The 230,686-nt window shown below is 60.1% G+C and carries 202 protein-coding genes, 4 tRNA genes, 1 pseudogene and 1 riboswitch (1 of these 208 cut by a window edge); of the genes and pseudogenes, 72 read left to right on the top strand and 135 right to left on the bottom strand.

Going from position 1 to position 230,686, the window contains the following annotated elements:
- Window positions 1-54 precede the first annotated feature (54 nt).
- The 4 genes from ACIOTN_RS02925 to ACIOTN_RS02910 form a co-directional block, all read right to left on the bottom strand.
- The gene (locus ACIOTN_RS02925) at window positions 55-1,266 is read right to left on the bottom strand and encodes an RNA polymerase sigma factor (protein WP_105656768.1); all 1,212 of its coding nucleotides are present in this window, start codon (window positions 1,264-1,266) and stop codon (window positions 55-57) included.
- 254 nt (window positions 1,267-1,520) lie between these two features.
- A complete protein-coding gene (locus ACIOTN_RS02920) occupies window positions 1,521-2,624 on the bottom strand; it encodes a DUF4192 family protein (protein WP_105656769.1) in 1,104 nt (367 codons plus the stop codon).
- A gap of 85 nt (window positions 2,625-2,709) precedes the next feature.
- Window positions 2,710-3,972 (bottom strand): nitrate/nitrite transporter, encoded by a 1,263-nt coding sequence (locus ACIOTN_RS02915; RefSeq protein WP_105656770.1) that lies wholly within the window; start codon window positions 3,970-3,972, stop codon window positions 2,710-2,712.
- A complete protein-coding gene (locus ACIOTN_RS02910; RefSeq protein ID WP_105661472.1) occupies window positions 3,969-4,931 on the bottom strand; it encodes a proteasome assembly chaperone family protein in 963 nt (320 codons plus the stop codon). Before ACIOTN_RS02910 ends, ACIOTN_RS02915 begins: the two co-directional genes overlap by 4 nt.
- A gap of 254 nt (window positions 4,932-5,185) precedes the next feature.
- Here ACIOTN_RS02910 and ACIOTN_RS02905 point away from each other — a divergent pair, with 254 nt between their 5' ends.
- The 4 genes from ACIOTN_RS02905 (at window position 5,186) to ACIOTN_RS02890 (ending at window position 10,661) form a co-directional block, all read left to right on the top strand.
- Window positions 5,186-6,700, top strand: a complete 1,515-nt coding sequence (locus tag ACIOTN_RS02905) for a leucyl aminopeptidase (protein ID WP_105661473.1) — start codon at window positions 5,186-5,188, stop codon at window positions 6,698-6,700.
- Window positions 6,701-6,983: 283 nt separating this feature from the next.
- Window positions 6,984-8,363, top strand: a complete 1,380-nt coding sequence (gene lpdA, locus ACIOTN_RS02900; RefSeq protein WP_105656773.1) for a dihydrolipoyl dehydrogenase — start codon at window positions 6,984-6,986, stop codon at window positions 8,361-8,363.
- A 117-nt stretch (window positions 8,364-8,480) separates the two neighbouring features.
- A complete protein-coding gene (sucB, locus tag ACIOTN_RS02895) occupies window positions 8,481-10,199 on the top strand; it encodes a 2-oxoglutarate dehydrogenase, E2 component, dihydrolipoamide succinyltransferase (protein ID WP_105656774.1) in 1,719 nt (572 codons plus the stop codon).
- 111 nt (window positions 10,200-10,310) lie between these two features.
- Window positions 10,311-10,661 (top strand): hypothetical protein, encoded by a 351-nt coding sequence (locus tag ACIOTN_RS02890; RefSeq protein ID WP_105656775.1) that lies wholly within the window; start codon window positions 10,311-10,313, stop codon window positions 10,659-10,661.
- Window positions 10,662-10,739: 78 nt separating this feature from the next.
- Here the strand turns inward: ACIOTN_RS02890 and ACIOTN_RS02885 are convergent, their stop codons facing one another.
- Window positions 10,740-12,284, bottom strand: a complete 1,545-nt coding sequence (locus ACIOTN_RS02885) for a serine/threonine-protein kinase (protein WP_105656776.1) — start codon at window positions 12,282-12,284, stop codon at window positions 10,740-10,742.
- Between the two features lie 45 nt (window positions 12,285-12,329).
- Between ACIOTN_RS02885 and lipB the strand changes: the two genes are divergently transcribed.
- The 3 genes from lipB (at window position 12,330) to ACIOTN_RS02870 (ending at window position 14,953) form a co-directional block, all read left to right on the top strand.
- Window positions 12,330-13,004 carry a lipoyl(octanoyl) transferase LipB gene (lipB, locus tag ACIOTN_RS02880; RefSeq protein WP_286134117.1) on the top strand — a complete coding sequence of 225 codons (675 nt, stop codon included), beginning with the start codon at window positions 12,330-12,332 and terminating at the stop codon, window positions 13,002-13,004.
- A 34-nt stretch (window positions 13,005-13,038) separates the two neighbouring features.
- Window positions 13,039-14,037, top strand: coding sequence for a lipoyl synthase (lipA, locus tag ACIOTN_RS02875; RefSeq protein WP_105656778.1), 999 nt, complete (start codon window positions 13,039-13,041; stop codon window positions 14,035-14,037).
- 166 nt (window positions 14,038-14,203) lie between these two features.
- Window positions 14,204-14,953, top strand: coding sequence for a DUF4191 domain-containing protein (locus ACIOTN_RS02870; RefSeq protein WP_105656779.1), 750 nt, complete (start codon window positions 14,204-14,206; stop codon window positions 14,951-14,953).
- A 70-nt stretch (window positions 14,954-15,023) separates the two neighbouring features.
- On the opposite strand, the gene ACIOTN_RS02865 is transcribed toward ACIOTN_RS02870, so the two are convergent.
- Window positions 15,024-15,386 (bottom strand): RDD family protein, encoded by a 363-nt coding sequence (locus ACIOTN_RS02865; protein ID WP_332503055.1) that lies wholly within the window; start codon window positions 15,384-15,386, stop codon window positions 15,024-15,026.
- Between the two features lie 349 nt (window positions 15,387-15,735).
- Here ACIOTN_RS02865 and glnA (ACIOTN_RS02860) point away from each other — a divergent pair, with 349 nt between their 5' ends.
- On the top strand, window positions 15,736-17,160 hold the full coding sequence (gene glnA, locus ACIOTN_RS02860) for a type I glutamate--ammonia ligase (RefSeq protein WP_105656780.1): 1,425 nt from the start codon (window positions 15,736-15,738) through the stop codon (window positions 17,158-17,160).
- Between the two features lie 162 nt (window positions 17,161-17,322).
- Here the strand turns inward: glnA (ACIOTN_RS02860) and ACIOTN_RS02855 are convergent, their stop codons facing one another.
- From ACIOTN_RS02855 to glnA (ACIOTN_RS02840), 4 genes are all read right to left on the bottom strand, one after another.
- Window positions 17,323-17,793: a nucleoside deaminase gene (locus ACIOTN_RS02855; protein WP_105656781.1), complete on the bottom strand. Its 471-nt coding sequence runs from the start codon at window positions 17,791-17,793 to the stop codon at window positions 17,323-17,325.
- Window positions 17,794-17,898: 105 nt separating this feature from the next.
- A complete protein-coding gene (locus ACIOTN_RS02850; RefSeq protein ID WP_105661476.1) occupies window positions 17,899-18,381 on the bottom strand; it encodes a DUF1990 family protein in 483 nt (160 codons plus the stop codon).
- A gap of 8 nt (window positions 18,382-18,389) precedes the next feature.
- Window positions 18,390-21,416 carry a bifunctional [glutamine synthetase] adenylyltransferase/[glutamine synthetase]-adenylyl-L-tyrosine phosphorylase gene (locus ACIOTN_RS02845; protein WP_105661477.1) on the bottom strand — a complete coding sequence of 1,009 codons (3,027 nt, stop codon included), beginning with the start codon at window positions 21,414-21,416 and terminating at the stop codon, window positions 18,390-18,392.
- A 52-nt stretch (window positions 21,417-21,468) separates the two neighbouring features.
- On the bottom strand, window positions 21,469-22,809 hold the full coding sequence (glnA, locus tag ACIOTN_RS02840) for a type I glutamate--ammonia ligase (RefSeq protein WP_105656784.1): 1,341 nt from the start codon (window positions 22,807-22,809) through the stop codon (window positions 21,469-21,471).
- 136 nt (window positions 22,810-22,945) lie between these two features.
- Between glnA (ACIOTN_RS02840) and panB the strand changes: the two genes are divergently transcribed.
- Window positions 22,946-23,782 (top strand): 3-methyl-2-oxobutanoate hydroxymethyltransferase, encoded by an 837-nt coding sequence (gene panB, locus ACIOTN_RS02835; RefSeq protein WP_105661478.1) that lies wholly within the window; start codon window positions 22,946-22,948, stop codon window positions 23,780-23,782.
- 110 nt (window positions 23,783-23,892) lie between these two features.
- Here panB and ACIOTN_RS02830 read toward each other — a convergent pair whose 3' ends face one another.
- Window positions 23,893-24,087: a hypothetical protein gene (locus tag ACIOTN_RS02830; protein ID WP_105656786.1), complete on the bottom strand. Its 195-nt coding sequence runs from the start codon at window positions 24,085-24,087 to the stop codon at window positions 23,893-23,895.
- Window positions 24,088-24,220: 133 nt separating this feature from the next.
- Between ACIOTN_RS02830 and map the strand changes: the two genes are divergently transcribed.
- Window positions 24,221-25,096: a type I methionyl aminopeptidase gene (gene map, locus ACIOTN_RS02825; RefSeq protein ID WP_105656787.1), complete on the top strand. Its 876-nt coding sequence runs from the start codon at window positions 24,221-24,223 to the stop codon at window positions 25,094-25,096.
- An 82-nt stretch (window positions 25,097-25,178) separates the two neighbouring features.
- Here map and nrdR read toward each other — a convergent pair whose 3' ends face one another.
- The 24 genes from nrdR to dinB form a co-directional block, all read right to left on the bottom strand.
- Complete coding sequence (nrdR, locus tag ACIOTN_RS02820; RefSeq protein WP_105656788.1) at window positions 25,179-25,667, bottom strand: transcriptional regulator NrdR; 489 nt, start codon at window positions 25,665-25,667, stop codon at window positions 25,179-25,181.
- A gap of 84 nt (window positions 25,668-25,751) precedes the next feature.
- Window positions 25,752-27,104, bottom strand: a complete 1,353-nt coding sequence (gene hisD, locus ACIOTN_RS02815; protein ID WP_105656789.1) for a histidinol dehydrogenase — start codon at window positions 27,102-27,104, stop codon at window positions 25,752-25,754.
- Between the two features lie 77 nt (window positions 27,105-27,181).
- Window positions 27,182-30,745 carry a DNA polymerase III subunit alpha gene (dnaE, locus tag ACIOTN_RS02810; RefSeq protein ID WP_402734770.1) on the bottom strand — a complete coding sequence of 1,188 codons (3,564 nt, stop codon included), beginning with the start codon at window positions 30,743-30,745 and terminating at the stop codon, window positions 27,182-27,184.
- 106 nt (window positions 30,746-30,851) lie between these two features.
- Window positions 30,852-31,796 carry an RluA family pseudouridine synthase gene (locus ACIOTN_RS02805; RefSeq protein ID WP_105661480.1) on the bottom strand — a complete coding sequence of 315 codons (945 nt, stop codon included), beginning with the start codon at window positions 31,794-31,796 and terminating at the stop codon, window positions 30,852-30,854.
- Entirely contained in the window at window positions 31,793-32,374 is a 582-nt protein-coding gene (lspA, locus tag ACIOTN_RS02800) for a signal peptidase II (RefSeq protein ID WP_105661481.1), read from the bottom strand. Before lspA ends, ACIOTN_RS02805 begins: the two co-directional genes overlap by 4 nt.
- A gap of 97 nt (window positions 32,375-32,471) precedes the next feature.
- Window positions 32,472-33,221, bottom strand: a complete 750-nt coding sequence (locus tag ACIOTN_RS02795; protein WP_105656793.1) for a DivIVA domain-containing protein — start codon at window positions 33,219-33,221, stop codon at window positions 32,472-32,474.
- Between the two features lie 230 nt (window positions 33,222-33,451).
- Complete coding sequence (locus tag ACIOTN_RS02790) at window positions 33,452-33,748, bottom strand: YggT family protein (protein WP_402734769.1); 297 nt, start codon at window positions 33,746-33,748, stop codon at window positions 33,452-33,454.
- 23 nt (window positions 33,749-33,771) lie between these two features.
- Complete coding sequence (locus tag ACIOTN_RS02785; protein WP_105656795.1) at window positions 33,772-34,323, bottom strand: cell division protein SepF; 552 nt, start codon at window positions 34,321-34,323, stop codon at window positions 33,772-33,774.
- Window positions 34,324-34,448: 125 nt separating this feature from the next.
- Window positions 34,449-35,171, bottom strand: a complete 723-nt coding sequence (locus ACIOTN_RS02780) for a polyphenol oxidase family protein (RefSeq protein WP_105661482.1) — start codon at window positions 35,169-35,171, stop codon at window positions 34,449-34,451.
- A 20-nt stretch (window positions 35,172-35,191) separates the two neighbouring features.
- A complete protein-coding gene (gene ftsZ, locus ACIOTN_RS02775; protein WP_105656797.1) occupies window positions 35,192-36,391 on the bottom strand; it encodes a cell division protein FtsZ in 1,200 nt (399 codons plus the stop codon).
- A 219-nt stretch (window positions 36,392-36,610) separates the two neighbouring features.
- A complete protein-coding gene (locus tag ACIOTN_RS02770) occupies window positions 36,611-37,345 on the bottom strand; it encodes a cell division protein FtsQ/DivIB (protein ID WP_105656798.1) in 735 nt (244 codons plus the stop codon).
- Between the two features lie 62 nt (window positions 37,346-37,407).
- Complete coding sequence (gene murC, locus ACIOTN_RS02765; protein ID WP_105661483.1) at window positions 37,408-38,805, bottom strand: UDP-N-acetylmuramate--L-alanine ligase; 1,398 nt, start codon at window positions 38,803-38,805, stop codon at window positions 37,408-37,410.
- A gap of 4 nt (window positions 38,806-38,809) precedes the next feature.
- Complete coding sequence (gene murG / locus ACIOTN_RS02760) at window positions 38,810-39,931, bottom strand: undecaprenyldiphospho-muramoylpentapeptide beta-N-acetylglucosaminyltransferase (protein ID WP_105661484.1); 1,122 nt, start codon at window positions 39,929-39,931, stop codon at window positions 38,810-38,812.
- A gap of 99 nt (window positions 39,932-40,030) precedes the next feature.
- Window positions 40,031-41,284: a putative lipid II flippase FtsW gene (gene ftsW, locus ACIOTN_RS02755; RefSeq protein WP_402734768.1), complete on the bottom strand. Its 1,254-nt coding sequence runs from the start codon at window positions 41,282-41,284 to the stop codon at window positions 40,031-40,033.
- A gap of 43 nt (window positions 41,285-41,327) precedes the next feature.
- Window positions 41,328-42,872 carry a UDP-N-acetylmuramoyl-L-alanine--D-glutamate ligase gene (murD, locus tag ACIOTN_RS02750; RefSeq protein WP_105661486.1) on the bottom strand — a complete coding sequence of 515 codons (1,545 nt, stop codon included), beginning with the start codon at window positions 42,870-42,872 and terminating at the stop codon, window positions 41,328-41,330.
- Window positions 42,854-43,957, bottom strand: coding sequence for a phospho-N-acetylmuramoyl-pentapeptide-transferase (mraY, locus tag ACIOTN_RS02745; protein WP_105656803.1), 1,104 nt, complete (start codon window positions 43,955-43,957; stop codon window positions 42,854-42,856). Before mraY ends, murD begins: the two co-directional genes overlap by 19 nt.
- Window positions 43,954-45,411 (bottom strand): UDP-N-acetylmuramoyl-tripeptide--D-alanyl-D-alanine ligase, encoded by a 1,458-nt coding sequence (gene murF, locus ACIOTN_RS02740; protein WP_105661487.1) that lies wholly within the window; start codon window positions 45,409-45,411, stop codon window positions 43,954-43,956. The genes mraY and murF overlap by 4 nt, the downstream gene beginning before the upstream one ends.
- A 50-nt stretch (window positions 45,412-45,461) precedes the next feature.
- Window positions 45,462-47,054 carry a UDP-N-acetylmuramoyl-L-alanyl-D-glutamate--2,6-diaminopimelate ligase gene (locus ACIOTN_RS02735; protein ID WP_105656805.1) on the bottom strand — a complete coding sequence of 531 codons (1,593 nt, stop codon included), beginning with the start codon at window positions 47,052-47,054 and terminating at the stop codon, window positions 45,462-45,464.
- The gene (locus tag ACIOTN_RS02730) at window positions 47,048-48,862 is read right to left on the bottom strand and encodes a penicillin-binding protein 2 (RefSeq protein ID WP_286134108.1); all 1,815 of its coding nucleotides are present in this window, start codon (window positions 48,860-48,862) and stop codon (window positions 47,048-47,050) included. The genes ACIOTN_RS02735 and ACIOTN_RS02730 overlap by 7 nt, the downstream gene beginning before the upstream one ends.
- 74 nt (window positions 48,863-48,936) lie before the next feature.
- Window positions 48,937-49,707 carry a hypothetical protein gene (locus tag ACIOTN_RS02725; protein ID WP_105656806.1) on the bottom strand — a complete coding sequence of 257 codons (771 nt, stop codon included), beginning with the start codon at window positions 49,705-49,707 and terminating at the stop codon, window positions 48,937-48,939.
- Window position 49,708: 1 nt separating this feature from the next.
- Window positions 49,709-50,701, bottom strand: coding sequence for a 16S rRNA (cytosine(1402)-N(4))-methyltransferase RsmH (gene rsmH / locus ACIOTN_RS02720; RefSeq protein WP_181148802.1), 993 nt, complete (start codon window positions 50,699-50,701; stop codon window positions 49,709-49,711).
- 170 nt (window positions 50,702-50,871) lie between these two features.
- Window positions 50,872-51,285: a division/cell wall cluster transcriptional repressor MraZ gene (mraZ, locus tag ACIOTN_RS02715; RefSeq protein ID WP_038990697.1), complete on the bottom strand. Its 414-nt coding sequence runs from the start codon at window positions 51,283-51,285 to the stop codon at window positions 50,872-50,874.
- Window positions 51,286-51,812: 527 nt separating this feature from the next.
- Window positions 51,813-52,196 (bottom strand): DUF3040 domain-containing protein, encoded by a 384-nt coding sequence (locus ACIOTN_RS02710; RefSeq protein WP_105656808.1) that lies wholly within the window; start codon window positions 52,194-52,196, stop codon window positions 51,813-51,815.
- A 182-nt stretch (window positions 52,197-52,378) separates the two neighbouring features.
- Window positions 52,379-53,545 (bottom strand): DNA polymerase IV, encoded by a 1,167-nt coding sequence (dinB, locus tag ACIOTN_RS02705; protein WP_133834285.1) that lies wholly within the window; start codon window positions 53,543-53,545, stop codon window positions 52,379-52,381.
- 162 nt (window positions 53,546-53,707) lie between these two features.
- On the opposite strand from dinB, the gene ACIOTN_RS02700 reads away from it, so the two are divergent.
- Entirely contained in the window at window positions 53,708-54,814 is a 1,107-nt protein-coding gene (locus ACIOTN_RS02700; protein ID WP_105656810.1) for a polyprenyl synthetase family protein, read from the top strand.
- 100 nt (window positions 54,815-54,914) lie between these two features.
- Here ACIOTN_RS02700 and ACIOTN_RS02695 read toward each other — a convergent pair whose 3' ends face one another.
- Window positions 54,915-55,268 (bottom strand): Rv2175c family DNA-binding protein, encoded by a 354-nt coding sequence (locus ACIOTN_RS02695; RefSeq protein WP_105656811.1) that lies wholly within the window; start codon window positions 55,266-55,268, stop codon window positions 54,915-54,917.
- A gap of 206 nt (window positions 55,269-55,474) precedes the next feature.
- Here ACIOTN_RS02695 and ACIOTN_RS02690 point away from each other — a divergent pair, with 206 nt between their 5' ends.
- Window positions 55,475-57,196, top strand: a complete 1,722-nt coding sequence (locus tag ACIOTN_RS02690) for a lytic transglycosylase domain-containing protein (RefSeq protein ID WP_166650794.1) — start codon at window positions 55,475-55,477, stop codon at window positions 57,194-57,196.
- Between the two features lie 77 nt (window positions 57,197-57,273).
- Here the strand turns inward: ACIOTN_RS02690 and ACIOTN_RS02685 are convergent, their stop codons facing one another.
- The 5 genes from ACIOTN_RS02685 to ACIOTN_RS02665 form a co-directional block, all read right to left on the bottom strand.
- Window positions 57,274-58,761: a sensor histidine kinase gene (locus ACIOTN_RS02685; protein ID WP_105656813.1), complete on the bottom strand. Its 1,488-nt coding sequence runs from the start codon at window positions 58,759-58,761 to the stop codon at window positions 57,274-57,276.
- A gap of 9 nt (window positions 58,762-58,770) precedes the next feature.
- Complete coding sequence (locus ACIOTN_RS02680) at window positions 58,771-63,564, bottom strand: NAD-glutamate dehydrogenase (RefSeq protein ID WP_105656862.1); 4,794 nt, start codon at window positions 63,562-63,564, stop codon at window positions 58,771-58,773.
- 125 nt (window positions 63,565-63,689) lie between these two features.
- Window positions 63,690-64,937, bottom strand: coding sequence for a chromosome partitioning protein (locus ACIOTN_RS02675; protein ID WP_105661489.1), 1,248 nt, complete (start codon window positions 64,935-64,937; stop codon window positions 63,690-63,692).
- Window positions 64,934-65,599 (bottom strand): flagella basal body P-ring formation protein FlgA, encoded by a 666-nt coding sequence (locus ACIOTN_RS02670; RefSeq protein ID WP_166650796.1) that lies wholly within the window; start codon window positions 65,597-65,599, stop codon window positions 64,934-64,936. The genes ACIOTN_RS02675 and ACIOTN_RS02670 overlap by 4 nt, the downstream gene beginning before the upstream one ends.
- A gap of 90 nt (window positions 65,600-65,689) precedes the next feature.
- Window positions 65,690-66,325 carry a hypothetical protein gene (locus tag ACIOTN_RS02665; RefSeq protein WP_402734767.1) on the bottom strand — a complete coding sequence of 212 codons (636 nt, stop codon included), beginning with the start codon at window positions 66,323-66,325 and terminating at the stop codon, window positions 65,690-65,692.
- A gap of 47 nt (window positions 66,326-66,372) precedes the next feature.
- On the opposite strand from ACIOTN_RS02665, the gene ACIOTN_RS02660 reads away from it, so the two are divergent.
- Together ACIOTN_RS02660 and ACIOTN_RS02655 are read left to right on the top strand one after the other, a co-directional pair.
- On the top strand, window positions 66,373-67,095 hold the full coding sequence (locus tag ACIOTN_RS02660) for a hypothetical protein (protein ID WP_146112239.1): 723 nt from the start codon (window positions 66,373-66,375) through the stop codon (window positions 67,093-67,095).
- Window positions 67,096-67,135: 40 nt separating this feature from the next.
- Window positions 67,136-67,660, top strand: a complete 525-nt coding sequence (locus tag ACIOTN_RS02655) for an Rv3235 family protein (RefSeq protein ID WP_105656818.1) — start codon at window positions 67,136-67,138, stop codon at window positions 67,658-67,660.
- On the opposite strand, the gene secA is transcribed toward ACIOTN_RS02655, so the two are convergent.
- The 13 genes from secA to ACIOTN_RS02590 form a co-directional block, all read right to left on the bottom strand.
- A complete protein-coding gene (gene secA / locus ACIOTN_RS02650) occupies window positions 67,657-70,305 on the bottom strand; it encodes a preprotein translocase subunit SecA (RefSeq protein ID WP_105661490.1) in 2,649 nt (882 codons plus the stop codon). The genes ACIOTN_RS02655 and secA overlap by 4 nt on opposite strands.
- 133 nt (window positions 70,306-70,438) lie before the next feature.
- Complete coding sequence (locus tag ACIOTN_RS02645) at window positions 70,439-71,611, bottom strand: winged helix-turn-helix domain-containing protein (RefSeq protein ID WP_402734766.1); 1,173 nt, start codon at window positions 71,609-71,611, stop codon at window positions 70,439-70,441.
- A 20-nt stretch (window positions 71,612-71,631) separates the two neighbouring features.
- Window positions 71,632-72,330: a ribosome hibernation-promoting factor, HPF/YfiA family gene (hpf, locus tag ACIOTN_RS02640; protein ID WP_105656863.1), complete on the bottom strand. Its 699-nt coding sequence runs from the start codon at window positions 72,328-72,330 to the stop codon at window positions 71,632-71,634.
- A gap of 169 nt (window positions 72,331-72,499) precedes the next feature.
- Entirely contained in the window at window positions 72,500-73,288 is a 789-nt protein-coding gene (locus ACIOTN_RS02635) for a ComF family protein (RefSeq protein ID WP_105661492.1), read from the bottom strand.
- Window positions 73,289-73,357: 69 nt separating this feature from the next.
- Window positions 73,358-75,061, bottom strand: a complete 1,704-nt coding sequence (locus tag ACIOTN_RS02630; protein ID WP_105656822.1) for an LpqB family beta-propeller domain-containing protein — start codon at window positions 75,059-75,061, stop codon at window positions 73,358-73,360.
- Window positions 75,061-76,881, bottom strand: coding sequence for an MtrAB system histidine kinase MtrB (gene mtrB / locus ACIOTN_RS02625; protein WP_105656823.1), 1,821 nt, complete (start codon window positions 76,879-76,881; stop codon window positions 75,061-75,063). Before mtrB ends, ACIOTN_RS02630 begins: the two co-directional genes overlap by 1 nt.
- A complete protein-coding gene (gene mtrA, locus ACIOTN_RS02620) occupies window positions 76,878-77,558 on the bottom strand; it encodes an MtrAB system response regulator MtrA (protein ID WP_105656824.1) in 681 nt (226 codons plus the stop codon). The genes mtrB and mtrA overlap by 4 nt, the downstream gene beginning before the upstream one ends.
- A 136-nt stretch (window positions 77,559-77,694) precedes the next feature.
- Window positions 77,695-78,759 carry a hypothetical protein gene (locus ACIOTN_RS02615; protein ID WP_402734765.1) on the bottom strand — a complete coding sequence of 355 codons (1,065 nt, stop codon included), beginning with the start codon at window positions 78,757-78,759 and terminating at the stop codon, window positions 77,695-77,697.
- Window positions 78,752-79,123, bottom strand: coding sequence for a chorismate mutase (locus tag ACIOTN_RS02610; protein ID WP_105656864.1), 372 nt, complete (start codon window positions 79,121-79,123; stop codon window positions 78,752-78,754). Before ACIOTN_RS02610 ends, ACIOTN_RS02615 begins: the two co-directional genes overlap by 8 nt.
- Window positions 79,124-79,233: 110 nt before the next feature.
- Complete coding sequence (locus ACIOTN_RS02605; protein WP_105656826.1) at window positions 79,234-80,928, bottom strand: ABC transporter ATP-binding protein; 1,695 nt, start codon at window positions 80,926-80,928, stop codon at window positions 79,234-79,236.
- Complete coding sequence (locus tag ACIOTN_RS02600) at window positions 80,925-81,911, bottom strand: ABC transporter permease (RefSeq protein ID WP_402734764.1); 987 nt, start codon at window positions 81,909-81,911, stop codon at window positions 80,925-80,927. Before ACIOTN_RS02600 ends, ACIOTN_RS02605 begins: the two co-directional genes overlap by 4 nt.
- A gap of 2 nt (window positions 81,912-81,913) precedes the next feature.
- Window positions 81,914-83,005 (bottom strand): ABC transporter permease, encoded by a 1,092-nt coding sequence (locus ACIOTN_RS02595; protein ID WP_105656828.1) that lies wholly within the window; start codon window positions 83,003-83,005, stop codon window positions 81,914-81,916.
- A 146-nt stretch (window positions 83,006-83,151) separates the two neighbouring features.
- The gene (locus ACIOTN_RS02590; protein ID WP_133834292.1) at window positions 83,152-84,783 is read right to left on the bottom strand and encodes an ABC transporter substrate-binding protein; all 1,632 of its coding nucleotides are present in this window, start codon (window positions 84,781-84,783) and stop codon (window positions 83,152-83,154) included.
- Window positions 84,784-85,010: 227 nt separating this feature from the next.
- Between ACIOTN_RS02590 and ACIOTN_RS02585 the strand changes: the two genes are divergently transcribed.
- Complete coding sequence (locus tag ACIOTN_RS02585) at window positions 85,011-85,370, top strand: hypothetical protein (RefSeq protein ID WP_105656830.1); 360 nt, start codon at window positions 85,011-85,013, stop codon at window positions 85,368-85,370.
- A 679-nt stretch (window positions 85,371-86,049) separates the two neighbouring features.
- Here ACIOTN_RS02585 and mnmA read toward each other — a convergent pair.
- Genes mnmA through ACIOTN_RS02570 form a run of 3 tightly spaced genes read right to left on the bottom strand, consistent with a single transcriptional unit; the run spans window position 86,050 to window position 89,257 of the window.
- A complete protein-coding gene (gene mnmA / locus ACIOTN_RS02580; RefSeq protein ID WP_105656831.1) occupies window positions 86,050-87,186 on the bottom strand; it encodes a tRNA 2-thiouridine(34) synthase MnmA in 1,137 nt (378 codons plus the stop codon).
- Window positions 87,183-88,418: a cysteine desulfurase family protein gene (locus ACIOTN_RS02575; RefSeq protein ID WP_105656832.1), complete on the bottom strand. Its 1,236-nt coding sequence runs from the start codon at window positions 88,416-88,418 to the stop codon at window positions 87,183-87,185. Before ACIOTN_RS02575 ends, mnmA begins: the two co-directional genes overlap by 4 nt.
- 29 nt (window positions 88,419-88,447) lie before the next feature.
- Entirely contained in the window at window positions 88,448-89,257 is an 810-nt protein-coding gene (locus ACIOTN_RS02570) for a hypothetical protein (RefSeq protein ID WP_105656833.1), read from the bottom strand.
- A 112-nt stretch (window positions 89,258-89,369) separates the two neighbouring features.
- Between ACIOTN_RS02570 and folP the strand changes: the two genes are divergently transcribed.
- Both folP and ACIOTN_RS02560 read left to right on the top strand, forming a co-directional pair.
- Window positions 89,370-90,296: a dihydropteroate synthase gene (gene folP, locus ACIOTN_RS02565; protein WP_105656834.1), complete on the top strand. Its 927-nt coding sequence runs from the start codon at window positions 89,370-89,372 to the stop codon at window positions 90,294-90,296.
- 12 nt (window positions 90,297-90,308) lie between these two features.
- The gene (locus ACIOTN_RS02560; protein ID WP_105661497.1) at window positions 90,309-91,067 is read left to right on the top strand and encodes a pyrimidine reductase family protein; all 759 of its coding nucleotides are present in this window, start codon (window positions 90,309-90,311) and stop codon (window positions 91,065-91,067) included.
- On the opposite strand, the gene ACIOTN_RS02555 is transcribed toward ACIOTN_RS02560, so the two are convergent.
- Window positions 91,036-91,935: a diacylglycerol kinase family protein gene (locus ACIOTN_RS02555; RefSeq protein WP_166650798.1), complete on the bottom strand. Its 900-nt coding sequence runs from the start codon at window positions 91,933-91,935 to the stop codon at window positions 91,036-91,038. The genes ACIOTN_RS02560 and ACIOTN_RS02555 overlap by 32 nt on opposite strands.
- A gap of 117 nt (window positions 91,936-92,052) precedes the next feature.
- Between ACIOTN_RS02555 and ACIOTN_RS02550 the strand changes: the two genes are divergently transcribed.
- The 3 genes from ACIOTN_RS02550 (at window position 92,053) to ACIOTN_RS02540 (ending at window position 94,139) form a co-directional block, all read left to right on the top strand.
- The gene (locus ACIOTN_RS02550) at window positions 92,053-92,952 is read left to right on the top strand and encodes a J domain-containing protein (RefSeq protein WP_105656837.1); all 900 of its coding nucleotides are present in this window, start codon (window positions 92,053-92,055) and stop codon (window positions 92,950-92,952) included.
- Between the two features lie 44 nt (window positions 92,953-92,996).
- Window positions 92,997-93,458, top strand: a complete 462-nt coding sequence (locus tag ACIOTN_RS02545; protein WP_105656838.1) for a tRNA (cytidine(34)-2'-O)-methyltransferase — start codon at window positions 92,997-92,999, stop codon at window positions 93,456-93,458.
- A 123-nt stretch (window positions 93,459-93,581) separates the two neighbouring features.
- Window positions 93,582-94,139, top strand: coding sequence for an anti-sigma factor domain-containing protein (locus tag ACIOTN_RS02540; protein ID WP_105656839.1), 558 nt, complete (start codon window positions 93,582-93,584; stop codon window positions 94,137-94,139).
- Window positions 94,140-94,230: 91 nt separating this feature from the next.
- Here the strand turns inward: ACIOTN_RS02540 and ACIOTN_RS02535 are convergent, their stop codons facing one another.
- The 4 genes from ACIOTN_RS02535 to ACIOTN_RS02520 all read right to left on the bottom strand — a co-directional run bounded on the left by ACIOTN_RS02535 (window position 94,231) and on the right by ACIOTN_RS02520 (window position 98,481).
- On the bottom strand, window positions 94,231-94,992 hold the full coding sequence (locus ACIOTN_RS02535; RefSeq protein ID WP_105661499.1) for a PIG-L deacetylase family protein: 762 nt from the start codon (window positions 94,990-94,992) through the stop codon (window positions 94,231-94,233).
- A complete protein-coding gene (locus ACIOTN_RS02530; RefSeq protein WP_105661500.1) occupies window positions 94,989-95,933 on the bottom strand; it encodes an electron transfer flavoprotein subunit alpha/FixB family protein in 945 nt (314 codons plus the stop codon). The genes ACIOTN_RS02535 and ACIOTN_RS02530 overlap by 4 nt, the downstream gene beginning before the upstream one ends.
- Window positions 95,934-95,945: 12 nt before the next feature.
- Entirely contained in the window at window positions 95,946-96,767 is an 822-nt protein-coding gene (locus ACIOTN_RS02525) for an electron transfer flavoprotein subunit beta/FixA family protein (RefSeq protein ID WP_181149011.1), read from the bottom strand.
- A 190-nt stretch (window positions 96,768-96,957) separates the two neighbouring features.
- Window positions 96,958-98,481, bottom strand: coding sequence for a S1C family serine protease (locus ACIOTN_RS02520; protein WP_402734763.1), 1,524 nt, complete (start codon window positions 98,479-98,481; stop codon window positions 96,958-96,960).
- Between the two features lie 319 nt (window positions 98,482-98,800).
- Here ACIOTN_RS02520 and ACIOTN_RS02515 point away from each other — a divergent pair, with 319 nt between their 5' ends.
- Complete coding sequence (locus ACIOTN_RS02515; protein ID WP_402734762.1) at window positions 98,801-100,783, top strand: TPM domain-containing protein; 1,983 nt, start codon at window positions 98,801-98,803, stop codon at window positions 100,781-100,783.
- A 70-nt stretch (window positions 100,784-100,853) separates the two neighbouring features.
- The gene (locus ACIOTN_RS02510; protein WP_105656844.1) at window positions 100,854-101,585 is read left to right on the top strand and encodes a PspA/IM30 family protein; all 732 of its coding nucleotides are present in this window, start codon (window positions 100,854-100,856) and stop codon (window positions 101,583-101,585) included.
- A gap of 116 nt (window positions 101,586-101,701) precedes the next feature.
- Here the strand turns inward: ACIOTN_RS02510 and ACIOTN_RS02505 are convergent.
- Window positions 101,702-101,775 (bottom strand) — tRNA-Met (locus ACIOTN_RS02505).
- Between the two features lie 358 nt (window positions 101,776-102,133).
- Window positions 102,134-102,207 (bottom strand) — tRNA-Met (locus tag ACIOTN_RS02500).
- Window positions 102,208-102,457: 250 nt separating this feature from the next.
- On the opposite strand from ACIOTN_RS02500, the gene ACIOTN_RS02495 reads away from it, so the two are divergent.
- A complete protein-coding gene (locus ACIOTN_RS02495) occupies window positions 102,458-103,657 on the top strand; it encodes an IS1249 family transposase (protein WP_402695966.1) in 1,200 nt (399 codons plus the stop codon).
- A 161-nt stretch (window positions 103,658-103,818) separates the two neighbouring features.
- Here the strand turns inward: ACIOTN_RS02495 and ACIOTN_RS02490 are convergent.
- From ACIOTN_RS02490 to ACIOTN_RS02475, 4 genes are all read right to left on the bottom strand, one after another.
- Window positions 103,819-103,892, bottom strand: a tRNA-Met gene (locus ACIOTN_RS02490).
- Between the two features lie 465 nt (window positions 103,893-104,357).
- Window positions 104,358-104,431, bottom strand: a tRNA-Met gene (locus tag ACIOTN_RS02485).
- Between the two features lie 62 nt (window positions 104,432-104,493).
- Window positions 104,494-107,529 carry a UPF0182 family protein gene (locus ACIOTN_RS02480; protein ID WP_105657496.1) on the bottom strand — a complete coding sequence of 1,012 codons (3,036 nt, stop codon included), beginning with the start codon at window positions 107,527-107,529 and terminating at the stop codon, window positions 104,494-104,496.
- A 130-nt stretch (window positions 107,530-107,659) separates the two neighbouring features.
- On the bottom strand, window positions 107,660-108,700 hold the full coding sequence (locus tag ACIOTN_RS02475; protein ID WP_133833706.1) for a PDZ domain-containing protein: 1,041 nt from the start codon (window positions 108,698-108,700) through the stop codon (window positions 107,660-107,662).
- A gap of 256 nt (window positions 108,701-108,956) precedes the next feature.
- On the opposite strand from ACIOTN_RS02475, the gene ACIOTN_RS02470 reads away from it, so the two are divergent.
- Window positions 108,957-110,384, top strand: a complete 1,428-nt coding sequence (locus tag ACIOTN_RS02470) for a zinc-dependent metalloprotease (RefSeq protein ID WP_402734761.1) — start codon at window positions 108,957-108,959, stop codon at window positions 110,382-110,384.
- Window positions 110,385-110,445: 61 nt separating this feature from the next.
- Here ACIOTN_RS02470 and ACIOTN_RS02465 read toward each other — a convergent pair whose 3' ends face one another.
- The 3 genes from ACIOTN_RS02465 to nudC all read right to left on the bottom strand — a co-directional run bounded on the left by ACIOTN_RS02465 (window position 110,446) and on the right by nudC (window position 114,139).
- Window positions 110,446-111,057, bottom strand: a complete 612-nt coding sequence (locus ACIOTN_RS02465; RefSeq protein ID WP_105661505.1) for a M48 family metallopeptidase — start codon at window positions 111,055-111,057, stop codon at window positions 110,446-110,448.
- A gap of 125 nt (window positions 111,058-111,182) precedes the next feature.
- On the bottom strand, window positions 111,183-113,306 hold the full coding sequence (locus ACIOTN_RS02460) for an ATP-dependent DNA helicase UvrD2 (RefSeq protein ID WP_105661506.1): 2,124 nt from the start codon (window positions 113,304-113,306) through the stop codon (window positions 111,183-111,185).
- Window positions 113,303-114,139, bottom strand: a complete 837-nt coding sequence (gene nudC, locus ACIOTN_RS02455) for an NAD(+) diphosphatase (protein ID WP_286134184.1) — start codon at window positions 114,137-114,139, stop codon at window positions 113,303-113,305. The genes ACIOTN_RS02460 and nudC overlap by 4 nt, the downstream gene beginning before the upstream one ends.
- A 259-nt stretch (window positions 114,140-114,398) precedes the next feature.
- Here nudC and ACIOTN_RS02450 point away from each other — a divergent pair, with 259 nt between their 5' ends.
- Window positions 114,399-115,709, top strand: coding sequence for a phosphotransferase (locus tag ACIOTN_RS02450; RefSeq protein ID WP_105657502.1), 1,311 nt, complete (start codon window positions 114,399-114,401; stop codon window positions 115,707-115,709).
- A 23-nt stretch (window positions 115,710-115,732) separates the two neighbouring features.
- Here ACIOTN_RS02450 and ACIOTN_RS02445 read toward each other — a convergent pair whose 3' ends face one another.
- From ACIOTN_RS02445 to ACIOTN_RS02435, 3 genes are read right to left on the bottom strand one after another with little or no spacing between them, the layout of a single operon-like run.
- Complete coding sequence (locus ACIOTN_RS02445; RefSeq protein ID WP_105661508.1) at window positions 115,733-119,050, bottom strand: ATP-dependent DNA helicase; 3,318 nt, start codon at window positions 119,048-119,050, stop codon at window positions 115,733-115,735.
- Window positions 119,047-122,259, bottom strand: coding sequence for an ATP-dependent DNA helicase (locus tag ACIOTN_RS02440; RefSeq protein WP_133833705.1), 3,213 nt, complete (start codon window positions 122,257-122,259; stop codon window positions 119,047-119,049). Before ACIOTN_RS02440 ends, ACIOTN_RS02445 begins: the two co-directional genes overlap by 4 nt.
- Window positions 122,256-122,645 carry an MGMT family protein gene (locus ACIOTN_RS02435; protein ID WP_166650728.1) on the bottom strand — a complete coding sequence of 130 codons (390 nt, stop codon included), beginning with the start codon at window positions 122,643-122,645 and terminating at the stop codon, window positions 122,256-122,258. Before ACIOTN_RS02435 ends, ACIOTN_RS02440 begins: the two co-directional genes overlap by 4 nt.
- Window positions 122,646-122,733: 88 nt before the next feature.
- Between ACIOTN_RS02435 and ACIOTN_RS02430 the strand changes: the two genes are divergently transcribed.
- The 4 genes from ACIOTN_RS02430 (at window position 122,734) to ACIOTN_RS02415 (ending at window position 126,277) form a co-directional block, all read left to right on the top strand.
- Window positions 122,734-123,417: a 3'-5' exonuclease gene (locus ACIOTN_RS02430; RefSeq protein WP_105657505.1), complete on the top strand. Its 684-nt coding sequence runs from the start codon at window positions 122,734-122,736 to the stop codon at window positions 123,415-123,417.
- 246 nt (window positions 123,418-123,663) lie between these two features.
- Entirely contained in the window at window positions 123,664-124,656 is a 993-nt protein-coding gene (locus tag ACIOTN_RS02425) for a methionine ABC transporter ATP-binding protein (RefSeq protein ID WP_105657506.1), read from the top strand.
- Window positions 124,657-124,659: 3 nt separating this feature from the next.
- Window positions 124,660-125,325: a methionine ABC transporter permease gene (locus ACIOTN_RS02420; protein ID WP_105657507.1), complete on the top strand. Its 666-nt coding sequence runs from the start codon at window positions 124,660-124,662 to the stop codon at window positions 125,323-125,325.
- Between the two features lie 103 nt (window positions 125,326-125,428).
- Window positions 125,429-126,277: a MetQ/NlpA family ABC transporter substrate-binding protein gene (locus tag ACIOTN_RS02415; RefSeq protein WP_105657508.1), complete on the top strand. Its 849-nt coding sequence runs from the start codon at window positions 125,429-125,431 to the stop codon at window positions 126,275-126,277.
- Window positions 126,278-126,453: 176 nt separating this feature from the next.
- Here the strand turns inward: ACIOTN_RS02415 and hemL are convergent, their stop codons facing one another.
- The 8 genes from hemL to hemE form a co-directional block, all read right to left on the bottom strand.
- Complete coding sequence (hemL, locus tag ACIOTN_RS02410) at window positions 126,454-127,761, bottom strand: glutamate-1-semialdehyde 2,1-aminomutase (RefSeq protein ID WP_400288341.1); 1,308 nt, start codon at window positions 127,759-127,761, stop codon at window positions 126,454-126,456.
- A 4-nt stretch (window positions 127,762-127,765) separates the two neighbouring features.
- The gene (gene hemB / locus ACIOTN_RS02405; protein WP_105657510.1) at window positions 127,766-128,749 is read right to left on the bottom strand and encodes a porphobilinogen synthase; all 984 of its coding nucleotides are present in this window, start codon (window positions 128,747-128,749) and stop codon (window positions 127,766-127,768) included.
- Window positions 128,750-128,811: 62 nt separating this feature from the next.
- A complete protein-coding gene (locus tag ACIOTN_RS02400) occupies window positions 128,812-129,603 on the bottom strand; it encodes a uroporphyrinogen-III synthase (protein WP_133833704.1) in 792 nt (263 codons plus the stop codon).
- Between the two features lie 9 nt (window positions 129,604-129,612).
- Window positions 129,613-130,587 carry a hydroxymethylbilane synthase gene (gene hemC / locus ACIOTN_RS02395; protein ID WP_133833703.1) on the bottom strand — a complete coding sequence of 325 codons (975 nt, stop codon included), beginning with the start codon at window positions 130,585-130,587 and terminating at the stop codon, window positions 129,613-129,615.
- Window positions 130,584-131,789 carry a ferrochelatase gene (locus tag ACIOTN_RS02390; RefSeq protein WP_133833702.1) on the bottom strand — a complete coding sequence of 402 codons (1,206 nt, stop codon included), beginning with the start codon at window positions 131,787-131,789 and terminating at the stop codon, window positions 130,584-130,586. Before ACIOTN_RS02390 ends, hemC begins: the two co-directional genes overlap by 4 nt.
- A complete protein-coding gene (gene hemQ, locus ACIOTN_RS02385; RefSeq protein ID WP_105657676.1) occupies window positions 131,786-132,472 on the bottom strand; it encodes a hydrogen peroxide-dependent heme synthase in 687 nt (228 codons plus the stop codon). The genes ACIOTN_RS02390 and hemQ overlap by 4 nt, the downstream gene beginning before the upstream one ends.
- 92 nt (window positions 132,473-132,564) lie before the next feature.
- A complete protein-coding gene (hemG, locus tag ACIOTN_RS02380; RefSeq protein WP_402734760.1) occupies window positions 132,565-134,157 on the bottom strand; it encodes a protoporphyrinogen oxidase in 1,593 nt (530 codons plus the stop codon).
- Between the two features lie 106 nt (window positions 134,158-134,263).
- On the bottom strand, window positions 134,264-135,319 hold the full coding sequence (hemE, locus tag ACIOTN_RS02375; RefSeq protein ID WP_105657515.1) for a uroporphyrinogen decarboxylase: 1,056 nt from the start codon (window positions 135,317-135,319) through the stop codon (window positions 134,264-134,266).
- Window positions 135,320-135,467: 148 nt separating this feature from the next.
- On the opposite strand from hemE, the gene ACIOTN_RS02370 reads away from it, so the two are divergent.
- The 6 genes from ACIOTN_RS02370 (at window position 135,468) to ACIOTN_RS02345 (ending at window position 142,255) form a co-directional block, all read left to right on the top strand.
- The gene (locus tag ACIOTN_RS02370) at window positions 135,468-136,787 is read left to right on the top strand and encodes a glutamyl-tRNA reductase (protein ID WP_105657516.1); all 1,320 of its coding nucleotides are present in this window, start codon (window positions 135,468-135,470) and stop codon (window positions 136,785-136,787) included.
- Between the two features lie 138 nt (window positions 136,788-136,925).
- Entirely contained in the window at window positions 136,926-137,549 is a 624-nt protein-coding gene (locus tag ACIOTN_RS02365) for a TetR/AcrR family transcriptional regulator (RefSeq protein ID WP_402734759.1), read from the top strand.
- Between the two features lie 64 nt (window positions 137,550-137,613).
- On the top strand, window positions 137,614-137,835 hold the full coding sequence (locus ACIOTN_RS02360) for a DUF3107 domain-containing protein (RefSeq protein WP_105657517.1): 222 nt from the start codon (window positions 137,614-137,616) through the stop codon (window positions 137,833-137,835).
- A gap of 121 nt (window positions 137,836-137,956) precedes the next feature.
- Complete coding sequence (locus ACIOTN_RS02355) at window positions 137,957-139,402, top strand: RNB domain-containing ribonuclease (protein ID WP_105661511.1); 1,446 nt, start codon at window positions 137,957-137,959, stop codon at window positions 139,400-139,402.
- A 264-nt stretch (window positions 139,403-139,666) separates the two neighbouring features.
- Window positions 139,667-141,292, top strand: coding sequence for a DEAD/DEAH box helicase (locus tag ACIOTN_RS02350; protein WP_402734758.1), 1,626 nt, complete (start codon window positions 139,667-139,669; stop codon window positions 141,290-141,292).
- A gap of 78 nt (window positions 141,293-141,370) precedes the next feature.
- Window positions 141,371-142,255 (top strand): DNA-methyltransferase, encoded by an 885-nt coding sequence (locus ACIOTN_RS02345; protein ID WP_402734981.1) that lies wholly within the window; start codon window positions 141,371-141,373, stop codon window positions 142,253-142,255.
- On the opposite strand, the gene ACIOTN_RS02340 is transcribed toward ACIOTN_RS02345, so the two are convergent.
- A complete protein-coding gene (locus ACIOTN_RS02340) occupies window positions 142,240-143,085 on the bottom strand; it encodes a PHP domain-containing protein (RefSeq protein ID WP_332594818.1) in 846 nt (281 codons plus the stop codon). The two genes, ACIOTN_RS02345 and ACIOTN_RS02340, sit on opposite strands and share 16 nt — an antisense overlap.
- A gap of 65 nt (window positions 143,086-143,150) precedes the next feature.
- Between ACIOTN_RS02340 and ACIOTN_RS02335 the strand changes: the two genes are divergently transcribed.
- A complete protein-coding gene (locus tag ACIOTN_RS02335; protein ID WP_105657521.1) occupies window positions 143,151-144,698 on the top strand; it encodes an aminopeptidase P family protein in 1,548 nt (515 codons plus the stop codon).
- Between the two features lie 86 nt (window positions 144,699-144,784).
- Here ACIOTN_RS02335 and ACIOTN_RS02330 read toward each other — a convergent pair whose 3' ends face one another.
- Window positions 144,785-145,642: a general stress protein gene (locus ACIOTN_RS02330; protein ID WP_181148842.1), complete on the bottom strand. Its 858-nt coding sequence runs from the start codon at window positions 145,640-145,642 to the stop codon at window positions 144,785-144,787.
- A 132-nt stretch (window positions 145,643-145,774) separates the two neighbouring features.
- Between ACIOTN_RS02330 and ACIOTN_RS02325 the strand changes: the two genes are divergently transcribed.
- Genes ACIOTN_RS02325 through ACIOTN_RS02315 form a run of 3 tightly spaced genes read left to right on the top strand, consistent with a single transcriptional unit; the run spans window position 145,775 to window position 148,783 of the window.
- Entirely contained in the window at window positions 145,775-147,025 is a 1,251-nt protein-coding gene (locus tag ACIOTN_RS02325) for a magnesium transporter MgtE N-terminal domain-containing protein (protein ID WP_105657522.1), read from the top strand.
- 42 nt (window positions 147,026-147,067) lie between these two features.
- Complete coding sequence (locus tag ACIOTN_RS02320; RefSeq protein ID WP_105657523.1) at window positions 147,068-147,676, top strand: DUF1003 domain-containing protein; 609 nt, start codon at window positions 147,068-147,070, stop codon at window positions 147,674-147,676.
- A 3-nt stretch (window positions 147,677-147,679) separates the two neighbouring features.
- Window positions 147,680-148,783, top strand: coding sequence for an Mrp/NBP35 family ATP-binding protein (locus ACIOTN_RS02315; RefSeq protein ID WP_105657524.1), 1,104 nt, complete (start codon window positions 147,680-147,682; stop codon window positions 148,781-148,783).
- 12 nt (window positions 148,784-148,795) lie between these two features.
- Here the strand turns inward: ACIOTN_RS02315 and ACIOTN_RS02310 are convergent, their stop codons facing one another.
- Both ACIOTN_RS02310 and sigE read right to left on the bottom strand, forming a co-directional pair.
- Window positions 148,796-149,200: a sec-independent translocase gene (locus tag ACIOTN_RS02310; RefSeq protein WP_105657525.1), complete on the bottom strand. Its 405-nt coding sequence runs from the start codon at window positions 149,198-149,200 to the stop codon at window positions 148,796-148,798.
- Between the two features lie 77 nt (window positions 149,201-149,277).
- Complete coding sequence (sigE, locus tag ACIOTN_RS02305; RefSeq protein WP_105657526.1) at window positions 149,278-149,895, bottom strand: RNA polymerase sigma factor SigE; 618 nt, start codon at window positions 149,893-149,895, stop codon at window positions 149,278-149,280.
- A gap of 138 nt (window positions 149,896-150,033) precedes the next feature.
- Between sigE and ACIOTN_RS02300 the strand changes: the two genes are divergently transcribed.
- On the top strand, window positions 150,034-150,699 hold the full coding sequence (locus ACIOTN_RS02300) for an O-methyltransferase (protein WP_105657527.1): 666 nt from the start codon (window positions 150,034-150,036) through the stop codon (window positions 150,697-150,699).
- Window positions 150,700-150,795: 96 nt separating this feature from the next.
- Here the strand turns inward: ACIOTN_RS02300 and ACIOTN_RS02295 are convergent, their stop codons facing one another.
- The 3 genes from ACIOTN_RS02295 to ACIOTN_RS02285 form a co-directional block, all read right to left on the bottom strand.
- A complete protein-coding gene (locus ACIOTN_RS02295; RefSeq protein WP_013349509.1) occupies window positions 150,796-150,963 on the bottom strand; it encodes a DUF3117 domain-containing protein in 168 nt (55 codons plus the stop codon).
- A 123-nt stretch (window positions 150,964-151,086) separates the two neighbouring features.
- Entirely contained in the window at window positions 151,087-151,431 is a 345-nt protein-coding gene (locus ACIOTN_RS02290; RefSeq protein ID WP_105657528.1) for a DivIVA domain-containing protein, read from the bottom strand.
- A gap of 3 nt (window positions 151,432-151,434) precedes the next feature.
- A complete protein-coding gene (locus tag ACIOTN_RS02285; protein WP_105657529.1) occupies window positions 151,435-152,220 on the bottom strand; it encodes a TIGR00730 family Rossman fold protein in 786 nt (261 codons plus the stop codon).
- A 177-nt stretch (window positions 152,221-152,397) separates the two neighbouring features.
- Between ACIOTN_RS02285 and ACIOTN_RS02280 the strand changes: the two genes are divergently transcribed.
- From ACIOTN_RS02280 to ACIOTN_RS02265, 4 genes are all read left to right on the top strand, one after another.
- On the top strand, window positions 152,398-153,129 hold the full coding sequence (locus ACIOTN_RS02280) for an amino acid ABC transporter ATP-binding protein (protein ID WP_181148852.1): 732 nt from the start codon (window positions 152,398-152,400) through the stop codon (window positions 153,127-153,129).
- Window positions 153,130-153,160: 31 nt separating this feature from the next.
- A complete protein-coding gene (locus ACIOTN_RS02275; RefSeq protein WP_105657531.1) occupies window positions 153,161-153,991 on the top strand; it encodes a glutamate ABC transporter substrate-binding protein in 831 nt (276 codons plus the stop codon).
- A gap of 139 nt (window positions 153,992-154,130) precedes the next feature.
- On the top strand, window positions 154,131-154,808 hold the full coding sequence (locus tag ACIOTN_RS02270; protein WP_105657532.1) for an amino acid ABC transporter permease: 678 nt from the start codon (window positions 154,131-154,133) through the stop codon (window positions 154,806-154,808).
- The gene (locus ACIOTN_RS02265) at window positions 154,805-155,716 is read left to right on the top strand and encodes an amino acid ABC transporter permease (protein ID WP_105657533.1); all 912 of its coding nucleotides are present in this window, start codon (window positions 154,805-154,807) and stop codon (window positions 155,714-155,716) included. Before ACIOTN_RS02270 ends, ACIOTN_RS02265 begins: the two co-directional genes overlap by 4 nt.
- A gap of 89 nt (window positions 155,717-155,805) precedes the next feature.
- Here the strand turns inward: ACIOTN_RS02265 and dapE are convergent, their stop codons facing one another.
- Window positions 155,806-156,882 (bottom strand): succinyl-diaminopimelate desuccinylase, encoded by a 1,077-nt coding sequence (gene dapE / locus ACIOTN_RS02260; RefSeq protein WP_105657534.1) that lies wholly within the window; start codon window positions 156,880-156,882, stop codon window positions 155,806-155,808.
- An 82-nt stretch (window positions 156,883-156,964) separates the two neighbouring features.
- On the opposite strand from dapE, the gene dapD reads away from it, so the two are divergent.
- Entirely contained in the window at window positions 156,965-157,918 is a 954-nt protein-coding gene (gene dapD / locus ACIOTN_RS02255; RefSeq protein ID WP_105657535.1) for a 2,3,4,5-tetrahydropyridine-2,6-dicarboxylate N-succinyltransferase, read from the top strand.
- 62 nt (window positions 157,919-157,980) lie between these two features.
- On the opposite strand, the gene ACIOTN_RS02250 is transcribed toward dapD, so the two are convergent.
- From ACIOTN_RS02250 to fdxA, 4 genes are all read right to left on the bottom strand, one after another.
- Entirely contained in the window at window positions 157,981-158,589 is a 609-nt protein-coding gene (locus ACIOTN_RS02250) for a hypothetical protein (RefSeq protein WP_332730571.1), read from the bottom strand.
- Between the two features lie 142 nt (window positions 158,590-158,731).
- Window positions 158,732-160,018, bottom strand: a complete 1,287-nt coding sequence (locus ACIOTN_RS02245; RefSeq protein WP_105657537.1) for a citrate synthase — start codon at window positions 160,016-160,018, stop codon at window positions 158,732-158,734.
- 98 nt (window positions 160,019-160,116) lie between these two features.
- Window positions 160,117-161,232 carry a succinyldiaminopimelate transaminase gene (dapC, locus tag ACIOTN_RS02240; protein WP_105661519.1) on the bottom strand — a complete coding sequence of 372 codons (1,116 nt, stop codon included), beginning with the start codon at window positions 161,230-161,232 and terminating at the stop codon, window positions 160,117-160,119.
- A 12-nt stretch (window positions 161,233-161,244) separates the two neighbouring features.
- Window positions 161,245-161,568: a ferredoxin gene (gene fdxA, locus ACIOTN_RS02235; protein ID WP_013349521.1), complete on the bottom strand. Its 324-nt coding sequence runs from the start codon at window positions 161,566-161,568 to the stop codon at window positions 161,245-161,247.
- A 214-nt stretch (window positions 161,569-161,782) separates the two neighbouring features.
- On the opposite strand from fdxA, the gene ACIOTN_RS02230 reads away from it, so the two are divergent.
- The gene (locus ACIOTN_RS02230; protein WP_133833693.1) at window positions 161,783-162,025 is read left to right on the top strand and encodes a hypothetical protein; all 243 of its coding nucleotides are present in this window, start codon (window positions 161,783-161,785) and stop codon (window positions 162,023-162,025) included.
- A 125-nt stretch (window positions 162,026-162,150) separates the two neighbouring features.
- Window positions 162,151-162,660 carry a helix-turn-helix domain-containing protein gene (locus ACIOTN_RS02225; protein ID WP_105657540.1) on the top strand — a complete coding sequence of 170 codons (510 nt, stop codon included), beginning with the start codon at window positions 162,151-162,153 and terminating at the stop codon, window positions 162,658-162,660.
- 63 nt (window positions 162,661-162,723) lie between these two features.
- Here ACIOTN_RS02225 and ACIOTN_RS02220 read toward each other — a convergent pair whose 3' ends face one another.
- The 7 genes from ACIOTN_RS02220 to thiO form a co-directional block, all read right to left on the bottom strand.
- Window positions 162,724-163,161, bottom strand: a complete 438-nt coding sequence (locus ACIOTN_RS02220; RefSeq protein ID WP_105657541.1) for a hypothetical protein — start codon at window positions 163,159-163,161, stop codon at window positions 162,724-162,726.
- Window positions 163,142-165,049 carry a translational GTPase TypA gene (gene typA / locus ACIOTN_RS02215; RefSeq protein ID WP_105657542.1) on the bottom strand — a complete coding sequence of 636 codons (1,908 nt, stop codon included), beginning with the start codon at window positions 165,047-165,049 and terminating at the stop codon, window positions 163,142-163,144. Before typA ends, ACIOTN_RS02220 begins: the two co-directional genes overlap by 20 nt.
- Before the next feature lie 147 nt (window positions 165,050-165,196).
- Complete coding sequence (locus ACIOTN_RS02210; RefSeq protein ID WP_402734757.1) at window positions 165,197-165,739, bottom strand: GNAT family N-acetyltransferase; 543 nt, start codon at window positions 165,737-165,739, stop codon at window positions 165,197-165,199.
- A 67-nt stretch (window positions 165,740-165,806) separates the two neighbouring features.
- The gene (gene moeB, locus ACIOTN_RS02205; protein WP_402734756.1) at window positions 165,807-166,952 is read right to left on the bottom strand and encodes a molybdopterin-synthase adenylyltransferase MoeB; all 1,146 of its coding nucleotides are present in this window, start codon (window positions 166,950-166,952) and stop codon (window positions 165,807-165,809) included.
- Window positions 166,949-167,770, bottom strand: a complete 822-nt coding sequence (locus ACIOTN_RS02200; RefSeq protein ID WP_105657545.1) for a thiazole synthase — start codon at window positions 167,768-167,770, stop codon at window positions 166,949-166,951. The genes moeB and ACIOTN_RS02200 overlap by 4 nt, the downstream gene beginning before the upstream one ends.
- A gap of 2 nt (window positions 167,771-167,772) precedes the next feature.
- Window positions 167,773-168,018, bottom strand: coding sequence for a sulfur carrier protein ThiS (gene thiS / locus ACIOTN_RS02195; protein ID WP_105657546.1), 246 nt, complete (start codon window positions 168,016-168,018; stop codon window positions 167,773-167,775).
- 26 nt (window positions 168,019-168,044) lie between these two features.
- The gene (gene thiO / locus ACIOTN_RS02190; RefSeq protein WP_105657679.1) at window positions 168,045-169,142 is read right to left on the bottom strand and encodes a glycine oxidase ThiO; all 1,098 of its coding nucleotides are present in this window, start codon (window positions 169,140-169,142) and stop codon (window positions 168,045-168,047) included.
- Window positions 169,140-169,244: riboswitch (TPP riboswitch) on the bottom strand. Its footprint overlaps the gene before it by 3 nt.
- A 79-nt stretch (window positions 169,245-169,323) precedes the next feature.
- Here thiO and ACIOTN_RS02185 point away from each other — a divergent pair.
- Window positions 169,324-170,283 (top strand): GNAT family N-acetyltransferase, encoded by a 960-nt coding sequence (locus ACIOTN_RS02185; RefSeq protein WP_402734755.1) that lies wholly within the window; start codon window positions 169,324-169,326, stop codon window positions 170,281-170,283.
- Between the two features lie 83 nt (window positions 170,284-170,366).
- Here the strand turns inward: ACIOTN_RS02185 and ACIOTN_RS02180 are convergent, their stop codons facing one another.
- The 6 genes from ACIOTN_RS02180 to ACIOTN_RS02155 form a co-directional block, all read right to left on the bottom strand.
- Window positions 170,367-171,587 (bottom strand): mechanosensitive ion channel, encoded by a 1,221-nt coding sequence (locus ACIOTN_RS02180; protein WP_133833686.1) that lies wholly within the window; start codon window positions 171,585-171,587, stop codon window positions 170,367-170,369.
- A 294-nt stretch (window positions 171,588-171,881) separates the two neighbouring features.
- Window positions 171,882-172,313: an OsmC family protein gene (locus ACIOTN_RS02175; protein ID WP_105657548.1), complete on the bottom strand. Its 432-nt coding sequence runs from the start codon at window positions 172,311-172,313 to the stop codon at window positions 171,882-171,884.
- 31 nt (window positions 172,314-172,344) lie between these two features.
- A complete protein-coding gene (locus ACIOTN_RS02170) occupies window positions 172,345-172,779 on the bottom strand; it encodes a GNAT family N-acetyltransferase (RefSeq protein ID WP_166650724.1) in 435 nt (144 codons plus the stop codon).
- A 121-nt stretch (window positions 172,780-172,900) separates the two neighbouring features.
- Window positions 172,901-173,695 carry an alpha/beta fold hydrolase gene (locus tag ACIOTN_RS02165; RefSeq protein ID WP_166650723.1) on the bottom strand — a complete coding sequence of 265 codons (795 nt, stop codon included), beginning with the start codon at window positions 173,693-173,695 and terminating at the stop codon, window positions 172,901-172,903.
- Entirely contained in the window at window positions 173,686-174,405 is a 720-nt protein-coding gene (locus tag ACIOTN_RS02160) for a lysoplasmalogenase (protein WP_402734754.1), read from the bottom strand. The genes ACIOTN_RS02165 and ACIOTN_RS02160 overlap by 10 nt, the downstream gene beginning before the upstream one ends.
- Window positions 174,406-174,465: 60 nt before the next feature.
- Window positions 174,466-175,152, bottom strand: a complete 687-nt coding sequence (locus ACIOTN_RS02155; protein ID WP_402734753.1) for a VOC family protein — start codon at window positions 175,150-175,152, stop codon at window positions 174,466-174,468.
- A gap of 326 nt (window positions 175,153-175,478) precedes the next feature.
- On the opposite strand from ACIOTN_RS02155, the gene ACIOTN_RS02150 reads away from it, so the two are divergent.
- The 3 genes from ACIOTN_RS02150 (at window position 175,479) to ACIOTN_RS02140 (ending at window position 179,046) form a co-directional block, all read left to right on the top strand.
- Window positions 175,479-177,539: an FAD-dependent oxidoreductase gene (locus tag ACIOTN_RS02150; protein ID WP_402734752.1), complete on the top strand. Its 2,061-nt coding sequence runs from the start codon at window positions 175,479-175,481 to the stop codon at window positions 177,537-177,539.
- Between the two features lie 128 nt (window positions 177,540-177,667).
- A complete protein-coding gene (locus tag ACIOTN_RS02145; RefSeq protein ID WP_402734751.1) occupies window positions 177,668-178,555 on the top strand; it encodes a GNAT family N-acetyltransferase in 888 nt (295 codons plus the stop codon).
- Entirely contained in the window at window positions 178,552-179,046 is a 495-nt protein-coding gene (locus ACIOTN_RS02140) for a DinB family protein (RefSeq protein ID WP_402734750.1), read from the top strand. Before ACIOTN_RS02145 ends, ACIOTN_RS02140 begins: the two co-directional genes overlap by 4 nt.
- Here the strand turns inward: ACIOTN_RS02140 and ACIOTN_RS02135 are convergent.
- Complete coding sequence (locus tag ACIOTN_RS02135; RefSeq protein WP_105657555.1) at window positions 179,043-179,747, bottom strand: hypothetical protein; 705 nt, start codon at window positions 179,745-179,747, stop codon at window positions 179,043-179,045. The genes ACIOTN_RS02140 and ACIOTN_RS02135 overlap by 4 nt on opposite strands.
- 183 nt (window positions 179,748-179,930) lie before the next feature.
- Here ACIOTN_RS02135 and ACIOTN_RS02130 point away from each other — a divergent pair, with 183 nt between their 5' ends.
- Genes ACIOTN_RS02130 through ACIOTN_RS02120 form a run of 3 tightly spaced genes read left to right on the top strand, consistent with a single transcriptional unit; the run spans window position 179,931 to window position 181,314 of the window.
- Entirely contained in the window at window positions 179,931-180,362 is a 432-nt protein-coding gene (locus ACIOTN_RS02130) for a hypothetical protein (RefSeq protein ID WP_105657556.1), read from the top strand.
- Window positions 180,363-180,367: 5 nt separating this feature from the next.
- Window positions 180,368-180,655, top strand: a complete 288-nt coding sequence (locus tag ACIOTN_RS02125) for a transcriptional regulator (RefSeq protein ID WP_105657557.1) — start codon at window positions 180,368-180,370, stop codon at window positions 180,653-180,655.
- Between the two features lie 41 nt (window positions 180,656-180,696).
- Entirely contained in the window at window positions 180,697-181,314 is a 618-nt protein-coding gene (locus ACIOTN_RS02120; protein WP_105657558.1) for an NAD(P)-dependent oxidoreductase, read from the top strand.
- A gap of 227 nt (window positions 181,315-181,541) precedes the next feature.
- Here ACIOTN_RS02120 and ACIOTN_RS02115 read toward each other — a convergent pair whose 3' ends face one another.
- The 4 genes from ACIOTN_RS02115 to ACIOTN_RS02100 form a co-directional block, all read right to left on the bottom strand.
- Complete coding sequence (locus tag ACIOTN_RS02115) at window positions 181,542-182,303, bottom strand: isocitrate lyase/phosphoenolpyruvate mutase family protein (RefSeq protein ID WP_105657559.1); 762 nt, start codon at window positions 182,301-182,303, stop codon at window positions 181,542-181,544.
- Window positions 182,304-182,432: 129 nt separating this feature from the next.
- Entirely contained in the window at window positions 182,433-182,909 is a 477-nt protein-coding gene (locus ACIOTN_RS02110; protein ID WP_105657560.1) for a GNAT family N-acetyltransferase, read from the bottom strand.
- 69 nt (window positions 182,910-182,978) lie between these two features.
- Window positions 182,979-183,365, bottom strand: a complete 387-nt coding sequence (locus ACIOTN_RS02105) for a VOC family protein (protein WP_402734749.1) — start codon at window positions 183,363-183,365, stop codon at window positions 182,979-182,981.
- Window positions 183,366-183,421: 56 nt separating this feature from the next.
- Window positions 183,422-183,901 (bottom strand): GNAT family N-acetyltransferase, encoded by a 480-nt coding sequence (locus ACIOTN_RS02100; RefSeq protein ID WP_286172153.1) that lies wholly within the window; start codon window positions 183,899-183,901, stop codon window positions 183,422-183,424.
- Between the two features lie 235 nt (window positions 183,902-184,136).
- Between ACIOTN_RS02100 and ACIOTN_RS02095 the strand changes: the two genes are divergently transcribed.
- On the top strand, window positions 184,137-184,430 hold the full coding sequence (locus ACIOTN_RS02095; protein ID WP_105657563.1) for a Fe-S cluster assembly protein HesB: 294 nt from the start codon (window positions 184,137-184,139) through the stop codon (window positions 184,428-184,430).
- A 180-nt stretch (window positions 184,431-184,610) separates the two neighbouring features.
- Entirely contained in the window at window positions 184,611-185,189 is a 579-nt protein-coding gene (locus tag ACIOTN_RS02090) for a CDP-alcohol phosphatidyltransferase family protein (RefSeq protein ID WP_166650721.1), read from the top strand.
- Here the strand turns inward: ACIOTN_RS02090 and ACIOTN_RS02085 are convergent.
- Genes ACIOTN_RS02085 through ACIOTN_RS02075 form a run of 3 tightly spaced genes read right to left on the bottom strand, consistent with a single transcriptional unit; the run spans window position 185,186 to window position 187,002 of the window.
- Window positions 185,186-185,713: a 2'-5' RNA ligase family protein gene (locus ACIOTN_RS02085; RefSeq protein WP_133833671.1), complete on the bottom strand. Its 528-nt coding sequence runs from the start codon at window positions 185,711-185,713 to the stop codon at window positions 185,186-185,188. The genes ACIOTN_RS02090 and ACIOTN_RS02085 overlap by 4 nt on opposite strands.
- Window positions 185,706-186,251 carry a GNAT family N-acetyltransferase gene (locus ACIOTN_RS02080; RefSeq protein WP_332489187.1) on the bottom strand — a complete coding sequence of 182 codons (546 nt, stop codon included), beginning with the start codon at window positions 186,249-186,251 and terminating at the stop codon, window positions 185,706-185,708. The genes ACIOTN_RS02085 and ACIOTN_RS02080 overlap by 8 nt, the downstream gene beginning before the upstream one ends.
- On the bottom strand, window positions 186,244-187,002 hold the full coding sequence (locus ACIOTN_RS02075; protein ID WP_332489186.1) for a class I SAM-dependent methyltransferase: 759 nt from the start codon (window positions 187,000-187,002) through the stop codon (window positions 186,244-186,246). The genes ACIOTN_RS02080 and ACIOTN_RS02075 overlap by 8 nt, the downstream gene beginning before the upstream one ends.
- Before the next feature lie 647 nt (window positions 187,003-187,649).
- Between ACIOTN_RS02075 and ACIOTN_RS02070 the strand changes: the two genes are divergently transcribed.
- From ACIOTN_RS02070 to ACIOTN_RS02055, 4 genes are all read left to right on the top strand, one after another.
- Window positions 187,650-188,798: an acetyl-CoA C-acetyltransferase gene (locus tag ACIOTN_RS02070; protein WP_402734748.1), complete on the top strand. Its 1,149-nt coding sequence runs from the start codon at window positions 187,650-187,652 to the stop codon at window positions 188,796-188,798.
- Between the two features lie 30 nt (window positions 188,799-188,828).
- The gene (locus tag ACIOTN_RS02065) at window positions 188,829-190,421 is read left to right on the top strand and encodes a fatty acyl-CoA synthetase (RefSeq protein WP_402734747.1); all 1,593 of its coding nucleotides are present in this window, start codon (window positions 188,829-188,831) and stop codon (window positions 190,419-190,421) included.
- The gene (locus tag ACIOTN_RS02060) at window positions 190,418-191,617 is read left to right on the top strand and encodes an acyl-CoA dehydrogenase family protein (protein ID WP_105657569.1); all 1,200 of its coding nucleotides are present in this window, start codon (window positions 190,418-190,420) and stop codon (window positions 191,615-191,617) included. The genes ACIOTN_RS02065 and ACIOTN_RS02060 overlap by 4 nt, the downstream gene beginning before the upstream one ends.
- Before the next feature lie 63 nt (window positions 191,618-191,680).
- On the top strand, window positions 191,681-192,145 hold the full coding sequence (locus tag ACIOTN_RS02055; protein WP_402734746.1) for a phage tail protein: 465 nt from the start codon (window positions 191,681-191,683) through the stop codon (window positions 192,143-192,145).
- Window positions 192,146-192,211: 66 nt separating this feature from the next.
- Here the strand turns inward: ACIOTN_RS02055 and ACIOTN_RS02050 are convergent, their stop codons facing one another.
- Both ACIOTN_RS02050 and ACIOTN_RS02045 read right to left on the bottom strand, forming a co-directional pair.
- The gene (locus tag ACIOTN_RS02050; RefSeq protein ID WP_402734745.1) at window positions 192,212-193,075 is read right to left on the bottom strand and encodes an MBL fold metallo-hydrolase; all 864 of its coding nucleotides are present in this window, start codon (window positions 193,073-193,075) and stop codon (window positions 192,212-192,214) included.
- 29 nt (window positions 193,076-193,104) lie between these two features.
- Window positions 193,105-194,070 (bottom strand): RluA family pseudouridine synthase, encoded by a 966-nt coding sequence (locus tag ACIOTN_RS02045; protein WP_402734744.1) that lies wholly within the window; start codon window positions 194,068-194,070, stop codon window positions 193,105-193,107.
- 368 nt (window positions 194,071-194,438) lie between these two features.
- Here ACIOTN_RS02045 and ACIOTN_RS02040 point away from each other — a divergent pair, with 368 nt between their 5' ends.
- From ACIOTN_RS02040 to ACIOTN_RS02015, 6 genes are all read left to right on the top strand, one after another.
- Window positions 194,439-195,122 (top strand): MSMEG_4193 family putative phosphomutase, encoded by a 684-nt coding sequence (locus tag ACIOTN_RS02040; protein ID WP_402734743.1) that lies wholly within the window; start codon window positions 194,439-194,441, stop codon window positions 195,120-195,122.
- 10 nt (window positions 195,123-195,132) lie between these two features.
- Window positions 195,133-195,672, top strand: a complete 540-nt coding sequence (locus ACIOTN_RS02035) for a DUF3090 domain-containing protein (RefSeq protein ID WP_133833662.1) — start codon at window positions 195,133-195,135, stop codon at window positions 195,670-195,672.
- Window positions 195,669-196,436, top strand: a complete 768-nt coding sequence (locus ACIOTN_RS02030; protein ID WP_133833661.1) for an SCO1664 family protein — start codon at window positions 195,669-195,671, stop codon at window positions 196,434-196,436. The genes ACIOTN_RS02035 and ACIOTN_RS02030 overlap by 4 nt, the downstream gene beginning before the upstream one ends.
- Window positions 196,437-196,509: 73 nt before the next feature.
- Window positions 196,510-197,349, top strand: a complete 840-nt coding sequence (locus ACIOTN_RS02025) for an alpha/beta fold hydrolase (protein WP_402734742.1) — start codon at window positions 196,510-196,512, stop codon at window positions 197,347-197,349.
- A gap of 48 nt (window positions 197,350-197,397) precedes the next feature.
- Window positions 197,398-197,784 (top strand): hypothetical protein, encoded by a 387-nt coding sequence (locus ACIOTN_RS02020; RefSeq protein WP_133833660.1) that lies wholly within the window; start codon window positions 197,398-197,400, stop codon window positions 197,782-197,784.
- A gap of 271 nt (window positions 197,785-198,055) precedes the next feature.
- The gene (locus ACIOTN_RS02015; RefSeq protein ID WP_105657576.1) at window positions 198,056-198,349 is read left to right on the top strand and encodes a DUF4287 domain-containing protein; all 294 of its coding nucleotides are present in this window, start codon (window positions 198,056-198,058) and stop codon (window positions 198,347-198,349) included.
- A gap of 397 nt (window positions 198,350-198,746) precedes the next feature.
- Here ACIOTN_RS02015 and ACIOTN_RS02010 read toward each other — a convergent pair whose 3' ends face one another.
- Both ACIOTN_RS02010 and ACIOTN_RS02005 read right to left on the bottom strand, forming a co-directional pair.
- Entirely contained in the window at window positions 198,747-199,334 is a 588-nt protein-coding gene (locus tag ACIOTN_RS02010; protein WP_105657578.1) for a GNAT family N-acetyltransferase, read from the bottom strand.
- Window positions 199,335-199,631: 297 nt separating this feature from the next.
- Window positions 199,632-200,963 carry an NtaA/DmoA family FMN-dependent monooxygenase gene (locus tag ACIOTN_RS02005; protein WP_402734741.1) on the bottom strand — a complete coding sequence of 444 codons (1,332 nt, stop codon included), beginning with the start codon at window positions 200,961-200,963 and terminating at the stop codon, window positions 199,632-199,634.
- Between the two features lie 177 nt (window positions 200,964-201,140).
- Between ACIOTN_RS02005 and ACIOTN_RS02000 the strand changes: the two genes are divergently transcribed.
- Entirely contained in the window at window positions 201,141-201,500 is a 360-nt protein-coding gene (locus ACIOTN_RS02000) for a MerR family transcriptional regulator (protein WP_402734740.1), read from the top strand.
- Window positions 201,501-202,047: 547 nt separating this feature from the next.
- On the opposite strand, the gene ACIOTN_RS01995 is transcribed toward ACIOTN_RS02000, so the two are convergent.
- The 7 genes and pseudogenes from ACIOTN_RS01995 to ACIOTN_RS01965 all read right to left on the bottom strand — a co-directional run bounded on the left by ACIOTN_RS01995 (window position 202,048) and on the right by ACIOTN_RS01965 (window position 215,142).
- Entirely contained in the window at window positions 202,048-202,656 is a 609-nt protein-coding gene (locus tag ACIOTN_RS01995; RefSeq protein WP_402734739.1) for a hypothetical protein, read from the bottom strand.
- 52 nt (window positions 202,657-202,708) lie between these two features.
- Window positions 202,709-208,813, bottom strand: coding sequence for a hypothetical protein (locus ACIOTN_RS01990; RefSeq protein WP_402734738.1), 6,105 nt, complete (start codon window positions 208,811-208,813; stop codon window positions 202,709-202,711).
- A gap of 297 nt (window positions 208,814-209,110) precedes the next feature.
- A pseudogene (locus ACIOTN_RS01985) lies at window positions 209,111-209,347 on the bottom strand (DUF933 domain-containing protein); the annotation flags it as partial.
- Between the two features lie 237 nt (window positions 209,348-209,584).
- Window positions 209,585-211,384, bottom strand: a complete 1,800-nt coding sequence (locus ACIOTN_RS01980) for an ATP-dependent nuclease (RefSeq protein ID WP_402734737.1) — start codon at window positions 211,382-211,384, stop codon at window positions 209,585-209,587.
- Window positions 211,385-211,598: 214 nt separating this feature from the next.
- Entirely contained in the window at window positions 211,599-212,684 is a 1,086-nt protein-coding gene (gene ychF, locus ACIOTN_RS01975) for a redox-regulated ATPase YchF (protein ID WP_105657583.1), read from the bottom strand.
- A gap of 72 nt (window positions 212,685-212,756) precedes the next feature.
- Window positions 212,757-213,848, bottom strand: coding sequence for a 4-hydroxy-3-methylbut-2-enyl diphosphate reductase (locus ACIOTN_RS01970; RefSeq protein ID WP_105657584.1), 1,092 nt, complete (start codon window positions 213,846-213,848; stop codon window positions 212,757-212,759).
- 100 nt (window positions 213,849-213,948) lie between these two features.
- On the bottom strand, window positions 213,949-215,142 hold the full coding sequence (locus ACIOTN_RS01965) for an SH3 domain-containing protein (protein WP_402734736.1): 1,194 nt from the start codon (window positions 215,140-215,142) through the stop codon (window positions 213,949-213,951).
- A 276-nt stretch (window positions 215,143-215,418) separates the two neighbouring features.
- Between ACIOTN_RS01965 and xseA the strand changes: the two genes are divergently transcribed.
- Complete coding sequence (gene xseA, locus ACIOTN_RS01960; RefSeq protein WP_402734735.1) at window positions 215,419-216,681, top strand: exodeoxyribonuclease VII large subunit; 1,263 nt, start codon at window positions 215,419-215,421, stop codon at window positions 216,679-216,681.
- A gap of 28 nt (window positions 216,682-216,709) precedes the next feature.
- Window positions 216,710-216,940 carry an exodeoxyribonuclease VII small subunit gene (locus ACIOTN_RS01955; RefSeq protein ID WP_105657587.1) on the top strand — a complete coding sequence of 77 codons (231 nt, stop codon included), beginning with the start codon at window positions 216,710-216,712 and terminating at the stop codon, window positions 216,938-216,940.
- A gap of 17 nt (window positions 216,941-216,957) precedes the next feature.
- Here ACIOTN_RS01955 and ACIOTN_RS01950 read toward each other — a convergent pair whose 3' ends face one another.
- The 4 genes from ACIOTN_RS01950 to ACIOTN_RS01935 all read right to left on the bottom strand — a co-directional run bounded on the left by ACIOTN_RS01950 (window position 216,958) and on the right by ACIOTN_RS01935 (window position 220,854).
- Window positions 216,958-217,821 carry a PPK2 family polyphosphate kinase gene (locus tag ACIOTN_RS01950; RefSeq protein WP_105657588.1) on the bottom strand — a complete coding sequence of 288 codons (864 nt, stop codon included), beginning with the start codon at window positions 217,819-217,821 and terminating at the stop codon, window positions 216,958-216,960.
- Window positions 217,822-218,124: 303 nt separating this feature from the next.
- A complete protein-coding gene (locus ACIOTN_RS01945; protein ID WP_105657589.1) occupies window positions 218,125-219,345 on the bottom strand; it encodes a pyridoxal phosphate-dependent aminotransferase in 1,221 nt (406 codons plus the stop codon).
- Between the two features lie 92 nt (window positions 219,346-219,437).
- Window positions 219,438-220,343 carry a glycine betaine ABC transporter substrate-binding protein gene (locus ACIOTN_RS01940; protein ID WP_105657590.1) on the bottom strand — a complete coding sequence of 302 codons (906 nt, stop codon included), beginning with the start codon at window positions 220,341-220,343 and terminating at the stop codon, window positions 219,438-219,440.
- A gap of 40 nt (window positions 220,344-220,383) precedes the next feature.
- Window positions 220,384-220,854 (bottom strand): NUDIX hydrolase, encoded by a 471-nt coding sequence (locus tag ACIOTN_RS01935; protein ID WP_332504166.1) that lies wholly within the window; start codon window positions 220,852-220,854, stop codon window positions 220,384-220,386.
- 112 nt (window positions 220,855-220,966) lie between these two features.
- Between ACIOTN_RS01935 and ACIOTN_RS01930 the strand changes: the two genes are divergently transcribed.
- On the top strand, window positions 220,967-221,473 hold the full coding sequence (locus ACIOTN_RS01930; RefSeq protein WP_105657592.1) for an Lrp/AsnC family transcriptional regulator: 507 nt from the start codon (window positions 220,967-220,969) through the stop codon (window positions 221,471-221,473).
- A 68-nt stretch (window positions 221,474-221,541) separates the two neighbouring features.
- On the opposite strand, the gene ACIOTN_RS01925 is transcribed toward ACIOTN_RS01930, so the two are convergent.
- Window positions 221,542-222,375 carry a hypothetical protein gene (locus ACIOTN_RS01925; protein ID WP_105657593.1) on the bottom strand — a complete coding sequence of 278 codons (834 nt, stop codon included), beginning with the start codon at window positions 222,373-222,375 and terminating at the stop codon, window positions 221,542-221,544.
- Between the two features lie 180 nt (window positions 222,376-222,555).
- Window positions 222,556-223,176, bottom strand: a complete 621-nt coding sequence (locus tag ACIOTN_RS01920) for a GNAT family N-acetyltransferase (protein ID WP_105657594.1) — start codon at window positions 223,174-223,176, stop codon at window positions 222,556-222,558.
- Window positions 223,177-223,261: 85 nt separating this feature from the next.
- On the opposite strand from ACIOTN_RS01920, the gene ACIOTN_RS01915 reads away from it, so the two are divergent.
- The gene (locus tag ACIOTN_RS01915; RefSeq protein WP_105657595.1) at window positions 223,262-223,876 is read left to right on the top strand and encodes a 5-formyltetrahydrofolate cyclo-ligase; all 615 of its coding nucleotides are present in this window, start codon (window positions 223,262-223,264) and stop codon (window positions 223,874-223,876) included.
- A 61-nt stretch (window positions 223,877-223,937) separates the two neighbouring features.
- Window positions 223,938-224,648 (top strand): RcpC/CpaB family pilus assembly protein, encoded by a 711-nt coding sequence (locus tag ACIOTN_RS01910; RefSeq protein WP_402734734.1) that lies wholly within the window; start codon window positions 223,938-223,940, stop codon window positions 224,646-224,648.
- A 4-nt stretch (window positions 224,649-224,652) separates the two neighbouring features.
- On the opposite strand, the gene ACIOTN_RS01905 is transcribed toward ACIOTN_RS01910, so the two are convergent.
- From ACIOTN_RS01905 to guaA, 3 genes are all read right to left on the bottom strand, one after another.
- Window positions 224,653-224,970: a hypothetical protein gene (locus ACIOTN_RS01905; protein WP_402734733.1), complete on the bottom strand. Its 318-nt coding sequence runs from the start codon at window positions 224,968-224,970 to the stop codon at window positions 224,653-224,655.
- Complete coding sequence (locus ACIOTN_RS01900) at window positions 224,970-229,193, bottom strand: DUF4011 domain-containing protein (RefSeq protein ID WP_332489168.1); 4,224 nt, start codon at window positions 229,191-229,193, stop codon at window positions 224,970-224,972. The genes ACIOTN_RS01905 and ACIOTN_RS01900 overlap by 1 nt, the downstream gene beginning before the upstream one ends.
- Before the next feature lie 185 nt (window positions 229,194-229,378).
- Window positions 229,379-230,686, bottom strand: partial view of a glutamine-hydrolyzing GMP synthase gene (guaA, locus tag ACIOTN_RS01895; RefSeq protein ID WP_105657599.1) — the 3' portion only. It continues 279 nt past the right edge of the window; 1,308 of the gene's 1,587 nt are visible here — the last part of the coding sequence; its start codon lies off the right edge, out of view; its stop codon occupies window positions 229,379-229,381.

Below are 230,686 nucleotides of genomic sequence, written 5' to 3'. Positions count from 1 at the left end.
TAAAAATGTGGCCAGCAGTTCAATGAATGAACTACTGGCCACATCCTCAGATTCTTAGTCTAGGTAATCGCGCAGTACCTGGGAACGCGATGGGTGACGAAGCTTGGACATCGTCTTGGACTCGATCTGGCGAATGCGTTCACGAGTCACACCGTAGACCTTGCCGATTTCATCCAAGGTCTTAGGCTGGCCATCGGTCAGGCCGAAGCGCATGGCCACCACGCCTGCTTCACGCTCTGAGAGCGTGTCGAGCACCGAGTGGAGCTGCTCCTGCAACAAGGTGAACGAAACTGCATCGGCTGGGACTACTGCTTCCGAGTCTTCAATGAGGTCACCGAATTCGGAGTCGCCGTCTTCACCCAATGGGGTGTGCAAGGAAATTGGTTCGCGACCATACTTCTGGACTTCGACAACCTTTTCAGGGGTCATGTCCAATTCCTTGGCCAGCTCTTCTGGGGTTGGTTCGCGGCCCAGGTCCTGGAGCATCTGGCGCTGGACACGTGCCAGCTTGTTGATGACTTCAACCATGTGCACTGGAATACGAATGGTACGTGCCTGGTCAGCCATGGCACGGGTAATTGCCTGGCGGATCCACCAGGTGGCGTAGGTCGAGAACTTGAAGCCCTTGGTGTAGTCGAATTTCTCCACTGCACGGATCAGGCCAAGGTTGCCTTCCTGGATCAGGTCCAGGAACAGCATGCCGCGGCCGGTGTAGCGCTTGGCCAGCGAAACTACGAGGCGAAGGTTGGCTTCCAGCAAGTGGTTCTTGGCGATCTTGCCGTCGTGGATGATCTGCTCATAGTCCCAGCGCAAGCGCTGGTCCATCGAGCCGTCGTCCTTTTCCAACTTGTCAGTTGCGAACAGGCCCGCTTCGATGCGCAGAGCCAAGTCAACTTCCTGCTCAGCGTTCAGCAGCGCGACCTTGCCGATCTGCTTCAGGTAATCCTTGACTGGGTCAGCGGTCGCTCCAGCGACCATGACCTGCTGCTGTGGAGCATCATCGTCACCGGTTGAAAGGGTGAAGCCCTTCGAATCATCGTCAGACTTCGAGTCCTTCGAATCGGTGCCTTGCTCAACATCGTCATCGGCGTCAGCCGACGCTCCGGTTGATTCGTCTTGCACTGCAGTTTCAGCAGCGACCTTTTTAGTCCGAGGCTTGGCCTTGGTAGCGCGCTTCTTCGCTGCAGGGGCGGCTGCCTCGACCTCGGCCGCTTCAACCTCGGCCTCAGTTGCTTTGCGATTAGCGTTCGTCTCAGAAGATGACACGAATAACCTTTCTAACGATGCGTTCCGGATGCACCTGCCGGTAACACCACTATGACCCTGTCAAGTCCGATGGCGTTTAATCATTGACTAAACACCGAGGGCTGGCACATTGATATCAACGCATCAAGCCCGCCTAATGTTCCCGAAATCCGGAGATTTCAAGACATAGGCAATTCGAACCTAACCGGGTCTGTTGTCCCATTATCCATGAATTGCCACCAGGACACCACTTGAGACACTCCGGCTGTTGCTGCTCAACTGAAACTAGCACGCCATGCCCGCAATTGGTCGGTCGCCCATTCTGGCATGATTCCATGGGACATCAGCTTTTGCAGCAGCCTGGCCAGCTCGTAATTCGGGTTTTCCTCGACCGCTCGCCCCAACAGGCACAACGCCATGGATCCCCTGCCTCGCGCCCACTCGATCCACGCAAGAATGCACAGCAGGGCCTGCCGCGCGTTGCCTTCAGCAACGCCGAGCAGGTCTCTGGCGACCAGCCACAACCGGTCAATCCTCTGCCAGTCCGGAGCATGCCAACCACGTCCCAGCAAATAGTTGGTCAACGGCGCGGCGGCAGCTTCGCGATCCCCGCGCATCACGCCGAACAGCACATCCAGTGATGCTTCAAGTCCTTGACCAGCCAGGTACGGAAGAAGGTCACGCACGATTTTCACTTCCAAGGAACCCAGTAGCAATGCGGCATGCTCATGCTCATCGTGAATCCAGGCCCGGGCTTCTGGCTCAGCTAGGTCCATGGTCTGCAGCCACGCTTCCAAGCAGTTGACGACGTTGTGCTGCTGATTCGAGATGATCTTCAGGATCTCAGCAGCCTGCGGCCATTGCGGGATTCCGCTACCGTCCCATGGAATATCCAACGGAGCCGACCCGGCGAAGACCAACGACAAATGCGTTTCGTTCGTTTCCACCGGGCGCACGGGCGTCGGCTCTGCGTAATCATCGGTCGCGTAGTTCCAGACCACACGATCCTGCCGGCACCAGCTGTGACGCAGCAAGACCTTTTTGCTTGTCAGCCCCTGCTCTAGCTGCGCGACCAGATCCGCGTAGGGAATCCCGGAGCCGGCCGACGTTCCTTCGGGCGCATAGACCACCAGAACCACCCCTTGGATATGGGGCATTCGTTCTAGCAGACTCAGCAGCTGCGCGGTCCACGTCCCAAGCTCTGCAGCCGTGTTTTCCTCGGGCAGATCAACTCGCAAGGTCGCTTCCAGATGGTCCTCGTCTATCAGCATCAGCACGGCCGAATTCTGAGGATAGAAACCTAGGGCATGGGGCACATACGCCAAGATGTCCTCGCAACTGGACAGCGAGAGAGGGTGGCGTTCCGGTGTAGTTGTCATGGCTCCACGGTGCAACGCTGCGCTTGGCGCATGAGGTCAGAGGCTGCGAGCTGTGGAGAACCTTTCGGATCGCCCCGGTGCGGGCTTACTGCTCGGCGAGGAAGCGGCGTGCCTTGCGGCGTTCAACGACCATGAACACCATACCGAGCAATGCCATGGCGAACTGGACTGACAGGGCCACGCGGAAGGCCTGAAGATTGTAGAGCTCGCCCACCGAGCCGTTGGCCTTATACAGCATGTCCATGATGAATCCGATGACGTAGATCGTGACAAAGGCACCTATGAACCCGCCGGTGTTCACCAGGCCGGTGGCCGTTCCCAGCACCTGCGGCGGGTTGAACGTTCGGGCGAAGTCGAAGCCGATTACGGAGGCCGGGCCACCGGCGGCAATGGCGATCATCAATAGCACCAGAATCCATAGCGGGGCCTGCCCTGGCCAGAATAGGACGACTGCCCACATCACCAGGATTGAGCCGACAATGCCCAGGGCAAAGTTGGAACGCTGGCTGGCATGGCGCGAGGTCAGGGCGCCGAGGATCGGTCCCACCACGATGGAAACGACAACGAACACCGCCATCAAGCCCGATGCCAGCGCACCGTCTATGCCTTGGCCTTCGACAAGGAAAGGATAGCCCCAGGTCATCATGAAGGTGTTGATCATGAATGCCGTGGAGAAGTGGGTCCAGAACCCCAAACGGGTTCCTGGCTGTTTCCAGGCCCGGGCGATCCGCGAGCCGGTCTCCTGCTCCCCCTGGCCGGACCCTTCCCAGGTCCTGCCATTGCGCACGAAAGCGATCGTGGTGATGAAGGTGGCAAAAGCGAAACCGGACATGACCGAGAACGCCGCGGACCAGCCGACGCCCAGCAAGATCATATGGAAAGGAAAGAGGCTGATGAGCTGGCCGAGCTGGCCGAAGGTACCGGTGAGCTGGGTCAGCACCGGGATTCGCGAGCCGGAGAACCATAGGGGCAACAGCTTGAGCACCGATACGAAGACCATCGCATCGCCCATGCCAACCATGACGCGCCCGGCCAACCCCATGGGGACGTTGACTGAAATCGCAAGGAACGCTTGACCTGCGGCCATCAGCAGGGCGCCGCAGGTAATCAGGATGCGCGGACCGAATTTATCCAGCAGCAGCCCTACGGGCACCTGCGCGCCGGCATAGACAACCAGCTGCACGACGGAGAAGGTCGCCAAAATCTGCGCGCTGGCATCAAATCGTTCGGTGGCTTGGATGCCAGCGACGCCGAAGCTGGTGCGCTGCGAAATTGCAGAAATGTAGGCAAGAATTGCGAAGCCGAAGACAACCCACGACTTTGGTGAATTCAGATGGGCCTGGCTCACTGGTCGTGATCACCTGGCAACGGTTCGATGTGACCGTTTTTCAACCAATCTTCAGTGTTCTCAATGGCCGCAAGGAAATGCTCGGCGCTGGCGCCCAATTCCTCGGCATCCGCCATCTGCTCGTCTTCATCCAGCAACAGCGAGCGCGGTTCATGCTCTTTGGCATGCGCATCGAACCGTTCTTCGAATCCCTCGACCATTTGGCGAACATCGCTATTGGTTTCAAGCTGTTCGGCTAGCTGCTGGTCGACCAGTCGACCTGCCTCACGCAGCTTGTCCGTTGGCAAAGCCAGCTTCAGTGCCGCTCCTACGTATTCCAGCGTCGCAACGGCAACGGCCGGGTACTCGGATTCGGCGAGGTAGTGCGGGGTGTGCAGGGAGTATCCCACGACATCACGGCCAGCTTCGCTCAGGCGAATTTCGAGCAGCGAGGCCAGACCTGCTGGCGATTCCACCGTAGGGCTCCACGTCGAGATGTTCTCGATCAGATCCTTGCGGTTTCCATGTGCGGTAACGCCTACCGGGCGGGTATGCGGCACCGGCATCGGCAACGATGCGGTCCCCACAACCAGCGATACGTTGAAGGCTTCAATGAAGGAATGCAGTTCCGCGATCACGCGTTCCCACTTCAAGTCGGGTTCTACACCGGTGAGGAACCAGAACTTGCGGTCCATCTCATCGGTCATCAGGTAGATCTCCATGCGTGGAGCCTGGTATCCAGCGAAGTGGTCACCCAGGAAAGAGACCCGCGGGCGCTGGGAGGTGTAGGCGATCAGCTCATCGGCGTCGAAAGTGGCGAAGAGCTCCGAGTCGAGGCGTCCGAAAAGCTCGTTGGAGACCTGCGAATGGTTATGCCCGGCATCGCTGATGCTCTTCAGCGAGACGAACATGCCAAGACCTTGAAGGCGCGAGTCATCCAAGTCGTCTGCGACCAGCGTCATCAACGATTCCTTGGACATTTTCTCCTCATTCAGGGTCGGCATCCGGCAAAGCGGGAGCGGCAACCATCGGCTGGGACTGCACTTCAAGTACAGATCAATGGTCCATCTTATCGCTACTTGGCTTTCGCTCGCTGTGAAGTAACGCACGATGACGCGGAACCTCGGATAACCTTGGGGTAGGAGACGCACAGCCCGCCGGCATGACCTGTTCCGGAAAACCACAGGGGCTGTCGCGACCTTAGACCCTACAAAGGCATAGAAGGAATGATTTTGTGATCAACTCCAGTGATCTCACTTTGAGCGCCATTGGCGCCGACATCAAGCGCAAGAGCGCTGACACCCTCATCCTGGGTGTACTCAAGAACGGCGAAAAGGTGTCCATCGCGGCATCCCCATTCACCGCCGAAACCACCACTTCCCTGGAGCATTCGCTTTCAGCTTTGGGCGTTGCCGGGAAGGCCGACGAAATCACCGCGCTGCCAGGCGTAGACGGTGCCAAGACCAAGACCTTGCAGTTCATCGGCCTGGGCGTTGACGAGCTAGCTGATCTGACCGAGGAGAAGCTGCGCCGTGCCGCCGGTTCGGCTGCCCGCCAGCTGAGCAACGCCAAGAGCGCCATTTTCGCCCTGCCTGCTGACAGCGTGGAGCGCGTGGCCGCCATCGCAGAAGGCATCGCGCTGGGCAGCTACCGCTACGAGAACCACCGTTCGAAGAAGAGCGAGAAGCCGGTACTGGCCGAAGCCCAGATCGTCACCTCGGTAGCGACATCCAAGGACCTGCCAGCAGTACTCAAGCGCGCTGCCATCCTGGGCCGCGCAGTACGCGGCACCCGCGATCTGATCAACGCCCCAGCCAACGTGCTGTACCCGGAGTCCTTCGCCGCAGCAGTGAAGGACCACTCCAAGTCCCTGCCGCTGAAGGTCACCATTTTCGACGAGAAGCGCCTTGCTAAGGACGGCTTCGGCGGCCTGATCGGTGTTGGCGGCGGTTCGGTTCGCCAGCCGCGCATGGTCAAGATCGAATACGCGCCGTCGAAGGCCGCCAAGCACATCGCCTTGATCGGCAAGGGCATTACCTTCGACACCGGTGGCACCTCGCTGAAGCCTGCTGCCGGCATGCACGCCATGAAGTCCGACATGTCCGGTGCCGCCGCGGTTTTCCAGACCGTTGCCGCAGTCGCCGAGCTTGGCCTGAATGTCAAGGTCACTGCATGGCTGTGCCTGGCAGAAAACATGCCTGGCGGCGCCTCGACCCGTCCGGGCGATGTGCTGACCATGTTCGGCGGCAAGACCGTTGAAGTGCTCAATACCGACGCCGAAGGCCGCTTGGTCATGGCCGATGGCCTGGCAGCTGCCAGCTTGGAGAAGCCGGATGTCATGATCGACATCGCTACGCTGACCGGCGCCCAGATGCTGGCCCTGGGCCTGCGCACCGCAGGTGTCATGGGCGACAAGCAGGTCGCCAGCGACTTGGTTGCCGTCTCGGACAAGGTGGGCGAATTGGCTTGGGCCATGCCGCTTCCGGAGGAGCTGCGCCCGTCTATCGAGTCGCAGGTTGCCGATCTGGCGAACATCGGTGAGCGCATGGGCGGCATGATGACTGCCGCCGTGTTCCTCGAAGAGTTTGTCGGTGAAGTGGACGGCAAGAAGATCCCTTGGGCCCACATCGACTTCGCTGGTCCTGCGTTCAACGAAGGCAGCGCCTGGGGCTACACTCCGAAGAACGGCACCGGCTCCCAGGTACGCACCCTGGTTGCCTACGCAGAGCAGCTCGCTGCAGCAAACTAGCCGCAGCAACGCAGGACTAATGGCAGTTCCTGTGTCCTGGAACTCATCCCGGTATCGCCAGAACTATCTGCACGATGCCGGGATGAGTTTAAAAATAAGAGACATACCTGACTTTTAATGCCCCGAAGGTGACTGCAACCATTGGACGGTACTAAGGTAAGTTTTGAAACATCACCGTGGATTAATGGTGCGCGCCCGCATGTGTCACGCTCCAGGAAGTCCACACCCGATCCCCTGGTCGGCCTAAGCCGGCCTCACTAAGCGAATACGAGGGAGCGTTCACGTGGCCGATTCGGCAGCAACGCAAGAATTTGATGTCCTCATCCTCGGCGGCGGATCCGCTGGATACTCGGCAGCATTGCGCGCCATCCAGCTGGGCTACACCGTTGGATTGATCGAGAAGGAAAAGCTGGGCGGCACCTGCCTGCACACCGGCTGCATCCCAACCAAGGCTTACCTGCACGCAGCAGAGCTGGCCGAGAACGCTCGCGAGGGTGCCAAGTTCGGCATCAACTCCTCGCTGGAGTCGATCGACCTGGCTGGCGTGCGCAAGTACAAGGAAGACATTGTTGCTGGAAAGCACAAGGGTCTCCAGGGCTTGCTGAAGATGAAGAAGGTCAACGTTATCACCGGTAACGGCCGACTGGTCTCCCAGGATTCCATCGATGTTGATGGCACCGTCTACAAGGGCAAGTACATCATCCTGGCTACCGGCTCCACCTCCAAGACCATGGGTCTGGAAATCGGCGGCCGCGTACTGACCAGCACCGAAGCACTGAACATGGAAGACCTGCCAAAGAGCGCCATCGTGCTCGGCGGCGGCGTCATCGGTGTCGAGTTCGCTTCCGTATGGAAGTCTTTCGGCGTCGACGTCACCATCGTCGAGGGCCTGCCTTCGCTGGTTCCGAACGAGGACCCAGCCATCATCAAGAACCTGGAGCGCGCTTTCAAGAAGCGCGGCATCAAGTTCAACACCGGCGTCTTCTTCGAGAAGGTCGAGCAGGATGCTAACGGTGCCAAGGTCTCCCTGGCTGACGGCAAGGTCCTGGAAGCAGAGATCGTTCTGGTTGCAGTGGGTCGCGGTCCGGTAACCGAGGGCCTCGGCTTCGAAGAGCAGGGCATCACCATTGACCGCGGCTTCGTGATCACCGATGAGCGCCTGCACACCGGCGTTGGCAACATCTACGCAATCGGCGACATCGTTCCAGGCGTACAGCTTGCACACCGCGGTTACCAGCATGGCCGCTTCGTAGCCGAGGAAATCCACGGCATGAAGCCAACCATCGTCGAGGACATCAACATCCCGAAGGTGACTTTCTGCGAGCCAGAGATCGCTTCCGTGGGCTACTCCGAGCCGAAGGCCAAGGAGAAGTTCGGTGCCGACCAGATTGAAACCACCGAGTACAACTTGGCTGGCAATGGCAAGTCCTCGATCCTGGGCACCAGCGGCATCATCAAGATGGTTCGCGTCAAGAACGGCCCAATCGTTGGCGTTCACGGCATCGGCGGCCGCATTGGCGAGCAGATCGGTGAAGCCCAGCTGATCGTGAACTGGGAAGCTTACCCAGAGGACGTATCGCAGCTGATCCACGCACACCCAACCCAGAACGAGTCCCTGGGCGAAGCCGCAATGGCTTTGGCCGGCGCCCCGCTGCACGGTTAATCACGCTTTGGTCATACAGGCAGCGCGTTAGTTCAACGCGCTGCCTGTATGCACTAGGCTCGGAGGCAACGCCTCCCACCACTTTTCAAGCTTTATAAAACAAGGAGATACGGGACGATGTCTGAAACCGTAAACCTACCCGCACTGGGTGAAAGCGTTACCGAAGGTACGGTAACCCGCTGGCTGAAGCAGGTCGGCGACCGTGTAGAGGTAGACGAGCCGTTGGTGGAAGTTTCCACCGACAAGGTTGACACTGAAGTTCCTTCGCCGGTTGCCGGCATCATCGAGGAAATCTTCGTAGCCGAAGACGAGGACGCTGAAGTTGGCGCCCCACTGGTTCGCATTGGCGATGGCTCCGGCGCTGGCGAAGCTGCACCAGCAGCTCCGGCCGCTGAAGAAGCACCTGCCGAACCAGCCGCTGAAGAAGCACCAGCAGCACCTGCAGCCGAAGAAGCTCCAGCAGCTGCACCAGCCGCCGGCGCTGCTTCAGGCACCGAAGTGACCCTTCCAGCTCTGGGCGAGTCGGTTACCGAAGGTACCGTCACCCGTTGGCTGAAGGAAGTTGGCGAGGAAGTCTCCGTCGACGAGCCACTGCTTGAGGTTTCCACCGACAAGGTTGACACCGAAGTTCCTTCCCCCGTTGCAGGTACCCTGCTGGAAATTCGCGTTCCAGAAGATGAGACCGCTGAAGTTGGCGCTGTTCTGGCTGTTATCGGTGCAGCTGGCGCTGCTCCAGCTGCCGCCCCAGCCAAGGAAGAAGCACCAGCTGCTGCTCCGGCTCCTGCAAAGGAAGAGGCTCCGGCCGCTCCGGCTCCCGCTAAGGAAGAGGCACCTGCCGCTCCGGCCGCTCCCGCTCCTGCAAAGGAAGAGGCACCGGCTGCTGAGGCAACCAATGAGTCCGGCTACGTCACCCCACTGGTCCGCCGCTTGGCTAACCAGCACAGCATCGACATTGCTTCGGTGAAGGGTACCGGCGTTGGCGGTCGCATCCGCAAGCAGGATGTCTTGGACGCTGTTGCCGCCCAGGAAGCTGCTGCACCAGCTGCCGCCCCTGCTGCCGCCCCTGCTCCTGCCGCCGCGAAGCCAGCTGCTCCTGCAGTTGAGGTTTCCTCGCTGCGCGGCACCGAGGAGAAGGCTCCACGTATCCGCCAGGTCATCGCTCGCCGCATGCGCGAATCCCTGGACGTATCGACTCAGCTGACCCAGGTCCACGAGATCGATATGACCCGCATCGTGAAGCTGCGTGCTTCGGCAAAGGCCAACTTCAAGGCCACCAACGGCGTGAACCTCACTTACTTGCCATTCATCGCCAAGGCTGTTGCCGAGGGCCTGAAGGCACACCCTAAGTTGAACGCCGAGTACAACGAAGAGACCCAGAAGATCACCTACCACAATGCCGAGCACTTGGCATTCGCAGTCGACACCGACAAGGGCCTGCTGGTTCCTGTTGTATCGAACGCTGGCGATCTGAACCTGGCTGGCATGGCTTCGCGTATCGCTGATGTTGCTGCACGCACCCGCAGCAACAAGATCGGTCCGGATGAGCTCTCCGGTGGCACCTTCTCGATCACCAACATCGGTTCGGTTGGCGCACTGTTCGACACCCCGATCATCAACCAGCCACAGGTAGCCATCCTGGGCACCGGTGCGATCGTGAAGCGTCCAATGGTCGTTACCGACGCAGAGGGCAACGATTCGATTGCCATCCGCCACATGATGTACCTGTGCCTGACCTACGATCACCGTCTGGTAGACGGTGCCGATGCAGGCCGCTTCCTGCAGACCGTCAAGGCTCGCCTTGAAGGCGGCGCTTTCGAAGGCGAACTGGGACTGTAAAGATCCAGCTTTCGCTTTCGCAGCCTAGGTAGATAATCGCCCCTGTCGTTGCTTCGACAGGGGCGATTCTGCGTTTTCTACGATCAGTCGAAAATAGATTAGGCTAGTATCATGACTATTCTTCTTTCAATCCTGATTTTCGTGCATATCTTGGGTGCAGCAGCTATCTTCGGCGGCTGGCTTGCTAATTTCAAGACTCCAACCGTCTCCGTATGGCAGTGGTATGGCGCTATCGTTCAGGTCGTAACGGGTCTGGCCATGGTCGGTATTCTCGAGGCTGGCGACGGTTCGCCAAACCACATGAAGATTGGAATCAAGTCGCTGATTGCAATCATTATCTTGGTGGCAGCGTTCCTTGGCCGGAAGAAGATGAAGAACGGCGAGGAAGTTCCTACGGGGATCGCTCACGCCGTGGGTGGCATGGCCTTGATCAACATCGCCATCGCGGTACTCTGGAACTAATCAGCATTAGCATTGACGGCGGGAGCCGCAACCATCAGCTTGGAGCAAGCTGTGGTTGCACCTCCCGCCGTTTCGCTTTTAACGGCGCAATACCTTGCCAATTTTCCAGCGCTCGTCTTCCAGCACTAGTTCCACTTCGATGCGTTGCGGCTGCGCGGTCTGGACGGCGTGAACCGTGGCTCCGCGGGCATCCACGTAGCGGTATTCCTCTTGGGTAGAAGTGGCAGCAAGAATGACAGAGTCCCCCTGCCCACGCGCCGATACCGTGACGTCCGTGAGTCTCGTGCGCAATCCCGCAAATTCCAAACCCATTTTCCGAAGCTGATCGATTGTTTCGAGATCTCGTTGCAGCTGCTCCGCTCCTGAAGTGTAGAGCCCCTTGAGCTTCTCCCCCGCCAGCTGCCCCATCGCTTCATCGCGCTCTCTTGAAAGCGCGAGGAATGCAGAGATCACGGTGTCCCGATTCAAGGCACAAGCTGGAACGTGCGCCCCGTCTTCAATTCTGCAGCTTTGCTCTGCTGACGGTACTGCCGTAGCCGCAGTCGTTTCGGTGGCCACAGCCGCACGGAAATGATTGACGCCCACGAGGCTCCCGATAATAACCAAGGAGCCCAGTGCTGCGGCACCGGCCAATTTCACGGCCCCGGGGGTCCGGCGCAATCGATGGCTATGCCAGGAGTCATCGCGGCTGGGGCTTCGCTGCCTGCTTGCGGTATCGGCCTGGCGCTTGAAGCGCTTGTGCGCAGCATTCTGTTCCGCGGATGGATGGATGGTCTCCATCAGATGAGTAGCTTCTGGAGCTACATGCCCTTCCCAGCTGATGGGCTCTGCCGGACAGCTTGCGAACAACGTTCGAGCAAACTGATCTGCGGTCGGTCGTGCTTGCGGATCTGGATTCAGCGAATCGATCAACAGTTCATGAATGATCGAAGGGATTCCGGGGAACATCACGCTTGCCGGTGGACGCATCAGTTCCTCTTCGGGAATCCGTCCGGATAGGAGAAACCACAAGCAGGCGCCCAGCGAAAACACGTCCTGCTCTCCAACTTGGCTTTCCCGTACCCCGGCCTGCATTTCAGGGGCCATGAATCCTGGCGTACCGGAGCCGGTGAGCGCCTGCCGTGCTGAAGCTGATTCCTGGAAGTCAATGATCTTCGGCATTCCCTTGGCAGTGAGCAATATATTGGCCGGCGATAAGTCTCCATGGCGTTGGCCCTGCGCATGCATCACCGAAAGCGTCTGCGCGATGGGTGCCAGCGCGGTCACGCACTCCCCCAGGCCAAAGGCGCTTCGACTTGCCACAAGATCAGCCACGCTGCCACCGGGGCAATATTCCATAGCCAGCCCCTCGCCCAATTGTGTCGACAGGGTTCCGTAGAAATCAACGACATATTTCCTTGACTGCTTTACCTGCTCTTGGCGAAGCGAAGTGATGTTTTCCATAGTCAGGCTAAGTTTTAGCGTGAGGTATAACTGGTCGCTTTCCCTCCGGATCAGCCAAACTTTACACGGTGACTTGGAACTTAGCGGCCTTACCGTGACATGCCCGGGGCTTGTCGGCCACGCTAGAACATTCGTAGAATCATCCATGACTCCGTTGTAACCCAGAATCGTAAATTGCAAGCTGGATATCCACAGATGGGTTCGACGGCTCTGAATTAGCGACCGATCGTTCAAGAGCGTAGGCTAGCCGTCATGGCGATCGAATTCGAACGAGTCGGACTAGGCTCAAAATTTGTGCCCTACATGGAAGCTTGGGATTACCAAATCCAACTGCATGATGCGGTAGCCGCGGACACGCAAACCCCAAAAGTCCTGTTCCTGGAGCACGAAGCGGTTTACACCGCAGGCAAGCGAACTGAACCTGAAGATCTCCCGATGGACGGGACCCCCGTGGTGGATGTGGATCGCGGTGGAAAGTTGACCTGGCATGGCCCGGGACAGCTCATTGGCTACCCCATCGTCAAGCTACGCAAGATCAGCGCAATCCGACTTTACGTGGAGACCTTGGAAGAAGCCCTGATTAACGTGGTCAGCGAGCTAGGCATTCCGACGGCCCAGATCAAGGGCCGCTCCGGGGTCTGGGTACCGGGCAAAGATGGCGCTCAGGACCGCAAAATCGCAGCAATTGGAATCCGCATCAACCACGGTGTCACCATGCACGGTTTCGCATTGAACTGCTCTAACGCGCTTTCCGCCTACGAACAGATCATCCCCTGCGGCATCTCCGATGCAGGTGTCACCACCATTTCCGAAGAACTCGGCCGTACCGTCACCCCCGAAGACGTCGTTGACCGCGTACAAACCGAAATAGAGCGTCTGCTCACCCCTCAAGTCGTCTAGACAGTCACGCCCTCACCAAAGAAAGAGCTGTTTAATGAGCGTCGAACCAGAAGGCCGCCGTATGCTGCGCGTAGAAAAGCGCAACGCTGCCGTACCTGTGGAGCGTAAGCCAGAATGGATCAAGGCCAAGTTGAGCATTGGCCCTGAATACGTTGGCCTGAAAAATCTCGTACAGAGCGAAGGCTTGCATACGGTCTGCGAAGAAGCAGGCTGCCCGAACATCTTCGAGTGCTGGGAAGACCGCGAGGCTTCCTTCCTGATCGGCGGTTCAGAGTGCACCCGCCGTTGCGACTTCTGCCAGATCGCCACCGGCAAGCCCTTGGCAATTGACCGCTCAGAGCCATTCAAGGTCGCCATGAGCGTGAAGAAGATGGATCTGCGCTACGCCACCGTAACCGGCGTCGCCCGTGATGACCTCGAAGACGAGGGCACCTGGCTGTATGCCGAGACTGTGCGGCAGATCCACAAGATGAATCCAAGCACCGGCGTAGAGCTGCTGATCCCCGATTTCAGCGGCAAGCCGGAGAACCTGGATACCATCTGCGATTCGGAGCCAGAAGTCTACGCCCACAACGTAGAGACTGTGCCTCGCCTGTTCAAGCGCATCCGCCCGGCTTTCCGTTACGAGCGTTCCATGGATGTGATCACCCATGGCCGCAAGCGTGGCTTGATCACCAAGTCCAACCTGATTCTGGGTATGGGCGAAACTCGAGAAGAAATTTCCGAGGCCATGCGTGATCTCCATGAGGCAGGCTGCGATCTGCTGACTTTGACCCAGTACCTGCGCCCAACCGACCTGCATCTGCCAGTCGACCGCTGGGTCACCCCGCAGGAGTTCCTGGAGCTTCAGCAAGAAGCCGAAGAACTCGGCTTTGCCGGAGTCATGGCGGGGCCACTGGTCCGTTCTTCCTACCGCGCTGGCCGCCTGTGGGCCGGCGCCATGCGCAAGAAGGGCCGCGAAATCCCAGAGGCATTGGCACATATCGAGTCCTCGGGCAACACGCGCCAGGAAGCAGCTTCGCTGATCAAGTAGCTCGGTCCAGTGGACCCCACGGCTAAGGCCCCGGAACTCCTGATGGAATCCATCGAGGGTTCCGGGGCTTTCCCACTGCCCGTCCATGGGCAATTCAGCTGAAAATGCCGTGTTGGATCCGGCTCGGCTTAGAACTATCAACTTCATCGCGTAGAATTAAGGCACTATGGCCAAAAACTCCGACAACGACGCAGCCGCGCCTAAGCGTGGCTTGTTTTCGCGTAAACCAAAAGCTGAGAAGAAGAACAAAGAACCGGGCCGCCTGAAGCAAATTGGCCAGGTCTTCCAGATGACTCGCCGCAATGACCCGATGGTCGTGTGGTGGATGGCATTGGCAGCCTTGGCCGTCATTGCTGTCTGCTTGGTCATCGGCTTCTTGATCAAAAACTGGATCACGATGTTGATCATCGCAATCCCGCTGGCGCTCCTTGCTGCAATGTTCGTGATGTCCCGCCGCGCAGAGAAAGCTGCGTTCTCGCAGCTTGAGGGCCGCCCCGGCGCTGCCGGCGCCGCCATGAGTGTGCTGCGTCGCGGCTGGATCCTGAAGCAGGAACCAGTTGCCTACAACCGCCACCAGGATCTGGTGTTCCTCGGTATCGGTCGCCCGGGCATCGTCCTGGTCACTGAGGGACCAAAGAGCCGGGTTCGTGAGCTTGCCTCTTCCGAGCGCAAGCGCATCGCCCGCGTTCTGCCGAACGTTCCCGTGCACATCATCAACGCTGGTTCCGAAGAAGGCCAGACTCCGTTGGCTGAAGTCGGCAAGGCAATGAAGAAGCTTCCAAAGTCGATTACGAAGCTGGAAGTCAGCGCAATCGACAAGCGCTTGAGCACTTTGACCGCGAATCGTCTGCCTATCCCCAAGGGCGTAGACCCGAACCGCGTCCGTCCAAACCGCCGCGCTACGCGCGGACGCTAAAGACAACTACTAAAGAAGCCGCAACTGGAATTTCTAGTTGCGGCTTCTTTCTTGCTGTCCGGATCTATTGCTAGGAGATATTCACCAGGATGGTCTTGGGCAAACGATCATGCAGTCCACGCTGGTCCTTGTCGGTGACGAAGGCCGGAATAGCCAGGCAAAGCAGCAAGGAACGAATCAGGCCTTGGAACGGCTTGATTGCGGTTCCATCCAGCGACTGCACCTGCATTCCAAAGGTACGGTGCCCGATCGTGTGCCCGGTGAACCCGACACCGATGATCTGCCCGGCGCAGAACAGGCTCAATGTTGCCAGATCGTGGCTGTCAAACAGCCACCAGCTCAGCAGCATCGAGAGCCCCCAGTCCAAGAGCAGTGCACCGACCCGTCGCGGGAATCTGGCAATGGAGCCGGGGCCCTTCTCGGGGCGCCCCATATCCTGCCCGGGCCATTGTTGCGTATTATGCTGCGGCGGCCCTTCAAGCCACGAGCTGAAGTCTTTTCTTTCCACCAATACAGTCTATCCAGCGATTCTGTGCGCCAGTTAGAACGCGATAACCAGGTAGCAAGTATCCAAGTCAGATTGTTACAGCAGGCAATCAGCGCAGATCAGCGCGATACGACACGCCCGGATTCTCCGCTTGTAACAGGTTGGAAACAATAGAGACACCATTCAGAAATGGATTATAGGTAAGCTTGATACGTAAGCAAGAGGACCAGCCGGATCATTCCGGCTACCGGTTCCGTTTACCAAACCTTATATCTCACCAGGGAGTCACCTGCACATGTTTACCAGTCCAGAAGAAGTCTTGGCATATATTGCCGAAGAGGACATCAAGTTCGTCGATATCCGTTTCACCGACCTACCAGGTGTACAGCAGCACTTCAACGTGCCTGCCAAGTCCGTGGATGCCGACTTCTTCGTCAACGGCCAGCTCTTCGATGGTTCTTCCATCCGCGGCTTCGCCGGCATCTCTGATTCCGACATGCAGCTGATCCCGGACGTCACCACCGGCTTCATCGATCCCTTCCGCCTGGAAAAGACCCTGGCCTTCAACTTCTCGATCATCAACCCACGCACCGGTGAGCCGTACCACCGCGACCCACGTGGCGTTGCGGAACGTGCCGAGGCATACCTGGAATCGACCGGTATCGCTGACACCGCGTTCTTCGCCCCAGAAGCAGAATTCTTCATCTTCGAAGACGTTCGCTACGAATCCAAGCCACAGGGCGCGTTCTACTCGATCGATTCCGACGAGGCACCTTGGAACACCGGCCGCAAGGAAGAAGGCGGCAACCAGGGTTACAAGACCCCGTACAAGGGCGGCTACTTCCCAGTTGCACCGACTGACAAGCAGGCTGACCTGCGCGACGCGATCTGCGTCGAGTTGGACAAGGCTGGCCTTGAGGTTGAACGCAGCCACCACGAGGTGGGCGCTGCCGGCCAGGCAGAAATCAACTACAAGTTCAACACCATGGTTCACTCCGCTGATGAACTGATGCTCTTCAAGTACATCGTGAAGAACGTCGCTGACGCGTGGGGCAAGTCCGCAACCTTCATGCCAAAGCCAGTCTTCGGCGACAACGGCTCGGGCATGCACGTGCACCAGTCGCTGTGGGCCAACGGCGAACCGCTGTTCTACGATGAAAAGGGCTACGCTGGCCTGTCCGATACCGCACGCTGGTACATCGGCGGCCTGCTGAAGCACGCAGACGCCGTGCTCGCGTTCACCAACCCAACCGTGAACTCCTACCGCCGCCTGGTCAAGGGCTACGAAGCTCCAGTGAACATGGTTTACTCGCAGGGCAACCGCTCTGCCGGTATCCGTATCCCGATCACCGGTTCGAACCCTAAGGCGAAGCGCATCGAGTTCCGCGCTCCGGATGCTTCCTCGAACCCATACCTGGCGTTCGCAGCCCAGCTGATGGCTGGCCTGGACGGCATCAAGAACCGCATTGAACCTGCAGAGCCAATCGACAAGGACCTCTACGAGCTTCCTGCCGAAGAGGCCAAGGAAATCCAGCGCGCACCTGAAAGCCTCGAAGAGGCGCTCAAGGCCCTGGAAGCTGATCACGAGTTCCTGCTCGAAGGCGGCGTCTTCACCGAGGACCTGATCCAGACTTGGGTCGAGTACAAGCGTGAAAACGAAATCAAGCCATTGAGCCTGCGCCCGAACCCATACGAGTTCGAGCTCTACTACGGTTGCTAATCAGCTGACGGGGCATCGCCCCGTGTAGTTTGCAGAGGAGTCTGCACAAAGCGCAAGAACTATGTTCTGGCACTTGTGCGGACTCCTCTGTTTAAGCATCAGTGCGGGCCCGCACATGGGCGGCCATCGCGCTCAGGGCAAGTGCCGCCCCGATAACAAGTACTAGTATTCCTGCTTGTCGCTCTTTGCTTCCCAAAGCTCAAATGCCCTGAGCGCACCGGAATCTTCAACCTTGGTAAACGGAATTTTCCGCTCGCTCATGGGAAGCTCAAGCTCCTTGTAAATGAAATCATCATCGAAGCCGATCTTCGCGGCTTCGTCGCGCGTATTCGCGTAGTAGACATGCTCGAAGCGGGACCAATAGATGGCACCCAGGCACATGGGACATGGCTCGCAGCTGGTGTAGAGCTCGCATTGCGACAGATCGAAGGTTCCCAGTGCTTGTCCCGCTGCGCGGATGGCATTGATTTCGGCGTGCGCCGTTGGATCCTGGCTACCCACCACCGAGTTGTAGCCAGCGGAAACGACTTTTCCGTCAAGGACTACCACCGCGCCAAATGGTCCGCTGTCATTGGATTCCAGGGCCAGCAAGGACTGATCAATGGCAGCCTGCAGCATCTTTGGGTCCAGCATTTTCGAAGCTCCCCTGCACTCATTATTCGCGTAGAGATTACAATCCCCACCCTAGTCCCCCGCATCCTGTTCCGGCGGGAAGCGCAGGAAATTGCCGGTTGCGGACTAAGGTTTCAGCGCACGAAGGTAACGCTGACGTGTCACCCACTGCGCCAGGAGCAGCGCCTTGAAGACTCGACGCCAAGCAGGCACATCAGAAGGTGCCGTGACCGACCTGATCAGCAGGAAAACTTGCTCGTCCGCGCGTTCAAGAATGAAAGCTTCCACACCCTGAACCGGATGCCCCGGCAGCGTCCGGTAGGAAAACCCTACCCAATCACTTTCCGCAACGACGTCAACGACCTCCACAGGTTCATGGATGCGCAACGGTCCGACACCGATGGTGATCAAGGGTTGCTGGCCCACGGCGACCGGCAACTGCGGCTGAAGCCTGAACCCGCTGCGTGTCTTGACTTCCCAACGGAGCAAGGCAGCGCACGCAACGTTCCACAGGGCTACTCCCCTACCTAGCAGCACGCGGCGTTGCCACGGCCTGGATGAAGCAGCCAGCGGGCTCCAGGTACGTTCCAGCAGCGTTTCAACGGCCACCGCGGTTCCTAGTTCTCAAAGCCGTAGAACAGCAGTTCAAAGATGCCACGCGCGTGCCGGGTTGCACGCAAGTAGTCCTCTTCGAGTTCCACGCCAAAGTGCGGCTCATAGCCGCACCACCGAGCCACGGCTTCCATATCGCGCGCCGAACTCGGCAAGACATCGCTGGAACGTCCGGACGTGATGATTTCAGCACTGCGAATCTGCGTAGCCAGCCGCCAAGCAATCGCCAGCAGTTCGCTATCGTCTTGCGCAATGAGCTCCAATTTCGCCAGCTCTTCCAACGCCTGGAGCGTCGAGGTGGTGCGCAGGGATTCGTGCTTCCAGGCGTATTGCAACTGGTAGAACTGCACCAGCCATTCAATGTCCGAGAGCGAGCCTCGTCCCAGTTTCAGGTGGCGGTTGGGGTCGGCACCTCGCGGGAGCCGTTCGGATTCAACGCGGGCCTTGATCTTGCGGATATCCCGGATCTCCGACTCGTCCAGTCCCTTGCCGTAGCGCACCGGCCTAATCAATTCCATGAAATCTTCAGCCAACTGGTCATCGCCGGCAAACGGGCGTGCACGCTGCAACGCCTGGCGTTCCCAGATTTCCACCCATCGCTGGTAATAGGTGGCGTAGGCGTCGAGAGAACGGACCAGCATTCCCTGGCGGCCCTCGGGGCGCAGATCCGAGTCCACTTTCAATTTCACTTCAGCTGGAATGGCCGGTTTCAACGGTTTGGCGGTCCACGACACCAGGTCGGTAACTACCCGAAGCGCTTGTTCTTGAGCAGCTTGGGCCGTGGCGCCAGGAACCGGGCGCTGCACGAACAGGACGTCCGCATCAGAGCCGTAACCGATTTCCCGACCGCCTTGGCGGCCCATGGCAATGACCGAGACGACAGCATGTTCCCCGTGCTTGGCCTGGTCAGCAGCCAAGAGGACCTTCAGCACCCCGTCAACCATGGCGGCGTCGATGTTAGAGAGTGCTACGCCAACTTCGTCAACGGTCAGCAGGCCAGCGCCGTCGGCAAGCGCGACACGCAAGAACTCGCGGCGGCGCACCATGCGGATCATGCGGATGGCAGCTTCTGGCTGCTTCGTGCGATGGATGATCGAGGTGTTCTGCTGCAGCAGGTTCTCGAATGTCTGCGGCGTCAAGGACGCGTCGGAGCCCAGCCAAGCGGCCGCCGCCGGCTCATTGGCCAGCAGGTCGGTCAGGAAGCGCGTATTGGAGAGCAAGTGGCTCAGCCGTTCGGCGGCAGCGTTGGTATCGCGCAGCATGCCGAGGAACCAATGGGACTTGCCCAGCGCTTCGCTGAGCCGGCGGAAGCCCAGCAATCCAGCATCCGGGTCAACCCCGCGGGCAAACCAGTCCAGGAGTACCGGCAGCAATTGCCGTTGCAATGACGCACTGCGTGAAACCCCACCGGTCAGGGCTTCAATGTGCCGCATCGCCGCCTTCGGGTCGAGATAGCCCAGGGCGCGCAGGCGGGCTTGCGCCGATTCGGCGGTGAGCTTGACATCATCGGCCGAGAGGTTGGAACTACTGACCAGGAGCGGACGGTAGAAAATACGCTCGTGCAGCGAACGCACCATGCGCTTGGTTTCATTCCAGCGGCGCATCAGCTTCTCCGGGCTGCTGAGCTGCAGGTCTCCGGCACCACGGATCGATCGTGCAAGCACGCGCTGGGCGCTTTCTGCCCGGGGCATCAAGTGGGTACGGCGCAATTGGCTGAGCTGTATCCGGTGCTCCAGCAAGCGCAGGAAACGGTATGAGTCATCGAAATTCGTCGCATCATCACGGCCGATGTAGCCGATATCGCTCATCGCTTGGATGGCCAGGGTGGTGGTTGGCACCTGGATGGCGGGGTCGACTCGACCATGGACGAGTTGGAGCAGCTGGACGGTGAATTCGACATCGCGCAGCCCACCGGGGCCCAGCTTGATTTGCCACGCAACATCTTGCATGTCGATGTTGTCGCTGACGCGTCGGCGCATGGCCTGGACGGATTCAACGAAGCCCTCACGCTCGGAACTGGACCAAACCATTGGCGAAACCATCCGCTCATAAGAGCGTCCCAGTTCCTTGTCGCCGGCAATCGCGCGGGCCTTGAGCAGGGCTTGGAATTCCCATGAATGGGCCCACCGGCGGTAATACGCTTCATGGGATGAGAGCGTACGGGTCAAGGCCCCGTCCTTGCCCTCGGGGCGAAGATTCGCATCCACTTCCCAGAGCATCGGCTCAGGGCCAGGGACCATCAGTGCACGTGCCGTGTTCCCGCAGATCACCGTCGCGATCGCGGCGGCCAGGTCGTCATCGATTCCCGGCGTGGAATCGTGGACGTAAATGACATCGACGTCCGAAATATAGTTCAGTTCACGTGCACCGCACTTGCCCATGCCAATGATGGTGATCTTAACCCGATCAACGTCGCCAGCATCATATTGTTCGGCGGCTTCGGCCCGGGCAATGGCCAATGCCCCCTCCAACGCGGCACCAGCCATGTCGGCCAGTTCGGCGGCGACCAGGGGCAGAATGCGCTGCGGCTGGGTGGAACCCAAGTCCCGGTGGGCCAGCGAGAGCAAGGCCTTGCGGTAGGCGGTGCGCAAGCGCTGTCGCGCTTCAGCACCGGTATGGGAAGAGACCCAGTGCCCGCCGTCTGATTGCTTGGCCTCGATCGATGCCAGCAAGTCCTCGACCAGCTGTTCCGCGGGCACGGGGACGAATTCACCGGGTGGGGCGTGGCGGACGATCTCCAGCGCCTCGGGACAACGCATGAGGAACTCCCCGAGCGCAGAAGAGCTGCCCAGAAGCCTGACGAGCCCTTGGCAGCTATCGGGCTCCAGGAAGATATCGATGACTTCCGGGTGCCGATCTACCAACCGCAGGGCCAGCAGCAGTGCCTGGTCCGGATCTGGCGCATGCGCCATCTTGCTCACGATCAGGCTGGGATCAATCCGGGACAGTTCCTCGGCCTGAAGGAATTTCTTGGCCCTTTCGATGTCGCTGAAGCCAGCGTTGAGCAATGCTCGCGAGGGTACTTCCGGCATGGTGTCTCGTGTTCTCCCGCATTTCGCCGCGCAGCTTCACGCGGCGAAGTCTCTAGAGGATTCCCAAATACTTGTTCAGTTCGTAGGGGGTAATGACCTGGCGGTACTCTTCCCATTCGGTGCGCTTGTTCGACAGGAACGAGTTGAATACCTGCTCGCCGAGGATCTCGGCCATCAGTTCCGACTCTTCCATGGCGCGCAATGCGTCGTGCAGGCTGCCAGGCAGCGGAACGTGGCCCGAGGCGCGGCGTTCTGCCGTGGACAGGCTCCAGACATCATCCTCGGTTGGCTCTTCCAGCTCGTAGCCTTCGCGGATGCCTTTCAGCCCAGCGCCCAGCAATACTGCGTAGGCCAGGTACGGATTAGCTGCCGAGTCGATACCGCGGTATTCCACGCGGGCGGACTGTCCCTTGCCTGGCTTGTACAGCGGCACGCGGACCAGTGCCGAGCGGTTGTTGTGCCCCCACGAACGGTGGCTCGGCGCCTCCCCTCCACCCCACAACCGCTTGTACGAGTTCACGTACTGGTTGGTGATGGCGGTCATTTCCGGCGCATGGTGCAAGATGCCGGCGATGAAGGACCGGGCCACATCGGAGAGCTGGTATTCGCGGCCAGCTTCGAAGAACGCGTTAGCGTCACCTTCGAACAAGGAGAAGTGGGTATGCATGCCGCTGCCCGGATGGTCGGCAAATGGCTTGGGCATGAAGGTTGCATGGATGCCTTTCTGCATCGCCATCTCCTTGATGACGGTACGGAAGGTCATGATGTTATCGGCGGTCTGCAAGGCATCTGCGTAGCGCAGATCGATTTCGTTCTGGCCTGGACCTGTTTCGTGGTGGGAGAACTCCACCGAAATGCCCAGCGCTTCCAGCGTGGTCACGGAAGCACGGCGGAAGTCCTGCCCCACGCCATCTGGCACGTGGTCGAAGTAGCCACCGTTGTCGATCGGCTGGGGACGGCCATTGGCATCCAGTTGATCGTTCTCCAGCAAATAGAATTCGATCTCCGGGTGGGTATAGCAAGTGAAACCCATATTCGATGCTTCGGCCAGCTGGCGCTTGAGCACCTGGCGCGGATCTGCATTGGACGGCTGGCCCTCAGGGGTCAGGATGTCGCAGAACATGCGGGAGGTCGGTTCGACTTCGCCGCGCCACGGCAGGATCTGGAAGGTGGCAGGATCTGGCTGAAGCAACATGTCAGACTCGGAGATCCGGGACAGTCCATCAATGGAGGAACCATCGAATCCCAGACCTTCTTCGAAAGCATCTTCAACTTCAGCAGGAGCCAACGCCACCGACTTGAGCGAACCAACGACGTCAGTAAACCACATTCGCACAAATCGAACGTCGCGTTCTTCAATGGTGCGCAGTACAAATTCCTGCTGACGATCCATTTTCCACCACCTTTGGGATTCTGATATCCGGCGCTGATCACAACCGGTAAGAAAATTGACCTGTGGCAACACTATATCGGTTCAGAACCGTCCCAACGATCAGCATCGCCCTGTGCAAGTGCGATAAAGTCGATTCATGCCACAACCATACCTAGGGAACCCTGAAAAAGGCCCGTCCCGTATCCGACTTCATCATTTGCAGCAGGCCAAGGACAATGGCGAAAAATTCGCGATGTTAACTGCTTATGACGTAATGATGGCAGAGATTTTCGATTCGGCCGGGATCGAGATGCTGCTGGTTGGCGACTCCGCTGCCAATACCGTACTCGGCTACGAGTCCACGTTGCCCATTACCCTCGACGAAATGATCATGTTCACCAAAGCTGTCGCCAACGGGGCCAAACGCGCCATGGTCGTTGCCGACCTCCCGTTTGGCAGCTACGAGCAGTCCCCTGCTCAGGCCGTTGCCACTGCGGTGCGCCTGATGAAGGAGGGCCATGCCCACGCGGTCAAGATGGAGGGCACCGCGCAATACGCCGAGCATGTCCGCGCCATGGTCCTTGCCGGAGTTCCCGTTATCGGGCACATCGGATTCACTCCGCAGTCCGAGCATGCATTGGGCGGGTACCGTGTGCAGGGCCGTGGCGACGCTGTAGAGCAGATGAAGCACGACGCTGTGCAATTGCAGGATGCAGGCGCCTTCTGCATCCTGATGGAAATGGTGCCAAGCCCGGTCGCTGCCAAAATCGATGCCGCGCTGCAGGTGCCGACCATCGGCATCGGCGCTGGCAATTCCACCACCGGACAGGTCCTGGTTTGGCAGGACATGCTGGGTCTTGGCGGGGGCCGCACCCCGCGCTTCGTGAAGAAGTACGCTGATCTGCGTGAGGTTGTCGGCAACGCGGTGCGCGAGTACCACCAGGACGTGGTTTCCGGCACCTTCCCCTCGGCAGAGTACGAGTTCAAGGAATAGAAGCCGGCTCACGCCATATCGCAAAGCGGTGCGCTGCCTCGATGTCATCCATCGTGGCAGCGCACCGCTTTGCCATTCGCCGCACCGGCCTAGCTCGGTGCCCTTGACTTCTACTCGTCGTCTTCCTCTGCGTCGTCCCACGCCTCATTGCGTGCCTGGACCTTCGCCATTGCCGCTTCGGCTTCAGCAACCGTGTCATATGGGCCAAGCAACTGCGACCAATCAGACTGCGGGCCATTCTCCACGGTCTTGGTCGAGACGTTGTACCAGTACTGCCCCTCGCCCGGGGTGCCAACTGAGCTCATGGAAAACTCCTCTATTCTCGATTCTTGCTGCTTCTTCCACGGTATCCCAACCGGCGGAAAATAGGTGCAACACCACCTGTTCTATCGGCTATCTCCTAGCGAAGCGGCAGATACGTGAAGCTAGAATAAAAGCATGGCTATTGCTTCAACTGCACCCCTTGGAAATCTCACCGCCGGCACGGTCTCCCCGGAACTTCCGGTACCGAAACACATTGAACGCCCCGAATACGTTGGCAAGAAGGAACCTGCCAGCAACACGGCTTCGGAAATCAAAAGCCCAGAAGTCATCGAACGCATTCGCATAGCTTCAAGGATTGCCGCTCAGGCACTGCAGGAAGTTGGCAAGGCTTGCCAGCCGGGAGCCACCACCGACCAGCTCGATCGGCTTGGCCACGAATTCCTCATGGATCACAACGCCTACCCGTCAACCTTGGGCTACCGCGGATTCCCCAAGTCGCTGTGCTCCTCGTTGAACGAGGTCATCTGCCACGGCATCCCGGACACCACCGTGTTGCAAGATGGCGACATCATCAATATCGATATCACCGCCTTCATCGGTGGCGTTCACGGAGATAACAACGCCACCTTCCTGGTCGGTGACGTGGATGAAGAATCGCGCCTGCTGGTCGAGCGCACCGAAAACTCGCTGAAGCGCGCCATCAAGGCCGTGATGCCAGGGCGTGAGATCAATGTGATCGGCCGAAGCATTGAAACCTACGCCAAGCGGTTCGGCTACGGCGTGGTCCGCGACTTCACCGGCCACGGCGTCGGCGAGGCCTTCCATTCCGGCTTGATCATCCCGCATTACGATGCGGCGCCGGCCTACAACACTCCCATCGAGCCGGGCATGGTTTTCACCATCGAGCCGATGCTCACCTTGGGCACCGTCGAATGGGACATGTGGGAAGACGACTGGACCGTGACCACCAAGGACAAGAAGCGCACCGCGCAGTTCGAGCACACCCTGCTGGTCACCGACGATGGCGCGGAAATTCTCACCCTGCCATAGCCGCTGCGACGCCTACGCCAAACGCCAGTGCCCGCGACCTCGAAAGGTCTGGGGCACTGGCGTTTGCTCTACGCGAAAACTGCTAGTCGGCCGAGAGCGGACGCTGGTTTCCCTGCGGAACCTTGCCACGGCGATCGCGCAGCCGGGCAATGGCGGTCTCGAAATCAGTCAGCGACTGGAAGTTGTGGTAGACACTGGCAAAGCGCAAGTAAGCGACCTCGTCGAGGCGCGACAATGGCTCCAAGATGGCCAGGCCCACCTGGTGGGCCGGGATTTCAGCAGCCCCGGAGGTCCGGACTGCCTCTTCGACTTCCTGGGCCAGGACGGCAAGGTCGTGATCGGTGACCGGGCGGCCCTGGCAGGCCTTGCGAACACCGTTAATGACCTTGTTGCGCGAGAACGGTTCTACGGCACCGGACTGCTTGAGCACGTTGAGGCTGGCAGTTTCGGTGGTGGTGAAACGGCGCGAACAAGCCGTGCACTGGCGTCGGCGGCGGATCGAGACGCCGTCGTCGGCAACTCGACTATCGACCACTCGGGAATCCGCATTGCGGCAATACGGGCAGTTCACGGCACCTCCATCTGTAGCCTAAGAAGCATTCTCGGTTCACCCATGGTGGCAAGAATCAACTCATGTCACCTAACAGTTTAGCGTCTATTGCGCGTTTCGCACCGCGACCGCGTCTCCATGGGCTGGCAGGTCCTCGGCATTGGCAAGATTAATCACGTGAGCGGCCACTTCGCCCAGCGCGGCCTTGTCGTAGTTGATCACCTGGATGGCTTTCAAGAAGGTATTCACGTTCAGCCCCGAGGCGTGCAGCGCGGTGCCACTAGTCGGCAGCACGTGGTTGGATCCTGCGCAGTAGTCGCCCAGCGAAACCGGGGCATAGGCGCCGACAAACACGGCGCCAGCAGCGGTGATGCGGGCCGCGGTGGATTCCGCCTCGGCCACCATGATTTCCAGGTGCTCGGCGGCGTAGGCGTTGCACACCTCGATCCCCTGCTCCAGGTCCTTGACCAAGATGACGGCCGATTGGGATCCTGACAGTGCCTCTGTCACACGGGCGGAGTGCTTGGTGGCGGCAACCTGCACCATGAGTTCCTTGCGCACGCCAGCAGCTAGTTCAGGTGAATCGGTAATCAGCACGGCCGCGGCGTTGGCATCGTGTTCTGCCTGCGAAATCATATCGGCAGCGACGAAGCCCGGGTTAGCTCCCTTGTCGGCAAGAATCGCGATTTCCGTAGGACCAGCTTCAGCGTCAATGCCTACCACGCCCTTGACCAAGCGCTTGGCGGTTGCCACGAACACGTTGCCTGGACCGGAGATCACGTCAACCGGTTCGATCCCGCCACGCTCATCGTTCGGCATGTCCACCCCGTAGGCGAACGCGGCAACAGCCTGGGCACCGCCCATGGCGTGCACCTCGTCGATGCCCAGCAGCTTGGCGGCAGCCAAGATGGTGGGGTGCGGCAGTCCGGCGAATTCCTTCTGCGGCGGGCTGGCCAGGGCTAGCGAGCTGACGCCGGCTGCCTGGGCAGGTACGGCGTTCATGATGACCGAGGACGGGTAGACGGCCAGGCCACCTGGCACGTACAGGCCGACGCGGCGCACCGGGACCCAGCGCTGGGTGACAGTTGCCCCGGTAGCGTAGCGGACTTCGGCGTCGTCCGGGCGCTGGGCCTTGGCGAATACGCGGGCGCGGTCAATGGATTCTTCCAGCGCCAGGCGAACCTGCGGGTCCAGTTCTTCCAGGGCGCGGTCCAGCTCATGCTGCGGCACACGGGTATGCTCCAGCTCAACGTGGTCAAAGCGCTGGGCCAGGTCCTTGAGTGTTTCCATGCCATGGGCGCGGACATCATCGATGATCTGCTGCACGGTTTCGGCTGCGGTCTGGGAGTTCATCTCCGGGCGCGGCAGCTTGGCTTTCAGCTGTGCGTAGCCCAGGGATTCGTTGCGCCAATCAAGGGTGGCGAGTGCTGAGAATTCGGTTTCTGGAATAGTGCTCACCTACCTAGTTTAACGCCGATGACCGGGGAAGGTTCATTAGTTACCTTCCCCGGTCATCCAAGCCGTGATCCGTTTCCCTATACGTCCAGGCAGTGAGGGCCCAGCAGCACCTTCAAATCGCCGAACAGGGCAGGATTGGGGTTCACCCTGAAGTTCATGCCCAGGCGCAGCAGCGAGGTGCCGCGGCTGCCGGTGAGCTTCACCCGCACCTCGGTGTTGCCGCTGTGGGTGCGCAGCACATCGCCCAGCTTCTGCACCAGGGTCTCGGTGGCCTTGTGTGTCGGAATGCCGATGACTACCGGTCCCCCGTTGGCATCCTCGGAAATTTCCGGGATCATCATTTCCTGCGCGTTCAGGGTGATGGAGCCGTCATCGCGGCGCTGCACGCGCCCCTTGATGACCACGATCAGGTCATCGGCCAGGATCTCGGCGATCGGCTGGTAGGCCTGGCCGAAGAACATGACCTCCATCGAACCGGAGAGGTCTTCGATCTCGCAGCGCGCATACGGGTTGCCGCTCTTCTTGGCGATGCGCCGCTGCAGACCGGAAATCATGCCGGCGATGGAAATGATGTGGCCATCCTGCGGGCCGTCATCCGAGAGCACGTGCGTGACCGGCATGTCAGCGTACTGGTCCAGGGCCGAGCCCAGTCCCTGCAGCGGGTGGTCGGAAACGTACAGGCCGAGCATGTCGCGCTCGTAGGCCAGTTTTTCCTTTTTGTCCCAATCGGGCATGTCGGGGATCGCCACGTGCATCGACTCCGAGGACTCATCCGCGCCCAGGGCGCTGAACAGGTCGAACTGGTTGGCCGCCTCGTTGCGCTTGACCTGGATCACCGAATCCACGGCTTCTTCGTGGATGGCCACCAGCGCCCGGCGTGGATGCTTCATGGAGTCGAAGGCACCGGCCTTGATCAGCGATTCAATGGTTCGCTTGTTGCAGACCACGGCCGGGACCTTGCCCAGGAAATCGTTGAAGTCGTTGTAGTTGCCCTTCTCCGTGCGGGCCTCGACCATGCCGGCCACCGCATTGGTGCCGACGTTGCGGATGGCGCCCATGCCGAAGCGGATATCCTTGCCCACTGGGGTGAAGTTCAACGCCGATTCGTTGACATCCGGCGGCAGCACGGTGATGCCGATGTGGCGGCATTCGTTCAGGTACAGTGCCAGCTTGTCCTTGTCATCGCCCACCGAGGTCAGCAGCGCGGCCATGTATTCGGCCGGGTAGTGCGCCTTGAGGTAGGCGGTCCAGTAGGAGACCACGCCGTACGCGGCCGAGTGGGCCTTGTTGAACGCGTAGTCGGAGAATGGCAGCAAGATGTCCCACAGGGTCTGCACGGCGGCGTCCGAGTAGCCGTTGTCGTTCATGCCCTGCTTGAAGCCGGCGAACTGCTTATCCAGTTCCGACTTCTTCTTCTTGCCCATGGCACGGCGCAAGATATCGGCCTGGCCCAGCGAGTAGCCGGCCAGCTTCTGCGCAATAGCCATAACCTGCTCCTGATACACGATCAGGCCGTAGGTGCCGCCGAGGATCTCTGCCAGCGGTTCAGCGAGCTCCGGGTGGATTGGGGTGACTTCCTGCAACCCGGTCTTGCGCAGGGCGTAGTTGGTGTGGGAGTTGGCGCCCATCGGGCCCGGACGGTACAGCGCGATCACTGCGGAGATGTCTTCGAAGTTATCGGGGCGCATCATCTTCAGCAGCGAGCGCATGGGACCGCCATCGAGCTGGAACACGCCCAGGGTGTCGCCGCGGGCCAGCAGGTTGTAGGCCTCGGGGTCCTCGATACTCAGGGTCTCGAGGTCGATTTTGATGCCGGTGTTGTACTCGATGTTCTCCAGGGCATCGGAAATGATGGTGAGGTTGCGCAACCCCAGGAAGTCCATCTTGATCAGCCCCAGGCCTTCACAGGTCGGGTAGTCGAACTGGGTAATGACCTGTCCATCCTGGATGCGCCGCATGATGGGGATGACGTCGATGATCGGGTCCGAGCTCATGATCACGCCGGCGGCGTGCACGCCCCACTGGCGCTTCAGGCCTTCCAGGCCCTTGGCCGTCTCGAAGACGCGGGCCGCCTCCGGGTCATTGGCCACCAGGTTGCGGAAGTCCCCCGCCTCCGAATAGCGCTTGGATTGCGGGTTCTCGATGTCGTTCAGCGGGATGTCCTTGGCCATCACCGCCGGCGGCAGCGCCTTGGTCAGGGTCTCGCCCATGCTGAACGGGTAGCCGAGCACGCGCGATGAGTCCTTCAGCGCCTGCTTGGTCTTGATTGAACCGTAGGTCACGATCATCGATACGCGCTCATCACCGTACTTCTCGGTCACGTACTTGATGACCTCGGAACGGCGGCGATCATCGAAGTCGACATCGAAGTCGGGCATGGAAACACGTTCCGGGTTCAGGAAACGCTCGAAGATCAGGCCGTGCACCAGCGGATCGAGGTCCGTGATCCGCATGGCGTAGGCGACCATGGAGCCTGCACCCGAACCACGCCCCGGGCCAACACGGATGCCGTGGTCCTTGGACCAGTTGATGAAGTCGGCCACGACCAGGAAGTATCCCGGGAAGCCCATCTTGATGATGACGTCCAGCTCGTAGTCTGCCTGCTTGCGCGAAGCTTCTGGGATGCCGTTCGGGTAGCGGTAGTGCAGTCCCTTGTCGACTTCCTTGATCAGCCAGCTGGTTTCGTCCTCCCCCGGCGGGCAAGGGAATTTCGGCATGTAGTTGGCGTTCGTGTCGAAGGAGACCTCGACCCGGTCGGCGATCGCCAGGGTGTTGTCGCAGGCTTCAGGAAATTCCTTGAACAAATCGCGCATTTCGCGCGCCGATTTCAGGTAGTAGCCGGTGCCGGAAAAAGCGAAGCGGCTGCCGCCCTGGTCATAGGTGGGCTCGTCGAGCGTGGAGCCGGAGTTGATGGCCAGCAGCGCCTCGTGGGCCTTGGCATCGGATTCATGGGTGTAGTGCAGGTCGTTGGTAGCCACCAGCGGAATGCCCAGTTCCTTGGCCAGGCGCAGCAGGTCCTTGGTGATGCGGCGTTCGATCTCCAGACCGTGGTCCATGATCTCGCAGAAGTAGTTTTCCTTGCCGAATAAATCCTGCAGTTCAGCCGCGGCCGCCTTCGCCGCATCGTACTGGCCCAGGCGAAGCTTGGTCTGGACTTCACCCGAAGGGCAGCCGGTCGTGGCAATGAGGCCTTCGTGGTGCTCGTTGAGCAGCTCGCGGTCCCAGCGCGGGTATTTGCCGAACACGGAGTCCAGCGAGGCGCGGGACGAACCCTTGAAAAGGTTGTCCATGCCCTTGTTGTTGTACGAGAGCAGGGTCATGTGGTTGTACAGGCCGCCACCGGAAACGTCATCGCCCTTTTGCGATTCGTCGGTACGCCATTTCACGCGGGTCTTGTCGTCGCGCGCGGTGCCCGGGGTGACATAGGCTTCTACGCCGATGATCGGCTTAACGCCAGCTCCGGTGGCTTGGCGCCAGAAATCGAAGGCACCGAACAGGTAGCCATGGTCGGTAATCGCCATGGCTTCCATGCCCTGCCGGTTAGCTTCGGCGAAGAGTTCGCCTAGGCGCGCCGCACCGTCCAGCATGGAGTATTCGGTGTGGGTATGAAGATGGACAAATCCGTCACGTGTAGCACTCACCCAACCAGTCTAGCGATCAAACCCGGACTTGGGCCCACCCCGGCGCGGTGCTGTGGCTAGCACGACACAAGGTGCTGCCGGCCAGTGGCCAACAGCACCTTGGAACTCAGTATCCGCCTTCGCGCAGCAGCTCGACGGCGCCTGCCAGATCCGCAGGATATTCGCTTTCGTATTCCATCCACTGGCCGGAGACCGGATGGGAGAATCCAAGACGTTTTGCATGCAGCCACTGCCGGGTCAGGCCCAGAGCGGCACCCAGCTTGGGATCCGCTCCGTAGGTCTGGTCTCCGGCACAAGGGTGCCCGAAGGCTGAGAAGTGGACGCGGATCTGGTGGGTGCGCCCGGTTTCCAGTTGCACCTCGACCAGCGAGGCGCGGCCGAAGGCCTCGATCACCTTGTAGTGGGTGACCGAGTCCCGCCCGCCATCCAGGACAGCGAACTTCCAGTCGTGGCCCGGGTGGCGCCCGATCGGCGCCTCGATGGTGCCTTCCAGCGGGTCAGGCAGGCCCTGCACCACCGCATGGTAGATCTTCTTGGGGGTGCGTTCCTTGAAGGCGCGCTTCAGTTCGGTGTAGGCGCGTTCGGTTTTCGCCACGACCATCAGGCCGCTGGTGCCCACGTCCAAGCGGTGCACTATGCCTTGGCGTTCGGCGGCACCGGAAGTGGTGATGTTGTAGCCCTCGGCCATGAGTGCGCCGACAACTGTCGGGCCCACCCACCCCGGGGATGGATGGGCTGCGACACCCACGGGCTTGTCGATGACCACATAGTCATCGTCGTCCGCGATAATCTTCAGCTCTTCCACTTTCTCAACCTTAATTTCTAATGGGTCTGCCTGCGGCGGGATGGTGACTACCAGCTGGTCCCCCGCCTTGATCTTCAGAGATTTGGCAATGGTTCGTCCGTTGACCTGGATCTGCGAATCCTTGCAAAGGCTCGAAGCCAAGGTGCGCGGGATCTGCAGGGACCGGGAGATATAGGCGTCAAGGCGTGCGCCGGCATCGGCTGGGTCAACCAGCAGTTCGTGAATGGTGGTTTCGTTCGAGATCATGCGTTTGGTTCTGCTTCCTCCTTGTTGGACTTGTCTTTCTTTGGAGGATCGCCAATGCTGCCATCGAGGTTGCGCCCGCGGATGAGCATGTACGCCACCGCGATCATGGAACAGACGATGAAGGAGTCGGCGACGTTGAAGATAGCGAAGTGGGTGACGGAAAACATGTCTACCACATGGCCGAATCCGAAGCCCGGTTCACGGAACAGCCGGTCCACGACATTGCCCAGGACACCGCCGAGCAGGCAGCCCAGGGCTATGGCCCAGCTTCTGGACAGCACCTTGCGGAAAAACAGGTAAATGACGTAGACCGCGACTGCCGATTGCAGGATCGCGAAGACTATGGTGAAGTCTTCGCCGATGGAGAAGGCGGCACCAGGGTTCAGGATGTAGTGGATGTTGAAGAATCCGGGAATCACTTCAATCGATTGGCCAAGCCGCATGTTCTGTTCAACGGCAATTTTGACGGTTTGGTCCAGTACCAGCGCGATCAGAGCGATCACGAGGCCAAGGCCAACGTATTTCTTCGCCTTCGCGCCCGCGTTTCCGGATTGAACTGCGTCCACAGTGGTACCCATTATTTCCTCTTAAACGTCAACGGTGGTGATCGGAATGTATCCGTTCACCACCGTTGATCTTACTTGATAGCTAGATCAAGTTATGAACTGTCAGCGACTAGCTGGTCTTGCCTGCCGCACCAGCATCGATCGAACCCTGGGACTCAAGGTCACGCAGCTGTCCTTCGATGTAGGTCTTCAGGCGAGCACGGTAATCGCGTTCGAAGCCACGCAACTGCTCGAGCTTGCGCTCCAGAACCGACTTCTGCTGCTCCAAGGCCGACAAGGTCTTGCGGCTCTTCTCTTCAGCGGTGGTGACCAAGGTGTTAGCTTCGGTCTTCGCTTCGGAGATGATCTTGTCGCGCTGCTCGACACCGGCAGCGACGTACTCGTCGTGCAGACGCTGAGCCATGGACAGCACGTTGGCTGCCGACTCTGCGGATTCGGAGCGAGGAGTTGCAGCTGGCGCTGCTGCTGCGGCCGGAGCTGCAGGTGCCTTCTCAGCGGCAGCTGGCTTAGCTTCTGCCTTCTTTTCCTCAGCTGGCTTGGCAGCTGGGGTTTCTGCCTTCGCTGGCTCTGCAGGCTTAGCTTCTGCCTTCTTCTCTTCAGCTGGCTTAGCAGCTGGAGCAGCAGGAGTAACTGGAGCGGCCGAAACAGGTGCAGGAACAGCCTGCTCCTTCGATACCGAACCCGCATCTTCGCCAAGTTCGGCAAGGCGGCTGCGCAGAGCCTCGTTCTCACCGGTTAGGCGACGCAGCTCCACAACGATTTCGTCGAGGAAGTCATCTACCTCGTCTTGGTCGTAGCCTTCACGGAACTTGGTCGGCTGAAACCGCTTATTGACTACGTCTTCTGGCGTCAGAGCCATTGGGTCACCTCAATACTGGGATCATTTCCGCACGACCATTGTCTTGCCTTGCGAAACACTTACCGTTTTTGTCAGTGTCGCGACCGGTGAAGTCGGAGCACCATTTCCTAAAGGATATAACGATTTGGACAATTATTACGAAATCGAGCTTACGCGCGAGTCTCTTATTCTTTGAATCTACAGCTTTTGACTGCTCAGGACAATCCCCGTGAAGCACGGAAATGCCCTAATCAGATCCCTGTCCTGAGACCCAGGTTGGCTACCACCGCTTTAAGAATGATTACGACGATGAACAACACAAGAAAGGACAGGTCAAGACGGATTCCGCCGAGATCCAGGGGTTTGATCCTCCGGCGCAACCAGCGCAGCGGAGGATCGGTAATCGACACGATTGCACTTGCGACAATCAATGCGATGCCTTTGGGTCGCCAGTGGCGAGCAAAGCTTTCCGTTACATCCAACACAATTCTCATTAAGAGCAGAATCTGGAGGATGGCTAAGGCGAGATAGATGATCCCGAACACCATTTTGTGCTTGTGCTCCTGGTGTCTTAGCTCTGATTAAAGAAGGTTGCTTGCGCTTCGGACTGCTTGCGATCTTCACCGAGGACCTCAACGGTCGCTGGTGAGAGCAAGAAGACCTTGTTCGTGACTCGCTCAATGGAGCCGTGCAGGGCGAAAACAAGACCGGCCGAGAAGTCGACGAGGCGCTTGGCATCGGTTTCACCCATGTCGGTGACATTCATAATCACCGGGATGCCGTCACGGAAGTTCTCACCGATGATCTTGGCATCGTTATAAGAACGAGGGTGGACGGTAGTAATCTGACGCAATTCGGAATCCTCATCCCGTACTGAAGGGGCACGCTTAATAGGGGTGACCGGAGCACGGTATTCCGTCTCTGGTTCTCTAGCTTGTGTTTGCGGCGCAGCCTGCCTTGCAACAGGCTGTGGGCGTGGGGCTTCGGCAGGTCGCTTTGGAGCTGTGTCCTCAACTACCCGAACCTGGGTTTTGGGCTCAGCGTGTTGTGTCTGGGTCTCTTCCTGCTCGACGGCGTCCGCCAAGCCGAGATATACCATTGCCTTACGCAGTCCGTCAGCCACGATGTTTCTCCTCGTTTATCCCATGCATGCAACCCCATTGCACGCTTCCGCTACTTCGACGCTACCGCACAAAATAATGCAGGCATCGTTCATTCGATCAATTCTTGGCGGTGTGTCGCGCACGCCTACGCGGCGGTCCAGATGAGTCCGGCAAGTCGTCCTGCACGGCTTGAACGCCGGTAGGAATAGTAACTTTCGTCTTCCAAGGTGCAGACACCGGATTGCCGCACGTCCACCCCGAGGCCGCGCAGTTCTTGTTCGGCTGAGGCCGGAAGGTCCAGCCCATGGGTCCCCCAGCGAGTCGTGGTGCGAATCCCGGTGCGCAACTCTTCGGATTCCTGGGCCATGCTTTCTGGAACTTCATAGCATCGGCCGCAGATCGAAGGGCCGATCACGGCTTCCACTGTGTCGGCACCATGAGCCTTCAGGCCCTCGACCGTTTTTGCCAGGATCCCGTCGAGCAGCCCGCGCCGGCCGGCGTGGGTTGCGGCACTCAGGGTTTGCCCATCGCGCGTGTTTCTTCCGACAAAGAGCACCGGAAGGCAGTCGGCGACCATCACTGCCAGGGGCTGGGTGCCAGTTGGGTCCAGCAATCCATCGCAGGTTGGCGCTGCCGGCTCTAGCCACGAGGTGCGCCGCACCGGCGTGACCTCATATACATCGGCGGAGTGCACCTGGTTCATGAAGTTAAGCGAGAAGCGTCGAACCCCGATCAAGTCCTCCAATTTGGCTCGATTCTCCGCCACAAGGCGGGGATCGTCATTCACGTGCAGGGCGAGGTTTCCCTCAGCCTGCGATGTGAATGCCAGTTGGATGCTCGGATCGAGGTTCGACGCGAAATGTAGCACTGCTCAGCTTCTTGCTGTTTTTACTTCAGGAAGTCCGGGACATCCAGGTCGTCGTTCGAACCATTCAGGTCCGAGTCGACAACATCTGGAAGGTCCTGGAAGGAGCTAGCCTGCTCTGCGGCAGCTGGCTTCTCATGAGCAACCTGGGCTGGCTTCGCAGCTTCGGTTGCAGCAGGTGCTGGTGTTTCTGGAATGCTCGCTGGCACTTGCTCAGCCGGGCGCGCGGAGACAGCTGGCTTTGCTGCGACCGGTGCCATTGGCTTGCTGGTGACATCTGGCTCGTCGAAGCCGGCTGCAATCACGGTGACACGTGCTTCGTCGCCCAAGGCGTCGTCAATGACGGCACCGAAGATGATGTTGGCTTCCGGGTGGGCAACTTCCTGCACGAGGCGTGCAGCTTCGTTGATTTCGAACAAGCCGAGGTCGGAGCCGCCCTGGATGGAGAGCAGGACGCCGTGGGCGCCATCGATAGAAGCTTCGAGCAGTGGCGAGGCAATAGCCAGCTCCGCTGCCTTCACTGCACGGTCTTCGCCCCGCGCCGAACCGATGCCCATCAATGCCGAGCCTGCGCCCTGCATAACGGACTTCACGTCGGCGAAGTCGAGGTTGATCAGGCCCGAGGTAGTGATCAGGTCGGTAATGCCCTGCACGCCGGAGAGCAGAACCTGGTCTGCCTGGCGGAATGCATCGAGCACCGATACGTTGCGATCCGAGATCGACAGCAGTCGATCGTTCGGGATCACAATGAGGGTATCCACTTCGTCGCGCAGGGCTTCGATGCCCGACTCGGCGGAGTTAGCGCGGCGGCGACCCTCGAAGGTGAATGGACGGGTGACCACGCCGATGGTCAGCGCGCCAAGCGAGCGGGCAATGCGGGCCACGACCGGCGCGCCGCCGGTACCAGTACCGCCGCCTTCGCCAGCGGTCACGAAGACCATGTCCGCGCCGCGCAGGACGTCTTCGATTTCTTCTACATGATCTTCCGCTGCCTGGCGTCCCACATCAGGGTTGGCGCCAGCGCCCAGGCCACGAGTCAGTTCGCGTCCTACGTCGAGTTTGACGTCGGCATCACTCATAAGCAGAGCCTGGGCATCGGTGTTAATGGCGATGAACTCTACGCCCTTGAGACCGACTTCGATCATTCGATTGACTGCGTTTACACCGCCACCGCCGATTCCGACGACTTTAATGACCGCGAGGTAATTCTGTGGAGCTGCCACGTCCCGCTTCCCTTGTTAGATGTGCTACATATTTCACGACTCCAGCTAAAGACCTTCACCTTTAGCCTTAAGGTTAAGATTCTGTCAAGCTGTCGTTATTAGAAACGCTATGAGTCGTGTGGTCTTTCTGCAACGACCGCCTAGGCGTGTCGCTTATTCAAAACTATCTTTCCAGAATTTCTTGGCTTATTGGTCTTCCCGCGCCCAGAGCACCGCGACTTAATAGACCACGGGATTTTCTGGGTTGGTGACGTCGATGGTCGTCTTGGCCGCGTGCTTTTTCTCAAGCTCTTTCAAGAAGATCGTCGCCACTTCATTTTTCAGGGCCGCTTTCTTGGCGTCTCCCCAAATCAAAGTGCGGTTCTTCGGCAACGCCAGTTCGGCGAACCCTGCCTTGGACAAGGATGCCGTTGAGACTTCCTTGAGCACTTTCTTGTCAACGGTGCTCAAGATTCCGGTCAGCAGCTTGAACTGCTCCGGATCAGCAGTGACGTCGGTGGCCTTGATCTTGGGCAACTGGTCCTTGTCATTCTTGCCGACGGTGCGAAGCTTCTTGCCGGTCTCGGAGACCAGGTACTGCTTCTTGCCCTCCAGCAAGATGGCCACCGGCACAGCTTCGATTACCTCAACGACCAAGGTGTTGGGCATCTGGGCCTTGACCACGATTTCGTCGATGGCCGGCTGCTCGCCGATCAGCTCCTGGACCCTCGATTCAGAGATCCGCGGCAGCGGAACGCCCTTCAATGGTTCCAGGGACTTCCCCAGCTTCTCGGAATTGACCAGCTTGGTGCCGGTTACTTCGATCTTCTTGGCAGCGATCACCGGTGAGAAGCTCAAGATCAAAACCGCAGCGAGGCTGAGCACGACGATGCATGCCGTGAGAATAATCAGGATCTTGCGCCGTTTTTTCTCCGGGCTCTCCGGAAGTTCTACGACTTTTGCTGCTTCACCCATGGATCACCTTGGTAGACGGAAGTGGACCAACTGCGATGGCCTCGGACTCGGGACGGAATTCGTCAGCTCAGCGACTTGACGATGTCTGGGCCTAGCGCTGTGACATCGCCGGCGCCAATGGTCATGATGACATCGCCCGGCTCGGACTGCTCAACCACGTGCGCTACAGCGGCTGCCGGCGAAAGTACCTGGGCAGGAACCTCGATGCGCGATGCGATCAGTTCGCTGTCCACGCCATCGATAGGTTCTTCACGTGCCGGGTAGATATCCAGCACGGCCACCGAATCGGCCAGGGACAAGGCCTGGGCGAATTGGCGGAAGAACTCTTGGGTACGGCTGAACAGGTGCGGCTGGAAGACAATGTGCAGCCGGCCGTTGCCGGCCACCGTACGGCCGGCGGTCAGCGCTGCCTGCACCTCGGTCGGGTGGTGCGCGTAGTCGTCGTAGACACGGACCTCTGCGGCTTCACCCTTGAATTCGAATCGGCGAGCTGCCCCGGAGAAACTGGAGAGCGCCTGCAGCGCTTCGTCAACGTCCACACCTGCATCAATGCCGACAGACAATGCGGCGGCAGCATTAAGCAGGTTGTGCTGGCCGGGCACTGCCAGATCCAGGATGCGGCTTTGTCCGCTGCCCCATTCGATGGTTGCGGTGAAGCGGCCGTCTTCGGTGGCGCGGGCATCGGAAAGGCGGCGGTCGGCGTGATCGCTGAAGCCGTAGGTCTGCACGCGGATTTCCGGACGCTCTGCGCGCATCTTGTGCGCCAGATCGTTGGAACCCTCATCATCTGCACAGCAGATCAGCAAGCCGTCTGCCGGCAATAGCCTGGCGAAGTCCACGAAGGCCTGGTGCACTGCTTCAGCGGTACCGTAGTGATCCAGGTGGTCGGCTTCGACGTTGGTCACGATGATGGCATCCGGCCGGTAGTTGAGGAAGGAAGCGTCGGATTCGTCCGCTTCGGCCACGAAGTAGGATCCGGCCCCGAGCTCGGCGTTGGTGCCCAGGCTTGGAATATTCGCTCCCACGGCGAAGCTCGGACGCGCGCCAATGGTCTTGAGCATATGGGCGGTCAGCGAAGTGGTGGTGGTCTTGCCGTGAGTACCGGCGATGGCCACGATCTTCTCGTGGCCGCGCATGGTAGCTTCCAGGCCTTCGGAGCGGTGCAAGATTCGCAGTCCGCGGCGCAGGGCTTCGTCATATTCCGGGTTTCCGGCCTTGATGATCGAGGAGATCACCACGGTGTCGGCGTCGCCGAGGTTCGCTGGGTCGTAGCCTACGTGGATTCGCGCGCCGCGCTCACGCAAGCCATCGAGCACCGGGAGATCCTTGGCATCGGTGCCGGAGACAGCCAGGCCGTAGTCGAGCAGCAGCCGTGCAACCGCTGATACGCCAACCCCGCCTACACCCATCAGGTGTACCTTGCCCAGATCGGCGTTCAGTTCGTCGGCTCGCAGTGCCATGGTTCTAGCCTTCCTGACCCGCACGGCGGCGGGTTGAAACTTCATCAATAATCCGTCGCGCCATGATCTGCGCGGCGTCGCGCTGCCCCAATGAGGCAGCGGCTTGAGACATCTTTTCAATTTTATGCTGATCGGTCAGCAGATTGATGACATTTTCGCTGATATAGGACTTTGTGAACTCCGCGTCGGAAACCAGGACGGCTCCCCCGGCAGCGACCAGTTCACGGGCGTTGAGCTTTTGCTCGCCGTTGCCGATGGGCAGCGGAACCAGTACCGAGGCCGTGCCAGCTACGGCCAGTTCGCAGACGGTGCCCGCGCCGGAGCGGCAGATCATCAAATCCGCGACGGCGTAGGCGTAGTCCATGCGGTCCACGTATTCGGTCTGGCTGTAGCCTTCATGGGACAGCAGATTGCCCGAGGCGTCCAGAATCTGCTTTCCGCGTCCGGTGATGTGGATAGTGTGGATGCCAGCTGCGTTCAGCTCGTCCAGGGACTGCTCGATGGCGGTATTGATGCTCTGCGCTCCGGAGGATCCACCGGTGACCAGAAGTACCGGCTTCTGCCCGGTGATACCGAAGTACCCGCGTGCTTCGCCTCGCAGCGCGGCTTTGTCCATGGTGGCAACGTTGGAGCGCATCGGCATGCCCACCTGCATCTCACCGGGCAGCCCGGTGTTGGCGAAAGTGGTTCCGACGAATGCCGCGTTCTTTGCCCCGAGCTTGTTGGCCATGCCGGCAACGGAGTTGGCCTCATGCACGAAGATCGGCAGCTTCAGCTGCTTCGCGGCAAGATATGCCGGGGTGCAGACATAACCGCCGACGCCCAGGACGGCCTCGGCCTTGGTAGTGCGCAGAACGTTCTTGGCGTTGTTAATGGCCTTGATGAAACGGAAAGGGAACTTGAGCAGATCCACGTTGATGCTGCGTGGCATCGGGGCCTTGGGGATGAGTTCGAGCGGGTAGCCGGCTTCCGGCACCAGCTTGGTTTCCAGGCCACCGGGAGAACCCAGTGCTGTGACCATTGCTTCGGGATGCTCGGCCTTCACGGCATCAGCTATGGCCAGCATGGGCGAGATATGGCCGGCAGTTCCGCCGCCGGCGACGACTAGACGAAGTGCTTCGCTCATCTGTTGCTGTACTCCTTCGTCCTGCCAATGGGCAGGATCAACGTCCACCGCAGATTCAGCGATGGGCCTCTGCTTCTGATAGCGGCCGCTAGCTGCGCACTATTTGGTTTTCTTGCTCTTTGCCGGTTTCTTTTCCAGCGTTGCTTCGAATTCAAGTTTTTGCGCCCGGGCCGAGGAGAGGACATAGCCCATTGCCAGCATGATGGCGAGCATCGCCGAGCCGCCGGAGGAAATGAACGGCAGCGGAACACCGATCACGGGAAGTACGCCGGTGACGGTACCCAGATTCACGAAGGTCTGGCCGATGACCCAGGACATCAGGCAACCCATGAGCACCTTGGTGTACAAGTCCTTGGCGCGTGCTGCAATGCGATACATCGCCAAGGCCAGCAGCATGAACATGACCAGGACGAACAGCACGCCGATCAGGCCGAACTCTTCACCCAGGATGGAGAAGATGAAGTCGTTCTGCGCCTCAGGCACATAGGACCACTTCATGCGGGACTGGCCTGCGCCCACACCGAACCAGCCGCCGGAGGCGAAGGCGTGAAGGCCCATGCTGGCCTGGTAGCAAAGGTCGCTGCTCGGGCCGCAATCGGTATCAAGCCAAGCGACGATGCGCTGGCGGCGGTTGGAGGAAGCGAAGATCGCCACGGACAGGCCCAGGACACCGACCACCGAAAACGCCGCCAGCCACTTCATCCGGATGCCGCCCAAGAACATCGCCGAGGCAATGATCATCAACAAGACCAGCGCTGTACCTACGTCCTTGCCGACCACGATGAGGCCAACAATGAAGACCCCCACCGGGGCAACCACTGGGACGACCAAATGCTTGATGTCGTGCAGCAGATGCTGCTTCTTTTCCAGCATGAACGCGGCAAAAACAGACAACGCCAGTTTGGCGAACTCGCTGGGCTGCAGGCCGAAGCCGCCGATGCGGATCCAGTTTCGGTTGCCGAGCACCGTATGGCCCAATGGCGTGAACGCCACGAGGAACAACAGGACCACTGCCGCAATAACGGAAGGCCAGGCCAGCCGCTTCAGCGTTTCCGGCTTGATCCGCTGCATGACCAGCATGCAGAGAATACCCAAGGCGGCAAAGCCACCCTGGGACAGCGCCACGGTGAAACCGTCCCTGCCCTTCGCGATCGCTTCAACCGACGCCGATGACTGGACCATGACCACACCGAAAACGGCCAGCACGATGGAGCCCACGAGCACCAGCCAGTAGTCCGTGGAGGCCATGCGGCCGCTGGAGTTCTCGACGGTTCCGAGCATCCTGCCGAATCTCGCGTACCAAGGGAGTTCGGCTTTGGAACCTGCTGGCTTCTTGTTCATTTTCATCGCCATCGGTGCCTCCTGCCTCGGTGTCGTTTATTCGGTCAGCTTTCGATTACTGGTCTTCGCCAGTTTTATCCATCAGATCACTGACGGCAGCGATAAATGCGTTGCCACGCTGGGCGTAGGAACTGAATTGGTCCATCGAGGCCGCGGCGGGAGCCATGAGCACGGTATCCCCTGCTTCGGCTACTTCGGCAGCCTTGGAGACCGCACGCGTCATGACCTGGGCGCCGCTTGGAACCGAACCGTCACCGCCCTGCGCTGCCCCAGTGATGTCGATGACTTCAACCTCTGGCGCGTGGGCAGCGAGTGCTTGGCGCAAACCGGCGGTGTCGGTGCCGATGAGCAAGACCTTGGCCAGGCGCTGCGCGTGCTTGGCGATCAAGTCGCCGTATTCCACGCCCTTGGACAAGCCACCGGCAATCCAGACCACACGGGTGAATGCAGCCAACGAAGCATCGGCCGCATGCGGATTAGTGGCCTTGGAATCATTGATCCACAGGATGTCGTTCTTGCGGGCGACGGCCTGGATCCGGTGATCGCCGGAGTCGAAGTTCGCCAAACCCGCAGCGACAGCTTCTGCATTCACTCCGTACGCGCGGGTCAGCGCCGCCGCGGCAGCCGCGTTCGCGGCGGTGTGGCGCGGAACAATCTCGCCGATGTCCTTCAGGGCGATCAGTTCCACGGCACTGGTCTTGCGCTCTTCGATGAAGGCGCGGTCCACCAGCAGGCCTTCGACAACACCCACCATCGATACTGCTGGGGTATCGGTGGTGAAGCCGATAGCACGGCAGCCTTCGATGACTTCAGCGTTTTCCACCATGGTGATGGTGCGCTCATCGGCGGCGTTGAAGATCGCTGCTACCTGGGTGCGTTCGTAGATCTTGGCCTTGGCGGCCTTGTAGTTGTCGAAGCCGCCATGCCAGTCCACGTGGTCTTCGGCCAGGTTCAAGACCACCGAGGCAAGCGGAGAAATGCTATGCGTGTAGTGCAGCTGGAAGCTGGAGAGCTCGACGGCGAATACGTCATAGTCCACCGGTTCGCGTACGGCATCCAGGATCGGGGTGCCGACGTTGCCGACGGCGATGGCCTTCAGCCCATCGGCGCGCAGGATCGCCTCGGTCATGCCCACAGTGGTGGTCTTGCCGTTGGTGCCGGTAATCGCCAGCCACTGTGGTGCTGTGTGGCCGGCACGGTTCTGCACGCGCCAAGCCAGCTCGATATCGCTCCAGATCTCGATGCCCTCGGACTCGGCCTCTGCGATGACCGGATTACGGGGATTCCAGCCTGGGGAAACCATGACCAGCTGGGCCAGCTTGCCATCGACCAACGGCAGGGCTTGTACGTTCCCGTCGCCCAGCAGCACCTCATGGGCCCCGACGATCTTCAGCGTCTCGGCACGTTGCTGGTTCAGCTGGTCATCGCGGCCGTCGATGACGGTGACGATGGCACCCAGCTCGATGAGGGTGTCGGCCGCAGAGAATCCGGAGAGTCCCAGTCCGGCGACGACTACGCGCAGGCCTTTCCAATCAGCATCCCAGCTGGTTAGCGAGTCAAGAGATTTGCCAGCGTCTACGCTCACAGTGCGACAACCCATTCAGAGTAGAAGAGACCCAGGCCCGCGGCCACGAACAGGCCGGCAAGGATCCAGAATCGGATAACAACGTTTTCTTCGGACCAGCCCGAAAGCTCGAAGTGGTGCTGCAGCGGCGCCATCTTGAACACGCGCTTGCCGCCCGAGAGCTTGAAGTAGCCCACCTGGATGATCACCGACAGGGAGATGATCACGAACAGGCCGGCAATTACCACCAGCAGCAGCTGGGTGCGCGAGAGGATCGCGAAGGCAGCCACGGCGCCGCCGATGGCCAGCGATCCGGTGTCGCCCATGAAGATCTTCGCCGGCTTGGCGTTGAACCAGAGGAAGGCGATCAGCGCACCGGAGAGGGTGGCCCCCAGCAGGGCCAGGTCCTGCGGGTCGCGTACCGAGTAGCAGACGTCCAGCGAGTCCATGTTGCTGCAGGCCTGGTTCTGCTGCCAGATGCCCATCAGGGTGTAGGCGCCGAAGACCATGATCGAGGCACCGGTAGCCAGTCCGTCCAGGCCATCGGTCAAGTTCACGCCGTTGGTAGCACCGGTAACGATGAAGTTCGCCCAGAGCACGAACAGGATCATGCCCAGCATCGGGCCTGCGAAGGCCAGGTCGATGTTGGTGTCGCGCAGGAAGGAGATCGCGGTAGAGCCCGGAGTCAGGCCCTGGTCATTGGGGAACTGCAAGGCCAGCACGGCGAAGCTGATGCCGAAGAATGCCTGCAGGACAATCTTCTGCCAGGCGCGCAAGCCCAATGAGCGCTTCTTGAAGATCTTGATGAAGTCATCGAGGAAGCCGACCAGTCCCATGCCGCCGAAGAGCATCAGGACCAGCATTCCGCTGGCGGTAATTCCCGAAGAAGTGCGTCCCATGAGCGAAAGGATGCCATGGGTGGCGAAGTACGCCACGAACACGGCCAGGACGAAGACCACTCCGCCCATGGTCGGGGTGCCGGACTTGATGGCGTGCGAGTTCGGCCCGTCGTCGCGCACGACCTGCCCGTATTGCTTCTTGGTGAGCAGGCGGATGTACAGCGGCATGGCCACCATGGTCAGCACGAGGGCAATGCCGGCCCCCAGAATCAATGCGATCATGCGTTGTCGCCTTCCTTCGCGAATGCTGCAATGTCGTCGCCGAGGAAGCGTAGACCGGCCCCGTTAGAGGACTTGAACAAGGCGATGTCGCCTGGCTGAAGCTGCTCTTGCAGCAGCGCGCGAGCCTCATCTACGTCTTCAACGTAGAAGGCCTCGTCGCCCCAGCTGCCTTCGAGCACAGCGGAGTTGTAGGCGGGCTTTGCGCCACGGCCTACCACTACAAGTTTCTTGATGTTCATGCGAACTGCCATGCGGCCCAGCAGGTCGTGCTGGTGGATGCTGTCATCGCCCAGTTCCAGCATTTCGCCCAGGACTGCCCAAGTGCGTCGGCCCGGTGCGCCGTCGGCGCCCAGGCCCAATTCGGCCAGGGTCACCAGCGCAGCGCGCATTGATTCAGGGTTCGCGTTGTACGCGTCGTTGATGATGCTCACGCCGTCAGCGCGCTCGATGCGCTCCATGCGCCAGCGGCTGCCGGCAGCGCGGCCTTCCAGGCCTGCGGCGATCAATTCCGGGGCGATATCCAGGGCCAGTGCAGCGTTGGCCGCGGCGAGGATATTCGAGACGTGATGGCGTCCCAGGAGGCCCGAGGTGATGCGCTTGCTGTAGCCGCCAGGGAATTCAAGAGTGAGTTCTGGCTGCCCGTGGGAATTCACAACAACGTCGGTGGCCCAGACCCCAGCGTTTTCCGGCTTGTTCTTTCCGGTGCCGAAGAAGCGCACGGCTCCCCCGGAACGCAAGTCCATGCGTGCCACGCGGGGGTCTTCAGCATTCAAGATGGCCGTGCCATCGGCTGGCAGGGCTTCAACGAGTTCGCCCTTGGCCTTCTCGATGTTCTCCACCCCGCCGAATTCGCCGGCATGGGCGGTACCGACGCACAACACGACACCGACCTGCGGGTGCACCATATCTGTCAGGTACGTCAGGTGGCCAATGCCGGTGGCCCCCATCTCGATGACAAAGTACTTGGTCTCTTCGGTGGCGCTGAATACCGTCAGCGGGACGCCGACTTCGCCATTGTACGAGCCGATTGGCGACACGGTCGGCGCCACTTGCGACAGAATACCGGCGAGCAGGTCCTTGGTGGTGGTCTTGCCGGCCGAACCGGTGATGCCCACGACCTTGGCGTCGTTCTTTTCCTTGAGAAGCGCAACGATGTGCGCGGCAATTTTGCCCATTGCTTCTACCGCGTCTTCAATGATGATCGCCGGGTGTTCCCTGCGGTCTTCATCGTGGGTAATGCGTTCAGCTAGGGCCAGCACTGCGCCGGCGGCGCGTGCACGGTCGATAAAGGCGTGCCCGTCGGAGAGTTCTCCGGGCTTGGCGACGAATAAGGCACCCGGGACGACTTCGCGCGAGTCAGTGGTCACGGAAGTGATCACCGTGTCGGAGGCGGCTGTAGCAGTCGCTTTTCCGCCGGTGATTTCCAGCAGGTCGGTCAGAGACAGTTCAATCATGGCAATAAGGACTTTACACTTGAGCGGTGGCGATAGTGGACTTGTACGTTCTAGGAATTGGTCACAAATCCATGAAGATTCAGTGCTTTCGCTAGTTCCACTCGATCATCCAGTTCCACGTCAATTCCCGCGACGTCTTGGCTGACTTCATGTCCCCGCCCGGCCACGAGAATCGCGTCGTTGGCTTCGGCCAAACTCACAGCGAACTCTACGGCTTTGGCGCGTGGCGCGATGTTGTGAAGCTGCACCTGCGGACGCTCGGAATCGAGAACTTGCTGTGCTCCGGCGGCAACCTGGGCGCGGATCGGAGCCGGGTCTTCGCTGTGCGGGTCGTCGTCGGTCACAATGACGATATCCGCGTGGCGGGCTGCCACCGCTCCCATATCCGGGCGCTTGGTCTTATCGCGCTCTCCGGTGGCGCCGAAGACGACGATCCGGCGTCCCTGCTCCCCCGGACGGATGGAATCCAAAGCCTTTGCCAGTGCATCCGAATTATGGGCGAAATCGACTACGGCTACCGGAGATTCGGCTACGACCTGCATCCGCCCTGGAACGGCGACCGACAGCGGATCCTTGGAGTCCAAGGCCTGCTGCAGGGCTTCGAGGTCCGCACCGCCGGCCAGCACCATCAAGGCCGCCAGTGCTCCGTTGGCGACGTTGAACATGCCTGGAAGCAGGGTCCGGGTCCGCAGCTGGCGTCCATCCCGGTGCACCAGGGTGAAACTGTGGCCCAATCCGCAGTGCGCCAGTTCGGCAACCCTCCAGTGCGCCGAAGGGTGTTCGCCGTCGAGGCTCAGGGTCTCGGTAGGCACCAGGGCGCGCTCGGCCAGGCGCTGGCCGTATTCATCGTCTACCATGACCACTGCGCGCTCGGAGCGTTCCGCGGTGAATAGTTCGGCCTTGGTTTCGAAGTACTCGTCCATCGTGCCGTGCAGGTCCAAGTGGTCCTGGGTCAGGTTGGTGTAACCGGAAACGGCAAAGCGCAGGGCATCAACGCGGCCATAGCTCAGCGAGTGGCTGGATACCTCCATGGCCACCGACGTGACTTCCTGCTGCGCCATGCGCGAGAGCACGCCGTGCAGCTGGGTGGACTCCGGGGTGGTCAGCACGCTGGGGATGATCTGCCCGCGGGCGGACATCTCAATCGTGCCGATCAGGCCGGTTTCTTCACCCAGCGCATCCAGGATCGCGCGGATCATGAAGGTTGTGGTGGTCTTGCCGTTGGTGCCGGTGACAGCGAACAGCTTCGGGCTGCGCTGGTCGGTTCCGTAGACGCTCTGCGCGATCACGGCTGCGGATTTGCGTACATCTGCAACGACGGCCACCGGGATCGAGAGGTCATCGCTGAGGAATTCGAGTCCTGCAGTATCGGTGATCAGTGCGACAGCACCGTTGCCGATGGCGGTTTCCACGAATTCGGCACCGTGGCGCTTGGCGCCGGAAATACCCAGGAAGACGTCACCGCTCTGTACGATCTGCGGGTTGAGGCTGACGCCGAGGATTTGCGGAGCGGCATTGAGCAGCGCTCCAGTTCGCACCGCGCCAGCTGTGCCGCAGAGCTGGTCGAAGCCAAGACCGGCGATGCTCTCTGGGCGTAGGTACCGTTCTAGCTCACGCGGAGTGTCGGGGTTCTGGACTACCAAGATTTCTTCTGATCCTCACCTACAAAGACGTCATACGCCTCTGACTTTGTCGTGCTCGGTGGCACATTGAATGTGTTGAGAGTATGGCTCATAACATCGGTAAACGTGTCAGCTACCGAGAAGTCTTTCCAGTTGCCCTTTGGCCTGTACATGGTTGCCACGACGACGAACTGCGGATCTTCCAAGGGAGCGACACCTGCAAAGGAATAAGTATATCCGTCATAGCCCTTGGCGCTTGCCGCCTGGCCTGTACCGGTCTTGCCGCCCACGCGGTACCCGGGAATGCGCTCCTTGTAGCCGGTACCGTCGTCAACGACCGATTCCATGAGCTTGAGCATTTCGTCAGCGGTGCTTTTCTTGACCACGCGCTTCTTTTCCGGTGCGGGGATCTTGGTGATGGTACCGTCTTCGTTGCGGTAGCCCTCAATCAGGCTTGGCGAAAGGCGAACGCCGCCGTTGGCCAAGGACTGGAAAATTGAAGCGGTGTGCAGCACGGTCTGCGAATAGCCCTGGCCGAACATGGTGGTGTACTGCTGGCGGCGGTCCCAATTATCGGGATGCGCCAATTGGCCAGCGCTAGCGCCATTCAAGCCGACGCGGATGGGCGAACCCAATCCGAAGGCACGCATGTAGTCGTAACGGGTCTGCTTGCTCATGGTATTTCCGACCATCACGGTGCCGGTGTTGTAGGAACGGGCGAAGATGCCCGAGACCGTCATGTCGTACGTTGGGTGTTCCAACGAGTCATTGATGGTTTCCTTGGTGAACGTCTTCTTATTCGGCACACGCATCTCGGTCAGCGGATCCACTCCGCCCTGGTCGATGGCCGCCGCGAAGATCGCGGCCTTGCCGGTGGAACCTGGCTCGAAAGCACGGGTGATGGAGGTGGAGCGGCGGAACTCCGGCTTGGTAGCGCCTGGATCATTCGGGTCCAATTCAGCGGAGTCGCCGATGGCGAGGATCTTGCCGGTATCCGCTTTCATGACGACCACGGAAACCCACTCAGCGTTGAACTGAGCTTGCTTCTTTTCTGCTGCACGCTGGGCAACGTAGTTGATGTCGGAGTCGATGGTCAGGATGACGTCCTGGCCATCGACTGCAGGGGTTTCTTCGACCTCGGTGACGGGAATGCGCACGCCATCGGCGCTGATCTCGAACTTGCGGCTGCCGGCCGTGCCGGCCAGGTGTTCCTCCTGGCTCAGTTCCAGGCCTTCGGCTCCCACCACGGCTGTTTGGTCTTCGGAGTTGCGCACGAACCCCAGCAGTGGTCCTGCAATTACGCCTTGCGGGTACTGGCGTTCGCTGCGCAGCAATGAGGCAAGTCGCGGAATACCGATTTCGAGGACTTCGTTGCGTACTTCCGGGGTCACGCTCTTGGCGAGCATGACGTACCCTTTGGGCTTGGCATCGCCCTGCGGGCGAACCTTCGTGGCAAGTTCCTCACGGTCCTGGTCAAGGGTATCGGCTAGTTCGTCAATGGCTTGGTCCCACGTGATGCGTTCCTGGCCATTGGTTCCATCCCGCTTCGCACGGCGAATGTTCTCACCCTGCTCGCGCTGGTCGATGACCAGATCATAGCGGTCTACTGAGACGGCGAGGGTGGTGCCATTGCGGTCTTCGATGGATCCTCGATTTGGCGCAATGTTTTCAACGCGTTCGCGGTTTTCCTGTGCAGCGTTGGCAATGGTTGCCGAGTTGATGCCCTGGACCCAGACCAGCCGGCCCAGGATCACCAGCAGCAAAACCACGGAGAGGAGCAGCACAAAGCGCATTCGCTTTTTCGCAGTGTCGATTGCCGTCGAGCTCACAAAAGAACCTAACTTTCCCTCAGCGTGGTTTTCCAGCAGCGTAGGCCACCTGTATCTAGCTTAGAAAGGGCTAACTACTCTGCTGGGGATTTGATGCTTGGTGCAGGGATCGTGCCCCCGTTAAGCTCAGCGTCATTGAACACTGGGCGGCCATCACTGGCAACTTCACGTTCAGCTTTCTCCGGCTTCACCTCTGGTTCCTTGGAACCTTCAGTGGCACCGGACTCCTTCTGTGAATCTGCTGAGGCTTTACCCACAGTGGTCTTCGGCGTGTTTGATGCGTTGGCTTCAGTTTTGCTTTCACCCTTGCGGATGCTGTCGCCCGGCAGCGGAATAGTTCCGTATTCCTGCTTGCTGTTCTTTGCCTTGACCGCCTTCTCAGCGTCTTGGGCAACCTTGCCCTCAGACAGGCTGATCAGCCCTGGAGCACCTGGCGAAACCAAACCGAGGTCCTTTGCCTTGGCGGCCAGTGCCTGTGGCGCCGCCAACGACTGGGCCTCCTTCAGCAGTGCCTGATTCTCTTGGGAAAGCGCACGCTCTTGCGAACGCAAGTTCACGATGTCGTACTGCCGCTGAGCTACAGAAGTATTGAGCAGCACCAGCGTAACAATCACGCTGAATGCCAAGACAACGAGCACCGCAGACATGGTGAACATGGAGCGCTTGCTGGTTTCGTTCATCTTAGGAACCAACGAAAGAGTTACGCGCTGACGCGAATCGCCTTTAGGCAGGTTGCTAGCTGGGACGGGCTCGGGTCGCATTGCACGCGCAGTATTACCGTCGACAACAGGCTGGTTGTTCACGGCTGCGGTCTTCTGCACGCGGCGCTGGGCTCGTTGGCTCATGCTAGCTCCTCTTCAACACTCGTTCCACAGCTCGCAAGCGGGCTGAGGCTGCACGTGAATTTTCTGCTATTTCGTGGTCGCTTGGCTTCTCGGTGCCCTTGGTGAGCACCTTGTATTCAGCTTTGTGTTCGTCCAGCTCCACCGGGAATCCCGGAGGGGCCGACGAGGTAGATCCATGGACGAAGTGCCGCTTGGTGATTTTGTCTTCCAAGGAGTGGTAACTCATCACGACGACTCTTCCGCCGACGTTCAAAGCTCCCATTGCCGCCGGGATCGCACGTTCCAAGACGTCAAGTTCCTCATTCACTGCAATACGCAATGCTTGGAAGGTCCTCTTGGCCGGGTGTCCATGGTTTCGAGCAGCCGCCGCGGGCACAACGCTGCGGATCACTTCAACTAGTTCAGCAGTGGTAGTGATGCGGCTCTTGGCGCGTGCCTCGACGATTGCCGTCGAGATGCGTCCAGCAAACTTCTCTTCGCCCCACTGTCGAATAATTCGAAGCAGTTCGTCGCGTTCCAAGTCGTTGACCAGGTCCTCGGCAGTTGGGCCAACAGAGGTGTCCATGCGCATATCCAGCGGTGCATCATACGAATAGGCGAAACCCCGTTCACGCTCATCGAGCTGCAGCGAGGAAACGCCAAGGTCGAACAGAACGCCGTCGACCCCCGGGAACCCAAGATCTTCCACGACATCCGCAATTTCGTCATACACCGCGTGCACGAGGTCGATGCGGTCCTGGAACGGGGCGAGTCGTGCACCGGCAAGTTCGTGAGCCTGCTCGTCACGGTCTAGACCGATCAGGTGCAAGTTGTCGAACCGCTTGAGAATGGCTTCGGAGTGCCCACCCATCCCGAGGGTGCAGTCAACCACAATTGCCCGACGGCCTTCAGCATTGGCTCGCTCAATACCTGGAGCTAGCAAATTAACGCATCGGTCCAGAAGTACTGGAACGTGGCGTTCGGATGCTGGTCGCTGGGAATCCTGATTTGGCACTGCGCCCCCTTTCGCTTTCGATCTGCTGTTGAGATCAGATCCCCCTCCAACCAAGTGGCGATCCAACCTTCTGGCTCCGGGGAAGTGAAGCCAGACGATTTTCTACCCCAAGGTGGCTGGAGATCTCATCTCAACAAACGTGGTGTTTTGTCGGTGTAGGGCACAAAGCCCTAATCTTCGTCAGTATCGGAGAACACGTCTTCTTGTTCATCCAAGTACTGCTGCCATGCGGTCGAATCCCAGATTTCAATACGGTTGCCCGCACCGATAACTGTGACCTCCCGATCAAGGCCTCCATAAGTGCGCAGCACTTGCGGAATCGTTACGCGCCCCTGCTTATCTGGAACTTCATCCGAGGCCCCTGAGAGGAACACACGCGCATAGTCGCGTGCTCGCCGGGAGGTCAAGGATGCCTGCGCCAGCTGCTCGTGCTGCTTCTCAAATTCCCGCTGGCTGAAAACGTATATGCAACGCTCTTGGCCGCGAGTGAGAACCAGCCCATAGGACAGCTCATCTCGATATTTAGCTGGAAGAATCAACCGACCTTTTTCATCAAGACGCGGTGTGTAAGTTCCAAGGAACATGCACACCACCTTTCCCGTGAAGTGGCCAGAAGCCCCATTCTTCTCTACTTGCCTCCACTTTACTCCACAACCCTCCACTGTCAATGCAATTTCAGTGGTTTCGCGAGGGTCTGGACTTAAAAAACACCTGAATCTAGCGGATGCTCAGCCTATGTTCAGGTGGAGGGATGGGAATCGTCCAGCTGCATGATCCAGTATTTTTCAGAGATTCCACACGCAAATCCGCGGAATATTGCTATTTTTAGGCGCGGTGGTGGGAAGTGGAGGAACCTGGGGAGGGAAGTGGGGGCCTGCCTGACCGGCGAGGTGGACGTGAACCTTGGAATCTGCAGAGAATTCAAGATCACTTGCAAAGTCGCGCGGCCTTCAGATAGGCGCACCGAATATCCAGGACATCCAACTTCCCGAATTGAATGAAACCCATGCGCCCCGGCATGAGGTGCACGGTGACCGTAGGGATGTGAGAAGCGGGGCTTAAACAGAAAAGAGGTGCAACCCTAGGGGTCACACCTCAATATCAATGCAGATCAGCTATCGGACTGATCACGCTTTCGCTGGTTCCATTTTTCTTCCAGGCCGGAAAGGAACTGCGAATTGTTCTTGGCTGCAGATTTTGATCCCGTTCCGTTGGACGGACCAATTTTTCCAGTAGCCGATTTAGTCAGGGCAAGCAGTACACCCGCGAACATCACCGCAAAGCCGAGAACGCCTACGATGATGATGTGCTGCGAGATTCCAAAGATGAGTCCCGCTAGGCCGACGATTACCAGCAAGATACCCAGAGCAATATTGCGGGTCGACAAACGTCCCGTGCCCGATGGGCCTTTCATGCTCGAAGCGAAGCGACGGTCTTCATGCAGCTGCTTTTCCAACTGCTCCAACAAACGCTGCTCGTGTTCCGATAGCGGCATCGTCTTCTCCTTCCAAAGGCAATCTCGACGGTCGTCCACCGTCTTCAAGTTCAACGTCGGGTCGAAGGGAAAAGTTCCCTGGATTCGATCGAACTTAATTCAAGGATAGTCTCTTTTGCACCCGCCCTGCTAGTTGATCTTCCCCACTGTCCAGATATCCATACGTTCTACACAGAATGTGTTTATTCCTTGGGGCGCAGAAAACGTGCTGGGGTCACGATGGACTGCGGGAATCTCTGTCCGATCTGGTCAGCGATGCGTTCCGCTTCTCGGGCTTTCTCTTCGCGGGGGTCCAAGCTAAATTGCAGACCCAACTCGTAATCTTGCAACCGTTCAGCTTTCACCCCGATCAGCCGGACCGGTTGCGGCATAGGGGTCAATTTTCGCAGAAGGGCCAGCGCGGACTCGCTAATTTTCGTTGAAGAATCTGTCGCAGCTGCGAGCGCCTTCGAACGCGTAATTCCAGAAAAGTCCTTGTACTTGATCTTGAGCCCAACACCGTTGGCTGATTTGCCGTGCTGCCGCAGCCGTTGACCGACCTTATGGCTCAGCCGCAAAAGTTCGCCCTCAAGCACCTGGGGATCGGTGATATCCACCGCAAAGGTATGTTCCGATGAAATGCTCTTCTCATCCCGGCTAACCTCCACCGGACGGTTATCGATCCCCCGCGAGAGCAAATAAAGGGCGCGGCCGTGTTCCCCCAACCGGCTAATCAATCTTGCTTCTGGCTCGCCAGCGAGTTGCCCCACGGTCTCAATCCCCAAGGAGTGAAGCTGACTAGCGGTTCGTTTTCCCACGCCCCACATTTTCGACACGGGTAATTCGTGCAGGAATTCTTCGGTTCGCTCGGGCGCAACTACCGCCATGCCGTCAGGCTTGGCGTACGTCGAAGCGAGTTTCGCAACGAATTTATTCCTTGCAATGCCCACGCTGGCCGGCAGTCCCATTTCTTTGCGTATATATTCGCGGATCTGCTGAGCGATCTGCACTGGCCCGCCAAGCATGCGCATGCTTCCAGTAACGTCTAGGAACGCTTCGTCGACACTGACTTGCTCAACCAGAGGCGTCAATGTGCGGAAGTACGCCATGATCTGGGCCGAGGCTTGCGTGTACTTGTGATGGCTCGGCTCGATCACGGTAGCTTGCGGTAGCAGCGGGATGGCTTGGCTCATCGGCATGGCCGAATGGATCCCGCGAGCTCGGCAGTCATAAGACGCAGAGAGCACCACGCTCCGGCCTGAACGGTGGCCTACAATAACTGGCTTGCCTACTAGGTCAGGGCGGTCCCGCAGTTCCACTGAAACAAAGAAGGCGTCCATATCGACATGGAGGATTGCACGATCCACCATTTCAATTCCTCTCCCCTCGTTCGGCTGCACCACCAGCTTACTCGAATGTATATTCGGATTCCGTTCCCACCCCGCGTACTTTGGGTGCCTTCTTCGCCGGGCGGGAATCACCGGTAGAGTTGTTGCTAACCACTAGTTGTTTACCCGTAGAAATGATTTTGCATGTCGATGCCTGATTCTGTGCCGGACCTCAACACTGAAGCCCAGAGCTTGAGCCGTACCTACACTTCTGACGTTGCTCAGTTATTGGAAGAATTCCTGGCTGCGAAAAGCGTTGAAGTTGGTCAGATTACTAGCAGCGCCGTCGAAATCGTCAATGCGATCACGTCACTGACCCGTGGCGGCAAGCGGCTTCGCGCCCTGTTCGCTTTCTGGGGTTACCTCGGTGCAGGTGGTCGGCCCGATGAACGCGACATCGTCCAACTCGGGGTGGCCTTGGAACTCTTCCAAGGAGCCGCGCTGATTCATGACGACATCATCGACAATTCCGATACACGACGCGGTCAGCCGAGCGTTCACAAGCGCTTCGAGGCCCAGCACCGAGAACTTGGGCTTGCGGGGAGCGCAACGAGCTACGGCATGGCCAGCGCAATCCTTACCGGCGACCTATGCCTGTCGTTGAGCGAGGAAGTCTTCTCAGGTATTGCTTCCCTCAACGCTCGGGCGCGTACCATCTTCAATCAGATGCGCACCCAGGTGATGGCCGGGCAGTATCTTGATGTTCTAGAAGAGTCTGCGGGCCCCGCCTACGATCCGAAGGAAGCGGTCAAGCGAGCTCGCACTATCGTGCGCTTCAAGTCAGCCAAATACTCCACTGAAAACCCATTCTTGCTTGGCGGCGCGTTGGCCGGCGCCAGCGAGGCTCTTATGGAGCGCTACTCCGCATTCGCGCTTCCGCTGGGTGAGGCATTCCAGCTACGTGACGATGTTCTGGGCGTGTTTGGCGATCCAGCAGTCACAGGGAAGCCGACCGGCGGCGATTTGCAAGAAGGCAAGCGCACGGAATTGATTGCCCACGCCCTCTTGCTATCAACTTCTGACGAACAGGACTTCATTCAGAGTCGCCTCGGCGCAGTGGATCTCAGCGAAGAAGAAGTGTTGAGACTAAGCGGTATTCTGCGCGATAGCGGCGCCCTGGCGGCCACCGAGCAGAGCATTAGTGAGTTGACCACCCAATCAGATCTCGCCCTGAACGCATTGCACGTCACGCCCCTCGCCTTAGCGGGAATGCAGCAGCTCAGTGATGCAGTGACAAAGAGAAGTAAATAGCGATTCGTTACTAAGACATAACGAAAGGTCTCAACCATCCATGCGATATGGAATACGGTTGAGACCTTTTGTTATTACTGAGGCTAGTTCGTCCGGGCCATTACCAGCCCATGGCCTGCGCCCGCCGACGGATTTCAGTTTTACGTCCGGTGCGCAGAGCATTCATTGGAGTGCCGGGCAGCGATTCATCCTCGGTGAACAGCCAAATAACCGATTCCTCATCGGAGAAGCCGGCATCCAAGAGTACCGAAAGAGTGCCCTTCAGGCTTTCCACCACTACTCCGTCTTGGAGAAAATCTGCAGGGATCGAACGGACATTGCGAGCGCCAATTCTCAACGAAACAATGGCACGCTCATCCAGCAGTCGGTGCACGCGGCGAATATCTACATCTAATTCTTCAGCCACATCGGGCAGGGTCAGCCACTGGCCGACGAGATCTACGGTTTCCTTCACCCCTTAAGGTTCCCACAAATTCCTGATCCGCGCAGAAATTTGGATGAAACTCACCTCAGCAGTTCCCATGAGTCACAGGAGTAGTGTAAATTTTCTTGTATCACTTTGATAACAATTGCATCACAGTCAACATGGGGTACCACTTCCCCTCTGTTACCTGCGGAGCAAAGCCCGTTATTTTCACCGTATAAATGAGGATTGACTCCATGCCCCACGAATCCAAACATGCTTCCAAGCATGCGTTAGGCGTTGTAGCAGGCGCGGCCATTCCCGCTGCGGTCATTGGCAGCCTCGCCTTAGCTCCCGCAGCGCAGGCAGCACCGATGACTGTTCCCAACACCTCAGGAAGCTTTGCCAAGTCGGTAACTCCGGAGACCATCAAGGTCGCTGAAGACCAGATCAAGGCCCACCTGATCGCTTCGCGAGTATCTACGCTGGGATTACCAGCTAAACGAGATGTTTCTGAAATCAAGATCCCGGCAGGTGCGTCCCTATGGAGCATCGCTCGGGAATATGACACAACCGTGTCAGAGCTGAAGAAGCTCAATAATCTTAAGAATGATTCAATCGTCGCCGGCAAGACACTCAAGGTCTCCGGTCATGCTTCGAAAAACAGCCCCAAGGGCAAGTCTTCGAGCTCGTCATCTTCAAGTACCGCCACTTACACCGTCAAGAACGGTGACACCCTCAGCGGCATTGCGAGCAAGCACGACATGAGCTTGTCTGATCTGTTGAAGAAGAATGACATCTCTGCAAGCAAGGTAATCTTCCCCGGCAATAAGCTGAAGGTCAAGGGTTCGGCGTCGAGCTCCAGCAATACGACGCAGACGAAGAAAACTTCTTCTTCGTCGGGTTCTTCAACCTACACTGTGAAGAACGGTGACACCCTCGGAAGCATCGCCATCAAGCACAATATGAGCTTGTCTTCGCTCCTTAGCAAGAACGATATCTCGGCCAGCAAGGTGATCTTCCCTGGCGACAAGATCAAGGTCAAGGGTTCTTCGTCCTCTGGCTCTTCGTCGAAGTCCTCCCAGAAGAAGTCCTCCTCCTCCGGTTCTTCAAGCTACACCGTCAAGTCCGGTGACACGCTCAGCGGCATTGCGGCCAAGCACGGCATGAGCTTGTCCGATCTGTTGAAGACCAATGACATCTCTGCCAGCAAGCCGATCTTCCCAGGCAGCAAGATCAAGGTCTCGGGTGGCACGTCGTCTTCGAGCTCCTCGCCGAAGAGCACTGCTGCGCCCAAGGCCAAGGCCAAGACGTCGACCTACTCCGTGAAGTCCGGCGATACTCTCAGTGGCATCGCGACCAGCCACGACATGAAGCTGGCCACCTTGCTGGATTTGAACCCCGAGTACAGCTCGAGCACGCCATTGAAGATCGGCGCCAAGCTGAAGGTTTCGGGCTCCTCGGTTGCACCGTCGGGTCAGGTCAAGAAGCAGAAGATCGGCAATAGCTTCGCTGGTCGTACCTACGCAGATCACGTTGTGCGAGATGCTAACTCGAACAAGGACTACCTTGACTCGATCAGTGTCCCGAGCCGCGGCGAGATGCAGGACCTGATCCGTTCCACTGCAAAGAGCATGGGCGTTGACCCGGCTCTGGCGTTGGCTCACGCGTACCAGGAGTCTGGCTTCAACATGCGTGCGGTCTCCCCTGCTAACGCCGTTGGCGCCATGCAGGTACTGCCAAGCACCGGTGACTGGATCGCATCGGTCATTGGCCAGGACCTGAACGTCCTGAACCCACGGGATAACGTTGTCGCTGGTGTCGCAGTAATTGCCTACAATTTGGACAACACCGACAACCTGGACAACGCAATCGCATCGTACTACCAGGGCCTGGCCGGTGTTCGTAACAACGGCATGTACGAAGACACCAAGCATTATGTAGCCAGCATCAAGGCTCACATGAAGAATTACCGCTAAATAGCCAAAAGGAGAGGCGCTTCCAACACGGTGTGTTGGAAGTGCCTCTTTTTTTGTTGCAGCTGATCAGGCTGCTCCTAGCCTGTACGGTGGTCAAGATCCAATGGCATGTCGATTACCACCTTGGTCCCGCCCTTCTCGCTCTGTACCCAACGGATTTCACCCGATAGTTCGCTGGTAACCAGAGTGCGGACAATTTGCAGCCCAAGTCCCTCGCGGCGTGGCTCTTCTGGCAACCCGTGGCCGTCATCTTCAATGACAACCCGTAGCCAATCCTTGCTATCGGCACCCTTGTAGCGTTCGGCAACCAGCGCGACTTCACCGTTGCGATGCGCTAGTCCATGTTCCACGGCATTAGTCACCAGCTCATTGATCACCAGTGACAACGGTGTCGCCAAATCAGCGTCAAGCATGCCGAATTCGCCTTCACGACGCGTGGATACCCTTTGCTCCGGAGAAGCGATTTCCACGATCAGACGGAACTGGCGATCCATCAGATCATCAAATTTGACGGTTTCGTTCAGGCCCTTGGACAGGAAGTCGTGGACCGAAGCGATAGTGGAGACTCGTCGCATTGCCTGCTCCAGGCCCTGCTTGCCGTCCTCTGAGCTCATCCTGCGCGATTGCATGCGCAACAGCGCCGCGACAGTCTGCAAGTTGTTCTTCACGCGATGATGGATTTCACGGATCGTAGCGTCCTTGGTGACCAGTTCTTTTTCGCGACGGCGCAGTTCGGACACATCGCGGCACAGCACCAGTGCGCCCCAGCGCTTTGATTCGTTGCGCAGCGGAATGGCACGCAGGGAGAGGGTGACTCCGCGATGTTCCACCTCGGTACGCCATGGCATCTTGCCCTGGAGCACCAGCGGAAGAGTTTCGTCGACTACACGACGGTCGCTGACCAGTGCCATCGTCAGATCAGCCAGTGGCTGGCCCTGGAGGACATCAGCTGCGCCTAATCGGCGGAAAGCTGAAACAGCGTTCGGGCTGGCGAATTCGACGGCTCCATCAACGTTGAGCCGGATGAAACCATCACCGACGCGCGGCGCGCCACGGCGGGAGCCGGTAGGGCTGGCGAAGTCCGGCCACAGCCCTTGGGTACCCATCTGCAACAGGTCATCAGCGCTTTGCCGGTAGACCAATTCCAGATTGCTGGGTGTGCGGGACTGGTTCGGATCGAAGTGGGAAGTGATGACCGCAACCGGTTGGTTCTGGCGCACTAGCGGAATCGCCTGCACCGTGGTCAACCCCATGATGATATCTTTGCCGGCTTGTTCGGCCGAGCGTTGCACTTGCTTGGTTTCCCAAGCGCGGTCCACCATGATGCGCAGATCCTTGCGGATCCGTTCTCCCACGAAGTCGCTATGGAAGGCGGTATGCGAGGTGGAAGGGCGCACGTGTGCCAAAGCCGTATAGGAACCGTCCCCGGTGGGGAACCAGAGCACCAGGTCTGCGAATGCTAGATCCGAGACCAGTTGCCAGTCCCCCACCAGGAGGTGGAGCCAATCCTCATCACCGGGCGCTAGTGCAGCACGTTGACGTAATTCTTCGGTGATGAGGGCCATTGGCGGTATTTACCTTCGGACGATGGAACGCAAGAGGCGAAGTGCCACGGAAAGTGAAGCCATGTCGTCTCGTTCCAGGCTGTTCACTTCCGCGAACATAGTCTTCGCACGATCAAGGTTAGCCGCGTTTGCCTCTTCCCATGCAGCAACACGCTCTGCCGGGTCAGCAATATCGCCGTGGGCATCCAGGATGTTGCCGGTCAGGTCGATGATCGTGGTGTACAGGTCATCGCGCATTGCGGCACGAGCCAGCGCCTGCCAACGATCCGAGCGAGGAAGGTTGGTGATGCGATTCAGCAGGCTGTCCACATCGAACAAGTCGTAGAGCACGTAGTATGTTTCTGCAACCTTGACCGGAGCGGTCCCGGTGCGGTGCACATATTCTGCCACGTCCAGCAGCGCGTAGGATTCGAACTGAGTCGCCCACATGCTGGCACGACGCTCCGGGATCCCCTGGTCCATGGCCTCTTCACGCCACTCCTGGAATCTCTGGAGGTCAGTGCCCCGAACCAAGGTTGGCAGGGCCTCACGCAGTTCGGTAACCGTCGCTTCGTAGCGTTTGACCGCTTCGGTGACCAGCAGTTCCTGATCGACGCGGTTGATGAACCAGCGGGTGGCACGGTCCAGCAGGCGGCGCATGTCGTGGTGCTGGCGGCCCCAGTGTTCCAGATCGGTTCCGGCAGGCTGTGCATTGATCGCATCGAACTGGCGGTCGAATCCGTAGATCTCACGCAGCGCGCAGAAGACCTTGGCAATCTGGACTTCGCTGGCACTGGTTTCTTCCATGGCACGGAAGACGTAGGTGATGCCGCCCATGTTCACGATGTCGTTGGCGATCACGGTCGCGATGATTTCTCGGCGCAACGGATGGCTTTCGAGCTGATCCCCGAAACGCTCTACCAACTTGGTTGGGAAGTAGCGGCGCAGGGTCCGGGTGAAGTACGGATCATCGGCGAGATCGGATTCGGTCAGCGCGTTCGCCAGCTGGATCTTCGCGTATGCGGCCAGCACCGAGAGCTCTGGGGTGGTCATCGCCTCGCCAGCGGCGCGGCGCTCTTCCAGCTGATCCGCGTTTGGCAAGAACTCCAAGCCACGGTTCAAGTCAGCATGGGCTTCCAGCCACTGCATCAGGCGCTCGTACGCTGGTGTCCAGGTCAGTGCCGCATGCTTCTCATTGAGCAACAACACGTTCTGTTCGAAGTTGGTCGTCAGCACCAGATCACCGATGTTATCGGTCATCGAGAGCAGGAACTCCGTGCGTTCAGCCTCGGTGAGATTGCCCGCCTTGATCTGGCGGTCCACGAAGATCTTGATGTTCACTTCGCGGTCAGAAGTGTCCACGCCAGCAGAGTTGTCAATGGCATCGGTGTTCAGCAGGACGCCCTTGCGGGCTGCCTCAATACGGCCCAGCTGGGTCATGCCCAAGTTGCCGCCTTCGCCAACAACTTTCACGCGCAGATCTGCGCCGTCGACGCGGATGGCGTCGTTGGCTCGGTCGCCGACCTGGCCGTGGGTTTCAGCCGCTGACTTCACGTAGGTACCAATACCGCCGTTGTAGAGCAGGTCCACTGGCGCTGAGAGGATGGCCTTGAGCAGTTCGTTAGGGCTCAGCTTGGTGGTGCCGGCGTCCAATCCCAGGACCTCGCGGACCTCGGCGCTAACCGGCACGGACTTGAGGCTGCGCGAGTACACGCCGCCTCCGGCCGAGAGCAGCTCCTTGTTGTAGTCTGCCCAGCTGGAGCGTGGCAGATCATACAGGCGCTGGCGCTCGTCAAAGGCGACCTGGGGATTCGGGTTCGGATCCAGGAAGATATCACGGTGGTCGAAGGCCGCCACCAGCTTCACGGTGGGGGTACGGCGCAAACCGTTGCCGAACACGTCTCCGGACATATCGCCCACGCCGACGGCGGTGAATTCGTCCTTCTGGGTGTCGATGCCCAACTCGAAGAAGTGGCGCTTCACCGATTCCCAGGCGCCGCGTGCGGTGATGCCCATGCCCTTGTGGTCGTAGCCCACCGAGCCGCCCGAAGCAAAGGCATCGCCCAGCCAGTGGCCCTTGTCGGCCGAGATCGAGTTGGCGATATCGGAGAAGCTCGCGGTGCCCTTGTCGGCAGCGACCACCAGGTAGGAATCATCGCCATCGCGACGAACCACGTTGGCAGGGGCTTCGATGTGCTCACCGTTTTCGTCGGTAACCATGTTGTCGGTCAGCTCCAGCAGGGTGCGGATGAAGACCTTGTACGCGCCCTTGCCTTCTTCCATCCATGCACCGCGGTCGAGAGCTGGATTGGGAAGCTGCTTGGCGTAGAAACCGCCCTTGGCACCAGTTGGCACGATGACGGAGTTCTTGACCATCTGGGCCTTGACCAGACCTAGCACTTCCGTACGGAAATCTTCTCGGCGATCGGACCAGCGCAGGCCACCGCGGGCCACGGCGCCGAAGCGGAAGTGGGTACCCTCAACACGCGGCGAGTAGACCCACAGTTCGTGCTTCGGACGCGGGAATGGCGCGAAATCGATCTCTTCCGGGGCCAGCTTGAATGCCAGTGCCTTGTGGGTGGTGAAGTAGTTGGTGCGTTTGGTCGCTTCGATCACCTTCACGAAACGGCGCAGCAAGGTGTCGGCATCCAACGTTGGCACGGATTCCAGCGCTTCGGCGACCTTTGCGTGCGCCTTCTGCCGAGCAGCTTCCGAAGCCACGGAGCTCAGCTGCGGGTCGAAGGTGGCCTGGAACAGCTCCACAATGGCGTGGGTGACTGACGGGTTGCCAACCAGGGTGCTGGCGATGAAGCCAGTGGAGTTCGGAACCCCGAGCTGCAGCAGGTAGTGGGCGTAGGCACGAAGCATCGAGACTTCCTCCCACGTGAGTCCCTCGTGCAGCACCAGTGCGTTAAGGCTGTCGGATTCGGCGAGGTTGCGGACCACTGCGCAGTAGGCCTCAGCCAGCTTGGCTTCCACGGCCTGGAAGTTGATCTCCTCATCGATCTTCAGGCCCATGTCGTAGATGTAGCGTTCGCCGATTCCTTCTGGATTCAGCTCGTAGGGGCGTTCATCGACGACTTCCAGACCCAGATGCTGCAGAACTGGCAGTATGCGCGAGAGCAGCAGCGGCTTGGTCACATAGATCTTCATGCGCTTGGAAACAGCAGAATCCTCATCCTGCTTCTCGTCATCGTAGAAGGAGACAACCGGGCCATCGACTTCTGGACTGCTCAACTCGGTGAGCAGGTCAATATCCTTCAGCGCATCTTCGATTTCGAACTGCACCTTGTAGGAAGCCGGGAAAGCTTCGGCCCAAGCATTGGACAGCGTGTTGGCATCGCCCAGTTCCAGGCGCGCGCGGGCGGTGTCAACGATGGCGTCAGACCAGGAGCGCACGGCCTTGGCAATACGATCCTCCAGTGCCTTGCGGTCAACCACGGGGGCCAGTCCGTGGCGTTGCAGGCGCAGCCGGTAGAACAAGCGAACGAGCGCGCCGGCACCCAGCTGCGCTTCATATTCAACGGATTCTGCGTTGAAGCTGCGCTGCAGCTCCTGCTCCACCCGCAGGCGCACTGCGGTGGAGAAACGATCACGTGGCAGGAACACCATGGCAGTGACGAAGCGGCCGTAGTCGTCCTTGCGAAGGAAGACCGAGGTGCGGCGGCGTTCCTGCAGGCGCAGGATACCGAGGGCAATCTTGGTCAACTCGTCGACAGAGATCTGGAACATCTCATCGCGTGGGTAGCTTTCCAGAATGGTGGTGATGTCCTTGCCCGAGTGGGAATCAGGCGCGAAGCCGGTGCGCTTCAGCACCGCTTCAACCTTTTCGCGTACCAGCGGGACGGTCTTCACGCTCGAGGTGTAAACACTGGAGGAGAAGAGGCCGATGAAACGGCGTTCGCCGTTGACTTCGCCATTGGCATCGAAGCTCTTGACTCCGACATAGTCCAGGTACACGCCACGGTGAACGGTGGAACGGGAGTTCGCCTTGGTCACGATCAGCGCACGCTTGTCGCGAGCGGTGATGCGGCCGCGCTTGGTCAGGTGCTGTGGACCTTGGTCCGCCAGATCGCGCATCAGTCCCAAGCCGCTGCCTGGGCGGGCGACCAGGACGTCTTCGCCGTTGATGGTTTCCAGCGAGTAGTCGCGGTAGCCCAGGAACGTGAACTTTCCGTCAGCTAACCAGTCCAGCAGCTCCGATGCCTGCTGCACCTCGGCGATTTCCTCAGCCTTCGGAGTCTGCGGAAGGCTCTGCGCAATATCCTTGGCCCGGTCCAGCATGGCCGGCCAGTCCTTCACTGCAACACGCACATCTGCCAGAACGCTATAGAGGCGCTCAACAAATTCCTTGGCCTGCTCATCGCTGAGCTCGCGAGCGAGCTCGACTGAAATCCACGATTCGATGCGGGTTTCTGCACCGGCCGAAATCAGGGTGCTCAAATCCGAGAGCGCAGCGGTGTCACCGCTGGCAACATGCTGCAGACCAGCATGGCTGATCTTTGAAATTTCGCCGGTCTCGGTCTTGCGGGAGACAACGAACGTCGGATGCACTACCAGCTGAATTGGTGAATTCAGCTGCACTAGTGCGGCAGTTACCGAATCAACAAGGAATGGCATGTCATCGGTGACGATGTGGACCACTGAAATTCCGTTGTTGCGGGTAATGGCGACATTAGCGTTTTCAGCATCACGCTGATACCCGATTTCCAGATGTGCTGCCACGCGAGCTTCGAGTTCGTCTGGCCGGTAGGCCGCCACGTCTTCGGTCGCAATTTGGCCATAGTACTCGCTCACCAATTTCGAGGTGAGTGTCTCATCCATGAATGATTCTGACATGCTGGATTCCGACGAGTTCAAAAGAACGCCTCCAAGAACAAAGTTCGATCAACCCGCGCCTTTGCGGATCTCTAGTTTTACCCACATTACTCGGTTTTCACCTCTGGGGTTCAAGCTTCGGAGTGAAATCGACGACTATTCCATTTCTTGGGTGAATCCGTGGAATTTATGCCGGCCAAAGACCGTATTTCCATACGCAATAGGCACCGAGGTGCGATTTCGAGCAATGGGCTTCCTCCCAGCACTGCCGCGTTGCACGCGGCGCTGTCCTCGGGCAGATACCCTGCGATTTGGTGCGTCGGCCCAAACCGGTCCCACGCTTCAATCAACCTGCGCTTCGGGCTGCGCCCGGTACTGCTGGCTCCCACGCGGTTGAAGACGATTTTCGGATTCAGCCCGGGCAGTGCATCCTCCAATTCGTCGATGGCGCGAAGTGCACGCGGAATTCCCAAGCTGTCGGCACGCACGATCATGAAAAGCTCATCGGAGCACTGGAGCATCTCGACGGTGACAGCGTTTCGCTGTGGTGCTTGGGTATCGAAACTGAGCTGTTCGTCCAATTCAATGTACGGAGCCAAATCCAATACGACCAGGTCGTAGTGAACTTTGAGCAGCATGGCCGCTCGCCGCAGCGCCGAGGCCCGGACCTCGGGCCACCGGCTAGCACGCGGGATTCCGGTCGCCACGCGCATGGTCGCCTCCCCGACCTGGACCAAGGAACATGCAGCGTTGAGTCGGGCAACATCCATCGAGCCGGCGTCGATGGCACGGCACAACTGCGCGATGGATGCCGATTCGTCCATGAGCCCCAATTGAATGGCGATGCTGGCGGCGTAGGTATCTGCGTCCAGAAGCACCACGGTTTTTCCTGCTGCCGCCGTTTCCACCGCATAATTCAGCGCGACGGTACTGCGCCCGGGAGATCCAGGGGCGCTCCAGAAGCTGACGATTCTTCCGTTCCGGCCCGTAGAGTCGTCCTCCGGTTCGGGAACCGCGAGCGTTCCGTCGGTTCCAGAATGATTCAATGACTGAACTACGCCCCTGATGCGTCCTTCCAGCTCGGCCATGCCGGAATCCGCAGGCAGATGAAGGACATCAGGCAATGGCTTCCAGTCTTCGGGCCGGTCAAAGAACAGGACAACCGCTGTCTGGCGCATCAGCAACGCATCAAGTTGTTCCATGGGCGGCACCAGCTGGGCGTCGGCAACGATCAGCACATCAGCCATTCCGGTATCGCAAGCGGCAATGGCTTCGGCTATGCCGGAGCAGACGCGGGTGACCATCAGTTCCCCGCGGTACCCTTCGATTTGCCGGACGATTTTCTCCTGGTCGCCGAGCACTACGACCGAAATACTCATTGTTCGGTCCCGGCCGGGTTGTAGACGACGATAATTCTCGATTCGTTTGCCAGCGCTTGAAGCAGCGGTTCAAGCTGATTCGGTTCCACCAGCAGTTCCAGGTTGGTGCCTTGGGTTCCCACCAGTCCCCCGCCGCTTTCAACGCGTGCGGCGACTTCGACCATGGAGGAGAGCTTTTCCGGGACTCCGTAGGTGCTGCCGCTGGTTTCGCGTTTGGCAATCCATACGTCAACAAAGCTACCGGGGGTAATCGACGAAGAAAGGTCTGCCGGAAGATCGACATTGACCGGCCTGCGCGATCCCACTTCACTGTGCATTATCGAGGTGACTGGAATCAGCTGCCCTTCGCTGATAAAGGTGTTCGCTCGGGCGTCCTGGCCGAGCTGCGCATCTGTGTGCAGGTAGTTCTCGAGAGTTTCGCCAAGCTGGACTTCTTGAGTTTTCATGTTCTCGCTGGTCAGCTTTTCTCCGAGGGTGATATTGGTGCTGGCGACATACACCGTGGACGTCTGATGCAATTCGCCGACCAGGTACACGGTTCCCGCGACCGAAGCGACTACGAGCACCGCGCCGAGAGCCAGGCGTGGGTCCTTCCAACTAGGCCGTCGCACACGCGAGGCCGAGGTTGTCCGCGCGTCCTGGGCGATCTGTTCTGTGATCAAGGCTTTGACCTTCCGCCAGCATAGGTGCTTATGGATGGTGAGCCTACGACAACTTGGTCCTGCTGGAAAGACCTTGCGTGCACTTGTGGATCACGAAAGAGTGATCGCTTCGACCCATCCGATAGCATCCAGTGGAATCAGCAGTTGCGTTGAGGCCTGCTGGGCTCTGGCGAATTCATCGCGAGGATGCACCAGAATAATCAAAAAATCCTTGGCTACCTGAGTCAGAGTTCCTTCAGCCATGGAGCTGCCCGCACGGCCAAAAACATGGCATCGTGCGCGGTCCCGGAGCAATCCCCGCAGAACCGAGGAAAACTTCACCGAGCGGCCCGGCGCCCGCCGTTCCACCGCAGGTGCGCGCCTCGGCGGAAGGGCAAAGGATTCAATCGCTCCACTGCGGATCACCCATTGGGCCTGCTCTGTTTCCAGGCAGATGTAATCGGTCGCGCAAGGGCCGAGCTTCGCGCGGAGTTCGCTTCCCCCGGCCAGCCGGAGGCTCAATTCGTGTCCGTAGAACCGCATCAGAGTAGGCAGCAGTTCGGCAGTTGCCCGTTCAACCCTGATGTTTTCGGCAATTTCTTCACGCAGCTGCGCCCGGCTCTGTTCTGCTAGCTGAGCCTCCAAGTCGTCGAAGAGTGAATCCCACCGCATGCGCCCACTGTACGAGAATAAACATTTTTGCGTAACCCTATTCACAAAACGATCTCTAAGTGTCACTATGAACATCAAACAACATCAAATGACATCAAAATTCATTCAAGGAAGTGATTCGGGTGTCTCGCCAACGGCAAATATTCGTGCTGCTGCTCTTTTCGGCAGCGTCATTGGTCATTATCTATGTGGGAATCCAGTGGATATCTGATTACTTCCGGTCCCCAGTCGATGGGCTCGCCACAGCGGACCACATAAGGCTTCTCGTCAGCCTTTCGTTCCTGGCGTTACTTACGCTGTACTTGCTGCGCGTGGCCTTGGCCCAGATGATCCGCTGGGCGTTCACCCACCGCAAGCCGAAGCTAGCGCGGTTCTTCGAACGAATCGCCCCCGCACTGAGCAGAAGAATTCTAGGCTCAATGCTTGGAACCTCGATTGCCCTCTCTTCAGTCGCTGCAGCCTACGCGGGTGAACCACTGGCAGTTTCCCTGGCACAGGTCCCGGCGGAAAACGCCAGCCAAGAACTAGCCAGCTATGCAGGCCCGCAGCAAAACTCCGTACCGAGCCCGCAATGGTTCCCCGAATCCATGAGCGTTCCCCTGAGCCCACTGGTATCCCCCGGGGCCAGGAATCCAGGCCAACGTTCGGTGCAACGCACAGAAGTTGTCGTCGCTGAAGGGCAGAATCTGTGGACCATAGCGGCAGAACATCTAGGTGCCCAGGCCACCGTGGAAGAAATTTCTGCCTATTGGCCAAAGATCTATCAACGCAACAAGAAGTCCATCGGCACCGACCCGGACCTGCTGCGAGTTGGAACGGTACTTGAACTACCGCCAGCCGGCTAAGCGCATTCAAGAACTTCCCCACGCCCAACTAGGAGTCATCATGAGCACCATCGCCATCAGCCCCCGTAGCGCCAACACCGGCTACTATCAACCGGACATCTACGCAGCCAACCTCCCAGACCCGAACCCGGCTGGCGCCACCTCGGCCGCCGAGCCTTGCCAGGCTCCGGCTCACCTGCGTCGGGCAATGGACAATATCTTCCATCGCTCTGCTGTCTACCGCAGCGAGCACCGGGCCATCGTTGAGATTTCGCATGCAGTAGCCCGCGCGGTCTTCGAAATCGTGGCTGGGTACCGCACCGTGAATCAGCTGGCATTCGTGATGGAGCCCTCTTGCATTGCCAAGCTCCGGCGCCGGGCCCTCCTGGAGACCCAGTGCTACACGCTCGAGCCGCTGCCGGGCACGGCACACGGGCAGATCATCTCATTGCACCTGGACCGGTGCATATCAGGTTCTTGGGAATGCACCGTCATCTTGGGCTTTAAATACCGCGTCCGTGCCGTGGCTCTGAAAATTGAGCCCTGGCACGGACGGTGGCAGGTGACCGATGTGGAGCTAATCTAGCTGCGCTTGGCCTTCTTGTTCTTCTTCTTGCTCGACGTTGCCTGGGCGCGAGTGGTGCTGGCTTCGCCATCTTCATCCGGGCCGGTGAACTGCAGGTTCTTCGGCTTCGCCGATTCGTCAACCACTGGCGCGGCAGCTGCTTCAGCTCCGGTGGGGATCTCCAAGTTGAAGAGGGTTCCGATGCTTTCCTCGCGGATGCCTTCCATCATGGTCTGGAACATGGTGTAGCCTTCACGCTGATATTCCACCAGCGGGTCGCGCTGGGCCATGGCACGCAGTCCGATTCCTTCCTTGAGGTAATCCATCTCGTACAGGTGCTCCTGCCACTTGCGACCGATGGTCGAGAGCACTACACGGCGCTCCAGATCGCGCATGGTGGAAGAACCAACAAGCTTTTCCCGCTCTTCGTACTGGTACTGGGCATCCGAGAGGATTTCGCGTTCCAGGAACTGCGCGGAGAGGTGCCCCACTCCGCCGGCCTCTTCGAGAACTTCATCGATGGTGATGCCGATCGGGTACAGCTGCTTGAGGTTGGTCCACAACGACTTGAGCTCCCAATCGTCCGGGTCGCCGACCTGGGTCGCTTCCAGGACCATTGCCTTGACGACATCTTCCAGGAAGTGGCCGACCTTTTCTTCGAGGTCGTCGCCTTCCAGGATGGAACGGCGGTCAGCGTAGATCGCTTCACGCTGGCGGTTCATCACGTCATCGTATTTCAGCACATTCTTGCGCTGCTCGGCGTTGACGCCTTCCACCTGTGCCTGGGCGGACTCAATGGCGCGCGAAACCATCTTGGATTCCAGCGCCACGTCATCTGGCATCGACGGGTTGTTCATGATGCGCTCGGCCATCCCGGAGTTGAACCGGCGCATCAGGTCATCGGTCATCGACAGGTAGAAACGCGATTCGCCCGGGTCGCCCTGGCGGCCGGAGCGACCACGCAGCTGGTTATCGATGCGACGTGATTCGTGCCGTTCGGTGCCCAGCACGTACAGGCCGCCGAGCGCCGCAACTTCCTTCGATTCGTTGGCGACGGTTTCCTTCGCCTTGTCAAAGACTTCGTCCCAGACCGTGTTGTACTCTTCCGGGTTGTTCTCCGCATCCAGGCCACGGCGCTCCATCTCGGCCACGGCCAGGAACTCAGCGTTGCCGCCGAGCATGATGTCGGTACCGCGGCCGGCCATGTTGGTAGAAACGGTCACCGCGTTCTTGCGGCCGGCCATCGCGACCACGGCAGCTTCGCGAGCGTGCTGCTTGGCGTTGAGCACCTCGTGGCGGATGCCCTTCTTGGAGAGCAGCCGGGAGAGGTATTCGCTCTTTTCCACGCTGGTGGTGCCCACCAGGATCGGCTGTCCCGTCGCATGGCGCTCGGCAATGTCCTCAACCACAGCATTGAACTTGGCGACTTCATTCTTGTAGATGTAGTCCGACTGGTCCATGCGGATTGCTGGCTTATTGGTGGGAATCTCCACCACGCCCAGCTTGTAGGTACCCATGAATTCCGCGGCCTCGGTCTGCGCCGTACCGGTCATGCCCGAGATCTTGGCGTACATGCGGAAGTAGTTCTGCAAGGTCACGGTGGCCAGAGTCTGGTTCTCGGCCTTGATCTCAACGTTTTCCTTGGCCTCGATGGCCTGGTGCATGCCCTCGGAGTAGCGGCGGCCAGCCAGTGCACGGCCGGTATGCTCGTCAACGATCATGACTTCGCCGTTGACAACGACGTAGTCCTTGTCCTTCTTGAACAGTTCCTTGGCCTTAATGGCGCTGTTCAGGAAGCCGATCAGCGGGGTGTTGTTCGCTTCGTAGAGGTTATCGATGCCCAGGTAGTCCTCGACCTTTTCGATGCCCGACTCCAGCACGCCGATGGTGCGCTTCTTTTCGTCGACCTCGTAATCGTCTTCACGCTTCAGTCGCGAGACGATCTTGGAGAATTCGGTGTACCAGCGGTTCACATCTCCCGAAGCCTGTCCGGAAATGATCAGCGGGGTACGCGCCTCATCGATCAGGATCGAGTCGACCTCATCGACGATGACGAAGTTGTGTCCGCGCTGGACCAGCTCGTCCTTGCTCCACGCCATGTTGTCGCGCAGGTAGTCGAATCCGAACTCGTTGTTCGTGCCGTAGGTGATATCGGCTTCATACTGCTTGCGCCGCTCGGCAGGCTTCTGGCTGGAGAGAATGCAGCCGCAGGTCAGACCGAGGAAGCGGAAGACGCGACCCATCAGATCCGACTGGTACTGGGCGAGGAAGTCGTTGGTTGTCACCACGTGCACGCCGTCACCGGTCAACGCGTTCAGGTAAGCCGGTGCGGTAGCGACCAGGGTCTTGCCTTCACCGGTACGCATTTCAGCGATGTTTCCCAGATGCAGGGCAGCACCGCCCATGAGCTGGACATCGAAGTGGCGCATGCCAAGGACCCGGTCCGAGGCTTCGCGGACCACCGCAAAAGCTTCTGGGAGCAAGTCATCCAACGTCTCACCGTTAGCCAAACGTTCGCGGAACTTGTCGGTTTCACCCTTGAGCTCTTCGTCCGAAAGTTCGCGAATTTCGACTTCCAACGTATTGATCGTGTCGGCGTACTTACGAAGAGTCTTCAGAATCTTCTTGTCGCCGGTACGCAAAATACGTTCTAGCAATGATGCCACGTGGTAGCTCCCAATATCTCAAGCACAGTAATTTCTGGCGTCTTCAGTCTACGTGAGGAAAACAGCACATCTGGCTATTTCAATCCCATTTGCGCTGTTCTTATAGCGAACAGCGATTTGATCAACAGGCCCTTCACAGCCCGATTTCCACTCGTTCAAGTTCCAGCCAGCGCGCCATGCGATCCAGCTCGGCTCGCAATCCAGCCTCGACACTGGCGTCGACACCCTGCTCGTAATGCACCTGCTTTGCGTGCAGCACCGACCTGGCCCGGTCAGCTTTCAGATCCACTCGGCCCACGAACTCTTCGCCGAAAAGCATCGGGAAAACGTAGTAGCCGTAGCGGCGCTGATTTTCCGGCACGTAGATTTCGATGCGGTATTCGAACCCGAAGAACTTCTCCAGCCGGCGGCGATTGAAAACCATCGAATCAAAAGGTGACAGCAAACGCAGGTCAGGATCGATCCTGCGCGGAATCTCGGTGCCGGCCTGCAAATAGCAAGGCTCGGCAATGCCGGCAACCTGTACTTCTTCGATGAGACCAGCACGTGCCTGCTGGGCGAGCTCTTCTTTCGCCGCGCGCACCGGAAGACGGAAATACTCTGCGACGCAGTGAGCGGTGGCGATGCCAAGGGCATCCATGGCCCGGACAACCAGCCGGGCGAGGGCCTCGTGCCGCTGCGCCGCATCGAGTTCCTGTTGCGTGCCCACCACATCCGCGGCTAGTGCGTAACGGCGTTCAAACTGGGAGTTGCGTCCCAGCGTCAAGATCTTGGCTTGGGCGAAAAGCGACTCGGTGACGAACTTGGTGTCATTCCAATTCCACCCCCAATGCTTTTTCTCCCCGACCGGGGCGACGTCCAAAGCCTGGCTGATTTGCCGGGCGCTGGAGCCTGGATTATTGGACAGGTATTCAAGGACGCGATCCGAGAGGTCATGCTGTTCGGCGGAGAACCCATCTGATTTATCGATCCAGGTTCGGCGCTGCCATACCCGCAGGTCTTGAATGAGTTCGGAGCTGACCACCGAGGCCTCATGGGCCCAATATTCGGTGATAGGGCTGAGCGGTTTGGCCAGAAGCTGGTCCAGCACCTTGGTGTCATAGGCGCCGAGCCGGGCGAACATCGGCATGTAATGGGCCCTGCGAACGACGTTCACCGAGTCAATCTGCAATTGCGCGATACTGCCGATAGCGCTGACGATTCTCCGCGCGGTGACGGGTTGTTCTTTCCTGCCCTTGGACAGGCCTTGGGCGGCCAACGCGATTCTTCGTGCCTGCTTGAGGCTGAGAATGCGTTGGCCGCCCACGCTAGTTGTGGTTCCGATGACTAGCCTTCTGTTGCCAAGGCTTTGTCACGGTAGCCGCGAGTTTCCCTGGTGGCTTCTTCATTGGAGTTCAGTGATGGATCCAAGGAGATGACACCGTACTGGTACTGGGTGCGGCCATAGACCACGGCGTGCTCGCCGGTGGCTTCATCGATGAAGAGGTAGAACGGATGGCCGACCAGTTCCATGCGGTCCACTGCGTCATCAACGCTCATCACTTCTGCAGGGAAGGACTTGCGGCGGATGACCACTGGCGAGTACTCGGCGTTGGCCTCGACTTCGGCAGCTTCCGCGGCTTTCTGGGCTTCGATGGTTTCTTCAACCAACGACTTGCCGCTCGATGCGGTAGGCAGGCCGCCAGTTGCCTGGTGGACAGCCAGCGGGGTGTGGTTGCCGCGATGCACCTTGCGCTTGTCGCGGGCCTTGCGCAGGCGTTCAAGCAGTTTTGCGAACGCGATGTCGAAAGCCGCGAACTTGTCAGCGCCGCGAGCCTCGGCTCGAATTGCTGGGCCACGGCCAACAACGGTCAATTCAACGGACAGTGCAGTGCTCTGATCACGAGCGTGTGCTTCTTTGAGGACCTTGACGTCGATGCGCTGTATTTTGGTGGCCAGCTGGTCAACCTTGGTGATTTTCTCGTCAACATACTCACGGAAACGATCCGAAATGGTGATGTTGCGTCCGCTGTAGTTCAGCTCCATGGTGTCCTCCAATAGGGAGTCGGGTGACACAACAGTCCGAAAGTTCCATCCTTTCGGACTGAAGATGGGCTTTTAGCTGCATCTGTGATGCATCCCATACTTCACCTTATGCCACCGTGGCCAAGATTCAAGTATCCGGGCTCACAATTTCCGATCGCGGTAAGCGTAATTACTGTTCAGGTGCATTATTTGGCGGTCTCGTCAAAGCCAGTACCACCGCGCTGGTGACGTCATATCCTGCCTCATGGCAGGCCATGGCCGCGTGCCGCAACGTCGAACCGGTGGTTAGGACGTCGTCGACCAGGATGACCGGCTGGCCATTAGCGCTGGCACGCTCGGCAACGAAATGGGTTCGGCCGCCGCGCCGGTCTGAACCGCTCTTGGTTTTCTGCGCCCCGCCCAAGGCGGAACCGAGGCGGTAGTGCAGCAGCGTGCGGCACTCTAGATCTGCCGACAGCAGCCCGCGAGCGAAGCCGTGGTCGAGCATCGTCTTCACCGGAGAGTAGCCACGCTGCGCTGTTGCCTTGAGCGAACTGGGCACCGGCACCACCAGGGTAGGAAGATTCGCGCGCTGCGGGATGCATCCGGCGTTCAGCGCGGCAGCAAGATAAGGGGCGAAGAGCGAGACGAGGAAGTAGCGCTGCTTGTTCTTGAATGCCAGCAAAGCCCGAGCCAGCTCCTTGCCGTAAGCGCCGCAGGAACTAACGGCAAGCTGCTGGCCGAGCGCGGGAAGCTCGACATAGAGATGATGCGTGTCCGGCAGGGGCGGCAGGCTCAGTTGGCGTTGGATTTCACTGCGGCATTCGGGGCAAAGCCGAAAATCTGCCCGGGCGCAGACCGCGCAACAGGCCGGAAGCAGGAAGTTCGCGATTTCCCTGGTGCCGAATCCCAGCCAGCGCATGGGCCTGCTGCGGGACAGCTCATCGAAGTACCGCAGCCACTCTTCGGGAATTTCCATACGGCCAGACTGGCCGATGAACCGCGTCGATCGGTCTGGTCGCCAACGAGCTGTGGAGCAAGGTCCTGCTTAGCCGGGATAGGCGACGTCCTGGGCAAAATCCTCAAGCTCGTGCCAGGAATTGCCCACGCGGGTATACAGCTTCTCGTTGGTCTCGGCATACACTTCGCGGCGGCTGCCGACACCGGTAGCGATGCCGACCATGCCCAACAGCAGCTGCAGGTGCTCGCTGCCGCCTTCGAAGGTGATCTGGGCCGCTTCAACAGCTTGGTCATCACCGAGCTCGGCAACAATAATGGATCTGTCCGAATCCCATAGCGCGGTATTCACCGGAACTTCTGGATAGATCTTCATTGGCGAATCCGTGAGTCCGCGGGGCACACCTTCAGCATCGCGGATCACGCCGGCGACGTAAACCGACGTGGTCTTGCCGATGGTTGCCACGATCAGCGCCCGCGCGCCGTCGCGGGAAATCCGCAAGGAATCGATCTGGGCATCTTCCAGCCAGGCCACATCGATTGGACGGGCTTCACCCTTCATTTCGGTGTCGGCAGGGACCGCCCTGATCGGGGTAGCTGCCCCGTTATCCGCGGTCCAGGTCCAGCCGGCCAGATCCATGGACGGCTGGATGAGCTCCTCGCCCTCCAGCGAAAGGCGCAGGCTGCCCTTGTCGTCAATCCCCCACAGCTGGGTGCGGCGGCCGTTGAGGAAGGCATAGCGATTGCCGACCGGAGACATGGCCGGGTCCCGTGGGTTGTATCCGGAAATATCCGGGACGCCGCCCACCGGAATGATCGAGAGTCCCTTGACGTAGACCAAGTACTGGTCCGAAATGCCGATCAGCGTATCCTGCGTGCTGGGGTTGGACGTAGCCGGCTCGAAGTTAGTGTCTTCGGTCGAAAGGTTGACTTCGTTTTCCTCCCGCAGCAGCTTTACCGAGTCCACCGGAGCTAGGCTGGTCAGCGTGGCTTCCATCTGCTGCTTCATCAGCAAGATGCTCCGGTCGGTAGCATCTGCGAAGGTATTGGAGTTCAAATCGATGGTCGCTTCGCCATCGCGCACCGGCACCGCTGAACGCACCAGTCCGCTGGCCGTCGAGAAAGCGGAGACGACAGCATTTTGCAGGTACGGGGCTGGTCCTGCCAACAAGGCTTCCACCATCGACGTGGTGGTGCCCGAACCCGAGGTGAACCACCGTATGTCGGGAACCAAATAGGCGAAGCTCGCATCGTAGAAGTACAGGGTCTGCGCGGCAAAGATCTTGGTGAACGTCGAGGCTTCGAGCATCGTGCCGTCCGGGGCTTTGGTAATGCGCCATTCGTCGTCTACCTTGGCGACTTCGATATCCACTGCACGGGTCGAGTGATCCGGGTAGTCGGTGCGCACGCCATGCGCGTCGACTTCACCGGTGATTTCGAGCTGGATGGTGTACTTGTTCGCATCGGCCCCGTTGACCACATTGAAGGCATCGTAGATCAGCGTCTGCGTATCACCGCGCCAGGTGTTGCTCAGCTGCGCGTCCATGAATTCGCGGGAGACAGCATAATCTTCGGATACCGAACGCCCAGCCTCGACGAACCCCTCGACGATGGCCCTGGCATCAGCACCTGCTGCCGGTCCATCGGCCGCATAGCTGTAGCTTTCAGCCCCGCTAGTGTCGGTTCCGGCTTCAATCTGCTGGACGGTGGAAGTTCTAGGAATCGAGGCGCAGCCAGAGATCGCAAGCGCAGCAGCAAGGATGATCGCGAGGCTGGAAAAGAATTTCTTCCGCATCAGCTCTCCCCTTCCTTCTTCTGCTCGTTGCTGCCGAGGTTCGGATTGGTGACATCGTCATCTGGCGAATCCGCATCCAAATCCGGATCAAGAACCAGCGGCGTGTATCCGATCTTTGGCACTTCACCGGTCAGCGGGAAGCTGTCTCCCAAAATCACCGTAGCCAGGCTTTCAGGAACTGGCGGTTCCAGTGGAAGCGGCGACGAAGCGATCTCCAGGTCCTCGCTGCGTGGCAAGGTCAGGCGGAAGACCGAGCCGACCCCCGGCTTGCCCCACGCTTCCAATCGGCCATCGTGCAACCTGGTGTCCTCCATCGAGATCGACAAGCCCAGGCCGGAACCTCCGGTGGTCCGTGCACGGGCCGGATCAGCGCGCCAGAATCGGTCGAAGACGTGGTTGCACGCCTCTTCGGACATGCCGATGCCGTAGTCGCGCACGGTGATCGCCACCGCGCTCTGGTTGGCGCCGATGGTGATATCGATTGGCTTGCTTTCACCGTGCTCCACCGCGTTGAGCACCAGATTGCGGATCACACGCTCGACGCGGCGCGGATCCACTTCTGCGACGCAACCGTCGCTGGGCGCGTTCAGGCGGATGAGCGAACCGTATTCATCAGCCACCGGGGTGGCGGTATCGATAACCTTGCGGGCTATGACGTTCAAGTCCGTTGACTCACGGTCAAGCACCGCGACGCCGGCATCGAAGCGGGACACTTCCAGCAGGTCATTGAGCAGGTGCTGGAAACGCTCGATCTGGTTGTACATCAGTTCGGCGGACCGCGCGGTAAGCGGATCGAAGTCCTCGCGGGCATCGTGGATCACTTCGGCAGCCATGCGCACGGTGGTCAGCGGGGTGCGCAATTCGTGCGAGACATCGGAAACGAAGCGTTGCTGCATGGCCGAGAGATTATTCAATGCGGTGATCTGCTCTTGCAATGAATGGGCCATGTGGTTGAAGGCCGTCCCCAATCGGGCCACCTCGTCCTTGCCGGCGACCTTCATTCGGCGGTCGAGGTCACCGGAAGCAATCCTCTCCGAAACATACGCGGCATCGGCCACCGGGCGGACCACGGTACGGGCGACCGACCACGCAACGAAGCCAACCACTGCCAGCAGAATCAGCCCGGTGAAAGCCATCGCACGATTGATGAATTCGAGGGTATCCTGCACGCTGGACAGGTCGTAGACCAGATACAGTCCGTACTCGCGTCCAGGCGGAATCAGTACCTTGGTGCCGACAATGAGACCGGGCTTGGTTGCGGTATCGGCACCCAGCTCGATGGAACGCCAATAGATGCCTTGCTCCCCTGCAACCCGCTCCGCGAGATCGCCAGGGATCACGCGGGTGGTCAGGGAACCGGAAGCCATTGGCCCAACATAAAGGCTTTGGTCACCGGCAATGGGCATCAGCACGAAATCGCGGACTACGGTTGCGCCATCGCCTTCCAGGGAAGCCAAGGTCGAATTCACCAGGGCCTGGGTGGAGGCGCGATCGGTGGTGGAAGCCGATTCGAGAATGGAGCGGGCCTGGACCAGGCCGCGTTCCGATTCCTTGGATATCTGGTTCACGCGCTCTTCGAAAAGCGTGGAGGCGATCTGGTTGGAAAGGAAGGCGCCGGCGGCAACCAAAGCCAGCGCAGTGAAAAGCAGCGTCGAAATGACGGTGCGGAACAGCAGGTGGCGTTGCCAACGCAGCTTGGCGGTGTGCCAGGGACGCTTGATCCACTGCTCGATTTTGCTCCACCGGGCGGGTTTGGACTGCGACTGGGCATGCACATCGACCGGAACCAACTCTGCACCGGTCGACGTGTGCGAACTCAACTTGCCGAACCAGCCTTGTATCCGACACCGCGAACGGTCTCGATAATCTGCGGCTTCTCCGGGTCAATTTCAATCTTCGAGCGCAGGCGCTGCACGTGCACGTTGACCAAGCGGGTATCTGCAGCGTGCCGGTAGCCCCAGACGGCTTCCAGCAGCTGCTCGCGGCTGAAGACCTGCCATGGCTTGCGGGCCATGGTGACCAGGAGGTCGAATTCCAGCGGGGTCAGCGACACGACATCGGTTCCGCGGGTCACTCGGTGCCCGGCCACGTCGATGGTCACTTCGCCAACTTGCAAAGTCTCCGCGGCGTGGGTTTCGCTTGGACGCAAACGGGCTCGCACGCGGGCCACCAGCTCGGCTGGCTTGAAAGGCTTGGGCACGTAGTCATCGGCACCGGATTCCAGCCCGCGGACAACGTCGGCAGTGTCCGACTTGGCGGTGAGCATCACGACGGGAACGTCGGATTCCGCGCGGATCTGCTTGCATACCTCGATGCCGTCAATGCCAGGCAGCATCAGGTCAAGGAGCACCAGGTCGGGGTTCGCTTCACGGAATGCTTCCAGAGCGCCGGAACCGTCGTAGCAGAATGAGGCATCGAAGCCGTCATTTTGCAGGACAATGCCAATCATTTCCGACAACGCTTCGTCATCGTCAACGACTAAAATCCGTGCCTTCATCCCATGTCCCCCTGAAACCGTAGGTTTGAGGTTTCAGCCAACTGGCCAAACCGGGTAGATCCGCTACCCCACTATTCCTAAGATACATGATCAACCGCCCTTTTCGGGCTGTGACCGGCAGGAATCAGGCAGTTAGCTACGCATCGACGCGTGTCTGCTCCAACGCTTGGGCATAACTGGCCAGCCGTCGCAGGTTCTCGATGGCCTGCGCCGAGCTGCTGCGCGAGAAGTCTCCACGCGGCATCAGGGTTAGTGCACCTAGCTGCCCCAAGCCCAAGCCCAGCTGACGCCAAGGACGAAGAATGGAGTTCACCCCTTCTACAACACCTGGTGCCCGGGTTCCGGGGGCGAGCACCTGCAAGAAGACGCGGCCCCCGCCTTCGACAAGTCCCGCTACCCGCTCCCACTTGCGGTGCGTCAAGCCTCCAGGGTCGATGACCAGCGCGCCGGCACCGGCTTGGTGCAGCAGATCCACCCGTTCAATCCAGTGTTCATCCTGGGTAGGCAGATTCAGCAGCGAGGTGACCCGTTGGCCTTCGGCCTCGCCAGCGAGCACCTTGAAGAACTGCGCATAGGCGCTTCGCACTTCGGCGCGTGGGATCGAGCGCAGGGTCCGGTATCCGCTGGCGGTACTGATTGTGCCGTCGAGCGCGTCGCCCAGCAGCGGCTCATCAATCTGGATAGTGAAGTCCGCCAGCGAGGTAATGCGGGCCAGTCGGTCCAGATGCTCGCGTGCTCCGTGGGCGTAGGACTCGATGATGTCGCGGCACGCCCCATGATCGCTGATCACCCGCTCCCCGTTCGACAGGTACAGGCTGGCGGCCAAGGTCCACGGACCGAGCAAGGTGAGCTTGAGGCGCTGGGCAGGTTTCGCTTCCGCGCCGAGTACATCAGCTAGCAGATTCTCGTCACTGCGCAGGATGCTGCGGGCACGACGGGCATCGATACCGTCCTTGGCACCGATCCTCCAGCCGTGCGGCTGCAGATCGAAGCCGAGGTCTGCCAGCAAGGTGGCGCTGCGCCCTACCGCATCGGCGCCGACGCCACGATCCGGCAGCTGCGGGAAGACCGCGAGGTTGGGTTCTCCCAATTCCCCGCGCACCACTTCGTGGATGGCCGACGGGTCGCTGCCCGGGAACTGGCAGAAAGCGGTGGCGTGAACATCGCGGCGTTCAGCGGCCTCGTGTTCCTGCTCAGTCATTGTTGTGCGAGTCAGAAATGTTCTGGTGGTGGCGGATGACTTCAGAGATCACGAAATTCAGGAATTTTTCGGCGAATTCTGGATCAAGATGCGCTTCGTGGGCCAGGGCGCGCAGGCGCTCGATCTGCGCCTTCTCGCGGCTAGGGTCGCTCGGCGGCAACTGGTGCTCGGCCTTCAGGACCCCTACGCGCTGAGTCGCCTTGAAGCGTTCAGCCAACAGGAAAACCAGCTGCGCATCGAAGTTGTCGATGCTGCCGCGGATGGCGTACAGCTCTTCGAGGACTTCATTCTGGACCTCGCCCTGCAACGAGCTGGCGTGCGGGTCGAATGACTGGGTGGTCTCAGTGTTCTTCGGCTCGTTCATGATCACCAGTTTACGGGTTCGCATGACGGATTACCCACAAGGTGACATGCCCCGGACACGGTGCCTGACCGTGCCCGGGGCATGCCCGTTGTTCCTTGATTGCCAGCTGCTCAGGAGGCGTTCAGCTGTTCAATCAGTTTGCGTCGCTGCGCCTGTTCGCGCGGGTCCGGAACCGGAAGCGAGGCGATCAGGCGCTGGGTGTATTCATGCTGCGGGTTGGCCAGGACCTTGGAGCCCAAGCCTTCTTCCAGCAAGGTGCCCCGGAACAGGACGCCCACCCAGGTAGCCAGCTGGTCCACCACTGCCAGATCATGCGAGACGAACAGGGCTGCGAAGCCCAGTTCGGTCTGCAATTCGCGGAACAGCTCCAGCACCTTGGCCTGCACCGAAACGTCCAGTGCGCTGGTTGGCTCATCGGCAATCAGCAGCTTCGGCTCCAAGGCCAGTGCGCGGGCCAGCGACGCGCGCTGGCGCTGGCCGCCGGAGAGTTCGTGCGGGTAGCGGTTGGCAAAACCGGCTGGAAGCTGCACGGCCTCAAGCAGTTCGGCCACCTTGTTGCGGGTCTGCAGCGGGTTCAGATCACGGTGCACGGCCAGTGGCTCGGCCACGCATTCGCCTACGGTCAAGTGCGGATTGAAGCTTGCCGCTGGATCCTGGAACACGAAGCCGATCTGCTCACGCAGCGGCTTGAAGGTGCGTTCCTTGAAGTGGGCCATCTCGTAGCCCAGCACCTTCAGCGAGCCACCGGTGATGCGGTTCAATCCCGCGATGCTGCGTCCGATGGTGGTTTTCCCCGAACCGGACTCGCCCACCAGTCCGTAGACCTCGCCGGCGTGGATCTTCAGATCCACCTCATCGACCGCGGTGAAGCCCGGGGCCCCGAGGCGTCCCGGGAAATGCACCTTCAGGCCCTTGGCTTCCACCAGCAATTCAGCATCCTGGTTCGGACGTTCGACTAGTCCCTCCGAGGCGCTTTCGCGCCCCAGGTGCGGCACGGCAGCCAGCAGGGACTTGGTGTAGTCCTCTTGCGGTGCTTCGAAGAGCTGGATCGATGGTGCTTGCTCAACGATCTGCCCCTGGTTCATCACGATCACGCGGTCGGCGATATCGGCCACCACCCCCATATTGTGGGTGATGATGACGATGGCGGTACCCAGCTGATCACGCAGGTCGCGCAGCAGCTGGAGAATTTCAGCCTGCACCGTGACATCCAATGCGGTGGTTGGCTCATCTGCCACAATCAGTTCCGGCTTCAGGGCCAGCGCCGCGGCGATGACCACGCGCTGCTTCTGGCCACCGGAGAACTGGTGCGGGTAGTAGTCCACGCGCTGCTCTGGATCCGGGATGCCGACCTGGCGCATTGCCTCGATGGCGCGCGTCCTGGCCTCCTTCTTGGAAATCCTGTTGTGCGCGCGGATGCCCTCCATGATCTGCCACCCCACGGTGTACACCGGGTTCAGTGCCGTGGATGGTTCCTGGAAGACCATGGCCACATCCCGGCCGCGAGCCGCGCGCAGCTCGCGGCCGCGCAGGGTGAGCATGTTCTTGCCTTTGAGGTAGACCCCGCCGTGCGAGGCACCGTTCTCGGCCAGGATGCCCAGAGCAGTGCGTGCCGTGACGGACTTGCCGGATCCGGATTCGCCCACGATGGCCAGGATCTCGCCGGCCCTGACTTGCAAATCAACGCCGCGCACTGCCGGCACTGCGCCGGCGTCCGTGACGAAATCAATGTTCAGGTCTTCGATGCGCAAGACAGCGGGTGTGCCGACGTTGGCCTCGGAGTCGAGGAGAGGACTGTTGGTCATTTGTTTGCTCCTACCTGTCCGGACTGGGTGATGCGCTTGGCCTTCTTGCGGCTGAAGCGGCGCAGGCGCGGGTCATTGAGGTCATTCATGGACTCGCCAACCAGGGTCAAGCCCATCACGGTGAGCACGATGGCCAAGCCCGGGAACAGGCCGGTCCACCAGATTCCGCTAGTGGCATCTGACATCGCTCGGTTCAGGTCGTAGCCCCATTCCGAAGCACTGGTCGGTTCGATGCCGAAGCCCAGGAAGCCCAGGCCCGCCAGGGTCAGCAATGCCTCGGTGGCATTCAGCGTGAAGATCAGCGGCAAGGTGCGGGTGGCGTTGCGCAGCAGGTGCGCGAACATCACTCGCCATGGGCTGGCGCCGATCACCTGTGCGGATTCTACGAAGGGTTCCGCCTTCAGCCGCATCACTTCGGCGCGGACCACGCGGAAGTACTGCGGGATGAATACCACGGTGATGGAGATGGCCGCTGCCATCACGCCGCCGAAGAGCGAAGACTGGCCCTGGGAAATCACGATGGACATCACGATGGCCAGCAGCAGGGATGGGAACGCGTAGATCGCATCGGCCAACACCACGGCGATGCGGTCGAACCAGCCGCCGAGGTAGCCGGAGATCAAGCCCAGCAATACGCCCAGGAACAGGGACATGACCACGGCCGCCAGGATCACCCAGATGGCCGTCTGCGCACCGAAGAGGGTCCGCGAGAACACGTCATAGCCGGTGGCGGTGGTGCCCCAGATGAATTTGCTGTCCGGAGCCACCTGGCGCGGGAAGTCCCCGGATGCATCCGAGGACTGCGCGAAATCGAAAGGCGCAATCAGCGGCGCGAACAAGGCGGTAACGATGAACAGGCCGGAGAGCGCCAGACCGGCAACCAGCATGCCCCGCTGCAGGCCCGAGGACATGCGCAGGTGGGAGATGACCGGGAGCCGGTCCAGCCAGGACTTGTTCGAAGCCGGCAAGGTAGCTGTACTCATGATTAGTACCTGACTCTCGGGTCGATCAAGGCGGCCAGCACGTCAACGATGAAGTTGGTGACGGCGACGATAATGGCCAGCAGCACCACGATGCCCTGCACAGCCACGAAGTCGCGGGCGGTGAGGTATTCGGCGAGCTTGAAGCCCAATCCCGACCATTCGAAGGTGGTCTCGGTCAGCACTGCTCCACCGAGCAGCATGGCAATCTGCAGGCCCATGACAGTGATAATCGGAATCAGCGCCGGACGGTAGGCGTGCTTGGTGGTGAGGCGGAATTCGCTGACACCGCGCGAACGGCCGGCTTCCACGTATTCGCGGCCCAGCGTGCCAATTGCGTTGGTGCGCACCAGGCGCAGGAACACGCCGCCGGTGAGCAGGCCCAGTGCCAGGGCTGGCAGGATCGCATGCTCGGTGACATTCCAGAAGGCAGCGCTATTGCCGCTGCGCAGCGCATCGAGCCAGTAGATGCCCGATGGGCTCTGCAGGCCGGTCAGTTCAAGCTCGGTCTGCCAGTCGGCACGGCCGCTGATCGGCAGCCAGCCTAGCCATACGCCGAAGACCAGCTTGAGCAGCAAGCCGGCGAAGAACACCGGGGTGGCGTAGGAGAGGATTGCAAGGATGCGCAACACGGCATCCGGGTAGCGGTCGCGGAACTTCGCGGCAACCAGGCCCAGCGGGATGCCGACCAGCAGTGCGACGAGGACCGCGTTGATGGCCAGTTCCAAAGTTGCTGCGCCGTAGGTGGCCAGCACCTCGGTGACCGCCCGGTTATCGCTCATGGTGCGGCCCAGGTCGCCGGTGAAGATCTGGCCCAGGTACTCGAAGTACTGGATCAGGATCGGCCGGTCGTATCCGGCTTCATGGATGCGCTGGGCCAGCTGGTCCGGGGTGAGCCGTCCGCCCAAGGCTGCGGTGATCGGGTCTCCGGTCACGCGCATCAGGAAGAACACCACTGTGATGAGGATGAAGACAGTGGGAATGATCAGCAAGAATCGGGTAATCAAGTAACGGAGGAATCCTCCGCCTTTTTGCTTTGCTGGTTTGGGTGTTGCTAGCGGGCTTGCTTCTTGGCCCGGTGGCGACGTGATAGTCATCGTCTGTCCTTATGGTTCAGGATGCGTGGCAATGCGCCGCCTTGAGCGGTCAATGACGGCGCATGCCAAGGGGATCCACCGCGCGCGCCAAGGGTTGGCGCGTGGCAGATCCCCTCAGGTTTGGTGTCTGCGAGGCGAGAGCCGAATTACTTGCTCAGCACACCGAGACGGAACTTGAACGATGCGTCCAAGGTCTTGTCAACGTCCTTGACGTCCTTGCCTGCAATGGCCACCTGGGCACCCTGCAGCAGTGGAAGCGTGGACAAGTCCTCAGCCACCATCGTCTGCAGTTCTTCGATGGCCTTGGTGCGCTCCGCAGCGTCGACCATTCCTCGCTGATCGGAGATCAGCTTGTCAACCTCGGGGTTGTCGTAGTTGTTCGAAAGGAAGTTCTCCTTGGCAAAGAACGGCGACAGGTAGTTGTCGGCATCCGAGTAGTCCGGGAACCAGCCCAGCTGGTAGGCCGGGTAATCCGTGACGCGCTGCTTCTGGTAGGTCACCCATTCGGTGGACTTCAAATCCACTTCGAACAGGCCATCGGCCTCCAGCTGCTTTTCAACCAGTGCGTATTCGTCACCGGAGTTCGGGCCATAGTGATCCGGGTTGTACTGCAGCGCGAGCTTGACCGGGGTCTTCACTCCGGCATCTTCCAGAACCTTCTTGGCCTTGGCTGCATCCGGCTTGCCGTCGGTGCCGTACATGTCCTTCAGCGGCTCGGTGGCGCCGGTGAAGCCTTGCGGCACGTACGAGTAAGCCGGGGTGTAGGTGTCCTTATAGACGTTCTTCGCGATGGCTTCGCGGTCCACAAGGTGCGCCGCTGCCTGGCGTACGGCCAGTGACTTCGCTTCATCAGCATCATCGGTCTTGGCACCGTATGGCATGGAATCGAAGTTGAAGACGATGTAGCGCAGCTCGCCACCCGGTCCCTTGTGGACCGCCAGATTCTCATCCTTGCCCAAGTCTTCGATGTCGGTTGGGGTCAGCGAACGCCATGCGACGTCGATCTTGCCTTCTTGGACTTCGAGCTTCAGGTTATTGGCGTCCGCGTAGTACTTGATCGCTGCCTTGTCGTTGGCTGCAGGGCCCAGAACGCCCTGGTAGGACTCGTTAGCGCTGAAGGAGATCAGGTTGTTCTTGTTGTACGAATCAATAACGTATTGGCCTCCGAAGGCCTTGGCCTCAACGATCTTCTGGTCGTCCATGACTGCGTCTGCGGGGAAGACTTCGTCATCGACGATCGGGCCGACCGGGGAAGTCAGCACCTGCGGGAAGGTCTGGTCATTGCCGACCTTCAGCTTGAAGACTACGGTAGTGGCGTCAGGCGCCTCGATGGACTCAACGTTGCCCAGCAGCGAGGATGGGCCGTTAGGGTCCGCGATCTTCAGCTGGCGGTCGAAGGTGAACTTGACGTCCTTGGAATCAAGGTCGTGGTCATTGGCCCACTTCAAGCCCGGCTTCAGCTTGACCGTGTATTCAGTCGGGGTGGTGAACTCTGCGGACTCGGCAAGGCTCATCGATGGGTCCGGGCTGCCCGGCTCGGAGTTGAGCAGGAATGGGTAGATCTGGTTCATGACCATGAACGAACCGTTGTCGTAAGATCCAGCAGGGTCCAGGGAGGTCACTTTGTCGGTGGTGCCCAGGGTGATTGGAGCGCTGGCATCGCCGCTGCCGCCCTCTTCATTGCCACTGTCTGCAGCTTGGGTGCAGCCGGTCAGAGCCAGGGCAGAGATACCCACAACGGCTGCTGCGAGTCGCAGCCCGTTCTTCTTGCGAGTCATGAGTCATCCTTCGTCTAGGTACATGCATGGGCTGTGATGATTAACACATGCTTCACATAGCCTAAGTGATGCAGGGCACAAAATACGAATGGAACCGGCGGAAATTGGCAAAAACGTGGTCTCGACGCCCACTTTTTGTGCTTCAGCCCATAGCCTTTCTAACTCAATGGTGAGATGGGTTGGCATTCCTTCCGGCTCGTTGGCCAGGTGGCATAAGCTAGATGTCAATGATGACTCGTAGAGACGCGGCAATCGCGTTGGATATCCCAGTAGAAATGGCCAAGCGCCACGGCATTCCTTCCAAAATGAGCGAAGCAGAATTCCGTGAGCTGAACACCAATCCACCAGCTTGGTTGGAGCAGTCGCGCGCCAACCGCACCGGCAAACGCCCCGTGTGGATTCATCTGGTCTGCGAAGTCTGCGGCTTCAGCGAATACGAACGCCCCAAGAAGTGGTGGCCTGCCTTCGATTTCGTTCACTGCCACACCCACTCCCCGGCGCAGCTTCCAAAGCTGGAAAAGGGCAAGACCCGGGTGGAGTACCAAGATATTTCCGCTCATATGTTCGGCATTGTCGATGAAGGCTAAAAGCTGAATACAACACAATGGCGAAGGGTGCCGGACCGATATTGGTCCGGCACCCTTCGCTGTCGCGCAAGCTCGTGCTCTTCACTCGGTTCATCCCCCTGGGCGTCCTTTCCGCCACGGGAATGCATGCAGCGGGCAACCGGACAGAGTCCAGCATCATCCAGTGCAGGTTCCATGCACCGGCCGTCGGCTGGATCTTGCGAAGGCCTTGAGTACTGCTGCCCGAGCCCCTCGGGCATCTAGCTCGTGGAGGCCTTCCGGATTGGTACGAATTGGTTCTGCCGACTGGAATGATCCGTTGTTCTGGACGATGCGCCCCTATCCGCCCAGCTACCGCTGGTGAGCATTCTCGAGAACATCGCAGCGAGCGCATTGGAAGCCAGGGCATCCGGTGGCGCAACAGGGTCGGCAGCCCAATTCAATAGCGAAACCTAGAGGGTCGAACCAATGCAGTGAGCCAGCAAGCCCCAAGCGGCCCTTGAAGACAGGCCGAATCCCACACACCACCGGTAATCGCCGGCAATGCCGGGCGAATACGTGCCGGATGCCCACGGCCGAAGCGGATGGCCGCCGAGCTCCGTTGCAACCAGCCGTTCGTCTAACTTGAATCACGACGCGAAGAAACCCTTGGTCCAGTTCATTATCTTGAACTGGACCAAGGGTTTCTTTGGATGGCTAATTAATTGACCATGCTGGAGTCCCATTCGCTGGAACGAGCAGAATCGATGGTCGCTTGGCCCAGCACGCGGCTGTCCTGGTAGACGACCATGGTCTGGCCCGGCGCGACTCCACGCATGCCTTCGGGAAGGTTGACAACCAACTCGTCGCGGCCTTCTTCCGAGCGCTCCATGTGGGCTACCGCGGCGACCGGATCGCCGTGCGCGCGCACCTGCACCATGCAGTCGAACTTGTCTCCGCTGAAAACTTCAGCGATCGGCAGGCCAGCCCAGGAAATGCGGATGCCGCGCAGCTGGTCCACAGCCAGCAGGGCCTCTGGACCGACGATGACCTTGTTGTCCTTCGGACGGATTTCCAAGACGAAGCGCGGTTTGCCGTCGGCGGCCGGACGACCCAGTCGAAGACCCTTGCGCTGGCCAACCGTGAAGGCTTGGGCGCCTTCGTGCTCACCGAGCTGGTTGCCCTCGTGGTCAACGATCTCGCCTGGTTTCATCTCGATGCGTTCAGCCAGCCAACCGCGGGTATCGCCATCGGGAATGAAGCAGATGTCATAGCTATCTGGCTTGTTCGCCACGGTCAGTCCGCGCGCTGCGGCTTCGGCGCGAACTTCCGCCTTGGAGGGAGTCTCGGCTAGCGGGAACATGCAGTGTTCCAGCTGTTCGTGGGTCAGCACGCCCAAAACGTAGGACTGGTCCTTGGCCCAGTCTGCGGCTCGGTGCAGCTCCGGGTTGCCCTCGGAATCGCGCAGCACCTTGGCGTAGTGCCCGGTGCATACCGCGTCGAAGCCCAGGGCCAATGCCTTTTCCAGCAAGGCAGCGAACTTGATCTTCTCATTGCATCGCATGCAGGGATTCGGGGTGCGGCCAGCTTCGTATTCATCCACGAAGTCCTGCACCACGTCTTCTGCGAAGCGGTCCGAGAAGTCCCAGACGTAGTATGGGATGCCCAGCTTGTCGCAGGCACGCCATGCATCATTGGAGTCTTCCAAGGTGCAGCAACCGCGCGAACCGGTGCGAAGGGTCCCCGGCATGCGAGACAGGGCCAGGTGCACGCCGACCACATCATGGCCGGCTTCAACTGCGCGGGCCGCGGCTACCGCCGAGTCCACGCCTCCGGACATCGCTGCTAGTACTTTCATCGTGTAAAACCTGTTCCTGCCGTGTGGATGCTGCTTTCATCGGCTGCCATGCCAGCCTTCTTTGCCTGAGCATACGCTTGGGGCAAAGCCTCTAATAATGCGTCAACGTCGGCGCGTGTGGATGTATGCCCCAATGTGAAGCGTTGCACACTGCGCGAGGTGCGCGCATCGCGTCCCATAGCCAGCAAAACATGCGAAGGCTGCGGAACACCAGCGGTGCACGCCGAACCGGTGGATGATGCGATGCCAACCATGTCCAAGCCGAATAGCAAGGAGTCCCCCTCGCATTCCGGGAAGGTGAAGTGCAGATTGCCCGGGAGGCGCTGGCCCTCATTGCCCTGATCCCGTGGTCCGTTCAGCACCGCTTCCGGAATCAAGCCGGTGATCTTCTCAATCGCATATTCACGCAGTTCGCTCAGCCGCGCAGCTTCCTGCCGCAATCCAGAACGCACCGCGGTAGCCGCGGCGGCAAAGCCGGCCGCGTGGGCAGCATTCAAAGTCCCCGATCGCAGCTTGCGTTCGTGTCCACCGCCGTGCTGGACCGGGGTGAGCACAATATCGCGGCGAACCAGTAGCCCGCCGATGCCTACCGGGCCACCGATCTTATGCGCGCTAATCGCCATGGTGGCCAGATTCGAGGAGCCGAAGTCGACCGCGAGCGCACCAAAGGCCTGCACCGCATCCGAATGCACCGGGACCCCGTACTTGCCAGCTAGGGCAGCAAATTCACGGATCGGCTGAACGGTGCCGACTTCATTGTTGGCCCACATCAAGGTGGCCAAAGCGATCTGCTCGTGCTGCTCTTCAAATAGCTTTTCGGCCGCCTGCAGATCAACGACACCGTCTTCATCCACGGCGAGCCACAGCAAGGTGGCATTCTCATGGTCCTGCAGCCAGGTAGCCGTATCCAGGACCGCGTGGTGCTCAATGCCGGTGAGCACGATGGCACGCGCCTGCTCATTGGCCGCCACGCGGTTCCAGAACAGTCCCTTCAGCGCCAAGTTATCCGATTCAGTCCCACCAGATGTGAAGATCAATTCGCTGGAGTGCGCCCCGGCGGCCATGGCGATAGCTTGGCGGGCATCATCCACCGCACGGTTGGCGCGACGTCCGGCCCCATGCAAAGAAGACGGGTTTCCGGTGCGGGAATACTGTTCGGTGATGGCAGCCAGAGCTGCTGGATTCAGATCGGTGGTTGCCGCGTGATCCAGGTATACGGCGGAAGTTTTCATAACACTTCAATGGTACGGGGTGGGGCGCCCTAGTTTGAATGGCCGATCCGTGTGAATTGGCCAACCTCAATGGCCTCCAGCGCCGGATTGTTCAAGACCGCCTCAATCAATGAAGCAGGACCACCCAGGATGGTGCAATCATCAAACGGTTCTGTCGACAGCATCCAGGAATGGTCCGCCGCAAACGCCAGCGCCGGGCGCTGGCGTTGGGCGCCGTCGGCAGTTCTGGCCCATTCGGGCTGCGCCAGGAACTCCGCGTCCGCTTCGAACAGGTGGTAGTTCCGGTATCCGCCACCCAGGTCGAACGGTTCTGCCTGGATGATCTCGGGACCAAAGGCAGGTTTCTGCGCCTCGGCGAGCGCCAACTCGTACACCCGCTGGTTCTCGTCATCGCTCAATGCAGGATCCGGCTCGCGCTCAATCTGTATGCGTTCCCCGCCCGCGATAAATGCGTAACCGGCCCACAAGCCCACCACGAACTTCTGGTCTTTGGCAGAAACCCGGACCATTTCGGCGGCTAGTGCTTGCCATTGCGATTCCGGGAGCTGGTCCAGCGGCAGGTCGGTATCTACCCAGGCGTCTTCGGTCGCAGGATTGCCTTGCGCGTCCAGTCCGGCCACGGTTTCAAAAAGATCCGCGGCGGTGATGATGTGCTTGCGGCTCTGTGCCACCGTCTCCCAGCGCACCAACTGGTCATCTTCATCCAGTGCTGGGTGAAGGATGCGGACGTAGCGTTCGTAGCCATGCGGGATCTGGGCTACTACCGTGCTGGGGTCGGCTGATGCACAAGCTGCGGCGATCCATTGCCCGTGGGCTGCGGAGAGGTGTGAAAACTGCATGGTCCAAGCCTAGCGAGAGCAGCGGGCGGATTCCTCCTCCGAACCGTGGTCGGTGGTATGAATAGAGGAACAACTGATGACGTGTCGATTCCAGCTAAGGGAGCCTTCCTGCATGTTCAAGCCTGATTTCTTGGTTCCAGTCCATGATTTCTCCCAGCGCTCCCTGGATTTCTCACAGCGGATCGCGGTGATGGCAGTGATCAACCGCACTCCGGATTCTTTCTACGATGCCGGGTCGACCTTTGGCTTGGATGATGCTGTGGCCGCTGCCATGCGTGCGGTCGAGGCAGGTGCTGACTGGGTGGATATCGGCGGAGTCCCCTTCTCTCCGGGCCCGGAGCTCCCGTGGCAGGAGGAAGCAGAGCGAATTGTGCCGGTTATCCATCAAGTGCGTAGCCGCAGTTCGGTGATTATTTCTGCAGACACTTTCCATCCACAGGTGGCGCAGGCTGCCATTGATGCCGGCGCTGATGTCATCAATGACACCACAGGCTTTTCCTATCCCGGTTTGGCCCGGGTGGTAGCCAAGAACAACGTGCATGTGGTGATCACCCATTCGCTAGCCAAGCCCCGCACCGTTTACCCGCGCCCTAGCTACGACGATGTGGTGGCCGAGATCCGCCAGTATCTGCTGGAGAAAATCCAGATTGCGTTGGACGCTGGTGTTTCTCCGGCAAAGATCATTGTTGATCCAGGGCACGACCTGAACAAGAACACCCGCCACACTCTGGATTTGACCGCTGGGTTCCAGGCCTTTGCCGATTTGGGCTATCCGGCCTTGGCAGCGGTCTCGAACAAGGACTTCATCGGTGAAACCTTGAACTTGCCGAAGGCTGAGCGCATGGTTGGTTCTATGGTGGCAGCAACGATCTGTGCCATGAACGGTGCCCGCATATTGCGGATGCACAATATTCCTGAATCGGTGCAGACAGTACGCCTGCTCGAAGCAGCACAAGGGTGGCGGGAGCCTGCCTACCAGATACACAACATGGGGGATGTCAATCCTCCTGCTCACCCAGAACCCGAAGTCAGCAAGTAAGGATTTTCCCAGATGCGTGCCCTGCTTCCCCAACCAGCAGATCAGGTTGATGACCAGTTCCTGCTTGAGCGCTATTCCAGCGAGCATCGCCCATTCGTGCGTTTCAACTTCGTCAGCAGCATCGACGGAAGTGCCCAGGTTGATGGGCTCTCCAAAGCATTGGGCTCTCCTGGCGATCAGAGGGTTTTCGCACTCTTGCGCCGGCTTGCCGACGTGATCATGGTGGGTGCTGGAACGGTTCGTGCCGAGGGCTACGAAGGCCAGCTCCTGTCCGCGGAGGACATGGCGTGGCGTATCGAACATGGCCTGCCGCCACAGCCCGTGCTGGCGCTCATCTCACGAGGATTGCATCTGGAGCCAACGGCCCCGGTGTTTGCCCAATCCCCGGTTCCGGTTCTGCTTTTCACCAGCGTTCAGGTCACCGACGAACAGCGTCGGTCCTTTGGACCCAATGCCACTCTCGTGCAGGTTTCCGAAACCGAGGGCGGGTGTGATCCGACCGAAATCATCGCATATCTGCATTCCAAGGGATACGGCTTCATCCACGCTGAAGGCGGTCCTCACGTTTTTGGGCAGTTCGCCTCGGCTGGCGCGGTGGATTCGGTTTGCATCAGCTACTCTCCTGTCCTTGTGGCAGGTGATGGCATGAGAATAGCGGTTCACGATCGTCAGGGGTTCCACGCCTTCGAGCTGCATTCCTTGTTTGAAGAGGACAGCATGCTCTTCTGCGACTATCGACTTAGGAAATCAGCTGGATCCCCGCGGGAATAACAGCTAGCTCAAAGGACCCGGCCCCCATGCATTCCCCGTCAGCATAGCTGTCCCGGGATGTCTCGATGCGGGCCCGCGTGAGGTTTGCGCTGACCTTCCATGGATGCGGCGCTCCGGTGAGGATCCTTGCCAGATACGGAAGGACCCGCAGAATATTTGGTCCGCGTACGATAGCCAATTCCGCGGTACCGTCGGTGAAATCAGCATGCGGGAAGAGCTTGATGCCGCCACCAAGGGACTTGATATTCGCGACGCTGGCGGCCAGGACGCTTCCGCTGAATCGCAGCCCGTCGGCCCTCACCCCACTGGGGCATCCGCGCAGCTGGGGAAGGCACAGGATCAAACCGGCGATATACCGCAGTGCTCCCAGCTGCCGCGGCAACGCGTTGGCTTTCGCGTTGACGGTGGCTTCAAATCCCCAGGACACGGCACCCAGTGCATAGCGCGGTGTTCTGCCGGCCTGGTCAAACCGCAGCTCCAGCACGTCAATGGGCATAGTTGCTCCCGGCTGCTTGCAAAACGCAATCACCTTGGCCAAGGATTCTTCTGCATTCGCGTCCCCTGTCATGCGCCAGAAGTCGTTGCCGCTGCCTGCGGGGATGACACCGATGGGAATCGAAGTTCCCGCAACGTGCTGGATGCAGTGGTGGATCAGCCCATCACCGCCAATGATGACGATCGCCCGCGAAGCTCTGAGCTGGTCCCCCACCAGTTCCACGCTCGTCCTTGAAGTATCAACTAGCCCATGTTCCAGCCCGAGCTTGCCAAGCGCGTGGGCAAGCTGCTGGGCAAGGCGCATCCCCCGGCCTCGGCCTGAGGCGGGGTGGAAGATGATGCGGATTTCTGCGGTGCGACCAAACGAGCTCATGACCATAGAGATTACCCAGCAACTTGACGCTTCTACAAAGAATTTGCTGGGTTGGATTCGCTAAACTGGGGAACACTGGCCATCCGGTCTTTTTCACCGAGAGGATTCCTCCGTTCAATGAGTACACCAAGCCCATACGAAATTCTTGGTGTCGCGCCTACTGCGAGCATGGAAGATATCAAGGTCGCTTACCGAAGGGCCGCTCGCGCGACCCATCCCGATCTCGGTGGCAGCGAAGAAAAGTTCAAAGAAGTACAGCGCGCTTTCCAGCAGCTCAGCGAGATGGCGTCTCCGCTGGGTTATGAGCAGACCTTCCAGTCTCCGGGCAACGCTCCACGCGCCGGGTTCAGCGCCCGTCCTTTTGACGAGCGCCTGCGCAAGAGCCCTCAGCAGCCCAAGGCGCAGTTGCCCACCGAATATGTTCCACCGTTCTCGGATACGTCTCCTACATTGCTGGACAGAAAAGTCTGTGAGCAGCGCGTTCATGGAGAACCCCGAAAACGCGGTCTGTTCTCCAACCGTGCACGGCTGATCCGCGAGGCGCAGACCATCAACCTGCTTTCCAAGAACGTCCTGAATATCTTGCCAGCTGCCCGTTTGGTCAACGGCCTGCGTTCGCCCGCGTCGGGGCACTACGATCATGTGCTGATTGCCGGTTACCGCATGGCGGTGATCAATACGATGACTCTGCCCGATGGCTACTATTCATTTGATGGCAATGTCTTGCGCCACGGCAATAAGCTGACGCAGCCTCCGCAGTTCTCCATCTCCGGTTTGCAACGGCAATTCATGCAGATGAACGTAGTTGCGTTCACCTTGGTGCTTTCTGCCAACGGCAATCACCACGAACCGGTCATTGAGTACCGGCGCAATGCCGATCCAACACTTGCATCGACTCCGAATGTGCTCAATGCAGCGGGATTGATTCGCGAGTTGAAACTCTTCTTGGGCTCTGGCCCATCGCCGAATGTCGTCGATCGCCTAGCCCTGGCGCAGTTACGTGAAGCGATGTACTAAGGTCAATGGCCTATTTCTTGTTGGTGAGAGCTTAAACTGGTTGAGTGTTTCGTATCGTTTTCAATGCCCCAGAGATCCCGGGTAATTCCGGCAACGCTATCCGACTAGCCGCCATCACCGGCGCAGAACTGCATTTGGTCAAGCCATTAGGCTTCAACTTCGAGGATGCCAACCTGCGTCGCGCAGGATTGGACTACCACGACCTGGCTTACGTCACGGTGCATGAAAATCTTGACGCAGCCTTTGAAGCACTGGGAGAAGGCCGGGTCTTTGCCTTCACATCCGAAGGAACTACTGTCTATTCGGATATCAGCTACGAGGCCAGCGACATCCTGCTCTTCGGCCGTGAATCGGTTGGCTTGAGCGCAGAAGACAAGAAGCATCCGCGCATCAACGACCTGGTCCGCTTGCCGATGCTTCCAGGCCGCCGATCGATGAATCTGGCCAATACCGCTTCGGTGGTAGCCTTCGAAGCTTGGCGCCAGCACGGCTTCGCTGGCGCATAAAGTACCAGCCAGCCCGCGCCACGCATACAGCTTTACCTAATCTTTATAAAGTAGGCTCGAGTCTGTACCCGCAGTTTTCGGGTATTGAACTGTGCCGACTACATTTCGGGAGAATCCAAGACAATGAACGGTAGCCATTCTCAGCACCGCGACGAGCCCCAGGACGAGAACCTGGGTCTAGATCTGGTGAGCCAAGTGGCCAGCAGTTCACGTGCAGCCAAGAAAAAGCCTAAGCGCTGGATCTTCGCTGTCACGGGACTTGCCATCATCGTTGTCCTAGCGGTGGTCATTTTCTCCCTGCTCAATGGAGGCACCAAGGCGTCCAAAGCATCCAAGGCCGATGATGCAGTCACCGAGACCGTCGAATTGAAGAGCGGAGGCCAAGCGGTGCTCAGCTCGTCGAAGTCCGAAAGCGCTGTGGGTGTCGAGCTCTCCGAGCTGCCTGCCCTGGACGGTTCGGAACAGTACGTTGCATGGGCCGTGCATGAGTCCGGCAGCGTCTCCGTGATCGTTTCCAGCACCGGTGAAGATGCCGCGGCTGGGCTGTCTCCAGCTGAAGACGTGATTGCCCTCCACATCACCATTGAGGGATCCAAGATCCCTGACGCTCCATCTGAAGATGCTGAAGCATCGGTCGACCTGCCACTGGCTCAAGACAAGGCAACGGAAGACGAGAGCTAGCAGCTCACCTCTGGCCAGCCAAAAAGTTCGGGGCGAAGATCAATTCTTGATCTTCGCCCCGAACTTTTTCCGGTCTGCTTTGCCTGGATACTCAGAACCCGGCTATCGTGTCGCGGGCGTTCACGGCAACTGCGTGGAATGCTTCGGCAAGCTTGCCCTTTCCCAGCTGGCCACGCTCGGCGTTTTCCTCGCACTGCTGCAAAACGTAGTTTTCCATGGCGGCAACATCCGGGTGCTGGGTGAAGTGCGAACGCAAGGCGTCCATCTTCTTCTCGAAGAATTCGGTGATGTCCACATAGGCGTTCTCGCGTTCCTGCGGAGCCCCGCACAACCAGAGCCAAGGCACCTTGTAGGCTTCCAGTCCTTCGCCATGCAGCAGCTCCGGGTAGGAGAACGGATTCTCCACCGCCGGGTAGATCGCACGGGTGACCGCTTCACCGCAGGCCAGATGGTCTGGGTGCGAGGCCTGTATCCGATCCCACTTGCGCTCCGGGTGCATTGCAATCACGATGGTTGGCTTCACCTGGCGCATCAGCCGGACCACCTTGCGCATGACATCGTGGTTGGCTTCCAGGAAGCCATCGCGTTCGCCAAGGAAGTGGACCGTTTTCACACCCACCTTGGCGGCGGCCTGTTTCTGCTCTTCGTGGCGCAGCTTAGCCGTTTCCTCAGGATCCCGGTCATCAAAACCGCCGGCGTCGCCGTCAGTCATGATGCAATACTGAACCTCTGCCCCCGCCGCGGTCAGGGCCGCTACCGTCCCGGCTGCCCCAAAGTCCAGATCATCGGGATGGGCGCCGAAGGCCAGGACCCGTTGGGCGCCTGCACCAATGAATTGCGCTGTATCGATCATGCCTTGCGACGTCGAATCTCTTCGGCGGCCTGCGGCAGGACCTTGGCCAGGTCACCAACGATACCCAGGTCTGCGATCTCGAACACCGGGGCGTCGACATCCTTGTTGATCGCGATGATGAACTTGCTGGTCTGCATTCCGGCCTTCTGCTGTATCGCTCCCGAGATGCCGGCAGAGATGTACAGCTGCGGTGCGACGGTGGCACCGGTCTGGCCGATCTGCGCATCGTGCGAGATCCAGCCGGCATCGGTAGCTGCACGAGAAGCGCCCACGGCAGCTCCCAGGGCATCGGCAAGGTCTTCAACCGGGCCAAAGTCTCCGTTGACACCACGACCACCAGCAACCACGACGCGCGCTTCGGTCAGGGCAGGTCGATCACTTGCGCCTTTCGCCTCCGCCGCAGCAATCCGGACCTTGGCATCGTTGGAGTTCTCCAAAGCCAATTCCTCAACTGCCAAGGCGGTGCTGGAGGCCGCTGGCGCGTCTTCGATGCTGTTCGGCTTCAAGGTGGCAAACAGGGTGCCGTTGGTTGCCCTGGCCTGAACGCTGTAGCTTCCTGCCAGTTCATCCTTGGTAGCTACAAGATCCCCGCTGATGCCAATGACGTCGGTGATAATCGCACCGTTGCGGCGCACAGCCAAACGGGCACCGAGCTCACGGCTGAAATTGTCATTAGCAAGCAAGACCAATTTGGCGGCAGTAGCCTGCACGGCTGCGTCAAGCACGGAAATTTCGTGCTGGCCGAAAACTGGGGCATCGCCGGAAGCGGTGAATAGCTTCACCACGCCATAGGAAGCGAGAACCTGCTGGGCTTCGTCGCTGACTTGGTTGGCAACGGCCACGGCCGGGTTCTCGAAACCAGAGACCAGGGTCAGCAGTTCGCGCTGGCCTTTGGAGGGAGCCGCGGAAAGCTCAGTGAAAAATACTAGTGCTGAAGGCATGTTCAATATTCCTTAGATCAGCTTCTGTTCGGCCAAGAAATCAACCAAGGCGATACCTGCCTGGCCGCTGTCGTTGATGACCGTTCCGGCTTGGCGCGCAGGGCGGGCTTCAGCTGCGATAACTTCGGTGTTCGAGCCGAGGGCGCCGACCGCGGCTGCATCCAGGCCGATAGCGGCCAGGTCCAGCTCGGTGACAGTCTTCTTCTTGGCAGCCATGATTGCCTTGAAATTCGGGTAGCGCGGCTCGTTGGCCTGGTCGGTGACCGAGAGCACTGCCGGCAGGTTCGCCTTCAGGGTCAAAGTGCGGTCCAGGTGATCGCGCTTAATGGCCAGTTCACGCTGTGCGGCATCGAACTCAACGGCCAGCGCGTGAGTCAGCTGCGCAAAGCCCAGCCGTTCTGCGAGCTGGGCTGGAACAACCGAGGTTTCAGCGTCGGTCGAGGACATCCCGGTAATAACCAGGTCCACGTTGCCGGCATGCTCAACCAGCGCCGCAAGCGCTTTCGACGTGGCGATGGTGTCGGAACCGGCCAAGGCGTCATCGTTCAGATGCAGCCCTGAGCTGGCACCCATCTGCAGGGCCTTCTTGACGGAGTTGCCCGATCCCTTGCCGCCCATGGTCGCGGCGATGACTTCATGCCCGGCGGCGAATCCGCCGTTGGCTTCCACGATGGAAACAGCAGCTTCCACGGCGTATTCGTCAAGTTCGGAGAGTACTGATTCTGCACGGTCAAGGCGCAGCGTTCCCGAATCGATATGACGGTCAAATTGAACATCTGGGACGTGTTTGACCAGGACCACTATTTTCAGTGGAGTGGTGCTTTCCTCGCTCATTCGCGCCTTCCTACGAGCTTCGATGCCCGCACCGGTGCGGGGCACCGGGGCAGGCTAATTCCTTCAGTGTCTATCGTATCGACACAATGCAGTTCACTGGGTGTTTATCGCTCTCAGATCAACAAGTGACGCGGGCTAGTCGATCACCAGCCCGCGTTACTTGTTTCACAGCGTCATCATGACGATTTGTTTAGTTATTTGACAGCGCTCCGACAGTTGCTGTTGCGGTCTGTTCCTTGCCATTGCGAAGGTAGCTGATTTCCACTTCTCCCCCGGCTGGAATCTCGCGGATGGCCGCGGTCACGGTCTGCGAGTCCTGGACTGCACGGCCGTTGACGCCGGTGATCACGTCACCGGACTTCAGACCGGCCTTATCAGCTGCCGAGTCAGGGCTAATTTCAACAACGCGGGCACCCACCGAGAACGCCGAAGCGTTCTGCTGGTTCGATCCAGCTGCGCCCTGCGGGGTCACCGTGGCTCCGAGCAGACCGTGGGTAGCCACGCCGTTATCGATCAGTTCCTGGGCAACACGCTTTGCGTAGTCGATAGGGATCGCGAAGCCAACGCCAATCGATCCGCCTTCTTCACTGTTGCCTGCCGAGGCAATAGCAACGTTGACACCAATGATTTCACCATTGGCGTTGACCAATGCGCCGCCGGAATTGCCGTGGTTGATCGCCGCGTCAGTCTGGATGACGTTTACGTAGATCGAACCGCTTGAACGCTGCTGCTCTTGTTCCTGTCCCGGGAATTGGAAGTTGAATTGGTTGCCATCCCCGCCCTCGCTCTGGTCGCTTTCCTTCGGAACGGCCGAAGAAGCGATGGAGATGGTGCGGTTCAAGGTGGAAATGATGCCGTCGGTGACGGTGCCGCTTAGACCCAGCGGTGCGCCGATGGCGACAGCGGTATCCCCGACATTCAGCTCGGCCGAGGAACCCACGGCGGCAGGCACCAGGCCGTCGGCCGGGATATTGATGACTGCCAGGTCCGATAGAGGATCTGTGCCTACCACGGTGGCACTATGCACCGAACCGTCGTTCATCTGGACCGAAATTTTGGGATTGGCAACTTCGCCACCCAGGGTAACCACGTGGGTGTTGGTCAGAATATTGCCCTTGTCGTCCATGACGATGCCCGATCCGGAACCGCCAGAACCGTTGCCGGAAACCTCGATGGTCACCACGCTTGGGCTTGCCTTGGCGGCAGCGGCGGTGACTTCGGTGACCTTGTCCGGGTTGTTGATCACCACGCCCTCACGCGGCGAACTGCTCACCGAGGAAGACCCCGCGTCGTCATTCATCAGGTAGGTCGTGCCAGCGGCAGTGACGCCACCTACCAAGGCCGCGGCAATCATTCCGGCGATGAGCGTGCTGCCAGAGAAGGACTTCTTGTCCTTGGAAGGCTTCTCGGGCGGGATCGGGTAATTCGCAGGCTCGTTGGACGGAGGGCCGTAAGGGGAACCGTAGGGAGAGCCGTTCTGGACTTGCTGGGCGTCGGAATGCTGTCCGTGGGAGTGGGCCGCGTTCTGCGTTCTGTCAACGGACGGCGCGGGGTAAACGCTGGTTGGATTCTCGCTGGCGCTTGGAGCCTGATTCACTCGCGGGTAGCGCACCGTAGGTTCGGCCGAAGCAATTGGGTCGTTATTGGTGTCGTTAATTGGCTCTGCTGAATCGCCCGCATCGTTCCCACGTGGCTCATTCGGTGTCTGGCTCATGGCTTGCCTCTTTCGAACTGTCGAATCTCTTGAGTTCTATTATCCAACTCTGGTCTGTGGCATCGAATTGTGGTGTCTGAGCACCGGCTGTGAGTTAACTATTCTGCCAGCTGAATGTCGTAGACGTTGTTCATTAGGGCAAATAGAATCAATCATAAGTGTGAACCCAATCTCGGGGATCACCAGATCGGGATTCTCCCGATTTTAGATTGACTGATGCATTTCAGGTGGGGAACAAGACATGCGTATGAAAGCTCGACGGCTGATTGCTGGAGCAATATTGGCAACGGTAGCCTCTTTCGGCTTATCGGCACCTGCGATGGCTGAATCGCCTGTAACGATTCCACCTGGCGACTTCGTCGTCGATTCTTCAGGCGTGCTCGGCTCCGACGAAACGCGTTTGGAATCCGAAATTAAGGAACTTCGCAGCAATACCGGACTAAACCTGTTTGCGATATTCGTCGACGAGTTCTCCAACCCAGACCAGGCAGATCAATGGGCCGCCGAAGTTGCCAACCAAAAGGGTTTGGGCAGCGCTGACTCCATCCTGGTGGTGGCAACCGAGACCCGCCAAGCATATTTTGCTGGCGCCGAAGGCGGTCCGATTGCCAAAGCCGATACTGAAATCTACAGCAGCCAAATCAGCCCGGCACTCAGTGAGAAAAACTGGGCCGGTGCAGTCGAGGGGGCCATCGCTGGCATGCGCAGCGTTGAAGGTGGAGGCAGCCCAGATGGTTCATCCTCTGGCGGTGGTTTCCTAACCGTCGTACTGGCCATTGGTGCCGTTGCTGTGGTTGGGTTCCTTTTCCTTTCACGGCGCAGCAAGAAGAAGACCGCGCAACTCGGCCAGAGCCAAGGCCAACACCCAGGACAGTACGGCGCCCCTGCTCCGCAGCAGCAACTGGTCCCCCTGGACAAGCTCCGTTTGCAGGCAGACCAATTGCTGGTGGCTGCAGATGACTCGATCCGTTCTTCGCAGCAAGAATTGGGCTTCGCCGAAGCACAATACGGCAAGCAGGCTGTCCAGGTCTATGTGGAGGATATTGAACAAGCCAAGAACCACCTGACTGAATCTTTCCGCCTGCAGCAGCAGTTGGATGACGATATCCCCGATACCGAGCAAGATCAGCGTTCATGGTTGAATGAAATCATCGACCGTTGCAAGAAGGTCAACAGTTCCCTGCAGGCCCATGCTGACGAGTTCAAGCAATTGCGCCAGCTGGAGCAGAATGCCGAGGATCGCATTACTGAGGTATCGGCGAACCAGGAACCGCTCAACCAGAGGCTGTCGGCCCGCGTGGCAGACTTGGAACGCCTTGCCGGCCAATATGACGCCAGCGCAGTATCGCAGATCAAGGACAACGCCGACCAGGCCGCCGAGCGCCTGACCTTTGCTTCTTCCGCCTTGAAGCAGGCATCAGAGAAACTGGCCACTGACCGATCCAATGCCGCGATCTTGATCCAGAATGCGGAAGAAGCCCACGACCAGGCCGATGTGCTGCTCAAGGCCATCAACAAGGCTGGCGAAGCCTTGGGGCAGGCCCAGCAAGACTTGAAGTCCGCAATCGCGCTGGCCGAACGCGACCTGGCTCAAGCGAACGCCTTCGTTGGCAACGGAGCAAATCCCCGCCTTTCCAGCGCCGCGGCCGGTGTCGAAAGCACTCTGGCGAATACCAAGCAAGCACTGAGCAGCGGCAAATACAACCCGCTGGCTTTGATCACCCAGCTCGATGAGTCCGTTCGCCCGCTTTCAGAAGCTCTTTCAAGTACGCGTAACCAGGCTCAGCAGGAACAATCAGCCCGTGCACAACTGGATTCGTTGCTGCACACCGCAGCGTCGCGCATCAGCGGTACCGACGATTACATCCGTGCCCGTCGCGGCGGCGTCCGCTCTTCAGCTCGAACCCGCCTTGCTGAGGCGCAGCGCACCTTCGATGAGGCGCGCTCGCTTTCTGGCAGCGATCCGCTGCGTGCTGTAGGTTCCGCACAGCGTGCCATTCAGCTAGCTGACCAAGCTGCGCAGATGGCCGAAAGCGACGTCAGCGGATTCGACGGCTTCGGCGACTCGCGCGGTTACGGGAACTACGGCCGTGGCCGCGGGGGCGGGATGTTTGATGGCATCGGTGGCGCGATGCTCGGAGGCATCCTGATCAATACCATCCTCGGCGGCGGAGGCCATGGCGGTCATTCCGATGGCGGCGACGGTGGAGGTTTCTTTGGCGGGGGCGGCTTCGGTGGCTTCGGCGGCGGAGGCGGCTTTGGAGGAGGTGACTTCGGAGGCGGAGGAGGCGGCAACTTCTAGCTTGCCGGACCAGTTTCACCAGAAGGTTTCAAGTTCATAGTGTTTTCTTGACGGACAGAAAGGTCCAACCATGATCAAGCAGTCAATCTTCGGACGCATTTCCCAGTTGGCCAAGGCCAATATCAATGCAATGCTCGACTCAGCTGAAGATCCCCAGAAAATGATGGATCAGATGGTGCGCGACTACAACGACAATATTGCTGAAGCAGAGCAGGCGATTGCCCAGACCATCGGCAACTTGCGCATGCTGGAAGACGACTTCCGCGAAGACGAGCAGGCAGCTTCCGAGTGGGGCAACAAGGCTCTGGCAGCATCCAACAAGGCAGAAGAGTTCCGTGTTGCAGGCAATGCCGATGATGCCTCGAAGTTCGACAACTTGGCTAAGGTCGCCATCCAGCGCCAGATGCAGGCCGAGTCCGAGATGAAGACCGCCGAGCCGACGATCGCTTCGCAACGCGAGATCGTGGACAAGCTCAAAAGCGGCTTGAACATGATGAAGGAAAAGCGTACCGAACTGGCAAGCAAGCGCGACGAGCTGGTCGCCCGTTCCAAGTCGGCACACGCTCAAAACCAGGTCAATGAAGCCATCAAGTCCGTGAACATCATGGATCCGTCCAGCGAAATTGGTCGCTTCGAAGAAAAGGTTCGTCGCGAAGAAGCCCGCGTTCGCGGTGCTGCAGAATTGCAGGCATCAAGCCTGGACTCCCAGTTCGAGTCTCTGGAAGATCTGGGTGAGCAGACCGAGGTGGAAGCCCGTCTGGCCGCTCTGAAGGCCAAACAAACCGATGCTTTGGAGAGCTAAACTTTCTGCTCTCTGAACTGTGTCAATTGGCTGGCAGTGCGAAAGCATTGCCAGCCAACTTCTTTAATGCTTAAACCAAAAGCGGAGACCCTTCCGGATCTCCGCTTCCACTTTCGTGGCGGGGAGAGGATTTGAACCTCTGACCTCCGGGTTATGAGCCCGGCGAGCTACCGAACTGCTCCACCCCGCGTCGGTAAATACAACATTACCAATCAGTGAATGACTTGGCCAATCCTGGGATAGTGCATTGCGTCACCAAGAGACCCCTGGCTCATGAAGCGGGGAAATCGCCCCACTCCCCACGGCATCTCCACAGGGTCAAGGGAAAGCTTTTCAGGACCATCCGGCGGGCTCGAAACAAAATCAACGCCATGGGTCCGCTGCCTGTCCGCCTCGGCCCAGTGAATGCGGACATATTAGTTGCTCCCCCATCGGGAAGTCGATCATGTGCCTACTGGCGCTTGGCCACGCTCACCCGTTGGCGCCGTCCTGAGAAATCCAATTAAACCAAAAACGGAGACCCTTCCGGATCTCCGTTTCCACTTTCGTGGCGGGGAGAGGATTTGAACCTCTGACCTCCGGGTTATGAGCCCGGCGAGCTACCGAACTGCTCCACCCCGCGTCGGTAAATACAACATTACCAATCAGTGAATGACTTGGCCAATCCTGGGATAGTGCATTGCATCACCAGGACACCCCCGGCTCGCGAAGCGGGGGCAACCGCCCAACTCTGCACAGGCTCTCCCCCGGATGAAGGGAAAGCTTTTCAGACCCATCCGGCGAGCTTGAATAAAAATAAAGGGCTATAGGCAATAAAGTGTGTCTGAAAACCTGATCCTGCCCCGGACAGCCGGGGCAGGATCAAGGTTCACATGGGTATTGAATCCATAAGTGTGAAGCTTACTGGACAATCCCATACTTGTATTATCTGTCATTCCCGACTGAAGAAAAACGGAACCACCTCCAAAGGAACCCAGCGCTGGCGCTGCATCACCTGCAATGCCAGCACCGTTTTCAAACGCGAAGACACCACCGCCCGCAACCAACTCACCGGCTTCGTCACCTGGCTGATGAGCAAACATTCCCAAGCCGAATTCGGCGGCGGAACCGGCCGCACCTTCCGGCATCAGACCGCTTGGTGCTGGAACGTGCACCCCTACCTGCATCACACCGGCGAAGTCTTCGACGAGATCCAAGTCGACGGCATCTATCTGCGCCAAGGCTGGTGCCTGCTGATCGCCATCGCTCACGGACGTGTCATCGGATGGCAGTGGTGCGACCGCGAAAAAGCCGAGGCCTGGACCGTGTTGCTGCAGCATTTCCCCGGACCGAAAGTCGTGGTGACCGACGGCGGATCAGGCCTGATGAAAGCGCTCAAAGAGTTCTGGCCGAACGTGAAAATTCAACGCTGCTTGGTGCATATCCAGCGCAACGTGCGCACCTACCTGACCCTGAATCCGCGTTTGCCTGCAGGGAAGTCATTACGTCGATTGAGCCTGAAACTCACGAAAATCCGGACGCAGGAAGCCGCAGCAGAATGGATTGCCGCCTTCGCTGCGTGGCATGCCGAAAACCACGAGCTGATCAATGAACGCACCTACGCTGCTGACTGGTCCGGTGCCTGGCCGCGGGGCCTGCGACGCAACCGCAAGTGGTGGTACACCCACGATCGGCTACGCAGCGCCTACGAGTCCATGAATAACGCCCTGCGACGCGGGCACCTGTTCACCTACCTGGATACAGATCTGAACGGCTTGGGGATCAACGCGACGACGAACATGATTGAAGGTGCGGTGAACTCCGGCATCCGGGCCATGATTTTCTATCACCGAGGGATGCCCATTGAGCATCGCCGGCGGGCGTGCGAGTGGTTCTGCTGGACGCATGCGGATGACGGGAACCACCCGGCCTTGCGGACACTGTTGCGCCCGGAGCATTACACTCCCGAAGCGAAGAAGAAGGCGCAGCACATAGTTGATGAAGCACCAATCGGCCCGGAGCTTTATGGCACTGGCGCCAGCACTGAGGATGGGCAATTCATTCGCAGTGAGTGGATGAGGAATATCTACTAGAGCAGGGTTTTAAGGTTGTCTGGCCCGGGAACACGCCCGGGTCAGACACACTTTATTGCCTATAGCCCAAAATAAACGCCACGGTCGCCCATTGGCGCAGGCCTGAGAAGTCCGGTTAAACCAAAAACGGAGACCCTTCCGGATCTCCGTTTCCACTTTCGTGGCGGGGAGAGGATTTGAACCTCTGACCTCCGGGTTATGAGCCCGGCGAGCTACCGAACTGCTCCACCCCGCGTCGGTAAATACAACATTACCAACTGGTGAACTCAATAGCGAATCGAAAAGAGTGTCCTTAATCGCACTACGCCTAAATGTCCGACCTGATCCGAATTATCCTTTGGTTATATCCAGATGCCTCGGCCCGGCGTTACCCGGGTTTCAAAGACCCCAGGGGTCTTCCGCCGCATGATTGCACACTCCGGCGGGTAGCCCGTCGCCACAAGGTGCCTGAGAGTCTGCTGCGATCACCCTAGCCCGCTCAGGGGAAGATTCTCGGGCCTTCCAGCGCCCGGGGCCCTGCGGTAGGCCTGGAACTGCGTCAGCCTTCGGCCCCAACTTACACATATGCCGGCGACCGCCCCCTTCCCGTACATGGGTTGACGGCAGTTCCCGCATCAATTCACGGGTACTGATCCGGCAACGGGCAACTTGCAGATTAACGCAAAATGGAGATCCGTTAGGATCTCCATTTTGCCATTCGTGGCGGGGGCAAGATTTGAACTTGCGACCTCCGGGTTATGAGCCCGGCGAGCTACCGAACTGCTCCACCCCGCGATGACTAGACAATTCTTGCATCATCGCGGAGTGAAAGCAAATCGGTCAGCTGATGCTAGTGCTTAGCCTTCAGCACCGTCCTGGGGTGCTGGCGATTGGGCTGCGTCCTGATTTTGTCCGTCGTCCAGTTTCACATCCCCGTCAACCTCGGTGCCGTTGATGGCCGCATCTGCGTCCATCGCGCGGGTCAAGGCATCCTCCAACTGCTTCTGCGATTCGCCGTAGGCTCCGAAGTCACTCTTGGCCAGCGCTTCCTGGCCATTCTTGATGGCTTCATTCGCATCAGCCAGAGCTTCGGAGAGCTTCTGGGTATCAGTCTTGGTTGGTTCCTTCTCGCCCTTTGGATCATCCTCTGGCGTAACGCCTTCGGTCTCACCAGTCACTGCACCGGACTCACCGCCGAAGACCTCATCCAGTGCTTCAGCCAAGGTATCGGCGAAGCCAACCTTGTCGCCGAAGGAAACCAGGACCTTACGCAAGGTCGGGTAGCTGGTCTGTCCCGAGGACTGAACGTAGACCGGCTGAACGTAGAGGATACCGCCGCCAACTGGCAGCGACAGCAGGTTGCCGTTCTTGACCTCCGAAGCACCCTGACGCAGCAGGTTCAATTCAGTGGTCACGCGTGTGTTGGTATCGAAGTTCTGCTGTGCTTGGCCTGGGCCAGGAACCGCAGTATCTCGTGGCAGCTCGAGCAGGCGCAGCTTGCCGTAGTCTTCGGCCTTCGCCCCAGGTTCGGAGCCGGCATCGGCGTTGGCCGAAAGGAAGCCGAAGAGCACGTTGCGCTGCTGGCCGTTGGCCGCGGCAGCAGGGATAAACGTCGAGGTCAGCGAGAACGACGCTTCATCCTGGGTCGGCATCTTCAAGGACATGAAGTATGGCGGCTGCTTCACGCCAGCGGCGGATGAGGTCGGATCATCCGGCACAGCCCACGCGTCGTTGGACTCGTAGAACGCGTCCGGGTTGTCCACGTGGTAGGTGGTTAGCACTTCGCGCTGCACCTTGAACATGTCCTCAGGGTAACGTACGTGCTCCATCAACTCAGCCGACATGTCATCCAACGGGTTCAATGCCGTAGGGAAGACCTTCTGCCAGGACTGCAGGATCGGGTCTTCGGTGTCCCAGGCGTAAAGCTTGACCGTTCCGTCATAGGCGTCGACGGTGGCCTTCACCGAGTTGCGCAGGTAGTTCACGCGGCCGGTCAAAGACAGGTCCTGCGCATTAGTCAGCGAGTCGGTCACTGCCGAGTCCAATTGCTGCTGCTGCGAATACGGGAAGTCGTTGGAGGTGGTGTAGCCATCGATGATCCACTGCACGCGGCCATCAATGATGGCAGGGTACGCCTGGGAATCCAGCGTCAGGTACGGAGCAACCTTGCTCACGCGATCGCGAGGATCACGATCGTAGAGGATCTGCGATTCGCTATTGACGTTCTGTGAGAGCAAGAGGTCAGTGGAGGCGAACTTCAGTGCGTAGACCAAGCGGTTGAACATGTTGCCAACGTTCGGACCGCCATCGCCCTGGAAGGTATAGCGGGTGTCTTGGTTCTCGCCACCGGTACCTGGACGGTCAAGTTCCTGGTCGGTCCATCCCTCATCCGGCCCGCCGACAATGGAGTAGGACGGAGAATTCTCACCGAAGTAGATCCGCGGCTCGTAATCCTCGTCGGTAATCAAATCACCGGAGGTCGGGATGCCACCGAGCATGAAGTCCGGACGACCACCGGCAGCCACGCGGTTACCGTAGGCAGCCACCAGGCCGTAGCCATGGGTGTAGTTGATGTGCTGGTTCACCCACGTGTCGGTTGGGTCCACGTTCACTTCACGGGCGGCAATAACGGTATCTTCCACCTTGCCGTCGATCTCGTAACGGTCGACGTTAAGGGTCTCGGCGAAGGTGTAGTAGCCGCGGAACTGCTGCAGCTGCGCGAAAGCAGCCGAAACCAGGTTTGGATCCAGCAGGCGGATATTCGCGGTGGTTGAGGTTTCCTCGGCCAGCGCATTCTTCTCAGTCGAGATCTTCGCATCGTAGTCAGTAACTTCGACATCGTCGAGACCGAAAGCCAAGCGCGTCATTTCGATGTTGCGCTCAATATAGTCGCTCTCCAACGCCCTTTGGGAAGGGACCACCTTGTACTGCTGGATCAGGAACGGGTAGACGCCGCTGGCAACGATCATCGTTGCTACCAGCATGGCGGTGCCGATCAATGGCAAACGCCAGCGACCGTTGATTGCCGCAATCACGAAGGTGATGGCGATAAGGACTGCCACAATGGCCAGAATCATCTGTGCAGGGATGACAGCGTGGACATCCTTGTACAGTGCACCGGCGACACGGCCGGACTGGTCGGTGAGGGTCTCGTACTGGCCGATCCAGAAGTTCACAGCCTGGAAGATCAAGAAGACTCCGACAACAACTGCGGTGTGCACCCGAGCGGCCTTGCCAACGGTTATGCCGCCACGCTCTTCAACGCGGATTCCGCCGTAGAGGTAGTGGGTCAGCAGACCAGCCACGCCGCTGAGCAGCACGACCGAGATCAGGAAGCCGTTGACCAGTGCGATGAATGGAAGGGAGAAAACGAAGAAGCCCAGATCCATGTTGAACTGGGGGTCAGTGCTACCGAAACCGACCTGGTTGAAGAACAGCAAGATGGTCTGCCACTGTCCGGCCACGGCAACGGCAGCGAAAATGCCGATCACCAATGGAATGCCAACCATCAGGAATCGGCGGACTGGTTCCAGCTGGGCCTGGTAGCGCGACATGGAATCAGGTCGGGTCGAGTTTGGCGCATAGACAGGGCGGTGCTTGTAGGCACTGCGCATCGAGAACCACATTGGAACCGCCATCAGCACCAAAGCGATCAGGAAGATCACTAATTTGGAGATCCGCTCAGTCCAGTAGACCTCGGAGAAACCCAGCTGGTTGAACCAGAGGATATCAGCGTAGAAATTCGACAAGAAAACGAAGACTGCGACGAGAATGACCACCGCGAAGATGGTCAGGGTCAGCGGCGAGGCTTTCTTGCCCGAAGGGTTGGAAGGTCGTTGTGGTTCTTGGGGCCGCGGCGGACCCCCGAACGGACTATCCGATCCGAAAGACACTATCTATTCCTTACTTTGGGTTCTTCCCGTTGTTCCCAACAAGAGAACTCGTGTACCTAATTCTTGTACGGGCGTTGTGTACGAGACTGGTTTCCTTGCATCACATTCTTCCCTTGATGCCCGGCTAAATCTATTCGCATGTCGTGAAAGTCGCCGGGTCTTCACCTGCGGCGATCTTCTCCAATGCCTGGCGAGCTTCTGACAGGGTTGCAACCTTGATGACATCCAGTCCGGCAGGAATACGCCCTATGGCTTCAGCGCAGTTGTCGGCTGGGGCCAAGAAGACGGTTGCTCCGGCATTCTTCGCCGCCACCATCTTCTGGGCGATTCCACCGATTGGACCGACCTTGCCATCGGCTGAAATCTCACCGGTACCTGCGATGTGGTGGTCTCCCGCCAATGAGCCTTCCGTCAGGCGGTCAATGATCGCCAAGGCAAACATCATGCCGGCGCTGGGACCGCCAACATTTTCCAACCCGAAGCTCACATCGATAGGGAACTCGTATTCGTTGCCCAGGAAGACACCCAACTGGCGTTCGCCATTCTCGGCTTCCTTGGTGTTCACAGTGACATCTACGTCGCTGTAGACGCCATGCTTATCCGGTCTGCCAACGGTCAAGATTGCTGGTTCTGCACCGCGGGAATTCAGTTCTTCCTTCAGCTGTTCCAGCGAAGTGATCTGCTCTCCTTCGAATTTCAGAAGGCGATCCTTGGGCTCAAGCACTTTTTCATTCGTGCCGGTGGAGAACTCAGCGACCGTAAGCCACTCGGTAAAGCCCTGATCCAGCTCGGCCAAAGCCGCTGCCACAGCCAAGTCCTGCGATGAAGTCATCATGAAATCATTTTGTTCATTCTTCTCTTCCGAAGAGACACCACGAGAAATGATGGTTTCTTCAGGAACTAGATCCTTGGCCGAATTGACCAATGCTTCAAGTACGACAGGTATGGTGATTCGGTTCTGCCCGCCACCCTGGACGTAAATGGTCAACAGATCCAAGACGCTCTCCGAAGGGTATGACTGGGCTCCCTTGATGGAGACCACATCGTGCCCGTTGTCCTCGCCAAGAGTGTTAAACACTGGGCCAGGCGACCGGATCATGAAATTCGTCGGGAGAAACATCATGACGCCGATCAGGAGGAGCGCAACGACGCCGGAGCTGGTGCGTTTCATGGTTTTGGAACCTCGCGGAGTGCGGCTGGAATCGCCTGGCTCCAAAGTCGAGTCTTGTGGTTCCTGTACGTGCACTGATCCTGCTCCCGCCAACTGTCAAAAAATACGCGGATCCGTCCTTGCAGACATCCCCACCCTTAGCCTACTGAAGCCCTGGGTTTAAAAGCATCAGCATCAAGGCGTATTCGATGTGCCGAAAGCGAACTGAAGCCCAGATTCATGGGAACTATCAGCTACTCGCGGTAGTTTTAAAGGCATGGCACAGAACCCCCCGAATAACCGCCCTAACGGCGATGACGACGAAAACAATCCGCAGGACCCATTTTCTGCAATGTTTGGTCAGCTCTTCGGTGGCGGATTCGACCCGAATGACCTCCCGCCGCAGCTTCGTGATGCCCTTGGTGCTCAAGGCGATCCGGCTGCGATGCAGAAAATGATGCAGCAGGCCCAGGCCATGATGTCCGCGATGATGAGCAATAACGCGTCTTCCGGTCCGGTGAACTGGAAGCTTGCATCCGACACCGCTTTGCAGGCATATGCCAGCGATGATCCGGCGGTATCGGACGCGCGCAACAACGCCATCAGCGATGCGTCAAACCTTTCTGAACTGTGGCTGAACAACGCTACGGTGTTCGAGTCGAACGGCCGCTCGACCGAGGCATGGACTCGTAAACGATGGTATGACAAGACCCTGGCCACCTGGAAGCAGGTCACCGAGCCTGTTGCCGAGTCGGTAGCTAACGCAATCACCACCGCGATGAAGGATCAGATCCCCGAAGAGATGAAGGGCATGCTCGGCAATTCCGATGGCATGTTCCGCAATCTCGGAGCCAGCATGTTCGGCATGCAGCTGGGCACTGCACTGGGCGGCTTGGCAACCGATGTGCTTGGCGGCACCGATATCGGCCTGCCTTTGGCAGGAACCACTCCAGGCATTGTCGCGGCCAACGTCAGCAAGTTCGGCGATGGCCTTGAAATCCCAGAGCAGGAAGTCCTGCTGTATGTGATTCTGCGGGAGAACGCACACGCACGATTGTTCAACCGGGTCCCTTGGCTAAGCTCCAAGTTGATTGGTGCCGTGGAATCCTATGCTCGGGGCATCCATATCGACATGTCGCGCATTGAAGAAGCAGTACGCGGTATCGATCCGTCCAACCCTGAAGCGCTGCAGTCGATGCTGGGTGAAGGATTGTTCACCCCGCAGCGCACCCCCGCTCAGGAGAAGGCTCTAGAAAACCTAGAACTGACGTTGGCATTGATCGAGGGCTGGGTTGATCATGTGGTCTCCTTGGCCGCCCAGAACCTTCCATTTGCTGGTCACCTGCGCGAGACGATGCGTCGCCGCCGAGCTTCGGGTGGCCCAGCTGAGACTGCCTTCGCATCTCTGGTTGGCCTTGAATTGCGCCCACGCAAGCTGCGCGAAGCGGCTGCCCTGTGGGAGCACTTGTACGACGAACGTGGAATCGAGGGCCGTGATGCCGTATGGGATCACCCAGATCTGATGCCTACCGCGGAAGACCTCACCGATCCCAAGGGCTTCACGCATCGCCGTGAAGTTGCCGCGACCGAGTTCGACGACTTTGACGCAGCACTGGGTAAGCTTCTGGACGGCGGCTTCGACAACGCTGAACCCGAAGCCGAAGGCGATGACGGTTCAGGGAATCCAGAGGATCCGAAGAACTGATTAGATCGAAACCTCGAAGGAGGGATGTGCACGAGTGCACATCCCTCCTTCGTGCATTGAGCTACTGTTCCTCGTCATGGCCGAAACCCGAAAGTTCATCCTGGGCCCGGCCCAATTCCTTGGCGTGAGCGTTGTAGCCTGCGTGGAATGCCTCCAAGAAAATATCCGCCTGCGCTCGGCGTTCGAACCGGTTCAGCAAAGCCTGGAACCTAGGTCCGTGGCCGGCCCGCGGGACCACCAGATGCGCAAGCTCGTGGACTAGAACATAGTCCTGCACCCAGCTGGGCATATGCTGCAACGTGACCGATAAGCGGATGCTGCGCTGCCGATATGAAGCCGAACCCCAACGCTTATTTTGGTTGGCTACCCAACGCACGGATTGCGGCGCGGCTTCGCCGGCGAAGTACTGCTGGTCAAGAGATGCCGCTCGGCGCTCCAGCGCATCATCGGTATGACCCGCGGTACGCGCTTGGCGTCCCTTGCGATACTTCGAGATCATCTCATCAACGAAAGCGCGTTCCGTTTTTTCGTCCAGCGCTGCAGGGACTTGGATAATCAGCCGGTTATCGCGCCACTGGGAGGAAATGGTCTTCTTGCGCTTGGCCGAGCGGAGAACCCGCACTGGAATCTCATCCGGCGCGACGAAGTCGACGGTGTTTGGAAAAGCTGGCATTGCATTGCGCCTCTTTCCTCATCTATGGCAGCGGCCGGGGACCTTCCTGTCCGCTCACTACGTGATCTCTAAGCTACGTCCTAGCCTGAACAGCTTCGGACCAATTCGCCAACTTGTGGAGAACCCTATGCGCGGCGCTCGTCAACGACCGCAAGCACCGCCTCGCCATATCGTTCAAGCTTGCTACGTCCCACCCCGGGAATCTTCGACAATCCCTGGATTGAATCCGGCTGGTGCTCCGCGATGGACATGAGGGTTGCATCGGTGAATATGACGAATGCCGGGACCGCGTTGGATTGGGCAACCTCCGATCGCCATTCACGCAAAGTCTCAAACAACGCTTCATCATAGGCAGCAGGGCACGAGGCGCAACGTTTGAGCTTTCGCTCTTTTGCACTGGTCAAGAAGGATCCACAGGTCATGCAGACTGCGGGCGTGATTTTCTGTTCGCGTTTGCGGTAGGTGGTCTGCTGCCTGCTGCTGGCTTGGCGTACCGATTTAATTCCATCGAGGAATCGTGATGGGTATCGGTGCGCGCGTCCGCCCGGGGTCCTTGCCAGCGACCAGGACAGGTACAGGTGCTTCCGTGCGCGGGTAATACCCACGTACAGCAGCCGCCGTTCTTCATCGAAGCCCGCTTGGTCCTTGGCATAGGAGATCGGGACCAGGCCTTCGTTCAATCCAACCAGGAATACAGCATCCCATTCCAGCCCCTTGGCTGCGTGGAATGATGCCAAGGTGACGCCATCCAGAGTTGGCGCGTGCTGGATCGCTGCGCGGTCTTCCAATTCCTTGACCACATCGTGCAATGTGGCATCAATGTCTTGTTCTTTTTTAAGCGCAACGACTTCGTCGGCCAGGCGAACCAGTGCCGACATCGATTCCCAACGCTGGCGCACCGCACCAGTGCCGCCGCTTGGGGCATTCGCCGAGTAGCCGTGCGAGGAGAGCACATCGCGCACCATCTGCGCAACCGGAGTATCTGCGGCGACGCTCAAGCCGGCCCGCAAGGCCAGCATCCCTTCCTTGACTTCGCGACGGGAGAAGAACCGCTCGGCACCACGCATTACGTAGGGGATGGAATACGCCGTCAGTGCTTGCTCAAAAGCCTGGGACTGCCCGTTGGTGCGGTACAAGATGGCAATCTCGGAGATGTCCTGGCCGTTTTTGAGCAGCTGCTTGATGCGCTGGGCGACTTCCTCGGCTTCATTTTCGTCATCCGTCGCTTCAAAGAATTCAGGGGCCGGACCGTGATCGCGTTGCGCGATGAGTTCCAGTGGTTCGGGCCAGGTCACGTTACGGTCAGGGACTTGGGATTCAATGCGCCGATTAGCAAGCACCTTATTCGCCAGGTTCACGACTTCAGGAGTGGAGCGGTAATCGCGTACCAGCTTCACGACCTTTGCTTCCGGAAACCGTGTGCCGAAGTTCAGCAAGAAGTCTGGGCGTGCACCGGTGAAAGAATAGATGGTCTGGGAGGCATCGCCCACCACGCACAGTTCGTTGCGCTGGCCAAGCCAGAGATCCAGGAGCCGTTGCTGCAACGGCGAAACGTCCTGGTACTCGTCGACGACGAAGTGGCGGTACTGCTGGCGTACACTGGCTGCGACTTTTTCATTGTCTTCAAGAATTGCAATGGTCAGCAGCAGTACGTCTTCAAAGTCGATAACTCCGCGGTCATCTTTGAGCTCTTCGTAGGTTTGGAAGATGCGGGCCATGCTCACTGCTTCGAGACCGTTGGGCAGTTCTCGGGAAGACGCAATCTTGGCGTAGCTTTCCGGGGTATGCATGGAGACCTTGGCCCATTCGATTTCCGCAGCCAGATCACGGACCATGGCGCGGTCGCTGGAAATGCGCAGGCGACGCGCCGCCTCCGCAATGAGCGGGGCCTTGTGTTCTACCAAGTTCGGCAGGGTACCGCCAACGGCCTGCGGCCAGAAGTACTGCAGCTGGCGCAAGGCAGCTGCGTGGAAGGTACGCGTCTGCACGCCGGGTGCGCCGAGCTGACGCAAGCGGGTACGCATCTCCGCAGCTGCACGCGTGGTGAAAGTCAGCGCGAGAACACTGGTCGGGTTGTAGATGCCAGTATGCACGCCGTGGGCGATCCGGTGGGTAATTGCTCTGGTCTTGCCGGTTCCTGCGCCCGCCAGAATACACAGTGGACCGCTGAGGGTTTCAGCTGCTTGCCGCTGTTCAGCATCCAGTCCCGCCAGCAAATTGTCTGCTGGCGGATTGTCGTATTCGGTCACTTGCTCAGGGCCTCCGGAAGGGGTTCGCCGTACCAGGTACGGATCAATGCGTGGGCTATCGAGACTCCGCGCGGTATATCTATTGTTCCTGATTCCAGAGCTTCACGCAGTTCGGCTCGTGTGAACCAGCGAAGGTCCATGATTTCTGCACCATCCGGAACCAGCTCTTCGCTCAAGGCTTCAGCAGCGAAACCGAGCATCAGCGATCGCGGCATTGGCCAGGGCTGGGAACCGCGGTAGGCGACCTCTCCAATACGCACACCGGATTCTTCAAAGATCTCGCGGCGCACAGCAGACTCTAGGGACTCCCCTGCTTCGACGAATCCTGCAAGCACCGAGTACATCCGGTGCTTGAAGGTGGCGTTGGATCCGAGCAGCAATCGATCTTGGCTGTCGATCACCGAGGCAATGATTGCCGGGTCGGTACGTGGAAAAAGCTCGTGGTCATTGTTCACGCAACGCTGGCCCCACCCGAAGGTGGCAGCCCTAACGGGTGAACCGCAGCGTGGGCAGAATTTCTCTGAACGGATCCAATTGGCGATCGCCTGCGCTTCAACGAAGAGTTCTGCATGCAGTTCATTGAGCAGGTTGAAGCCTTCACGTAGCGTCGTCCAGCGCTCGATGCCGCTGGAGGCATAGTCCTCGGCATCAACGAGAGCCAGAACGTATTCCGTGCCTGATGCACGCCCCAGGTACACCTGGCGCTCGGAGTCTTTTGCGAGGTAGTCCGTGCCGTTGAGAAAGAAGAGATCAGAGCCGATAGTTGCCGCGCCACCACCACTGATCAGCAGCACCTTGGTGCTGCGCTGCTTAAATAGGCCAGGCAAAAGCATCGGGTCTTGCTTTTCGGTCAGTGGGCGCTCAATCAGAGACTGTCCGAAGTGAAGTCCGGTAAGTGGGGTTCGATAAGTTTCTGCCAGAGCCATACCTCTAACCTAATGCACATAGCGCTCCAGAATCTTGATGCTTGCTCAATGTGGATAGCTGTTGATCAATGAGATTCGTCGCAACTCTGAATGTTGCCGGTGAATCCCGCCATATTCCGTGCGTCATTCAACGATAGAAAAGGGAATCTCGCATACGGTGGAACTTGTGAAACGCACTGCCATGGAACTCGCCGCAATTGCCACCGCCGCCGTCCCCGGATTGACTCCGGTAGGCTTCGCGGCGCTGTCCGACGATGCAGAAGATTTTGACTCAGCATTGATCGTCGACGCACTCAAGCATCGCTGGCGCGTTCGTTCACCTCGGCATGACGAGGCAAGCATGCGTCTGGAAGCAGAGCTTTCGGCCTTGCGCGCTTTCTCCGCCAAGGTCCGCGCTTCACTGCCGTTTTCCTTGCCTGCCGTAGCCGGCACCGTGCGCCAGGGCCCACTGCGCACCTTTGTCTACAAGGATATGCCCGGACACGTTCCGACCCTCGATGAATTGGTTGATGTCGGCAGCAACCTGGCCAAGTCGCTGGGCCAATGCATGGCTGCCATCCACCAGATCCCAGATGAAGCTGTTGAAGTGGCAGGCCTGCCGACCTACACTGCCGACGAGATTCGACAGCGCAAACTCAACGAACTGGATACGGCCGCGGCTACGGGCAAGGTGCCAAGCGGTTTACTGCGCCGTTGGGAACACGCCATGGAGGACGTGGCGCTGTGGCGTTTCAACGCTGCCGTAGTTCACGGCGACTTCGATGAAGAGCAGCTGCAGATTTCCCATTCCAGCATCACTGCAGTCAAGGGCTGGACAGATTTGCACGTCGGTGATCCCGCTGATGACTTCGCTTGGCTTTCGGCCATAGAAGACCAGAGCTTCAGCGAGCGCGTTTTCACCGCCTATGTCGAAGCCCGCGGCAAGGCTGCGGATCCGCACATCATGCGTCGCGCCGCGCTGGCCGCCGAATTCGCGCTGGCGCAGTGGCTGGTGAAGTCTTTGGATTCCAAGGACTACGAGCGCATCGCCGAGGCCGAAGAGATGCTACGCGAATTGGACCAGAACATCGCGGAGTACGGTGGCCAGCCATTGTCGGTCGTGGAAGCTCCGCGCCCTTTGGCTCCCCAGCCAGAAGCACCGGCCCAGAAGGCTCCGGAAAAGCCGGCCGCCGTCGCCGCGCCAAGCATTAACACCGACAAGGTCACTCCCCTGGCAGCGGAATCGCCGAACTCCGCAACACCCCGAAGCACAGCGTCCAATGTCCAGGCCGCGCCAGAGGAGTCTGGTGACCAGCCAAAATCTGATGCTGTTCAGGCTGATGCCAAGAACAGTTCGCCTGCGAAGGATGAACCCGCCTCCAAGGCCGCCGAACACGATAGTGATGCAGCGGAGGCCGAGTCAGCTGCCGCACGGCCAATGAGCACGGCTGAGCCTGCTGAAAAGAACAACAAGCCTGTTGAGGACGCCGAGAAGTAAAGACTTCCCAGCGTCCTGAGCGGCTAGCCTTCGAGCTGTTCAAACGCGCTGCTGATCATCTGTTCCAGTTCTTGCTCATCGGAGAGATACTCCGCGTGGATCGTAATGCCCGCCGCCACATAGTAGAAGGCGGCCTTGATCTCCTCTAGCGGGATTCCGTGCAGGCGTGACCAGCCCAGACGATACACCGCGAGCTGGACCAGCTTGCTCTTCAGATCCTTGCCGCTAGGAACTCGACCGGTTTTCCAGTCCAGCATCAGCCACGTACCGTCGTCCATCCGGAAGACGGCATCAATGCGGCCACGCACAGCCACCGGACCCACACGGGTCTCCAATGGAACCTCGACATAGGCCGGCTGCAGCTTGGACCATTCGCTGCATAGGAACGCTTCCTTCATGGATTCAAGGTCCAGCGCCTCATCAAGATAGCCATCTGCCGGATCCTGCAGGTCTCCCAGATCAAGCATTGACGTCTTCTCGTAGAACTCTTCAATCCAGGCATGGAACGCGGTACCGCGCCGTGCAGCGAGCCCCGGTCGACGCGGCACCGGGCGTCGAAGGTTTTCCAGTACCCCAACCGGGTCCTCGGCCAGCTCGACAAACAATGAAGCACGCACATGCTCTGGTGCCTCGATGCTGCGCTCACGGCCAGCCAAGAACTCGCGCTGGCCTAGAAGTTTCTCGGCTTCTTCAGCCCACTGCCTCCCGAAGCTGGTCAGCGGCTCATGATCTGTTGGAACGGATTCGAGATCCTTCGCCACTTCCGCAATGACATTGCGCCGTGAATACGGGTATGGAGTCTTTTGCACTCCCCCCGTGACGACGGGGCCTTCCAATGGATCGTACGGCCACAGCGCTTCAAGGGGCGTCAAAGTGCTCGGGTTTTGTTCCGGCGCTTCTTCGTCCTTCACCCAGACCCCGATCTCCGCCTGGGGTTCCTCGCCTTCGGCCAGCGGAAGCAAACAGGTGAAGAATTCTGATGGCTCGGTTGGCTTGGTACGGGTGCTCGTCCAGACGCTGCTACTGCAAATCAGCAATGACTTGGCGCGGGTCACCGCAACATAGGCCAGGCGACGCTCTTCGGCAATGTGGTGGTCCTCTACCTGGTCCTTGAAGACCGATTCGGCTTCCAGCAGTTCCTTCAAGGCCGGCTGTTCGGTGTCCCATTGGGGCAGGTCGCGGGCGTCGCCACGGATTTCCCAGGGCAGCGCTTTGTCACCGCTGGTCCACCGGTCGGATTTGGAACCCGGGAACACCCCGTCGTTCAAGGTCATCACCGCCACGATGTCCCATTCCAATCCCTTGGACGCGTGAACCGTCAGCAATTGGACTGCCGCGGGGTCAGCATCTTCGCTTGGCAGCGGTAGTCCCTTTTCCTTTTCGGCGGCCTGTTCCAGCCACATCAAGAAGCCGGACAGTTCAACGCGTGGCGCATTGCGGCAGTATTCGCGTACCACATCGGCGAAGGCATCGAGGTTGGCTCGCGCCTTGTCTCGAGATATCCACGGACGGGCAGCCACCTCGATGTCCAGGTTCATGGCGCGTTCGGTCTCGCGAATCAGCGTTTCAAGGTCGTCATTGGCCAGCAGCCGCAGGCCGGCGAGTTCATCGCGCAGGGCCGCCAAGCGCTCGTAGCCCGCTGCGCTAATGGTCCTGCCGTCATTGCTGGTCCACCCTTCCCTGGGCAGGAAGTCCAGTGCTTCGACGAGGCTGGCCGCATCATTGAGTTCGGCGCGGGCCGCCTCGGTCACTGCTTCTTCGGGGCTCTGCGCCTCTTCGCTTTCTGCCGGGTCTGGCTGCAGCCCGCGGGCTCGCCGCCGTTCCAGCTGGCGGGACCAATCGGCGAAGGCCATCAGGTCTGCGGCACCCAGCCGCCAGCGCGCTCCAGCCAATAAGCGCATGAGCTTGTCGGAGCGCAGCGGGTCAACCAGCACGTGCAGGTACGAGACCAGGTCGGTGAGCTCAGGGGTGCTCAGCAATCCGGATAGTCCCACGAGCTGGTATTTGATGCCCCGCTCAGCGAGCACCTCGCCCATGATGCTCAACTGGGTACGATTTCGCGAGAGCACCGCACTGGTCTTCGGCTCGGAAGATGCCCTATTCTCGGCAACAATCATGTCGGCTATGGCGTCTGCCTCGTCGCGAACCGTTGCGCAACGGTTGAGCACCACACGACCTGGCTTGGCATGCGCCGAGGAATCCAAGGGCTTGACCGAGACCGGGCCTTGATGCTGCGGCCCGCCGGCAGTGATGCTATTCGCTGCCGCGAGCACGTTGACGGTATTGCGCCATGCGATGGTCAGGTGCTTCACGTGGGCGACGTCCCGGCCTGTGTCCCGAACAATCGGGAAGACTTCTGGGAATCGGAACAGCTGACCGGCACTAGCCCCGCGGAATCCGTAGATGGATTGGTTAGGGTCACCCACCGCGGTGACCGGATGGCCTTCGCCATAGAGTTGAGAGAAGAGCACCATCTGCGCGTGCGAGGTGTCCTGGAATTCATCCAGCAGCACCACCTTGTGGCTAGCCCGTTCGGCGAGCGCAGCTGCCGGCACCTCCTGGGCGATACGCGCTGCGTGGGCCACCAAGTCGCCGTAGTCCATCACCCCGAGGCGCTTCTTTTCCCGGGCGTACTCTTCAGCCAACTCAGCGATGGTGGCACGTGAAGCCAGCTTGTCGATGAGCTTGAGGGCTGCTTGGGTAGTTTTCTTGGGCTTCTCTGCGTCCATCGGCAAGGTGCGCAGGCGTGCCACCAGGTCATCAATCCACTGATGGGCCTCAGGTGCGGTGACCAAGTGCTCGGATGCTTCCGAACTGAAGGAAACGATGGCATCAATCAGTGTGCTGGTGGCACTGTTCAGGTGCTCGTAGTTGCCGGTGTATCTTTCCAGCACCGAGTGGGCCACCTGCCATGATTGGGCCGCGCCCAACAAGGCACTGTCTTCTTCAAGGCCAAGCCGCAGCCCATGGTCTTGGACCAGGGTGTTGGCGTAGGAGTGGTAGGTGGATACCGCAGGGTCAAGGAAGTCCCGGGTTTCTTCTGGGCTGAGCAGACCGGTGGCCACAAGCTGCGCGATCTTGGCACGGATACGCACGGAAAGCTCTCCCGCTGCCTTGCGGGTAAAGGTCACCCCGAGAATCTCTTCCGGCCGGACCAGCTGGTTGGCTACCAGCCAGACGACTTTATCCGCCATGGTTTTGGTCTTGCCCGAGCCGGCGCCGGCGATGACCAGCATCGGTTCCAATGGCGCAGCGACTATCTCAGCCTGCTGCGCGGTGGGCGGAAACTGCTCGCCCAGGGCTGCGGAGAGTTCTTCTGGAGTGAATCTGATATTGCTCATGGTTCGGTGACCTGTCGTCCTTGGGCGCACAAAGGGCAGATTTCAGGCAGCGTGCAGTTGCCGAGGATCCCTGCGGCTCCCGAAACGTGCCGGGTGATGAATTCACTGTTTCCCATCAGCGAGGCAGCTTCGAAGATGAGCGCGCGGGCCCAGTCCCCTTCACCAATTGATGGTTGTTCACGGACCGAGGCGCCCTTGGTGCTGGTACCGACGTAGACCAAGGATGCGCCGGCTGGCTCATCCGGGAGTCCTGCAGTTTCCTCGTGATCTTGCAACGCGCCGAGCTGGATTGCGGTTTGGTAGACGCCTAGCTGCGGGTGTTCCAAGGTTGCGTCCTTGGATGGCGCAGTGGAACCGGTTTTCAGGTCAACGACCCTCACCTTGCCGTTGGCGTCAGCTTCGACGCGGTCGATAATTCCGCGAAGCTGGATATGCGTGCCGTCAGGGGCCGGGACCTCGATCTGGAACGGCATCTCGCGAGCCACCAGTTCGCGTCCTTCTTGGCGCATGGTGACGCAGTAGGCGGCGAACTTCTTGAGCATGCTATTGGCACGGTCGAAGTCCCTTTGACCTTCCCAGTTCTCCAGTTTTTCCAGCTCTGGCCAGCGTTGCTCCAGGATCTGCTGGTATTCGCTTCCGCTTGCATCGGGATGCTCTTCGGCGATGGAGTGGATCAGCGTACCCAAGGAGGCCGCGAAATCGCGGGCAGCGGTTCCACCAGCGCTTTGCACAAACCAGTTCAGCGGCGATTTCACCAGGGTTTCCACCTTCGACGGTGACACCCGCCGAGGCTGGTCTTCCGGGATAACCGGTTCATGGGTAGTCAGTTCGCGCAACCCCCACCAGGAACTTGGATGCGCTCCTCGCACCGGGCGCTCTGCCTGAGCCAGGCGTCCAAGCACGTGGGTGGCGTCCTGGTACAGGTTAGCTGCTTCCACATCGTCCGGCGCTGGCGCTGCCCCAAGGCCGGCGGCCCTGGCTCTCTCGGCGGTGCTGCGCAGCTCTGCCACCAAGGTTGGAAGCGAACGGATGCGCGGAACCGCGGTTGGTTCCCTGCCTTCTGGCCCCGGTGGCTCGACCAGATCCAGGAAAGAGGAAGGCTGGCTGTCTTCGTTATCGACCGCCGTGCAAATCAGCTGGTCTCCAGCACGGGAGACGGCATTGCTGAAGCTGCGCAATTCGTCGTTGCGGATTTGGCGTACCAGATGCGTTGGCGTTCGGGTGGCCAGGAATTCAATGCCATGCTCCGCGGCGTCGGCGAGCGCATTGGAACCGAGCAGCTCGCCACGGAGCCGGAGGTTGGGCCAGGAGCCTTCTTGCAGCCCGGGGATAAAGACCACTGGCCATTGCTTTCCGGCAGCGGCAGCGGTAGTGAGAACCGTGACGGTTTGCCCACCGGCAGCACGGGTTGCCAAGGAGTCCATGGGCAATTCCTGCTGCAAGATGTGCTCGATGAACTGCTGGACGCTGGCGCCGGGAAGCTGATCCACAAAACGTTCTGCGGCTTGGAAAAGCGACAGGACAGCATCCAGGTCATGATCTGCGCGGCGGGCGGCAGTGCCGGTGCCCAGGGCCTCTTCGCGCCAGGCCTTTGCCCGGCCCGAGGCCTCCCACATCACCCAGAGCGCTGTTTCCGGTGTAGCGGTTCCGCTGGCCAGTTCGTCTTGCAGCGCGGAGTACATCTTCAGCAGCCGGTTCAATCCGTAACCCGGCTTGCCCAATTTCTCGGCCATTGCCGGTTCACGCAGGCAGGATTCAAGCAACTCCTGGCTGGAGCGGCGTCCGCCGGCTGCGGCTTCCTGCTGGCGCAAGAGCTGGCGGATCCGGCGGATTTCCAAGGCAGTGCTCATCCCATAACGCGACAGCAGCAGGTTCTGCATCAGGAGCGGGTCATCGGTGACAGAATCGCTGAACGCCAAGTTCAACAGGTCAAGCAGCGGACGGACCGCACCTTCATCCTTCAATGGAATTTCGGCCGGCGGCACCTGCACGCCGATTCCCTGGCCTTCAAGAAAACGGCTGAAGGAGCGCACCTGTGAACCGTTGCGCACCACAATCGCAATTTCAGCGAGGCTGCGGTTCTCGTAGAGGTTCAGATGCACTATCCGCTGGGCAATGAAACGTTCTTCCAAGGTGGAATTCTCGAATACCAGTGCCTGGCACAGTTCGTGTTCCGGCACGTTCAACGGCTCAATAGCTCGTCCGCGCAAGCCTGCAGCCAGCGGCACGCGGCTGACGATCCGTTTCCATGCCTCGGTGATCTGTCCAGACATTCGATAGCCGTGGGTCAGTTCGAGGCAGGTCGCTTCGCCAGCACTCGCGTAATTCTGTGCGAAACGATGCAATTCATCGGTGCGGGCACCGCGGAATCCCTGAACTACGCTGTCGGGTGCAGCGAAAGCGACCATGGCGCGGTCCTTGCCGAGCAGAGCCAGGAGGCGGTGCTGCGACAGGGTGGCTTCTTGCAGGTCATCCACGAGGATCAGGGCCAACCGGTCCTGTTCTGCGTGCAGGAACGCTTCATTGTCTTCCAGAATTTGTGCCGCCCGGGTAATCAGCCCTGCCGGGTCGAAGGCTTCGGCGCTGCCCAAGTCCAGCAGGTCGCGGTATTCCTGGTAGAACAGCGCAGCAGCGTGCCATTCGGGGCGGTTGGCTTGCTGGCCGAGGTCAGCGATGTCTGCAGGTTCCAATCCCAGCTCTGAAACACGGTCGAAGAACTCGCGGATTTCCTTGCGGAAGCCGCGAGTCCCTACTGCCAGCGCCAGTTCGCTTGGCCACTGCGGTCCTTCGGTGAGGCCTTCGGCATGGCCTTCCAGCAGGTGGCCGATGAGGGTGTCCTGTTCCGGACCGGAGAGCAAGCGGGGAATGCGTTCGAGCTGGGGCAAGAGTCCTTCAACGCGGGCACGGCGGATCAAGTCAAAGGCATAAGCCGACCAGGTGCGAACCACCGGTTCGGTGAAAGTCCGTTCTGCTCGGCGGCTGAGCTCATCACGGATCGAGGCAGCGGTCAGTCGAGTTGGCCCGATGATCAAGAGGGCCTGCGGATCGAGCCCGGCGTCAAGGTGCGCCACCGCGGTGTCGATGAGCAGATGGGTCTTGCCGGTACCCGGAGCCCCAGTGACCAGGACCGGGCTTTCCACCGAATGCAAGTGGCCAAGGACCGAGGTGGCTTCTTCGCGGGGCTGGCTTCGGGTCTCTTCCATACTCATAGTTGATCATCCATCTCGGACATTTTGGGGTTGCCCAGCGCCGTACGCAGCGCGTCAATTTTTTCCCACGCCCAGTCGTTGGGGTTCCAGCGGTATCTATTCATGTTCACGTGACGGCCAGGTGCTGCCAGTTCTTCTGCGATCCAGTGCCGTTCTGCTGCTTCGGCAAGCGCATCGGCCATGGAACCGTTGGAGCGGATAATCCGCCACCATGGTGTCCCTTCCGGCGCGCTTGCCATCGCCTTGCCCGTTTGGCGTGCTCCCCCGCTTCCGAGAAGTTCTGCCACGTCCTTGTAGCTGAGCACCGCCCCTGCCGGGACGAGTGCTGCGAGGCGATGCACCGCCTCTGAATAGTCCAGGGGCTTTTCGGCTGCGTCAGATGTCATAGCCCTATTCTGCCAATTAGCTTGCAGGACTCCACAACACGCAATTCGCAGGGCCGTCCTGTCCCGCCTTGGCTGTAGCGTTATATCCATGACTGAATGGCACAAGGGCCTGGCAATTGGCTTTGATTTGGAAACCACTGGTGTTGATACCAATACTGCACGCATCGTTACGGCATCGGTTGTCTTGCTGGATGCCGATGGCAAAGTGGTGAACAACCGCGAGTGGCTGGTAAACCCCGGGGTCGAGATTCCAGAGGCCGCGGCCGCAGTTCACGGAATCTCCACCGAGAAAGCCCGCGCCGACGGTGCCCCGGCGAAACAGTCCGTTCAGGAGATCTTGAATTTGCTGAAGTTCGCCTCGGAGCAAGCGCCAATCGTTGCTTTTAATGCTTCGTACGATTTCTCAGTGCTCTACAGCGAAGCCGTTCGCTACGACCTTGAGCCGTTTTTCCCGGGCAATGTGATCGATCCGTTCATCATCGACAAGCAGGTTGACAAGTTCCGCAAGGGGAAGCGCACCCTTGCGGCGGCTTGCGAGTTCTACGGTGTAGTCCTCGAAAATGCGCACACCTCGTTGGCCGATGCAGTTGCCTGCGTCGAGGTCGCTCGCCAGCTGGGCGAACGCTATCCGCAGTTGCAAGTAGATCCGATGGTGCTGCACGGCTGGCAGATCGGTTGGGCGAAAGAACAGGCAGAAAGTTTCCAGAAATACTTGCGCAAGACGAAGCCTGAAGCTGTTGTCGACGGCGCTTGGCCTATCACCGAGTCGTAAAGATTGAAATAATCAGCTTCTTGTGCCCCGTTTCACATGGGGTCAACAGGCCTCGCGACCACCATGCGGAAGCCAATCGTTCATTTTCTGTCACAAATCAACAAATTATATTCGAAGGCTCCCCCATTAAGGCCTCATACTAAGAATCTTGACTGTAATTTCCCCTTGATTCGGGCGATTTTGTTCGATGATGATTCAATGGAGGGTACTCTCTACACCCTTTGAGAATCTGAAGGAACACGCCTAGTGATCACAGTCAGTGACCTGCGCAAGGTCTACCAGCAAGACGGCAAGGATGTTGTTGCCCTTGATGGTGTCAGCCTTGAAGTCCCTACCGGGAAAATTCATGGCATCGTCGGACATTCCGGAGCGGGTAAATCCACTCTCGTCCGTTGCTTGACCTTGCTCGACCAGCCCACATCCGGAACCGTTGCCGTTAACGGCAAGGAGCTGACCAACGTCAGCACCGACGAGTTACGGAATGCGCGACGTCGAATTGGCATGGTTTTCCAGCACGCGAACCTCTTCGACTCGCGCACCACCGAGCAGAATGTGGCATACCCGCTGGAGCTTGGTGGCATGCCCAAAGCCGAAATTGATGCCAAGGTCGCTGAACTCCTGGAGCTCGTGGGCCTGACCAGGTTCGCCAAAGGGTACCCATCCCAGCTTTCCGGTGGCCAGCGCCAGCGCGTTGGTATCGCCCGGGCGCTGGCCACCGATCCGGATGTCCTGCTCTGTGATGAGCCGACCAGTGCCTTGGATCCGAAGACCACCGATGAAATCCTCGATTTGGTCAAGAAACTGCGCGATCGGTTGAACATCACCGTGCTGATCATTACCCACGAAATGCACGTCGTGAAGCAAGCCTGCGATTCCGTTTCGCTGCTGGAAGGCGGCAAGATCGTGGAGCACGGCAATATCGAACAGGTCATCACCAACGCCGAAGGCACTTTGGCTTCCACGTTGCTCCCGCTTCCGGGCGACGCACCACGCATCGAGGGCGAAGGACCGATCCTGGACCTGCTCTACACCGGCGGCCAGGCGACCCAGCCTGTCATCTCTTCCATTGCCCGCTTGTTCAATACCGATGTCAATGTCTTGGCTGGTTCGGTCGAGCAGCTTGGCAACCAGCAGTACGCGCACTTGCGCCTGCAGCTGGCTCCCGACGCGGATCTGGATGCAATCGTGAACCACCTGAAGTCCACCGGCATCGCCGTAACCGTGAAGGGAGCCAAGTAAGCAATGGATTTCTTCACCCCCACCGTACTCAAGGCCGTAGGCCAAGCGACCGTCGAAACCCTGCAGATGGTCTTGATCTCAGGTGTGATCACCGTGATCATCGGACTGCTGCTGGGTATCTTGCTGCATGTCACTGGCAAAGGCGGACTGGCGCCGGTCCGCTGGCTAAACGCGATTCTCTCCACGGTGATCGTGAACATCACCCGTTCCGTCCCGTTCGCCATCTTAATGGTCGCCCTGATTCCGTTCGCCGCGATGCTCATCGGCACCGCGCTGGGCCCGATCGCTGCCTCGGTCTCTTTGACCATCGGCACGGTCCCATTTTTCGCCCGCCTGGTGGAAACCGCCTTGCGCGATGTTTCCGCTGGCAAGGTCGATGCCGCGCTGGTGATGGGTTCCACCAAGCTGCAAACCATTCGCAAGGTCCTGGTGCCTGAAGCCATGCCCGGCATCATTTCGGCCGTCACCACCACTCTGGTGACCTTGATCGGCTACTCCGCGATGGCTGGCTTGGTAGGCGGTGGCGGTTTGGGTCGTCTGGCCTACAACTACGGCTACGTCCGCTACAACATGCCCATCATGCTTGCGACCATCGTGATTATCGTGATCATGGTCCAGCTGGTGCAGGTCATCGGTGATGCGATCGCCCGCAAGGTCGATCACCGCTAGTCAAAACTTCCGCCGGTCTATCCGGCGGAGCCGTGGAACCGCTGAGGACACGGCAAATCCACTCGCATCGTGCCTCACGGCTCTACCTAAGGAAAGACAAGTTATGCGCAAGAAACTCGCACTCGCCATCACCGGTGTTGCCACCGCATTCGCCCTGACTGCTTGCGGCAGCAGCGAACCAACTGCTGATGCTGCAGCGACCCTGGATCCGGCAAACCCTACGGTTATCAAGGTAGGCGCCAGCCCGGTCCCACAGGCAGACATCCTGAACTTCATCGATGAGAACTTGGCGAAGGAAGCCGGCATCGACTTGGAAGTCATGGAGATCGATGACTACGTCACCCCGAACACCGGACTTGCCGACGGCTCGCTGGATGCCAACTACTTCCAGACCGAGGCCTACCTGGCTACCGAGATGAAGGAAAAGGGCTACGAGTTCGCGCACGGCGCTGGCGTTCATGTGGAGCCAATGACCGTCTTCTCGAAGAAGTTCAAGGACGCCAAGGACGTCGCAGAAGGCACCAAGGTACTGCTGAACAACGACCCGGTGAATCAGATCCGCGGCATGCGCGTCCTGGAAGAAGCAGGGCTGCTGCAGAACCTCAGCGATGATGATTCCCTGCTGACCGTCAACGGCAACGCGGACAAGAACCCGCTGAACCTCGAAATCACTGACGCCAACGCCGAGCAGGTCGTCCAGTACTACAAGTCCGATGATTCCATCGGCTTGGCGGTCATCAACGGCAACTACATCGTCCAGGCCAAGCTGGACAAAGCAGAGATGCTTGCCCAGGAGTCGGGCGCGAACAACCCCAACGCCAACTTCCTGACCTGGCGCGACGGCGAAGAGACCCCGGCTGTTGCGAAGCTTGAAGAGCTGTTGCACTCCGATGAGGTCCGCGATTACATCGAGAAGACCTGGACCGACGGCAGCGTTATCGCCGCTTTCTAATCCGGTTTCCAGCCACGGGGCATTCCCGAACGCTTGAACCTTGACTGCCCGAGTTCCGTATACGGAACTCGGGCAGTTCCGTTTCCCACCGTCTTTCCAGGCTTAAATGAGCCAGGGCCAGGCAAGCACCTCACGGTGCCTGCCTGGCCCTGGCTGTTGCCCTCGGGAGCCTGCAATTAGGCCGTGGCGGCCGCAGCGGCCCGGGCAGCTGCTGGGAGGGCCGCGAAGATCTTCTCCATTGCGGCATCATCATGGGCCGCCGAGACGAACCATGCTTCGAAGACGCTTGGCGGCAGGTACACCCCGGAGTCCAGCATCGAGTGGAAGAACGGTGCATAGCGGAAGGCTTCCTGCCCCTGCGCGTCAGCGTAGTTGCGCACTCCCCTTTCGGAGGTGCCGAAAGCTACCGAGAACAAGGTACCGGCGCGCTGGATCGAGTGGTCCAGGCCAGCAGCATTGAAGGATTCGGTGATGGCACCCTGCAGCGCCTCGGACTGCTTGGCCAGGTGCGCGTAGACGTCCTCGGTCGCGTGGGTCAGCTGGGCGATGCCGGCAGCCATCGCTACCGGGTTGCCCGACAGCGTGCCTGCCTGGTAGACCGGACCCAATGGTGCCAGGTAGTCCATGACCTCAGCGCGTCCGCCCAGGGCCGCGGTGGGCAAACCGCCGCCGATGACCTTGCCGAAGGTGTAGAGGTCTGCGTTCCAGCCCTCTTCCTTGCCGGTCAGGCCCCAGTAGCCCGATGAGGAAGCGCGGAAGCCGGTGAGGACCTCGTCGAGGATCAGCAGCGCGCCGTGCTTGGCGGTAGTTTCCTTCAGGAACTTGTTGAATCCGTCCTCTGGAACTACGACACCCATGTTGCACGGAGCAGATTCGGTAATCACCGCAGCGATATTCGCACCGTGCTCGGCGAAGGCCGCCTCGATGGCGGCGCGGTCGTTATAGGGCAGCACCAAGGTCTCTGCTGCCGTGGCAGCGGTCACGCCGGCGGAACCTGGCAAGGCCAGGGTGGCAACACCCGAGCCGGCGTCGGCCAGCAGGCCATCGAGGTGGCCGTGGTAGCAGCCGGAGAACTTGATGACAAGGTCACGGCCGGTGTAGCCGCGGGCCAGGCGGACGGCGGTCATGGTGGCTTCGGTGCCGGTGGAGACCATGCGCACGCGTTCCACCCCGCCCATGCGGGACTTGATCAGCGCGCCGAGCTTGGCCTCATCCGGAGTGGATGCGCCGAAGGACAAACCGCGGTCCACGGCCGCGTGCACGGCAGCCTGGATCTCCGGGTGGGCGTGGCCCAGCAGTGCCGGACCCCATGAGCACACCAGGTCGACATACTCCTTGCCGTCGGCGTCGGTCAGGTATGCGCCCTTGGCACCGACCATGAATGGAGGAACACCGCCGACCGAACCGAAGGCGCGCACCGGGGAGTTCACGCCACCTGGCATGACTTCGCGGGCTTCGGCGAAAAGCTTTTCAGAGTTCGACATGTTATTACTTGCCTTCCTTGAGCCAGCCGGCAACTTCGGCTGCATAGTAGGTGAGGATCTGCTGGGCACCGGAGCGCTTGATCGACAGCAGCGATTCAAGCACGGACGCCTTGCGGTCAATCCAGCCGTTGGCGGCGGCGGCCTCGATCATCGAGTACTCGCCGGAAATCTGGTAGGCGGAGACTGGAACTGGGGAAATATCGGCAATATCGCGCACGATATCCAGGTAGCTCATGGCCGGCTTGACCATGATCATGTCCGCGCCTTCGGCAATATCCAGTTCAGCTTCCAGCACCGCTTCGCTGCGGTTGGCCGAATCCATCTGGTAGGTGCGGCGGTCCCCCACCAGCTGGGAGTCCACTGCCTCGCGGAACGGGCCGTAGAAAGCGCTGGCGTACTTGGCGCTGTAGGCGAGGATGGAGACATCCTGGCGCCCGGCAGCATCCAGTGCCTGGCGGATGACACCGATCTGGCCGTCCATCATGCCCGACGGGCCCAGCATGTGGGCGCCGGCTTCGGCCTGGGCCACGGCCATCTGACCGTAGATTTCCAAGGTGGCATCGTTATCCACGTTGCCCTGGGCATCGAGCACGCCGCAATGGCCGTGCGAGGTGAATTCATCCAGACAGACATCGGACATGACCACCAGTTCATCGCCTACCTCGGCGCGCACCGCGGCAATGCCGCGGTTCAAGATGCCCTGCGGGTCCAGACCGGCCGAGCCGTTCTCGTCGCGTACTTCCGGGATGCCAAAGAGCATGATGCCCCCCAGCCCCAGCTCGGCCGCGTACGCCGCGGCAGCCTTCAGCGAGTCCATGGTGTGCTGGTAGACCCCCGGCATGGAGGTGATCTCGTTGGGTTCGACCAGTCCCTCGCGCACGAAGGCAGGCAAGATCAGTTGGCGTGCCGAAAGCTCATTTTCTGCCACCAGGCGGCGGATGGCAGGATTCTGCCGCAACCGGCGCGGGCGATGCTGAGGGAAACCCATGGCTCCTCTTTCTCCAGTTCTCATAACTTCTTATTCCGTTGTGCACACTTCCGGTCCCGGAGTTACCGGTGCCGGAGCAAATCTTGGGCCGCACGGGCCAGGCCCTGCGGGGTGGGAGCGGAGGCCACGGCATGCACCGGCAGCCCGGCACGCTCCATAGCCCGGGCCGTTGGATGGCCAATCGCGATGGTCTGCAGCTTCCCGGGCAGCTGCGTCCCTGCCAGCTGCACGAAGCGGCGGACCACGCTGGGCGCCGAGAAGACCACCAAATCCTGTTCTTCCAGTCTGTCACCGATCCGGTTCGCCGGTAGGACGTTGAGTCCGGCTGCCGCTTCCGGCTCAGAGACCGGGGTGCCGGGCGCCGGGGCATCCACGGTTTCATAGGCAATGAATTCGTTGACCTGCACCGGGTATTTGCCCAGCCCATCAGCCAGCGTGGAGCTGGCCAGATCGCCGTGCGGATAGCAGATCCTGGCACCCGGCTCAGGGATCCATGCCGCAAGCATGCCGGCAGCCGATTGCTCTTCAGCTTCGAAGTCCACGCTGCGGCCCAAGTGCCGCTTGATGGCCTCGGTGGACTTCTCTCCAACCGAGGCCAGACGCAGCTGCTCCGGCAGGAGCGCTCCAGCCAGCACCTGCTGCACCACCTTGACGGTATTCACCGAGGTGAAGACCAGCCAGGAGTAGTCTCCGGCGACCAGATCGCTGGCCATGCGCTGCAATGCGCTGCGGTCGGCGGGCCAAACAGTTTCGATCAGCTGGGCGCACCACGAGGTGATGCCCAGCCGATCGAATTCCTGCACGGTGGCCGCGGCACGTGCCGGGTTGCGCAGGATCAGTGCTTGATAAGCCATGGTCCGGAACTAGGCCAGCCCGGCAACTACGGCAGCGCCATCAGCGATCATCGACTGCGCCAGCGAACGGCCCAGCTGCTGTGCTGCATCCGCCGTGCTGCAGGAGATCCGCGCACTGCGGCGCATGGTCTGCGAGCCATCGGGGTTGCAGGCCACCGCTTCGAGGACCAGCTCATCGCCCTCGATATGGGCCAAGGCGCCAATCGGGGCAGCACAGCCGGCTTCCAATTCGGAGAGCAGCGCACGTTCGGCCTCCACCTGCATGCGGGTGGCGGCATCATCGAACTGCGCCAGAGCCGCATCCAATGCGCCGTGGCCGGTGCCCGCGGTACGGGTTTCCAGCGCCAAGGCGCCCTGGCCCGGGGCGGGCAGCATGATGGAGGGATCCAGGTACTCGGTGATGTGCTTGTCCAAGCCCAGGCGGCGCATCCCGGCAGCTGCCAGGATCACCGCGTCCAGGTCACCCTGGGTGCCGCGGCCCACGCTGCCATCATCCAGCGTCTTCCCGACACCCTTGACCCGGCCTAAGCGGGTGGGGACGTTGCCGCGGATATCGACAATCTCGAAGTCGCTGCGGTAGGCCAGCAGCTGGGCTGCACGGCGCGGCGAACCGGTACCGATCTTCGCACCCTGGGGCAGCTGGTCCAAGCCCAGCGAGTCGCGCGAGCACAGGGCATCGCGGACATCCTCGCGCGGCGGGATCGAGGCCAGGACCAAGCCCTCGGGCTGCGCAGTGGGCAGGTCCTTGAGCGAGTGCACGGCCAGGTCGCAGCCGGAATCGAGCAGGTGCTGGCGCAGCGCGGCGGCGAAGACGCCGGTGCCTCCGAGGGTGGCCAGCGAGCCGGTCACCACATCGCCTTCGGTCTTGACCAGCACGGTCTGCGCGGCCAACCCGGAAATCCCGGCCAGCTTCTGCGCGGCCCATCCGGTCTGGGTGGTCGCCAGCGCGCTGCCGCGCGTTCCTACGCGAAATGCTTCGGTCATGGCTGGGGTACACCAACTTCTGAATCGACTGCGCCGATGGTCGGGCGCAAGGTTCCGTCCAGGGCGCGCTTCTCGCAGCAGCCCGGACGGCAGACATCAAACCATGGGCCGCATTCGAGAACCGAGGTGCGGCCGGCGCGCAGGGCCTTGCCATCGGGGCCGGCCAGGCGTTCTTCGACCAAGTCCACCAGTCCGGAGATGAACGCCTGGTGGGTGCCCGGGGTGGCGACGCGGTCAAAGGCCAGGCCCAGTTGGGCGCAGCTGTCCTTGGCTTCGGTATCCAGATCCCACATGACTTCCATGTGGTCCGAGATGAAGCCGATGGGCACGACCACGACGCCGGCGACACCGGCTGCGGCATCCTCTTCCAGCGCGTCGTTGATATCCGGTTCCAGCCATGGCACATGCGGTGCCCCGGAGCGGGACTGGTAGACCAGGCTGTGCTCCAGGCCCTTGGCCTCCTCCACCTGGGACAGGATGTAGTTGGCCACCGCCTGGTGCTGGCTGGTGTAGAGATTCCCGTAGCCTGCGGCCCGGATACCTTCGGGTCCTGCGGCCTCGGCGTCGGCCATCGGAATGGAGTGGGTGACGAAGACGATCTTGATCGCCCCGTCTTCCTTGCCCGCTTCGGCCAGCTGCGCACGCACATTGGCCAGCGAGGAACGCAAGGACTGCGCAAAGGGCGTCACGAAGGCAGGAGTGTCGAAGAACTGGCGCAGCTTGTCCACTTCCACCACACCGTCCAGCCCGGTGTTGACTAGGCCCATGCCCGCATCCTCGCGGTACTGGCGGCAGGCCGAGTAGCCGGAGTAGGCGCCGGTGCCCATAAGCAGCACCTTGCGGTGGCCGTCGGCAGCCAGCTGCTTGAGGGTGTCGTCGATAAACGGGTGCCAGTTGCGGTTGCCCCAGTAAATGGGCAGGTCGATGCCGCGGGTAGCCAGCTCTGCCTCCAGCGCGGCCTTCAGTGCACGGTTCTGCGCGTTGATTGGCGAGACGCCGCCGTTCTTGCGGTAGTGCACCGCAACTTCTTCCAGGCGCTCGTCAGGGATGCCGCGGCCCTCGGTGACCTTGCGCAGGAACGGGATGACATCATCCTGCCCTTCCGGTCCGCCGAAGGATGCCAGCAAGATGGCATCGTAGGACTTGGGAATCATCTGGCCGTTGCGGTCATATCCCTCGCGGGGGTCAAAGGCCTGGCTCACTTCAGTACCTCTAGCGCTTCAGCTGCCGAGATGCGGCGGCCGGTGTAGAACGGAGTCTCCTCACGCACATGGTGGCGGGCTTCGGTGTAGCGCAGGTGGCGCATCATGTCGACGAGATCGATCATGTCGTCGGCTTCGAGGCAGATCTGCCATTCGTAGTCGCCGAAGGAGAAGGCCGCTACGGTGTTGGCCAGCACGTTCGGGAATTCGCGGCCCAGGATGCCGTGGTCGCGCAGCATCTTGCCGCGGGCCGCCGGATCCAGGGTGTACCACTCGGTGGAGCGGACGAATGGGTAAACGGTCATCCATTCCTTCGGATCCAGGCCGCGCGCGAACGCTGGCGAGTGGTCCTTGGCGAATTCCGCTTCACGGTGCACGGCCATGGTGGAGTAAACGATTTCGGTGCCGGCCAGCAGGGCCGAACGGCGGATCTTGCGCATCGATGCCTGCAGCAGCTGGGCCGATGGCCCGTGCACCCAGAACATCACGTCAGCGTCCTCGCGCATGGCCGAAACGTCGTAGATGCCGCGCACGGTGGCGCCTTCGGCGGCCAGCTCGGCGACCAGCGCATCGAATTCAGCGGCAGCAGCCTCGGAACGCTCGACAATTTCCGAACGCTTGAAAATGGTCCAGAGAGTGTAGAAGAACGTCGGGTTTTCTCCTGCATTTTCGCGTTCACGAATTACTGGGGAATTATGCTCCGGTGCGTTGCTCACTTGATATTCTCCTTGATCTGGTTTCGGACAAAAGTCCAGGATAGTTGGCCCGGGTGCGGTTAGCGGGCGCTGATCGCGACGGCACTGCGGGCTTGGGCGATAACTCGCGCCAGTCCGGTGCCGGCAATCCATGCGCCAACCACATCGAGCCCTTCGAAGCCCGACAGGCTGCGCTGCAGTTGCGCGCGGCGCGTGGTAGCGGCCTGGCCCTGCAGCGGAACCATGTCGCTGAAGCGTGAAACGGTGCTTCCCAAGACATCATCAAGATGCAATTGAACACCGAGAATCTTTGAAGCATCTTTGATTGCCTGGTCGATGAGAGCTGAATCATCTCCGGATTCGACAAGTTGCTCATGTTCGCCGATTCGTCCAAAGGACAGGCGCAGTACGTGGGTGCCAGGGCCGGCCTCTGCGGCGAGCCAGGGCCACTTGGCCGTGGAATGGGTCAGCGCCTTGGCCGTCAGCGGGGCGTTCCTGGAGACCAGCACACCCGATCCGCGCGGGGCATCATCGAGTTCCGGCTTATCGACCACCAGGATCGCCAAGGCAATGGCATTGGCACCGCTTTCGCCGGCGATCCGCTCTTCTGGTGCCAGCAGGGGGTTCAGCAGGTCCAGTGCCGGCTCGGCCGGCGTCGCGAGAACTACCCGGTCAGCGAGCAGTTCATGGCCCAAGGTCGTGACTGCATACGGAGTTGGCGACTGCGCATCGTGGCGCAAGGAGGTCACCGGCGAATTGCGCACCAGCGCAACGCCAGCCTGCTCCAGCTGGGACACCAGGGCTTCGACCATGCTGTACATGCCGCCGTTGAGGCCAGCCACACGGGAACCAGCCGGAGCCGAAGCCTGCAGCCGGGTGACGGCGCGGGCCAGCGAACCGGTCTCCTGCATGGCTTGGCGCAGGCCAGGCGCGGCGGCGTCAATGGAAATCTTGGCAGGGTCGGTGGAATAGACGCCGTTGATGACCGGGGCCACCAGCTGGTCCAGTACCGCCTGTCCCATGCGGGAACGGACCACTTCAGCGATGGTCAGGTTCTCCGTGGCCCACTTCTTGTTCATTGGCGTGATCAGATCCGCTGCGGCACGCACGGTGGCCGGTCGGCCAATGATGCCGCGCACCTCGTCGGTGCGCACATTGCCCGGGATGCCCAGCATTGCGGTGGCAGGCATCTGGTGAGCATGAATTTCCTGCTCTTCCCCCTGGATGAGCCAGGCCCGCTCTCCGGAGGTCCTGGCGATCTGCCCGCCTAGATCCAGCTCGTCGAGGTAGGAGGAAACAATGCCGCCACGCAGGGCGAAGGATTCCGCGCCAGCATCAATCTCCATGCCGGCAACTTCGGTGGTGCGCACGCAGCCACCGAAGTTCGCGGTTGCTTCCAGCACGGTCACTTCGTGTCCGGTCTGGCGAAGTTCACGGGCAGCGACCAGGCCGGCGATGCCGCCACCGATCACCACCGCATGCGGGGCCAATGGCTTCTGGGCCTGATCGGCCGATTCGCTCTTCGCTAGGCGTGCTTCGCTGGCGCTGCGCACCTTTTCCAGCAGGCGCAAGGCATGCGCTGCGGCATCGTTGGCAATATCGCGTCGCGGTTTGGACGCCCCGGTGGCTTCAGCTGAATCCCCTGCGCGCAGATTGCGCTGTTCCTTGCTCACGTGCCTAGCACCTTCTACCTTCACAATATGCCGATGCCCTGTTCCCTGCCCATGGCCTCGAGGGCCAGTTGGAACACAGCGTTAAACCTAGCTTAGACCTGTTGAATTACAGCGAGTGAATGAGCTCCACCACACGGGTCAACACGGTTGGGTCGGTGGTTGGCGGAACGCCATGGCCCAGGTTCACCACATGTCCGCGGGCCTTCTTGCCTGCTGCAACCACTTCGCGCACGTGCGCCTCGAGGACTTCCCACGGGGCATCGAGCAACGCCGGGTCGATGTTGCCCTGGACCGAAACGTCCTGGCCCAAGCGTTCAATCGCGGTTTCCAGCGGGATGCGGTAATCCACGCCCACGGTATCCACGCCAGCATCGCGCATGGCGGTGAGCAGTTCGCCGGTGCCGGTTCCGAAGTGGATCAACGGCACGCCCAGGTCGCGGACGTAGTCCAGGGACTTCACCGAGTACGGGGCGACGTGCTTCTGGTAGTCCGGAAGCGAGAGCGAACCAGCCCAGGAGTCGAAGAGCTGCGCGGCCGAGGCGCCGGCTTCAACCTGCGCCCGCAGGAACTTGCCCGAGGCGTCGGCAGCCCAGGTCATCAGTCCGTCCCAGACGTCCGGGTCGGTGTGCATCATGGTGCGCGGGCCCAGGTGGTCGCGGCTTGGCTTGCCCTCGACCATGTAGGCGGCCACGGTGAATGGCGCACCGGCGAAACCGATCAGCGGGGTCTTGCCCAGCTCGGCCACGGTCAAGCGCACGGCTTCGCGGATGGGTTCCAGCGACTCGTCCGTCAGCTCCGGAAGGGCAGCTACCTGTTCCCTGGTGCGAATCGGGGTGTCCAGCACCGGGCCAACGCCTGGCACGATGTCCACGCCAATGCCTGCAAGGCGCAGCGGGATGACGATGTCCGAGAAGAAGATGCCGGCGTCCACCTTGTGGCGGCGCACCGGCTGCAAGGTGATCTCGCTGGCCATGGCAGGGTCAAGGCAGGAGTCGAGCATGCTCACCCCTTCACGCAGCTTCAGGTATTCAGGCAGCGAACGGCCAGCCTGGCGCATGAACCACACCGGGTGATGCGACGGCTTCTTGCCGGTCAAAGCTTGGATCAAAGCGGAATCTTGGGTACGTCCATCAATCAACGGATGGTTCTGCGACAGGGTCATGCCCCAATTCTGCCAACTCTTCAGATTAAAAGCCCATTTACTGCGTTCGCCCGCAGGGGAAGGTGAGCAAACTAACCCCTTGGAACCATGCGGATTTAGGCACACCTGCGTTGTCTGCCGGTATTTTCCGGCCTATTCTGGGGTCACTGTGGTTTTCTTATCTCTTGTCGCATCGCATTCCCAGCTCGATCTGGAGACCGTCGCACAAATCAGTGCTTCGGCCGACGGGCTGGCAGCTGCCTCCGTTAACGGTTCGGCGGCTATCAATGGCGCCGTCGTGCTGGCCACCTGCAACCGCTTCGAAGTCTACGCAGACGTGGACCACGTGGAGGACGCAGCAGAACATCTGGTCAACGAGCTGGCAGCAAGCACCGACCTCTCCCCCGAATTCCTGGCCCGCCGTCTCACCACGCTGGAAGGCGACCCGGTAGTTGAGCACCTCTTCTCCGTAGGCGCCGGACTGGACTCGGCCGTTGTCGGCGAACGCGAAATCGCTGGCCAGGTGCGTCGAGCACTGACCCAGGCGCAGCAAGAGAAGACCACAACCAGCAACCTCACCCGCCTGTTCCAGAACGCCACCCGCGCGGCTAAGGATGTCGGTTCGAATACCGACCTTGGCACCCAGGGCAAGTCCGTGGTTTCGGTGGCCCTCGATCTGGCCGAAGAACTGGCCACTGAAGGCCGCGACTGGTCCGAGCAGGATGTTGTGCTCTTTGGCACCGGTTCCTACGCTGGCGCCACCATGGCGTTGCTCAAGGAACGCGGCGTCCAGCGCATTTCGGTTTACTCGCATTCCGGGCGCGCCGCAGATTTCACCGCGAAGCGCGGCGGTTTCCCGCTCAGCGACGAATTGCTGCCGCAGGCCCTGCGCGAAGCTGACATCATCGTTGGCTGCTCCGGCGGCGGTCACCAGTTGGCCCGTGCAGAGCTTGAAGCGCTGCGCGTGAAGAAGCACCCGCTGATCGCCATCGACATGGCGCTCACCCACGACTTCGATCCGACCATGGTCGAACTGCCCGATGTTGAACTGATTACCTTGGAATCGGTGCGCATGGCCGCCCCGACCGAGCAGGCCATGGCCGTTCACGCGGCTAGCCGCATCGTCAAGAACGCCACCGCAGAATTTGCCGCCGCTCAGCGTGAACGCGAGGCCGACTTCGCGATTGTCGCGCTGCGCCAGCACACCAAAGCCGTTCTGGATGCCGAGATCGCGAAGGTCCGTGCCCAGCACGGCTGCAGCGCCGCAGCCGAGGAAGTCGAGCTGGCCATGCGCCGCATGGTGCGCCAGCTTTTGCATGTGCCTACCGTGCGTGCCCGCGAACTGGCAGGCGAAGGCCGCACCGGCGAATACGTCTCGGCCCTGGAAACCCTCTACGGCTTGGAACTCTCGCAGCCGGAGCCCGGGAAATCGGAGACTACGCAGGCCCTGGGCAACTGTCCAGCCGCCCCGGAAGCCAAATCAGCGTAGAAAACCTGATTTCCCCCAGCATATTTCCACTTTCCGCACAGAAGCATGGAATACTACTTCCAAGTAGATTATCCACCCGAGAATTCCTTTGATGACTTGGGAGCTGATCACTCTGCAGCTGGAAAGGCCCCATTCGACATGACGGAACTCGAAAATATCAAAGGCACCCGCCCGCAACGGATGCCCCGTGAAGCGCGTCGTCGCCAGCTGCTGCAGGCAGCGCACCAGGTTTTCGTGGCCCATGGGTACCATGGTGCGTCCATGGACGAAATCGCTGAAGTCGCCCTGGTTTCCAAACCGGTGCTCTACCAGCATTTCCCCGGCAAACGCGAACTCTACCTCGCCTTGCTGGATTCGCACCTGGCCGACTTCAGCCGTCAGCTGGATGAAGCGATCCGCTCCACCAGCGACAATCGCGAGCGCGTCTTCGCCACCATCAACACCTACTACAGCTACATCAAGGGCGAATCCCAGGCGTACCGCCTGATCTTCGAATCCGATGTGCTCTCGGACCCGCTGATCGCCCATCGCATCGAGCAGTTCAACAGTTCGCTGGCTTCCTCCATCGCCCGCGTCGTGGTCGAAGATACCGACATGAGCGAGGAGGAAGGCCTGCTGGCAGGCCGTGCCCTGGCAGGCCTCTCCCAGGTTTCGGCGCGTTACTGGGCCACCAGCAGCTCCTCGGTGAACCAGAATGCCGCCGTGGATCTCATCTCCCGTTTAGCTTGGCGCGGAATTTCGCAGTTCCCGAAAGAAAACTAGCTAAATTAGTGTTCAGAGGCCCCATACGGGACACCTATTTCGTTCGAGAGGATCTGCGACAATCATGGAAATCCGCATTGGCATTCAGAATGTAGCCCGCGAAGTTGTACTTGAATCCGAGCTCAGCAACGCCGAAGTCAATGAGCTGGTCTCGAAGGCGATCGCCGACGGCACCGTTCTGGCACTGAAGGATCCAAAGGGCCGCGAGGTCCTGGTGCCTGCTGCTGGCATCGCTTACGTTGAGGTTGGCCCGGAAGAAGTCCGCCGCGTCGGCTTCGCACAGTAGAGCTTGTTGCGCGCCGAGGCATCGCCTTGGCAGCTGGTGGCCGGTTTCGCTTAGAAGCGAAACCGGCTATTTCTTCGCCCAAATGGTGATTTGACTCACCGAGTCATGGTATTGCTAAGGGGTGACTGAACGAAGAATCCGCAGCCCCCGCCCGGTTCCCGCCAACTCGCTGGCCCAGCTACTGCTCGGCCTTGAAGCAGAGTTCGAGGTACCGGCACCCTTCGACGAGCAAACCCTGAAAGCCGCGGAACTGGCGGTAGCCCAGGTCCAGCACCCCGAAGAAGACGCCACCGGCATCCCGTTCTTCACCATTGACCCGCTCGGCGCCACCGATCTCGACCAGGCGATGTTCCTTGAACGAAACGGCCAGGGCTATACCGTGCACTATGCGATCGCGGACGTTCCCGCGTTCGTGACCTTGGGCAGCCAGCTGGACCAGGTGGCCCGCCAACGCGGTCAGACCTATTACCTGCCGCACCGCAAGATCACCTTGCACCCGCCCCTGATTTCCGAAGACCAGGGCTCGCTGCTGCCAGACCAGGACCGGCCGGCCTTCCACTGGAAAATTTCCCTGGATGCCGATGGCGCCCTGGGCGAGGTCCAGCTGAACCGCGCGCGCATCCGTTCCCGCGCCCAGCTCGACTACGCCTCCGCCCAGGCCCGGCTGGATTCGGGGGAACCCGATGAGCAGCTGGAATTGCTCGCCGAAATCGGTGCTGCGCGCCTGCTGCAGGAGCAACTGCGCGGCGGCGCCTCATTGAACCTGCCGGACCAGGAAATTGAAGAAGCAGGCGACGGCTACAAGCTGGTCAGCCGCACCCCGCTGCCCCTGGAAGGGCACAACGCGCAGATTTCCCTGCTCACCGGCATAGCCGCAGCCCGCATCATGCTCGAGGCCGGTGTGGGCATCCTGCGCACCATGCCCGCACCGGATGAAGCGGACCAGCAGGAATTCCGCACCCAGACCCAGTTGCTGGGCACGCCGTGGGACGCAACGCAAAGCTATGGGCAGTACCTGCATGCATTGGATGTCAGCGACCCGAAGCAACTGGTGATCATGCATCGTGCCGCTGCGCTGTTCCGCGGTGCGGACTACCGGGTCATAGCCGGGCAGCCCGAAGAGGAACTGATCCAAGCGGCACTGGCGGCACCCTACGCGCACACCACCGCGCCGCTGCGCCGGCTCGTGGACCGCTTCGTGCTGCTCACCTGCCACCTGCTTTCCACCGGCCAACCGATCCCCGAGCAGCTCGCCTCGGCCCTGGAAGAGCTGCCCGGGCTGATGCGTACCAGCAGCATTGCCGCCAACCGGGTGAACAATGCTGCCGTCGACCTGCTCGAAGCCTATGTGCTCAAAACACGTGTCGGGGGAGAATTCCAAGCCATCGTGCTGAAGTCAGCCGAGCAAAAGGAAGATGGAAAGATTCGTCCCGGAGTGCTGCAGCTGGCCGATGAACCGGTCACCGGAGAGTTTTCCGGTTCCGCCCAGCCGGGCGCCTTGGTGCGCGTAAAGCTGGTCCAAGCTGATCCCGTGGCCCGCAAGATCAGCTTCGAAATCGTGGCCTGAGACTCCTAAACCCGGGTTTCCGGGCAAAACCGGCTATGCTTGGCCTATTAGTAAATAGGATGCCCGATCGCAATGGGCTGATAGATGAAACAGTTTTATGGCGACTTCCCAGCGGCCGCCATCCCGCAGGTGCTTGACCAAGCCACCTAACGTGAAAGTAGCGATCGGCTCCGCTGGATTCGTGCGGTATCCGCATGCTCCTGGCTTGTTGCAAGCCGGAATGGAGCAGGTACCGTGCCCACATGAAACGAGAACAAAGACATCGTGACTGACACGACGCTTTCGGCCCCAGTGGCCGAACCACAAGACAATGAGCCAACCATCGCAGAGCCGATCAAGCAGAGCTTTGCCGATTTGAAGGTTCGCGAAGACATCGTTGCTTCGCTTTCGGAAGCCGGGATCGAGTACCCGTTCCCCATCCAGGCCCTGACCCTGCCAGTTGCCCTGGGCGGCAACGACATCATCGGCCAGGCCAAGACCGGCACCGGCAAGACCCTGGGCTTTGGCATCCCTGCCCTGCAGCGCGTGATCCGCGAAGGCGACAAGGGCTACGGGGATCTTGAATTCCCCGGTGCCCCGCAGGCACTGATCGTGGCCCCGACCCGCGAGCTGGCCATCCAGGTCGGCGCCGACCTGGCCCAGGCATCGAAGCACTCGAACATCTCGATCACCACCATCTACGGCGGCCGCCCCTACGAAGAGCAGATCAATGCCCTGAAGGCCGGCACCGACGTGATTGTCGGCACCCCGGGCCGCTTGATCGACCTGAACCGCCAGCGCGTGCTGAACCTCAAGCAGGTTCGCACCGTGGTACTGGACGAGGCCGACGAGATGCTGGACCTGGGCTTCCTGCCCGATGTCGAGCGCATTCTGGCCGCCTTGCCGCCGGTACGCCAGGCGATGCTGTTCTCCGCCACCATGCCCGGCGCCGTGATCACCATGGCCCGCCGCTACATGACCCGTCCCACCCACATCCGCGCCCAGGATCCCGGCGATGATGACTCGCTGACCAAGCGCAACATCCGCCAGCTGGTCTACCGCGCGCACAACATGGACAAGGACGAGATGGTGGCCCGCCTGCTGCAGGCAGAAGGCCGCGGCAAAACCATCATCTTCACCCAGACCAAGCGCTCGGCTGCCAAGCTGTCCGATGAGCTGGTGGACCGTGGCTTCAACGCCGGTTCGCTGCACGGCGATCTGGGCCAGGGCGCCCGCGAGCAGGCCTTGAAGGCCTTCCGCGCCGGCAAGGTCGACATCCTGGTAGCTACCGATGTCGCGGCCCGCGGCATCGACGTGGATGACGTCACCCACGTGGTCAACCTGCAGTGCCCGGATGATGAGAACACCTATCTGCACCGCGTAGGCCGTACCGGTCGTGCCGGCAACACCGGTATTGCGGTCACCTTCGTGGATTGGGATTCGGTGCCCCGCTGGTCGCTGATCAACAAGGCGCTGGGCCTGAACGTTCCCGAGCCGGTAGAGACCTACTCGTCCTCGCCGCATTTCTTCGCCGACTTGGGAATCCCCAAGGGCACCAAGGGCCGCTTGCAGCGTGCCAAGAAGACCGCGGCAGCTGAGGGCGATGGCTCGCCACGCCGCGAGGATTCGGCGCGCACCCCGCGCCGCCGCAGCAATTCACGTACCCGCACCCGCACCGTGAACGGCGAGCAGACCCAGCAGCGCGGTGCGCAGGACTCCGGCGCCGAACAGGACGGCGCACGCCACGGCCACTCCAAGGGCAAACAGGACCGTCCGGCACGCGAAAACGAGCGCCACCGCGAAACCCATGCTTCCGGCGGGGAGCAGGAGGCGACCGAGGGCGCATCCGCTGCCCGCCGACGCCGTCCGCGCCGTCGCACCCGCAGCACCGAAGCAGGCGGCCAGGACTAATCCCCAGTCCAACCGGTCAGCCAACTTTTCCGAAAGGAACCCACACCAGCGGTGCTCGCTCTACCCGAAGAACCAGCTTTGCCCGACGCTGGAACGCAGGATGCCCCGGCGTCCGTCGTTCCAGCCTCGGGTAATACCGTGTATCACGGTGATAACCTCTCCATCCTTGGCACCCTGCCCGATCAAAGCTTCACCTTGATCTATGTGGACCCGCCGTTCAACACCGGGCGCAAGCAGACCCGTGCCCAGCGCACCATGGTTCGCGCTGCCGAAGGCGAAGGCGACCGCACCGGATTCAAGGGACGCGAGTACAACACCGAGCTGGGGATCGCCCGTTCGTATCACGATACCTTCGACGACTACCTCAGCTTCATCGAGCCGCGGCTACGCGAGGCCCACCGCCTGCTGGCCGAGGACGGCACGCTCTATGTGCACCTCGATTACCGCGAGGTGCACTACGTGAAGGTGCTGCTCGATGGGATTTTCGGCCGGGACTGCTTCCTGAACGAACTGATCTGGGCCTACGACTATGGTGCCCGCGCCAAGAGCCGCTGGCCGGCCAAGCACGACACCATCCTGGTCTACGTGAAGGATCCGAAGAAGTACCACTTCGATTCGGCCGAGGTGGACCGCGAGCCGTATATGGCTCCCGGCCTGGTCACCCCGGAGAAGCGCGCCCTGGGCAAGTTGCCGACCGATGTCTGGTGGCACACCATCGTCTCGCCGACCGGCAAGGAAAAGACCGGCTACCCGACGCAGAAGCCCGAAGGCGTGCTGCGCCGGATTGTGGCCGCGTCGTCGCGCCCCGGTGATTGGGTGCTGGACTTCTTTGCCGGCTCAGGCACCACCGGTGCGGTGTCCGCGAAGCTGGGACGCCAGTATGTGCTGATTGACCAGAACCCCGAGGCCGTCGAGGTGATGAAGGCTCGTTTGCCTGGAAGCACCAGCTATATCGAGGCCTGAGTTCCGGTCCCCTGGGCAATAATCCTATGCAGCATTTCCGGCTCGGTGAGATTCTCGCCGAGCCGGTTCAGCTTTCCGGTGCCGTGGTAGTCGGAGGATCCGGTGACAATCAGATCGCGATCTGCGGCCAGCTGGAGCAACCAGGCCTTTCCCTCGGCGGTATTGTCCCGGTGGTGCACTTCGACCCCCGCTAGCCCGGCATCGATCATCTCGTAGAAGGTGGAATCGGGAACTACCCGTCCGCGTGCAGAGGCCTTGGGATGCGCGAACACCGGAACGCCACCGGCTTCCCGCACCAATTGCACCGCAGTGGCAGGATTCACCGCTGGATGCGAAACGTAGTAGCGCGAACGCGAGGAGAGGATGTTGGCGAACGCTTCATTGCGGTTATCCACCACCCCCGCGGTCACCAGCGCATCGGCAATATGCGGGCGGCCCACGGTTGAACCCGGCAGGCAATGCTCCCCCACCAGATCCCAGCTGATCGGATAGTCCTCGGCCAGCAGGTCGACAATGCGGCGGGCACGAACGATCCGCGAGTTCAGCGCAATATCCAGCTCATCGAGCAGCGGCTGGTAGGTGGGGTCATGCAGGTAGCTGAGCAGATGCACGCTGATGCCGTGGGTATCCTGGCAGGTGATTTCCATGCCCGGTATGAATCCCAGTCCCAGCTTCCCGGCTTGCGCCGCGGCTTCGGCCCAACCGGTGGTCTGGTCATGATCTGTCAACGCCACGACATCCAGGCCCGCAACCGAAGCGGCGCGCATGAGCTCGGCCGGAGTTTCAGTTCCGTCGGACACATTGGAGTGGGTGTGCAGGTCGATTCGCATATGCCTAGGTTATCCCCTGCGCTGATTCTTTGCTGGGATACAGCTGATGGTGACACACTTGGAACATGACCAATCAAGATTCATCTGCACCAAGCACTGATCAGCCGTTGGAAGACCGCGTGAACAACCGTTCCCAGCGTCCAACGTCCAAGGCATTCCAGGACTTCATGGCCTCCTCGTGGGCGCAAGACACTTCTGATCTGCCAGAACAAGATGCCGCTGCCAGCTACGCAACCGCTCGCCGTGCCAAGCTCTCGGAGAATTTCCCCGGTGAGCGCATCGTCATTCCGGCAGGCCCGCTCAAGGTCCGCTCCAACGATACGGACTACCGTTTCCGCCCGCATTCGGCGTTCGCCCACCTGACCGGCCTGGGCGTCGACCACGAGCCCGACGCCGTACTGGTCATGGAACCGACCGATGACGGCGTGGGCGAGCACGGCTCCAACCACGTTTCCACCCTGTATTTCGCGCCGATGGCCGGCCGCGACACCACCGATTTCTATTTGAATTCGCGTTCCGGCGAATTCTGGGTGGGCCCGCGCCCAACCCTGTCCTCGCTGTCGGCGCGCACCGGGATGCCCACCGATTCGCTGGAACAGCTGGAAATCGCGATCACCAAGAATTCCGGCCCGCAGGCCCTGGGCGGCATCCGCATCCGTCTGGTGCGCGAGGTGGATCTGAACATCGAGGCGCTGGTGGATACCTCGCGCATCAACACCGGCCAGGACCTGGAAGCCAGCGATGCCCTGGATACCGAGCTGGCCGAGTTCGTTTCCGAGCTTCGCCTGGTCAAGGACGCGTACGAAATCGCCGAACTGCGCAAGTCGGTTGCCGCGACCATCAACGGCTTCGAAGACGTGGTGCGCAACCTGGACAAGGCCGTCGCGCACGAACGCGGCGAACGCGTTGTCGAAGGCGCGTTCTTCGCCCGCGCCCGGCTTGAAGGCAACGAGCTGGGCTACGACACCATCGCCGCCTCGGGCAACAACGCCACCATCTTGCACTGGATCCGCAACACCGGAACCGTCAAGCAGGGCGAGGTGCTGCTGCTGGATGCAGGTGTCGAGGCCGAATCCCTGTACACCGCAGACATCACCCGCTCGCTGCCGGTGTCCGGCAAGTACACCGAGGTGCAGCGCAAGGTCTACCAGGCCGTGCTGGATGCCGCCGATGCCGCCTTCGCTGCGGCCAAGCCGGGCCTGAAGTTCCGCGACCTGCATCTGGTGGCTACCCGCGTTTTGGCTGAGCGGCTCTCCGAGTGGGGCATCTTGCCGGTATCTGTGGAAGAAGCCATGGATCCAGAGGGGCAGCATCACCGCCGCTGGATGCCGCATGGCACCAGCCACCATCTCGGTCTGGACGTGCACGACTGCGCCCAGGCACGCGCCGAGCTGTACCTGGATGCCGAGCTGGAGGAGGGCATGGTCTTCACCATCGAGCCCGGACTCTACTTCAAGGACGAGGATCTGGCGATCCCCGAGGAGTACCGCGGCCTGGGCGTGCGCATCGAGGATGACATCCTGGTCACCGCCGATGGCGCCGAGAACTTGAGCGTTGCCCTGCCACGCAAGCCTGAGGAAGTTGAAGCGTGGATGGCTAAATTGCGCGGCTAATTCGTCCCGCAGCGTTAACCAGCGAAAGGCATGGGCGCAGTTACCGAGGTAACTGCGCCCATGCCTTTCTTTGGCCTAGCTGGTCCCTATGCTTCAGGATCCTTGCGAGGCGCTGGTTCCTGGACCGGGGCCTGAGGCTGCTGCGAAGTATCCACTCGCGGCTCTACCTGCGACAGGTCCTGCGTGTCCTTGGCCTCGGCGGCCGGTGCTTGCGCTTCGTCCTTGGCTGGCTGCTCGACCGGCGCAACTGGCGCAGCTGGCTTGGCTTCGTTGACGCGCACGCCATAGCGGGGACGCCCATCGGGCAGGTCGGGGAACTGCGAGCTGCGCTCTTCCTCGGAGGCCGGCTGCGCAGGCGTGGCCGGTACTGCGGCGGCTGCCTGGGCCGACGGTGCGGCAGCTGCGGCAGGCTGCTGCTGCGGGGCTTGGGCAACTGGTTGCGCAGGTGCCTGCTGCGGACGCATGGGCAGCTTGGAGGCCAGGATGCGGGCCGACTGCGCATGCTCGAAATCCACCACCACGTCAAAGCTGGTGGCCACGAACTGGCTGGAGGACGCGAAATCGCGCTTGCCGCGACGCGTCGAATAGCTGATCACGCCGGCGATCATCCAAATAGCCATGCCCAGGCCGATGGCGGAGAGAATCTGGTACAGCCCGTTGCCGCCACCGCCGAAGAGGGTCAGGAGCAGGCCGACAAACAGGCCCATCATGCCGCCCTGGGCCGCGCCAGCCAGCGCCACGCGCGGGTAGGAAAGTTTCGCGGTGACTCGCTCCACGGTGCGTACGTCATTGCCGACGATGCTTACCGCGGCGACCGGGAAATCATTATCGGCCAGGTAATCCACGAGCTTCTGCGCGTCGAGATAGCTGGTGTAACGTCCAAGCAGTTCTCCGCGCGGCAGGCCGCTGGTGCTAATCGAATTTACTCCATGAGGCGAGGTCATAACTATATTGTGCACAGGTTTACTGTGAGCCTGCCTAGTTGTGAAGCAACTATCGCTGAGGGTGAAAGAAACAGCACTGGCCCTGTGGCTTTGCACACCGGGAACGGGGCTGAAACGCGATAGTCTAGGAGGGTGAGCGCACAAGTGTCTAAAATCTTCGTCGCCCGGCTGCTCGGGCTTGATGTCTTTGACCCCTTGGGCGACCGCTTAGGCCGCTTGCGCGATGTCGTGGTGGTCTCCCGCGGCCCCAAGAAACCCGCCGCCTGCGTGGGCTTGGTCGTCGAGGTCCCCGGCAAACGGCGGGTGTTCGTTCCGATGACCCGCATCCAGTCTATGGAAGCCAACCAGGTGATCTGCAACGGCCTGGTGAACATGCGCCGCTTCCAGCAGCGCGGCCAGGAAATTCTGGTTGTCGCCGAAATGTTCGACCGCACCATCACCTTCGTTGATGGTTCCGGTCGCGGTGTCATCGAGGACATCGGTTTGGCGCAGACCCGTCGCGGGGACTGGGAAATCAACGAATACTATGTCCAGCGTGGAGAACCGACGGCCAATTTGCTGGGACTGCGTTCGCGCCGCCGCAACAAGGTGCTGGTCTCCTGGGACGAGGTCAGCCACGGTTCGAAGAATGAACCGCAGTCCGCTGACACCTTCGTGGCCGCCCACGATGAGATGAAGCCTGCCGACTTTGCTGACGCCCTGCATGAAATGAATGAGAAGCGCCGCCTGGAAATCGCGGCCCATCTGCAAGATGAGCGCCTGGCCGACGTGCTCCAGGAACTTCCGGACCGCGAGCAGGTGGAGATCCTCTCCGCCCTGGGCCTGGAACGTGCCGCGGACGTGCTTGAGGAAATGGACCCGGATGACGCGGCCGACCTTCTGGCTGAAGTCAGCGAAGAGACCAAGCACCAGCTGCTGGATCTGATGAACGAGGAAGAGGCCAAGGATGTCCGCCGCTTGCTCGCCTACCCGGAAGGTACCGCCGGGTCGATCATGACCCCGGTTCCGGTGATTCTCACCCCTGAATCCACGGTCGCTGAAGCCCTGGCTTCGGTGCGCCTGGAGGAATTGAGCCCGGCGCTTGCTTCGACCGTATATGTGGTGCGCCCGCCGCTGGAGACGCCCACGGGACGCTACCTGGGCCAAGTCCACATCCAGGCGCTGCTGCGTGCCGCTCCCCCGGAGCCGCTGGGCGATATCCTTGATACGGAGCTGGAGCCCATGTCGGATCTGGCCAATATCACCGAAGTGGTTCGCCATTTGGCCACCTACAACCTCACCAGCGTAGGCGTGACCAACAAGGAAGGCCGGCTTGTAGGGGCCATCACCGTGGATGACGTGCTGGACCACATCCTCCCGGATGACTGGCGTTCCCAAGACTAGCCAACGCCCCACCCACCCATCAGCAGCAAAGGAGTTCCAGCTATGGCTGAGCAGCGCAAGAGTAACGGCCTGGATACCCCGCTTGCAGCACGACAACGCTTCTGGCCCCGGTTCTCCCCGAACCCTGACCTCTTTGGTTCGGCCACGGAGAAGTTCGCCCGCTTCATGGGCACCCCGACCTTCCTGCTGTACATGACGGTGTTCTGCGCCTTCTGGCTGATCTGGAACTCGGTCGCCCCGATCAATTGGCGTTTTGACGATGCCACCATCGGCTTCACCGCGCTGACCTTGATGCTCTCCTTGCAGGCCTCCTACGCCGCTCCGCTGCTCCTGCTGGCGCAGAACCGCCAGGATGACCGCGACCGCGTCTCGCTGACCGAGGACCGCGCCCGTGCTGAACGCAATCTGTACGACACCGAGTACCTGACCCGCGAGCTGGCTTCCCTGCGCTTGGCACTGCGCGATGTTGCCACCCGCGACTACGTGCGTTCCGAACTGCGCAATGTGCTTGAAGAGCTGCTGGAAACCTCTGATGGCGAAGAGCTGCACCTGCGCGCGAAGAAAAAGGGCGGCAATAAGAATTCGCACCCGCAAACCGGGATGATCGAAACCGTCAAGCCCCAGCAGGGCCAGCACCGGAAGAGCAAATAAGCATTGAGCACCACGCCAGAACTCCTAGCCGCCCTCGCAAAGGTCAACGACCCGGAGCTTCGCCGGCCGATCACCGAATTGGGCATGGTGGAATCAGCTGTCCTGGCCGATGGCACCGCCAGGGTCAAGATCTTGCTGACCATCGCCGGTTGCCCGATGCGCTCCACCATCGAGGAAGAGGCCACCGCGGCCCTGCTGACCGTAGCAGCGGTGCAGCGCGTTGAGGTGAGCCTGGGCGTCATGGATCCGCAGCAGCGCGCGGAGCTGCGCGAGTCACTGGCCAGCCGCCGCACCCCGTTCTCCGATCCTGCTTCCCTGACCCGGGTGATCGCTGTGGCCAGCGGCAAGGGCGGCGTGGGCAAGTCGTCGATTACCGCGAATCTGGCCTGCCAGCTAGCCTCCCAGGGCTTGAAGGTCGGCCTGATCGACGCCGATGTCCATGGTTTCTCCATTCCCTCGCTGATGGGTATTTCGCAGAACCCCACCCGGGTTGATGACATGATCCTGCCGCCGGTGGCGCACGGAGTGAAGGTCATTTCCATTGGCATGTTCCTGGATTCCAACCAGCCGGTGATCTGGCGCGGCCCGATGCTGCACCGGGCCCTGGAGCAGTTCCTCTCGGATGTCTACTTCGGGGACCTGGACTACTTGTTGCTGGACCTGCCGCCAGGCACCGGGGACATGGCCATCTCCGTGTCCCAGCTGCTGCCCAATAGCGAGCTGCTGGTGGTCACGACTCCGCAGTCCACGGCTACCGAGGTTGCCGAACGCGCCGGCACCATCGCCTTGCAGACCCATCAGAAGGTGATCGGGGTGGTTGAGAACATGAGCTTCCTGCAGCTGCCCGACGGGTCGCGCATGGAGGTCTTCGGTTCCGGTGGCGGTGCCAAGCTCAGCGAATCGCTGAGCCAGCAGCTGGGCTACCCTGTTGGGATGCTGGCCCAGATTCCGCTGGAAGAGTCCGTACGCGTGGGTTCGGATCAGGGCCAGCCGGTAGTGCTCAGCACCCCGGGAGCACCGGCCGCGGCAGCGATGCGTGAATTGGCCGGGAAATTGGAACAGCGACCGCGCGGGCTTGCCGGGCGATCGCTGCCGATGTCTTTCTGAGGACTTCTGGGCCTAGGTGGCTTCTGAGTCGAAGGGTGCCGGTTCGTTGGCGCCCAGCTGCAGCTGCTGCGCGGTAGCCGAAGGGACCGCGGTGCGCACCGGTGCTGGGGCCACGGTCTTGGCTGGAGAACCTTTTGCGGCATTCACGGCGTCGTCGAATTCATCGACAAGCGCCTCCTTGATGATTCGACGTGGATCATACTGGCGCGGGTCCAGCTTCTTCCAGTCGATGTCGGCAACCTCGTCGCCTACTTCCTCGCGCAGCTGCTCCTTGGCGCCATTGGCCATGCGCCGCACTTCCTTGACCAGGTTCGCTAGCTTTTTGGCGTACTCGGGAAGCTTTTCGGGGCCCAGAATAACGACCGCCAGCACGGCGAGAACGACAAACTCGCCACCATTAATACCAAAAAGATCCACGTAAGAAGATTACCTTGTTCCAGTGCCACTAACGAAGTCACCGCGCCACGCCAACGGTGAACACGCGATGAACGGGGTTAGCTGGCGGCGCGCAAGCCTCGCGGGATGCGCGGCAACGACATGGTCTTTGCAGGGCGGTTGGCTGGATTGCGGTGAGCGAGCGCATCACGAAGCATGGCGCGGCCACGGTGGATGCGAGAACGCACGGTCCCGAGCTTGACATCCAGGATGCGTGAGACTTCCTCGTAGGAGAAGCCTTCCATATCGCACAGGACAATAGCGGCACGGAACTCCGGCGACAACGCACGCAGGGCTTCTTGCACGTCGACATCCAAGTTGTTGAATTCGAAATAGCGTTCCGGGGTTACCGCGGTACCGGGCATCCGGTCTTCGGATCCCTCGGCGAAACGGTCGAAGCGGATCTTGCTCTTGCGCCGAGCCTGGTCCAGGAACAGGTTGGTGGTAATGCGGTGCAGCCACCCGCCCATGGTTCCGGGGGTGTAATTTTCCAAGGCTTTGAATGCGCGAACGAATGCCTCCTGGGAGAGGTCCTCGGCATCTTGGCGGTTACCAGTCAAACGGTAGGACAAACGGAAGACCCGTTGCCCATGTTCTTGGACCATCTGATCCCATGTCGGAGTCGTGGTTTCGGCAGTCACCGTAGAAGAAACTGTTTCACTTCGTGCATTGTTCACACTCCAAGTATGAAATGGGAAGCTGAGCTGAAGCTAAGAATACCCTGCGCGAGAACCTCCAAGTTCAACAACTTCAGGTAACGACGTAGGTACGATGGGAACTGGCCCCGCCAATTCAACCCTTGAGGACCTCCGCCGATGCCATCGATGAATCCAGAACTCTTCGCGAGCTGGACCTATACCCAGAACCACGTCAACGAACCAGAGCATGTCGCCCCGGTTCGCGAACGTGCGGAAGACCTGGGCGTGCGCTGCATCGATCAGGCCGGCCGCTCGATGCTGCAGATGCTCTGCACCCTGCGCCAGCCGCGCAATATCGTGGAGATCGGATCCGGTGTGGGCGTCGCATCGCTGGCGATGCTCGAGGTCATGGGCAACGCCATGACGTTGACTGCGATTGAATCGGATCTGGAGCACGCCAACGCGATGCGCCAGGGCCTGCGCGATTCAGGCATCCCCACGGCCCGCGCCCGCATTATCAATGAGCGCGCAGAGAACGTGCTCTCGCGCTTGGCCGACCACGCCTACGACCTGGTACTCATCGACGCCGGCGCTGAGCTGCTGCTCGAGTACGTGGCCGAGGCCAAGCGGCTGGTCGGAACCGGCGGGGTGATCATAGTTAACAACGCCTATGACGAGCACCGCCTGGCCAAGCCCGCGGTTCGCCGCCCCTCCACCGTCACGACCCGAGATGCGCTGCGCATGCTGCGCGAGGACCCGCGCTTGCAGACCCACCTGTTCCCTACCGAGCAGGGCCTGTTTGTGGCCACTGTCCTTCCTGCCAAGGCCGCGACCCGCCTCTAGCCGCTGATTTCGGGAAAGACAAAGGACCGACATTTCTGTCGGTCCTCGATTGCCGCACCAGCAACCCGTGCGGCCAAAGCTAGAACTTGGGCAAGCTTACTCAGTTACCTTGAGCAGGCACTCACGCAATTCGGTTGCCTCGTCGTTGTTCAACTCGACTACCAGTCGTCCGCCTCCGTCGATTGGAAGGCGCAAGATGAGGCTGCGGCCTTCCTTAGCGACTTCCATTGGTCCATCACCGGTGCGTGGCTTCATAGCAGCCATTAAGCTGTTCCCTTCGTCTGTGGCTAACGCATGCACTGGCGCTTGCCGTGCATACAACCGAATGCCTAGTCCATCCTCAGCAAGGATTCCCTGCTGAGTTGGGACACTTATCTTTTATTATTACTAATTTTCGCCCGTGTCGCTAATCACACGCCGTGACTCAAGGTCACGAACCGTATTCTCCAGCTCGGTAATTTCTGCCGCGAGGACATCGAGCACCTCATCCACCTGGTCGCAGCGGTAACCGCGCAAGCCCAAGGAGAAGCGAACTTTCTCCACATCTTCAGCGCGCGGATTCTTGGCCAGCAGCACCGGCGGCAACGAAGCCTGGTGCTCTACCAATCCCGTGATGGGCTCCCCAGTGGATTCGAAGTGGCGACCTGCCGGTACATTCTTCCGCTGGCTGGACAGCAGCAGGGCAACAGCACCCACCAGCAATACTGCGATGGCAACAAGGAGGAACGGCATCGCCTACTGCCCCTTCGCCAGGTCGCCGACCTTCAGGTTTTCTTCATGCGCACGCAGCACCAGATCCACCGCTTCATCAGGATCATCGGTGATAGTGAACAAGTCCAGATCACCGGGGGAAATGGTGCCTTCAGCAACGAGCGTCTTGGTCATCCAGTCCACCAAGCCGCCCCAGTATTCGGTGCCCACGAGCACAATCGGGAAGCTGGTGATCTTCTTGGTCTGGACCAAGGTCAACGCTTCGAACAGTTCGTCGAGGGTGCCAAAACCCCCGGGCAGCACGATGAAGCCCTGCGAGTACTTCACGAACATCGTCTTGCGCACGAAGAAGTAGCGGAAGTTCAGGCCCTTGTTGACCCAGGCATTCAACCCGGTTTCAAAAGGCAGCTCAATACCCAGGCCTACGGAAACGCCGTCCTTGTCAGCAGCTCCCTTGTTGGCCGCTTCCATGGCGCCGGGGCCGCCACCGGTGATGGTAGTGATGCCTTCCTCGGCCAAGCGGCTGCCGACACGCTGGGCCATCGCATAGTACGGGCTGCCTGGATCCGTGCGCGCGGAACCAAAAACCGCGATGGCAGGACCGGTGCCGGCCATATTTCCAAAGCCAGAGACGAATTCCGATTGGATACGCAACACGCGCCACACGTCGCTATGCGTGACATCGACCTGCGGGCTTTCCAGAAGATGGTGGTCAAGCTGATCTTCCGGTTGCTTTCCTGGCCAGCTCGCTTCGATGTGGCGCTTTTGCCCGACCCGGGCATTTTCTTCACTCTTACGCTGATGAACCATAGCTTCACTCTATCGGTTACTCCTGCGCATCTTCGGATGTGACCTACCGCGGATTGGAGAACAGTTTGATAACAACTAGGTGTGACATGGTCGACGGGTCGCGTAGTCGCCGTCACATCAAGTAATGTCTACAACATGAAAAGCGATCATCAGGCTCAAGCTTCTTCTGAAGGCCCTATCGTCCAGCTGACTGGGGTCAATAAGCACTACGGTGCGCTGCATGTGCTCAACGGCATCAATCTCGAAGTGACCAAGGGCGAGGTCGTTGTGATCCTCGGCCCGTCGGGCTCGGGCAAGTCCACGCTGTGCCGCGCCATCAACCGACTGGAAACCATCGACGAAGGCACCATCAAGATTGATGGCAAGACCCTTCCCGAAGAGGGCAAGGCACTGGCCAATCTCCGGGCCGATGTCGGCATGGTCTTCCAGTCCTTCAACCTCTTTGCCCACAAATCGATCTTGGAGAACGTGACCCTCGGTCCGATGAAGGTCAAGGGCATGAAGAAGGACGAGGCCAAGAAATTGGCGATGCAGCTGCTGGAGCGCGTGGGCGTAGCCAATCAGGCCGGCAAACTGCCCGCACAGCTTTCTGGCGGCCAGCAGCAGCGTGTGGCGATCGCCCGCGCACTGGCCATGAAGCCTAAGGTGATGCTCTTCGACGAGCCAACCAGTGCCCTGGACCCGGAAATGATCAACGAGGTCCTGGACACCATGGTGGGTCTTGCCAAGGAAGGCATGACCATGCTCGTGGTCACCCACGAGATGGGCTTTGCCCGCAAGGCGGCGGACCGCGTGATCTTCATGGCCGACGGCCAGATCGTCGAGCAGGCCACTCCTGAGGAATTCTTCACCAATCCCAAATCCGACCGTGCCAAGGATTTCCTTGGCAAGTTGATCACCAACCACTAATTTCATCATCACGCATCCAATAGGAGGAACAATGCGCAAGACTCGTTTCGGCACTGTAGCCGCAATGGCCGCCGTCGCAGCCCTGGCCCTGACTTCATGTGGCGGCTCCGGCGACAGCGAAGCCGACGGCGACAAGATCCGCATCGGCATCAAGTACGACCAGCCGGGACTCGGCTTCAAGGACGGCGATAACTACACCGGTTTCGACGTTGACGTCGCCAAGTACGTAGCCAGCGAACTGGGCTACACCGAGGACAAGATCGAATTCATTTCGGCACCGTCGGCCAACCGCGAGACCATGCTGCAGAACAACCAGGTTGACATGATCTTCGCAACCTACTCGATCACCGATGAGCGCAACAAGGTTGTCGACTTCGCTGGTCCATACTTTGTCGCCGGCCAGGACCTGCTGGTTCCATCCGACTCGGATATCGCCGGCCCAGAAGACCTCGATGGCAAGAACCTGTGCTCGGTCACCGGTTCCACCTCGGCCCAGAAGGTCAAGGACAACTACGCCCAGAACACCAACCTGCAGGAACTTCCGGGCTATGCAGAGTGCACCACCCAGATGAGTGGCGGCACCATTGACGCGGTTACCACCGATGACATCATCCTTGCCGGCCTGGCTGCGCAGCCTGCCTACAAGGGCAAGTTCAAGGTTGTCGGCGCGCCATTCACCGAAGAGAACTACGGCGTGGGCCTGCCTGATGGCACCGACAAGTGCGGCGACATCAATGCGGCAATCACCAAGATGATCGAGTCCGGCGAGTGGCAGAAGGCCCTGGACAAGAACACCGAAGGCACCGGTTACAAGCCGAACGCTGAAACCAACCCGCCAACCCTTTCGGATTCCTGCGCCTAGCAGCATCTGATGCGATGGGGGCCAAACGCAGCGTGTTTGGCCCCCATCTGCAATCTGCGTTTCCCAGGTACCAGCTAATGCAGGTACCGGACCCATAGCCGCTTGGCCGGTTTTCCGGCCATCGAGACAGAGGCTTGCAGTGGAGAATTACTTATCCATATTCACTGAGTACGACATTCCCGGAGCTTTCTGGGTCAATATCCAACTAACTTTTTGGGCTGCCATTGGCGCCCTCGTGCTGGGCACCATCTTGGCCTTGCTGCGCATCTCCCCCGTGGGGAGCTTCCAGGCCCTGGGCACCAGCTACGTTAACCTGATTCGCAATACCCCGCTGACCATCATCATCCTGTTCTGCGTGCTGGCCCTCTACGGCCAGCTCGGATTCGTGCTCAGCAGCGATTTCCAGGGAAACTTCTTCCGCCTCGCCGTCCTTGGCCTTGCGGTTTACCACGCGGCGTTCGTGTGCGAAGCGATCCGCTCGGGCGTGAACACGGTTCCCCTGGGACAGGCAGAAGCTGCTCGTGCCATCGGCCTGAGCTTCTTGCCCGCAGCGCGCTTGGTGATTCTGCCGCAGGCCTTCCGCGGCGCGATTGTCCCCTTGGGCAACACCTTGATCGCCTTGATCAAGAACTCCACCGTCGCAGCGGTCGGTTCGGTTGCCACGGAATCCTCCTCGGTCATGAAGACCATGATTGAGTTCCGCGCAGATATCGTGATCCCGATCTTCTTGACCTTCGCAGTGGGCTTCGTGATCATCGTCATCCCGGTGGGCCTGTTGACTACTTGGGCTTCTAAGAAACTGGCGGTGGCACGATGAGCGCGTCGATTCTTTTTGATACTCCCGGGCCAAAGGCCCGCCGCCGCATCTTGGCGGTAAACATAGTCGGCGCCTTGATTGCCTTGGGCATCGTGGCGTGGATCGTCCTCGGCCTGGCCGCCAAGGACCAGATGCAGCCTTCGCAATGGGATGACTTCATCGAAGGCAGCACCTGGAAGAACTACCTGCTTCCGGGCTTGTGGAACACCACCAAGGCAGCAGTCCTGGGCATCATCGGCTCGGTGATCTTCGGCCTGATCTTCGGTGTCGGCCGCTTGGCGCAGAATAAGCTGATCAACGGAATCTCCACCGTGATTGTCGAATTCTTCCGCGCGGTACCAGTGCTGCTGATGATCGTGTTCTTCAACGTCTTCTTCTCCCGTTCCCTGCAGCTGTCAGGTGATACGGCGATGTGGGCCGTGGTCGCGGCGCTGATCTTCTACAACGGCTCGGTCGTTGCGGAGCTGGTCCGTTCCGGCGTGCACAATCTGCCCAAGGGACAGCGCGAGGCAGGCATAGCGATCGGCCTGACCCGTGGCATGTCGCTGCGCCACATCGAGATCCCGCAGGCGCTGGTCGCCATGCTGCCGGCGTTGATCGGCCAGTTCGTTGTGATCTTGAAGGACTCGGCTTTGGGCTACATCATCAGCTTCAACGAGTTGCTGTTCTTCGCCCGCACCTACTCCTCGCCTAACGGCAACGTCCTGCAGGCGCTGATTGTGGCGGCAGCCATCTTCATCATCATCAACTTCACCTTGAGCAAGATTGCCGTGATTGTCTCGCGCCGGCTGAGCAGCCGGGTGAAGAAGGAGAAGAATACCCCGGCCGGCCCGGCCGCAGCTATAGTCGGCGCCCCAGCCGGCCTCGACGTGCCAGCGCCACAGGATCCTTCCGATCCCAAGGCCTAGCAGCTGAAACAAAAAATCTCCGTACCGCATGATTCACGCGGTACGGAGATTTTTTGTCTCTTCAAAGGCTGATCATCCCAGCCTCTGCGCTAGCCCAACCAAGTGCGCAGGGTCTGCAGGCAATCGCGGATGGCCTGCTGCGGCACATGCTCATCATCGCTGTGCGCCAGCAGCGCATCGCCCGGGCCGAAGTTCACGGCAGAGATGCCCAGGGCGGAGAAGCGGGAAACATCGGTCCATCCGTACTTCGGCTTCGGTTCCTGGCCCAGTACCTTGATCAGGTCTGCGGCGATCTCCTGGTCCAAACCGGGTTTGGCGCCATCAGCGCCATCGGTGCGTTCAATGTCGAAGCCGTCGAAAAGCTCAAGGACCACGGCTTCAGCTTGGGCCAGTGTCTTGTCCGGAGCGAAGCGGTAGTTCACTTCCACCTCGCAGTAATCGGGAATCACGTTGCCGGCAATGCCGCCGGCAACACGGACCGCGTTCATGCCTTCACGGTAGTCCAAGCCTTCAACAGTGATGGTCCGGGGCTGGTAGGCAGCCAAGCGCTGCAGGATCTCCCCCGCATCGTGGATCGCGTTATGCCCCATCCATGCACGTCCCGAGTGGGCTGCCTTGCCGCGGGTGCGGATGACGAAGCGGCTGGTTCCGTTGCAGCCGCCTTCGACGGTGCCGTCGGTCGGTTCCAGCAGGATCGCGAAGTCGGCCTCCAAGAGTTCCGGGCTGTTCTTGGCCAGGCGGCCCAGACCGGATTTGGCTGCTTCTACTTCCTCGTGGTCGTAGAAGACGTAGGTGATATCGTATTTGGCCTCGGTCAGTTCTGCAGCCAGCGCAAGCTGCACGGCGACCCCGCCTTTCATGTCCGTGGCACCACGGCCATAGAGCACCCCGTCGATGACTTCTGCGGGCACGGTGCCCTTGGCGCCCTCGGTGCGCGGCAAAGGCACGGTATCGAGGTGCCCGGCCAGCACGACGCGGCGTTCGCGGCCGAAGTTGGTGCGCGCTACGATGGCGTCCTGGTCCCGGTGCACCTCAAGGTGCGCCAGCTTCCGCAGCGCCTGGTGCACCTTGTCGGCCAGCTCTTGCTCGTTGCCGGAAACGGATTCAATGTTCATGATCTGCTCGGTAAGCAGGGCAACGTCTTGCTGCAGGTCCAATTCGTTCACGGCTGGCTACGTCCTGAGTCTCTAGCTTCACTTTTTTGTCATTTATCAACGTTACTCCGGGCAACAAAGATACGATCAGTGTATGACTTCAGAATCTGTGACATCCAGCGAATCATCTGTCCGTTTAGCCTCAGCCCATGGCCTGGCAACGGTCGCATCCGATGGAACGATCCTTGATGTTTGGTACCCGGCTCCAGTCTTGGGCGAACTCGCCAAGGCTGAAGGGCTCTCCGGTGAACTCGCTGCCGCCGCGCAGGACGATGCAGCCCGCGGCACCACCCAGAAGGTCGTTTCACTGACCATTAATCTTGATGTAGCACCAGCTGACACCGCCGATGTGTGGCTGCGCCTGCACCTGCTCTCGCACCGTCTGGTCCAGCCGAACAGCATCAACCTCGACGGCATCTTCGGCCACCTCGCCAATGTCGTGTGGACCAACTTCGGGCCTTGCCAGGTGGAGGGCTTCGAGGTGACTCGCTTGAAGCTGCGCGCCCGTGGAGCGGTCACCGTGTACGGCGTGGACAAGTTCCCGCGCATGGTCGACTACGTGGTCCCAGCCGGCGTGCGCATTGCCGACGCTGGCCGCGTGCGCCTCGGCGCCCACCTGGCCGAAGGCACCACCGTCATGCATGAAGGATTCGTCAATTTCAACGCCGGCACCTTGGGCACTTCGATGGTGGAAGGCCGCGTGTCCGCTTCGGTCGTTGTCGGCGATGGTTCGGATGTCGGCGGCGGTGCCTCGATCATGGGCACCCTCTCCGGTGGCGGCAAGGAGCGCATTGTCATTGGCGAACGCGTACTGCTGGGTGCCAACGCCGGTGTAGGCATTTCCATCGGTGACGACTCGGTAGTGGAAGCTGGCCTGTACGTGACCGCCGGCACCCGTGTGGTTCTGGGCGAGAAGCAGGTCAAGGCGCTGGAGCTTTCCGGCGTGCCGAACCTGCTCTTCCGCCGCAATTCCATCACCGGAGCAGTTGAGGCGTTGCCGCGCGCCGGCCAGACCGTTGAGCTGAACAGCGCACTGCACGCCAACTAGTTCTTGCCCTGCAATCCAACTGGCAGATCACGGAAGTGATCTGCCAGTTTTTTATTGCTGGGCTATCCGCCGGGGAAGATGATGGTCACCATCGGCTGGATGAAGCCGTGGAAGGCCTTGGAGTCGCGTAGCAGCGACGTACTGGCCACGATGGTAGCCGTGCCGGTCAGCCATGCCCTGGGCTCGTCCAGGGGCACGTCAATGAGCTGGATTTCCTGGCGGGTGGATTGCATGCCGTGCTCCACCCCGTGGTCGATGAGGATTCTTTCCAGCTCATCCATGCGGTGCGGCACGTACTTGCCACTGTTTTCTGCAAAGTCCTGGGCATGCTGCTGGGCAAAAACCGTGGCCTGGCCGTAGTGCGCGCGTGCCAGCCGGGCCAGGGCCGGGTAGCCGTCGTCTTGAAGCCGTTCAATCAGTGCATCGCTGGCCGCCGGCTCCTTGGCCGGCGCTATTGCGGTCAGCGAATCCCACCAGGAGCTCCATTCCTGCTTGAGCTGTCCATGCGAGTCGTCGATCTTGTTGCGGTTCTTGATATTGGAAGCCAGCCGGCTATTGGGTCCGGCCTCCGCGGGGTGGACGCCTGACAGTTCGCGCAGGTACAACGCCATCAGCATATTCTGATTGGTATTTATGGCTAGCGACCAATTATTTCCACGACGTTGGTACATGCATACCACCTGACTCTTCGGCACACTTGTCGTTCCCTCTGCCTCATAGGATACTCCCGAAGTACCGCTTAAAACAGGGAAGGACCTGTCGCCCCACTTGTGTGGGAAGACAGGTCCTGCCGCCGGAATCCGGAAACTCGCCCTAGGCCTGGTAGCCGGGATAGTCGCGAGCGGTTTCACCCATGTACAGCTGGCGTGGGCGGCCGATCTTCAGCTCTGGGTCCTTGATCATTTCGCGCCACTGTGCGATCCAGCCTGGCAGACGGCCGATGGCGAACAGCACGGTGAACATCTTCTCCGGGAAGCCCATTGCGGTGTAGATCAAGCCGGTGTAGAAGTCCACGTTCGGGTAGAGCTTACGCGAGATGAAGTACTCATCATTCAGCGCAGTTTCTTCCAGCTTCATCGCGATCTCAAGCAGCTCGTTCTTGCCCTGCTTTGCCAGCAGGTCGTGAGCGGTCTTCTTGATGATCTTGGCGCGTGGATCGTAGTTCTTGTACACACGGTGGCCGAAGCCCATCAGGCGTACGCCGTCTTCCTTGTTCTTGACCTTCTGCATGAAGTCTTCTGGGGAGATGCCGGAGGACTGGATCTCGCGCAGCATCTTCAGCACGGCTTCGTTGGCGCCGCCGTGGGCTGGGCCGGACAGTGCATGGATACCTGCAGAAACCGAAGCGAACATGTTGGCTTCGGAGGAACCGACCAGGCGCACGGTGGAGGTGGAGCAGTTCTGCTCGTGGTCAGCGTGCAGGATCAGCAGCAAGTCGAGGGCCTTGACCACATCCGGATCCGCAAGGTAAGGCTCGGCAGCGGTGCCGAAGCACAGGCGCAGGAAGTTCTCGACCATGTTCATCGAGTTGTCCGGGTACAGCAATGCCTGGCCGATGGACTTCTTGTGCGCGTACGCAGCCAATACCGGCAGCTTTGCCAGCAGGCGCAGGGTCGAACGCTCAACCTGTGCGTCATCCTTCGGATCCAGCGAATCCTGGTACCAGGTCGACAGGGCCGAAACAGCCGAGGACAAGACCGGCATCGGGTGCGCGTCGCGCGGGAAGCCGCCGAAGAAGCCCTTGAGCTCTTCGTGCAGCAGGGTATGGCGGCGCAGCGAATTGTCGAACTCGGCCAGCTGATCAGCAGTCGGCAGTTCGCCGTAGATCAGCAGGTAGGTTACCTCGATGAAGCTGGACTTCTCGGCCAGCTGCTCGATTGGGTAACCGCGATAGCGCAGGATGCCCGCGTCGCCGTCGATGTAGGTAATCGCGGACTTGGTAGCCGCGGTGTTCATGAAGCCGGGATCGTAGGTCACGTTCCCGGTAGTCTTCAAAAGTGGGGCTACGCCAAATCCGTCATTGCCCTCTGCTGCCTGAATTACTGGCAGCTCGAGGTTGGATTCTCCAAAGTGTAGCTGTGCAGATGTGGTATCTGTCATTGCATCTCCTAACCGGAAAGCGTGTAGTTCCGAAAGGTCAGTCGTCACCGTAGAACATACCGCGATTTGACCCATTCAAGCTAATTAGGGTGTCATCTTCACCGGTTGGCGGAAGAATTCAACCGTTCAACGGCAGCCGCGATCCGCTCATCGGAGGCGGTCAAGGCCACGCGTACATGGCGTTCCCCCGCGGTGCCGTAGAAGACGCCAGGACCGGCAACGATGCCCAGTTCCGCCAGAGCCCCGATGGTTTCGAAGCTTGGCCGCCCAGCGGTGCACCACAGGTACAGTCCTGCCACCGAATCATCGATGGCCAAGCCGAAGTTCTCCAGCGCTGGCCGCAGCATGGCCCGGCGTGCCCGGTACAGCTCGCGCTGCGCCGCAACATGCTCGTCGTCATTCAATGCCACCACCATGGCGTGCTGGATTGGACCGGGCACGATCATGCCCGCATGCTTTCGGCTGTTGACCAGAGTTGGCATCAGGTTCGGGGCGCCGGCAACGAAAGCGGCGCGGTATCCGGCGAGGTTCGACTGCTTGGACAGCGAGTACAGGGCGAACAGGTCATCGAGGTTTCCTCCGTTGACCGCCGGGTCCAGGATGCTTGGCACCTGGCCCTCGTATTCATCCCATCCCAGTTCGGCGTAGCACTCATCGGAGGCCACGACGGCACCCATCTCACGCGCCTGGGCCACGATGCTTGCCAGCTCGGCAGTAGCACGGACCTTGCCGGTCGGGTTGCCTGGCGAGTTGACCCAGATGAGCTTCACGCGTTCACGCTGCTCAGCAGTCAAATCCGAAAGGTCGTCGGTGGCGATGGGGGTCGCGCCAACCAGCTGGGCGCCGATGTCATAGGTGGGGTAGGCGATCTCTGGACGTACCACTATGTCGCCGGCACCCAGGCCCAGGAACAGCGGCAGCCATGCCACCATTTCCTTGGAACCGACCGTTGGCATGACATCATCGGTGCTCAAACCGGTGACATTGCGGCGACGGGCGAACCAGTCGACGATGGCCTCGCGAACTTCAATGGTGCCGTGCGTGGTCGGGTATCCGTGCGAGTTCGCCGCCTCGGCCAGCGCCTGCTGGATCAGTTGCGGCGTGCCATCGATCGGCGTGCCGATCGACAGGTCCACGACTCCCCCCGGATGCGTGGATGCTTGCTCGCGGTATGGGGCGAGCTGGTTCCAGGGGTAATCGGGGAGCTCAAGCATAAAAGTGAAAACCTAGCCTTGGTTCTGTGGTGGCAAGGCGCTGATCAGTGGGTGGTCAGTGCCGGTGTTACCAATTTTAGCGGCGCCGCCCGGGGATCCAAGTTCGTCGAAAAAGTCGACGTTTGCCTTGTAATAGTCGGCCCATTCATCCGGCACGTCATCTTCGTAGTAGATGGCTTCAACGGGGCAGACAGGTTCGCAGGCGCCGCAGTCAACGCATTCATCCGGGTGAATGTAGAGCGAGCGCTCACCTTCATAGATACAATCTACCGGGCACTCTTCGACGCACGCCTTGTCTTTAACGTCGACGCACGGCTGAGCGATGATGTAAGTCACGAGGGCCGAGACCTTTCCTTGCACTGGGTGGTTTCAACAGGAGCTAGTGGTTTCCTCAGATGCTCTTTGAATCCTTTACCAGCTCAAACTACAGTCTAGTCCTGATACCCATGCATCGGACCGCCCATTGGCTCGCTGTGACGTAATCGACCATTCACATTTCAGCTTCCCGGGGTCCAGATGAATTCTTCTTACGAAAAGATGACGCTTCCAAATGCTTAATTTCAGTGATGTGACGCCCGGTGAACGGCTTGTTGTCCGCTACCGCTTGGCCGACGGCCGGGCCGGTGAGCATTTTTCCGATGCACTGGGCGAGCTGCAGGAAGTGACGGAGGAATCGGTGAGCATCCAAACCCGGGCTGAACTGGTATGCATCCCCCGCGCGGCGATCACTCACGCCAAGCGGGTACCGCCGGCTCCGGCGCGCCGCAGGCCCCGTGCCCCTCGCACCGAGTAGCAGCCTGCAAGCCGTGCAATTTTCCTGCTTCCAGGTGTTGCTGCCGCGGGCACACCCATACCGCTTGGGACGACATGTGATTTGAAACTGCCAATCACTCAGCGCTTTTCGCGTATGCTGTTTCCATGCCCTCCGATAAACTTGTCCAATCGCGAGCACGAGCCCTCAGCTCCCCGCTGAGGCTTCGCATCTTGCGCTTGTGCCTGCATGAGTCACGAACGAACAAGGAAATTGCGGACATTCTCGATTTGAATCCCGCCACCTCCTTGCATCACGTGCGAACCCTGGTCAGCAACGGTTACCTCGCGGCAGAAGAATCACGCCGAGGCAACCGTGGCGCCAAAGAAGTGCCCTACCGCAGCACCAAGCAGTCCTGGGGCACGCGCATTCCCGACGCGGCCCCCATGCTGGTGGACACCTTCCTGCAGGAAATCGAGGGACTTGATCCCCAGGAGATACAGGTAATCCGCTTGGGCCTGAAGCTCAATGAAGAAAGCCAGAAGGATCTCATGAGCCGGCTGCGCGCTGTGATTGAGGACTACGCGATGCGAGATCCGGATCCAGATGGCGTTGCCACCTCGTTGTTCTTGGCCCACCACCTGGATATCACCGGCAATGCGCGCAAAGACCAGTAGCCTGCGTTTCGCCTAGTTAAACACAGAAGGAGCTCTTCCCGTTGGGAAGAGCTCCTTCTGTTTTCAGTTCTGGCGTTGTTGCTTGCGCAGCACTCGCAAGGAGCACAGCAGGGCAATCACCGATGGAATAACCATTCCATACATCCACAAGGCCGAGGCCAGCGTTGGCCCGGGCAGGTACTTGTAGTACTCCATGCCCAAGATCAGCTGGTCATCGCCCACATAGGAAATCAGGCCAACGGTCACATAGCAACCGATGAACCCCAGCGCACCGGCCCACAGCTTCGATGAAGAAACCGCAGCCCAGTACACCAGAACTCCGAGCAGGAGCCAGGCCAGACCCACACCCCAAACCAGCGGGATGTCGTTTCCGACATAGCTGATGGAGGCGTGGATTGCGGTCCCGAATAATCCTGCTGCCACGGCGGCAACAACACCGCGCCAGAGCGCGGAGAAGTTGCTGCCGAGGGATTTGCGCTTATTAGGAGCGAGCGCGTGCACGGGTAGCCTTGGCACGGTCGTTGGCGTTCAGCAGAACCTTGCGGATGCGGATGGCTTCCGGGGTAACCTCAACGCACTCGTCTTCGCGAGCGAATTCGAGCGACTCTTCCAGGGTCAAGTTACGTGGTGGGGTCAGGTTCTCGAACGAGTCCGAGGAAGCAGCACGCATGTTGGTGAGCTTCTTTTCCTTGGTGATGTTCACGTCCATGTCGTCGGCGCGGGAGTTCTCGCCGACGATCATGCCCTCGTAAACCTCTTCGGTTGGCTTCACGAAGAAGTTCATGCGCTCCTGCAGGTTGATCATCGCGAATGGAGTCACAACGCCTGAACGGTCGGCAACGATCGAACCGTTGATGCGGTATTCGATTGGGCCTGCCCATGGCTCGTAGCCTTCAGCCAGCGAGGCAGCAATGCCGGCGCCGCGGGTTTCGGTCATGAAGCGGGTACGGAAGCCGATCAGGCCACGTGCTGGAACCATGAATTCCATGCGAACCCAGCCGGTGCCGTGGTTAGCCATGTCGGTCATGCGGCCCTTGCGCGATGCCATCAGCTGGGTGATAGCACCCAGGTACTCTTCAGGCACGTCGATGGTCATGCGTTCCATTGGCTCGTGAACCTTGCCGTCAACCATCTTGGTAACAACCTGTGGCTTGCCAACGGTCAGCTCGAAGCCTTCACGGCGCATCTGCTCAACGAGGATGGCCAGTGCCAATTCGCCACGGCCCTGGACTTCCCAAGCATCTGGACGCTCGGTAGGCAGGATGTTCAGCGAAACGTTGCCGATCAGTTCCTTGTCCAGGCGATCCTTGACCTGTCGTGCGGTGACCTTGGCGCCCTTGACCTTGCCAGCCAGTGGCGAGGTGTTGATACCGATGGTCATCGAGATCGCAGGTGGATCAACGGTGATCAGTGGCAGCGGCTTAGGGTTCTCAAGGTCGGTGAGGGTCTCGCCGATCATGATGTCTTCGATACCGGCAACTGCAACGATCTCGCCTGGACCAGCTTCGTCAGCTGGAACGCGGGTCAGGCCCTGGGTGGCCAGCAGTTCGGTGATCTTGACCTGCTTCATGGTGCCATCCTGGCGGGCCCAGTTAACCTGCTGGCCCTTGCGCAAGGTGCCGTTGATCATGCGCAGCAGCGCCAGGCGCCCAAGGAATGGCGAAGCGTCAAGGTTGGTGACGTGGGCCTGCAGGACTTCACCTTCGGTGTAGGTCGGTGCAGGAACGTGCTTGATGATGGTCTCGAACAGTGGCTCAAGATCTTCGTTATCCGGCAAGGTGCCATCGCCAGGCTGGTTCATCGAAGCGTAGCCGGCCTTGCCCGAGGCGAAGACGACAGGAACGTTCAAGATTGCGTCCAGGTCCAGATCCGGAGCTTCGTCAGCCAAGTCCGAAGCCAAGCCCAGCAGCAGGTCCATGGAGTCGGAGATGACGCCATCGATGCGGGAGTCGGGACGGTCGGTCTTGTTGACCACGATGATCACTGGCAGGTTGGCGCTCAATGCCTTGCGCAGCACGAAGCGGGTCTGCGGGAGCGGGCCCTCGGATGCGTCAACGAGCAGAACCACGCCGTCAACCATGGACAGGCCGCGTTCCACCTCGCCACCGAAGTCGGCGTGGCCTGGGGTATCAATGACGTTGATGGTCATCTTCTTGCCCTCGGCTGCTGGGCCGTTGTAGAACACGGTGGTGTTCTTAGCAAGAATGGTGATGCCCTTCTCGCGTTCCAGCTCACCTGAGTCCATCACGCGATCTTCGGTTTCACCATGGCTGTCGAATGCGCCAGTCTGCTGGAGCATGGCGTTGACGAGGGTGGTCTTGCCGTGGTCAACGTGCGCAACGATGGCTACATTGCGAAGTTCATCGCGAGTAATGGTGTTTGCTGACATGCGTGAAGGCTCACTTCCGCTCGAAAATTTGGGTCTGTGGAGTCGGGGCCAAAGTCGACCCAACAATCCAGTTTACGCGCTCGAGACTCATAGTCTGTTGATCTGTGTCAGAACATACAGGAATTTCATGTATCTGTCGCAAAGAATTCAGCGGATTAACCGCGTTGGCATCCAAAAACGCAGCTTGCTAGGCCCAAAGTTGACTTCAATTTCCGGGAGTTCAGCGTCAAGCAAGCCGCCGCATTTTTCTATGGTGGATTTTGAACCGATGTTATCGGAATCACAGGTAACCAGCGCATGTTCAATTCCTGATTCGCGAAGTTCCTGCAACCCGAATTTGCACAGTTCCTGTGCCACACCACGGCGACGATACTCGGGAACTACACCATAGCCGATATGTCCGCCGACCTGAAAAAGGCTCTCGTTGATTTCATATCTGACGGAAACCCGGCCAACCAGGTCTCCCTCGTCAAAGGCGGCGAACAGCGCCGAGCGAACCCAGCCTTCTGGAATGTGCTCGCCTCGGCGCCCTGCCTTCATCCGGTAGATATAGTCCTCCCAGTCCTCGGCTGCAGACCAAGTCGGCAAGAACTCGAAGTCTTCGCGAAGCACCAAGTGGTGGGCGTCGATTGCCTGCTGTTCGTCCTGGCTTTCCAATTCACGGATCTCCAGCGTCTTTCCCAACGTCATAGCGCCAGTATGCCAGAGCGCCTCCACTTCCCACCGGTGAATTGCGCGCCAAAGATGCGCCTGAGCCCTAGTAGGCCACCTGCTGGCCCCGCACTTGCCTGGCCCATTCCACGGTTCCGCCGCTGAGGCTGTAGACGGCAATGCCTGCATCCCGACCTGACATGGTGATCCGCGCTGCCTGCTGCGAACGGGCACCGGTTTTGCACACGAATACGACCGCCGAAGCGCTGTGCGCGAGCTTTCCCAGTCCCCGTTCTTTGAGCTGCGCGAGCGGAAGGTGCTGGCTGTGCGGGATCGCTATGATGTCGCGTTCCCAGGATTCGCGCACATCCACCAGCAATACCGGTTCATCCGCTTCCAGCTCCGCTAGCTGCTGAACTGTGAGCTCCGGGACATGCCCTTCGGCAGCGCAGGAAACCGGCTGGTACTCCCCCAGCCCGGTCACCGGCTCACGTTGCGGATCCCTGGCGAAATCGAGGGTCCGCACAGTGGCTTCCAGCGCATCATAGAGCCAGAGCTTGCCGCTCAGGGTGGTCCCGATTCCGGTAATGAGCTTCAGGGCTTCGGCGCACATCACCGAACCGATAACGCCGCACAGTGCGCCGAAGACTCCTCCTTCGGCGCAGCTGGGCACGGAGTCCGCGTCGGGGATTTCCGGAAAAAGATCACGCAGCATCGGGCCGGTGCGCGGATCGAAGACGGACACCTGCCCGGAGAACTGGAAGAGGGTTCCCCACACCAGCGGGGTGCCGGTGATTTCCGCGGCATCATTGGACAGGTACCGCGTGGCAAAGTTGTCGCTGCCGTCGATGACCAAGTCATATTCACTGAAAAGTGCCACGGCGTTGGATTCATCCAGCTTTTCATCCACGGTGATGATCTGGACGTTCCGGTTCTGCTCGTGGGCCATCCGCCGCACCGAATCCACTTTCAGGCGCCCTGCATCCTGTTGCCGGTGCATGGTTTGTCGTTGCAGATTGGACAGCTCGACGGTGTCATCGTCGATGACCCCGAGGGTGCCGATTCCCGCAGCGACCAGGTAGCTGGCAATGGGACTGCCCAGGCCCCCGGCTCCGATAACCAGCACCTTGGCGTTGGCGATGCGGCGTTGCCCTTCTTCTCCCACCCCGGGCAGGGACAAGTGCCGGGAGTAGCGCGCCAGCTCTTCCGGTTCCAGCTGCGCGCCGGGTGCTACCAGGGCTTCCCGGCTCACGAGAAGTCACCGACCAGGGTTCGCATCATGCCTTCGGCCGGCGAGGAGGCCAGTGCGGTATCGCGGCGCGGGATCCGGCCAGCGAGCCGCGCGGCGCGCCCGGCACGCACGGCATCCTTCATGGCCCTGGCCATGAGCGGCGCGTTGTGCGCCCGGGTCACCGCGCTGGCCAGCAGCACCGCGTCGCAGCCGAGCTCCATGGCCAGGGCCGCATCCGAGGCGGTGCCCACCCCGGCGTCAAGGATCACCGGTACCTGCGCGCGGGAGACGATGGTGGAAATATTGTGCGGATTCAGGATCCCCAGGCCCGAGCCGATCGGCGCTCCGGCCGGCATGATTGCCGCAACCCCGGCGTCCTGCAGGCGTTGGGCAAGTGCCGGATCATCATTGGTATAGGCGAAGACCTGGAACCCGTCGGCCACTAGTTGCTCGGTGGCCGCATGCAGTTCCAGCGGGTCCGGCAGCAGCGTGTGCTCATCGGCAATGACTTCGAGCTTGATCCAATTGGTTTCCAGAGCTTCACGGGCCAGGTGCGCGGTGAGGATCGCATCGCGGGCGGTGAAGCATCCAGCGGTGTTGGGCAGCGCAATCACGTTGTTGCGCTGCAGCAGTTCATACACGTTGCCTGCGCCGGCCGCCGAAAAGTGGCGGATGGCCACGGTGGTCAGCTCCGTTCCGGAGGCCTGCAGGGCGCTTTCCAGGGTGGTCAGCGAACTCGCTCCCCCGGTGCCGAGGATCAAGCGCGAGGACAAGGTGCGTCCGGCGATCTGGAATGGGTCGCTGTGGATGTCCAGCTCGGTGATGTTGCGCGTTTCCATGCCTAGCCTCCCTGGGCCGCGGTAACGAGTTCAATGCTGTGCCCTTCGGCCAGCAGGTAGCTATTCCAGGCGCTGCGTGGAACGACAGCGCCATTGACGGCGGCGGCAACTCCGAGCTTGCTGCCGTCAGCGGCCACCGAGTTGGCGTCCAGTTCCTTGCCGATTTGCGTGCTGATGAATTCGCGAAGGGTGGTTCCTTCGTCCAGGTTCAGTTGCCGTGAATTGAAATTGATGCCGATGCTTGTCATGGTTGCTGCTCCGTTCGGTGAGCGGTCTAGGTTGCGTTGGCAAAGCGGTGGGGATCCACAGCCTGGTGCAAGGGGTGGGATTGGTGGCCGTGGGCGAGATCCGCAGTGAGCGTTGCGCCCAGCGGAGCCAGCAGCACGCCGTGCCGGGAGTACCCGGTGCAGAGCAGCAGCCCTGGATCAAGGCGTCCAAGCAGCGGCCGGTCATCTGGCGTGGCGGGACGTGCCCGGGCCGTTGCTTCGTTCAGCGTGCAGTCGCTGATGCCGGGGACCAGCTTTCTCGCGTTGTCCAGCAGCAGGTGCATCGCGCCAATGTTCACCGCTTGTTGCCGGTCTTCACGGACGCTGGCGCCAAGGACGAGGCTGCCGTCCCTTCTCGGCACCAGATACACCTGTTCCCGGTGCACGATGCCGCGGATGGTGCGGGTGATGAGCGGCGGGCCTGCTGGTCCCTGGATCCGGAGGATGTCCCCGTAGACCGGGCGCAGCGGAAGTTCGTTCAAGCCATCGAGGGTGCCAAGACCGGTGGCCACGATGGTCTGCTCCGCTTCGAGGATTCGGCCCGATGCGGTCCGCACAGCGGTGGTCCGCTTCCCGTCGGTCACCAGTGCCTGCGCCCGTTCCTCGACCAGGTGCGGACGCAGATGCTCCAACAGGATCTTGACGATGGATCGAGGGTCGACCTGGTGGTCATCTTGGCACAGGACCGCGCCGGCAATATTGGCGGCCAAGGCTGGTTCGAGCTTGCGGGCTTGGCTGGGCAGCAGCTTCTGCGCTGACAGGCCGAGGGATATCTGCAGTTCGGCCAGCTCGTGCAGGGCTTCGCGGTCCGCAGGCTCTGCGGCGACAACGAGCGTGGAGTTCTGCAAGTAGTCCGGGCGTTGCCCGGTGGCCGATTCGATGCGCTCGATGAACTGCGGATAGGCGGCATTCGAGGCGGCAAGCAGCTGGTGCAACGGGCCATTGCCCCAGACCGTTTCAGCTACCGGGGCCAGCATTCCTGCTGCCGCGTAGCTTGCACCTTGGCCGGGTGCCGGATCGATGAGGGTGACGGTGTGTGCGCGTGATTCCAGCTCGAACGCGACGGCCAGGCCGATTATCCCGGCGCCAACAATGTTGACATGCACAAGGGCACGCTTCCTTCCTACGGCGGCATGACCCGCATCAGGTGTAGCGGTCGGCTCGGTGCCCTCTCAGCCTGGTCGATTCAGGCTCCCGCGGATTACAGCGATTATAAGCATGATGCAGCTCATAAAGTCGAACTTCACTGAACGCAGTTCCGTCATCTTCTGTGATGTACTTGCTGACATGGCATTCCATGACTTCCCTATCGTGCTTTCCCAAGGTTCTGCGCTATCCAGCACCATCATCTCGTTGGAGCAAGAACTCTTGGAATCCAGCCAACGCCATAGCCAGGAGCAATTGCAGCGGCGCTTGCATCCTCGGTTCGCCGAGGTGGGAGCCAGCGGGCGAGTCTATGATCGCGAGGCCATCATTGCCCAGCTGGCCCAGGAGCCGGCACGGGATGCCGGGGCGTTGAAAGTCGAAAGCCCGGTGGCTCTCCAGCTTTCAGACCAGCTGGTGCTGCTGCGCTGGAAGCTGCTCTCCGGTTCCCCCAGCGAACGCAGTTCACTGTGGATCCATGAGCAGGGCCGCTGGCAGCAGCTCTTCCACCAGGGCACGGCCGCCGCTCATCCGCAGCCATCTGCAGGACCGAAGGAAACCGTGCATGCCGACGGTGAATTCTCGGTGCGCCGGCTGCGCCTTTCGGATGCCGAAGCGGTCTTCGAGGCATTCTCCTCGAACCCCGACATGTTGCGCCAAGGCGACGCGGATTCCCCGCAAAAGGCTGAGTCGTATGTGCGCGCACTGCTGGAGGCCGGGGAACGCCAGCAGGCGATGGCCGTCGCATATCGGGATCGGCTGGTGGGACTGGTGTGCGGTACGGTCGACCCGGCCAATCGGAACGCGTGGATTTGGTATTGGATGAACCAGAATTACCGGGGCCGGTCGCTGGCCACCCGCGCCGTGGCAACCTTGGTGGATTACCTGTTCGACGAGCTGGGACTGTACCGCTTGGAGCTGGGCTTGCGGGCAAATAATCCCGGGTCGAAGCATGTGGCAGAAAGCAACGGCTTCCTGCACGAAGGTGTCGAGCGGGGCAAATTCCTGGTTGCCGGAGAACGCATCGATGTGCACACCTACGCGCGGTTGCGTACCGATGGCGGCTCTGCGGTCATGCCCTTGCCGTGGGGCACGCAGCAGTAGCTTGGCGGGCATCAAAAAAGTCGCGGAATCCGGTTTTGGATTCCACGACTTCTTATCTGTCCCTCAGGTTTTGTGATGCGTGGTTAGATGCCTGGGTTCGATGCCGGTGGCGTCGAGTCCGGGCCATTGGTGGCCTGTTGGGCCTCCATCTTTTTCAGCGTGCGGGCCGCAGCATCACGACCGCCGAGGCCAAAGGCCAGAGCCGCTGCCAATGCTGCGCCAATGACGATTGCGCCGAAGGCCATGTTGATGATCGAATCGGCGATACCCATGTACTTCAGGCCCATCGCCACGAACAGCGCAATTGCCGTGTAGCGGATGATCTTCGAAGCAGTAGTGTCACCCAAGAAGCGGCCAATCACATTGGCGATGACGAAACCTGCGGCGATAATTGCTGCGCCGAAGAGGATCTTGCCGCCCAAGGCCAGGATCTCATTGAGGATATTGGTGATCGCTGGGAAGTTCAGCATCTGGGCCGCCATCACACCGAAGAACAGCACGATAGCAATCTTGACGATGCCAGCGATGATTCCCGAAGCGCTCTTGCCCTCGGGAACTACGCCCCACTGGGCAACAACAGTGTCGGTACCCACGCCGTGGAGGGTGGATTCAAGTAGCTGCCCGACGAACTTGGCAATCAGGATACCCACGGCCAAGAGCGCCAAGGCCATGATGACCTGCGGGATTGCGGTGAAGACCAGCTGCAGCATCTGCTGGGCAGGTACCGAAATTGCCGCGATGCCCAGAACCTGCAGGGCTGATATTGCGACGACTAGCAGGATCAAGGCGAAGACGATGTTGGCAATGATGTCAACGATCTTCGCTTGGGATTCGCGAGACTGAACTTCATCTACTGGTTCGTTGCCTGGGGTGACCTTGCGGACCAGTCCGCTAAAATCGACAGTTCCCAAACCGGTCCTCAGCAGCTGGCGAACGATATTCGCGATGACGTAGCCAATGAAGAAGATGAAGCCCGCACCGATGAGGTTGGGGATGAAGGCCATGACGCCGCCGAGCATGCCCTGCACCGGCGATAGCACTTCGGATAGAGCGAAGACCTGCAGGATTGCCACGAGGCCGAAGAGCCAGACAATCAACCCCGCGACCTTGCCCAGGGATTGGCCTATTTGTTCTCCGTCATTGCCCTGCTTTTGCAGGAACTTCACCCTGTTCACCAGTTTGGCGGCAGCCCAACGAATTATGCGTGCAACTAGCCACGTAATGATGAGGATGATTAGCGCGATGCCAACCTTTTGTAGCATCGACGCCCAGTCGATATTGCCTAAAACGTTCTCAGACTGCATTGCTGCTCCTTCAACGTAGGGACAGTCCGACCCTACGATGAAGGTTCTCCGCTGACTAGGGCAAAGACCCATGCTCCCAGCTTGAATCATTGGACTTTCACAGCTCGAATTGCGAAAAGCTGACTATATCCCGATGTATTCAACGAATTCCGAATAATAAGACCTTGCCGACAACTGATCCACGCAATGTTAGAAAGTTCGCGGTTGCGTCCAAACCCGTGAATTGCCATGGAAGCTATTGCGGATTCAGCCATTGACCTTTAATAATCCGGGAATTGCCGGAAGTCCCGCTACCTAGTTGATGACTTCGCTCCGCACGGAAGCGCCCAGTTCAACGGTGCGGGAGACGGTGCAGTATTTGTCATGCGAAAGCTTGACGATGCGCTCCACCATGCTGGCTGCCTTGCGGCCTTCCTCGGTATCGGGGAACTTCAAATCGAAACCAAGATGGATGTCCTCCATCCGGCTCGCCGAGTTCTCAGAGACCTTGTAGCCGCCCGCTTTGACTTCGAATTTCTCAGGCTCGCTTCTCCTGGTGGTCGCCACATCAACATCAATTGCGGAACATCCTGCGATGGCAGCAAGCAGCAACTCCACCGGGGTTAGCAATCCTTCGCCCTGGCCGAATTCTAGGCTGGCTCCCGATTCGAGGCTAGTGGCCCTGTACTTGCGTGCCTCGACGCGTTCGATGCTGACTTCACGGATCTCACGGCTATTTTCACTCATGAAACTATCGTGCCACGATCCAGGCTGAAGACTACACGTGGCGCAATACGACTCGTTGCGGCGACGATGCAGATTCCCCGGGCACAGGCACGAATCCGCAGTCGCCAAAGAACGCAATGGCAGGCTGGCGCTGGCAATCGAGATGAACGCTGATCCCGGGAATGCTGGCGATGATTTCATCCAGCAGGATGCGGCCCACACCCTTCTGGCGATCAGTGTGCCTCACCCAGAGCAGTTCGATGCGTGTACTGCTCCATGCCGCAAAGCCAACAATGCGTCGACCATGCTGGGCAATCCTGACTGAGACCGATTGGCTATAGACAGCTTCCAGGGCGACGGCCACCGCATCAATATCAGCAGCCGAGAGGAAGTCTCCCCGGCGTTCCACCGAACTGCGCCAAATGTCGAGCAGGTCAGGCACTTCATCCACGCTCGACAGCTCGCGCAGCAGGAGAGTCTCTTCCATGCCATATTCCTTCATGCTCAAGCGAATCCGTACTTGCTGATTCGAAATGTAGCCGGGTGCCAGCGATTCCTCAAGTTTTCATGGATCGTTGCGGCACACCAGCATGCGGTTTTTCCCCGGCTCAAGCCGGCTCGTTCATGCGGCCCGTGCGGTGTGCCCAGTCCCGCAATTCGGCCGCGGCCTGCTCGGGCTGCTCAAGGTGCACGTTATGCCCTGCAGAATCAAGCACGCGGATCCTCATCGAGGGGTACCGGCGCGATAGCTGCTCTGGATCCCGGTATCCGGTGATGTGGTCTTGTTTCCCGCACAGGATGGTTACCGGAATATCCAGCTGGCGTTTACGCTCCACGGGCAGAGGATCCAGGAAGTAGCGCTTGGATAGCTTGGCCATAGAGCGCAAGTTCGCGCAGTCCAGCCCGGGCAGCACCCACTGCGCGAAGCTCTGCCACGCCTGCTGCGATTGCACCACGGCAATATCGGAGAATTGCTGTGCTTGGCGGGGATCTATCCGGGCCAACAGCCCGGGATCCTCTACGACTACCTGCGCTTCGGGCACAGTGCGCCGCGAGGCATCGGGAAAGACCACTGGGGCCAGGAGGAATAGTCCTTGGGCCTGGCCGGGAAACCTGTCGGCCATCTCCTGGCAGAGCAAGGCGCCAAGAGAGTTGCCCAGCAGTGCGAACGGCCCCTCTCCCGCGGTTTGCCTGATCAGTTCCTCCAACCAGTTTGCAAGTTCTGGCAGTCCCCCGGGGTTCCCTAGCGGTGGACAGGTTCCGAAGCCGGGCAAGTCGACGTAGTGCAAGTCGAAGATCTGCGCGTTGGCCAGCTCTGCTTCCAGCGGCTTGAGGATACGGTGGTCTACCCCGTTGCCATGCACCATGAACAACGGGATCCTGCTCTTTGGGGCTACTCGCATTTCACCGTGCTCTTCTCCTGTGCCTCGCGCTGGCTCGCAGCGTAGCTGATCATCCATTGGCCAGCTACGTAGGTGAGCATAATCCAGAATCCCATTCCGGGGACATCGATATCCGCAAATGAGCGCAGCGCGATCAAGGAATCGGAGAGGAAGAATATTGCGCCGCCGAAGCCTGCGATCGGACCCAGCCCGGTACTGAGGATGGCCATCATCGTCAATGCCAAGCCATAGATGATCACCGGGGCGAGCAGCACTCCCGCACTGGGTGAGCAGAGGACCAGCAGCAGGGCAAATGCGGCAAGATAAGGAAGCGGCATCCACCAATGGCGCAGTATCGAAGATTTCCAGTATCTTGCCAGAGCGGCGATGTAGAAGAACTGCGCAACCAGGAATGCGCTAACCATGGCCAGGAATGCAGAATCGCCGTCCATGAACCGGGGCAAGGTGTCACCGACCCACGAGAAGAAAAGGGCTATGAGCACCAGCCGGACCAGTGTGCCACGCGGCGAGGTGGTGAGGGCGAGAACCGTTCCTGCCAACAGCGGCATCAGCAGGATCTGCGTGGCGTCCGCCAGCAGCCCCGAAGGCCACAACAGTTGTGCCAGCAAATGGGTGGCAGTTGCGAGCAGGAGCGCCAGAGCCGCGATCCCGCGGCGTGACTGCCCCGGGATCACCGCAACGGTGTGCTCATTGCCTAGGTGTGGTTGCACTTTCTTCCTTGGGTAGTGCCGATAATTGCGTTTAGCGGCCTCGGGGCGTTGCCGGATCCGTCACCGGTTGGAAGCCGACGGGGCCAGGACGCAGAATTCATTGCCCGAGCGGTCCTGGAATACCCGCCATGGCAGCGTACCCCACGGACGGTCCAGTTCCTTGCCGCCCAATGCGCAGATGATTCCCAACGCGTCCTCCATGCTCTCGGCCTGTTCGAGACGCAGGTCCAGATGGATCGCATTCTTCCCCGCAGTCTTGGGTGAAGCCTCCCGGACAAGGACCAGCCGCGGGCCCGCGCCTGATGGATGAGCCAGAACCGCTGGAGACCGCGCAACGATGTCCCAGCCCAGCAGCTGCTTCCAGAATTCTGCATCTCCAGCCGGGTCAACGCAGGCCAGTTGCAGGGCTTCAAGCACCAAGCCGCTTGCGTCCTGGTCGTGGGCACGGAGCAGAAATTCGTTGCCTGCGGCATCGAGCCTGGACTCCATGGCATCCGGGTGCCGATCGCCAAGACGTTCGCTGAAATGGGTGCCGGATCCGAGGATCAGGTGCACGCGCTGTTGAGCACGGTCCGGGTCCCGGACAGCGGGGAAGCACAAATCCAGGTATCTCGGTCCGGCCAGCTGCAGCCGGGTTTCATAGCCGTCGGCGTTATCGGTCAGCATCTGGCATTTGAGCAGGGTCTCCCAGAATTCCCCTTGCTGTTTCGGGCTTTCGGCATCGAAGACGATATTTTCCCAGTACATGCTTCCAGCCTACCGCTGGTGTGATTCAGGTCACTTCGCGCATTCGTTGAACCGGCCAATAATATCCACATGTGGAAATTGATTATCGTTGACTTAGGCAATGGAAACAAGAATTCTTTTCGCAGGATTTCCACAAGAATTAGTTGCAATGCTAATTTCTAACACCATGATTACATGCTTGAATTTGAGCAAGTTGTTTATCTTAGTGCCATTAATTCCGATTCCAAGATTCTCCTGGCGGAAATTGGAGCATTTTCCGCCGGTGTTATGTTGCCATGAGCAACACGGATTTTCCCCACCTGATGTCAGAAGGCCGGATCGGGCCTATGAGCACCGCCAACCGCATTGTCCTTCCCGCTATGGACATGAACGTTTCCGAAGGCGGTGAAATCGAGCAGTCGGAAATCGACCACTATGTCGCGCGTGCCGCCGGCGGAGCCGGACTTGTCATCACCGGCGCATGCGCTATCGCCTTCCCTTACGGAGCGGCCTCGATGAAGGAACCGGGACTGTCAGACGACAAGTACATCCCGGGCATCAAGGCACTAGCCGACGCCATCCACGCTGCAGGCTCCAAGCTGTGCATCCAGTCCACCCACCATGGCAAGGTAGCGCGCGTAGACACCGCCAACGGACGTCCAGTCATGGCGCCGAACAAGCCGGACTACAGCTACTCCATGAGCGCGCTGGCCGACTGCACCCCCGAGGAACTCGCGAAGATGGGTGCTGCCACCAAGGGCAAGCAAGCCAGCTACCACGAGATGGCCCAAGAGGACATCGACTGGCTGATCGCCGCATGGGCCGACGCGGCAGAACGCGTAGCCAAGGGCGGAGCAGACGCCATCGAGATCCACGCGGCGCACGGATACATCCTTGGCGTCTTCTTGAACCAGCGCGATAATCTGCGCACCGACCAGTACGGCGGCTCGCTGGAGAACCGTGCCCGCCTGGCCTGCCAGGTCATCGCCGCCGTCAAGGAACGTGTGGGAGATTCCTTGGCGATCCTGGTGCGCGTAGCCGGAGAGGAATACGGCCAGGAAGGCGCGTTGAGCCTTGCCGAATCCATCGAGGCGTCCAAGATGTTCGAAGCCGCAGGCGCTGACGGCATCCACGTGACCGGTTGGGGACGCAACCCCTTCGACAACTTCACCGACGGGCCGCTGCCGAACAAGGTCGGGGCCTACCTGGAGAATGCCGCAGAGATCAAGAAGCATGTTTCCATTCCGGTGATCGCCGTGGGCCGCATGCTCCCGGACATTTCCGAGAAGGCGATCGCCCAGAACAAGGTGGACTTCGCTGCCATGGGACGCCAGCTGCTGGCCGACCCGGAGCTTCCCAACAAGCTGCGCGACGGAAAGCTTGACCAGGTGCGCCCATGCATCAATTGCTACCTGTGCGTGGCGGAGAACTTCTTCGATGACACCCCGTTCTGCGCAGTGAACCCGGCACTGGGTAACGAGAAGCTGCTGCCGTTGAAGCCGGCAAGCGCCTCGAAGCATGTGGTTGTCGTTGGCGCGGGCCCTGCGGGCATGGAGAGCGCACGCGTGCTCACCGAGCGCGGGCACCGGGTGACCATCGTCGACAAGGCCGACCGCTTGGGCGGAACCATGTGGTTCTCCACCATGACCACCCCGGATAACGAGCGCCTGCTGCGCTGGTTGAAATCCGAGCTCAAGCGCCTGCGGGTTGCGGTGAAGCTCAATACCCCAGCCACCGCGGAAACCATCCGCGGGCTGAACCCCGACCACGTCATTGTCGCTACCGGCGCCGTGCGCCCGAAGCCGGACATGCCAGGCGGCGACCTGCCCAACGTGCAGACCGGCGACACCCTGCGCGCCATGATGCTGGGTACCGCTACAGCCGAGGAAGCCGGACTGGTGCTGAGCACCATGGGCAAGCTCGGACGACTCTCGGGCTTGACCAAGTCCCCGGAATTCGTCCGCCAGTTCACCAAGTTCTGGCTGCCGATGGGCAAGGACGTTGTAGTCATCGGCGGCTCGCTGGTGGGACTGGAACTGGCCGAGTTCCTGGCCGAGCGCGGCCGCAACGTCACTCTGGTCCATGAGAGCCGGCAGCTGGGCTTGCCGCTGGCCATGCCGCGCCGCTGGACCGCCGTCAAGGAGAATCTCGCGCATGGCGTCAAGATCCACCGCAATGTCTCGGTCACCCGCATCACCGAGAAGACCGTGGAATGGACCGAAGGCGAAGAGCAGTTCAGCGCCCCGGCCGACATGGTCATCTACGCCGATGGCACCACCAGTGCCGCGCCGGTAGCCGATCAGCTGCGCGGTGCCGGATTCAGCGTCGATGTCATCGGCGATGCCAGTGCGGTCAACTACATCCACGGTGCCGTGCATTCTGCGTGGAAGGCCACCGCCAACCTGTAGTCCGATGCAACTTGCACGCCCATAGGCAGCGGGCCAGCAGCATCCGGCGGATGCTGCTGGCCCGCTGCCTGCCGCGAACCCTTGTCCCATGGCAGGCCCAGTGCTTGAATGGGCCAATGGGCCTTAGAATGCTTACCCCCGCCGCGGCGCAGGTTGCCGACCTCGTCGATGAGCTCGCCAGCTGGCAACGCGATGGCCTGCCCCTGCAGCTGCATCCCGGGGATGTGGGCTGGTACGCAATGCGGGGTCTGGAAATCACTGCGCAAAGCCTGCGGGTCTGGGCGGATCGCGAATCGATTTATGCCATTGGCCTGCTCGATGGCCCGGATCTCATGCGAATGGCCCTGCATCCGGACTACGTCGGCATCCAGCCGCTGGCCGAGCAGATCCACACCGACCTCCTCTCGCCGCAACAGCGGATCTTCCCTTCCTCATCCGCCAGCATCGAAGCCCGCGGCGCGACGGCCTTGGGCCAGGTCCTGCAGGCCAACGGGTGGGTTCCGGGCGAAGCATGGACTCCCTTGCGCCGTTCGCTGGACACTCCGGTGCATCTGCCGGAGCTTACCTTTCGGCGGGTCGATTCCGCCCAAGCCAGCCAATGGATGGAAGTCCACCTCAATGCCTTTCGCGGCGCCGATTTCTCAGCAGAAGACTTGGCGCGTGCGGTGCAGCGCTGGCATACCATGGCCAGTACTCCCATCTATGCCCAGGGGCAATGCCTGACCGCCTATGACAGCGACATGAACCCGCTGGCTGTCGCAGCGGTCTGGTCTGCTGGTCCCGGACGGCCAGGGCTGCTGGAGCCCATCGCGGTGCATCCGGCATCCCGCGGCCAGGGGTACGGCACGGCGATCAGCCTGGCGGCCGCTGCAGAACTGCGATCCATGGGAGCATCCAGCGCCTTGGTATGCACTGCCAGCGACAACACTGCCGCCGTTGCCACCTATCTCGCCGCCGAATTCATTGCCGATAACGAATCCTGCGACTGGCATCGCGGGAAGAACGAGGAATCATGAAAGTCTCCGAGCTCCTGTCAGACTTGGCCCAGCGGACAATTGACGCGGCACGCGCGCTACCGAAGCTGGGCAATGAACAGCTCAACGCGCACCCGGGCAACCACCCCAACTCCATTGCATGGCTTCTATGGCATTCAGGGCGCGAAGCAGATATCCAGCTCTCGGCGCTGAGCGGTCAGCCTGAACTCTGGGAGCAGTTCCGGGACCGCTTCAATTTGGGCGAGCTCGGCGATTCGATGGGCTTCGGGCACAGCGCCGAGCAGGCTCGCTCGATCATCGTCAACGACCAGCAGCTGCTCCTGGACTATTTGGAGGCGTGCTTTTCCGCGCTCGGCGGCTACGCCTCAAGACTGCGCGAGGACGAACTCAACGAAATCATTGATCGAAGCTGGGACCCGGCGGTTACCCGTGGGGTGCGCTTGGTATCGATCATTGACGACGCCTCGGTCCATGTCGGGCAGGCTGCCTATGCCGCTGGCGCCTTGGGCTAGGCTGCAGGCAGGCTTTTGGCCCTCTTGGCGATCCACCAGAAGATCACCAGCTGGAGCACCAGTACGATAGCCGAGATGCCGGCATCGCCCCATCCCATCGAATACCCAGCCTGCAAGGTCCCGATTCCACTGGCTACTGGGTAGAACAGCGGCCACAACACCGCGAGGTTGCGCATCATGGCAAAGGCAATCGCGAACAAGATCGCGAAAACACCGAATCCTGCTGCAGCTGCCACCGGAACCGAACCGAGGTGCTGAACCATGAAGCCGAGGCCAGTCAGCGCAATAGCTGGCAACCATCCGAAAGCGCGTTCCCACCGCAGATACAACCATCCAAAGACAAAGAACGGTTCCCACAAGACCAAGAAGTTCGCCGCCAGATGGCTTGCGATATCGGCGCCACTGGCGTTGGCCAAGGTGACCAGCTGGTAGGCGGACCCGGCACCCAGCACCAGGGAAATAGCGAGGGATGCCAGCAGGAGTTTTCTCGTGATCCCCACCCCTGCAAGAGTCTCTCGGCGCCGGTGCAGCACCGTCCAGAGAGGGACAAAGGTTCCGAAGACCAAAATGCCGAGCCAGAGAAAAAGGCTATCAATCGCGGTCCCCGCGTAGTAGCACAGGGAAAACGCCAGCAACGTGGCCAAGGCAATGAGCGTATCGGCTTCAGGTCGCCACGCGAATGCACTCCGACGGTGATCCATGGCTGTTTCAGATCGAGCAGAAAAAGCATTCATGTTGACGTGCCTCGGTGCCGTGGGTGGTTTAGCTGGCTCCGTCCGAGAATAGCAGTTCCTCAACCGTCCGATCATAAAAAGCATGAACAGATACGGAATTGAAACAAAATACTACTTGCAAATATTGCAACTAGTTGCAAAGATTGAGGCATGAGCCAAGATTCCAGTTCATCCACCCCGCTATCGCCCGGCAAGGCGCAGCAACTGCTGGGCTCGGTCCCCCACCGCCCCCGCCGCGAACTCAAGGCCGTCGATCACGCGATAGCGATCTTGGTTGTTGCCGCATCATTGGCGGCAGGACTACTGGCGCTGTCCGGATACGGTTGGATCTCCATAGCGCCAGCAATTATTGCCTTTTTGTCAGCGAATCACTGGTTCGCTGCGCGGCAGCGCCGCATCAATGAACCGCGTTATCCCGGTGCCCGCACGATCCTGGCCATTTTTGCCACCTGGTTGCTCCTGCCTATTTGGCGAAGCATCGTCCATCATGAAACCGCACCTTGGCCTGAAGCGCTGCTGCTGGGAGGCTTCGCACCGATGCTGTGGCTTGGCTACTATCTCTTCCTGTTAATTCGGCGCTGAGCTCCATGAATTACCAAGAACTTGATCCCTTGCTTCTGGCGCCCAAAAGATTCGTTACGCTGGCGCATCTGAGCCAAGTAGAACAGGCGGATTTCGCTGGACTCCAAGCAGCCACGGGGCTGTCCACCGCCGACCTTTCAAAGATCCTCAAGGATCTGGAAAATCGTGAACTAATCCACCTGTCAAAGGAACGCAAAGACCGCTACGGCATCACCCTCGTGTGCCTGTCGGAGAGTGGCCAGCGCACCTTCAAGAAACTGATGAAAACTCTCAACCGTATTGCGGGAGAATAGTGCGGGGCACCTGATGCCTTCACACTTCAAGGAAAGAACTCATGAAACTCGTTATTATCGGTGGCAACAGCGGAACCGGCGCTGCGCTGGCTGAACTCGCCCGCCAGGCATCCCATGAAGTTACCGTCGTCTCGCGAAGCGGTTCCCGCACCGCGCATGGGCAAATAAATCAGCTCAACGGCGATGCCTCTGATCCTGAATTCGCGGTGCAGGCGATTGCCGGCGCCGACGCCGTAGCTATCACCGTGGGTGGCAGCAAGGGAAAGAAAAATGCCCGCACCAGCGTGACACGCAGTGTTATCCACGCGATGCAGGCGAACGGTCCCCAGCGCCTGCTGATCCAGTCTTCCCTGGGCGCCGGAAACTCCGGTTCGCAACTTCCCGGCGTCATCGGTCTCATCTCCAAAATGCTATTGGCCAAGCCTTTGGCCGACCACACCGAGCAGGAAAAGCTAGTGGAAGATTCTGGCTTGGATTGGAGCATTGTGCGCCCCACCGGATTGGGCAGCAAGCCTGCCCTCGGCAAGTGGACCGCACTGCAAGTTGGTGAACCAGGCCGGCTGGGTGGAAGCATCACGCGTGATGATCTTGCCGCGTTCATGCTCGAAACACTTCAAAGCAACCAGAGCATCAGCAAGGCCTACGGCATCAGCAACTAATTCGGCTGCGGAAAGCCAGGGGCCCCTGACGCCCGTTTGGTGCGGGCCAGTCCCGGCAATGCCGGAGCCTGCCGCCAAGGCGAAATACCCTGACGGCAGATTTTCCAAGTATTCACAGAACTGAAATGTCCTGGGAGGTGCCGGACTGTGCCCGGGTTGCCGTTCCTCGTTGCAACCAGCGTGCGGCCGTCGCCCGCCTGGCGCGCACTGCCTGATCCGGGGAAGGCCTAGAGCCAAGCTCCGAGCTGCTTGCCGGACATCTCCGCCAACCACATTTGCCACAGCGGTCCGAAGCTCACGCGACGAACCCCTAGCTCACGCAAGGCTGCGAGGTCACCGGCCGGGTGCGCGTTGACTGGGTGGGCCGTCACGTTCACCGGAATGCTGACTGCTTGCACGACCTGAGCAACCTGATCGGCATTGGCCAGGGCCACCGGATACACGCTACGCGCACCAGCCTGCTCCATCAGCTTGATGCGCTCGATTGCCTCGCCCAGCGGGTCTGCGAACTTATCGGCCAGCTTCACTGCATCGGTGCGTCCGTTGATCACGAATTCGATGCCTGCTGCATCTGCTGCTTGGCGGACGCCGTTAATGTAGTCCGCATGCTCATGGCGTTCACGGACACGGCCGCCTTCACGGTGGAGAACATCTTCGATATTCACGCCGACAGCGCCCGCTGCCGCAACGCGTTCGAAGAGTTCCTTCGGATCCAGGCCGTAGCCGGATTCAACGTCAGCGCTGACCGGCACATCGACACTGCTGGTGATTCGCTGAACCGCGGCCAGATAGTCTGCGAAGTCCATCTTCTCGCCATCTTCACTGCCCAAGGCATCGGCGACGGGGTGGCTTCCGACAGTCAGCGAGGCGAAGCCAGCGGATGCCGCGATGTTGGCGCTGAAGGCATCCCACACGGTTGGCATGACCAGCAGTTCACCTGAGGCGTGCTGCTTGGCGAGGTTCTGGGCGAGAGCTGAAATTTCAGTCAAGGATATCTCCTAGAGTCGTGACGGAATCCACCCAGTCTACGGCTCGGAGTCCACGATGGAAACAACTGGAAGATGAACTCCCAGGATTCGGCATGAGCGCTGGAACCAGGCATCATTTCAATCCTATTGCTACTTGCCAGGTAGCGGTTTAACCATGGTCAAGCAGGGCGTCCCAGCTCCCCAGAGGCTAGTTTCCTCCAGGGGAAGGAAGCCCTGCTTTTCATAGAATCGCCGAGTTTTCGCGTAGCCGGCATCCGGGTGCGAAGGACCCAGGGTCTTGACCTGCAAGAGCTGCACTCCGCCGGCGAGCGCCTCGGCTTCAATGGCTGCGCACAAAGCCGAACCGATTCCACCGCCGTGGTATCCACGGTCGACCACCATCAGATGGATCTCAACGGAGTGGTGGTAGTGCCGTTCTGCCAAGAGCACACCGAGCACTGCGCCTTGGGCATTGCGAACGGTCCAGGTTTCCTTGGTCCGCGCGGACTGGATGTACTCTGCGTTTGATTCAGGTTGGCCAAACCATTCAGGAACGGTGGCAAGCAACCGCGCAACGTCGTCTGGCACGGGATGGTCCCTGGTTGCTGCAAAGCTGGATTGTTCCACGATGGCTCCTGACCGGATAGTACTTGCGCTAGCTAGATCACGATGGCTCCTGACCGGATAGTACTTGCGCTAGCTAGATGGGGTCACGATTTCCAGACGATTCCCGAAACCGTCGCGGGCATGGAACCGCAGATATCCTTCAAAGGTTTCGCGCTCTGCCCAAGACAGTTCATAGCCCATGGAATCGATACGGCCAGCGAGGGTTTCCCACTCCTCTACCGAGTCGCAGACCATTCCAGGATGCGCTTTCTTGGCTGGAATGAATGGATCGTCTATGCCCAGATGGATTTCCGCCACAACGGCATCTGCGTTGAAAGCGCGGAACCAGCAACCTCCCCTGCCGGCAAGGGAAGGCGGCTTGGGGACTTCGCTTAGGCCCAGGGCTTCGCCGTAGAACCGGCGGGCTTCAGCTTCCTGGCCGCGTGGCATCGGCAACTGAACGTGATGGAGTCTCATCTGGGCCTTCCTCGTCGCTGTTGCTGCCAATATACCTGCAAGGAGACTGCCCAGGGCTAGGTTCGGCCAATATTGAAGATCAGGGTTTCAGCCCGTGCTGCGTCACTGTCTGGATCTTCAACCCGGCGTCCTTCCAGCTTGAATCCGGTCTTTTCAAGGACTCGGATGGAAGCTGCGTTTCTCGCATCGCAGGTTGCACTGATCCGTTCCAAACCAAGATCCTCGAATCCCCGACGGAGCAGGAGTCCAGCGGTTTCGGTGGCGTATCCGTTTCCCCAGTATTCTCGATTCAGGGTGTAGCCGATCTCCCCTGCCTTGGCTTTCCGGTCGGTGACCCACACCGACGCTGAACCGATGAGAACATCACCGAGCATGACCGCCTGCAGGACCCTATGCGGTTGCTCGAGCAGTGCATCGGCGAGAAATTCCCGGGTGTCGGCCAGTTGGTTGGGTCCCCATGTCGAGTACTGGCACACCACTGGGTCAGCGGCAAAGGCATGGATTGCAGGCAAGTCCTGCGGTTGAAAATCAGCCAAGCGTATTCCGTGCCCAGCGGCACTCCTGCCGCTGGCTGCCTGAGCATCGCGCATTATTTCTCCTTTGCAGGGCAACGCCAGTCTATGTGTTGGGGCGGACCCTATCGGGCTGGCGGGGTTCAAGTCCAAGCATGTTGCGCAGCTGTTAAGCGGTGTTGAGATTCGTTGCGTTTTTTGGAATCGTGGCACCCACATGCCCTGAACTTGGTATGTCCTCAACCGGAAGGAGAGCCTCGTGCTCGCACTGACCGACCAAGCAGCATCGATCGTGACCGCGATCGTCACCAACCAGGCCGAGGAAGAAACCGCTGGTCTGCGCATCATGCAGGCAGACAGCACCCACCCGGAAGATGCCGCTTTCGGCCTGCAGATTGTCCCCGCTCCCGAAAGCACCGACGGCGTCGTGGCTTCCGAAGGCAGCCCAGTCTACGTGGATGAAGCGATTGCCGACGCTTTGGAGGGCAAAGTACTCGACGCGGCGGTGGATGAGCAGGGTGGCGTAAGCTTCCAGCTCCTTGAGCAGGGCTAATTCTGCACCCTGCCCTTTAACTTTGGCTGCGGGGGTCGTCCTTCGGGACGGCCCCGCAGTTCGTTAACAATCTCCCTGCACCGGTACGCTGGACGGATCATATTTGCAGGCCAGATGCCCCGCACCCTTGTATATTGCGACGCAGTGCGTCATCGTTCAACTAAGGGAAAGGGGAAAGCAGTGGAAACGCGCGCGGTACGCAAGCATGAGTGGGCGACGATTCCGAACGCCATCACGATTATTCGCTTTCTCCTGGTGGTTCCCATCGTCGGCTATTTGCTGGCCGATACCGAACCGGCACTGACAGCGGTTCTGCTTCTCGCCTTCGGCTTGAGCGACTGGGTTGACGGGTTTATTGCCCGCAAGTTCAATCAGGTTTCGCATCTGGGCGTCCTGCTGGATCCCATAGCTGATCGTTTGGGCATCGTGGCTATCGCGATCGCCCTGGTGGCCAATGGGGCGATCCCCTTATGGGTTGGCCTGGCCATTTTCATCACCGACCTGATCCTGCTGTGCACCTATTTCTTCTTGCGCCTGGGCTCCCCGCCAGCTTCCACGTGGCTGGGAAAGATCCGCACCGCCATCATGATGCTGGGGCTGGCCTGCGTGGCGTGTGGCAGGATCCCCGATTTTTCGGTGCTGGCAACACCGGGCGTAGCCATTTTGACTGCCGGTACGGTGCTGCATTTATTTGTCGGGTTCGGCTATCTGCGCATCATGCGTGCTTCTGCCAAAGAGCAAGCTGCATCGGCCAGCTAGTCGCGGTTTTCCTGCTGCATTGCTCCGGCCAGGAGCGTCAGTTCGGGTATTCGCGGCTTCCACAAGGCTGCCCGGCAGGCAGTCAGTTCCCTGAGCTGCGTTGAGGCCAGCTCTTCAAGTGCCCGGATATAGTCGGGAACAATTTCGCGTGGCAGCCGCAACCCCATGGTCAGGTGCGGGGTCCACCGCGGTCCCCGCCCATCGGGATTCAGCGCGCTGATTTCCCGGGCTGCCATTTCCAAGGCATCCGTGGTTTCCAGCAGCCACGCAACCGTCTGCTTGCGCTTCGTGCCAAAGACAATAGTGCCCACCCGTTGGAAGCTCGCGGGGATGAGCGCAGGCAGTAATTCTGCCGCCCGCTGCGTCACGACCTCGCTCATGCTGGGCGAAAAGGTAATGGTGATATGCGGAGTCTGGTGTTGCGCGGGGAAGCCGCGCATCTCCAACTGGGCAAAGACCTCCTGCACTTGCTGCTCCTGCTCTGCTGGAAGGTGCAGCAAAATGTTGTCCGGGGACCTACTCATCAAGGTTCTCCTTCCTCATGCTGGTGATCTGGCGCGACCACGTGCGCGCCCATGACTGCTTGTCCCCCACCGCGTAGGTGCTGATTTCTCCGGTCGGCGCATAACCAAGGCTCTTCCAAAACGGTTCAACTTCAGCAGCATTTGCATCGACTATCGAAATCCGGCAGGCGGTGATCAACGGATGATCCTGGATCACATCGAGCACCGCTTCATGGATCTGCTTCCCCAGGCCCCGTCCGTGCCTGGCACCATCGACCATGAGCAATCCGATGTGGACCGTATCTGGTCTGGGCCAGCCGACGATCAGATCCGCGAATCCGGCCAGTTCTTCGCCTTCCCATAGGCCAAGATCAATTTTCTGCTCGGATTGCGCCTTCGGTGGCAGGGCGCTCAATGCCTGAACTGCGGCGTCGGATGCGGGGCCGGCGCCGGTGACACGTTGGGAATATCCCGGGTTGCTTTCCATCAGCCGTTGCAGGCACGCTGAATGCTTGATGGAAAGCAGGGTAACCGGCAACTTGGAAGGTTGCCTATCCATGAGCAGTTTCCCCGTCCACTCCCCTGATCGCTTCAGCTTCGAAGATCATCAGTGGTTGCTCTCCGTTGAAGCGGTTCTTCTGCCAGTCACCCCAAATTGCGCGAATATTGAACCCTGCGGCAACTAGATCTGCACTGATCTGCTCGGCGCTGCGGAAAGCCAGGTCCAGCTTTTCGACCAGTACTTCCTGCGAGTGCTCAATCTTGACATAGGACGTCAAGCGCACGAGTCCCACGCTGGTTTCTTCCGCATCGCACCATTCGGTCAGCGGACCGAATTGCGTGTCCCGGGTTACTGCTTCTTCGTCATTCCATGTCTCCCAGGCGCGAGTCGATGGGTTCCTGCTTTCAAAGGCCAGCACGGCCCCGGTCGCCGCGGCAGCGCGTAGTTGTTCTAGGGTTTGCGCCCACTGCGGATCCGGGATGTGCTGGGCTACGTTGCCGGTCATCACCATCAGGTCAAAGGGTCCGCCGTCGATTGCCGAAGCGTCGCCGTCAATCCATGTGACTTGCTCAGCGTTGGGTCGTTGCCTGGCGTAGTCCATCATTACCGGTGAGGGGTCAACTCCAACGACAGTTCTTTGCGCAATGGCAAGCGTAATCGTCAAAAGGCCGGTGCCGGAGCCGAGATCCAGAATCCGGTTCGCTTTGGTTCCAGCCGCTAAGGCACGGTAATAGTCATGATCCGGTCCGTCGGGATTATCCGTATCGTAGAGCGCAATGATTCGTGGATCGTAGTCAGCGAAGCTCACTTGGGCCTATTCCGTTCTCAAAATTTCCGTCGAGGTGCAGCGTGCTCCATCAATTCTTGCATTGCCTAGGTGCAGCCCGCCCATTGGCAAGTACTTCCATCAGGCGTGTTCAATTCGCCGGACACCACGCCGAGTACTCGCGCCAACACCGAGGGCACCGCGCTCCTGCTTTGACCTTCCAGGACTCCAGCCTTGGCAAAGCGCGGAACCGAATTGGCTGCCTTCCATGCCCTGTCTCCACCTGGCAGCACCCGGAATCACGCCACGAGTTGACCGCGGCCTTGGGCACCGCAGGTCCAGCGGAGGCCGGATGAGTCCCGGCAATGGTTGCAGGCTTCCCGAAGCAAAAACGATCAGACGGTCTTGTGCCCGTGACTCGGCGACGTTTAGCAGGTCCGGGTTGGGGTCGCTGAACCTGGACTGGGCGCTATTCCGGTCGCAGGCAATTTCCCGGCTCGCTTCGCCCGCGCATCCGTTTTCCGTTCTGGAGCATATTCCCCAGCCAAGCCGCGCCTATCGGTAGCGAATTTGGAGCTAGTGGCATTTTCCCAAGCCAAGCGTGGCAATTGTGACCTAGACAACCGTTGATGAATTGGGCATTGTTGGTTCAGCAGACGTTTCCTGTCAAAAACTTCCTGGAGGAGCCCATGCCCGAGGCCTACATTATCGATGCGCTGCGTACACCTGTCGGACGCCGGGGAAAGTCTCTGGCGCATATGCATCCGCTGGACCTCGCCGCCGCTCCGCTGGCCGAACTGGTGAACCGCAACAACATTGATTCCGAGCAATACGATGAGGTCATCCTCGGTTGCATCGACCAGCTGGGACCCCAGGCAATGGACATCGCCCGCAACGCATGGTTGGCCGCCGGCCTTTGCGAACATGTCCCCGGGACAACGGTAGAACGCCAGTGCGGCTCCGGGCAGCAGGCGATCTCCTACGCGGCCCAAGCGGTCATGAGCGGAAGCAGCGACCTCGTGGTTGCCGGTGGCGTCCAGTCCATGTCGAGCATTCCCCTGTCCTATTCCAACTCCGCCGCCAAGGACTTCGGCTTCCCCGATCCCTACACCGGCTCCACGCTGTGGGCGTCCCGCTACGGCGAGCAGGAAATCTCGCAGTTCCGCGGCGCAGAGATGATGGCAGAACGCTGGAGCCTCACCCGCACCCAGCTAGAGGACTTCGCTGCGGCCTCCCATGAGCGGGCATTGAACGCCCAGGCGCAAGGATACTTCGACCGCGAGATCCTTGCTTTGGATTCCCTGGCTGCAGATGAGGGGCCACGCCCCGTGGACCGTGCCAAGATGCAGTCATTGGCACCGATTGCCGAAGGCGGCGCGCATACGGCAGCCACAGCATCGCAGATGTCTGACGGCGCCGCGATGCTGCTCATTGCTTCCGAGGCCGCGGTCAAACGCTATGGGCTGAAACCCCGCGCCCGCATCCACCACATCTCGGCCCGAGGCGATGACCCGGTCATGATGCTTTCGGCCCCGATCCGCGCCACCAAGCATGCCCTGGCACGCGCCGGGATGGGCATCGAAGACATGGACCGCATTGAAATCAACGAGGCCTTCGCCGCGGTAGTGCTTGCCTGGCAGCAGGAAACCGGCGCCGACATGTCCAAGGTCAACGTCAATGGCGGCGCCATCGCCCTGGGCCACCCCATCGGTGCCACCGGTGCACGGCTGATGACCTCCTTGCTCCATGAGCTGGAACGCAGCGATACCCGCTTCGGCCTGCAGACCATGTGCGAGGGCGGCGGCCAAGCCAACGTCACCATCATCGAACGCCTCTAGCTACCCGCACCCGCCGCAAAGGAAACTACCATGAGTGCATTGCGAGCCACCTCGGCGATGAATTCCGATGACCAGAACACCATTGGCGCGCTGCTGCGCCGCTCGGTGGCCCGCTGCCCCGCGGACAATGCTCTGGCCTTCGGGGAACGGAACTGGACCTACAGCCAGCTGGCCGACGGGGTGAATCGGGTGACTGCCCGGTTGCGGCAGGCAGGCCTGCCGGCCGGTTCGCGAGTTGCTGCCTATGCAGCGAACAGCGACGCCTATGCCATCTTGTTCCTCGCCTGCGCCAGTGCCGGGTTGGTCCACGTGCCGGTGAACTTCGCGCTCAGGGGCGACGAGTTGCGCTACCTGCTGCACGATTCCGGGGCCGCACTGGTCATCGCCGATGAGTCACGCCTCGAACTGGTCCAGGAACTGCGCGATGCCGGCGGCCTGCAGGCAGTCAAGGATGTTTGGCCGCTGCTGCCCGGAACCGGAAACAGCACCAGCGTGCTGGAAACGGCGATGGATGAAAGCGTGGAGGCCGCGCCGCCTGGAGCTGCGGTGGCCGGCACGGATCTGGCCCAGCTGCTCTATACCTCCGGAACCACCTCGGCACCCAAGGGTGCAATGATGACCCATTCGGCGCTGGTGGCCCAGTACGTCTCAGCCATTATCGCCCTGGATCTGGAGGGCACGGACCGGCCCCTGATCGCGATGCCGCTCTACCACTCGGCGGCCATGCACGTGTTCCTGCTTCCCTATCTGTCATTGGGTGCCAGCATCCGCTTGCTCGCCAAACCCGATATCGGCGAAATCCTGGAACGCGTCGAATCCGAACGCATCGGCTCGCTGTTCTTGGCCCCCACCGTCTGGGTGCCTCTGAGCAATCACCCGGATCTGGACACCCGCGACCTGGGCTCGCTGGCCAAGGCGCAGTACGGTGCCTCGATCATGCCGGTAACCGTGCTGGCCCGCTTGCGCGACCGCTATCCGCAGATCGGGTTCTACAACTGCTTTGGCCAGTCCGAGCTCGGCCCGTTGTGCACGGTGCTGCGCCCCGAGGAGCACGATGCACGCCCCGCGTCCTGCGGCCGCCCGGTGTTCTTCATCGAAGCGCGCGTGATGACCGCCGAGGGGAAGCTCGCCGATGCCGGTGAGCCCGGAGAGATCCAATACCGTTCTGCACAGGTCATGAGCGGCTACTGGAACAAGCCGGCGGAAACCGAGCAGGCATTTGCCGACGGCTGGTTCCGCTCCGGGGACCAAGTGGTCAAGGACCAGGGCGGCTACATCCAGGTGGTGGATCGCATCAAGGACGTCATCAATACCGGTGGGGTGCTGGTAGCCCCGCGCGAAGTGGAGGACTGCATCCACGAATTGCCCGAAATTGCGGAAGTCGCGGTGGTGGGCATTGATGATGAACGCTGGATCGAGGCGGTGACCGCGGTCATTGTGCTCAAGGCCGGCGCCACGCTCACCGCCGAAGAGGTGCGCGAGCACGTCAAGTCCAAGCTGGCGCACTACAAGGTTCCCAAGCGGGTGGACTTTGCCGCACAGCTGCCCCGCAACCAATCGGGCAAATTGCTCAAGCGCCAGCTGCGTGCCGAACGCAACAAGACTTCGGGCGGCACCCATTGACCCGGGACCCATGGGCACCCTACGACCTGGCCTCGGCTTTGGACATCGATTATCTATCCGCTTTCGATGCTGCCACCGACGAGGATCGCAAGCATTGGGCCCGCGCCCGGCACTACGGAGTAGAGATCCTGCCCAGCATCAACCAGCATTGGGAGAACGCGCATTATCCGCTGGATCTGGTTCGCCGCATGGGCGAACTCGATTTGTTCACCGACGGTCTTCGGATTCCAGGCCACGCCCACTTCTCCCCGCTGGCCGCGGGCCTAGTGGCCATGGAGCTTTCGCGCGCAGACGGTTCGATGGCCGCGGCCGCCGCGGTGCAGGGCGGCCTGGTGCTGCGCAGCCTGAAATTCTTCGGCAGCCCCGAACAGCAGGAGAAGTATCTGGAACCCGTGGCCTCCGGTGAGCTGCTCGGTGGTTTCGCCCTCAGCGAGCCGCATCATGGCTCGGACTCTGTTGGCCTGGATTCCAGTGCCCGGCGCGATGGGGATCACTGGATCATCAATGGCCATAAGAAATGGATCGGCAATGGAGCCGCCGGAGGCATCACCATTGTGTGGGCACGCGACGTCGCCGACTCCCGGGTCAAGGGGTTCATTCTCGACCAGCAGGCCCCTGGCTACGAGGCTTCCCCGGTGCGCGGCAAGGGCGTGCTTCGCGCGATCGAACAGGCAGAGATCCGGCTCACGGACGTTCGCGTTCCTGAATCCGCCAGGCTCACCGGGGCCGGCGCATTCAAGGATGTCTCGCGGGCACTGGTTGAAACCCGGGTGAATGTTGGTTGGTCGGCGCTAGGCCATGCCCAGTTCGTCTTCGAAGCGGCCCTGCAGTACGCCAAGCAGCGCACGCAGTTCGGCAAACCCCTGGGCGCGCACCAGATGGTGCAGGAACGATTGGCGCAGATGCTCGCCGAAATCACCAATATGCAGTTGCAGTGCGTGGCCGTGGCCGGTGCCCAGGCTGCCGGCCGGTTGAAAGACACGCAAGCTTCGCTGCTGAAGTACCACAACACCCGGGCTGCCCGCCGGGTGGCAGCCACCGCCCGCGACCTGCTCGGCGGCAATGGAATCTTGCTGGAAAATCACGTGATTCGCCATTTCGGCGATATCGAGGCATTGCATACCTATGAGGGAACCGAGTCTGTGCAGGCATTGATCCTCGGCAGGGACCTGACCGGATTCAGTGCCTTCGGCTAGTTTCGCGGAGTACGATAACAACGAATTACCGAATCCACGGGGCCAACGCCCGAAGGGATGCCCTTGCCATACCTTGTTGATTTCAAAGACGTATCCACCCAGGGTCTTGAGACTTCGCCTGTTGCTGACGCGCTGGCAGGCTTGCGCGCCAACGAAGCGCGCTATCTGAAGAACAAGTTCAACCACGACTTTGCCGTGGAGCAAGCAGACGACGCTAGGGAAGCCATAGCTTGGGTGCACACGATTCTGGCGCAGGAACGCGACTTGCACATCGCATCGAAGCCATTGCAGGCAGCTGTGTTCGAGGCGGATGGCGCCAAGCGCGCCTATGTCTTCTACGCGTCCGGCTTGTCCATCAATGTTCTCTACGGCCTGGGTCCCGGCGAGAAGCGCGCCGTGGGCTTCAAGCTTTCCGATGGCATGGCTGTGCCCAGCGAGCTGGAAGGGAAGTTCAAGTTCGCTCGCCAGAAGTCCAAGCTTGCAGGGACCATCCGCGGCTCGTACTTCGTGATCAAGAACGAATACTGACATTTCGCCCATTCCGCCGCTGCCCTCAGTCGAGTGCCGGCCATGAGGTCATTTCGTGCTCTGGCTTCATGCGCCGCGCTTTCCTGGTTCCTTCGCGTTACCCGGCAGCTGCGCGTAGGCATCTTTGGCAGCTTCGAGAAGGAAATCGGCAGGCCACAGTTCTTGCAGCTCTGCAGGGAACGCAATGTCCTTGATTGCCGCACCGTTCTCATGAGCCGAACCCAGGGTCGTGGCGAGCAGCTCGAAGCAGTGCATTTGCCGAACGACGAATTCCCGGTCGACGGGCTCTCCATGGCCTGGAACAATCACGTCTCCCGGCTGGATGCGCGCTAGCAGGGATTGGAGCACCACAGGCCACTTCATCGGATAGGCGCCCGAGCCGAACATCGGTGGACCAGACTGCTCGATGATGTCGCCAAGGAACCATGCCTTGGCATCAGGAATATGGATCGCAAGGTCGGTGTCGGTATGCCCGGCACCCAGCGGGATCAGTTCAACTTCCCGTCCGCCTAGATTTGCCGTGCAGGGTTCGGCCAGCAAGTGGCTAGGCGGCGTCAGCGTTACACCGCTCCAATTCGTTTCAGGTTCGAGTTCCGGCGAGCGCTGCACCATTTCAAGCCGGGGCTTCTCGAACTGCTCGAAGTGCGCGGGGATCCGGTGATGGCCGTAAATCGGGATTCCCCGCTGGGCAAAGAGCTGGTTGCCGAAGGTGTGGTCATAATGCGCGTGGGTGTTGATCACGGCAACGATCGGCAGTCCGAATTGCGTTGTGGCTTCGTCAAGGATTTCTTGTGCTTCGGGTGCGTTGTTGCGGGTATCGATGATCGCCACGCCTTGCCCGCCGAGCACCGCGCCCACGGTAATATCCAACGGTTCATATCTGCGCTGGAATACTCCCTCGGCAACGTGCTTCCAGGGTCCTTCAGCCATCTTTTCCCCTCGTGCCAGCCTTGCTTGGGCTATAGCCCCGCCTTCAGCAGCTGCTTCCAGCGCTGCGGCATGGGTGCCTCGATCACCAGTTCCTGGCCATCGGGCTTGGGAATCACCAGCTTAGTCGCATGCAGGAACAGCCCGCGACCCCCAAGCTGTTCGACGCGGCGGTTGAACTTCGCGAAGCCATACCGGTCGTCTCCTGCAATCGGATGGCCTTCGCTTTGCAGGTGGACCCGGATCTGGTGCTTGCGCCCGGTCATCAGTTGCACATCCAGAATGGTGGCGCGCTGGCCTACGCGCTGCTTCACGGTGACATGTGTTTCGGCTCGCTGCCCGTTCGGATCAACTACGACCTTGTCGGCACGGCGCAGCAGCGGCGAGTGGATCGATTCGGTCTTTTCGCTCCAATGCCCTGCAACGAGCGCAAGGTAGTGGCGTTCTATCTCCTCTTCGCTCTCCCGAAGCATCTCATGCAGGTAGCGCAGCATGCTCGGGGTCTTCGCCAACACCAGCAGCCCGGAAGTATCGCGATCCAGCCGGTGGCTCAATTCCAGGTCCGGCAGCTCGGGGCGCAACTGGCGGAAAGCTTCGATAACCCCCGCAGGAATATCGGTTCCCCGGTGCACGGCGACGCCGGCAGGTTTGTCAATCACCAGGACGTCTTGGTCTTCGTGCAGGACGCAGTTGCGTAGCCGCTTGAGCAAGGGTGCCGGGACATCGAAGGCTGGTGCCACGCCCTGTTCTGCATATAGCGCCGGCAGCGTGATCTGGTCGTTTACGGCTAGCCGGTACCCTTCCTGGACTTTCTTGCCGTTGACACGCAGTTGCCCTTTGCGCATCAGCCGGAAAAGCTGCCCGGCGGGCACCGTCTTGAGCTGGACCCGGAGGAACTTCTCGATCCGCCGGCCAGCATGCCCGCCGTCGACAAGGATGGTGCGTGTCTTGGAATCAGACCGCTGTTCTGACGCTGGCTGCTGGAGGACTCCAGACAAGAATTATCACTCCGTTTATAAGGCCACATCCAGTGGTGGATCATGGCGTCGCCGCTTTCGACGAGTCATTTGCAAGGGACTTCCGGGAGCTGCCGCCCCCGAATTGGCCAACTTTCATGGTACCCCGATGCCGTGAGCCGGTACGAGCAAAGGCGCTGTTATGAGGACTGAACTCACACCTCGCCCGGCGCTCATCGAGCCATAGCGTTCGCTCGGCGAACCAATGATCAGCCCTGGCCCTCGCGTTGCAGCAAGGGTGCAACGGGTGAAGGTACCGCACCTCCAGAACCTGCCGGGCTCTTCGAAGCCCCGGACCTGTTTTCAGCCCAGGAGTCGCTTGCCACCATCTCCATGACTAGGCTGGGTTCATGGCCACAGTAATCCTTGTGCGGCACGGACGCACTACCGCCAACGCCACCGGCGTACTGGCCGGACGCACCCCCTCAGTATTCCTCGACCAAACCGGCGAAGAACAGGCGATTCGTACCGCCGAACGCCTAGCAGCGCTCCCCTTGGCTGGCGTTGTCTCAAGCCCGCTGGAACGCTGTGTGCAAACGGCGGAGTTCGCCATGCAACGGCAAAGCCCAGCGGCGCATTTGCTGATTGAACCCGAACTCTCGGAATGCGACTACGGCCAGTGGCAAGGCCGCACGCTGCAGGACTTGGCCGCCGAAGACCTCTGGAAAGCGGTGCAGTCAGCTCCGTCCTCGGTGACCTTCCCGGATGGCGAATCCATGGCCGGGATGCAATCCCGGGCAGTAGCAGCCATCAGGCGCCATGACGCGGCCATCGAGGCCGAGCATGGTGCCGGAGCGGTATGGGCGGCCTTCAGCCATGGCGATATCATCAAGTCGGTACTGGCTGACGCGCTGGGAATGCATTTGGATCTGTTCCAGCGACTGAATGTGGGCCCGGCTTCCGCATCAATTGTGCACTACGGGACCGGTGCGCCTCGCGTGTATTCCATCAACACCGACGCCGGAGACCTCTCCTGGCTAGCCCCAGGAATCAAGACAACCGATGCCCCAGTCGGCGGCGGAGCAGGACACTAAGGAGAGCGAAATGACGGCAACAGTCAACGAATTCAATTGGCCAGACCGCATTGTCATTGGCACCATCGGCGAGCCCGGGTCCCGCACCTTCTACCTCCAGGCAAGAGCCGGCAAGGAACTGTCCAGCATCGCCTTGGAAAAACAGCAAGCCGCGGTGGTTGCCGAGATGATTGACGAGATTCTCGATCAGCTCTCTACCGTCAAGGGCAACCCCTTCAGCGTTCCCGAACATACTCCGGTGGAACTGGTTGACAACGATCCGCTGGAAGAAGTCAACGAGTCCTTCCGGGTGGGTTCCATGAATCTCGGATGGGATGCCACCGTAGCGCAGGTAGTTCTGGAAGCCTTCTCCTTGAACGAAGAAGATGAAGCCGACTTTGATCCAGATGGACCGGGCGCGCTCCTGCGCGTGCGCATGCCCGTAGGCACTGCACGCGCTTTCGCCATGCGCACCCATGAGATCGTGGCTGCTGGGCGGCCTATGTGCGCCAACTGCGGTTATCCGATTGATCCGGATGGGCACACTTGCAAAGATGAGAATGGCGAATGAGCTCTCCCGATCTGCTGACCGCGCAGCTGGAACTCACCGGCCGCATCACCACCGCCTCCAACGCAACTTTCCTGGGCAGCATCGGCGAGAACAGCGTGGTCTACAAGCCCATTGCTGGCGAGAAACCCCTCTGGGATTTTCCCCATGGCACCCTCGCATACCGCGAAGTTGCCGCCTTCCTCGTATCTGAAGCCCTGGGCTGGAACCTCGTCCCGCGCACTTGGCTGCGCGAAGGGCAGTTTGGCGAAGGCATGGTGCAGCTATGGCAAGAAGTTGATCGAGGACAGCACCCAGTAGACATCGTAGCCGCGGACATGGTGCCAGCTGGCGGTTGGAAGACCATTCTGCATGGGCAGGATGAATCGGGGCGGCAGATGACCTTGATCCACGAGGATACACCTGCGCTGCGGCGCATGGCGGTCTTCGATGCACTGGTCAACAACGCAGACCGCAAGGGCGACCACGTTCTAGCCATGCCCGGTGGCCACCGCTACGGAGTCGATCATGGGCTCTGCTTCAACGCAGAGCACAAGCTGCGCACCGTGCTTTGGGGTTGGGTTGGCCAACCGCTGGGTGAAGAAGAACTGGCCGGCCTCCGAACAGTCAGCGATGCCCTGGACGCAGAACTTGGCCAAGAACTGACCAACCTGCTAGACGATGAAGAAATCGCGGCGCTCGCCGAGCGCTGCGCTACCCTGCGCAGCGAAGGGCACTTCCCTGCTCATAGGGGGCAGATGCCCGCCGTGCCCTGGCCGCTCTTCTAGAACTCCGATTCCTATTGACCCCAGGACGGCAGGCAAGCCATCCTTGGATTCTGATAGCAAAGGCAGGTCGCGCATGGGAACGGTTGAAGCCAACGTTGTGGAGCTCGGTGCCGAATCCTTCGGCAGCAAAAGTGATCCATTGGTTCTCCTCATCGGCGGAACCACTATGCTTGCTTGGCCAGATGCCCTGTGCCAGGCTCTGGCCGCTGGCGGGCGCCATGTGGTTCGCTACGACCTGCGGGATTGCGGTGAATCAACGGCCGGGAACCCGATGAAACCCGATTACAACCTGCGCGATCTGGCCTCGGATGCCGCAGCGCTGGCCAGATTACTGGATAACCGTCCAGCGCATGTAGCCGGTATCGGAGTCAGCGGCATGATCGCGCAGATTGCGGCGCTGGATCATCCCAAATCATTTGGCGCCCTGACGCTGATAGGCACACGACCAGTAGCTCCCGGTCCGGTAGACAAAGATTTGCCAGATCATGACCAGGCAACCATGGGCAAGCTGTTTTCCCGCCCTATGCCGGATTGGGCAGACCGCGCGGCCGTTGCCCAATTCTCCGCCGAGGGTTCGCAAATTCTAGGCAATGATCCAGAAGTTGCCATGGACTTGGCCTCCCGCATCTGGGACCGTACGGCCAGCGCAGAGCCCGAAGCCCATCTGGCAAACCAGATCGGGATCGTCTTTTCCAAGCTGGACTGCACTCCGCGCTGGCGCGAGCGGCTGTCCGAGCTCGATATCCCCACCTTGGTGGTTCACGGTGCAAAGGATCCGTTTTTCCCCGTCGGCAACGGTATAGTGCTAGCCGAAGAAATCCCGAACGCTTCCTTGCTCGTCCTTGAAAACGCTTCAACTGCCATTCCGTCTTCGGCGATCTCCGAGGTAGCTTCTTCGATGCTGCTGCTCTAGGAACGTAGCGATGCAATTCCTAGTCACAGGGCAATATAGGCTGTCCCCATGGATAACCGACCTAAGCGAGTCCCAGGCGGAGAACTTCGACCTGCTGAACTAGAGCTGCTGGCCTTGCTCTGCAGCGGCACAGATGCTGAATCAGCAAAGGCTCGACAGCAACTGAAGTTTGCGCGTTGGGGCGGCTACCAGTTCAAAGAATGCGAGTGCTTCTCGATTTCCTTCACAAGCAAACTCGATTGCCAAAGCGTCCGGCATGGTGGTGGCCCATTCTCCACTGTTCTCGTTTCAAAAGATGGCAAGGAGCTGGGGCATCTGGATCTCTGGGTTGTTGCCGGATACCTGCATTCAGTCGATTACATGCCGTTTGAAGACGATCCCGGGCACCTGCCAACGGCGGAGAATTACACGTTGGAATTCAGCGAACGGAACTAGGCTTCAGCACTTGCGGGCAGCTGTTCTCCACTGTCCCGAGGCATGCGTCTTTACTTGCCTGCGGGTCATTTCAACCAGCCTGGTTGCTGCCGATCAGGGCGCCATCACTGGTGGCGATTAGACGCGGAAGGCCGCAAGGATGCCAGTCGTGGAGCACACCGTGGTTCTCGTGCGCTGGCCGCGTGGCATCCTCCGGCTACTACTTCTATGCGCGGCGTGGGATTAGGTCTAGTATTCGAGGCACCTATTCATGCCTTCGAGAGGTTTCTCCATGTCATTTCAAGCCTATCTGGACACCATAGAAATGAAGACCGGGCTCACTGCTCGCCAGCTGATCGAGATCGCCCGTGAGAAAGGCCTTGGCCAAGAAGGGGTCAAAGCAGCAGAGATCCTGGCATGGCTCAAGGAGGACTACCAGCTTGGCCGGGGCCACGGCATGGCGATGGTCCATGTCATTCAAAAGGGACCGAATATCTCCAGCAAGCACGTTGGATCCGGAGGCAAGCACAATGACGAATCAGATGTTCTGTGGCTCGACGGCATCGCAACTAAGCCTTCCAACTGAACCAGCCGAAAGGCAGGGGCTATAGTTCCGGCTCGGAGTACTCGGTTCCAGTGTCTTGCCGTTGGTCGCGTACCGCAGTGATAGCGGATGTAGCAAGAGCAATTGCTATCGCGATCCAGAAGCTGCCAAGAGCCTCGGCGAGCGACCGGCCGGAAATCATGCAATAGCACGCAAGGAACAAGGCCAGCCCCAAAATCGAGATGCCAAGGTACACCGAGACTCGTAGCCAGGCTACCTTGGGAAGTTTCCTCATTCGATCTGCCTCCACTTCCCTAGCGCTCGATCCTTTTTCTTCCAACGGTATGTTGAGCTGTGGGGATATACAACATCGACCGTGAAAAATAGCCCGGGCTATCGCCAAGCCCGGTCATATCCTGCGTAGGATATCGCTTGGGCGTCACCACGCCCGCCCGCGAAGGTCGACTTCCCCTTGTGGCCAGGAAGCAAGCTGGGACTCGATGGGCAAAATGAGCAGGGGTTGGCCCGCCGGGTCGTAAATTGCTTGTCCTCCACGGCTAATCGAACGCTCGGCAGCGGAAATCCGAGTCCATCCACACGAGCTGTAGAAAGCGGCCACCTCCTCGCGGCAACCGAGATAGCCGAACGCAATACCGCCGGCATCAACCATCGATGAAGCCACGAGATTCATCAGGATTCCGCCTAGGCCGCGGCCCCGCGCGCGCTCGGAAACCAACACTCCACCCACACCTGCAACGACAAGGTCGCGGCCTCCCACACCGATCGTGCGTCGCGCCCACCCGACATGGCCGACAACCTCGCCTTTGCACCGGGCCATGATGTGGAAATCATGCGGGGCATAGCCATATGGCAGATCCGGATCCCAGATGCCGGCATCCCGCAGGTACTCGGCATCGAACAGTCTGCGAAGCTCCGCGGCATCTTGCTCTGCCAGTTCTGCGTGCGCAACAATCTCCAGCGCAGTTTCAAGTATCGTGGCTTCGCTCGAATCGTCTGCTCGCGTCAACGACAGGCCTCCTTTTGGATTCCGGTAACTGCTTCAAGTATCAGGGGTATGCGTGGGATATGGATTACTGTCTCCTGCCATATTTCCCTTGCCAGTATCCCGCACCAATGCGCGGATCCTGCCCTCTGTCTGGCGCAGCTCATCCAGTAGTCAACGTGAAACGCGACTATACATTATCCCTGGACTCCACGAGGTTCCGGCACAGGCCAACCTCTGCTCTCGCGACCCGCAATCAGACGAGCGGCGCGACCAGCGGCACCCGCACGAGCGAGTTCGCAGGCATCCGATCAGGCGTGATCACTTCAGCCAGTCGCCGAGTCCGTACTGGCCGGGGACGCCGAGGTTCTCGCGCAACGTGGAGCCCACGTAGTCCTCGGGATAGAGGCCGCGTTCGCGCAGGATCGGCACGACCTCGTCGACGAACGCGTCAACGCCGTCCTCATAGACATCGGGCGACAGCCAGAAGCCGTCGGCAGCACCGGCCTCGAACCATTCCTGCAGGTGATCGGCGTGCACCGTTCCCGGCCCCACGGTCACGGGATGGTAGTCGATCACGCCGTGCGCGAGGATGTCGCGCGGCGACCACCCCTCGCGCGCCACCTTGAGCGCGATCCCGGAGCGCGGGTCCTGCGGCGAGGCGTGAGCGCTGGCCAGCTGTTCGGGCGTGAGCGGCTTGTCGATGCGCTCGGACAGGATCGGCACACCGATCATCGCGCTGAGGTGCGGCAGGCGCGCCTCCATGACCTCGCCTGACATCGACAGGCGCCGGTCGAGCCCTTCGCGCACCGTTGGGGACACTGTGGTCATGATGCCGACGATGAACTTCACGTCGTCGGGGTTGCGGCCAGCTTCCTCGGCGGCCCGGCGCAGCGCCCTGCGCGCAGCGCGAGCCTCGTCGATCGTCCACACCTCCGTGATGAAGCCGCTCGCATAGCGCCCCGCCAGCTCGAGCAGATGCGGGCTCGGTCCTCCCGAGGTGAAGACGACGGGCTGCCCTTGCTCCGACGGCGGCAACGCGAGCGGCCCACGGGATGCGACGTACTCGCCGCTGAGGTTGATCGGCTGCAGCTTCGCGGGGTCGATGAAGCGGCCCGATTCCTGGTCCTTGATCCAGGCATCCATCTCCCAGCTGCCCCAGAGCGACTGCACGATCTGGATCGATTCATGGGCGCGCTGGTATCGCTCGGCCCGGTCCGCGACGGGCTTGCCGTAGTTCGACGCGACGAGCTGGTCGCTCGTCGTGACGGCGTTCCAACCGGCGCGGCCACGGCTCATGATGTCCAGCGTCTTGAACTGCCGGGCCGTGTTGTACGGTTCCTGGAACGTTGTGGACCCCGTGAGCACGAAACCGATGTTGTTCGTCGCTTGCGAGATCGCGGCCGCCTCCATGAGCGGATCCATGATGTTGCTGACGGTCGAATGCTCCAGGCTGCCCCGCACGGCCGGGAAGTCGGGCGTGAATACGAACGAGAAGCCACCGCGCTCGGCGGCTTGGGCGTAGCGAATGTTCGCCTCGACCTTCGAGTAGTTTCCAGGGTCGACGTGCGGTGCCCGCCAGGCACCGGGCAGGGTGCCGTAGCCGTCAGTCAGCGCCAAGCCGAGAATCATCTTGCGTTGTTCCTTGTCCATGGAACCATCATCGAACATTGACATCCATGTAAAGGTCAAATTACCTTGCCTGCAGGCCCGCGGACTCTGGCACCATGGCCGATTGCGCGCAGCCTGCGGGCGGATTCGATGAGGGCTGCCGTGGCCGGGAGGCAGTTCCGACCCGTATCCTTGACATGGATGTGAAGGAGAACGGGAATGCGGATCGGCGAGCTGGCCAATCGAGCTGGGGTGCCCACGCGCATGCTCCGGTACTACGAGGAGCAGGGACTCATCACGCCGCTGCGGCTGGAGAACGGGTACCGCGACTACGACGAGTATCTCGTGGAGCGCGTGCTGAAGATCCGCAGGCTGCTCGACTCAGGGGTCCCCACCCGGATCATCCGCGACATGCTGCCGTGCCTGAACGACATTGGCAGCACGATCGTTGCCGATCCCGATCCTGAACTGCGCGCGATGCTCGTCGATCAGCGCGACAAGCTGGCCGAGCGCATCGTCCTGCTCCAGCAGAACCGCGACGCGCTGACGCGATACATCGACGCGATGGATCACGCCTGACTTCCGCACGCACAAGGTGCCGGAGAATCCCGTCCTCTGCGGGGCATGATCGGCAGGGCAGCTCCTTGCGCGCCGCGGGCAGTGGCCGCAGGGAGCTCAGGCCGATACTTGAGTGCCCATGAACTCAACAGGTCCCTAATCGCGCTTCGGGGCTCCACCCAAGTAAGAGCTCTAGAGCGCACGGCGGAGTCCGACCGGAATGCCTCGCGGATCCGGCTCCCAGACAGTCGGTTAGATCGCCGTAACGCGGGGCCTGGTGCCTTAGCCTGCTTGCGGCGTTGCCCCATAAGGGAAATGGCCCATGCACCTTGAACGGCATCGCTAATGTGGAGGAGCTTTCCTTCCGGCGCCACTTCGTGATGAATCAATGGCACGAGGCAAAAAATCACCCCCGGCTCCAAAAGAAATCGAGGGCGATTGAAACATGAAAATTACACGTTGAAGCGGAACTCCAGCGAGTTCCGTCACGGAACAACATGCTGTGCAATTCGTAACTTCAGCGAAAAATTGCCACAGCGGCTTGGCTGGGAGCCTCACAGGACCAGGATCAAAGGCTGGGGGAAGTCTTGCCGTCTAGTTCGTCGGCAAGACCGGTGAGCTCATCAGCCATTGCCCGAAGCCTTCGGGCAAGGACGCAGTTGTCCGACTCAGTCTTCTCCTCCGTGTCCAACCTATAGAAAGGCTCGTCACCAATGAACTCGCGCAGGCGCCGGTGAACACGTCGAGTGGTCGCCGTCAGCTCGTCCTCCAAAGGTGCCAACGCAGCCGAAGCTGTGGCCAACCATGGCTCGTTCCGCGTTGTCGCGTCCTGACAGGCTAGCCAAATCAATGCCAGTACAGCCTGCCGCGTAAGCCGCTCAAGAGAAACCGCCTGAACAACAAGTGGGGCCTCGGCTTTCTCTGCCGCATTTAGCCCGCCAGCATACTCCTGCAGCCGCGAGAACCTCCACGGCCGATCATCACCCAGCATGTCTAGCGCAGAGAACACTAAGTCGAGCTCGTACGCGGGGACCTGCCCGGGAAGCTTCCGCCGAGCACCCCAAACGCTCAAGATCGTCTCGACGATCTCCGTCCTCTGTCCAATTGTTACGTCATCGTCAGTTTCTGCGGCGACAATCAAGGCAGCAAGGTGGTGCGCCATCCACTGCCCCGTCACGTCGTGCTCCTCACACGCCGCAGCAAGCTTCCGACCAAGTTCTAGGGTAGCTTCAATACTCGGTCCACTGCCCATCCGGACTGATGAGATAGACCTTTGTAGACCACTCGACCCTGTTGATTTCATCGGATTTCTTCCGTTCATAGGACGACCTGTGTACGTCTCGTCTCAGATTCACTTGGACCACTAGGCTCATGTCGAGCTCGTTGAGAACTTCCAGGAGGAACTGTGAGCTTATCTCCAACTTTTGACCACTCGTTCCGCTCCGGTGCTCCCGCCCGGTCTGTTCAGTGGCGTCCCACACCTGGCTACGGAACGCTGGGCCGCCCATGTAGGTCCAATCCCGGAGATCCTTATCGGTTGTGAGGCCGAATCTGTCCACGATATCGGCACCTGGACGAAATGGCGGGAACACGACGTTCCGCCCTCGCTCGTCATCCTTGTCCATCGCCGCATAGAAGCTCGACGCGTCAATCCACGGGAGCAACCGAAATGACGCCCCGCGCTGGTGGTCGTAGTCATCTTGGAGGTTTTCGTCGGTCGTCGGGAGCCGCCCGAGATATCCCAGCACGTTCGTCTGCAATGCAATAAGGTACGAGCGAGCCGTCGAACGAGGAACCAAAGCACTCGAAATGCTGGCTTCTTCGGACATGTCTTGGAACGTCGTGTCATACGACGCGTTGACCACGATCCAATCCATGCCGTGGCCTACAGCGCTTTCGAACAATGATGGAGTCAGTGACCACCTCCATGTATTACTCCCGCTACCCGCAATGCGCAACTCGGGAGCAGGCACCGGAGGGGCGTCCCGACGGTCGGCCAACCAACGGCCATCGCGACGCTTCGGCATGAAATCGTTGAGCCACGAAGTGTACTCGTCGAACTCAGAATCCGCTTCTTTGTGCGACTTTAGCGTCAGCGCAAGGTCAGCGGCAAGCGTCAGGAGCGAATGCACTGCGGAGTAGAACGTGAAGTCCTCTTCCTGAGGCCAGCTGCGATGGTCGGGATATGAGCCGCTCTGGCCGTACACCCCGGCGTCGCGGCGAGGGTCCGTATTATCGTCGTCGTACCCGGTCAGATCCCTGGAGATGGCCATTGTCTTCTTGGCCAAGGCCTGCTCGGTTGTTCCGAAAACTCGCCCGAGGGGCTGAACCCAATAAGACTGGAAGTCGAAGAAGAACGGGTACCCGTCGCTGTCTTGGTCTATGTCGGATTCGAACGGGTCTTTCCGTGAGCGTTGTCCTTGCCAGTCGAGTTCTTCCCAGTCGGCGAGCAAGCGTCGGGAGAGGCGCTCGGCCAACTCCGGCGTCGGTGATATTACAGCACTGTCGAACAAGATCTGAAGCGTCCGCTGCGCTAGGACCTGGTTAACAGCATGAGCTGGCCCGTCAACCAGGTTGAGCATCCACGGAACAAACGGAACCAGGAGATTAGCATTAGGCTCCGACGCTGCTCTCTCCAGCGCGAACAACAACCACATCCGCGAATGGATCTCATATCTAGGGAATCGACCGTCGTGGAACGGCGAAGGGTCGTTCGTCCCGTCAGCGAATCTAGCCAATTCGGCGAACGTATTTCTATCTCCGATCTGCACTAACAGCAGCACCGCGTGGGCAGCTTGCCACCGGCGAGAAACTGCGATGTCCCCCAGAGCCGCCCAAATCAAACCGGCAAGGCAGCTGGCCAGGCTAGTAGGAGCGGCTGGTAAAGTGTCATACGGGCCGTCTGACGTTGTCGCTGTCGGTGCGAGGTCGTCGAAGAGCATAGCGAGCGCATCGAACACGAGCTGCGCCTCGGGAATGGTAAGTGTGCGAGCGATGTGGGACGCCAAGCTGAAGTACTCCTCATGATTCAGAGTGTGCGCCCTTTCGCCGAGTTTCACGAACCCACCCTTAAGAATAATTTCCCTCGACACCCCTGCGGCTACGGCGAATTTGTTCAGCTCGGTGCGGTCGTACCAGCGCGTCGCGATATTTGACGCAAACCGGTCGGCGAACACGGTAGCCATATAGGTAATCGATTCATTCAAGCCCGCGCTCGGAGTTTGCTCGGATGCGTACGTTGCCGCTAAGACGAAATCTTCTTCGCGTGCCCCGGCCGAGTCAGCGATAGCCCGGATGGACTCAGCCAACTTCGCAGGAATCTTTCTCAGCGCACGGCGAACAACCTTTTTCCGAGCATCGGCGTACCATTCCACATGCTCGAACGCGCCGTCCCAGCCCTCCGCAGTGGTGAAGTCGAACCGTTTAACCACCTTTGACGGTTTCAGTTTCGTGGAACCACGCCAAGTGCGAGACATTCCTGTGCTACGGTCCGCACGCGGAACAACGTTGGCGCTCCGCAAGTATCTCGTGAACTCGGAGTAAACGTCGTTCAGGCGTTCTGTGTCCTTCGCCGGCAAGCGTCCAGTGATGGTTTCCCATTGAGCGGGTGCTCCAAACGCGTCAACAGCGAGAGCACCAACCGGTCCACATGTACTCGACGAACTGCGCATGATCGGACCCAGGAGCCTGTCGAAAGACAGCGCGCGTCGGTCCCGTTGCCTAGACACGGCTGCATAATAGCTCGGTGGATGCATCGCAAAGAGCGGGTTGGCGAGCTGCGAAACGTCCGAACGTTCGTCAGTATCGAGAGTCTCACCGATCTGAAGGAGCCGGTATGCTCGCTCAGGCTCTGCACCCGTTCCGAGCCGATGAGCAGTGTTCGTCAGCGCGTACCAACGCGCAGGCAGGTCATCACCGACGAGTTTGGCCTCTCTGTCCGCGATGTTGAAGATGGCTCGCGCCTCAGTTTCACTCGTTGCCAAGATTGCGCGCGCCAACTCGACCAGCTCGTCAACTCGCATGTCCGCATTGGCACGGTCCTTCTGACTCGCAATCAGGGCTCGGTTCACCGCTGCAATCGCGAACCCTGCAAGTGCCGGGTTGCGTGCAGCACACCTGATGGCGGTGAGTTGAGAACGAATCAGGGTTTCCCCCGAGGCTTCATGCCACGTCTCAAATTGAGCGACAACGGTGGGATCTGGCAGTACGCCCAAGACCCGGATTGTGAAGTCTGCGATTCCATTGAGCAGGACGAATGGCATGTCGTAGCGGGGCCTGACAGCGAAGTCGGTCGCAGCGAGCGCCCCCAGCGCCTTGCTAACGGACTCAGTCGGTCCGTCTAGCACTACATCGACAATGCACGTAGCCCACGGCAGGAGCTGTGGAATGTTCTCCTTGAAGTCGCGCGTGGCACGATCATGGGTCGCCCGGTCCTTCGATAGGCGTTTGAAGAACTCCGCTGTCACGACATCCTCGAGGCTCAGAATCTGACCGGCGAGACGAGCTTTTAGTGCATGCCCGAGAAGGCAACTCGTTGAAGGCAATCCGGACCAGCGTTCACCTTCGTGATTCCCGAGAGGCACGAGATGAATGTCGAGAATCCGGAGTGCTTCGGCGTTTGTGACCGCAGAGATGAGGACAGCATGCAAGAGCGCCCAAGTAACGCCACGAAGGTCCTTGTCATAGACGTAAGGTCCCCGCGCGTTGTTGAACTGCTTTTTTCGGTCGCTCAGCATCTCAGCGAGGGCAGTTGTGGCCTCGTCGGAGGGGACGATTCCGTAGTCGAACATCGTCTCGATGATGCCGATCTGGATGTGCTTCCGAGAGGCAGCAAGAACCAGCAGCTCGGACAGCTGATCGGTCCGACCAGCGTCGGCAAGCCGCGATGCGAACTTAGCGCTGACTTCGCGTACGAAGTCGTTGGGCCGCCAACCAGCAAGAAAACGAACCCCTGCGTTGGCACCTTCGAGATTAGTGATGGCACACGCGAGATCGGCAATATCCTCAGGGCTGATCCTCGCATGAAGTTCGCGGCGCGCGTCTCTGTCCAAACGAAGGATTGCGCTAATAGTGTTGTACGAAGCTGTGAAACGGGCACGGCCTAGATCGCGCCGTTCTTCGAGACTCGACAACATCAGAGCCTCGACGTGAAGATTCGAACCTGGCCAGCGAGCGGTCAATTCGCGACCGGAGCACAGTGAGTCGACTACGTCCCTAGCAAGGAACCTAGCGGCAATGTCAGGGTTCGCGCGGAACATCTTCATCCTACGCGCATGACCCGAAGAGAGCGTGCCCGCCTTTACAGCCAACAGTGCGGCGTCACTGTTTCGCTTTGCGCGCAGCGCCGCTCCCAAAGCGAACCGAGCACGGGCTCTCGCGATCTCCTGTGCCTGAAGGTCATCAATACCGGCCGGAAGACCGCCGTCCGACAGCGCCAGTTCAACCAATTCATCGACCATTCGAGCTTCGAACAGCAACTGGGGCAGCACTGTGGCGATGTAAGCAGAGTCGGAGGCGTGAGGAACGACACGGGTCGCGAAATCGCGCATTTCAACGGGATTGAGGCTGTGGTTATTCGTAAACCACGTCTCTGTCGGTTCGTCACGGAACTGGAGGGAGTTGTTATTGAAATGAAGGCCCCTGCCAAGCGCAACTGCGAAACTTCGAATTGCGTCTACGCTGACGACTGTGATCTTGGAGAGATCGACAAGTGGAATGGTCGGATGCATCGTCGCGAGTGCCTGGCACAACCGCTTCAATTCGTCAGGGAGCAGGTGCCCCTGCGAGGCAACCTTGCGAACCTGTTCTGCCAGCAAGGTGTCGAGGGCTTCTCCTGGTCTGTTGGTCGCGATCTGGAGCGCCGAGATGGCCCCGCCCGCGGTCTGAGCACCTTCCATGGCCATCGCCTGGACTCGCGGGTTCCCAGTACTCAGCACGTGAAGTTGAGCTCCCTGAGACTCAGTCGCCGAGGGAAACCTAGTCCGAAGGTGCGCCAGTGTTTGTGGTTGGTCGAATCCAGTAAGTGCGATCTCGCGAACGTCTCCCTGGAGCTCCAAGAGATGTTTTCGCTCAGGGCGGCACAGGACAACGAGGCGGAAGTTTGTAGGCCACTCTATTTCGAACAGGTCTACTACGAATGGTCGCTCATCGAACTTCACAGCTGCCATCACGGCGTTGTCCGCAGCGTCGATGACGATAGTGAGGAATCCATCCGACTGGGCGTCTGCGAGACGCTCGCATGCCTTGCGGACCTTGTTCTCGAAGGCTCGAACGTAGTCACCATCTTCTGCGATCTGGGACGGGACCAGAGCCGTGGAAAGACCTTTACTCGCGAGCTCGTTCGCAAGTTGAGTCAGTGCAACCTTGTGCTGGTGCCGTCGCCGACCGATCTGGCGGTAGTCACCTCCCGCGAAGCTGTCGAAGACCAACGTCAACGACCTATCTGCGAGTTCGTCCCTCAGCATCCCGGTGAAGATCGATTTTCCGACGCCGCCGTGTGCGGTGAGAAGGAGCTTGGTCTCGTCGCCGGTGCGAAGGACGGAGGCGATAGCGTCTACGTCTGCTGTCCGAATTACGTGTTCGAGATCCTCGAACACGGGCATTGCGGGGAAAATCTGTTCCTCGGTTGTACGTAATATGACGAGAAGATCGTGACGTTTGAGGGTGTTCGACTTGGACTCGTGTGTCGCCATGCGGGAGACGTGATTCATGAGGTCAGCGAGTTCGGATCCGGTGCCCCCACCGGGGAGGTGGTCCTTGAGCTCGTCAATCAGGATCCGCTCAACATCTGCGACCCCAGAGGTGCCGTCATCAACCGTCAATTGCTCGCAGAAGTGCTTTTCGGAGCCCGTATCCGTTCCAAACCCAAGCGCGGCGCGAAGGTACTGCCCCTCGGCCGTATGCGATGGAGGACGCCCAGCGCGCAAGTCGGCCAGGGTTTGGCGAACCTTAATGTTGAGATGCCTGTTAGTGACGAAACTGAACTGGACCGTGGCCGCATTGCCCTCGGAAAAAGCGGCACGGTAGATATCCGCGAACTTGCTCAGGGTCTTAGACAGTTCAGAGCTTGTGATCGGGTTGCCGATGCGGACAGAGGAGTGCTTGAGCTGGTGGTAATGGACTCGACTTGTCGGGTCATCCGGGCTCTCGCCAAAGTACTCGGCGACGTCGATAATCTCCTCGCTCGGTACGCTCTCACCTTCGATTGGCCCTTCGACGCTGATCGCCACGAGGTCGGAAGTCGAGTCGAGAAGCCGTAGCGCACGCAACGAAGCCCAAAGATAGTGAAATCTGTCTCCACTACGCGTGGTTCGAACAATGTCAGCATCAGCCACAGGTCAGACCAACTCCTCGCAAAGGTCAAGCTGTTTCAAGCGTAGCGGATCGCGGGCAAGGATACCGCTCGGCAGGATGCTTGGGTTGCTGAGAAGGGAATGCGTCATTCTTCCGCGACCTCGGCAGAATCACCAATCGGGCTTCCCACACTTTCATGACAGCGCCACCGATAATCGATGCCCATACCGAAGTGAGCTGTCATCTACCCGGGACCGAACGGTCGGCCGAAAATCTTGCGGAGTGGGTACGGACTGGCCAAGGACCGAACCCATTCACACCTGCGCAATAGCGCAGAACTAGACGTTGAAGCGGAGCTCCACCACATCGCCGTCCTTCATGATGTATTCTTTGCCTTCGATGCGGGTCTTGCCCGCGGACTTGATGAAATCGGCGTGGATAACTCCGACACCCTCGGGCGCGGTGGCATGCTTTGCGCTGGTCAAGGCACGAGTTTCCTTCGGACCAACGGCCAGGTAGGGCTGCAGACCCAGGTTGTCGAAGCCGACGCGCTCCAGCTTGCCCAGATCGGAATCGGCGATCTCTGCATTTCCAGCATATGTGCCCTAATTCCGGCATCATTCGAATTTAAGGTTTTCTGACACGCCAGTAGTTCATCTAGTGTCGCGCAGACTCTACGGAAACTGCGCACCACTAGCCCGGGCTTTCAACAAATAGAGCAGTCTTCGAAGATCTAATGATTCCGTCGCCACGACATTATTTGGCTTTGAAGCGACTCATCTGCGCCCCATTCATAGCCATGAGTTCAGCATCTAATTGAGTATTTTTCGCAATTCGGAGGCAAGTTGTCCGCTTGGTTCATCGAGGAGAGACGTCGAAGTATCTAGATACTTCTCCTCTCGCAGCTTCTTCTGAACTTGCGTCAAGAGTAGCTTGCCATACAATACCTCATCAGTAGGATCCGCTTCAGCGGGCCAAAGACTTTCTGTGAGAGGTGCACCACCGTCAAGATATGTTCGATTGATTGTGCGCCTCTTATCCCGGTGCTTTGCACGGAGCTTCGGCATCCATTCAGCAATGACTCCTTCGCGAAAACGCCTTGCCTGATCAACAGAAAGCCCTGTCATTCCGGCAATATGCTCGGGAGTTACGTGATACGCCTCTGTATCGCAAAGTGGTGGGCAGAATACCTCAATGCCACGGTCTAGGAACACCTTTGACCATATATTCAGCTCATCGTCGGTAAGAAAATCTCTGTCCCGGTGGACGAGTACACGAGGGCTCACCGGCATCAGCTCGGCCATTTCTCGGAACGCCTCCGCCGCGAATACATTATTCAGACCGTTGAAAGACACAACTTTTACGTCCGCCTCAGATTGACCACAGGCCTGCAAAGCAAGCGTTATAGCCCTCGTGTCTTCATCTTCAGTGCATAGAATTATCTGGCTTTCAAGGTCCAGCTGATCTAGGGCCCCGAGGTCCATAAGGATTCCAGTCAGTTCTCTCTGGTCGTTTGACTCGACTTGGCCATCTTTCATCCATACAACGCTGACGTTTTCTGATGCCCCAGTGATCAGGTGCCGACTATGCGTACTCACCACTACCTTGCAGGAGAACTCCACCGACACCCGTTCTAGGGCCGCTCCCAGCGCTCTTTGCCGCGAAGGGTGAAGGTGACTATCCGGCTCATCAACCAGCAATAGAGCCGGTTTGAAAAGGAGCACATACGCGAAAATCTGAGTAATTTGAAGTATCCCAGTTCCCCACAAATCGACCGGTAGATAGTCATTCGATGCAATTTCTACCCCCGTAGCAATGCGTACGTCGACGTACAAGTCACGCTCAGAGTCATACTCAACTTGAAATGCAACGGGGGTCTTCAGCACAGATTCCAGCAATTTTTCTAGCTCTCTTAGCAAGCCACGATCTGCTAGAAGTCGGATGATATTTCGAAAGACTAAGTTTGCATCGCCACTCGCCGCTTTGCGGAATACCGCTGCATAACCGGCCATCTCTTCCCTATGTGGTACCCCCGCTAGTCCGGGCACATAAACGCTAAAGAGCTTCTTAGGATCGCTCAAGACCTGGCCGAATCCAGGTGAGATTCCCGAACGGTCAACGCCGACATTATTGTGATTTCGGGCTTTATACATCTCGATTCTGTATTCGCCCTTCGTATCACTGTCCGCTGGGAACCCCTCAAAATCAACAATTCCGCGTTGTCCATTGCTTCTGTTTTCGTACGGTACTTTGTGTCCTAGGAGAGAAAACTCCGCTACCGGAGAATATCGAAGCGTTGCCTCTGCTATGACCTGTTGCCCAAGCTCTACAGAAACTTGTGCACAGCTGACAGCTGTATGGATTGCTTGAAGGACGCTACTTTTACCAGAATTATTTCCACCTACTAGGTAGGTTATTGGACCCAAGCTGATCCGCGTATCTTGAATTTTTTTAAAGTTACGAATACGGACAGCATCGATGCGCAAAGGTGTGGGAACATTTGGTTTCACGTCGAGAACAATGTCTAGGTCGTCTAGGAACGTCTCCGTGTCAGTCACTAATGCCAACGGACTATGAGCGGAAGGATTGGGCGAGGAAGATCTGGCATTCATATTGTCATTCTTTCAAAGTTTTTAACTACGCCAACCGGCAATTAGTCGATCTTACTCCAACATTCCGAGAACAGACTCATCCATGAAACCGATTTGCAATATAGGGAGCGAAAATATAATTATGTGATTGTTTCTTAGTCCTCTATACGCTTTTTTTCATAAGCAAAATCGCCCCCGGTTCCAAAAGAAACCGAGGGCGATTGAGACATGAAAATTACACGTTGAAGCGGAACTCCACGACGTCGCCGTCCTTCATGATGTATTCCTTGCCTTCGATGCGGGCCTTGCCCGCAGACTTGGCATTAGCCACCGAACCAGCGGCAACGAGGTCTTCGAAGCCGATGACCTCGGCCTTGATGAAGCCGCGCTGGAAGTCGGTGTGGATGACACCGGCTGCCTCAGGCGCGGTGGCGCCCTTGGCGATGGTCCATGCGCGGGTTTCCTTCGGGCCAGCGGTCAGGTAGGTCTGCAGGCCCAGGGTGTCGAAGCCGACGCGGGCCAGCTTGCCCAGGCCGGACTCGACGATGCCGGCATCTTCCATCATTTCGGCCGCTTCGTCTTCTTCCAGTTCAGCCAGTTCGGATTCGAACTGGGCATCCAGGAAGATCGCCTCGGCAGGGGCAACCAGCTCGGAGAGCTTGGCCTGCATCTCGGTATCGGCCAGGCCAGCCTCATCGGTGTTGAACACGTAGATGAATGGCTTGGTGGTCATCAGCTGCATCGGCGCGAGCTCTTCAAGGTCCACGCCCTTGGTCTTCGCGGCGGCGAACAAGGTGATGCCTTCTTCGAGCACCTTCTGCGCGTTGAGCACTGCGTCCAGGAACGACTTCTCGATCTTCTTGGTGCGCAGTTCCTTTTCCAGGCGAGGCAGCTGGTTCTCGATGGTCTGCAGGTCCGCGAGGATCAGCTCGGTAGCGATGGTCTCGATATCCGAGGCCGGGTCCACCTTGCCGTTCACATGGATCACGTCGTCATTCACGAATGCGCGGGTGACCTGGCAGATCGCATCAGCTTCGCGGATGGTCGCCAGGAACTTATTGCCCAGGCCTTCGCCTTCCGAAGCGCCCTTGACGATGCCGGCGATATCCACGAAGGAGACGGTCGCAGGCAGGATGCGCTCGGAATTGAAGATTCCGGCGAGCACCTTCAGCCGCGAGTCAGGCAACGGCACGACACCCACATTGGGTTCGATGGTTGCGAACGGGTAGTTGGCTGCCAGCACCTGGGCACGGGTCAGCGCGTTGAACATGGTGGACTTGCCGACGTTTGGCAGTCCGACGATTCCGATAGTAAGAGCCACGGGAGGAAATTCTACCTTTTACTAGTGATGAGCGCGCAATGGTGTACTGGCGCTTGAATTCTTATGGAGAAATCAGGCCTGCGGGCGGGCGTGTCCGCCCAGGGCACGTTCCTCGTCCCCGGCTTCCTTGAGCTTTCCGCGGATTTCCTTGGGCAGCGAGAAGATGATGTCTTCCTGCGCGGTGGTGACCTCGGAAACGTCGGTGAAGCCGTACTCTGCCAGCAGCGCCACGACTTCGCGGACCAGCACCTCTGGCACCGAGGCACCGGAGGTCACGCCGACGGTGGAGACGCCCTCGAACCAGGCCTCGTCCACTTCGTTGGCGAAGTCCACGCGGTAGGAAGCCTTTGCCCCGTGGTCCAGTGCCACCTCGACCAGGCGCACCGAGTTCGAGGAGTTCGCCGAACCGACCACGATCACCAGATCCGACTGCGGCGCAATGTTCTTGATCGCGGCCTGGCGGTTGGTGGTTGCGTAGCAGATGTCATCGCTGGGTGGATCCTGCAGGTTCGGGAAGCGCTCGCGCAGCCGGCGCACGGTTTCCATGGTCTCGTCCACGCTCAGGGTGGTCTGCGAGAGCCAGATCAGCTTGTCCGGGTTCTTCACCTGGACGGTGTCGGCTTCCTCGGGGTTGTTCACGATGGTGGTGACCTCCGGGGCTTCGCCGTAGGTGCCCTCGACCTCTTCATGGCCTTCGTGGCCGATCAGCAGGATCTCGTAGTCGTTCTTGGCGAAGCGCACGGCTTCGCGGTGCACCTTGGTGACCAGCGGGCAGGTGGCATCGATGGTCTGCAGGTTGCGGTCCGCCGCGGACTGCACCACGGCCGGGGAGACGCCGTGGGCGGAGAAGACCACCAGGGCGCCCTCGGGCACTTCCTCGTTCTCCTCGACGAAAATCGCGCCGCGGGATTCCAGCTCGGAGACCACGTGCAGGTTGTGCACGATCTGCTTGCGCACGTACACCGGCGGGCCGTAGTGCTCCAGCGCCTTTTCAACGGCAACCACTGCCCGGTCCACGCCTGCGCAGTAGCCGCGAGGAGCGGCCAGCAGGACCTTGCGCTCGGTGACCGTTGGGGAGGCAGCTGCAATCTCGGCCGGGGTGCGGCGCACCCGCGGGATCCGAGGCATTGACAGCGAGACCGTAGTGGAAGTGGAAGTAGCCATACCTCTAGTCTACGAAGTGCATGCAAGTTAGCCCATGCTCATATGATGCGCGCCACCCTCCGGGGACTGTGAGATCTGCCTCCGAAGGGTGCATGCCGGTTCAGCAGGGCAGCGAACTGGGCAGCAGCACCGGGGTGCGCACCACCGCGCCGGTGCCATCGGACCCGCGGTAGGCCCGGCACACGCCCACCGAGCGGGCGCCGAGGTTCGCCTTGATCTGGCGCAGCGCATCGGGCGAGAAGCCATACCACTGCATGTGCATCAGCACGGTGTCCCCGGGCACCGCGGCCGAGGCCCGCGAGATGGTGATCGACTTGGATTTCACGTCCCAGTCGCGGGTGTCGCGGGACCAGGTCCAGATGGCCATCCCGCGGCTGTCGTAGCCGCAACGCACCGAAGCGTCGATGGCTCCGAAAGGCGGGCGCCCGAAATTCGTGTGCACTCCGGAGCCGCCCAGTTGCGCACCGGCCTGCTGGCAGGACAGCGGGCGCAGATCCGGGTGGCTGATCGAATGGTTGATCACCCATTGGCCCTTGGCCCGGGCCAGCGCGGCCAGGTCCACGCCGTAGCGCGACTTGAACGAGCCGAGGCAATCGCCGGTGGGAGCGATCACCAGGCCGATGTTGCTGCTGGCGGCGTAATCCATCACCGAGGTGAAGGCGCTCAGCGTGCGCGGGCAGTCATCGAAGGTGAGCACCACCCTCGATGTCCGGTTGGGACCGGTGGACTGCGGTGCGGAGGGCGGCTTCGGATAGGTGGTCACGTAGCTGCCGCTGACCCAGCCGGTGTACCCTCCGTAACTGGCCTTGTACCATCCGTTGGAGGCGCGGGCGTACGCGGGCACCGTCTTCCCTTTCGGGATACTCAGCAGGACCCGGTAGCTGGTGGATGTGCCGGTGCGCAGATTCAGGTCATCGAGCGTGCGCACCGAAGCGGCGACCACGTAGTAGCCGCTGACGTACCCGGTGTACCCGGTGTAGCTGACCTTGTACCAGCCGTTGGAGGCACGCCCGGATACCGGAACCGAGGTCCCCGTGGGTATCTGCACCAGGATCCGGTAACTGGTCGAGGCGCCGGTGCGCATATTCAGATCCGCCGTGGTGCGCACCCGGACCGGCAAGTCGATGGATATGGCACTGGCAACGTGCACCGTTGCGGCCGGCACTGCCGCAGCCGCCAGCGCGGGCATCGAGGCCGCGGCGGAGAGCGGAATGGAACCGGCCAGCAAGCTGAGCGCTGCCACCCAAGTCCACCCCGAACGCGCAATATTCTTATTCCCCAATGCCCCACGCATGGCCCTGCATCCTTCTCGAGTGCTTCCCCAATGCTCAATAGTGTCCACCCGCACATTGCCCCTCGCAATGCCCGCAGGCAGGCTTGTCCCAATTGTTGGAAAACCCCGTTTCCCCGGGTCTTGCGGGGCCAATCGGGTATGAAAATCGCCCATTGCGATACCTGCGCTCCACCTACCGCGGCCTAGCCCCAGCCCCCGGGGATCCGGCCAGCCGTCGGTGCCATGCGGTAGTCTCACAGATGCACCAGAGATTCGACTTTCCAAGGAGCGGCACCGATGGATCCCCAAGCCCCCGCCAGTTTTCCGGCGACCGCCGGGCAGACCACCGCGGACAATCCTTGGCCGCTGCGGCTGCTCTCGGAGAAGCTGAAAATCCATATCGAGAACTCTCCGGTGGTTTGGGTTGAAGGCCAGTTGCTGGAAGCCAATGTGCGCAACGGCCACGCCTACCTCACCCTGCGCGATGTCGATGCGGACTTCTCTTTCTCGGTGACCATTTGGGCCTCGACGATGCGCAAGCTGGATGCCACCCCGCAGGTGGGCTCCCGCGTGGTGGCCCAGGTGAAACCGAGCTTCTACGCCAAGACCGGCCGGCTTTCCTTGAATGCCACGGACCTGCGCCCAGTTGGCTTGGGCGAGCTGCTGGTGCGCCTGGAACGATTGCGCCAGGCGCTGGGAGCAGAAGGCCTCTTCTCCCCTGAGCACAAGCGCCCGCTGCCGGTTCTTCCCCACCGCATCGGCCTGATTACCGGGCGTGATTCGGATGCGGAGAAGGACGTGCTGCGCAATGCCAGCCTGCGCTGGCCATCCGTGCAATTCAAGGTCATCAATACCGCCGTGCAGGGAATGGATGCCGCCAACCAGGTCATCGCAGCCCTGCAGCAGCTGGATGCGGACCCGGACATCGATGTCATCGTCATCGCCCGTGGCGGCGGGGCCCTGGAAGACCTCTTGCCCTTCTCCAATGAGGATCTGGTGCGTGCGGTCTTCGCCGCCCAGACGCCGGTGGTTTCGGCCATCGGCCACGAAGCGGACCGCCCGATCCTTGACGATGTGGCCGATCTTCGCGCGTCGACCCCCACCGATGCAGCCAAGCGCATTGTCCCGGATCTGCAAGAAGAATTCGCCGGCTTGGAAATCGCCCGCAATCGCTTGGACCGTTCCATCAACAATCTTCTCCAGCGCGAAGCCCAGCTGCTGGCCTCGGTGCGCGAACGCCCGGTGCTGGCCAACCCGCAGGTGATGGTCACCTCCCGTGCCGAAGACCTGGAGCGCTGGAAGCAGCGCTCGACGGATCTGCTGCGCCACCGCGTGATGCGCGCCAACGACGAGATCAACCATCTGAAGAACCAGATGCGTGCCCTGTCTCCGCAGCAGACCCTGGACCGCGGCTATTCGGTCACCCAGCTGGAGGACGGAAGCATCGTGCGCGAGGCAGCCCAGGCGCCAGCAGACAGCAAGGTGCTCATCCGGGTGGCTTCCGGGCAGCTGGTTGCACGAACCCTTGAATCCCTCCCTGCCGGCGACAACGCAAGCTAATCACCACGAATACCAATTTGGAGTAATCATGACTGCACAAATCCCTGACGACATTGCCAAGCTTTCCTACGAGCAGGCTCGCGAAGAACTGCTGGCCGTGGTCAACCAGCTCGAGACCGGCGGAGTTGCGCTGGAAGCCTCGCTGGCATTGTGGGAGCGTGGCGAAGCACTGGCAGCCCACTGCGAGAACTGGCTCAACGGTGTCTCTCAGCGTCTGGAGCAGGCTCGCGCCAAGCACGAGCAGGCCGCCGGCGAATAGCCTGTCCTCACCCGGACCTACTTCGCGGCCGCCAGCCGGGCCTTCTCCTGCTCCACATCGAAGGTGGCAACGGGCCAGTCCGGAGCGACACGCTCCAGGGTAGCCAGCAGCAGCTCAGCGACGCACAAGCGGGCCTTCCACTTCTGGTCAGCGGGAACGATATGCCATGGTGCGCCCTGGTTATCGGTGCGGTTAATCGCCACCTCGTAGGCGGACTGGAAGTCATCCCACAGCAGGCGATCATCGACATCGCCCGGCGAATACTTCCAATGCTTGTCGGCACGCTCCAGGCGTGCCGAGAGGCGCTCGAATTGTTCTTCTCGGCTGATATGCAGCATCACCTTGATCGGGTGGATGCCCTGCTCGATCAGCTGCTTCTCGAAGTCGACTATTTTCCCGTAGCGGGACTCGACCGCATCCGGGGTGGCGAAGCCCTTCACTTTGGCGACCAGAACGTCTTCATAGTGGGAACGGTCAAAGACTCCCACTAGTCCCCCGGCGGGCAATTGCCTGGTGATGCGCCAGAGGAAGTCATGGGCTGCTTCTTCCTCGGTTGGCGCCTTGAAGGCATGGTGCTTGACGCCCTGCGGATCCAGCATGCCAAGGACGTGGCGAACAGTCCCTCCCTTGCCGGACGTATCCATCCCCTGCAAAATGAGCAGGACTGCTGGGCCTTGTCCGCCAGCTACCGAGGCGGCGAAGAGCCTCTCTTGCAGATCCGAGAGCAGTTCAGCCAGCTGCACCATGCGCTTCTCGGCGGCCTTCTTATCCTGCGGGGCGTCCCCGGGCCACCAATCAGCATCCTTGGTTGCGCGCTCTGAAAGCTTCACGCCCGGTTCTGCACGTAGTGCTTCTAACAGGTTGGCAGGGTAGGCGCTCATCATTAAGTCCTCACGCGTGTGTCGAAGTGATGCGATTCGTTGTTGCCAGCCTACTGCCACTGCAGGCGCCGTGAGAAGCGGTATTCGTCAACGGTGAAGCACCCATCACGGCTCGATGCTCAGGATCGCTGAGCCCCGCGAAAACGCAATTCTTCGGCTGCAGGACACCAAATTCTCCGATCGCAGTCGCTGGCAGGCGATACCCCTGAAGTTCCCGGGACCGCATTCCCCGGTGGCCGCGTTAACGCACAACCGGCCCAGAATCACGTGGGTGATTCTGGGCCGGTTGCGCATCCGGGCAGCCTATGCGCGAGCGCGCCAGTCCTCCAGGAACTGTCCGATGCGTCCAACCGCATCAGTCAGGTCGCGCACGTTGGGCAAGGTGACCAAACGGAAGTGGTCCGGACGGATCCAGTTGAAGGCGGTGCCCTGGGAGATCAGGATCTTCTGCGCCTTGAGCAGTTCAAGGGCGAAGGTCTCATCATTGTGGATCGGGTAGACCTCGGGATCCAGCTTCGGGAACATGTAGAGCGCGCCCTTGGCCTTCTGGACGCTCACGCCAGGAATCGCGCTGAGCAGGTTGTAGGCCGCATCGCGCTGTTCAAGCAGCCGTCCGCCAGGCAGGATCAAGTCATTGATCGACTGGTACCCGCCCAAGGCGGTCTGGATTGCGTGCTGCGCCGGCACATTGGCGCACAGGCGCATGTTGGTCAGCAGGTTGATGCCCTCGATGTAGTCGCCGGCCTGGTGCTTGGGACCGGAAATGGCCATCCACCCAGCACGGAAGCCGCACACGCGGTAGGCCTTGGACAGGCCGGAGAAGGTCAGTATCAGCACGTCATCTGCCAACGAAGCGGTGTTGATATGCACGGCGTCTTCGTAGAGGATCTTTTCGTAGATCTCGTCCGAGAACACAATCAGGTTGTGCTTGCGCGCCAGCTCGAGGATTCCCTCCAGGGTTTCCTTGGGGTACACCGCACCGGTCGGGTTATTGGGGTTGATGATCACGATGCCCTTGGTGCGATCGGTGATCTTCGCTTCCATGTCCTGAAGATCAGGAAGCCAGCCCTCTTCCTCGGTATTCATGTAATGCACCGGGGTGCCGCCAGCCAGCGAAACCGAAGCGGTCCACAGCGGGTAGTCAGGGGCGGGAATCAGGATCTCGTCGCCGTTATTCAGCAGCGCATTCAACGAGAGGGTAATCAGCTCGGAGACACCGTTGCCCAGGTAGACGTCATCCACGCCAATGGTCTGGATGCCACGGGTCTGGTAGTACTGCGAGACGGCGGTACGTGCCGAGAGAATGCCGCGGGAGTCCGAGTATCCTTGGGCGTTAGGCAGGTTGCGAATCATGTCAACGAGCACCGCGTCGGGCGCCTCGAAGCCGAACGGCGCGGGATTGCCGATGTTCAGCTTCAGGATGCGATGTCCTTCGGACTCCATGCGCGTGGCGTGCTCAAGCAGCGGGCCGCGGATGTCGTAGAGGACGTTGTGCAGTTTCGTTGATTGTTTGAATTCTGCCATGGTTACACTTTCTCACGTCAGGTGCGATCGACACACCTTGTTACTCGACCGCTATGGTCAGCGGTCGAAATCCTGGGAGAGCTGGCTGGGGCCTACTCTTCGATGATCCATTCCCAACGGGTGGCCGCTTGCTCTGGGCTCAGTCCGTCGGCCTGGCTGACCATCCGGTTCAGGTCCACGAGGGACTGCTGCGAGAATTCGCCGGTGACCTTGTCCAGTTCTGCCCGGGCCTTGTCATCCACGTCGCCGTTGGCCAGCACCATGTACTGCTCGGCGTTGAAGAAGGCGGCGCTTCCCGGAATACTGTAGAAGCCTTCATCTGACATGACGGCATCTCCCGACCCGAGCGCCACTGCGCTGTCCACCGAGGCACGCAGCTTGCTGGCCAGTTTCGCCGGCTCCTCAGCCACGACCTTCGGCTTCCCGCAGCCAGCGTCCTCCAATGATGCCTTCAAGGATGCGGCGTTGGCTTCATCGCTAATGATCGTCAGATCTGTGCAAGCCGCAATCAGGGTTTCCACCGAATCGACCTTGTGCAAGGTTGCCTGGGCCTGGCTCATGACCAAGACCTTTCCCGCATCAGCTGGGCTGAGTTCCAAGGCAGAGAGCTCCCCCTCAGCGTCATTGATGGCGCTGCGCAGGTTCTTGGATTCCTCGACGCTCAGCAATTGATCTTCACCAGTGATGGCCGCCGGGTCAGCAACCAGGGGCAGCGCCTTGGCCGCTTGGTCCACCGCCAAATCGGCTTTTCCGTCGACCACCTGCTGGTAAGGATCAGCACTGGGCTTGTTCAACGACACCTTATAGCCTTCGGCTTTCAGCGCATTGGCATAGACATGGACCAAGGCCTGGTCTGCAGGTTGAGAACCGGCAGCAATCTGCAAGGTGATGGCCTTGCTTGGCTCGGCCGTCGGCGTTGCCTCTTCGGTGCAAGCAGACAGGGTTAGCAGCAGGGTTGCGCTGAGTGCGCCAACGGTGATGGTATTTCGCAAGTTCATGTCCCTATTGATTCTAGGGCAGGCCAGCGGCGATCCGCCGCTACTTGCCGGGTGCGGTCAGTCGCAAGATGCTCTCAACGCGTTCAATGCAGTTCAGCTTGGCGATCTCCTCGCGGGTAAACCAGGCGGCCTGGCTGGTAGAACCGTTGACTTCATGGCGCAGTTCTCCACCGGTCAGTTTGGCCCGATAGGTGACCGCCACCGTTTGCATGGCATGGCCTTCGCCCGAGTAGCGCTTGGAACCGGGAATAACTCCCGTGCTGACATCCAGGAGCCCCAGCTCGCCCACCGCGTAGCCGGTCTCTTCATAGACTTCACGGCGCGCGCCTTCTTCGATAGGCTCCCCCAAGTCGATGCCGCCGCCGGGAAGGGACCAGCGCGGGGTGAAGCGTGGATCGCGATGACGCATATCCCAGAGCGTAAGCAGTACCTTTCCGTCGTGTTCCACCAAGCAATAGGCCGCCAGCCTGGTATCAAAGGATTCACCGGTGTGCTCAGAACGACGTGTCATATCCCCAATATATCCGTTTGTTCACCGATTATTTACTCGTACGCGGACGGCATACACCGATTTTTCTGCCAAAGATCCCACTGATATCTCGCGAATATGATGAAATATTCTTATGGCCCAGCAATCAGAGCTTTCATCAAACGTCGATCTGGACGAAATCGATCGAATCATCATCGACGAATTGGTCGCTAATGCACGTATCTCCAATGCGACCCTCGCACAGCGTGCGGGCATCGCTCCATCCACCGCACTGTTGCGCACCCGTTCGCTGGTCGAGCGCGGCATCCTCACCGGCTACCACGCCGAGGTATCGCTGGGCGCTGTAGGCCGTACCGTGCAGGCACTGATCTCGGTCAAGCTGCGCGCCCACGACCGCGAGAAGATTGACGCTTTCGTGGCACGCATCCCGCAGCTGCCCGAGGTGCTGTCCATGTTCCATGTTTCCGGCGGCACCGATTACCTGCTGCATATCGCGGTCGGTTCCACCGATGCACTGCGTGACTGGGTACTGGACAACCTCGCCACCGACGAGTCGGTGGGCCATACCGAAACCACCTTGGTCTTCGCGCACCACCGCGGCAACCGCGGCCCGCTGCCATTCGATGACATGATCAGCTAGCAGCGCTTAAGCGACTTGTGGCCCGGACCTCGCGAGGTCCGGGCCACAAGTCTTTGTGCTTGGAATGCTTATGCGCGGCGGCGCTGCATGACCGCGTCCAGGTTCAGGCGAGGCTTGGTACCCGCGGCAGCCACGGGTGCGGCTTCCGGTGCGGGGGATGGCGCTGCAACGGTTTCCTTGGCAGCTGGTGCGCTCTCGGTACGCTTGGCAACTACCGAAGCGACCGCTGCGCGCTCTTCGGCCGAAACTTCGGTGGCCAGGCGCTTTGCATCTTCCGATGCCTTCAGGCTGATCTGTTTGCTCGGACGCAGCGGTTCTTCCACCGGCAGTGCTGCCTTGTGGGTCCGCTTGGCACCCTGTTCAGCTGCCAGCTCCGCGGTCTTGGCGATGCGCTCGCTGGCTTCCACGTAAGTTGGCTTGGGCACGTGCGTTGGTTCCCAAGTACCTGGCTGCTTTACGCCGCCATAGCCGTGAGCAACTCGCAGCGCTTCGGCGCGCAGCTCTTCAGCGGTAATCGCTGGAGCGCGGCGGGACGAACCCGGGCGAGCGTCGAAGACCTCGTCATCCTCATGCTTGCGCGAGATGACCTGGTTAGCCGCGTCGTCAAAAGCGGGAGTCCGCAGCGCCTGCTGCCGGGTGGCTTCGAGGTGCTCGAGCAGCTTGCGGTTGCGGTCGCGGACAGCCAGCCCGCGCAGGGTGGCGAAGGATGCTACAGCAATCAGCGCGAACAGGCCTACGGTGCCGAAGGTCAGAGCAGTGAAAGGAGCCAGAATGAGACCGAAGACGGTCGCGAGGACTGCCAAGGCACCGACGAGCGCGACGGACAACCGGCCATAGCGCACACGAATCTTGAGTTTGGTCGCAGCACTTTCCTGCGAAGCGCTCTGTGACGTGCCAGCCATGTGGGTCCTCCATCACCGATTGAGTCGGTCAAATCCTCGTGGAACTAAATATGGTTCCTTCGAATCAACACTATGCAACCTTGGGTGCGCGCTCATGCACATCCCTTGGCGTGTCTGCATGTTTTCAATGCAGTTCTCTCATATCAGAGCTCGATTGAACGAAATAGCACGAAATCCGCCTCAGTATTCGTAGATGCGTTCGAGCAGCGTCGTTTCCACCTCTTCACGGGTCAACGCAAAGGTGCGGTGATCCCGCCACTGCCCATCGATGTGCAGATAGCCTTTGCGCAGCCCTTCATCGCGGAACCCGAGCTTGTCCACCACCCGCAGGCTGGCCGAATTCTCCGGACGGATGTTGATTTCCAGGCGGTGCAGCTGCAGTTGCTCGAAGCAATGGTCTATGACCAAGGCGCAGGCTTCGGGCATCAGGCCGAAGCCGGCATGGTTGCGATCCAGCCAGTAGCCGATGGACGCTGTGCGCGCGGCACCATATTGCACCGACGCCACGGAAACCTGCCCGATTAATGGCGGGCGCCCCTTGTGCAGCTGGGGAAGAGCCAAGGCCCAGGTGAATCCGCTGCCGTCAACTGCTGATTCATCCTTGGCCCTGAGCATCTCGCGAAAAGTCATGGCTTCTGGCGGGCCCAAGGGACTGGTGGGATCCCATGGCTTGAGCCATTTGGAATTGGCGTAGCGCAGATTGATCCACTCGGCTTCGTCACTGGCAGTCAGTTGGCGCAACAACAGCCGTTCCGAGGCCAGATCCGGAACCAGGCGCTTTGCTCGACGAGAGAAGAACATGTGCACATCGTATTACTTCGTCATGCTTGCAGCTGGCAACAGCGCTAGCAGGCAGCGTTTCGTTTCTTGCACGTAAGCTGTAGGCATGAATCCCACCGCTGATCTGAATTCTGGCGCCGGCAAGAAGGCCGCGCGTGCCGCTGTGCGCACTTGGCGCAGGGCACTTGATCCGAGCAAGCGTGAGCAGTTCGGACTGGATCTGGCGCACACGGTGATTGGCTATCTGAGCCAGAGCACCGGTGTCGTCCAGAAGGTCGCGGCCTATTGCTCGGGTCCGGATGAACCGTCCACCGAGGCGCTCTTGGATGCTTTGGCCAAGGAAGGCATTGAAGTCTACCTGCCGGTGTGCGAACCGGAGTACGCGCTCTCGTGGGTTGAGTACTCCCCCGGCATGGAATTCCAGCCAAGTACCTTGGCCCCGGTGATGGAGCCGGTGGGCAAGCGGATGGGCACAGAGCTCTTTGACGAGATCAATACGCTGATCATGCCTGCGCTGTCCATCGATTCGAACGGGCTGCGTTTAGGCCAAGGCGGTGGCTACTACGATCGCTTCCTGCCCTTGATCGACGATGCGCCGGTCCGTGTGGCGGCCGTGGTTTATGAGCACGAGTATGTTCCGGCCGGTTCCTTCCAGATCGATGAGCATGACCAACCCGTGGACTTGGTGTTCACTCCGCAGCAGGTGCATCAGATCATCTGATTTACACACAGCTCGCGGGCAGCTCGCAGTGTGCCGCTGGACCTGAAGGTTGCATGGGGTTATGAGCTTCTTCCCCAGACCGCATGCTGCCTCCCGGCCCCCGGTGATTCCCAAGCCGAAGATCCGTCCCGTGCGCAACCGCAATGAGTTGTTGCGCCGCTACCGGAAGCCTTTGGCCATCGCCTGCGCGTTGCTGGCCTTGGCGGGCGTGCTCAATGTGTTTTCCTCCGGGCAATTAGCGCAGCGCGAGGTCGTGGTGGCGCTGAGCGACATTCCTGCCGGGTCCCGCATATCCGCCAACCAGCTGACGGTGCAAACGGTGCGGCTTGCCCCGGAAGATGCCGAAGTCTTTGAAAGCATCGATGCCATCTCGGGGCAACGGGCAGCCGTGGCACTGACTGCCGGAACGGTGCTGCGCAACTATTCCTTGGTGGGGCCACAACTTTTGACCGGTTCGCCGGAAGGCACCGTGGCCGTTCCCTTGCGCTTGAGCGATCCTGCCACCGTGACGCTGCTCCATCCAGGGCAACTGGTGGATATCGTATTGACCACCGGAGATGGCTTTGAAAAGGACATCAGCTCGCAGACCATCGCCAAGGCGGTGCCGGTGCTCTGGGTTCCGGATAATGCCAGCAGCTCCGAATTCGGCATGCTCAGCGGCGCGGTTCCGACCGGTGAAGGAATTGTGGTGGTCGCGGCTGCCAGCAGCCTCTCGGATGATCTGGCCGGGGCAGTATCGCGCGGCAAGGTTTCAGCCGTCTTGGTGAATTAGGAGATCAGCCCCAGTGCGGCGGCTTCTCGCGCTTCATCATTTCAGCCAGGTCTTCCTTGGCGTCGCCCCAGTTTCTCGGGTCCTGGTCTTTGGCCAGCAACTCGGACAGCGGATCGGCGGCCGGCTGTTTGGTGCGGGACGCCGTCGCCGCAGCAGAAGTCTCGGCGGGCTGGTGGCCGGCTAGTGCCCGGTTCACGGAGTCTGAATGCGGCACTGGCGCGTAGCTGCCGGTGAGTTCAACGCGAGCAGTCAGATACTGCGGGGGTGCGACAACGCGCGGCCGCTTGCGGCGGCCGCGCGTTGGTTCTTGCTCAGAAGTCATTACTTCTTTGGCTCCGGATCCTCGTTCTTGCTGGTAGCCGGAACAGGGGCTGGAGTCAGTGGCTTATCCGCGCTGTCCTTTGCAGGTGCGTCGCCAGCTTCAGCTTTGGCACCGCTTTCAGCAGCTGGCGCTTCCTGCTTGGTCTCGGCCTTTGGTTCCAGTCGCGCCTTGGCGGACTTGAGCAGATTGGACTTTTCCTTCGGCGTTTCCGCCTCTGTGGTGACTTCACGGGCCGACACCGGCCGAGCGGCGGCCACACCGGTACGGGTCGAAGCCTGGGCTGGGGCCGCAGGCTTTTTCAATCCCAGTGCATGGGCCAGGCGATCGGTGACAGCACCCGGATCGGTGAAGACGTCAATGGTCCACAGCGGAACATAGCGCCAGCCGTGCTTCTCGAAGAATTCCGGGCGCAGTCGGCTGCGTTCACGCACGGTCAGTCCGGCATAGTGCTCGGTGCCGTCGTAGACCACAGCCAATGGGCGGATGCCGCTGTGCGCAGAGTCGTAGGCGTGAGCCGACAGGTCCAGCACACCGCGGTAGTCCTCGGAAACGATGGCACCGCTTTCGCGCAGGCGGCGGGCCAGATCGGAGACCAATGGATCGAAGCGCGGATTGCGCATCGAGCTGACTCCGGAATCCCCTGCCTGCACGCGTCCGAACAGTTCGAAGAACTGTCGGGCACCACGGTAGACGCGGTTCAGGTCCACGTCTTCGGGCAACAGGCTGGACACCAAGGTCATGCGGGTCCGCGATCGGGTCATGGCGGCGACGAACAGCTGTTCGCCGCCCTCGCGGGACAGTGCACCGAATTCGTGCAGGGTCTTGCCGTGCGGAGTACGTCCGTAGCCCCAGGCGAAGATGACCGAGTCCCGGCGCAGGCCGATCAGCCGGTCCATGGTGGTCACCACGAATGGTTCGCGCTTGGAGCGCAGGTGCTCCATCGCGTACTTGTGGTTTGGCAGCTGGACACGAATCGCTTCGGCGATGGCCGAGGCATGGCTGCGGTTCGAGGCAATGACTGCCAGCGATTCGCCCCCGTGGTTCTTGAAGTGGCCGAAGACCAGATCCACCACGCGCGCCACTTCTGCTGCGGTGGTCTGCACACCGTCTTCGCTGCTGGACAGTGAGCCGGTGGCATCTGGCACGTATTCGCCGCGCAGCAGCGAGGAGTCGCCGGTGAGGTTCACCGCCATTGGCAGGCGCGAGAGCGCCGAATCGTAGTAGGTGGCGGACAGCTGTTCCACCAGGCCTTCGTCAATGCCGCGGTACACGGTGGACAGCGAACCGGTCACCAGGACCTTGTTCAGGGCTTCCAGCGCGGAACGGTCCACGCTCTGCTCGCGAACTCGTGCGGTCGGGTCTACGGAGACCTCGAAGCGCTTCGGACCGCCCAGCATTTCATCGCCAATGGCAATGACCTGGCCGGAGCGGCGGATCGCATCCAGGACTTCACGCAGGGTGAGGTAGTTGGCTTCCAGCAGGATGACCGCATCGAACTTCGTGTCCTCCGGCAGGGCGCTGCCCAGCAGCAGCGGAGCCGAGACGATGACCGGGGTCAGCGAATTGGCCAGCGGTGCTCCAAGATCCAGCAGCCCGGCAATGCTCGGGGTTCCGCCCTTGAGCATCTCGCGCAGCGCGCGGGAACCGGCTCGGTGGTCAGCCAGCGCTGCCTTCCAGTTGCGAGTCAGCGCCCAGCGGATGCGCTGCGGGCCGGCAGCGATGTGCGCGCCGTCAGCCAGTCGGTAGTCAGCCTCGATCTTCTCCAGCTTGGAGCCGTCATTCATGGCCAGGAAGTCGTCACCGGAGATCATGGCATCCAGCACGGACTGCCACCAGGCAAGCTCCAATTCGCTGTCTACCTGGTCGGCGTCGATCTCGCGTTCGGCGAAGTCATCGAGCAGGTCGCCCAGCCCGGCTTCAGCCAGCTGCTCGGAGATCAACGTGCGCTCGGGCAGCTCGCCCAGGTCCTCGCGGCGCTCGACCAGCGCTGCAATCACCGAGAGCAGCTCCTTGATGGGCATTTCGCGCAGGCGCGAGCCCAGGGAGGACGGCAGCATTTCGGCCAGCTTGTCGATGCGGGCACCGGCGTCGTGGTATCCGGCTTCAACATCCAGCAGGCCGCCTGGGACCTGCGGGTTGCGCTGGCTGGTGGCAATGGCTCGCCAGGCATCGCGCTGGACCGCCACCGCCTGCAGAGCGGACTGCAGGTCAGCTACGTGCATGCCCGGGCGGACGTATTCCTTGGCAATCTTGCGCAGCCGGGAACGGACAATGGAGCCCATCTCCACGCCGTGCTCGCGGCGCCATGCGCTGGTTGCGGTAGCGGCGATCAAATCATCGATGTCGCCCTCGAAGATGTCGGCCTCGAACTTGTCCAGCGATCCGCGGACGGCGACCAGCAACTGCAGCTGGTCTCCCCACTTGTCGTAGCTTTCTTCCAGGCGGATCTGCGAACGCTCGGCGATCTGCAGCATGTGCTCATGCAGGATGGGCAGGTCGCGGCCCAGCCCGCTGGCCAGGTTCAAGGCCTTTTCGGTGGCTTCGGTGTTGCGCAGCGGTGCACCATGCCATGGGCTGGTGGTGTGCATCTTGGAGAAGGCGCCAAGCTGCGCTGCGCGCTTGAGCTGTGCGGCAACATGTCCGCGCTGGCCCATGGAATCCAGCACCGAACGCTTCAGGCGCACGGTGGTGGATGGCGCTGGTTCCAGTGCGGAGAGACGTGCCAGTTCCTGCATTGCCTGGTATGGCGAGCAACCCCAACGGCTGCGCACCGAGTGCAGCGACTTCACGTGCTCGTGCAGTGCGTGGCGGGATTCGCGCAGGCGCTTGAACATGGAGCCCAGCTGCGGCTCGGCAGCGCGTTCGTTGCGCAGAATTGCCTTGGTCATCATCGCGCGCAGCGCTTCTGGATCCTCGTTGGGTTCCAGCAGCATGCTGCCTGCATCCAGGTGCTCGTTGAAGCGGGTCACGAATTCTTCGGCGGCAGAACGCTGTTCCGCAACCACCAGTACTCGCTTGCCCTGGGCGGCCAGCAGCGCGGCTGCGTTCAGCGCGGTCTGGGTAGCACCGGTACCGGCAGCGGCGTTGATGGCCACCGATTCACCGGCAGCGATGTAGTCAAGCATCTTGGACTGGGACTCATCCGCGTCCAGCAAGAACAGTTCATCTTCCGGATCACGGTCATCAGAAGACTTGGCAATGGTGGTGGTTCCGGTGTGGACCTTGCGGGCAGAAGATCCTTCGGAGGCAAGGCTCTGCTTACGCGAGCGCGCGGTTTCCTTGAGAATGTTCTTCACGCGGCTCAGGCGGGAGCCGGCAGCTTCATGACCCTTGGCATCGGCGGCCTGCGCTTCAGGCTGCTCTTCGTCCTGCTTCTTTTCAGCGGCAGACTCGTCCTTGGCTTCTTCAGGCTTTGAGCCCTCGGTTTTGGAAGCGCCCGGCTTGGAAGCGACCAGGTTGGCCAGCGCTTCGGAGGTCTTGCTGCTTTGGCTGTTCCCAGCCTGCTTTTCCGCGGAGTCGTGACGAATTAGCGCCTCGATGACCGGGTGGGACCCATTGAGCTTGGCCGGGTCAGCTGGGTCCATCAGCTCGGAGAAGGTGGAGAGCAGCAGGCGGTGGCCCACCACTACGCCGGGAACCTCGGACATCTGGTGGCGCAGGGCATCCATTCCGCGGACCGGGTCGAAACGGGCGATGGAGTACGCTTCGGCGTCCACCGCGGCGACATCGACCTTGGCGTTGTGGTCGGCTTCGAATTGGCGCACGAAGGCCGGGGATACGGTGGCGCGGCCGACCAGCTGCAGGTCGTAGTCGTCAGCATCAACGTGCTTGGTCAGTGTGATGCGGCCGAGCATGATGGGAGCCGAGACAGGCTCGCTCTTGCCATCGTGGACCGCGCGCCAGTTGGCGACACCGGCGGCCAGGTAGCCGACGTCGATGCCGCGTTCTTCCCACAGTTCATTGATCTTGGCCGAGAGCGCACGGGCAGTGCGGCGCGCGGTAGCGTACTGGTCCGCATCGTGCAGCAGCGTGGACAGGCGGGTACGCCGTCCGGCAAGGAACTGGGCCAATCCCGATGGATTGGCATGGGTTATGTCGATGCTATTGGAGGTCGACGGAGCAAATCGCAGGGTGGTATCCGCCCCGGCACTCTGTCCCAGGGATTTCACCCAGGCAGCTACACGCTCGGCGGCAGCATTCTGTCCACTAGTCACGACAGTCATTCCCTTCACTGAACCGACCACATTCGGGCGCACCACAGGTGCAGATACGCCTCTTTCTAACGTAGTGCACGCACCGTGCAGAACCGGTGCGCGAAACACGTTTTAACTGCGGGAAGCGGAACCGGCGTACCGGATCCGCTTCCCATTCACCCGCCAAAGCGCAGTGAATTAGCAGTCTTGGGGATTTACTCCCACTCGATGGTTCCAGGTGGCTTGGAAGTAACGTCCAGCACCACGCGGTTCACCCCATCTACCTCGTTGGTGATGCGGTTGGAGATCTTCGAGAGCAGATCGTATGGCAGGTGCGACCAGTCAGCGGTCATGGCATCCTCGGAGGAAACCGGACGCAGCACGATTGGGTGGCCGTAGGTGCGGTGATCGCCCTGTACGCCTACCGAGCGTACGTCAGCGAGCAGCACTACTGGCATCTGCCAAACTTCGTCATCCAGTCCTGCAGCAGTCAGCTCGGCGCGAGCGATCGCGTCAGCCTTGCGCAGGATGGACAGGCGCTCTTCGTTGACGGCACCGATGATGCGGATGCCCAGGCCTGGGCCAGGGAATGGCTGGCGGCCAACGATTTCCTCAGGCAAGCCGAGCTCGCGGCCCACTGCACGGACCTCGTCCTTGAACAGGGTGCGCAGTGGTTCAACCAGCTCGAAGTCCAGGTCCTCTGGCAAGCCGCCCACGTTGTGGTGGCTCTTGATGTTCGAGGTGCCTTCGCCACCGCCGGATTCGACGATGTCCGGGTACAAGGTGCCCTGGACCAGGAACTTCACTGGCTCGCCCTCAGAAGCGGCCTCGGCGATGATCGCCGCTTCCGCTGCTTCGAAGGCGCGAATGAATTCGCGGCCAATGATCTTGCGCTTGGTCTCCGGGTCGGTGACACCGTCCAAAGCAGTCAGGAAGCGCTCGCGCTCGTCGGCAATGTACAGCTTGGCGCCGGTGGAAGCTACGAAGTCCTTCTCAACCTGCTCGGCTTCGCCTTCGCGCAGCAGGCCGTGGTTGACGAACACGCAGGTGAGCTGGTCGCCAATGGCGCGCTGCACCAGGGCAGCTGCAACAGCGGAGTCCACGCCGCCGGACAGGCCGCAGATGGCCTTGCCGGTGCCGACCTGGGCGCGGATGCGCTCGATCTGCTCGTCAGCGATGTTGTCAGCGGTCCAGTCGCCCTTCAGGCCAGCACCGTTGTACAGGAAATTCTCCAGGACATCCTGGCCGAACTCGCAGTGCTTCACCTCTGGGTGCCACTGCACGCCGTACAGTCGCTTTGCTTCATTTGCGAAAGCGGCAACCGGAGCACCAGCGGTGGTGGCCAGCACTTCGAAGCCTTCTGGGGCCTTGGAGACGGAGTCGCCGTGGCTCATCCAGACGGTAGGGGCCTGAGCGGCGCCTGCCAGGATGGAGCGGGCATCGCCCTCAAAGTTGGTTGCGGTGCGGCCGTACTCGCGCAGGCCGGTTTCGGCCACGGTACCGCCCAAGGCGTTAGCCATGGC

The sequence above is a fragment of the Glutamicibacter sp. NPDC087661 genome (assembly GCF_044743275.1).
In the GTDB taxonomy this organism is placed as follows: Bacteria; Actinomycetota; Actinomycetes; order Actinomycetales; family Micrococcaceae; genus Glutamicibacter.
The sequence above is the reverse complement of the archived record's forward strand: the minus strand, read 5'-3'. Positions and strand labels throughout refer to the sequence as shown.

What these genes read in the sequence shown, in the direction of transcription:
- ACIOTN_RS02920 (WP_105656769.1), bottom strand. Translation starts at nt 2,624, where the DNA reads ATGACAACTACACCGGAACGCCACCCTCTCTCGCTGTCCAGTTGCGAG.
- ACIOTN_RS02910 (WP_105661472.1), bottom strand. Translation starts at nt 4,931, where the DNA reads ATGTCCAAGGAATCGTTGATGACGCTGGTCGCAGACGACTTGGATGAC.
- sucB (WP_105656774.1), top strand. Translation starts at nt 8,481, where the DNA reads ATGTCTGAAACCGTAAACCTACCCGCACTGGGTGAAAGCGTTACCGAA.
- ACIOTN_RS02890 (WP_105656775.1), top strand. Translation starts at nt 10,311, where the DNA reads ATGACTATTCTTCTTTCAATCCTGATTTTCGTGCATATCTTGGGTGCA.
- lipA (WP_105656778.1), top strand. Translation starts at nt 13,039, where the DNA reads ATGAGCGTCGAACCAGAAGGCCGCCGTATGCTGCGCGTAGAAAAGCGC.
- ACIOTN_RS02870 (WP_105656779.1), top strand. Translation starts at nt 14,204, where the DNA reads ATGGCCAAAAACTCCGACAACGACGCAGCCGCGCCTAAGCGTGGCTTG.
- ACIOTN_RS02865 (WP_332503055.1), bottom strand. Translation starts at nt 15,386, where the DNA reads ATGGGGCGCCCCGAGAAGGGCCCCGGCTCCATTGCCAGATTCCCGCGA.
- glnA (WP_105656780.1), top strand. Translation starts at nt 15,736, where the DNA reads ATGTTTACCAGTCCAGAAGAAGTCTTGGCATATATTGCCGAAGAGGAC.
- ACIOTN_RS02855 (WP_105656781.1), bottom strand. Translation starts at nt 17,793, where the DNA reads ATGCTGGACCCAAAGATGCTGCAGGCTGCCATTGATCAGTCCTTGCTG.
- ACIOTN_RS02845 (WP_105661477.1), bottom strand. Translation starts at nt 21,416, where the DNA reads ATGCCGGAAGTACCCTCGCGAGCATTGCTCAACGCTGGCTTCAGCGAC.
- glnA (WP_105656784.1), bottom strand. Translation starts at nt 22,809, where the DNA reads ATGGATCGTCAGCAGGAATTTGTACTGCGCACCATTGAAGAACGCGAC.
- panB (WP_105661478.1), top strand. Translation starts at nt 22,946, where the DNA reads ATGCCACAACCATACCTAGGGAACCCTGAAAAAGGCCCGTCCCGTATC.
- ACIOTN_RS02830 (WP_105656786.1), bottom strand. Translation starts at nt 24,087, where the DNA reads ATGAGCTCAGTTGGCACCCCGGGCGAGGGGCAGTACTGGTACAACGTC.
- map (WP_105656787.1), top strand. Translation starts at nt 24,221, where the DNA reads ATGGCTATTGCTTCAACTGCACCCCTTGGAAATCTCACCGCCGGCACG.
- ACIOTN_RS02805 (WP_105661480.1), bottom strand. Translation starts at nt 31,796, where the DNA reads ATGATCTCGAACGAAACCACCATTCACGAACTGCTGGTTGACCCAGCC.
- lspA (WP_105661481.1), bottom strand. Translation starts at nt 32,374, where the DNA reads ATGGGTACCACTGTGGACGCAGTTCAATCCGGAAACGCGGGCGCGAAG.
- ACIOTN_RS02795 (WP_105656793.1), bottom strand. Translation starts at nt 33,221, where the DNA reads ATGGCTCTGACGCCAGAAGACGTAGTCAATAAGCGGTTTCAGCCGACC.
- ACIOTN_RS02790 (WP_402734769.1), bottom strand. Translation starts at nt 33,748, where the DNA reads ATGGTGTTCGGGATCATCTATCTCGCCTTAGCCATCCTCCAGATTCTG.
- ACIOTN_RS02770 (WP_105656798.1), bottom strand. Translation starts at nt 37,345, where the DNA reads ATGGGTGAAGCAGCAAAAGTCGTAGAACTTCCGGAGAGCCCGGAGAAA.
- murC (WP_105661483.1), bottom strand. Translation starts at nt 38,805, where the DNA reads ATGGCACTGCGAGCCGACGAACTGAACGCCGATCTGGGCAAGGTACAC.
- murG (WP_105661484.1), bottom strand. Translation starts at nt 39,931, where the DNA reads ATGAGCGAAGCACTTCGTCTAGTCGTCGCCGGCGGCGGAACTGCCGGC.
- ftsW (WP_402734768.1), bottom strand. Translation starts at nt 41,284, where the DNA reads ATGGCGATGAAAATGAACAAGAAGCCAGCAGGTTCCAAAGCCGAACTC.
- murD (WP_105661486.1), bottom strand. Translation starts at nt 42,872, where the DNA reads ATGGGTTGTCGCACTGTGAGCGTAGACGCTGGCAAATCTCTTGACTCG.
- mraY (WP_105656803.1), bottom strand. Translation starts at nt 43,957, where the DNA reads ATGATCGCATTGATTCTGGGGGCCGGCATTGCCCTCGTGCTGACCATG.
- murF (WP_105661487.1), bottom strand. Translation starts at nt 45,411, where the DNA reads ATGATTGAACTGTCTCTGACCGACCTGCTGGAAATCACCGGCGGAAAA.
- ACIOTN_RS02725 (WP_105656806.1), bottom strand. Translation starts at nt 49,707, where the DNA reads ATGAGCCAACGAGCCCAGCGCCGCGTGCAGAAGACCGCAGCCGTGAAC.
- mraZ (WP_038990697.1), bottom strand. Translation starts at nt 51,285, where the DNA reads ATGTTCCTTGGAACTTACACACCGCGTCTTGATGAAAAAGGTCGGTTG.
- ACIOTN_RS02710 (WP_105656808.1), bottom strand. Translation starts at nt 52,196, where the DNA reads ATGCCGCTATCGGAACACGAGCAGCGTTTGTTGGAGCAGTTGGAAAAG.
- dinB (WP_133834285.1), bottom strand. Translation starts at nt 53,545, where the DNA reads ATGGTGGATCGTGCAATCCTCCATGTCGATATGGACGCCTTCTTTGTT.
- ACIOTN_RS02700 (WP_105656810.1), top strand. Translation starts at nt 53,708, where the DNA reads ATGTCGATGCCTGATTCTGTGCCGGACCTCAACACTGAAGCCCAGAGC.
- ACIOTN_RS02690 (WP_166650794.1), top strand. Translation starts at nt 55,475, where the DNA reads ATGCCCCACGAATCCAAACATGCTTCCAAGCATGCGTTAGGCGTTGTA.
- ACIOTN_RS02685 (WP_105656813.1), bottom strand. Translation starts at nt 58,761, where the DNA reads ATGGCCCTCATCACCGAAGAATTACGTCAACGTGCTGCACTAGCGCCC.
- ACIOTN_RS02680 (WP_105656862.1), bottom strand. Translation starts at nt 63,564, where the DNA reads ATGGATGAGACACTCACCTCGAAATTGGTGAGCGAGTACTATGGCCAA.
- ACIOTN_RS02675 (WP_105661489.1), bottom strand. Translation starts at nt 64,937, where the DNA reads ATGAGTATTTCGGTCGTAGTGCTCGGCGACCAGGAGAAAATCGTCCGG.
- ACIOTN_RS02665 (WP_402734767.1), bottom strand. Translation starts at nt 66,325, where the DNA reads ATGTTCATAGTGACACTTAGAGATCGTTTTGTGAATAGGGTTACGCAA.
- ACIOTN_RS02655 (WP_105656818.1), top strand. Translation starts at nt 67,136, where the DNA reads ATGAGCACCATCGCCATCAGCCCCCGTAGCGCCAACACCGGCTACTAT.
- hpf (WP_105656863.1), bottom strand. Translation starts at nt 72,330, where the DNA reads ATGGAGCTGAACTACAGCGGACGCAACATCACCATTTCGGATCGTTTC.
- ACIOTN_RS02635 (WP_105661492.1), bottom strand. Translation starts at nt 73,288, where the DNA reads ATGGAAATTCCCGAAGAGTGGCTGCGGTACTTCGATGAGCTGTCCCGC.
- ACIOTN_RS02630 (WP_105656822.1), bottom strand. Translation starts at nt 75,061, where the DNA reads ATGCGGAAGAAATTCTTTTCCAGCCTCGCGATCATCCTTGCTGCTGCG.
- mtrA (WP_105656824.1), bottom strand. Translation starts at nt 77,558, where the DNA reads ATGAAGGCACGGATTTTAGTCGTTGACGATGACGAAGCGTTGTCGGAA.
- ACIOTN_RS02615 (WP_402734765.1), bottom strand. Translation starts at nt 78,759, where the DNA reads ATGACTGAGCAGGAACACGAGGCCGCTGAACGCCGCGATGTTCACGCC.
- ACIOTN_RS02610 (WP_105656864.1), bottom strand. Translation starts at nt 79,123, where the DNA reads ATGAACGAGCCGAAGAACACTGAGACCACCCAGTCATTCGACCCGCAC.
- ACIOTN_RS02605 (WP_105656826.1), bottom strand. Translation starts at nt 80,928, where the DNA reads ATGACCAACAGTCCTCTCCTCGACTCCGAGGCCAACGTCGGCACACCC.
- ACIOTN_RS02600 (WP_402734764.1), bottom strand. Translation starts at nt 81,911, where the DNA reads ATGAGTACAGCTACCTTGCCGGCTTCGAACAAGTCCTGGCTGGACCGG.
- ACIOTN_RS02595 (WP_105656828.1), bottom strand. Translation starts at nt 83,005, where the DNA reads ATGACTATCACGTCGCCACCGGGCCAAGAAGCAAGCCCGCTAGCAACA.
- ACIOTN_RS02590 (WP_133834292.1), bottom strand. Translation starts at nt 84,783, where the DNA reads ATGACTCGCAAGAAGAACGGGCTGCGACTCGCAGCAGCCGTTGTGGGT.
- ACIOTN_RS02585 (WP_105656830.1), top strand. Translation starts at nt 85,011, where the DNA reads ATGATGACTCGTAGAGACGCGGCAATCGCGTTGGATATCCCAGTAGAA.
- mnmA (WP_105656831.1), bottom strand. Translation starts at nt 87,186, where the DNA reads ATGAAAGTACTAGCAGCGATGTCCGGAGGCGTGGACTCGGCGGTAGCC.
- ACIOTN_RS02575 (WP_105656832.1), bottom strand. Translation starts at nt 88,418, where the DNA reads ATGAAAACTTCCGCCGTATACCTGGATCACGCGGCAACCACCGATCTG.
- ACIOTN_RS02570 (WP_105656833.1), bottom strand. Translation starts at nt 89,257, where the DNA reads ATGCAGTTTTCACACCTCTCCGCAGCCCACGGGCAATGGATCGCCGCA.
- folP (WP_105656834.1), top strand. Translation starts at nt 89,370, where the DNA reads ATGTTCAAGCCTGATTTCTTGGTTCCAGTCCATGATTTCTCCCAGCGC.
- ACIOTN_RS02560 (WP_105661497.1), top strand. Translation starts at nt 90,309, where the DNA reads ATGCGTGCCCTGCTTCCCCAACCAGCAGATCAGGTTGATGACCAGTTC.
- ACIOTN_RS02555 (WP_166650798.1), bottom strand. Translation starts at nt 91,935, where the DNA reads ATGAGCTCGTTTGGTCGCACCGCAGAAATCCGCATCATCTTCCACCCC.
- ACIOTN_RS02550 (WP_105656837.1), top strand. Translation starts at nt 92,053, where the DNA reads ATGAGTACACCAAGCCCATACGAAATTCTTGGTGTCGCGCCTACTGCG.
- ACIOTN_RS02540 (WP_105656839.1), top strand. Translation starts at nt 93,582, where the DNA reads ATGAACGGTAGCCATTCTCAGCACCGCGACGAGCCCCAGGACGAGAAC.
- ACIOTN_RS02535 (WP_105661499.1), bottom strand. Translation starts at nt 94,992, where the DNA reads ATGATCGATACAGCGCAATTCATTGGTGCAGGCGCCCAACGGGTCCTG.
- ACIOTN_RS02530 (WP_105661500.1), bottom strand. Translation starts at nt 95,933, where the DNA reads ATGCCTTCAGCACTAGTATTTTTCACTGAGCTTTCCGCGGCTCCCTCC.
- ACIOTN_RS02525 (WP_181149011.1), bottom strand. Translation starts at nt 96,767, where the DNA reads ATGAGCGAGGAAAGCACCACTCCACTGAAAATAGTGGTCCTGGTCAAA.
- ACIOTN_RS02520 (WP_402734763.1), bottom strand. Translation starts at nt 98,481, where the DNA reads ATGAGCCAGACACCGAATGAGCCACGTGGGAACGATGCGGGCGATTCA.
- ACIOTN_RS02515 (WP_402734762.1), top strand. Translation starts at nt 98,801, where the DNA reads ATGGCTGAATCGCCTGTAACGATTCCACCTGGCGACTTCGTCGTCGAT.
- ACIOTN_RS02510 (WP_105656844.1), top strand. Translation starts at nt 100,854, where the DNA reads ATGATCAAGCAGTCAATCTTCGGACGCATTTCCCAGTTGGCCAAGGCC.
- ACIOTN_RS02495 (WP_402695966.1), top strand. Translation starts at nt 102,458, where the DNA reads ATGGGTATTGAATCCATAAGTGTGAAGCTTACTGGACAATCCCATACT.
- ACIOTN_RS02475 (WP_133833706.1), bottom strand. Translation starts at nt 108,700, where the DNA reads ATGAAACGCACCAGCTCCGGCGTCGTTGCGCTCCTCCTGATCGGCGTC.
- ACIOTN_RS02470 (WP_402734761.1), top strand. Translation starts at nt 108,957, where the DNA reads ATGGCACAGAACCCCCCGAATAACCGCCCTAACGGCGATGACGACGAA.
- ACIOTN_RS02465 (WP_105661505.1), bottom strand. Translation starts at nt 111,057, where the DNA reads ATGCCAGCTTTTCCAAACACCGTCGACTTCGTCGCGCCGGATGAGATT.
- nudC (WP_286134184.1), bottom strand. Translation starts at nt 114,139, where the DNA reads ATGCTTTTGCCTGGCCTATTTAAGCAGCGCAGCACCAAGGTGCTGCTG.
- ACIOTN_RS02445 (WP_105661508.1), bottom strand. Translation starts at nt 119,050, where the DNA reads ATGAGCAATATCAGATTCACTCCAGAAGAACTCTCCGCAGCCCTGGGC.
- ACIOTN_RS02440 (WP_133833705.1), bottom strand. Translation starts at nt 122,259, where the DNA reads ATGAGTATGGAAGAGACCCGAAGCCAGCCCCGCGAAGAAGCCACCTCG.
- ACIOTN_RS02435 (WP_166650728.1), bottom strand. Translation starts at nt 122,645, where the DNA reads ATGACATCTGACGCAGCCGAAAAGCCCCTGGACTATTCAGAGGCGGTG.
- ACIOTN_RS02430 (WP_105657505.1), top strand. Translation starts at nt 122,734, where the DNA reads ATGACTGAATGGCACAAGGGCCTGGCAATTGGCTTTGATTTGGAAACC.
- ACIOTN_RS02420 (WP_105657507.1), top strand. Translation starts at nt 124,660, where the DNA reads ATGGATTTCTTCACCCCCACCGTACTCAAGGCCGTAGGCCAAGCGACC.
- ACIOTN_RS02415 (WP_105657508.1), top strand. Translation starts at nt 125,429, where the DNA reads ATGCGCAAGAAACTCGCACTCGCCATCACCGGTGTTGCCACCGCATTC.
- hemL (WP_400288341.1), bottom strand. Translation starts at nt 127,761, where the DNA reads ATGTCGAACTCTGAAAAGCTTTTCGCCGAAGCCCGCGAAGTCATGCCA.
- hemB (WP_105657510.1), bottom strand. Translation starts at nt 128,749, where the DNA reads ATGGGTTTCCCTCAGCATCGCCCGCGCCGGTTGCGGCAGAATCCTGCC.
- ACIOTN_RS02400 (WP_133833704.1), bottom strand. Translation starts at nt 129,603, where the DNA reads ATGGCTTATCAAGCACTGATCCTGCGCAACCCGGCACGTGCCGCGGCC.
- hemC (WP_133833703.1), bottom strand. Translation starts at nt 130,587, where the DNA reads ATGACCGAAGCATTTCGCGTAGGAACGCGCGGCAGCGCGCTGGCGACC.
- hemE (WP_105657515.1), bottom strand. Translation starts at nt 135,319, where the DNA reads ATGACCCTGTCGCAGAACCATCCGTTGATTGATGGACGTACCCAAGAT.
- ACIOTN_RS02365 (WP_402734759.1), top strand. Translation starts at nt 136,926, where the DNA reads ATGACGGAACTCGAAAATATCAAAGGCACCCGCCCGCAACGGATGCCC.
- ACIOTN_RS02360 (WP_105657517.1), top strand. Translation starts at nt 137,614, where the DNA reads ATGGAAATCCGCATTGGCATTCAGAATGTAGCCCGCGAAGTTGTACTT.
- ACIOTN_RS02340 (WP_332594818.1), bottom strand. Translation starts at nt 143,085, where the DNA reads ATGCGAATCGACCTGCACACCCACTCCAATGTGTCCGACGGAACTGAA.
- ACIOTN_RS02335 (WP_105657521.1), top strand. Translation starts at nt 143,151, where the DNA reads ATGACCAATCAAGATTCATCTGCACCAAGCACTGATCAGCCGTTGGAA.
- ACIOTN_RS02330 (WP_181148842.1), bottom strand. Translation starts at nt 145,642, where the DNA reads ATGACCTCGCCTCATGGAGTAAATTCGATTAGCACCAGCGGCCTGCCG.
- ACIOTN_RS02320 (WP_105657523.1), top strand. Translation starts at nt 147,068, where the DNA reads ATGGCTGAGCAGCGCAAGAGTAACGGCCTGGATACCCCGCTTGCAGCA.
- ACIOTN_RS02300 (WP_105657527.1), top strand. Translation starts at nt 150,034, where the DNA reads ATGCCATCGATGAATCCAGAACTCTTCGCGAGCTGGACCTATACCCAG.
- ACIOTN_RS02295 (WP_013349509.1), bottom strand. Translation starts at nt 150,963, where the DNA reads ATGGCTGCTATGAAGCCACGCACCGGTGATGGACCAATGGAAGTCGCT.
- ACIOTN_RS02290 (WP_105657528.1), bottom strand. Translation starts at nt 151,431, where the DNA reads ATGCCGTTCCTCCTTGTTGCCATCGCAGTATTGCTGGTGGGTGCTGTT.
- ACIOTN_RS02285 (WP_105657529.1), bottom strand. Translation starts at nt 152,220, where the DNA reads ATGGTTCATCAGCGTAAGAGTGAAGAAAATGCCCGGGTCGGGCAAAAG.
- ACIOTN_RS02275 (WP_105657531.1), top strand. Translation starts at nt 153,161, where the DNA reads ATGCGCAAGACTCGTTTCGGCACTGTAGCCGCAATGGCCGCCGTCGCA.
- ACIOTN_RS02265 (WP_105657533.1), top strand. Translation starts at nt 154,805, where the DNA reads ATGAGCGCGTCGATTCTTTTTGATACTCCCGGGCCAAAGGCCCGCCGC.
- dapD (WP_105657535.1), top strand. Translation starts at nt 156,965, where the DNA reads ATGACTTCAGAATCTGTGACATCCAGCGAATCATCTGTCCGTTTAGCC.
- ACIOTN_RS02250 (WP_332730571.1), bottom strand. Translation starts at nt 158,589, where the DNA reads ATGTACCAACGTCGTGGAAATAATTGGTCGCTAGCCATAAATACCAAT.
- ACIOTN_RS02245 (WP_105657537.1), bottom strand. Translation starts at nt 160,018, where the DNA reads ATGACAGATACCACATCTGCACAGCTACACTTTGGAGAATCCAACCTC.
- dapC (WP_105661519.1), bottom strand. Translation starts at nt 161,232, where the DNA reads ATGCTTGAGCTCCCCGATTACCCCTGGAACCAGCTCGCCCCATACCGC.
- ACIOTN_RS02230 (WP_133833693.1), top strand. Translation starts at nt 161,783, where the DNA reads ATGCTTAATTTCAGTGATGTGACGCCCGGTGAACGGCTTGTTGTCCGC.
- ACIOTN_RS02225 (WP_105657540.1), top strand. Translation starts at nt 162,151, where the DNA reads ATGCCCTCCGATAAACTTGTCCAATCGCGAGCACGAGCCCTCAGCTCC.
- typA (WP_105657542.1), bottom strand. Translation starts at nt 165,049, where the DNA reads ATGTCAGCAAACACCATTACTCGCGATGAACTTCGCAATGTAGCCATC.
- ACIOTN_RS02210 (WP_402734757.1), bottom strand. Translation starts at nt 165,739, where the DNA reads ATGACGTTGGGAAAGACGCTGGAGATCCGTGAATTGGAAAGCCAGGAC.
- ACIOTN_RS02200 (WP_105657545.1), bottom strand. Translation starts at nt 167,770, where the DNA reads ATGGAAACGCGCAACATCACCGAGCTGGACATCCACAGCGACCCATTC.
- thiS (WP_105657546.1), bottom strand. Translation starts at nt 168,018, where the DNA reads ATGACAAGCATCGGCATCAATTTCAATTCACGGCAACTGAACCTGGAC.
- ACIOTN_RS02185 (WP_402734755.1), top strand. Translation starts at nt 169,324, where the DNA reads ATGGCATTCCATGACTTCCCTATCGTGCTTTCCCAAGGTTCTGCGCTA.
- ACIOTN_RS02180 (WP_133833686.1), bottom strand. Translation starts at nt 171,587, where the DNA reads ATGCAGTCTGAGAACGTTTTAGGCAATATCGACTGGGCGTCGATGCTA.
- ACIOTN_RS02175 (WP_105657548.1), bottom strand. Translation starts at nt 172,313, where the DNA reads ATGAGTGAAAATAGCCGTGAGATCCGTGAAGTCAGCATCGAACGCGTC.
- ACIOTN_RS02170 (WP_166650724.1), bottom strand. Translation starts at nt 172,779, where the DNA reads ATGGAAGAGACTCTCCTGCTGCGCGAGCTGTCGAGCGTGGATGAAGTG.
- ACIOTN_RS02165 (WP_166650723.1), bottom strand. Translation starts at nt 173,695, where the DNA reads ATGCGAGTAGCCCCAAAGAGCAGGATCCCGTTGTTCATGGTGCATGGC.
- ACIOTN_RS02155 (WP_402734753.1), bottom strand. Translation starts at nt 175,152, where the DNA reads ATGTACTGGGAAAATATCGTCTTCGATGCCGAAAGCCCGAAACAGCAA.
- ACIOTN_RS02150 (WP_402734752.1), top strand. Translation starts at nt 175,479, where the DNA reads ATGAGCACCGCCAACCGCATTGTCCTTCCCGCTATGGACATGAACGTT.
- ACIOTN_RS02145 (WP_402734751.1), top strand. Translation starts at nt 177,668, where the DNA reads ATGCTTACCCCCGCCGCGGCGCAGGTTGCCGACCTCGTCGATGAGCTC.
- ACIOTN_RS02140 (WP_402734750.1), top strand. Translation starts at nt 178,552, where the DNA reads ATGAAAGTCTCCGAGCTCCTGTCAGACTTGGCCCAGCGGACAATTGAC.
- ACIOTN_RS02135 (WP_105657555.1), bottom strand. Translation starts at nt 179,747, where the DNA reads ATGGATCACCGTCGGAGTGCATTCGCGTGGCGACCTGAAGCCGATACG.
- ACIOTN_RS02130 (WP_105657556.1), top strand. Translation starts at nt 179,931, where the DNA reads ATGAGCCAAGATTCCAGTTCATCCACCCCGCTATCGCCCGGCAAGGCG.
- ACIOTN_RS02125 (WP_105657557.1), top strand. Translation starts at nt 180,368, where the DNA reads ATGAATTACCAAGAACTTGATCCCTTGCTTCTGGCGCCCAAAAGATTC.
- ACIOTN_RS02120 (WP_105657558.1), top strand. Translation starts at nt 180,697, where the DNA reads ATGAAACTCGTTATTATCGGTGGCAACAGCGGAACCGGCGCTGCGCTG.
- ACIOTN_RS02105 (WP_402734749.1), bottom strand. Translation starts at nt 183,365, where the DNA reads ATGAGACTCCATCACGTTCAGTTGCCGATGCCACGCGGCCAGGAAGCT.
- ACIOTN_RS02085 (WP_133833671.1), bottom strand. Translation starts at nt 185,713, where the DNA reads ATGAGTAGGTCCCCGGACAACATTTTGCTGCACCTTCCAGCAGAGCAG.
- ACIOTN_RS02080 (WP_332489187.1), bottom strand. Translation starts at nt 186,251, where the DNA reads ATGGATAGGCAACCTTCCAAGTTGCCGGTTACCCTGCTTTCCATCAAG.
- ACIOTN_RS02070 (WP_402734748.1), top strand. Translation starts at nt 187,650, where the DNA reads ATGCCCGAGGCCTACATTATCGATGCGCTGCGTACACCTGTCGGACGC.
- ACIOTN_RS02065 (WP_402734747.1), top strand. Translation starts at nt 188,829, where the DNA reads ATGAGTGCATTGCGAGCCACCTCGGCGATGAATTCCGATGACCAGAAC.
- ACIOTN_RS02050 (WP_402734745.1), bottom strand. Translation starts at nt 193,075, where the DNA reads ATGGCTGAAGGACCCTGGAAGCACGTTGCCGAGGGAGTATTCCAGCGC.
- ACIOTN_RS02040 (WP_402734743.1), top strand. Translation starts at nt 194,439, where the DNA reads ATGGCCACAGTAATCCTTGTGCGGCACGGACGCACTACCGCCAACGCC.
- ACIOTN_RS02035 (WP_133833662.1), top strand. Translation starts at nt 195,133, where the DNA reads ATGACGGCAACAGTCAACGAATTCAATTGGCCAGACCGCATTGTCATT.
- ACIOTN_RS02030 (WP_133833661.1), top strand. Translation starts at nt 195,669, where the DNA reads ATGAGCTCTCCCGATCTGCTGACCGCGCAGCTGGAACTCACCGGCCGC.
- ACIOTN_RS02025 (WP_402734742.1), top strand. Translation starts at nt 196,510, where the DNA reads ATGGGAACGGTTGAAGCCAACGTTGTGGAGCTCGGTGCCGAATCCTTC.
- ACIOTN_RS02020 (WP_133833660.1), top strand. Translation starts at nt 197,398, where the DNA reads ATGGATAACCGACCTAAGCGAGTCCCAGGCGGAGAACTTCGACCTGCT.
- ACIOTN_RS02015 (WP_105657576.1), top strand. Translation starts at nt 198,056, where the DNA reads ATGTCATTTCAAGCCTATCTGGACACCATAGAAATGAAGACCGGGCTC.
- ACIOTN_RS02005 (WP_402734741.1), bottom strand. Translation starts at nt 200,963, where the DNA reads ATGGACAAGGAACAACGCAAGATGATTCTCGGCTTGGCGCTGACTGAC.
- ACIOTN_RS02000 (WP_402734740.1), top strand. Translation starts at nt 201,141, where the DNA reads ATGCGGATCGGCGAGCTGGCCAATCGAGCTGGGGTGCCCACGCGCATG.
- ACIOTN_RS01980 (WP_402734737.1), bottom strand. Translation starts at nt 211,384, where the DNA reads ATGAATGCCAGATCTTCCTCGCCCAATCCTTCCGCTCATAGTCCGTTG.
- ACIOTN_RS01970 (WP_105657584.1), bottom strand. Translation starts at nt 213,848, where the DNA reads ATGGCTACTTCCACTTCCACTACGGTCTCGCTGTCAATGCCTCGGATC.
- ACIOTN_RS01965 (WP_402734736.1), bottom strand. Translation starts at nt 215,142, where the DNA reads ATGCGTGGGGCATTGGGGAATAAGAATATTGCGCGTTCGGGGTGGACT.
- xseA (WP_402734735.1), top strand. Translation starts at nt 215,419, where the DNA reads ATGGATCCCCAAGCCCCCGCCAGTTTTCCGGCGACCGCCGGGCAGACC.
- ACIOTN_RS01955 (WP_105657587.1), top strand. Translation starts at nt 216,710, where the DNA reads ATGACTGCACAAATCCCTGACGACATTGCCAAGCTTTCCTACGAGCAG.
- ACIOTN_RS01950 (WP_105657588.1), bottom strand. Translation starts at nt 217,821, where the DNA reads ATGAGCGCCTACCCTGCCAACCTGTTAGAAGCACTACGTGCAGAACCG.
- ACIOTN_RS01945 (WP_105657589.1), bottom strand. Translation starts at nt 219,345, where the DNA reads ATGGCAGAATTCAAACAATCAACGAAACTGCACAACGTCCTCTACGAC.
- ACIOTN_RS01940 (WP_105657590.1), bottom strand. Translation starts at nt 220,343, where the DNA reads ATGAACTTGCGAAATACCATCACCGTTGGCGCACTCAGCGCAACCCTG.
- ACIOTN_RS01935 (WP_332504166.1), bottom strand. Translation starts at nt 220,854, where the DNA reads ATGACACGTCGTTCTGAGCACACCGGTGAATCCTTTGATACCAGGCTG.
- ACIOTN_RS01930 (WP_105657592.1), top strand. Translation starts at nt 220,967, where the DNA reads ATGGCCCAGCAATCAGAGCTTTCATCAAACGTCGATCTGGACGAAATC.
- ACIOTN_RS01925 (WP_105657593.1), bottom strand. Translation starts at nt 222,375, where the DNA reads ATGGCTGGCACGTCACAGAGCGCTTCGCAGGAAAGTGCTGCGACCAAA.
- ACIOTN_RS01920 (WP_105657594.1), bottom strand. Translation starts at nt 223,176, where the DNA reads ATGTTCTTCTCTCGTCGAGCAAAGCGCCTGGTTCCGGATCTGGCCTCG.
- ACIOTN_RS01915 (WP_105657595.1), top strand. Translation starts at nt 223,262, where the DNA reads ATGAATCCCACCGCTGATCTGAATTCTGGCGCCGGCAAGAAGGCCGCG.
- ACIOTN_RS01910 (WP_402734734.1), top strand. Translation starts at nt 223,938, where the DNA reads ATGAGCTTCTTCCCCAGACCGCATGCTGCCTCCCGGCCCCCGGTGATT.
- ACIOTN_RS01905 (WP_402734733.1), bottom strand. Translation starts at nt 224,970, where the DNA reads ATGACTTCTGAGCAAGAACCAACGCGCGGCCGCCGCAAGCGGCCGCGC.
- ACIOTN_RS01900 (WP_332489168.1), bottom strand. Translation starts at nt 229,193, where the DNA reads ATGACTGTCGTGACTAGTGGACAGAATGCTGCCGCCGAGCGTGTAGCT.